The organism is Dehalococcoidia bacterium (genome assembly GCA_022451965.1).
Lineage (GTDB): Bacteria > Chloroflexota > Dehalococcoidia > Lucifugimonadales > Lucifugimonadaceae > TMED-70.
In genome coordinates this window covers 45,460-250,423 of record JAKUNJ010000003.1, presented here as the reverse complement: position 1 = coordinate 250,423, position 204,964 = coordinate 45,460, and the positions used below count along the sequence as shown (strand labels likewise).

At 29.8% G+C, this 204,964-nt stretch carries 205 protein-coding genes, 3 tRNA genes, 1 other RNA gene and 1 riboswitch; of the genes, 103 read left to right on the top strand and 106 right to left on the bottom strand.

All coding sequences use genetic code 11. The features are described 5' to 3' along the window. Positions 1-802 (bottom strand): hypothetical protein (locus MK083_01920; GenBank protein MCH2673212.1); only part of this gene is annotated, 802 nt, incomplete at its 3' end. Positions 803-854: 52 nt separating this feature from the next. Further along, positions 855-2,501, bottom strand: a complete 1,647-nt coding sequence (locus tag MK083_01915; GenBank protein MCH2673211.1) for a thiamine pyrophosphate-binding protein — start codon at positions 2,499-2,501, stop codon at positions 855-857. 173 nt (positions 2,502-2,674) lie between these two features. Between MK083_01915 and MK083_01910 the strand changes: the two genes are divergently transcribed. From MK083_01910 to MK083_01895, 4 genes are all read left to right on the top strand, one after another. Then, positions 2,675-3,802: a mandelate racemase/muconate lactonizing enzyme family protein gene (locus MK083_01910; GenBank protein ID MCH2673210.1), complete on the top strand. Its 1,128-nt coding sequence runs from the start codon at positions 2,675-2,677 to the stop codon at positions 3,800-3,802. 9 nt (positions 3,803-3,811) lie between these two features. Continuing rightward, positions 3,812-4,567 (top strand): aldolase/citrate lyase family protein, encoded by a 756-nt coding sequence (locus MK083_01905; GenBank protein MCH2673209.1) that lies wholly within the window; start codon positions 3,812-3,814, stop codon positions 4,565-4,567. Then, the gene (locus MK083_01900) at positions 4,567-5,823 is read left to right on the top strand and encodes an MFS transporter (GenBank protein MCH2673208.1); all 1,257 of its coding nucleotides are present in this window, start codon (positions 4,567-4,569) and stop codon (positions 5,821-5,823) included. Before MK083_01905 ends, MK083_01900 begins: the two co-directional genes overlap by 1 nt. Positions 5,824-5,896: 73 nt before the next feature. Then, positions 5,897-6,073: a ribosomal protein L32 gene (locus tag MK083_01895; protein ID MCH2673207.1), complete on the top strand. Its 177-nt coding sequence runs from the start codon at positions 5,897-5,899 to the stop codon at positions 6,071-6,073. Here MK083_01895 and MK083_01890 read toward each other — a convergent pair. From MK083_01890 to MK083_01880, 3 genes are read right to left on the bottom strand one after another with little or no spacing between them, the layout of a single operon-like run. Beyond that, complete coding sequence (locus MK083_01890; protein MCH2673206.1) at positions 6,017-7,441, bottom strand: NAD(P)(+) transhydrogenase (Re/Si-specific) subunit beta; 1,425 nt, start codon at positions 7,439-7,441, stop codon at positions 6,017-6,019. The two genes, MK083_01895 and MK083_01890, sit on opposite strands and share 57 nt — an antisense overlap. Positions 7,442-7,462: 21 nt before the next feature. Beyond that, positions 7,463-7,744, bottom strand: coding sequence for an NAD(P) transhydrogenase subunit alpha (locus MK083_01885; GenBank protein ID MCH2673205.1), 282 nt, complete (start codon positions 7,742-7,744; stop codon positions 7,463-7,465). A gap of 1 nt (position 7,745) precedes the next feature. After that, complete coding sequence (locus MK083_01880; GenBank protein MCH2673204.1) at positions 7,746-8,855, bottom strand: NAD(P) transhydrogenase subunit alpha; 1,110 nt, start codon at positions 8,853-8,855, stop codon at positions 7,746-7,748. A 122-nt stretch (positions 8,856-8,977) separates the two neighbouring features. Between MK083_01880 and MK083_01875 the strand changes: the two genes are divergently transcribed. Beyond that, the gene (locus MK083_01875; protein MCH2673203.1) at positions 8,978-9,295 is read left to right on the top strand and encodes a hypothetical protein; all 318 of its coding nucleotides are present in this window, start codon (positions 8,978-8,980) and stop codon (positions 9,293-9,295) included. A 1-nt stretch (position 9,296) separates the two neighbouring features. Here the strand turns inward: MK083_01875 and MK083_01870 are convergent, their stop codons facing one another. The 10 genes from MK083_01870 to rplI are packed head-to-tail and all read right to left on the bottom strand — an operon-like array spanning position 9,297 to position 19,626. After that, positions 9,297-9,506, bottom strand: a complete 210-nt coding sequence (locus MK083_01870; GenBank protein MCH2673202.1) for a hypothetical protein — start codon at positions 9,504-9,506, stop codon at positions 9,297-9,299. A gap of 3 nt (positions 9,507-9,509) precedes the next feature. Continuing rightward, entirely contained in the window at positions 9,510-10,370 is an 861-nt protein-coding gene (locus tag MK083_01865; protein ID MCH2673201.1) for a hypothetical protein, read from the bottom strand. After that, complete coding sequence (locus MK083_01860) at positions 10,367-11,812, bottom strand: hypothetical protein (protein ID MCH2673200.1); 1,446 nt, start codon at positions 11,810-11,812, stop codon at positions 10,367-10,369. The genes MK083_01865 and MK083_01860 overlap by 4 nt, the downstream gene beginning before the upstream one ends. Next, positions 11,813-12,856: a transaldolase gene (tal, locus tag MK083_01855; protein ID MCH2673199.1), complete on the bottom strand. Its 1,044-nt coding sequence runs from the start codon at positions 12,854-12,856 to the stop codon at positions 11,813-11,815. After that, positions 12,849-13,310, bottom strand: a complete 462-nt coding sequence (locus tag MK083_01850; GenBank protein MCH2673198.1) for an RpiB/LacA/LacB family sugar-phosphate isomerase — start codon at positions 13,308-13,310, stop codon at positions 12,849-12,851. The genes tal and MK083_01850 overlap by 8 nt, the downstream gene beginning before the upstream one ends. Positions 13,311-13,316: 6 nt before the next feature. Then, entirely contained in the window at positions 13,317-15,308 is a 1,992-nt protein-coding gene (gene tkt, locus MK083_01845) for a transketolase (GenBank protein MCH2673197.1), read from the bottom strand. A gap of 18 nt (positions 15,309-15,326) precedes the next feature. Further along, positions 15,327-16,244: an SMP-30/gluconolactonase/LRE family protein gene (locus tag MK083_01840; protein ID MCH2673196.1), complete on the bottom strand. Its 918-nt coding sequence runs from the start codon at positions 16,242-16,244 to the stop codon at positions 15,327-15,329. After that, positions 16,244-17,599 carry an ATP-binding protein gene (locus MK083_01835; GenBank protein ID MCH2673195.1) on the bottom strand — a complete coding sequence of 452 codons (1,356 nt, stop codon included), beginning with the start codon at positions 17,597-17,599 and terminating at the stop codon, positions 16,244-16,246. The genes MK083_01840 and MK083_01835 overlap by 1 nt, the downstream gene beginning before the upstream one ends. A gap of 2 nt (positions 17,600-17,601) precedes the next feature. Continuing rightward, positions 17,602-18,987, bottom strand: a complete 1,386-nt coding sequence (gene dnaB / locus MK083_01830) for a replicative DNA helicase (protein ID MCH2673194.1) — start codon at positions 18,985-18,987, stop codon at positions 17,602-17,604. Positions 18,988-19,005: 18 nt separating this feature from the next. Then, positions 19,006-19,626: a 50S ribosomal protein L9 gene (gene rplI / locus MK083_01825; GenBank protein ID MCH2673193.1), complete on the bottom strand. Its 621-nt coding sequence runs from the start codon at positions 19,624-19,626 to the stop codon at positions 19,006-19,008. Positions 19,627-19,738: 112 nt separating this feature from the next. On the opposite strand from rplI, the gene acsA reads away from it, so the two are divergent. The 3 genes from acsA to MK083_01810 are packed head-to-tail and all read left to right on the top strand — an operon-like array spanning position 19,739 to position 23,533. After that, complete coding sequence (gene acsA, locus MK083_01820; GenBank protein MCH2673192.1) at positions 19,739-21,496, top strand: acetate--CoA ligase; 1,758 nt, start codon at positions 19,739-19,741, stop codon at positions 21,494-21,496. 19 nt (positions 21,497-21,515) lie between these two features. Further along, positions 21,516-22,676, top strand: a complete 1,161-nt coding sequence (locus MK083_01815; protein MCH2673191.1) for a hypothetical protein — start codon at positions 21,516-21,518, stop codon at positions 22,674-22,676. Continuing rightward, the gene (locus MK083_01810) at positions 22,673-23,533 is read left to right on the top strand and encodes an NAD(P)-binding domain-containing protein (GenBank protein MCH2673190.1); all 861 of its coding nucleotides are present in this window, start codon (positions 22,673-22,675) and stop codon (positions 23,531-23,533) included. Before MK083_01815 ends, MK083_01810 begins: the two co-directional genes overlap by 4 nt. 4 nt (positions 23,534-23,537) lie before the next feature. Here the strand turns inward: MK083_01810 and MK083_01805 are convergent, their stop codons facing one another. The 5 genes from MK083_01805 to MK083_01785 are packed head-to-tail and all read right to left on the bottom strand — an operon-like array spanning position 23,538 to position 27,766. Next, a complete protein-coding gene (locus MK083_01805) occupies positions 23,538-24,350 on the bottom strand; it encodes an Mrp/NBP35 family ATP-binding protein (protein MCH2673189.1) in 813 nt (270 codons plus the stop codon). Next, a complete protein-coding gene (locus MK083_01800) occupies positions 24,351-24,656 on the bottom strand; it encodes an iron-sulfur cluster assembly protein (GenBank protein ID MCH2673188.1) in 306 nt (101 codons plus the stop codon). A gap of 38 nt (positions 24,657-24,694) precedes the next feature. After that, entirely contained in the window at positions 24,695-24,988 is a 294-nt protein-coding gene (locus tag MK083_01795) for an NIPSNAP family protein (protein MCH2673187.1), read from the bottom strand. A gap of 17 nt (positions 24,989-25,005) precedes the next feature. Then, positions 25,006-26,988 (bottom strand): excinuclease ABC subunit UvrB, encoded by a 1,983-nt coding sequence (gene uvrB, locus MK083_01790; GenBank protein ID MCH2673186.1) that lies wholly within the window; start codon positions 26,986-26,988, stop codon positions 25,006-25,008. A 1-nt stretch (position 26,989) separates the two neighbouring features. Beyond that, positions 26,990-27,766 carry a class I SAM-dependent methyltransferase gene (locus MK083_01785; protein ID MCH2673185.1) on the bottom strand — a complete coding sequence of 259 codons (777 nt, stop codon included), beginning with the start codon at positions 27,764-27,766 and terminating at the stop codon, positions 26,990-26,992. Between the two features lie 101 nt (positions 27,767-27,867). On the opposite strand from MK083_01785, the gene MK083_01780 reads away from it, so the two are divergent. After that, a complete protein-coding gene (locus MK083_01780) occupies positions 27,868-29,034 on the top strand; it encodes a pyridoxal phosphate-dependent aminotransferase (protein MCH2673184.1) in 1,167 nt (388 codons plus the stop codon). Here the strand turns inward: MK083_01780 and MK083_01775 are convergent. Genes MK083_01775 through MK083_01745 form a run of 7 tightly spaced genes read right to left on the bottom strand, consistent with a single transcriptional unit; the run spans position 29,026 to position 33,698 of the window. After that, a complete protein-coding gene (locus MK083_01775) occupies positions 29,026-29,988 on the bottom strand; it encodes a winged helix-turn-helix domain-containing protein (GenBank protein ID MCH2673183.1) in 963 nt (320 codons plus the stop codon). The two genes, MK083_01780 and MK083_01775, sit on opposite strands and share 9 nt — an antisense overlap. A gap of 45 nt (positions 29,989-30,033) precedes the next feature. Then, positions 30,034-30,816 (bottom strand): ABC transporter permease, encoded by a 783-nt coding sequence (locus tag MK083_01770; GenBank protein MCH2673182.1) that lies wholly within the window; start codon positions 30,814-30,816, stop codon positions 30,034-30,036. Between the two features lies 1 nt (position 30,817). Continuing rightward, positions 30,818-31,690, bottom strand: a complete 873-nt coding sequence (locus tag MK083_01765; protein MCH2673181.1) for an ABC transporter ATP-binding protein — start codon at positions 31,688-31,690, stop codon at positions 30,818-30,820. A gap of 5 nt (positions 31,691-31,695) precedes the next feature. After that, a complete protein-coding gene (locus MK083_01760; GenBank protein MCH2673180.1) occupies positions 31,696-32,454 on the bottom strand; it encodes a YebC/PmpR family DNA-binding transcriptional regulator in 759 nt (252 codons plus the stop codon). Between the two features lies 1 nt (position 32,455). Then, complete coding sequence (locus MK083_01755) at positions 32,456-32,710, bottom strand: KH domain-containing protein (GenBank protein ID MCH2673179.1); 255 nt, start codon at positions 32,708-32,710, stop codon at positions 32,456-32,458. Then, positions 32,697-32,966 carry a 30S ribosomal protein S16 gene (rpsP, locus tag MK083_01750; GenBank protein MCH2673178.1) on the bottom strand — a complete coding sequence of 90 codons (270 nt, stop codon included), beginning with the start codon at positions 32,964-32,966 and terminating at the stop codon, positions 32,697-32,699. The genes MK083_01755 and rpsP overlap by 14 nt, the downstream gene beginning before the upstream one ends. A gap of 42 nt (positions 32,967-33,008) precedes the next feature. Continuing rightward, the gene (locus MK083_01745) at positions 33,009-33,698 is read right to left on the bottom strand and encodes a molybdenum cofactor biosynthesis protein MoaE (protein MCH2673177.1); all 690 of its coding nucleotides are present in this window, start codon (positions 33,696-33,698) and stop codon (positions 33,009-33,011) included. Positions 33,699-33,762: 64 nt separating this feature from the next. On the opposite strand from MK083_01745, the gene MK083_01740 reads away from it, so the two are divergent. The 4 genes from MK083_01740 (at position 33,763) to nadC (ending at position 37,335) form a co-directional block, all read left to right on the top strand. Next, a tRNA-Ser gene (locus tag MK083_01740) sits at positions 33,763-33,850 on the top strand. 7 nt (positions 33,851-33,857) lie between these two features. Continuing rightward, positions 33,858-35,153 (top strand): tRNA (N6-isopentenyl adenosine(37)-C2)-methylthiotransferase MiaB, encoded by a 1,296-nt coding sequence (miaB, locus tag MK083_01735; protein ID MCH2673176.1) that lies wholly within the window; start codon positions 33,858-33,860, stop codon positions 35,151-35,153. Positions 35,154-35,253: 100 nt separating this feature from the next. Next, positions 35,254-36,477: a quinolinate synthase NadA gene (nadA, locus tag MK083_01730; protein MCH2673175.1), complete on the top strand. Its 1,224-nt coding sequence runs from the start codon at positions 35,254-35,256 to the stop codon at positions 36,475-36,477. Between the two features lie 75 nt (positions 36,478-36,552). After that, positions 36,553-37,335 (top strand): carboxylating nicotinate-nucleotide diphosphorylase, encoded by a 783-nt coding sequence (gene nadC / locus MK083_01725; GenBank protein ID MCH2673174.1) that lies wholly within the window; start codon positions 36,553-36,555, stop codon positions 37,333-37,335. On the opposite strand, the gene dtd is transcribed toward nadC, so the two are convergent. The 8 genes from dtd to lspA form a co-directional block, all read right to left on the bottom strand. After that, entirely contained in the window at positions 37,328-37,771 is a 444-nt protein-coding gene (gene dtd, locus MK083_01720) for a D-aminoacyl-tRNA deacylase (protein ID MCH2673173.1), read from the bottom strand. The two genes, nadC and dtd, sit on opposite strands and share 8 nt — an antisense overlap. Continuing rightward, complete coding sequence (locus MK083_01715) at positions 37,768-38,052, bottom strand: hypothetical protein (protein MCH2673172.1); 285 nt, start codon at positions 38,050-38,052, stop codon at positions 37,768-37,770. Before MK083_01715 ends, dtd begins: the two co-directional genes overlap by 4 nt. A gap of 13 nt (positions 38,053-38,065) precedes the next feature. Beyond that, a complete protein-coding gene (purL, locus tag MK083_01710; protein ID MCH2673171.1) occupies positions 38,066-40,261 on the bottom strand; it encodes a phosphoribosylformylglycinamidine synthase subunit PurL in 2,196 nt (731 codons plus the stop codon). After that, entirely contained in the window at positions 40,254-40,949 is a 696-nt protein-coding gene (purQ, locus tag MK083_01705; GenBank protein MCH2673170.1) for a phosphoribosylformylglycinamidine synthase subunit PurQ, read from the bottom strand. The genes purL and purQ overlap by 8 nt, the downstream gene beginning before the upstream one ends. Before the next feature lie 64 nt (positions 40,950-41,013). Further along, complete coding sequence (gene rpsU, locus MK083_01700; protein ID MCH2673169.1) at positions 41,014-41,208, bottom strand: 30S ribosomal protein S21; 195 nt, start codon at positions 41,206-41,208, stop codon at positions 41,014-41,016. A gap of 61 nt (positions 41,209-41,269) precedes the next feature. Beyond that, the gene (gene gltX, locus MK083_01695; GenBank protein ID MCH2673168.1) at positions 41,270-42,739 is read right to left on the bottom strand and encodes a glutamate--tRNA ligase; all 1,470 of its coding nucleotides are present in this window, start codon (positions 42,737-42,739) and stop codon (positions 41,270-41,272) included. Next, a complete protein-coding gene (locus tag MK083_01690; protein ID MCH2673167.1) occupies positions 42,739-43,617 on the bottom strand; it encodes an RluA family pseudouridine synthase in 879 nt (292 codons plus the stop codon). Before MK083_01690 ends, gltX begins: the two co-directional genes overlap by 1 nt. Continuing rightward, a complete protein-coding gene (gene lspA / locus MK083_01685; GenBank protein ID MCH2673166.1) occupies positions 43,607-44,110 on the bottom strand; it encodes a signal peptidase II in 504 nt (167 codons plus the stop codon). Before lspA ends, MK083_01690 begins: the two co-directional genes overlap by 11 nt. A gap of 33 nt (positions 44,111-44,143) precedes the next feature. Here lspA and ltaE point away from each other — a divergent pair, with 33 nt between their 5' ends. Beyond that, positions 44,144-45,172 (top strand): low-specificity L-threonine aldolase, encoded by a 1,029-nt coding sequence (ltaE, locus tag MK083_01680; protein ID MCH2673165.1) that lies wholly within the window; start codon positions 44,144-44,146, stop codon positions 45,170-45,172. On the opposite strand, the gene MK083_01675 is transcribed toward ltaE, so the two are convergent. Beyond that, positions 45,169-46,485: a replication-associated recombination protein A gene (locus tag MK083_01675; protein MCH2673164.1), complete on the bottom strand. Its 1,317-nt coding sequence runs from the start codon at positions 46,483-46,485 to the stop codon at positions 45,169-45,171. The genes ltaE and MK083_01675 overlap by 4 nt on opposite strands. 223 nt (positions 46,486-46,708) lie before the next feature. On the opposite strand from MK083_01675, the gene MK083_01670 reads away from it, so the two are divergent. The 3 genes from MK083_01670 (at position 46,709) to MK083_01660 (ending at position 51,470) form a co-directional block, all read left to right on the top strand. Next, positions 46,709-47,557: a CbbQ/NirQ/NorQ/GpvN family protein gene (locus MK083_01670; protein ID MCH2673163.1), complete on the top strand. Its 849-nt coding sequence runs from the start codon at positions 46,709-46,711 to the stop codon at positions 47,555-47,557. A gap of 4 nt (positions 47,558-47,561) precedes the next feature. Continuing rightward, positions 47,562-48,134, top strand: a complete 573-nt coding sequence (locus MK083_01665; protein MCH2673162.1) for a CoA pyrophosphatase — start codon at positions 47,562-47,564, stop codon at positions 48,132-48,134. 3 nt (positions 48,135-48,137) lie between these two features. Continuing rightward, positions 48,138-51,470 (top strand): VWA domain-containing protein, encoded by a 3,333-nt coding sequence (locus MK083_01660; protein MCH2673161.1) that lies wholly within the window; start codon positions 48,138-48,140, stop codon positions 51,468-51,470. Here MK083_01660 and MK083_01655 read toward each other — a convergent pair. From MK083_01655 to MK083_01640, 4 genes are read right to left on the bottom strand one after another with little or no spacing between them, the layout of a single operon-like run. Beyond that, on the bottom strand, positions 51,467-52,483 hold the full coding sequence (locus MK083_01655) for a DUF4340 domain-containing protein (GenBank protein MCH2673160.1): 1,017 nt from the start codon (positions 52,481-52,483) through the stop codon (positions 51,467-51,469). The genes MK083_01660 and MK083_01655 overlap by 4 nt on opposite strands. Then, positions 52,452-54,203 carry a GldG family protein gene (locus MK083_01650; GenBank protein MCH2673159.1) on the bottom strand — a complete coding sequence of 584 codons (1,752 nt, stop codon included), beginning with the start codon at positions 54,201-54,203 and terminating at the stop codon, positions 52,452-52,454. Before MK083_01650 ends, MK083_01655 begins: the two co-directional genes overlap by 32 nt. 1 nt (position 54,204) lies before the next feature. Next, a complete protein-coding gene (locus MK083_01645) occupies positions 54,205-54,966 on the bottom strand; it encodes an ABC transporter permease (protein MCH2673158.1) in 762 nt (253 codons plus the stop codon). Between the two features lie 3 nt (positions 54,967-54,969). Next, positions 54,970-55,929 (bottom strand): ABC transporter ATP-binding protein, encoded by a 960-nt coding sequence (locus MK083_01640; GenBank protein ID MCH2673157.1) that lies wholly within the window; start codon positions 55,927-55,929, stop codon positions 54,970-54,972. Positions 55,930-56,025: 96 nt separating this feature from the next. On the opposite strand from MK083_01640, the gene MK083_01635 reads away from it, so the two are divergent. From MK083_01635 to mutS, 3 genes are read left to right on the top strand one after another with little or no spacing between them, the layout of a single operon-like run. Further along, a complete protein-coding gene (locus MK083_01635) occupies positions 56,026-57,195 on the top strand; it encodes a cysteine desulfurase (GenBank protein MCH2673156.1) in 1,170 nt (389 codons plus the stop codon). A gap of 2 nt (positions 57,196-57,197) precedes the next feature. Then, on the top strand, positions 57,198-58,037 hold the full coding sequence (locus MK083_01630; GenBank protein MCH2673155.1) for a hypothetical protein: 840 nt from the start codon (positions 57,198-57,200) through the stop codon (positions 58,035-58,037). Positions 58,038-58,043: 6 nt separating this feature from the next. Next, positions 58,044-60,593, top strand: a complete 2,550-nt coding sequence (gene mutS / locus MK083_01625; GenBank protein MCH2673154.1) for a DNA mismatch repair protein MutS — start codon at positions 58,044-58,046, stop codon at positions 60,591-60,593. A gap of 33 nt (positions 60,594-60,626) precedes the next feature. On the opposite strand, the gene MK083_01620 is transcribed toward mutS, so the two are convergent. The 6 genes from MK083_01620 to mnmA all read right to left on the bottom strand — a co-directional run bounded on the left by MK083_01620 (position 60,627) and on the right by mnmA (position 67,521). After that, positions 60,627-61,367, bottom strand: a complete 741-nt coding sequence (locus MK083_01620; GenBank protein ID MCH2673153.1) for a creatininase family protein — start codon at positions 61,365-61,367, stop codon at positions 60,627-60,629. Positions 61,368-61,371: 4 nt separating this feature from the next. Continuing rightward, positions 61,372-62,790 (bottom strand): amidohydrolase family protein, encoded by a 1,419-nt coding sequence (locus tag MK083_01615; GenBank protein ID MCH2673152.1) that lies wholly within the window; start codon positions 62,788-62,790, stop codon positions 61,372-61,374. A 263-nt stretch (positions 62,791-63,053) separates the two neighbouring features. Beyond that, entirely contained in the window at positions 63,054-65,117 is a 2,064-nt protein-coding gene (locus tag MK083_01610) for a sodium-translocating pyrophosphatase (protein MCH2673151.1), read from the bottom strand. Between the two features lie 54 nt (positions 65,118-65,171). Next, on the bottom strand, positions 65,172-65,792 hold the full coding sequence (gene thiE, locus MK083_01605; GenBank protein ID MCH2673150.1) for a thiamine phosphate synthase: 621 nt from the start codon (positions 65,790-65,792) through the stop codon (positions 65,172-65,174). Further along, positions 65,793-66,419, bottom strand: coding sequence for a ribonuclease HII (locus tag MK083_01600; GenBank protein MCH2673149.1), 627 nt, complete (start codon positions 66,417-66,419; stop codon positions 65,793-65,795). It lies immediately after the preceding gene. Beyond that, positions 66,412-67,521, bottom strand: coding sequence for a tRNA 2-thiouridine(34) synthase MnmA (gene mnmA / locus MK083_01595; protein MCH2673148.1), 1,110 nt, complete (start codon positions 67,519-67,521; stop codon positions 66,412-66,414). Before mnmA ends, MK083_01600 begins: the two co-directional genes overlap by 8 nt. 96 nt (positions 67,522-67,617) lie before the next feature. Between mnmA and rsfS the strand changes: the two genes are divergently transcribed. Beyond that, positions 67,618-67,947: a ribosome silencing factor gene (gene rsfS, locus MK083_01590; protein MCH2673147.1), complete on the top strand. Its 330-nt coding sequence runs from the start codon at positions 67,618-67,620 to the stop codon at positions 67,945-67,947. Here the strand turns inward: rsfS and ndk are convergent. Genes ndk through MK083_01560 form a run of 6 tightly spaced genes read right to left on the bottom strand, consistent with a single transcriptional unit; the run spans position 67,942 to position 71,408 of the window. Then, on the bottom strand, positions 67,942-68,394 hold the full coding sequence (gene ndk / locus MK083_01585) for a nucleoside-diphosphate kinase (protein MCH2673146.1): 453 nt from the start codon (positions 68,392-68,394) through the stop codon (positions 67,942-67,944). The two genes, rsfS and ndk, sit on opposite strands and share 6 nt — an antisense overlap. Position 68,395: 1 nt before the next feature. Beyond that, positions 68,396-69,016 carry a tRNA (adenosine(37)-N6)-threonylcarbamoyltransferase complex dimerization subunit type 1 TsaB gene (gene tsaB, locus MK083_01580; protein MCH2673145.1) on the bottom strand — a complete coding sequence of 207 codons (621 nt, stop codon included), beginning with the start codon at positions 69,014-69,016 and terminating at the stop codon, positions 68,396-68,398. Further along, positions 69,013-69,513 (bottom strand): tRNA (adenosine(37)-N6)-threonylcarbamoyltransferase complex ATPase subunit type 1 TsaE, encoded by a 501-nt coding sequence (gene tsaE / locus MK083_01575; GenBank protein MCH2673144.1) that lies wholly within the window; start codon positions 69,511-69,513, stop codon positions 69,013-69,015. The genes tsaB and tsaE overlap by 4 nt, the downstream gene beginning before the upstream one ends. After that, entirely contained in the window at positions 69,503-70,462 is a 960-nt protein-coding gene (gene thiL, locus MK083_01570) for a thiamine-phosphate kinase (GenBank protein ID MCH2673143.1), read from the bottom strand. The genes tsaE and thiL overlap by 11 nt, the downstream gene beginning before the upstream one ends. Further along, a complete protein-coding gene (locus tag MK083_01565; GenBank protein ID MCH2673142.1) occupies positions 70,449-71,081 on the bottom strand; it encodes a DUF502 domain-containing protein in 633 nt (210 codons plus the stop codon). Before MK083_01565 ends, thiL begins: the two co-directional genes overlap by 14 nt. A 51-nt stretch (positions 71,082-71,132) precedes the next feature. Continuing rightward, a complete protein-coding gene (locus tag MK083_01560; GenBank protein MCH2673141.1) occupies positions 71,133-71,408 on the bottom strand; it encodes a hypothetical protein in 276 nt (91 codons plus the stop codon). Between the two features lie 19 nt (positions 71,409-71,427). Between MK083_01560 and MK083_01555 the strand changes: the two genes are divergently transcribed. From MK083_01555 to dgoD, 6 genes are all read left to right on the top strand, one after another. Next, positions 71,428-72,150 (top strand): rRNA pseudouridine synthase, encoded by a 723-nt coding sequence (locus tag MK083_01555; protein ID MCH2673140.1) that lies wholly within the window; start codon positions 71,428-71,430, stop codon positions 72,148-72,150. Positions 72,151-72,187: 37 nt separating this feature from the next. After that, positions 72,188-73,552, top strand: coding sequence for a mechanosensitive ion channel family protein (locus MK083_01550; protein MCH2673139.1), 1,365 nt, complete (start codon positions 72,188-72,190; stop codon positions 73,550-73,552). Positions 73,553-73,640: 88 nt separating this feature from the next. Next, positions 73,641-74,372 carry an SMP-30/gluconolactonase/LRE family protein gene (locus MK083_01545; GenBank protein ID MCH2673138.1) on the top strand — a complete coding sequence of 244 codons (732 nt, stop codon included), beginning with the start codon at positions 73,641-73,643 and terminating at the stop codon, positions 74,370-74,372. A gap of 376 nt (positions 74,373-74,748) precedes the next feature. Next, entirely contained in the window at positions 74,749-76,242 is a 1,494-nt protein-coding gene (gene glpD, locus MK083_01540) for a glycerol-3-phosphate dehydrogenase (protein MCH2673137.1), read from the top strand. Positions 76,243-76,281: 39 nt separating this feature from the next. Further along, positions 76,282-76,512 (top strand): hypothetical protein, encoded by a 231-nt coding sequence (locus MK083_01535; GenBank protein MCH2673136.1) that lies wholly within the window; start codon positions 76,282-76,284, stop codon positions 76,510-76,512. Next, complete coding sequence (dgoD, locus tag MK083_01530; GenBank protein ID MCH2673135.1) at positions 76,509-77,666, top strand: galactonate dehydratase; 1,158 nt, start codon at positions 76,509-76,511, stop codon at positions 77,664-77,666. Before MK083_01535 ends, dgoD begins: the two co-directional genes overlap by 4 nt. A gap of 2 nt (positions 77,667-77,668) precedes the next feature. Here dgoD and MK083_01525 read toward each other — a convergent pair whose 3' ends face one another. Genes MK083_01525 through MK083_01515 form a run of 3 tightly spaced genes read right to left on the bottom strand, consistent with a single transcriptional unit; the run spans position 77,669 to position 79,888 of the window. Beyond that, positions 77,669-78,580, bottom strand: coding sequence for a hypothetical protein (locus MK083_01525; protein MCH2673134.1), 912 nt, complete (start codon positions 78,578-78,580; stop codon positions 77,669-77,671). Then, the gene (locus MK083_01520; protein ID MCH2673133.1) at positions 78,577-79,233 is read right to left on the bottom strand and encodes an NAD(P)H-binding protein; all 657 of its coding nucleotides are present in this window, start codon (positions 79,231-79,233) and stop codon (positions 78,577-78,579) included. The genes MK083_01525 and MK083_01520 overlap by 4 nt, the downstream gene beginning before the upstream one ends. Then, a complete protein-coding gene (locus tag MK083_01515) occupies positions 79,226-79,888 on the bottom strand; it encodes a hypothetical protein (protein MCH2673132.1) in 663 nt (220 codons plus the stop codon). Before MK083_01515 ends, MK083_01520 begins: the two co-directional genes overlap by 8 nt. A 108-nt stretch (positions 79,889-79,996) precedes the next feature. On the opposite strand from MK083_01515, the gene menC reads away from it, so the two are divergent. Beyond that, complete coding sequence (gene menC / locus MK083_01510) at positions 79,997-81,094, top strand: o-succinylbenzoate synthase (protein MCH2673131.1); 1,098 nt, start codon at positions 79,997-79,999, stop codon at positions 81,092-81,094. Between the two features lie 22 nt (positions 81,095-81,116). After that, positions 81,117-81,554: a DUF4174 domain-containing protein gene (locus tag MK083_01505; GenBank protein ID MCH2673130.1), complete on the top strand. Its 438-nt coding sequence runs from the start codon at positions 81,117-81,119 to the stop codon at positions 81,552-81,554. An 11-nt stretch (positions 81,555-81,565) separates the two neighbouring features. On the opposite strand, the gene MK083_01500 is transcribed toward MK083_01505, so the two are convergent. From MK083_01500 to MK083_01485, 4 genes are all read right to left on the bottom strand, one after another. After that, positions 81,566-83,407 carry an alpha/beta fold hydrolase gene (locus tag MK083_01500; GenBank protein ID MCH2673129.1) on the bottom strand — a complete coding sequence of 614 codons (1,842 nt, stop codon included), beginning with the start codon at positions 83,405-83,407 and terminating at the stop codon, positions 81,566-81,568. Positions 83,408-83,572: 165 nt separating this feature from the next. After that, the gene (locus MK083_01495) at positions 83,573-83,980 is read right to left on the bottom strand and encodes a YbaN family protein (GenBank protein MCH2673128.1); all 408 of its coding nucleotides are present in this window, start codon (positions 83,978-83,980) and stop codon (positions 83,573-83,575) included. A gap of 96 nt (positions 83,981-84,076) precedes the next feature. Further along, a complete protein-coding gene (locus MK083_01490; GenBank protein MCH2673127.1) occupies positions 84,077-84,985 on the bottom strand; it encodes an alpha-E domain-containing protein in 909 nt (302 codons plus the stop codon). Further along, positions 84,985-86,421 carry a circularly permuted type 2 ATP-grasp protein gene (locus tag MK083_01485; protein MCH2673126.1) on the bottom strand — a complete coding sequence of 479 codons (1,437 nt, stop codon included), beginning with the start codon at positions 86,419-86,421 and terminating at the stop codon, positions 84,985-84,987. Before MK083_01485 ends, MK083_01490 begins: the two co-directional genes overlap by 1 nt. 116 nt (positions 86,422-86,537) lie before the next feature. On the opposite strand from MK083_01485, the gene MK083_01480 reads away from it, so the two are divergent. Then, entirely contained in the window at positions 86,538-87,269 is a 732-nt protein-coding gene (locus tag MK083_01480; GenBank protein ID MCH2673125.1) for a 20S proteasome subunit A/B, read from the top strand. A 179-nt stretch (positions 87,270-87,448) separates the two neighbouring features. Here the strand turns inward: MK083_01480 and MK083_01475 are convergent, their stop codons facing one another. Both MK083_01475 and MK083_01470 read right to left on the bottom strand, forming a co-directional pair. Continuing rightward, on the bottom strand, positions 87,449-90,151 hold the full coding sequence (locus tag MK083_01475) for a hypothetical protein (GenBank protein MCH2673124.1): 2,703 nt from the start codon (positions 90,149-90,151) through the stop codon (positions 87,449-87,451). 118 nt (positions 90,152-90,269) lie between these two features. Further along, positions 90,270-90,345: transfer RNA gene (locus MK083_01470), tRNA-Lys, on the bottom strand. Positions 90,346-90,449: 104 nt separating this feature from the next. On the opposite strand from MK083_01470, the gene MK083_01465 reads away from it, so the two are divergent. Then, the gene (locus MK083_01465; protein MCH2673123.1) at positions 90,450-91,568 is read left to right on the top strand and encodes an Ldh family oxidoreductase; all 1,119 of its coding nucleotides are present in this window, start codon (positions 90,450-90,452) and stop codon (positions 91,566-91,568) included. Here MK083_01465 and MK083_01460 read toward each other — a convergent pair. From MK083_01460 to MK083_01450, 3 genes are all read right to left on the bottom strand, one after another. Continuing rightward, a complete protein-coding gene (locus tag MK083_01460; protein MCH2673122.1) occupies positions 91,563-92,633 on the bottom strand; it encodes an NAD/NADP octopine/nopaline dehydrogenase family protein in 1,071 nt (356 codons plus the stop codon). The two genes, MK083_01465 and MK083_01460, sit on opposite strands and share 6 nt — an antisense overlap. A 6-nt stretch (positions 92,634-92,639) precedes the next feature. Continuing rightward, positions 92,640-92,894 carry a hypothetical protein gene (locus tag MK083_01455; GenBank protein MCH2673121.1) on the bottom strand — a complete coding sequence of 85 codons (255 nt, stop codon included), beginning with the start codon at positions 92,892-92,894 and terminating at the stop codon, positions 92,640-92,642. 21 nt (positions 92,895-92,915) lie between these two features. Then, on the bottom strand, positions 92,916-93,338 hold the full coding sequence (locus tag MK083_01450; GenBank protein MCH2673120.1) for a hypothetical protein: 423 nt from the start codon (positions 93,336-93,338) through the stop codon (positions 92,916-92,918). Then, positions 93,336-93,464, top strand: a riboswitch (cobalamin riboswitch). Its footprint overlaps the gene before it by 3 nt. 58 nt (positions 93,465-93,522) lie before the next feature. Here MK083_01450 and MK083_01445 point away from each other — a divergent pair. The 6 genes from MK083_01445 to MK083_01420 all read left to right on the top strand — a co-directional run bounded on the left by MK083_01445 (position 93,523) and on the right by MK083_01420 (position 98,669). Next, complete coding sequence (locus MK083_01445) at positions 93,523-94,575, top strand: iron ABC transporter permease (GenBank protein MCH2673119.1); 1,053 nt, start codon at positions 93,523-93,525, stop codon at positions 94,573-94,575. Further along, entirely contained in the window at positions 94,572-95,801 is a 1,230-nt protein-coding gene (locus tag MK083_01440) for an ABC transporter substrate-binding protein (protein MCH2673118.1), read from the top strand. The genes MK083_01445 and MK083_01440 overlap by 4 nt, the downstream gene beginning before the upstream one ends. After that, the gene (locus tag MK083_01435) at positions 95,798-96,529 is read left to right on the top strand and encodes an ABC transporter ATP-binding protein (protein ID MCH2673117.1); all 732 of its coding nucleotides are present in this window, start codon (positions 95,798-95,800) and stop codon (positions 96,527-96,529) included. Before MK083_01440 ends, MK083_01435 begins: the two co-directional genes overlap by 4 nt. 62 nt (positions 96,530-96,591) lie before the next feature. Beyond that, positions 96,592-97,599: a phytanoyl-CoA dioxygenase family protein gene (locus MK083_01430; protein MCH2673116.1), complete on the top strand. Its 1,008-nt coding sequence runs from the start codon at positions 96,592-96,594 to the stop codon at positions 97,597-97,599. Between the two features lie 44 nt (positions 97,600-97,643). Beyond that, positions 97,644-98,408, top strand: coding sequence for a dienelactone hydrolase family protein (locus MK083_01425; protein MCH2673115.1), 765 nt, complete (start codon positions 97,644-97,646; stop codon positions 98,406-98,408). A 3-nt stretch (positions 98,409-98,411) separates the two neighbouring features. Then, positions 98,412-98,669, top strand: coding sequence for a DUF6295 family protein (locus MK083_01420; protein ID MCH2673114.1), 258 nt, complete (start codon positions 98,412-98,414; stop codon positions 98,667-98,669). On the opposite strand, the gene MK083_01415 is transcribed toward MK083_01420, so the two are convergent. Then, a complete protein-coding gene (locus MK083_01415; protein MCH2673113.1) occupies positions 98,661-100,055 on the bottom strand; it encodes an amidase in 1,395 nt (464 codons plus the stop codon). The genes MK083_01420 and MK083_01415 overlap by 9 nt on opposite strands. Positions 100,056-100,058: 3 nt before the next feature. Beyond that, positions 100,059-100,238, bottom strand: coding sequence for a hypothetical protein (locus MK083_01410; GenBank protein MCH2673112.1), 180 nt, complete (start codon positions 100,236-100,238; stop codon positions 100,059-100,061). An 82-nt stretch (positions 100,239-100,320) separates the two neighbouring features. On the opposite strand from MK083_01410, the gene MK083_01405 reads away from it, so the two are divergent. Continuing rightward, the gene (locus MK083_01405; GenBank protein ID MCH2673111.1) at positions 100,321-101,460 is read left to right on the top strand and encodes an alpha/beta hydrolase; all 1,140 of its coding nucleotides are present in this window, start codon (positions 100,321-100,323) and stop codon (positions 101,458-101,460) included. 3 nt (positions 101,461-101,463) lie between these two features. Here MK083_01405 and MK083_01400 read toward each other — a convergent pair whose 3' ends face one another. Next, on the bottom strand, positions 101,464-101,847 hold the full coding sequence (locus MK083_01400; GenBank protein ID MCH2673110.1) for a tetratricopeptide repeat protein: 384 nt from the start codon (positions 101,845-101,847) through the stop codon (positions 101,464-101,466). 77 nt (positions 101,848-101,924) lie between these two features. Between MK083_01400 and pgsA the strand changes: the two genes are divergently transcribed. From pgsA to MK083_01375, 5 genes are read left to right on the top strand one after another with little or no spacing between them, the layout of a single operon-like run. Beyond that, complete coding sequence (pgsA, locus tag MK083_01395) at positions 101,925-102,473, top strand: CDP-diacylglycerol--glycerol-3-phosphate 3-phosphatidyltransferase (GenBank protein ID MCH2673109.1); 549 nt, start codon at positions 101,925-101,927, stop codon at positions 102,471-102,473. A gap of 48 nt (positions 102,474-102,521) precedes the next feature. Beyond that, positions 102,522-103,430 carry a sugar phosphate isomerase/epimerase gene (locus tag MK083_01390; protein MCH2673108.1) on the top strand — a complete coding sequence of 303 codons (909 nt, stop codon included), beginning with the start codon at positions 102,522-102,524 and terminating at the stop codon, positions 103,428-103,430. 2 nt (positions 103,431-103,432) lie between these two features. Continuing rightward, positions 103,433-103,975 (top strand): GNAT family N-acetyltransferase, encoded by a 543-nt coding sequence (locus MK083_01385; GenBank protein ID MCH2673107.1) that lies wholly within the window; start codon positions 103,433-103,435, stop codon positions 103,973-103,975. Continuing rightward, entirely contained in the window at positions 103,975-104,781 is an 807-nt protein-coding gene (locus MK083_01380; protein ID MCH2673106.1) for an RraA family protein, read from the top strand. Before MK083_01385 ends, MK083_01380 begins: the two co-directional genes overlap by 1 nt. Before the next feature lie 3 nt (positions 104,782-104,784). Next, on the top strand, positions 104,785-106,086 hold the full coding sequence (locus MK083_01375; protein ID MCH2673105.1) for a mandelate racemase/muconate lactonizing enzyme family protein: 1,302 nt from the start codon (positions 104,785-104,787) through the stop codon (positions 106,084-106,086). On the opposite strand, the gene MK083_01370 is transcribed toward MK083_01375, so the two are convergent. Beyond that, positions 106,083-107,360, bottom strand: a complete 1,278-nt coding sequence (locus tag MK083_01370) for an MFS transporter (GenBank protein MCH2673104.1) — start codon at positions 107,358-107,360, stop codon at positions 106,083-106,085. The genes MK083_01375 and MK083_01370 overlap by 4 nt on opposite strands. Positions 107,361-107,502: 142 nt before the next feature. On the opposite strand from MK083_01370, the gene MK083_01365 reads away from it, so the two are divergent. The 5 genes from MK083_01365 to MK083_01345 all read left to right on the top strand — a co-directional run bounded on the left by MK083_01365 (position 107,503) and on the right by MK083_01345 (position 112,428). Then, entirely contained in the window at positions 107,503-108,414 is a 912-nt protein-coding gene (locus tag MK083_01365) for an ADP-ribosylglycohydrolase family protein (GenBank protein ID MCH2673103.1), read from the top strand. A 14-nt stretch (positions 108,415-108,428) separates the two neighbouring features. Continuing rightward, positions 108,429-108,857, top strand: a complete 429-nt coding sequence (locus tag MK083_01360) for a hypothetical protein (protein MCH2673102.1) — start codon at positions 108,429-108,431, stop codon at positions 108,855-108,857. A gap of 48 nt (positions 108,858-108,905) precedes the next feature. Further along, positions 108,906-109,823 (top strand): hypothetical protein, encoded by a 918-nt coding sequence (locus tag MK083_01355; protein MCH2673101.1) that lies wholly within the window; start codon positions 108,906-108,908, stop codon positions 109,821-109,823. A gap of 183 nt (positions 109,824-110,006) precedes the next feature. Next, the gene (locus MK083_01350) at positions 110,007-111,146 is read left to right on the top strand and encodes a hypothetical protein (GenBank protein ID MCH2673100.1); all 1,140 of its coding nucleotides are present in this window, start codon (positions 110,007-110,009) and stop codon (positions 111,144-111,146) included. 40 nt (positions 111,147-111,186) lie between these two features. Then, positions 111,187-112,428: a hypothetical protein gene (locus tag MK083_01345; protein MCH2673099.1), complete on the top strand. Its 1,242-nt coding sequence runs from the start codon at positions 111,187-111,189 to the stop codon at positions 112,426-112,428. A gap of 46 nt (positions 112,429-112,474) precedes the next feature. On the opposite strand, the gene MK083_01340 is transcribed toward MK083_01345, so the two are convergent. Then, on the bottom strand, positions 112,475-113,296 hold the full coding sequence (locus tag MK083_01340) for a metallophosphoesterase (protein ID MCH2673098.1): 822 nt from the start codon (positions 113,294-113,296) through the stop codon (positions 112,475-112,477). An 83-nt stretch (positions 113,297-113,379) separates the two neighbouring features. Here MK083_01340 and MK083_01335 point away from each other — a divergent pair, with 83 nt between their 5' ends. Then, entirely contained in the window at positions 113,380-114,252 is an 873-nt protein-coding gene (locus MK083_01335) for an aldo/keto reductase (GenBank protein MCH2673097.1), read from the top strand. Positions 114,253-114,265: 13 nt separating this feature from the next. On the opposite strand, the gene MK083_01330 is transcribed toward MK083_01335, so the two are convergent. From MK083_01330 to MK083_01310, 5 genes are all read right to left on the bottom strand, one after another. After that, entirely contained in the window at positions 114,266-114,760 is a 495-nt protein-coding gene (locus MK083_01330; GenBank protein ID MCH2673096.1) for a hypothetical protein, read from the bottom strand. Positions 114,761-114,839: 79 nt separating this feature from the next. Further along, positions 114,840-115,643, bottom strand: a complete 804-nt coding sequence (locus MK083_01325; protein MCH2673095.1) for an alpha/beta hydrolase — start codon at positions 115,641-115,643, stop codon at positions 114,840-114,842. Positions 115,644-115,719: 76 nt separating this feature from the next. After that, positions 115,720-115,803 (bottom strand) — tRNA-Leu (locus MK083_01320). A 9-nt stretch (positions 115,804-115,812) separates the two neighbouring features. Next, positions 115,813-116,256 (bottom strand): redoxin domain-containing protein, encoded by a 444-nt coding sequence (locus tag MK083_01315; protein MCH2673094.1) that lies wholly within the window; start codon positions 116,254-116,256, stop codon positions 115,813-115,815. Positions 116,257-116,342: 86 nt separating this feature from the next. Further along, complete coding sequence (locus MK083_01310) at positions 116,343-117,782, bottom strand: amidase (GenBank protein ID MCH2673093.1); 1,440 nt, start codon at positions 117,780-117,782, stop codon at positions 116,343-116,345. Positions 117,783-117,864: 82 nt separating this feature from the next. On the opposite strand from MK083_01310, the gene MK083_01305 reads away from it, so the two are divergent. The 10 genes from MK083_01305 (at position 117,865) to lepA (ending at position 129,545) form a co-directional block, all read left to right on the top strand. Next, positions 117,865-118,944, top strand: coding sequence for a C-terminal binding protein (locus tag MK083_01305; protein MCH2673092.1), 1,080 nt, complete (start codon positions 117,865-117,867; stop codon positions 118,942-118,944). A gap of 92 nt (positions 118,945-119,036) precedes the next feature. Beyond that, complete coding sequence (locus MK083_01300; protein MCH2673091.1) at positions 119,037-120,434, top strand: DUF1800 domain-containing protein; 1,398 nt, start codon at positions 119,037-119,039, stop codon at positions 120,432-120,434. A 13-nt stretch (positions 120,435-120,447) separates the two neighbouring features. Continuing rightward, positions 120,448-121,617, top strand: coding sequence for a DUF1501 domain-containing protein (locus MK083_01295; GenBank protein ID MCH2673090.1), 1,170 nt, complete (start codon positions 120,448-120,450; stop codon positions 121,615-121,617). Positions 121,618-121,626: 9 nt separating this feature from the next. Then, positions 121,627-122,697 carry an NHL repeat-containing protein gene (locus MK083_01290; GenBank protein MCH2673089.1) on the top strand — a complete coding sequence of 357 codons (1,071 nt, stop codon included), beginning with the start codon at positions 121,627-121,629 and terminating at the stop codon, positions 122,695-122,697. Between the two features lie 9 nt (positions 122,698-122,706). Further along, positions 122,707-123,066 (top strand): hypothetical protein, encoded by a 360-nt coding sequence (locus MK083_01285; GenBank protein ID MCH2673088.1) that lies wholly within the window; start codon positions 122,707-122,709, stop codon positions 123,064-123,066. Then, positions 123,063-123,470 carry a HEPN domain-containing protein gene (locus tag MK083_01280; GenBank protein ID MCH2673087.1) on the top strand — a complete coding sequence of 136 codons (408 nt, stop codon included), beginning with the start codon at positions 123,063-123,065 and terminating at the stop codon, positions 123,468-123,470. Before MK083_01285 ends, MK083_01280 begins: the two co-directional genes overlap by 4 nt. Then, positions 123,470-124,435: a glycoside hydrolase family 88 protein gene (locus MK083_01275; GenBank protein ID MCH2673086.1), complete on the top strand. Its 966-nt coding sequence runs from the start codon at positions 123,470-123,472 to the stop codon at positions 124,433-124,435. The genes MK083_01280 and MK083_01275 overlap by 1 nt, the downstream gene beginning before the upstream one ends. Then, positions 124,435-125,973 (top strand): GMC family oxidoreductase N-terminal domain-containing protein, encoded by a 1,539-nt coding sequence (locus tag MK083_01270; GenBank protein ID MCH2673085.1) that lies wholly within the window; start codon positions 124,435-124,437, stop codon positions 125,971-125,973. Before MK083_01275 ends, MK083_01270 begins: the two co-directional genes overlap by 1 nt. Before the next feature lie 13 nt (positions 125,974-125,986). Beyond that, positions 125,987-127,642 carry a thiamine pyrophosphate-dependent enzyme gene (locus MK083_01265; GenBank protein MCH2673084.1) on the top strand — a complete coding sequence of 552 codons (1,656 nt, stop codon included), beginning with the start codon at positions 125,987-125,989 and terminating at the stop codon, positions 127,640-127,642. A gap of 97 nt (positions 127,643-127,739) precedes the next feature. After that, positions 127,740-129,545 (top strand): translation elongation factor 4, encoded by a 1,806-nt coding sequence (lepA, locus tag MK083_01260; protein ID MCH2673083.1) that lies wholly within the window; start codon positions 127,740-127,742, stop codon positions 129,543-129,545. Here the strand turns inward: lepA and MK083_01255 are convergent. Next, a complete protein-coding gene (locus MK083_01255; GenBank protein MCH2673082.1) occupies positions 129,542-130,378 on the bottom strand; it encodes a UTP--glucose-1-phosphate uridylyltransferase in 837 nt (278 codons plus the stop codon). The two genes, lepA and MK083_01255, sit on opposite strands and share 4 nt — an antisense overlap. A gap of 188 nt (positions 130,379-130,566) precedes the next feature. On the opposite strand from MK083_01255, the gene rsmA reads away from it, so the two are divergent. From rsmA to MK083_01240, 3 genes are all read left to right on the top strand, one after another. Then, a complete protein-coding gene (gene rsmA, locus MK083_01250; GenBank protein MCH2673081.1) occupies positions 130,567-131,322 on the top strand; it encodes a 16S rRNA (adenine(1518)-N(6)/adenine(1519)-N(6))-dimethyltransferase RsmA in 756 nt (251 codons plus the stop codon). Next, positions 131,315-132,142, top strand: coding sequence for a 4-(cytidine 5'-diphospho)-2-C-methyl-D-erythritol kinase (gene ispE / locus MK083_01245; protein ID MCH2673080.1), 828 nt, complete (start codon positions 131,315-131,317; stop codon positions 132,140-132,142). The genes rsmA and ispE overlap by 8 nt, the downstream gene beginning before the upstream one ends. 390 nt (positions 132,143-132,532) lie before the next feature. After that, positions 132,533-133,414: a hypothetical protein gene (locus tag MK083_01240; GenBank protein MCH2673079.1), complete on the top strand. Its 882-nt coding sequence runs from the start codon at positions 132,533-132,535 to the stop codon at positions 133,412-133,414. Here the strand turns inward: MK083_01240 and MK083_01235 are convergent. After that, positions 133,392-134,393 carry a hypothetical protein gene (locus MK083_01235; GenBank protein ID MCH2673078.1) on the bottom strand — a complete coding sequence of 334 codons (1,002 nt, stop codon included), beginning with the start codon at positions 134,391-134,393 and terminating at the stop codon, positions 133,392-133,394. The genes MK083_01240 and MK083_01235 overlap by 23 nt on opposite strands. A gap of 50 nt (positions 134,394-134,443) precedes the next feature. Between MK083_01235 and MK083_01230 the strand changes: the two genes are divergently transcribed. The 12 genes from MK083_01230 (at position 134,444) to MK083_01175 (ending at position 148,374) form a co-directional block, all read left to right on the top strand. Next, complete coding sequence (locus MK083_01230; GenBank protein ID MCH2673077.1) at positions 134,444-135,073, top strand: DsbA family protein; 630 nt, start codon at positions 134,444-134,446, stop codon at positions 135,071-135,073. Next, complete coding sequence (gene rnc, locus MK083_01225; GenBank protein MCH2673076.1) at positions 135,049-135,732, top strand: ribonuclease III; 684 nt, start codon at positions 135,049-135,051, stop codon at positions 135,730-135,732. The genes MK083_01230 and rnc overlap by 25 nt, the downstream gene beginning before the upstream one ends. Positions 135,733-135,737: 5 nt before the next feature. Next, positions 135,738-137,966: a DUF2298 domain-containing protein gene (locus tag MK083_01220; GenBank protein ID MCH2673075.1), complete on the top strand. Its 2,229-nt coding sequence runs from the start codon at positions 135,738-135,740 to the stop codon at positions 137,964-137,966. Beyond that, positions 137,966-139,966 carry a TIGR03663 family protein gene (locus MK083_01215; GenBank protein MCH2673074.1) on the top strand — a complete coding sequence of 667 codons (2,001 nt, stop codon included), beginning with the start codon at positions 137,966-137,968 and terminating at the stop codon, positions 139,964-139,966. The genes MK083_01220 and MK083_01215 overlap by 1 nt, the downstream gene beginning before the upstream one ends. After that, a complete protein-coding gene (locus tag MK083_01210) occupies positions 139,959-140,954 on the top strand; it encodes a flippase-like domain-containing protein (GenBank protein ID MCH2673073.1) in 996 nt (331 codons plus the stop codon). Before MK083_01215 ends, MK083_01210 begins: the two co-directional genes overlap by 8 nt. After that, positions 140,951-142,279, top strand: a complete 1,329-nt coding sequence (locus tag MK083_01205; protein ID MCH2673072.1) for an NAD(P)/FAD-dependent oxidoreductase — start codon at positions 140,951-140,953, stop codon at positions 142,277-142,279. Before MK083_01210 ends, MK083_01205 begins: the two co-directional genes overlap by 4 nt. Further along, positions 142,260-143,036 carry an SDR family oxidoreductase gene (locus MK083_01200; GenBank protein ID MCH2673071.1) on the top strand — a complete coding sequence of 259 codons (777 nt, stop codon included), beginning with the start codon at positions 142,260-142,262 and terminating at the stop codon, positions 143,034-143,036. The genes MK083_01205 and MK083_01200 overlap by 20 nt, the downstream gene beginning before the upstream one ends. A gap of 78 nt (positions 143,037-143,114) precedes the next feature. Continuing rightward, positions 143,115-143,600 (top strand): NAD(P)H-dependent oxidoreductase subunit E, encoded by a 486-nt coding sequence (locus MK083_01195; protein ID MCH2673070.1) that lies wholly within the window; start codon positions 143,115-143,117, stop codon positions 143,598-143,600. Then, the gene (locus tag MK083_01190; GenBank protein MCH2673069.1) at positions 143,600-145,303 is read left to right on the top strand and encodes an SLBB domain-containing protein; all 1,704 of its coding nucleotides are present in this window, start codon (positions 143,600-143,602) and stop codon (positions 145,301-145,303) included. The genes MK083_01195 and MK083_01190 overlap by 1 nt, the downstream gene beginning before the upstream one ends. 3 nt (positions 145,304-145,306) lie before the next feature. Then, on the top strand, positions 145,307-147,871 hold the full coding sequence (locus tag MK083_01185; GenBank protein MCH2673068.1) for a molybdopterin-dependent oxidoreductase: 2,565 nt from the start codon (positions 145,307-145,309) through the stop codon (positions 147,869-147,871). A gap of 9 nt (positions 147,872-147,880) precedes the next feature. Next, entirely contained in the window at positions 147,881-148,204 is a 324-nt protein-coding gene (gene trxA, locus MK083_01180) for a thioredoxin (protein ID MCH2673067.1), read from the top strand. 8 nt (positions 148,205-148,212) lie between these two features. After that, positions 148,213-148,374, top strand: a complete 162-nt coding sequence (locus tag MK083_01175; GenBank protein MCH2673066.1) for a hypothetical protein — start codon at positions 148,213-148,215, stop codon at positions 148,372-148,374. 1 nt (position 148,375) lies between these two features. Here MK083_01175 and lhgO read toward each other — a convergent pair whose 3' ends face one another. From lhgO to MK083_01140, 7 genes are read right to left on the bottom strand one after another with little or no spacing between them, the layout of a single operon-like run. Beyond that, complete coding sequence (gene lhgO, locus MK083_01170; GenBank protein MCH2673065.1) at positions 148,376-149,575, bottom strand: L-2-hydroxyglutarate oxidase; 1,200 nt, start codon at positions 149,573-149,575, stop codon at positions 148,376-148,378. A gap of 21 nt (positions 149,576-149,596) precedes the next feature. Further along, positions 149,597-150,733 carry a glycerate kinase gene (locus MK083_01165; protein MCH2673064.1) on the bottom strand — a complete coding sequence of 379 codons (1,137 nt, stop codon included), beginning with the start codon at positions 150,731-150,733 and terminating at the stop codon, positions 149,597-149,599. A 4-nt stretch (positions 150,734-150,737) separates the two neighbouring features. Continuing rightward, on the bottom strand, positions 150,738-151,304 hold the full coding sequence (gene gmk, locus MK083_01160) for a guanylate kinase (GenBank protein MCH2673063.1): 567 nt from the start codon (positions 151,302-151,304) through the stop codon (positions 150,738-150,740). A gap of 6 nt (positions 151,305-151,310) precedes the next feature. Next, positions 151,311-152,591: a 3-phosphoshikimate 1-carboxyvinyltransferase gene (gene aroA / locus MK083_01155; protein MCH2673062.1), complete on the bottom strand. Its 1,281-nt coding sequence runs from the start codon at positions 152,589-152,591 to the stop codon at positions 151,311-151,313. 8 nt (positions 152,592-152,599) lie between these two features. Beyond that, positions 152,600-153,583 carry a prephenate dehydrogenase/arogenate dehydrogenase family protein gene (locus tag MK083_01150; GenBank protein MCH2673061.1) on the bottom strand — a complete coding sequence of 328 codons (984 nt, stop codon included), beginning with the start codon at positions 153,581-153,583 and terminating at the stop codon, positions 152,600-152,602. Next, positions 153,570-154,199 carry a hypothetical protein gene (locus tag MK083_01145; GenBank protein MCH2673060.1) on the bottom strand — a complete coding sequence of 210 codons (630 nt, stop codon included), beginning with the start codon at positions 154,197-154,199 and terminating at the stop codon, positions 153,570-153,572. The genes MK083_01150 and MK083_01145 overlap by 14 nt, the downstream gene beginning before the upstream one ends. A 2-nt stretch (positions 154,200-154,201) precedes the next feature. Beyond that, positions 154,202-155,065, bottom strand: coding sequence for a PAC2 family protein (locus tag MK083_01140; protein ID MCH2673059.1), 864 nt, complete (start codon positions 155,063-155,065; stop codon positions 154,202-154,204). A 132-nt stretch (positions 155,066-155,197) separates the two neighbouring features. On the opposite strand from MK083_01140, the gene MK083_01135 reads away from it, so the two are divergent. Then, a complete protein-coding gene (locus MK083_01135) occupies positions 155,198-156,220 on the top strand; it encodes an NADP-dependent oxidoreductase (GenBank protein ID MCH2673058.1) in 1,023 nt (340 codons plus the stop codon). Positions 156,221-156,322: 102 nt separating this feature from the next. After that, the gene (locus tag MK083_01130) at positions 156,323-156,823 is read left to right on the top strand and encodes a peptidylprolyl isomerase (GenBank protein ID MCH2673057.1); all 501 of its coding nucleotides are present in this window, start codon (positions 156,323-156,325) and stop codon (positions 156,821-156,823) included. Positions 156,824-156,831: 8 nt separating this feature from the next. Here the strand turns inward: MK083_01130 and MK083_01125 are convergent, their stop codons facing one another. After that, positions 156,832-157,674: a DMT family transporter gene (locus MK083_01125; GenBank protein ID MCH2673056.1), complete on the bottom strand. Its 843-nt coding sequence runs from the start codon at positions 157,672-157,674 to the stop codon at positions 156,832-156,834. 66 nt (positions 157,675-157,740) lie between these two features. On the opposite strand from MK083_01125, the gene MK083_01120 reads away from it, so the two are divergent. Together MK083_01120 and coaE are read left to right on the top strand one after the other, a co-directional pair. Beyond that, entirely contained in the window at positions 157,741-158,064 is a 324-nt protein-coding gene (locus MK083_01120; GenBank protein MCH2673055.1) for a hypothetical protein, read from the top strand. 118 nt (positions 158,065-158,182) lie between these two features. Then, a complete protein-coding gene (coaE, locus tag MK083_01115; GenBank protein MCH2673054.1) occupies positions 158,183-158,782 on the top strand; it encodes a dephospho-CoA kinase in 600 nt (199 codons plus the stop codon). A 2-nt stretch (positions 158,783-158,784) separates the two neighbouring features. Here the strand turns inward: coaE and MK083_01110 are convergent, their stop codons facing one another. Together MK083_01110 and MK083_01105 are read right to left on the bottom strand one after the other, a co-directional pair. Continuing rightward, positions 158,785-159,714, bottom strand: coding sequence for an ornithine cyclodeaminase family protein (locus tag MK083_01110; protein MCH2673053.1), 930 nt, complete (start codon positions 159,712-159,714; stop codon positions 158,785-158,787). After that, a complete protein-coding gene (locus MK083_01105) occupies positions 159,714-160,868 on the bottom strand; it encodes an aminotransferase class V-fold PLP-dependent enzyme (protein MCH2673052.1) in 1,155 nt (384 codons plus the stop codon). Before MK083_01105 ends, MK083_01110 begins: the two co-directional genes overlap by 1 nt. Positions 160,869-160,990: 122 nt before the next feature. Between MK083_01105 and MK083_01100 the strand changes: the two genes are divergently transcribed. After that, positions 160,991-162,166 carry a DNA recombination protein RmuC gene (locus MK083_01100; GenBank protein ID MCH2673051.1) on the top strand — a complete coding sequence of 392 codons (1,176 nt, stop codon included), beginning with the start codon at positions 160,991-160,993 and terminating at the stop codon, positions 162,164-162,166. On the opposite strand, the gene MK083_01095 is transcribed toward MK083_01100, so the two are convergent. Genes MK083_01095 through MK083_01060 form a run of 8 tightly spaced genes read right to left on the bottom strand, consistent with a single transcriptional unit; the run spans position 162,163 to position 168,778 of the window. Further along, positions 162,163-163,152: a C-terminal binding protein gene (locus MK083_01095; protein MCH2673050.1), complete on the bottom strand. Its 990-nt coding sequence runs from the start codon at positions 163,150-163,152 to the stop codon at positions 162,163-162,165. The genes MK083_01100 and MK083_01095 overlap by 4 nt on opposite strands. A gap of 8 nt (positions 163,153-163,160) precedes the next feature. After that, on the bottom strand, positions 163,161-164,789 hold the full coding sequence (locus MK083_01090) for an ASKHA domain-containing protein (protein ID MCH2673049.1): 1,629 nt from the start codon (positions 164,787-164,789) through the stop codon (positions 163,161-163,163). Further along, positions 164,782-165,060, bottom strand: a complete 279-nt coding sequence (locus MK083_01085) for a hypothetical protein (protein ID MCH2673048.1) — start codon at positions 165,058-165,060, stop codon at positions 164,782-164,784. Before MK083_01085 ends, MK083_01090 begins: the two co-directional genes overlap by 8 nt. Before the next feature lie 8 nt (positions 165,061-165,068). Continuing rightward, positions 165,069-165,812, bottom strand: a complete 744-nt coding sequence (locus MK083_01080; protein ID MCH2673047.1) for a corrinoid protein — start codon at positions 165,810-165,812, stop codon at positions 165,069-165,071. A gap of 56 nt (positions 165,813-165,868) precedes the next feature. Then, on the bottom strand, positions 165,869-166,897 hold the full coding sequence (locus tag MK083_01075) for an MtaA/CmuA family methyltransferase (protein ID MCH2673046.1): 1,029 nt from the start codon (positions 166,895-166,897) through the stop codon (positions 165,869-165,871). 9 nt (positions 166,898-166,906) lie between these two features. Then, the gene (locus MK083_01070) at positions 166,907-167,551 is read right to left on the bottom strand and encodes a hypothetical protein (GenBank protein ID MCH2673045.1); all 645 of its coding nucleotides are present in this window, start codon (positions 167,549-167,551) and stop codon (positions 166,907-166,909) included. Then, positions 167,532-168,461, bottom strand: coding sequence for a homocysteine S-methyltransferase family protein (locus MK083_01065; GenBank protein ID MCH2673044.1), 930 nt, complete (start codon positions 168,459-168,461; stop codon positions 167,532-167,534). Before MK083_01065 ends, MK083_01070 begins: the two co-directional genes overlap by 20 nt. Next, the gene (locus MK083_01060; protein MCH2673043.1) at positions 168,446-168,778 is read right to left on the bottom strand and encodes a virulence factor; all 333 of its coding nucleotides are present in this window, start codon (positions 168,776-168,778) and stop codon (positions 168,446-168,448) included. The genes MK083_01065 and MK083_01060 overlap by 16 nt, the downstream gene beginning before the upstream one ends. A gap of 66 nt (positions 168,779-168,844) precedes the next feature. Here MK083_01060 and MK083_01055 point away from each other — a divergent pair, with 66 nt between their 5' ends. Genes MK083_01055 through MK083_01040 form a run of 4 tightly spaced genes read left to right on the top strand, consistent with a single transcriptional unit; the run spans position 168,845 to position 172,526 of the window. Next, complete coding sequence (locus MK083_01055) at positions 168,845-169,783, top strand: 3-phosphoglycerate dehydrogenase (protein ID MCH2673042.1); 939 nt, start codon at positions 168,845-168,847, stop codon at positions 169,781-169,783. Between the two features lie 10 nt (positions 169,784-169,793). Next, complete coding sequence (locus tag MK083_01050) at positions 169,794-170,663, top strand: NAD(P)-dependent oxidoreductase (protein ID MCH2673041.1); 870 nt, start codon at positions 169,794-169,796, stop codon at positions 170,661-170,663. 13 nt (positions 170,664-170,676) lie between these two features. Further along, on the top strand, positions 170,677-171,738 hold the full coding sequence (locus MK083_01045; GenBank protein ID MCH2673040.1) for a tartrate dehydrogenase: 1,062 nt from the start codon (positions 170,677-170,679) through the stop codon (positions 171,736-171,738). Next, complete coding sequence (locus tag MK083_01040) at positions 171,735-172,526, top strand: HAD family hydrolase (protein ID MCH2673039.1); 792 nt, start codon at positions 171,735-171,737, stop codon at positions 172,524-172,526. The genes MK083_01045 and MK083_01040 overlap by 4 nt, the downstream gene beginning before the upstream one ends. A gap of 22 nt (positions 172,527-172,548) precedes the next feature. On the opposite strand, the gene MK083_01035 is transcribed toward MK083_01040, so the two are convergent. Next, the gene (locus tag MK083_01035) at positions 172,549-174,237 is read right to left on the bottom strand and encodes a dihydroxy-acid dehydratase (protein MCH2673038.1); all 1,689 of its coding nucleotides are present in this window, start codon (positions 174,235-174,237) and stop codon (positions 172,549-172,551) included. A 141-nt stretch (positions 174,238-174,378) separates the two neighbouring features. On the opposite strand from MK083_01035, the gene MK083_01030 reads away from it, so the two are divergent. The 7 genes from MK083_01030 to aroB are packed head-to-tail and all read left to right on the top strand — an operon-like array spanning position 174,379 to position 182,227. Then, positions 174,379-175,443 (top strand): hypothetical protein, encoded by a 1,065-nt coding sequence (locus MK083_01030; protein ID MCH2673037.1) that lies wholly within the window; start codon positions 174,379-174,381, stop codon positions 175,441-175,443. Positions 175,444-175,481: 38 nt separating this feature from the next. Beyond that, entirely contained in the window at positions 175,482-178,181 is a 2,700-nt protein-coding gene (gene alaS, locus MK083_01025) for an alanine--tRNA ligase (protein MCH2673036.1), read from the top strand. Then, complete coding sequence (gene ruvX, locus MK083_01020; protein MCH2673035.1) at positions 178,181-178,600, top strand: Holliday junction resolvase RuvX; 420 nt, start codon at positions 178,181-178,183, stop codon at positions 178,598-178,600. The genes alaS and ruvX overlap by 1 nt, the downstream gene beginning before the upstream one ends. Next, positions 178,593-179,432 (top strand): shikimate dehydrogenase, encoded by an 840-nt coding sequence (gene aroE / locus MK083_01015; GenBank protein MCH2673034.1) that lies wholly within the window; start codon positions 178,593-178,595, stop codon positions 179,430-179,432. Before ruvX ends, aroE begins: the two co-directional genes overlap by 8 nt. A 3-nt stretch (positions 179,433-179,435) precedes the next feature. Further along, positions 179,436-180,620: a chorismate synthase gene (gene aroC, locus MK083_01010; GenBank protein ID MCH2673033.1), complete on the top strand. Its 1,185-nt coding sequence runs from the start codon at positions 179,436-179,438 to the stop codon at positions 180,618-180,620. Then, a complete protein-coding gene (locus tag MK083_01005; protein ID MCH2673032.1) occupies positions 180,604-181,131 on the top strand; it encodes a shikimate kinase in 528 nt (175 codons plus the stop codon). The genes aroC and MK083_01005 overlap by 17 nt, the downstream gene beginning before the upstream one ends. Then, entirely contained in the window at positions 181,124-182,227 is a 1,104-nt protein-coding gene (gene aroB, locus MK083_01000) for a 3-dehydroquinate synthase (protein MCH2673031.1), read from the top strand. The genes MK083_01005 and aroB overlap by 8 nt, the downstream gene beginning before the upstream one ends. On the opposite strand, the gene MK083_00995 is transcribed toward aroB, so the two are convergent. Then, positions 182,224-182,493, bottom strand: a complete 270-nt coding sequence (locus tag MK083_00995) for a MoaD family protein (GenBank protein ID MCH2673030.1) — start codon at positions 182,491-182,493, stop codon at positions 182,224-182,226. The two genes, aroB and MK083_00995, sit on opposite strands and share 4 nt — an antisense overlap. A gap of 72 nt (positions 182,494-182,565) precedes the next feature. On the opposite strand from MK083_00995, the gene MK083_00990 reads away from it, so the two are divergent. Next, a complete protein-coding gene (locus MK083_00990; GenBank protein ID MCH2673029.1) occupies positions 182,566-183,507 on the top strand; it encodes a PfkB family carbohydrate kinase in 942 nt (313 codons plus the stop codon). Here MK083_00990 and MK083_00985 read toward each other — a convergent pair. Then, positions 183,499-184,524: a dihydroorotate dehydrogenase 2 gene (locus tag MK083_00985; GenBank protein MCH2673028.1), complete on the bottom strand. Its 1,026-nt coding sequence runs from the start codon at positions 184,522-184,524 to the stop codon at positions 183,499-183,501. The genes MK083_00990 and MK083_00985 overlap by 9 nt on opposite strands. Before the next feature lie 60 nt (positions 184,525-184,584). Here MK083_00985 and MK083_00980 point away from each other — a divergent pair, with 60 nt between their 5' ends. The 11 genes from MK083_00980 to MK083_00930 all read left to right on the top strand — a co-directional run bounded on the left by MK083_00980 (position 184,585) and on the right by MK083_00930 (position 196,343). Next, entirely contained in the window at positions 184,585-185,307 is a 723-nt protein-coding gene (locus MK083_00980; protein ID MCH2673027.1) for a hypothetical protein, read from the top strand. Beyond that, positions 185,304-186,524: an MFS transporter gene (locus tag MK083_00975; protein ID MCH2673026.1), complete on the top strand. Its 1,221-nt coding sequence runs from the start codon at positions 185,304-185,306 to the stop codon at positions 186,522-186,524. The genes MK083_00980 and MK083_00975 overlap by 4 nt, the downstream gene beginning before the upstream one ends. 4 nt (positions 186,525-186,528) lie before the next feature. Beyond that, positions 186,529-188,205 (top strand): DNA mismatch repair endonuclease MutL, encoded by a 1,677-nt coding sequence (gene mutL / locus MK083_00970; protein ID MCH2673025.1) that lies wholly within the window; start codon positions 186,529-186,531, stop codon positions 188,203-188,205. A 42-nt stretch (positions 188,206-188,247) separates the two neighbouring features. Continuing rightward, positions 188,248-189,447 (top strand): isochorismate synthase, encoded by a 1,200-nt coding sequence (locus MK083_00965; protein MCH2673024.1) that lies wholly within the window; start codon positions 188,248-188,250, stop codon positions 189,445-189,447. Further along, positions 189,448-191,136, top strand: a complete 1,689-nt coding sequence (gene menD, locus MK083_00960; protein MCH2673023.1) for a 2-succinyl-5-enolpyruvyl-6-hydroxy-3-cyclohexene-1-carboxylic-acid synthase — start codon at positions 189,448-189,450, stop codon at positions 191,134-191,136. After that, on the top strand, positions 191,129-191,944 hold the full coding sequence (gene menH, locus MK083_00955) for a 2-succinyl-6-hydroxy-2,4-cyclohexadiene-1-carboxylate synthase (GenBank protein ID MCH2673022.1): 816 nt from the start codon (positions 191,129-191,131) through the stop codon (positions 191,942-191,944). The genes menD and menH overlap by 8 nt, the downstream gene beginning before the upstream one ends. Beyond that, complete coding sequence (menB, locus tag MK083_00950) at positions 191,922-192,749, top strand: 1,4-dihydroxy-2-naphthoyl-CoA synthase (GenBank protein ID MCH2673021.1); 828 nt, start codon at positions 191,922-191,924, stop codon at positions 192,747-192,749. Before menH ends, menB begins: the two co-directional genes overlap by 23 nt. Positions 192,750-192,752: 3 nt before the next feature. Beyond that, on the top strand, positions 192,753-193,688 hold the full coding sequence (gene menA / locus MK083_00945; protein MCH2673020.1) for a 1,4-dihydroxy-2-naphthoate octaprenyltransferase: 936 nt from the start codon (positions 192,753-192,755) through the stop codon (positions 193,686-193,688). Between the two features lie 69 nt (positions 193,689-193,757). Further along, complete coding sequence (locus MK083_00940) at positions 193,758-195,137, top strand: AMP-binding protein (GenBank protein MCH2673019.1); 1,380 nt, start codon at positions 193,758-193,760, stop codon at positions 195,135-195,137. Further along, positions 195,127-195,912, top strand: coding sequence for a rhomboid family intramembrane serine protease (locus MK083_00935; GenBank protein MCH2673018.1), 786 nt, complete (start codon positions 195,127-195,129; stop codon positions 195,910-195,912). The genes MK083_00940 and MK083_00935 overlap by 11 nt, the downstream gene beginning before the upstream one ends. Positions 195,913-195,920: 8 nt before the next feature. Next, positions 195,921-196,343, top strand: coding sequence for a transcriptional repressor (locus MK083_00930; protein ID MCH2673017.1), 423 nt, complete (start codon positions 195,921-195,923; stop codon positions 196,341-196,343). A gap of 8 nt (positions 196,344-196,351) precedes the next feature. Here the strand turns inward: MK083_00930 and ssrA are convergent. The 3 genes from ssrA to MK083_00915 form a co-directional block, all read right to left on the bottom strand. Beyond that, positions 196,352-196,705: a transfer-messenger RNA gene (ssrA, locus tag MK083_00925) on the bottom strand. 21 nt (positions 196,706-196,726) lie between these two features. Beyond that, positions 196,727-197,176: an SsrA-binding protein SmpB gene (smpB, locus tag MK083_00920; protein MCH2673016.1), complete on the bottom strand. Its 450-nt coding sequence runs from the start codon at positions 197,174-197,176 to the stop codon at positions 196,727-196,729. A gap of 4 nt (positions 197,177-197,180) precedes the next feature. Continuing rightward, positions 197,181-198,434, bottom strand: coding sequence for a S41 family peptidase (locus tag MK083_00915; protein MCH2673015.1), 1,254 nt, complete (start codon positions 198,432-198,434; stop codon positions 197,181-197,183). 223 nt (positions 198,435-198,657) lie between these two features. On the opposite strand from MK083_00915, the gene MK083_00910 reads away from it, so the two are divergent. After that, positions 198,658-198,930 carry a DUF4242 domain-containing protein gene (locus tag MK083_00910; GenBank protein ID MCH2673014.1) on the top strand — a complete coding sequence of 91 codons (273 nt, stop codon included), beginning with the start codon at positions 198,658-198,660 and terminating at the stop codon, positions 198,928-198,930. A 76-nt stretch (positions 198,931-199,006) separates the two neighbouring features. On the opposite strand, the gene hflX is transcribed toward MK083_00910, so the two are convergent. From hflX to MK083_00880, 6 genes are all read right to left on the bottom strand, one after another. Then, a complete protein-coding gene (gene hflX / locus MK083_00905) occupies positions 199,007-200,140 on the bottom strand; it encodes a GTPase HflX (protein MCH2673013.1) in 1,134 nt (377 codons plus the stop codon). A 1-nt stretch (position 200,141) separates the two neighbouring features. Then, entirely contained in the window at positions 200,142-201,305 is a 1,164-nt protein-coding gene (locus tag MK083_00900) for an LL-diaminopimelate aminotransferase (protein ID MCH2673012.1), read from the bottom strand. A 14-nt stretch (positions 201,306-201,319) separates the two neighbouring features. Then, entirely contained in the window at positions 201,320-202,168 is an 849-nt protein-coding gene (gene dapF, locus MK083_00895; GenBank protein ID MCH2673011.1) for a diaminopimelate epimerase, read from the bottom strand. Between the two features lie 9 nt (positions 202,169-202,177). Beyond that, a complete protein-coding gene (gene miaA / locus MK083_00890; protein MCH2673010.1) occupies positions 202,178-203,086 on the bottom strand; it encodes a tRNA (adenosine(37)-N6)-dimethylallyltransferase MiaA in 909 nt (302 codons plus the stop codon). Then, positions 203,087-203,815: a triose-phosphate isomerase gene (gene tpiA, locus MK083_00885; GenBank protein ID MCH2673009.1), complete on the bottom strand. Its 729-nt coding sequence runs from the start codon at positions 203,813-203,815 to the stop codon at positions 203,087-203,089. After that, a partial coding sequence (locus MK083_00880) for a phosphoglycerate kinase (GenBank protein ID MCH2673008.1) occupies positions 203,808-204,964 on the bottom strand: 1,157 nt, incomplete at its 5' end. The genes tpiA and MK083_00880, both read right to left, overlap by 8 nt.

Sequence of the window (204,964 nt, the reverse complement as noted above, 5' to 3'; positions counted from 1 at the left end):
CAAGAATAGTATCACAACTTTGTAAAAATTCCTTTGCAGCTAATGTTGTTGTCTGGGATCCAGCACCTATTGATAATTCGTGCCTTTCATCAAAAGCAGATTTACCTGGCATACTTGTATAAACAGGAACAGAAAGAAGCTCTGCTAACTCTTTAAGTTCATTAGTTGCTTCAGCCATTAGAACGCCTTGTCCTGCCCAAATCATTAAGTTTTTAGAGTCATGGATCAAATTTGCGGCATCTTGAATAGCCTCTACAGTAGGTCTATATGTATATCTTTTAGGCGAGTGGTATGAGTTTGCAATTCCTTCTGGAACTTCATTTCCACAAACATCTTTAGTCATTTCTACAACTACTGGACCTGGCTTTCCATTTCTAAGATGGTGAAAAGCTCTTCTCATAATAGTTGGAATATCTTCTACTTTTAATATTGATTCAGCATATTTCGACATAGGTTCGTACATTTTACTTGCCCAAAAATTAGGTTTTGTTTGAATGCTACTCATTGGATAACCTGCTGGCATGACAAGAACAGGTATATTATCAGCATAAGCTTGGCTTAATGCTCCCATTGAGTTTTCAGCACCAGCAGCATCTTGCATTACGAAAACTCCAAATTTTTTCCTATCATTTGTTCTTGAATAACCGTCAGCAGCCATTAATGCACCTCGCTCATGCCTAAATGCAACTATTCGAATATCTTCTTTAGCAGCCGCTTCTATTAAGGGGTTACTAGGATAACAAGCTATCCATTCTACTCCTTCAGCTTTAAGAGTTTTTGCAATCAGTTCAAAACCGTTCATAATATATCTCCAAATTTTAAGATTTTAATTCCTATTCCTATTTTTATCATTATCATAAGTTTCCATCAATCATTAATTCAATTAGTCTTGGTTTTTTTGAATCAATTGCTTTAGTTAATTCACTCTTAATTTCTAAAGGATTAGTTACTCTAACAGCTTCAACACCCATAGATTTTGCTATTTCGGTATGGTTTAAGACTAGTGGGAAATCCATGTAGGGGTATAATCCTGATTTTTCTTCCTCTTTTCTTATAGATTCTCTGTAATAATCAATATTTACCTTTAGGATCCTGTATGATTGATTATTCAAAATTATAAATACACAAGGTATATTATCGTTAGCAGCTGTCCAATATCCCTGAACTGTCATCATTGCTGATCCATCACCGATTATACCAATAACATTTTTATCAACAGATGCACATTTTGCACCTAAGGTTGCTCCAATTCCCCAACCAATTGCTCCTCCTCTTCCAGAAATCATTTCATCAGATTTACTAAATTTTAAGTACTGCATAATTGATCCTCTATGACTTATTCCATCATTTATTATTAGAGTATCTTTTGGTATTGCTTTAGATAATTCGAACATTGCTCTATCTGGACTCATAAGTTTATTATCCCAATTTTTTTTAGCATTTTCTTGGTAAATTTCCTCATTTTCGTCTTTGATTTTCTTAACTGAAATAATTCTATTTTTTACTTCCTCATGATTAAGCTTAAAAGATTCTTCAAGGCTGCTATTTATTTGATTTAATATTTCTTTTAAATTTCCTATACCAGTAATATCTGATGGCTGTCTGTTACCTTGTGAATCTGGTTTAGAATCTAGATAGATAAGTTTTGTATGTTTTTGAATTAATACATCTCCCTCATAAAACCAGTCAGAAAATAGATCTGCTCCAATACTTAATATAAGATCTGATTCATCTAAAATTGCTCTTTGATTTTGGTTTCTAATAGAATGAAAGCCTATCATTTGATCATGATTTGTAGGAAACGGAATATTTGATCCTTCGATAAACACAGGTAGACCAACTTTTTCAGCAAATTTTACTGCTTCTTCAAGAGCATTATCTTCCGATACTCTATCACCAACAACTAGCACTGGTTTATCTGCATTATTTATCATTTCATTAATTTCTTTGATAACTTTTTTTTCTAGCCCTCCATAAACAGGAGAAGTAGAAGGAAATATCTCCATATCCGCAACTCCATCTAAAGCATTGGACGAAAAAGCTACAAAAACAGGGCCCTTAGGATGAGTATTTGCTTCAAGAAAAGCTTTTCTCATTACCATCGGAACTTGGTCAGGAAGCGTAACCTCAGTACTCCACTTAGTAAAAGGTCTTGCTAATTCTACTAGATCTCTATTTCTAAGGTTTCTTACATCATAAGTAGCAGATGTTACCACCATAGGGGTACTAGTCGTGTATGCATCATTCATTAGACTAAACCCATTTACAAGACCCGAATCAATATGCAAGCTCAAGAAAGATGCTTTGTTATTTACCCTAGCATCTGCTTCAGCCATTCCTGTAGCTACTCCTTCTTGAAGAGAAAGTAAGTATTTTAGCTCTTTATGATTAACAATTTCCTCCATTATTGGGCCTTCACTAGTTCCAGGATTGCCATAAACATTTGTTATACCTTCAGCCTTCAGACATTCCATAAGAGCTTTTTTACCCGTCATTCTCATAATATTCCTCTTCATATTTCATATTTTTACTGTTTTTTAGTTTATATCTATTTTATTTATTATCCATAAAAAAAATACTTAGATATGTAATTATCAAATATTTGATAATTTATGATTGATTTAATCGATTATTAGGAGTAGCAAGTATATATATCTAAATTTTGGAGGGAAAAATGAAAATAACAGACATCAAAATTAATCTAATTGAAGGTGCAAATACTCAAGATGCTCAGCAATTTGTAGGTGGGAATTCAAAAGTAATATTAAGAATCGATACAGATGAAGGTGTATATGGACTTTCTGAAGGAGGAAGAAATTATAATCTTTATAAAGCATATTTAGATGAAGTTATAAAACCTTTACTAATAGGAATTGATCCAAGAGATCCTAAAATTATTTGGGAAATGTTAACTCATGGTACTGGGCCTGGCTTAGCTACTAAAGTTTTACCTCAAGTTGTTGGTACTGTTGATGTTGCACTATGGGATTTAGCAGGAAAAGCAGCTGGTTTACCTGTATATCAACTTCTTGGTGGAGCTGCAAGAACTGAAATTCCTTTGTATTGGAGTAGAGGAAGTGGATGGAGAAAAAGCCCAGAAGAAATGTTAGAAGATGTTAAGTTAGGTTATGAAAAAGGTTATAAGGCCTTTAAGATAAGAATGGATTGGAGATCTTTTAGACAAGACTCAGATCCTAAAAAAGATTTTAGTTTATTTAAAAAATGTAGAGAATTCCTACCAGATGATATAGATCTCAGTTTTGATGCAAATTGTGGATATTCAGTTCCTACAGCGATTGAACAAGGTAAAAAATTTCAAGATTTAGGTATTGCTCATTTTGAAGAACCTCTTCCTGAATATGATTATCAAGGACTTAGACAAGTTGTTGATGCTTTAGAATGCTCAGTATCTACTGGTGAACAAGAACCCAATCCATATAGATTTAGGGATCTTATGGATATAGCTAATCCAGATATTTTGCAGCCTGATATATTAAATATTGGAGGTATAACTGGTTTAGTAAAAGTTTATGAAATGGCGATGACAAGGAATAAAATTATAATGCCTCATTGTCCTCAAGCCGGATTGAACTTAATTGGAAGTCTTCATGCTTACTCAACTGTTACCAATGCAGTTAGACCGCATGAATTTTCTGAAGAATTTACAGGTCCTGTAGAAAATGTGGCAAAACTTTTTAAGGAACCCATAGTTCCAGAGAATGGGAAAATAATTTTATCTGATAAACCAGGTTTAGGTTTAGAATATGATGAAGAAGAATTAAATAAAGTTATAAAAATATAGGAGTATTAAATGAAAGATCTTAAAAAAATGATTTCTGCTGGTGAACAAGTAATTGGTGGAGCTATTATGTATGGTGCTGGAAAAGAAGATATTGAAAAGCTTTTAGATTATTATGATTATGATTTTATTTCAGTAGATGGTCAGCACTCACCAACAAATGAAGATTATTTATTAAGAATTTGTGAAGCTGCTCATGAATTAGATAAACCCATTCACTACAGAATGGATCATAGAAGAAATGCTTACATGATTGGAAATCTTTTAGATCATGGCCCTACTATTATTGAAGTTCCTCAATCTGAAGAATTAGACTTAGTTAGAGAAGCAAGAGATTATTTTTATTATAGACCTGAAGGTATAAGAAGTTGGGGTGGAGCAGGAAGGCCTCCAGAAGGTTTGAATGAAGTAAATCAGCATACTTACCCTGCTTGGTGGAATAAAACTGGCGTATTAATGATTCAAATTGAAACCCTAAACGCAATTAATAATATTCCTAATTTTTCTTTGGATGGAGTAGATTGTTTTTCATGGGGACCTGCTGACTTAAGTATTGACAGAGCAGCTCATCCTGAGCACCCATTTGCTAAAACTGATGATACTGCCATAGAGCATGCGGTAAAACTTTCGAAAGAAAATGGAAAGCAACTTTGCATAAGATCATATGATAGGACTCTGAGAAATAGATATTTTGATATGGGAGCAACTATTTTAATGGAAGTTGAATCTATGGATGGAACTCTTGATAAGAATCTTCCATTTGGATAATGAAAAAACCTAAGAATATTTTTTTTGGGTGGTGGATTGTAATAAGTGCTGCTCTTCAAAATGGCCTTGGAGGCAGTATCCATTGGCAAGGTTTTACAGTTTTATTTATTCCTATCTCTCAAACTTTTGGAATATCATCTGCTCAAACATCCTTGCTATTCGCTTTGGCAAGAGCAGAAAATGGATTACTTGGTCCTATTACTGGATGGTTGATGGATAAATTTGGACCAAGACCTTTGGCAATTATAGGTACAGCAATGGCTGGTATAGGATACATATTACTTTCAAGAACAGAAAATTTTATACAATTTCTATTAATTTATGTGGTTATTGTATCAATCGGAGCTACAACTAGTTTTATGCAGACCGCTTTTGTTGCTTTGAATAATTGGTTCATTAAGAAAAGAGGCTTGGTTATGAGTATAAACTCAGCTTCTTTTAGACTAGGGTCGGCTATTTTAGTTCCAACTTTTTCTTATATTGTATATACCTGGGGATGGCAAAATGCAGTTCTTATTTTAGGAATATTTTTGCTTGTTTTTATAACTCCATTAGGACTTATTTATAGAAGGACTCCAGAATCCATGGGATTGCTTCCAGATGGAGAAAAGTTTAAGAAATCTGAAGAAAAATCAGAAGACGAATTATCTTATTATGTTTCAGGATATTCATGGAAGGAAGCCTTAAGAACATCTGCATTTTGGTTTTTGACTATTGCTACAACCCTAAGACTTTCAATACACGGAGCAATTTTTGTCCATATGATTCCTATACTTGTCTGGAAAGGTATATCAGCTACTGAAGCAGCTTGGTATGTTGGTTTCTTAGCACTTGTAGGTGTACCAGTTATATTAATTATGGGAAGGCTTAGTGATAAAATTGGTAGACCTAAAGTATTGACCATATGTTATTCGGCATCAGGATTATCTCTTATATTGGTAAATATTTCTAGCAATTCAGTTTTTTTATTACTTTCTTTATTGTTATTGGTTGGATCAGAAGCTGGATCAGGATTGAATTGGTCATTAGTGGGGGACTTATTTGGAAGAAAAAACTATGGTGTTATAAGAGGTTTATTAGGGCCATTTTATAACGCAGCTCTTGTGGTTACACCAGTTTCTGCAGGTTATATTTATGATGTAACAAATTCCTATGAAATAGTTTTATATGCAGGTGCAGTTATATTTTTTATATCATCTGTTACATTCCTTTATATTGGAAAATTATCAAAAAAACTTAAAACATACGAAATTTAGTAGTATTTTTGATACTCAAAAATAAAATTTATAAATTATAATATTGTTTTAGTTATAATCAGAAAGTAAGAAATTGACTGCTTTACCCAAAAAGAAACATACAAGAGCAAGAAGAGGTAATAAAAGATCTCACAAAGGTCTTTCAAATATAAATGGTCACAGATACATACAGCTCAAACAAGAGGCTCTAGGTTTAGGTGGTCAGACTGAGAAAGCAACTGAAGAATCTACAGAACCCACTGGATCTTAGTCTTATCATGCCCTCTATAGAATCCTTAGCATCACCAAATAGCATATTAGTTTTATCTAAGAAAAAAAGTTCGTTTTGAACTCCTGAGAAACCTGAAGCCATTGATCTTTTAAGAACAATTACTGATTTTGCTTTATCTACATTTAATATGGGCATTCCATAAATAGGAGAGCTCGTATCTGTTCTGGCATTAGGATTTGTAACATCATTAGCACCTACTACTACAGCTACATCTGTTCTTTCAAATTCTGAGTTTATTTCATCTAAATCTTTTAGCTCATCATATGGTACATTTGCTTCTGCTAAAAGCACATTCATATGACCAGGCATTCTTCCTGCAACAGGATGTATTGCATATTTTATCGAAACATTTTTATCCTTAAGAAGGTTTGATAATTCATTAATTTGATGTTGAGCCTGAGCTACCGCTAATCCATAACCTGGAACAATAATTACACTTTCAGCATAAGATAGAATCATTGCAGCATCTTCACTAGTCAAAGATGTAACTGGCCTAGTTTCTTCTTCTCCAATTGCAGAGGAACCTTCTTCTACTCCAAATCCACCCAACATTACATTTAGCAATGATCTGTTCATAGCCTTAGTCATTATTCTAGTTAATATTAAGCCTGAAGCTCCTACTAAAGATCCTGATATTATCAAAACTGGATTTCCAAGTACAAATCCTGCCCCTGCCCCGGCAATTCCTGAGTATGAATTTAATAGTGCAACAACGACAGGCATATCAGCTCCACCAATTGGTATAACTATTAAAACTCCAAAGATTAGTGAGAGTCCTGCAATGATATATAAATAATTTACATCATATGTTTCCGGGATACATAAAAGTACAGATAAAACTAAGATAGATATAAGTAAAATAATATTTATCATATTTCTTAAGGGCAAAAGTAGGGGTCTTGTAGTAATCAATTCTTGTAGCTTACCAAATGCTATAAATGATCCAGTTAGAGTAACTGATCCAATAATTGATGCAAAAGCTACTGAAGCTATTGTAAAAATAGCTGAATTTGAACCTTCACCGTATATTAGTTCATACATTGCTACAATTGCACTAGCTGCACCTCCAAAAGCATTAAATACAGCAACAAGTTGGGGCATTGCTGTCATCTGTACATATCTAGAAAGAGTGAGTCCAATAATTGATCCAATTATAAGACCTAATATTATCCATTCGATGTTAGTATCTGTATATTTTAGAACAGTTACAACTATTGCAATTAGCATTGCTATAGATGAAAGTCTATTACCGTTCCTAGCGGTAGCAGGTGAAGCAAGTCTCTTTATTCCTAAAATGAATAAAGCAGCCGATAAAAGATAAAGAATATTTTCAATATTTGACGATATATCTATCAATTAAATCTCCATTTATTTCTTACTCTTTTTGAACATAGCAAGCATCCTATCAGTAACTAAAAATCCACCTACAACATTTACTGTAGCAAGTATAATTCCAATCACAGAAAAAATGGTTGCAAGAGTACTGTGAGTATTAGAAGCAATAATTATTGCACCAACAATAACTACTCCAGAAATTGCATTAGATCCAGACATAAGTGGAGTGTGTAATGTTGGTGGAACCTTAGTTATAATTTCATATCCAATAAAAAGCGCTAAAACAAAAATTATTATGAGAGATACTAATTCCAATTTATTCCTCTAATCTACTTTTACCATTTTGATAAACCATCATTGCATCTATGATTTCATCCTCAAAATTTATATTTATTTCTTTTTCTATAATTATGATTTCTAAAAGTCCTAAAAGATTTTTTGAATAAACTATAGAAGCATCAAAAGCCATATCAGATGATAAATTACTTGGACCAATTACTTTTGTTCCTAATACTTCAATTTCTTTATCGAGCTCTGTCGACTCACAATTACCTCCTGTAGAAGCTGCTAAGTCAACAATTACACTTCCATATTTCATTTCTTCTACGGTAGATTTTTCTATCAAAATTGGAGCTTTTCTACCGGGAATTGCAGCCGTTGTAATTACTGCATCTGATTTCAAGATATATTCTTTTAAGTATTCTAATTGATTTTTTTGATTATCCTTAGATTGTTCTTTTGCATATCCTCCAGTAGTTTCAGAATCTGCAGGGGTTTCATCAGATATAAATTTTGCTCCTAAAGATTCTATTTGCTCTCCTGCTGCAAGCCTAATATCATAACCTGTAACATCTGCTCCAAGTCTTTTCGTTGTCGCAATAGCCTGAAGACCTGCTACACCTGCTCCCAGTACTAGTATTGATGCCGGTGGTATAGTTCCTGCTGCAGTCATCATCAAAGGAAGATATTTTTTTAATGATGTGGCTACTATTAGGCCAGCTCTGTATCCTGCTATTGAGGCTTGAGAAGACAATGCATCAAGTTTTTGAGCTCTTGCAATTCTTGGAACAAATTCCATAGCAAATAAAGATAGTTTTTTACTTTCACATATTTTTTTTATTTCAGGATTAGTTCTAATATCTGTTAGGCTAATCAATATGGTATTTTCTATAAAATTTGAATTAGTATCGTAGAAAGCATTTAAGGATGTTATTATGTTTATATTTTTAGGTAAAGATTGAGTTATATTAGCTCCATATTCTTCATAATTTTCATTAGAATACCCAGCCTTGATACCAGCATCTTTTTCTACAAAAACTTCAATACCAAGATCTACAATTGACTTAACATCTTTTGGAACAATTGATACTCTATTTTCTGAGGGATCATCTTCCTTTTTTACACCTAAAATTATCTGGTTTGTCATGATTAATCCAAAAAGAAATAAATTTATTATTAAATCTTAATAATTTGTAATATTTTAATACTATATGAGTACAAAAATTTTACTATACTGTTTATCAACTAAAATTTGTTTAAGGGATAACTATGTATTTGATAAGAAGGACTTATAAGACTAAGCCTTATGAAGCAGTTAATGTTGCTAAGCTAGTAAAAGAACAAGCAGATCTTTATACTTCTTTAGGCCAGAGAAGTGAGACAAGGGTATATTTTAATAATGGAACTACCCCAGGTGAACCTAATAGAGTTTATTTGGAATGGACTGCTGAAATATTTGATAATCCTACTAGAGAAGGGAATGAAATTCCAAAAGAAATTTATGAATTGGGATCTAAATATAGACCTCTTTTGGATAACAGTAATGGTCCTACAAACTGGATAGAGTTTTGGACTATTCTAGATTAGGTTATCCACCTCTAGGATATTTCTCGTCTGAATGTAAATCTCTGATAATTCTTTTTATGTCATTGAAATAATTAGTCATTTCTTCTATTTTCTCATCATTTTCATCAGATTCATCCTCATCATAAAGAATAGAAATTTCTTGCCAAACTTTTTCTGCAAGTTCAGTGAGTTGCATTACTGATAAATCATCTAGATTTTCTTTTTCAAGCATAACTTATGATGTTATTTTTGTAAGAATTTGTTTTTGTATTGTATTTTCAAATTTTTCAATTTTATCTGTTATATCTGAAATTGTATTTTCATCATTTGATTGTTTAGTACTCCATGCAATCAAATGGTCAATAAAAATATCAGAATTTAGAACATAGTTTTTAATATCAGATTCGGTGTAAACATCAGGTGTTTTTTCCTTATGTGGGAATTCTAAAATACACTTATTAGATTCTTCATTTTCTAGATTCATTAATCCTATTAGTGTTTGATCAAAAGTTTTATCACCAGTATTTCTAATTCCCCAGTATCTTGGCTTTATATTTTTATTTATTAGTTTTTCTATCCCATGTAATATATCTTCTTTATTAGAATGATTTTTATTTTTTTCTAAATTGTGTTTATAATCAACATCAATTATTAGTCCTTTTTTGTAAGTTCCACATACCTCAATCAGATTTAGGAGTCTTTCTACGGCTAGTTCTTCTGCTAATTTACTTCTTTTATTTTCAAAATAAATTTTTACACTGAGAAGCTCAGGATCAAAAATACTAATAATTTCTATTATGTCCTTGGTGCTTGGGATTGCGATACCGCCTCTATTAATATGTTCAATTGCTATTGCGGTCTTTATGTTATTATTTTTAGCCTCAAATAATATACTTTCACAAAGGTTTGGCTCTCCCCATATATAGTAATTTTCTAGATTTTTACTTTTTTTTAAGGCTCCTAGAATTAGATGAGCAGCTTTATTTGCTTGAAGTTTTTCAAATGCGGATTTAGGTCTCGATAATTCTAGATTACAAGATAGAGCATTTGTTCTATTATCTAAAGCAATAAAATAATTGTTATTAAAATCTATCATTCTATAATATTTGTTATTTTCTCTATAAATTCATTTTCCATTGTCTTTATAAAATGAATTTTTCGTTTACATTCTTTCATAGCCATAAAATCAGAAATTGCCTGATTTTTGACGAACGTATTAAGAGTGTACAATGAATTTTGTATATTTTGGTCCTCGTTACCGTGTAAAAAAATTATGAAATTTTGAATATTACTAAAGCTTCCTTTTAATAATTGACCAGTGGAATGTAAGTATGTAGGTGCAAAATATATTAAAAGAACAACTCCAATATTGAAGCAAAATTTTCTTAATTCTTCTAATTTATGTGAAAGTTTTTTGGATACAATTGTTGAGAATAATAGTATAGATAGTATTTGATTGTCTTGATTATGTAATTTAATTTTATTTTCAAATATCTTAAATGATGAATAATCTTTAAAATTTATTTCTATTGGATTATTTGATTCTAAATATTTTCTAGTATATCTTTTTGTTAATTCAACATTTGGTTGATCAAAAGGTTGAATATTTAACAAGGCTCCTAGTAAAGCAATAACATAGAAAAATATTTGAAATTTATAAAAAATAGATTCATCATATTTGATTTGAATATTAATAGAGTTTATTTCAAATGAATCTGAGTTATCAGAAAAAATAATATTAGGTGAAAAATTATTATTATTAAGTATCGGCAAAAGACCAGATTCTTCTTTTCCTAGAGATTCAGATAATAACTGCTCAAACCATTCAGCAATGTAATCATTTTTATGAATTGAATTTATAGAGATAATTTTTTTATCTGATAGATAATTTTTATACATAATAGATGCAATTTTTATGGCTAAATTATCTGAATTATTGATTTTTAATTTTTCATTAGCATCATTAATATTTTGAATTATTTTTTCTAATGAAAATCCTGCTAAAACAAAAGGTAATATTCCGAAATGAGTAGCTAAACTAAACCTACCACCAATATCTTTTTGAGTTATTAGTGTTCTTTTTTTATCTTGATCTAATTCATAATTGTCACTTATAAAGAAAAGATCATGTTTATTTTCATCCGTTAATATATCTCTTAAGATTTTTGTTTCCAAAGTTGTTCCAGATTTAGAGCAAATAAATATTGCGCATTTATAAGAGTTAATAATTTCTTTGATAACCTTAATTTTGTCTAAATTGAAATTATCAATAGTATAAATATTTTCAGGGTTGATAAATCCTGCAATTTTGGCTAAGTTTATCGATCCACCTAATCCTATGAAAATAAATTTTTTAAATTTATTTATTTTTGTATATTTATCCTTAAAATCATTGATATCTAACTTTTTATTCCATCCAAGAGGCACATTTGAATAGGAATTAAAACTTCCAAGAGGATATATTTCTTTTGGATTATTATGAATTTTGTTTATGAGATTTTGCTGAATAATAAATTCTTTTATTTTTGATAAGTCCATTTAAGTCTTAGTAAACTTTTTAGCTTTTTCTCCTAATTTTTCTAATAAAGAATTATAGGAGTTCATAAATAAATCTATACCATTAATAAGAAGTCCATCTGTTATATCTTCTAAATTAAAAAATTTTTGAGATTCTGTAAGAGTTTTTGCGTAATTATTTTTGAAATAATCAATTTGATTATTTTCAAATTGTTTAGAATTTAACAAAAAATTAAGTGTCTCTGGAGGTAAGGTATTTATAGTATTTTCGTGAGGTAAGTTTAAAGAATAATAATCTTCCCTAAGATCTTTAGACTTTACACTTGTTGAAGCCCAAAGTAACTTTTGAAAATTATTATCCATTCTAAATCTATTTTTGTTAAAATAATCATAAGCATTGTAAGCATTAGCTATAGCTACCTTATGAAATATTATTGATTCATTATTTATTTTTGTATCAGCTGCTGTATCAATTCTACTTATAAAAAAAGAAGCTACTGAACGAGACTTATTATTCTTTTTTCTAGAATTAATGAATGCATTAAGTGTATTTTGGTAACTTTTGAATGAGAAAAGAAGTGTTACGTTTACATTTATTCCCATTTCTAGAAGGATTTCAGTAGATTTAATTCCACTTTCCGTCCCTGGGATTTTTATCATTAGATTTGGTCTATCTACTTTTTCCCACAGTTTTATGGCTTCATCTATAGTTTTATCTTTATTGTTGGCAAGGGATGGGTCAACTTCTAAAGAAATATAACCATCATCTTGATTAGTTTTTTCATAGGTTTCTAAAAGAAGATCAGCTCCTTTCTGTATGTCATTAGATGCAATTTTTTCAAAAATACTTTTTGTGTCATTATTTTTTATAATAGCTTTTTCTATTTCCAAATCGTAGAAATTTGTTGATGTAATAGCCTTTTCAAATATTGAGGGATTACTTGTTATCCCAGTTACGCCTTCATCAATAATTTTTTTTAAGTCACCTGAATCAATCATCTGTTTACTTATTGAATCCAGCCAAATAGATTGTCCTTTATTTTTTAATATATCTAAACTATTCATTACTAAAATTCTTTTCTTCTATATCACTTATTTTATCTTTTCTTCTTTGAAATCTTTCCTCATCTTGAAATTCAGCTTTGATGAATTCTTCTACTATTTCTTTTGCTAATGATTCAGTTACTATTCTTCCTCCTAAGCAAATTACATTCATATCATCATGTTCAACTCCTTGGGATGCTGAGTAAGTATCATGACAAATTGCTGCTCTAACATTCTTGAACTTATTTGCAACGACTGAAGCTCCTACTCCTGATCCACAAAGTACAATACCCTTATCATATTTATTATTTGAGATAGATTCTGCTACTAGTTTTGTTGTATCTGGATAGTCGTCTTTTGGATCAAAATCTGTATCATTAAGATCATCTATGTTTAGTCCTAACGATTTAATATGTTTTATTAAGATTTTTTTTAATTCAAAACCACCATGATCAGCACTTATACAAATTTTCATATCTATTTAATTTCTTATTATTTTTTTTACTCTTTCGATGATTTTATCAGTTGAAAATCCAAAGTAGTCTATTAGTTTATTTCCTGGTGCAGATGCTCCAAATGTTTCTATAGAAATTATTGAATCATTATTTTGAGTATATTTTTGCCAACCAAGTCCTATCCCAGCTTCAATAGAAATTATATGTTTTGTATTTTTAGGTAATAAATTTTCTTTATAAGACTTATCTTGTTTGTCAAAAAGTTCCCAGCAAGGCATTGATACAACACTTATTGAATAATCATTTTCAAAAGTTTTTGATGCTTGAATAGTATTTGCTAATTCAGAGCCAGTAGATAAAAAAATTATTTCAGGTTCATCATTAGTATTCTTATAAACAGAATAAGCTCCTTTAGAAAATATATTAGAATCAATTTTTAGATTTGATAATGTACTAATATCTGGTAGTCCTTGTCTTGAAAAAATAAGAGCAGATGGCTTATCTTTTTCTAAAATTGCATATTTCCAAGATAATATTGTTTCTCTTCGATCTGCTGGTCTAAAAACATTTAAGTTGGGTATTGATCTTAAGCTCATTAGTTGAGAAATTGGTTGATGGGTAGGACCATCTTCTCCTAAGCCAATTGAATCATGTGTGAAAATCCAAATACTATTTAATCCAGATAAGGCACTCAATCTAACAGATCCTCTCATATAGTCTGAAAAGACTAGAAAAGTTCCTCCGAAAACTCTATGTGATCCGTATGCAGAAATCCCATTCATTACTCCGCCCATACCATGTTCTCTGACTCCAAATTTAATATTCTTTCCTAATGGATCTTTTCTAGAAAAATTTTCCGAGTTCTTGATTAGGGTATTTGTAGAACCAGTTAGATCTGCAGATCCACCTATTAGATTATCTAATGAATTAGAAATAGCATTTAAAGCTAAGCCTGAAGAGGCGCGAGTTGCTTCAGGTTCATTTGTTTCCTTGATAAGATTATTGATTTCTTTATCCCAATCTAAAGGTAATTCACTATTTTTTACTTGTAAAAGATCTTTATATTTATCTGGATTGGTATTTTTATAATTCTTTAGTTCTAGATTCCATTTTATTTCTAGATTATCTCCTTTTGAAGAAATTTCTTTCATATGATCGTAGACATCTTTAGGAACTTCAAATTCTTTATAATTCCAGCCTAAATTATTTTTTGTAAGTTCTGTTTCTTCTGAACCTAATGGCTCTCCATGAGCATTTTCAGTTCCAGCTTTATTTGGAGAACCAAAGCCTATTATAGTATTAGCAATTATGAGAGATGGTTTATCTATTTCGTCTTTAGAAATAGCAATAGATGCTTCGAGTTGATCTAAACTATTCCCATCAACATTTTCTATCACATGCCAGTTATAAGACCTAAATCTTTCTGCAACGTTTTCTGTAAATGCTAATTCGTTGCTACCGTCAATAGATATTCCGTTTGAGTCATAAATATAAATTATTTTTCCTAATCCCAATGTACCAGCTAAAGATGCAGATTCTGAAGAAATACCTTCCTGTAGATCACCATCCCCAACTATACCATAAATATGATGATCGATGAGTTTATCATATTTTTCTGACATCATTTTTTCAGAAATAGCCATTCCTACCCCATTGGCAAATCCTTGTCCCAATGGACCAGTAGTAACTTCAATTCCTAATTCTAAGTCTCTTTCAGGATGACCTGGGGTAATTGAATTTAATTGGCGAAAATTTTGAAGATCATTTATTGAGAATTTATAACCTGATAAATGAAGAATAGAGTATAGAAGAGCAGAAGCATGTCCTATAGATAGTATAAACCTATCTCTATTCAAGAAATAAGGATTATTAGGATTATGGTTCATTATCTTCTTAAATAACAGATATATAATACTTGCTGCTCCCATAGGAGCTCCAGGATGTCCTGAGGATGCTTTATTAACTTGGTCTATAGAAAGAAATCTTAAAGCATTTATAGATTTTTTTTCAATGTTCATAAACTTGCCTCACAAACCTTAGTTTCTATTTCCTCTGACATTCATATCTATTGTATATAAAGATTTATCAGATGTAATAAAAAGTTCGTTAAAGTATTTACCTCCAAAACATAAATTCGCAGTTCTTTGCTCGGGTAGAAGAATTTTTGCAATCAAATCACCTGAAGGAGAAAAAATTTGAACTCCATCCCAAGCAGAGGAAAAGACATTACCAAGTTCATCAATCTTAATTCCATCTGGTTTACCAGGTCTTGGTTTAGCAAACACTTTTTTTTCATAAATATTTTCGTTATCAACCTTAAATGAAAAAATATTTCCGGTAGTTTCTGTGTCTGTTACATACAAGATTTTTTCATCAGGCGAAAAAGCTATACCATTCGGGCCATCAATTTCTTTAGTTAACAAAATAACATTATTTTGTTTATCAATTTTATATACACCATTGAAACCTAGTTCAGATTCACTTTTATATCCTTCATAGTTACTTTTTATACCATACTGAGGATCAGTAAACCAAATAGAACCATCTGATTTACATACTAGGTCATTGGGTGAGTTTAATTTTTTCCCATCAAAATTATCTGCAATTACTGTTCTATTTCCATTCTTATCTCTTTTACTAATAGCTCTTCCTCCATGTTCAGCTGTGATATGATTACCATCTAAATCAATACTGTTTCCATTAGAATATTCTGAATTATTTATATAAACTCCGGTATTTCCTTTTGAGATGTCATAATAAAGCATCCTGTTGAATGGTATATCTGACCAAACTATTAAATTCTTATCTTCTAAATAAACAGGTCCTTCTGCCCAAAGACAACCTTCAAAAATTTTTTTAATTTTTGAATCATGATTGAATAATTCTTTAGATTTTTCATCTATTATCTCAATACCGATTTTGAGATCATTTTCATTTCTAACTATTTTTACCATTAGACTTTTTTAGAGAGATTCTTTTTTCTAATGTCAGAAGAAATTAAGGAAATCTGCTCTACAATATTTTTATTTGAAATTCTTGAGCATATTTTTTCAGTAAAAATACTATCAGATGATAGTTGATTCTTTTTTATTTCATATTTTTTTATTTTTTCGTAAATTACACTTGAATTTATGACAGTTGCCTTTAAGTTATCTTGTCTATAAGCTAATAAATTATAAATTAATTCATCAGACCATTTTGTATTATTATGTCCCCATAGATCATCTAAGAATAAAAAATCAACAACTTTAGCTTTTTCAAATTCTATCCCTTTTCCTTGATTATTACCAAATTGTTCTCTAACTTTATCTATTAGCTCAGCAGAGCTTATAAAAAAAACTTCTTTACCTTTTTTTTCTAAGTAATTTGCAATAGCTGCACTCAAATAGCTTTTTCCAGACCCTGTTTCCCCATGAATATATAACCAACCAGGATCTTTGCTATTTATATATTCTTTAGACTTAAATAATGCCATTTCAATAGAATCATACGTTACTTTATCTGATTGACTAGAATTCTTGATTGGTTTTCTTAATTCTTTCGTAAGTTTAGCTTTTTCAAATACTTTTGGAATCCCATTAGTAAGAATATTATTTTTTTTATATTCAAGATTTATACTTTGGACTAGTTTAGGGTCAGTGAATCTCATTTGTGATCTATCATCTAAGTCTAGAATATTTGAACTTAAAGCAATTACTGTTGGAAGTTTTCTTGTATATCTGTGAGTAAAAAGATGGTCTATTTTTTCCTCAATCCAGTCTGAATATCTTTGATTACCAAAATCATCTATCACTAAAAATGGAAAATTTATAAGATCTTTGAAAGATTCATCTTCGGGATTTGTATTTGTAATTATATCTACAATCTCTTGTATAGATTTATAAATTACTGGTGATGAATTTTCTACACAATTAATAGCAATTCCAGCTGCTAAATGAGTTTTACCAGTACCTGTGGGACCATTAATTACTAACCATCCCATAGGGTTTTTAGAGTAATCTTTAGCTAAATTTAAGTAATTTCTTAATTTTGATGGTTCAGATTTTCCAACTGAGCCGTCAACTTTAAAATTAATTAATTTATATTCCATCAACTGATCTAGACCAGCATACTTAATTCTAATCTTGATATCTATATCATCTTCAAAAGATTTATCGCACAAATTGCATGGAACTGTTTCATTATTTACAATAATCCACCTTGCCTGATTGCAGGGTTTACAGTCATCTAAGTATGGATCATTTATTGAATCTACAGAAAAAAATCCCTGTTGTTTTCTTTTATTTAATATCTCTTTTAGGCTTTCCAAAATTAGTTCTCTTGAGTTGATAATTGATTATTTTTAACAGAATCTATTGTTACAAATCTACCAATTGAATCATCAACACCAAGAGGGATGGTATCAGTAGGTCCATTTCTATGTTTTGCAACAATTATTTCTGCTTGACCTTCAGGATAAGGAACTCCAGGATTATTTTTTATCCAATCTTCCTTAGTTGTGAATTTCTCTTCTCTATGTATAAACATTACAACATCGGCATCTTGTTCTATAGATCCTGACTCTCTCAAATCAGATAGTAGAGGTCTATGAGATTGACGATGTTCAATTGCCCTAGAAAGTTGTGAAATTGCAATAACTGGAACTTTTAGATCTCTTGCCATTGCCTTGATTTGTCTTGAAATTTCTGAAACTTCTTGGGCTCTGTTAGTTTCTCTACTTCCTTTATTGTTACTTATTAGTTGCATATAATCAACGATAATAAAATCAAGACCGTACTCTAGTTGCAATCTACGAGCCTTACCTCTCATTTCTGCTACTCCTTGGACTGGAGAATCATCTATAAATATAGACAAATCTGATAATCTACCAATAGCATCTACTAATCTATTTTCTTGAGAAGAGCTTAATCTCATCATTCTTAGTGAATGCATATTTACTCTTGCTTGAGTAGCTAGCATTCTTGTTGCAATTTGTTCTCTTCCCATTTCTAAAGAGTAAATTGCTACCTTTTGATCATTCATTGCTGCATTAATAGCTAAATTTAATGCAAACATTGACTTTCCTACAGAAGGCCTTGCAGCTAAGACCAGCATATCTGATCTTTGTAATCCTCCTAAAAGGTCATCTAATAACTTAAATCCTGAACTAATTGGCCTATTTTCACCATCATTAAGATCTGAGGAAGATGATTCTAGATATGGAGTTAAGGTTTCTCTTAATGGAACAAAATCTCTACTGGGTTGATCATTTCTGATGCTATAAATAATATCCTCTGCTTTGGATAGGGCATTCTCAATATCGGGATCATTATCAAAACCAATTTCTGAGATATTTTCAGCAGCGTTAATTAGTGTTCTCATTGTTGCAGTTCTTCGAACTAAGTTAGCATAATGTTTTATGTGTATTGAGGTTGGAACAACATCAACAACTTTTGCTAGATATGTTCTACCTCCTACATCTTCTAATTTTTCTTGAGTTTCTAGTTCATGGGCAATACTTATCTGATTGATTGGTTCTTGTCTATTAAACAAATCTCTAGCAATTTCAAAGATTATTTTATTTGGTTCAAGATAAAAATGTTCTGGCTCTAAAAATGATGCAATTTTAGTGAATGCTAATCCATCCAATAGAAGTGAGCCAATAACTGACTCTTCTGCTGATATGTCATGAGGAAAAAGTTTATCTGATAAAACCATTAATCATCCAAAATTAATTTAATTATTGGAATTATTATCTTCTTTTTCGGTTATTTCAGAAGAGCTTTTTTGGTCATTTTCTTCTTTATTTAATTCTTCTTCAGAATTATCTTCTGATTTCTTTTCTTTGTCTTCTAGTTTTTTTAACTTTTCTTGTTCTTCTTGATGTTCACTAATTACCTTTTGAGAGACTTCATCAGGTACAACATTTAGGGTCAGATTAAAAGTTACTTCTTCTACAAATTTCACTACTATATTATATTTTCCAATAATTCTAATTGGCTCAAGAATATTGAAAAATCTTTTGTTCATTTCTTTTCCAATTTTTTCTTCTAAAGAATCTGCAATTATTGTAGGAGTTATAGAACCATAAAGCCTTCCTGTTGGTCCAGTTCTGACATCTATGTCAAGTTCAGTACCTGTAAGCCCGTCGGCAACTACTTGCCAATCTTTAGTTTCTTGAATTCTTCTTTCTTCAGCTTCTGCTCTCAATTTAGAAGCTCTTTGCAATGCTTCTTCTGTAGCGAGTACAGCGACTCCCTGCGGAATTAGATAATTCCTTGCAAAACCTGGTTTTACATTTTTTACATCTCCTGCTCTTGCAGTAGGTAAAAGATCTTTGAGAAATAAAATATTCATCGCTTTATACAATTCTCCTGTGAAATATTTGATCCTACAATTCTTATTTGTAGAATCATAAAGTTTTTATTGCTAGTATCTATAATCATAACAAAGAAAGATGGAGCAAAGAATGCAATTTGATGAAATTACTAAGGATACTAATTATTCAGATTCAAATAAACCCAACTTATTAGACTATGAAAAACAATGTAATGAATTTGATTGGTATAAAGATGCATATTCAAAATTAGATTGGCTACCTGATGGAGGTCTAAATAATGCTTATGAATGCGTTGATAGACATGTAAAAAATGGATTTGGTGAAAAACTTGCACTAATTTGGTTAGGGAAAAATGGTGAAGAAGAAAAATATACATATAAAGATTTCAAGGAAGAATCTGATAAATTTGGTCAAGTAATGATAAATTTAGGAATGAAAAAGGGTGATAGAGTATTTATCTTTATGGATAGATTACCTGAACTATACTTTGCTGCAATGGGAATCTTAAAAGCTGGCGGTGTAATTGCTCCACTATTTTCTGCTTTTGGACCTGATCCTGTAAAAGATAGAATGATTGATGCAGGAGCTTCTTATTTAATTACATCACCTGATTTAAGAAAAAAGATTTCGTCGATTTTTAAGGACATTAAGACTCTTAAAGAAATAATTATTGTAAACAAAGATAATAGATTCAAGAATCCATTAAAAGAAAATGACCAAGACTATAATTCTTTGATGAGCCAAGTTAAATCAGATTCTTTCAAGATGCTTAATACTTCACAATATGACTTTTCTATTATGCATTATACATCTGGATCAACAGGTAAACCAAAAGGAGTATTGCATAGACATCAAGCTGTTGTACAACAAATGCTTACAGGAAATTGGGCATTAGAGTTAAGTCATGGTGATATATATTTTTGTACTGCAGATCCAGGATGGGTAACAGGAACATCATATGGAATGATAGCACCTTGGACAAATGGTGTTACACAAATCATATATGAAGGTGGATTTAGTGCATCCTCTTGGTATGAAATAATTCAAAAATATAAAGTAGATGTTTGGTATACTGCTCCTACTGCTATAAGACTTCTTATGAGATCTGGAGAAGATGTAGTAAAAAAATATAATTTATCTTCACTTAAATTTATTGGATCTGTAGGTGAACCTCTAAACCCTGAAGCAGTTGTTTGGGGAAATAGAAATTACAAGCTTCCTATTCATGACAATTGGTGGCAAACTGAAACAGGTGCAATAATGTGTGCTAATTATGCTTCTATGAATATTAAGCCGGGTTCTATGGGAAGGCCTTTCCCAGGTGTAGAAATGGGGATTTTAGATGATCAATATAATGAAATATTTTCTGAAGGAAGCGGAATCCTAGCAGTTAGACCTGGATGGCCATCTCAAATGTTTGCTTATTGGAAACAAGATGATATGTATAATTCAAGATTTAAGAAAGGTTGGTATATTACAGGTGATCAAGCTTCTAGGGATAAAGATGGTTACTTTTGGTTTCAAGGTAGGGCAGATGATGTAATTAATACTGCGGGTCACTTAGTAGGCCCCTTTGAAGTAGAAAGTGCACTAATTGAACATCCTGCAGTTGCTGAAGCTGGAGTTATTGGGAAGCCTGATCCTATAGCTATGGAGATCGTAAAGGCTTTCGTTACCTTAAATCCGGATTATGATCAAACAGATGATCTGAGAAAAGAATTAATAAGATTTTCAAGAGAAAAGCTATCAGCAGGGGTGGCTCCAAGAGAAATAGATTTTCTAGAAACTATGCCCAAAACAAGATCAGGTAAAATAATGAGGCGTCTCTTAAAAGCAAGAGAGTTAGGAGAACCTGAAGGAGATATTTCAACTTTAGAAGATGATTAATTAAGTATTAGGAGTAGATATGAGTAATTCTGAGTGGGGAGCAATTTATAAAGATTTAGGATTAGAGCCAATAATAAATGCTACTGGGAGCGTTACTGCTCTAGGTGGTTCGATTGTAGCTAAAGAAGTTCAAAAAGGTATGGATCTAGCTAATGATGTTTATATACCTATGAATTTATTGGAACAAAAAGTTGGAGATGAAATAGCTAAGATTTTAGATGTTCCAGCTGCATATATAACTTCGGGTGCTGGATCCGCATTAACATTGGCAGCTGCGGCATTTATAGCAGGAAAAGATGATGAAAAAATCCAACAGCTTCCAGATACTACAGGAATGCCAAATAAAATTCTTATACAGAAAAGACAAAGATATTGGTATGACAGATGTATGGAATTATCAGGAGGTAAACTACTAGAAGTTGGAGATGATAGTGGAACTGATGCTGATCAACTTATAAAAGCAATTAGTGATGATACAGCTTGTGTTCATTATCCTGTTTACGAACAAGATAAAAAAGATCCTAATATTCTTTCATTAGAAGAAGTCATAGAAATTGCACACTCTAAAAATAAACCTGTTTCTGTCGATGCTGCAGGACAAATATACCCCCTTGAAAATTTTGGTAAATATGTGAAAATGGGTGCTGATTTCCAATGTATTGCTGCGAAATATATGGGTGCACCCCATTCAACTGGAATAGCGTTAGGTACAAAAGATGTAATAGATTCCATTTCAAGGCACTCTTTTGTAGGATACGAAAGTAGAAGGATTAGAGGAATAGGGCGACCTCATAAAATAGATAGACAAGAAGTAATTGGAGTCCTCTATGCAGTAAGAAGATGGATGTCTATGAATCATGAAGAAAGGCTTTCATCTGCTGAAAAAAAGAGTTTACATATCATAAATAGCTTAAGAAAAATTGAAGGTGTAGAAGTTAATCTTATAGATAATATTATTGGGCACCAGCCTTTTGGTTTATCTCTAGATATAGATGAAAAATTTTTTAATACAAATAACGAAAAATTTGTTGAGATACTAAAGAATTCTAATCCGCAAGTTTGGACTAGAGTTCCTGATGGTGAAAAATCAATAATTATTCACGTATTTGGTATGAATCAAGAACAATCTGAAATAGTTGCAGAAGTAATAAAGAAAGAACTAGAAGTGGTGAAAATTTGATAAAGAATGTTACACTCATTAGTCCTGGTGAAATGGGATCTCCAATTGCGAAATATATTATTTCAAATGGTATAAAAGTAATATCTCCTTTAGAAGGAAGGTCAGATAAAACAAGACAGAGAGCAAAAGAAAATGGAATTATTGATTCAAAAAATATTAAACAATCAATAAAAGAAACAGATATAATTATTTCAATCTTGGTACCAAGTGATGCAAAAAAATTATCAGATCTTGTTAAGAAAGAATCATCTGAGCTTAATAAAAAAATTTATTTTGCAGATCTAAATGCTATATCTCCTAAAACAGTTAATCTTATGGAAAAAAATCTATCAGATACTAATATTAATTTTATTGATGGAGGTATTGTTGGAGGCCCTCCTGCGGGGAATAAATTTCCTAGAATATATGTTTCAGGTCCATATTCCAAAAAATTTATGGAACTAAACAATATGGGAATGCAAGTTATTAATATGGGAGGTGAAATAGGAGAAGCATCAGCAATAAAAATGGCTTATGCATCTATAACTAAAGGTTATTCTTCTTTATTAATCGCTGCAGTAACTCTGGCAATAAAAACTAATAATTTTGATTTATTGATAAGCGAGTTAAAATACTCTCAGCCAAGAGTATATGAGGACTTGAAAAAGCTTAAAGGTATACCTAGTAAGGCTCATAGATGGATTGGAGAAATGGAAGAAATTTCTAATACATACCAAGATTATGACATTACAGGAAGTTTTCATAAAGGATCAAAGGAGATATACAAAAGAGTTTCAAGATCAAAATTGGGAGAAAAAAGGATTCAACCAAAGGATATTAATCTAGATGTTAAAGAATTTTTTGAGAACTTATATTGAAATTTTATAAATCTGAAGTGATTTTATCTAAATTATTCATAAGTTTTAGGAATTCTTTTTCAGATGTTTCGTTTACATAAACTACTGGTTCAAAACTATCAGAATATTCACTGAGTAAAGATATTTCACTAAGTACAGGAAGTTGTAATTCTTCAGCCATTTCAGAAGCGGCTCCTTTACCAAAAATGCCACCTGTCATATTTTCAACTACACCAAATACTTTTAAATTGAGTTTTTTGATCATATTTATAGATCTTTTAGCGTCAAGAGCTGCCAATTCTTGAGGTGTTGAAACAACAATAAACCCATCTAAATTCAAAGTCTGCATAACAGTAAGAGGTGCATCTGATGTTCCTGGAGGTAAATCACAAATCAGGTAGTCAATATCTCCCCAATTTGTTTTTGAGATAAATTGATTTATGGCATTATGAATCATTGGTCCTCTCCAAATAATTGCTTCATCTTCATTTTCTTGAAAGAATCCCATTGACATTACAGAAACACCATGTTTTTGGGGAGGTATCATTTTGCCTTCACTATCAGAACTTGGTCTTTCTGAAATTCTTAGGACTCGAGTTACATTTGGACAATCAATATCGCAGTCAAGTATTGCAACTTTACGTCCATTTTTTGCAAGAGTTAATGCTAGATTAGTGGTTACAGTAGTCTTGCCAACTCCGCCCTTACCAGAGTAAACACCAATTCTGTGCTTAATAGAGTTTAGAGAGTTACTTATAGCCTGTTTCTGCTTAAATTGATCCCTGACTTGTGCAAGTCTTGCTTCTTCTGCAGGAGTTAACTTTCTAGGCTCTGCCATTTAGTCTATACCCAAAAGTCTTTTACCATCCTCTGTTATAAGCTCAGGTGACCATTGAGGTTCAAATACTAGATCAACTACTACATCTTCAACCTCTTCAATTTCAGCTATTCTCCATTCAGCTTGTTGAGCAATATAAGGGCCCATACCGCAACCTTGAGCGGTTAATGTCATCTCTACATGAACTTCATTGTCTTCAACTTCAACATTGTAAATTAGACCTAAATCTACTACGTTGACTGGTATTTCTGGATCATATACATCTTTTAGCGCATCAATTATTGAATCTTTTGTTAATGTTTCCATAGTTTTGAGTTTTTTTTGTTTGTAATTATTATTATATATTATATAGATTCTATAGTTAATATATCTCTATGAGCAAGGTGACTTCTTACAAAATCTACATTTTTAACCCACCAATCAGAACCATAAAACTTTTTTTCTTTTTCCTCAATATCACTTAAAGTTTTCCCATAGGATCTGATCCAAATAAATTGAGATTTTTCTTCATTTGTCCAACTTGATTCAACCTTAATACCTGAGTCTTCAAGTAGAGGGATAATTTTATCATTGAATACATTCAACCAATCTTGCATCATACCTTTGTTTATTGTGTAAATTCTTAAGTGTGCATACATTTTTACCTCTTTAATATTTATTTCAAGTTTTTTCTTAATTCTGAAATTTGATCTCGAATCAAAGCAGCTTTTTCAAATTCTAATACTTTCGCTGAATTTTTCATCTCTTTTTCTAAATCTTTTATTAATTTATGGATATTTTTATCAGAAATATTTTCAATTTTATATTGTTCTTTTTCTTCATATGAATTACTTTCCTTAAGCTTTTCTGTTATATCTCTTACTTCTTTAATTATTGTAGTTGGTACTATATTATTTTTATTATTATGTTCTTCCTGAATTTTTCTTCTTCTATTTGTTTCATCAATGGCTTTGTGCATTGATTTTGTTATGTTGTCTGCATACATTACAACTCTTCCTTCTTCATGCCTTGCTGCTCTTCCTATAGTCTGAATCAGTGAAGTTGAAGAGCGCAGGTAACCTTCTTTGTCAGCATCAAGAATTGCAACTAGAGAGACTTCAGGAAGATCTAGGCCCTCTCTAAGAAGATTTATCCCTACCACAACATCATAAGTTCCTAGTCGTAAATCTCTTAAGATTTCTATTCTTTCGATTGTATCTATTTCAGAATGAAGATAATGAACCTTAATTCCTAATTCACGCATATATTCTGACAATTCTTCTGACATCTTCTTGGTTAGAGTAGTAACAAGAGTCCTTTGTCCATTTTGAACATTATCCTGAATTCTTGATATTAAATTATCTACTTGGTTCTTAGTTGGCTCCAATATAATCTTTGGATCTAATAATCCTGTTGGCCTAATAATCTGTTCAACAAAATCTTGTTGATTTTGCTCTTCATACTTACCAGGCGTAGCTGATACAAAAATAGTTTGTGGTATTCTATTCTCAAATTCTTCAAAAGATAGCGGTCTATTATCTTTTGCTGAAGGAAGTCTAAATCCATGCTCAACTAGAGTTTGTTTTCTTGACTGATCTCCTTTATACATACCGTTAATTTGAGGAACAGTTATGTGAGATTCATCAATAAATATAAGGTAGTCTTCATTAAAATAATCTAATAGTGTCCAAGGTGGACTTCCAATTTCTCTTCTACCAAGATGTAAGGAATAATTTTCAACTCCGGGACAAGAACCTGTTTCTCTTAACATTTCTAAATCATAGTTAGTCCTTTCTTTTATTCTTTGGGCTTCTAATAATTTACTATTTTTTTCAAAATATATTATTCTTTTTTCTAGTTCTTCTTCTATATCATTAAGAGCATCAGATAGACTTTCTTCGGGCGTTACAAAATGCTTGCTTGGATATATTGAAACTTCATTTAGTTCTCTTATCTTATTCTTTGTCAAAATATCAACTTCAGAAATTTTATCAACAATATCTCCAAAAAATTCTATCTTTATAGAAAATTCTTCATATGAAGGAATTATCTCTATAATATCTCCTTTTATTGAGAATGAGCCTCTATGATTTTCATAATCGTCTCTATTGAAATACATAGATATTAACTTTCTTGACAAATCAGAGGAATTAATTGAGTCACCAATTTTTATTTCTTGAGAAATAGCCTTATATTCGTGTGGTGATCCTAAGCCATATATGCATGAAACAGAAGCAACTATAATAGTATCATTTCTTGTAAGAATTGATCTCGTAGATGCATGTCTTAACCTGTCAATCTCATCATTTATATCTGATTCTTTTTCTATATAGGTATCTGTTCTTGGTATATATGCTTCAGGCTGATAATAATCATAATATGAGACAAAATATTGCACTGAGTTATTTGGGAAAAATTCCTGTAACTCACTAGCTAGCTGAGCAGCTAAAGTTTTATTATGAGCTATTACTAATGTAGGTTTTTGTGTCTCCTCTATTATTCCTGCCATAGTAAAAGTTTTACCAGAACCAGTTACTCCTAGTAAGGTTTGGAATCTTAGTCCATCATCTATTCCTTGAACTATTTTTTTTATTGCATTTGGTTGATCACCTGTATGTTTGAAAGGAGAAATTATTTTGAAAGGGACTTCTTTTTCCATTTTATTTTTTTTTACAGATGTAAATTAATTCTTCAGAATTATCTGAAACTTTCTCTTTATTATATCCTCCATATATTTCAGTTATCTCTAAATCTAAATCTAGGCAAAGATTTATAACTTCATCCATATAAAGAAAGTGGTCATAAGAGATCAATTCAACTATTTCCTTTGAATCAATAAATATTTTTTGGAAATTTTTATGGAGATTGATCGATAAATCTATCTCGCTTCTTCCAAATATTTCATATGATAATTTTTTAATTTCTGATGATGCAATTAGCTTAAAATCTTTATTAATTTGATAATTATTTGGATTATGCAAATCAAATATTATTAAACCATCATCCTTTAGATGCTTTATTCCTGAACAAAGTGCATCTTTTTGAAGAGTTATATTTCCTACACTCATTATAGAATTAGATGGATATATAACTAAATCAAACTTAGAGTTATAAATTGATTTTTTATTTTCTTTAATATCCAATTTTGTCATATCATCATTAATGAGCTTTAGCTTTCCTATTAAGGGTTGTTCAGGTTCTATTTTTTCTTTACATAAATTTATCATCTCTTCAGAATCATCAATTCCTGTCCAATTGATTTTTTTGTTAATAAATTTTTGGAATACTCTACCAGTACCAATTCCCATTTCTAAAACATCTTTTGTTTTGTTAGTAATATATGACTGATAAAAAAGCAGATCATCTGGTTTTATTATTTCGTAAAATAGGTCATACCATATTATCCAATTTTTATAGTTGGTTTTATATTCTTTCATTTATTTACAAAATTACTATTTACTTTCATATTAAATATGATTTTATAATTAATGAACTAAATTATAGTATTCAATAAAACTTAGAGTAACTTTTTTAAATTATGAAATTATCCTCCAGACAAAAAAGATTGGGTACAGAAACAGCATTTGAAACACTTGCAAAAGCTAAAAAACTAGAAGCTCAAGGTAAAAATGTTATTCATCTTGAGATAGGAGAACCTGATTTTGATAGTCCAAAGCATGTAGTGACTGCTGCTAAAAAAGCTTTGGATGAAGGTTTTACTCACTATGGACCTTCAGCTGGTCAACCAGAGCTGAGAGAAGCCATTGCCGTTCATCAAGGTGAAGTCAATGGTTATAAAATTTCTTCAGATAGAGTAATAGTAACTCCTGGTGCTAAACCAGTAATGTTTTTTTCTATTTTAGCCTTAATTGAAAGAGGTGATGAAGTTATTTATCCAAATCCTGGATTTCCAATCTATGAATCTATGATAAATTATGTTGGTGGAACCGCGGTTCCAATGAAATTAGAAGAAAGTAAAAATTTCAACGCAAACATTGACGATTTGAAAAAACTTATTAATGACAAAACAAAAATGATAATAATTAATACCCCAAATAATCCTTGTGGCTCAGTTACCCAAATTGAAGATCTTGAGCAAATAGCCAAAATAGCAGTTGAAAATGATATTATTGTTCTTTCAGATGAAATCTATAAAGATATGTACTATCAGGGTGAACATTACTCAATTACTAAGTTTAAAGGAATGAAAGAAAGAACTATAATCTTAGACGGATTTTCTAAGAGCTATGCAATGACTGGTTGGAGATTGGGTTATGGTATTTTCCCAGAATTTATGATCGATGATATTACTAAACTCATGACTAATTCTGTATCTTGTACTTCTGTTTTTAGTCAGATGGCTGCTATAGCGGCTCTAGAAGGTCCAAAAGATTTTACTTTGAATATGATGGAAAAATTTAAGATTAGAAGAGATATAGTTGTAGATGGATTAAATTCTATAGATGGTATAAATTGTAAAACTCCACTAGGTGCTTTCTACGCATTTCCAAATATATCTGGAACCGGTTTGTCTAGTTCAGATTTTGCTGATATTGCTTTAGATAATTATGGAGTAGCATTACTATCTGGAACGGCTTTTGGGAATTATGGTGATAATTATATAAGAATTTCTTTTGCAAATTCAGATGACAATTTAAGAGAAGCTATAGATCGACTCAATAGAATGATTACGGAATTAAAATAAAGTCAGATCAATAAAAATACCTTTACCTCTTTGGGTCTTTATAAAATCTTTATTACTAGTAATGCTATTAGTCTTTTCTCTTAACCTATGAATATGTAATCTCATAGCAGTTTTGTTTATCCCTTTGTTATTGGGCCAAAGGATTTTTTCTATCTCTTCGTATAGCAATAAGTCTCCATTTTTACTTAATAATTTACTAATTATTAAGTATTCAGAATTAGACAAAGCAATTTCATTATTTTCAAATCTTATAGTTTGTAAATTATCGTCATAAAATATAGGTATTATATTATTTATATTTTTTTTATTTTCTTTTGTTTTTATTATTTCATTTTGTTCTTTATTTTCTGATAAAGAATTTTGAAATATTTTTATTAATAAACTACTATCTTTAAGCTTCTTTTCTAAAAGTTCCCCTTCATTACTATTTTTCAGAAATATATAAATACATCCATAAGTTTCAAATCCATTTATAATAGGCAGTGATATTATTTGTTCAAATTCTAATTCATTAAACCATTCTGGGAAGCACTCATTATTTTTATTATCTAAAACCTTGGATGTTCCTTCTATGCCAGTAACTATTGCAAGAGTTTTTTTATCATCATATTCAGGCTCAAAATTGCTTACATCAATTTGTTTATAACTTGAAGAATTTATAGCCTGAAAAGAACCATTTTGGGGGTTCATTACTGATAGAATTACTGTTTCACTTTCAGTTGCTATTCTAATTGAATTACATAGATTTTCGTTAGGTTTAAATTCGTTTTCAAATAACAAATCAATAGAATCTAATACTCTTTGATTTTGTACTTGAATTAGGTTTCTATTTTCTAATTTATTAATCTTAGATATTAGATTTTTATTTTTTAAGTTTGATCGCAAAATTACAACTAAAAGTAATAATAGAAATAAACTGCCAATTAAATATATAAGAATATCTTGAGAAATCATTTAGTTTTTTTTTTTATTCTAAATAATAATAAAAAAAAATTTCTACTATGACTTAATGTCTCTTTTATTGAAAATTAATAAACCAAATAAGTAACAGAAAGTTGTTATGAGTAACATTAGAAATAAATGAAGTATGTCAAAACCATTCATTATTACTCCATTATCGTTGTAGTAATAATGTAAAGAAAAGTATTTCAAGTAACTCAAAGAACTTACAGTTTTATAAACTGAATCAAAGACATATCCAATTAATGCAACTCCACCTCCAATTCCTACAGAGATTGAGACTTTAGCAAAAAATGCTCCACTAAAATAACTTATTGATCCAGTTGTGATTCCATAGATAAATAGACATAAACCAGAGTACACAATATTATGCAGACTTAAATTAATATCGAATAAAATATTAGATAGTAGTAGTGTTAAAGAAAAAACTAAAGATAATATAAAAACTAAAATTATGAGTGAGATATATTTTTCTGTATAATATCTAGTTCTTGATATTGATAAAGATAAAAACTGGTCTATAGTTTTATTCTCCTCTTCTGAAGCTAGGATAGTTGATCCAATAGTTATCCCAAATGCCCCCATTATTAACGGACCGATCAAGTGCATAAATTCACCATTTAGAAATCCTGCTGTAGATAAATCATCTCCAAAACCAGCAATTTTTTTTATTGGCTCTGGAAATAAATCAAGAACTTGTGAAAAAGTATCTTCCATCAAAGTCCATACATAAAGTAAAAAAAAGGTATAAAAAATTGATGCTAAGCTAAAGAAAATAATTTTCTTTTTGTTTCTTGATAGTGTATTTAGCAATATGTTCAATTTAAAAATACTCCAGTAAAGTTTGACTTAGATCTGAGGATTCTGTTTCTAAATCAATAACCTCAAAATTAGATATGAATTTTAAGAAAGTATCAATATCACCAGATATGTAAAATGTGATCTCATTATCACTTATTTCATAGTTAGTAATTGTGTGAATTTTCATGATTAGCTCTTCTGCAGGAATTTTATTGAACTTAATTGATATTTTTTTCACAGTTTTTTTTGCTAATTCGTTTTTACTTTGAGAAGAAATTACTTTTCCTCCCTTGATGATAGTTACAAAATCACAACAATTTGAAATTTCTAGTAGGTCATGTGAAGAAAGTAGTATAGTTTTACCTTCTTCCTTTTCTCTAAATATCAACTCTCGAAAAACTCTTTGGTAATTAGGATCTAATCCACTAGTTGGTTCATCAAGTATCAAAATTTCACTATTTCTCATAAAAGCTTGTATGATACCAACCTTTTGCTTATTTCCTTTTGATAATTCTTTAATTTTTTTATTTAAATCCAGTTTGAAAAGATCTGATAATTCTCTGAATCTATTGTTATTATTATTTTCTAATTTTAAGATATAGTTGAAATATTCAATTGGCTTAATATTTTCATAAGGCCTAAAATCACCAGCAAGATAAGCTATACTTTTTCTGATTTTATGGTTTTTTCTTGTTACTTTATCTCCTTCAATATACATCTCACCTGAATCAGAGTAACTTAATCCTAGTAAACATCTCATTGTAGTAGTTTTACCGGCTCCATTTTCACCCAATAATCCATGAATGGTTCCTTTTTCAACTGAGAAATTTATATTATCAATTGCTAAATAGTCACCATATGATTTGGATAAATTATTAACCTTTATAGAATCCATAAATGTTATTTTTCTGCATAAGTAGTTAATGCATCTTCGTTAAATTCTGCATTGGTAAAAACTTTTTGAACATCATCTAAATCTTCTAAATCATCAAGTAATTTTAAGGTTTGGCTTGATTGATTTTTATCTAAGGAAATAGTTGTATTTGGAACTAGAGCTAATTCTGCTTTTTCAACTATTACTGATTCATTCTCAGATATATTTTTTTGGATATTTGAAAGATCAGAAAAGGCACAAGTTATTTCAACAGTATTATCAAAAACATCAAAATCCTCTGCCCCTTGATCTATACTTTCTAAAGCTATTAGTTCTGGATCTCCTTCAGAAATACTCAATACTAACTGACCCTTTTGTTCAAAATTCCATGAGACAGCTCCAGTAGTTGCAAAAGTACCACCTGCTCTAGTTATAGTTGATCTTACAGTTGCGGCTGATCTGTTTTTATTATCAGTCAAAGTTTGGATTATTATTCCAATACCTCCTGGTCCTATTCCTTCATATGTAATTTCTTCAAAACTATCTCCTGCTGCTCCTCCTCCAGAGCCTTTAGCTATTGCTCTTTCAATATTATCTTTGGGCATATTTTGAGATTTTGCATTGTCTATTGCTAATCTGAGTCTGAAATTTAATTCAGGATCTGAATCTCCAGACTTAGCAGCTACAGTAATTTCTCTAGAAAGTTTTGTAAATAAAACACCTTTTTTGGCATCTAAAATACCCTTTTTATGCTTTATGGTACTCCATTTTGAATGACCTGACATTTTAGATAATTTCTAACATATATTTGTTATTATGTTTTGTGGAAGCTAACTTTAAGACATTTCTTATTGATTTTGCAATTTTCCCGTTTTTACCAATAATTTTTCCTTTATCAGTTTCATCAACTTTCAATTTTAGAATAGTTTTATTTCCTTCTTCAACAGATTCAATTTCAATCTTGTCAGCATTCTCAACTAAACAGCTAGCTATATATTTTACTAGCTCTTCTGGATTAGAAGGATCTTTACTTACTGTCATTAGAATTTCCTTTAATTTCAATACCCTTTGTTTTAAGTAAACTACTTACAGAATCAGAAGGTTGAGCACCATTTCCAATCCATTTAGATATTTTTTCTTCATTAATTGAGATTTCTGGGGGATCTTGATGAGGGTCATACGTTCCTATAAGATCTAAGTATTTACCATTTCTTGGAGCTCTTTGATCTGCCACAACTATCCTATAAAATGGTTTTCCTTTACTTCCCATTCTTCTAAGTCTTATTCTTACCATTATTTACCTTATATCTAACTTAAATTTTTTTGTACGTTATGAATTTTACTCTACTATTTTATCATTTATCCACACAGTTCCGTCTTGAAAGAATTCTTTTTTCCATATTGGTACAGATTTCTTTAATTCATCAACAAAAAATTCTGCTGATTCAAATGATTCTTTTCTGTGAGACGAAGTGACTATGAGTATCATACTAATTTCAGAAGGCAAAACTACTCCTAATCGATGAATAATTCTTAACGAAGATATTTTCCATTTTAAGCGTATCTTATCAATTATTTTATAAATCTCATTTTCAGCCATTTCAGAATATGACTCATAAAATAATTTATCTACATCTCTTCCTAAGTTATGATCTCTTGTAATTCCTAAGAATATAACTTCAGAGCCATCTTTAGATGAAAACTTTTTTTCGATATATTCATCAAGTTTTAATTCTTCTTTAGTTATTTCTACTGAAAATTTAGAATTATCACGATCTATTGATCCTCCGCTAACAGGCGGTATTATTGCTAATTCGTCATCTTCTTCAAGAATTGTTTCTAGAGAACAGTATTCTAAATTTTTAGCGTACAGATAATTATTTCGAGACAGAATATCTATATCAAAATCTTTAGAAATTATATTTATAATATCTATAACTCTTTGAGGCTTATCAAGAGATAGAATAAAACTTTTATGACCAATATCTTCTTTTAATTTTGCAAAGAATTTAATTTTTATTTTTATCATTTTTGTAATAAATATTTTGATACACTTATAAGTATAATTTAGTTTTACGAAAATAGTTAAATTAGGGGAGATCGCATAGAGGCCTAGTGCACCCGCCTGCTAAGTGGGAGGGGTTTTGCCCCACGCGGGTTCGAATCCCGCTCTCCCCGCCATAAAAATATGATAACTAAAGAAAATAAAATAGATTCTTTTCACATATGGACAGTTGGTTGCCAGATGAATGTAGCTGATTCTCAAAGAGTTGACGTAGGATTAAAAAGGCTTGGATTAGATGAAGAAAAGAATATTGAAAATGCTGGTATAGTTGTACTAAACACCTGTGTTGTCAGACAATCTGCAGAAGATACTGCGACAGGTCTTCTTGGAAAGTTAGCTAAACAAAAAAAGAAAAATAATACTTACATATGTGTTACTGGATGTATGGTAGAGTCAACAATTAAGGATTTAGAACTGAGGTTTCCTCAAGTAGATCTTTGGGCTAAACCTCAAGACACTTCAAAAATAATAGAAAATATTGCAGATTATTTGGATTTATCATCAGATGGATGTTTGGAAAACTTAATACCTGAAAAATCAAAGTTTGCTGAATTTGTCCCTATTGTTCAAGGATGTGATAAATTTTGTACATTTTGTGTAATACCATATAGGAGAGGAAGAGAAACTAGTAAACCGCTGAATGAAGTTGTAAAAGAAGTAGGATATTTAGCAAATAATGGAACTCTTGAAGTAACATTATTGGGACAAAATGTAGATTCTTATGGACATGATTTACTTCCAAAAAAAGATCTCTCTGATCTTATGTACTCTATTAGTGAAATAGAAAATATCCTTAGAATAAGATTCCTAACTTCTCATCCAAATGATATGTCTAGAAAATTGATTGAAACAATTAGAGATTTACCTAAAGTTTGTAAATCTATAAATCTACCTTTTCAAGCTGGATCAAATAGAATTTTAGCTAATATGCGAAGAGGATATACAAGAAATCAATATATGAGAAAAATTGAAGAGATTAAGTCTTTAGTCCCAGATGCAACCATTACTACTGATTTGATAGTTGGTTTCCCCGGTGAAACCGAAAAAGATTTTCAAGATTCATTAGATATCCTAAATATGGTCAAATTTGATAAAGTTCATGTTGCTGCATATTCTGAAAGAAAAGGAACTTATGCTTTTAGGAAAATAGAAGATAATTTGACACAACAAGAGAAAAGAAAAAGATTAAGTGTGGTCAACGAATTGCAGGACAAAATTCAATTTGATCTAAACAGTAAATACTTAAATAATGAATATGATGTATTAGTTGAGGGTATTGTAAGAAATAGACTTTTTGGAAGAACAGAAGGAGATAAACTTGTTTATATTCAAGATGGAGATGAATCGATGATTGGAAATATTCATAAAACTAAGATTATTGAAATATCTTCATACTCTCTTATAGGGGAAAAATTTTAAAAAATTAGATAAAATTAAACTAAGTGTTTGATTTTATAATAAATAAATATAAAATTGATAATTAAAATTTTTCTATAAGTATTATTAGAAAAATAACAAAATGGTTATAAAATATCAAAATAAAATAAATATTCCAATTACAGAGTTAGAGCAGTCTGCTTTCTGTCAAGATGGGGCTAATTTCAGAACTAAAACTCTCGAAGAAGAGTTTAATTCTGGTGTGAGATGGCAAAAGATTCCTACTAGATATCTAAAACTCACACCTGAAGAAATAAAAAAGTCTATTAAGAAATTAAAAGATGCTATGGGATCAAAAGTAACTATCCTTGGTCATCACTATCAAAGAGAAGATGTTATAGAGTTTTCTGACTTACAAGGCGACTCTTTCTTACTTTCTAAATTAGCTGCAGAAAAATCAGACTCAGAAGTTATTATTTTCTGTGGTGTCCATTTTATGGCTGAAACAGCTGAGATTTTGTCTTCTAGTAAACAAAAAGTTATTCTTCCGAATATGGCAGCAGGGTGCTCAATGGCAGATATGGCTGCAACAGAAGATGTTAAGAGAAGTTGGACTCAAATCAACAATATTATAAATAATAAGTCTAGTAAAAAATCGATAATTCCTGTCACATACATGAATAGTACAGCTTCTATAAAGGCTTTGTGTGGAGAAAATGATGGAATAGTATGTACTTCTTCCAATGCTAGGAAGGCATTTGATTGGGCATATGAAAGAGGAGAAAGAATATTATTTGTTCCAGATCAACATTTAGGAAGAAATACTGGACTTGAATACGGTATTAAAAAATCAGAAATGGTTATCTGGGATCCCTATAAGATAAATGGTGGATTATCAGAAGAAGAAATAAATAACTCCAAGCTTATTTTATGGAAAGGTCATTGTTCAGTTCATACTAGGTTCTCTGTTGATCAAATTAATTTAGCTAGAAATAAATATCCTGATGTAAACGTATTAGTTCACCCTGAATGTACTAATGAAGTAGTAAGTGAAGCAGACTTTGTTGGTTCAACAGAATATATAAAAGACATGGTTCAGAATGCTCCCGCTGGAACTAATTGGGCAATAGGTACAGAAATCAATCTAGTTAAGAGATTGGCTCATACTTATACTGATAAAAATGTTTTTTGTTTGGATGACATGATATGTCCATGTTCAACTATGTATAGAGTTCATCCCGCATATCTTCTTTGGGTAATGGAGGGGCTTGTGGCTGGATATGTTATAAATCAGATAAAAGTTGATGACAAAATTCAAGAATTATCTAAATTAAGTCTTCAAAGAATGCTTGATTTACCGCAGTAAAAGGATTTAGATATAAACACTCAAATCCCAGATTTAGATCTAATAATTGATATTGCTATTCAAGAAGATTTATCTTTGGGTGATATAACTACTCAATCTTTAAGTCTAAGACCTGAAAATGTTAAGTGCGTAATAATTTCAAAGCAATCAGGTATTTTATGTGGAAATACTGTTGCTAAAGAAGTATTTAGAAAAATAGATCCAGATATTAAGTACATTGAAAATTGTTTTGATTCTGACTCACTCCAACCAGGGGTAATAATTGCAGAAATTTTTGGTGATAAAAATAATATTTTATCAGCTGAAAGAACAGCTCTTAATTTTTTACAAAGAATGTCAGGTGTAGCTACTCTAACTAATGAATATGTGAAATTAGTGGATAAAATATCAATCAGTGACACAAGAAAAACTATTCCTGGGTGGAGAAATTTAGATAAATATTCTGTGAGGTGTGGAGGGGGATCTAATCATAGAAGAAATCTTGGTGATGGAGTTCTAATTAAAGATAACCATATTTCCGCCGCTTTTAAGCAGAATATGACTTTGAAAGAATTAGTAAAACAGTCGAGACTTAATTCTCCTCATACAATCAAAATAGAAATTGAAGTTGATAGTTATAAACTTCTAGATGAAGCAATAGATTCAGATGTAGATATAATCATGCTAGATAATATGACTGATAGTGAAATTATAGAGTGTATAAAAAGAATAAATGGTAAAAAATTGGTAGAAGTATCAGGGAATATTGATAAGGCTAGATTGGTAAAATTGAACAAAATTTCAGGAATAGATATTATTTCTGTTGGAAAGTTAACTCACTCTGCTAAGGCTCTCGATATTTCCTTGAGTTTTATCTAGAATCCATAGAAATTGTTACTGGGCCATCATTATTTATCTGAACCAGCATCTTTGCTCCAAAAATACCTGTTTTTATATTTATTTGTTCTTCACTTATTGTATCTATAAATTCATCATAAATTCTTTTAGCATTATCTGATTTAGCTGATTCAGTAAAACTTGGTCGTCTTCCTTTTCTGGTGTTCGCAAATAATGTAAATTGAGAAATTATTAAAATATCTTTTTTTGTTTCTAATAAGGATAATTCGAAATTATCATTTTGATCATTTCCAAATATTCTCAAATTAATTATTTTGTTAATAAGATATTTTGTATCATTTAGAGAATCATCATGAGTAATTCCAAGTAAAACAACTAGCCCAGAATTAATTTCAGAAACTATTTTATCTTCGACTTCTACTGATGCAGATTTTACACGTTGAATAAGTGCTCTCACTTGGATTTTTTATTAGATTTCTTTTCTTTAGTAGAAGTCTTTTTAGTAGAAGTCTCTTTAGTAGAAGTCTCTTTGTTTTCAGATTTTTTATTTTTTGTATTTGAACTTGATTTATAATCTGTTGAGTAAAATCCACTACCTTTGTAGATTACATTAGGAGTATTTGTCCAAATTCTTGATAAATGAGGATTATCTTTTTTGAATTTATCTACTTCACTAAATGAAAGTAAATATTCTTCAATTTTTCCTGTATTTTTATTCTTAAATTCGTAAGTTGGCATTAAATTATTTAACTTATATATCTACACTAAAACCTTTATTATATCTTAAAATTAGTTCTTCACTTTCTAATAAAATATTTCCAAATTTTATATTTTCTTTGCTTACAACTCCAATATTTTCCCAATTTATATTACTTAATTGTTTTTTGATTTTATCTTCATTTTTGGGGTTATAAGAAAATATTATTCTTGATTGATCCTCGCCAAACAAAGCCCCTGCCCAGTTATTGGGGATAGATTTATTTATATTTACACCTAATTTATTTTTTTCACATGACTTAATAAGGCTAATTATTAATCCCCCTAAAGATATATCTGTTGCAGAATTAATTAGATTATTTTTTATTAAGTTTCTTATTTTATTTTGTATTTTTTCTTCAAATTCTAAATCTATCATAATTTCTCCCGAGATAGATCTATCAAAATAAGATTGGAATTCACTTCCGGATAAACCTAAATCAGATCCCCACATAGATTTACCAATTATCGCTACGTAATCTCCTTCTGAGACGAAACTTTTAGTTATGATTTTAGTTTGACTACTCATTATGCCCATTGCTCCAATGATTGGCGTGGGATTTATTGATGAATTATATCCCTCATTATATAAACTAGCATTTCCGCTTATAATTGGAATATCAAATATTTCACATGCTGAATTAAATCCTTTGAATGTTTCTATTAGTTCAAAAGCTCCCTTTGGTTTAGTTGGATCTCCGAAATTTAATCCATCAGTTAGAGATATTGCTTTCCCACCTAAAACTGAAATATTTCTGCATGCCTCTGCTATATTAATTTCAGCACCAATTTTAGGATCTAAATATGAAAACCTAGAGTTTCCATCGCAACTGAAAATAAGAAATTTATCTGTTCCTTTTACTCGTATTACTGCAGCATCTTCTCCTGGTTCTACAACGGTATTAGTTTGAACATGATGATCATATTTTTTATAAATACTTTCTTTACTAACTATATTGTTTGAATGTAATATCTCTTTTACATGATGAAGAACTAATTTTTCATCTAGGGTTTTATATTTTTCTTTAATTTCATGTTTTTCTTTTTTATTTTTGTATTTTCGAGCAATAAGTGATAGATCATACTCAGGAGGTGAAGTTAGTGCTTCAATGGAAGTTTTTGATATAAGTTTAGAACCTTGAAAAATCTCGACTTCATTACTATCTGTAAATTCTCCTATAATTGAACACCTTAGATCCCATTTACCTAAAACATCAAATATTCTTTCGAATTGATTATTTTTTACAGCTATGAGCATTCTTTCTTGAGATTCAGATAACATGATTTCGTATGGAGTCATTGAATCTTCTTTTGCAGGCACCTTTGAGATATCAATTTTAAGGCCTAGTTTTGATCTCTCAGCCATTTCTATTGCAGCACTAGTTATTCCTGCAGCTCCACAATCTTGCATTCCAACTAACTCATCAAAATTAGAAATTTCTAGACAAGCTTCAATAAGTAATTTTTCTAAAAAAGGATTACCAACTTGAACAGCGGATCTTAATTCAATTGTTTCTTCAAAATTCTGTGAGGCTAGTCCTGAAGCTCCATGAATTCCATCTCTTCCAGTTTCAGCACCAATAATTATTAGAAGATCTCCTGATTTCTCTGCCTTGGCACTCAATATTTTGTTAGAGTCTACTAAACCAACACACATAGCGTTTACTAAGGGGTTTGATTCATATGATTTATCAAAGAAGCATTCTCCACCAATATTAGGTATTCCTAAACAATTACCGTATCCTGAAATACCTTCAATTACCCCTTTGGCAATTTGTATATTTCTATTTTCTTCTAAATCACTAAATCTCAGAGAATTCAATAAAGCTATTGGCCTTGCTCCCATAGCAAAGATATCTCTAACTATGCCTCCAACTCCAGTTGCAGCTCCTTCATATGGCTCAATTGCTGAAGGATGGTTATGTGATTCAATTTTCATTACAATTGCTTTATTGGAACCTATATTAATTGCTCCTGCATTTTCTTCTCCAGCCTCTGTGATAGTAAATTCAGATTTTGATTTTATAGTTCTGAGTAATTTTTTTGTATGTTTATATCCACAATGTTCACTCCATAGGGCTCCAAAAAGACCTAATTCCAAATCATTTGGTTCTCTATCTAATTTCTCAACTATAAGATTATATTCAGACTTTGATAAAGCTAATTCTTTTAATGTTTCTTGTTTAACCATTTTTTCCTATAGTTCTTATAATTGAAGAGAATATCCCTAATCCATCGTCACTTCCAATGATTTTTTCGCAAGCCTTCTCTGGATGTGGCATCATTCCTAATATATTTCCATCTGAATTTATAATTCCAGCTATATTATTTATTGATCCATTGGGATTATATTTTTTTGATACTTCACCAAATTTAGATGAATATCTAAAAACTATTCTATCTTCATCTTCTAATTGTTTTATTATTTTATTATCTGCTTGAAAATTCCCTTCACCATGAGAAATTGGAATCTTAATAATTTCATTATTTTTATAAAGTTTTGTAAATTTAGAATTACTATTAACTTTGAGAAAAGAATTTTCACAAATAAAAGAAAGCCCTTTATTTCTTATAAGTATTCCTGGTAGTAAATTTGATTCACAAAGTATTTGAAATCCATTACAAATTCCAAGTACAGGTCCCCCAGAGTTTGCAAACTCTACTATTTTTTTCATTATTGGTGAAAAACTTGCAATTGCTCCGGTTCTCAAATAGTCCCCATATGAAAATCCACCAGGCAGAATAATGAAGTCTACATTATTTATGCTTTGATCTTTGTGCCAAATATATTCAGAAGTTATACCCAAAACATTTTGAGTCGCATATCGGGTATCAGCTTCACTCCATGTTCCAGGGAATACAGCTATGCCTATTTTCAATTGAGTTAATAATTTTTAAATTTCAATAATATGATAATTTAAATTATTAGAAGTTCTATGGCTTTTATTGGTTTTTTAAAGTAGTACGATAACTTTTTCTTTTTTTGTTAGATATTTTTTTCTTACGAATGGATGTTGGAGACTCAAAGTTTTGTCTTCTTCTTGCCTCGGAAACGATTGATTCTTGTTGGACTTTCTTTGAAAATCTTCTTAATAAGGCTTCAAAACTTTCGTCATCTTTTATTCTTACTTCTACCATATTACTCCATGTAATTTTTTTTGATTTTAATATTGTATTCCAAATAAAAAATTAATGTATTTTATTCCAGAATATTTATTGCTTTATTAAGTCTCTTTATTGAGCTTTGAACTCCAATTGCTTTCATTGTATCAAAAAGAGGTGGAGATTCTCTTCTTCCAGTTAATGCAATCCTAATTGGAAAAAATAATTGACCCGCTTTTAGATTTATTTCATCTGCTAAATTTCTAAAATTATCTTCTAAATTTTCAGGTTCAAATATTTCAATTTTTTCTATTAAGTCAATAGATTTTTTTAAACCTTTTATAATCTGTTCTTTTTGAATTTTTTTAGGCACTAATTTTTCTTTTTCAATTTCAAAATCATCGTAAAAAAAATATTTGATTAAGTATGATGATTCTCTTAAAGTTCTTAATCTTTCTTTTATTAAGGGTGTTATTTCAAATATTTTAGATTCTAACACTTCAGAGTTAACATTATCCGAAATTAAACCACCTTGTGTTAATTCTTTATTTACTTCATCAAATATTTTTTTTGATAATATATTATCGTCTAGATTCCTAATATAAGATCCATTCATCCACTCTAATTTTTCAGGGTCAAAAACTGCTGGATGACCAAGTATCCTTTCTATGCTAAACTTTTCTAGGATATCATTGAGTGTCATTATTTCTGAATTATCACCCGGTGACCAGCCAAGTAAAGCAAGAAAATTTAATACAGCTTCAGGTAAATATCCTTTTTCTTTATATTCCAAAGCAGATTCCGCTCCATGTCTTTTAGATAATTTTGATTTATCTTTTCCAAGTATTAAGGGTACATGAACGTATTTAGGTAATTCCCAATTTAGTGCATCATGAATAAGCACATGTCTTGGTGTACTTGAAATCCATTCTTCTCCTCTTATAACGTGGGATATATCCATTAATTTATCATCTATTACATGAGCTAGATGATACGTCGGCATTCCGTCTGATTTCAATATGACAAAATCATCAATTTCCTTGAGATTGAATTCTACTTTTCCTCGAATTACATCATTAAATGGTTTGGCTCCATAATCTGGAACCTTAAATCTTACAACTATTGGATTTTGATCACTATTTTTTTCTAAATATTGTGTATGAGAAATTTCTTTATACCTTCCTCTGTTATCATATCTAGGGGGTTTTTTCTCCTTAATTTGTTGTTTCCTCAAATCATCTAGCTCCTCAGGAGTTGTATCATCATAATAAGCCCAACCTGTATCAATAAGCTTATTAGAAATTTCTTTATATATTTCTTTTCTATCTGATTGATAAATTGGTCCCTCATCCCAATCAATTCCTAGCCAATCTAGACTAGATAATATAGAATTCTCAGAATTTTTATCGTACCTTGATCTGTCAGTATCTTCAATTCTTAAAATAAATTTTCCATTATTTGCTCTTGCAAATAACCAATTAAATATTGCAGTTCTAACTCCTCCAATATGTAAATTCCCAGTTGGACTTGGTGCAAAACGAACAATTACTTTTTTATCATTTTCCATTATTTTTTATCCCTTAAGAAATGCTTTAAGTCTTTTGGTAGTTCTGTTTCAAAATATAATTCTTTTTTACTTATTGGATGTAAAAAATTCAGTTTAGAACTATGTAAGAACGGTCTATCTAATTCTTTATTTTGTTTTCCGTAAAGACTATCTCCAACAACTGGATTACCAATTTCTGCCATATGTACTCTTATTTGATGTGTTCTTCCAGTAAATAATTCTACATCAATAAGTGTAAAGTTATCTAAATTTTTTAATGTTTTGTAGGTTGTTTTAGCGTATTTACCATCTATCGAAACCTTTCTTTTTAAAGGATTAATAGGATCTCTTAATATTGGAGCTTCAATAATCGCATTTGGTCTGGTTGGTTTACCATCAACTAAAGCTGTATATTGTCTTTTTATATCTCTATTTTTAATCATATTTTTTAAAATCAGATAAGATTCTTTAGATCGTGAAAATATAATTAAACCAGATGTTCCTTTATCTAATCTGTGCACTGTTCCTGGTCTTTCGATGTCTCCAACATTTTTTATTTCAGGATAATCTTGAATTATAGATCCATTTAGTGTTCCGTAGTGATTATTATTAATTCCGTGAGTAATAGTATTTTTCTCTTTATTTATAACAATGATGTCTTTATCTACATAAACATAACTTAAAGAAGGATTGATTATTTTTTTTTCAGTTATTTCAGTATCTAAAATAATTTCATTTCTTGAATTAATAATCTGAGATTTTTTTTTTGCAATAATCCCATCAACAAAACATTTATTTGCTTCAATAATTTTATTAATTTGCTCTCTGGATAAATCAGAATTTTCAGAAATAAATTTATCTAATCGAGTTTTTTGATTTGATACGAGCTTAATTTTCATCTTTATTTCTACTTAAGATCAAAGCATCCAATATGTAAATGGTTATTGCTATAGATATTGATGAATCAGCAATATTAAATATGGGCCAAAATCCTACATCTATAAAGTCATTTACATAACCAAATCTTATTCTATCTATAATATTTCCAAGTGCACCTGCAACTACAAGAGATATAAAAAGTCTCATAAATATTTTTGGTTTTTCTATAAAAATAAAATATATTGTAAAAAATAAAGCAACTAATACTGACAAAAAAAGAAGTAGTTCACCGTGTGATCTAAAAAGGCTAAATGCAGTTCCTGTATTTCTGGCATAAGTTATTCTTAATAATCCATTTTCTGGAATTGATTCACCAAGGTACATATTACTATAAACTAAATATTTAGTTATTTGATCTAGAAAAAAAATTGAGGGGAAAGTTATCCAAAATAATTTGTCTTTAAGTAGCCAAGAATTAATAAATTTTTTTTTGATTGAGTTATAATTTTTCATATATACATTATAAATTAATTCTTGGAGTTATAAGTGGAAATAGACTTAAGATCAGATACGGTTACAAAACCTTCACCCGAAATGCGAAAAGCAATGGCCAATGCTGAGGTAGGCGATGATGTATATAAAGGTGATCCTACAGTAAATAAATTAGAGGAAAAAGCAGCTGAATTGTTTGGTAAAGAAGATGCTATATTTGTTTCATCAGGGACTCAAGGCAACCTAGTTTCAGTTCTGTCTCAAGCAACTAGAGGAGACGAGATATTATTAGGTGATATATGTCATATTTTTGGATCTGAAGCTGGTGGTGTATCTGTTTTAGGAGGAGTTGTAATGTATCCTCTCAAGACAAACCCAGATGGAACGATAGATCCTAACAGAATAACTGAAGCTGTAAAACCAGACGATTATCATAAACCAAGTACAAAATTATTTGCATTTGAAAATACTCATGGGGGCGTAAGCGGTATGCCAATTTCTAAAGAATCATCAGATAAAATGGCACTAGCTGCTAAGAAAGCTGGTTTGAGAGTTCACGTTGATGGAGCGAGAATTTTTAATGCTTCAATTGCCCTAGATACTCCTGTGAAGGAGCTAACAGAACATGTTGATTCTGTAACATTTTGTCTTTCTAAAGGCCTATCATGCCCAGTAGGAAGCATAATAGTTGGAGATAAAGATCAGATACTAGAAGCAAGGAGAATCAGAAAACTTTTAGGATCTGCTATGAGACAAGTTGGTGTTTTAGCAGCATGTGGAATAGTGGCATTAGACACTATGATAGATAGGCTTGCTGAAGATCATGAAAATGCAAAAAGGCTAGCAATAGGTTTATCTGAAATTTCTAAAATTCATATAAATCCAGATAATATACATACAAATTTAGTTAAGTTTAAGGTCCCTGAAAATAAAGGTTTTGAGGTTTCAGAGAAATTAAGAGAATTAGGAATAATAATAAATGGATCCTATACTGAATTAAGAATGGTTCCTCATTATGGAATAGAATCTGATCATATTGACACCACTATTCAGTCTATGTCAAAAGTTATGAATACGGTTTAACCTGATTGCCATAATTTTTCGAATCTTTCCTTTAAATTTTTTTCAATTCCTTTTTCTTTTGGAGAATAAAAAGATCTGTTATTAATTTTTTTTGGGAAGTTATCTTTCTTAATAAAAGCATCTTTTGAATTATGGTCATAAGCATAACCATTTCCAAATCCACTTTTTTTATCAAAATCCGTTACAGCATTTATTAAGTGATTAGGAACCTCAGATATTGGATTTTCATTTACTTCATTATAAGCTTCATTTATGGCGATGTATGAAGAATTGCTTTTTTCTGATAATGAAAGATAAATAGTTGCATTAGAAAGAGGGATTCTTCCCTCAGGCATTCCAATTTTATTTACTGAATCAAAAGTTGTATTAGCAATAATCATTGCATTAGGATTTGCTAGTCCGATATCTTCTGATGCACTTATGATAAGTCTTCTAGCTATAAATAATGGATCTTCTCCATTTTTTAACATTCTTGCTAGATAATACAAAGCAGCATTTGGGTCAGATCCTCTAATAGACTTAATAAAGGCTGATATATTGTTGTAATGATTATCACTTTTTTTATCATAAATTGAATTATTTTCCAATAAATCATCAATTTTTTTATTTGTTATAGATTTTTTCCCCTTTTTTTCTTTTGTAGATAATATCGATAATTCAAGAGTATCTATTAGTTTCCTAGCATCACCATTTGAACCTAAAATAAGTCTTTCTATAGTTTCTTCACTAATTTCAATGTTTTCATAATTAAAATAAACTTTTTTATTATCCAAAATTTTTTGAATTAATTTTCTTAGACTATCTTTGGTATGTTCTTCAAACTTAAAAACTTTTACTCTAGACAAAAGAGGATTGATTATAGAAAAGCCAGGATTTTCAGTGGTTGCACCGATTAGAATTATTATTCCTTCTTCGATCAAAGGTAGTAAGGAATCTTGCTGACTTTTTGAAAATCTATGAATTTCATCTAAAAAAAGAATTGTTTTATTATTTTTTGAAGTCCTATTATTGAGTATTTCTTCTGATATTTTTCTGATTTCAGATAATCCTGAAGATACTGCTGAAAGTGATCTGAAATTAGTTCCAATTTTTTCTGAAATTATTTTAGCAAGTGTAGTTTTCCCTGTGCCGGGAGGTCCCCATAGAACCATTGAAGGAATTGTTTTACTTTCTATTAGATTTCTTAATGTTTTATTTTCACCTAAAATATGTTCTTGTCCAATAAACTCGTCATAGCTTTCTGGTCTCATTCTGGATGATAATGGAGAGTCAGATAGTAATTCTTTTCTTATATTATGTTCAAATAAAGTCATTATGATATTAATTTTTTATTCTCCTAATTTAAGTTACTATCATATTCTGAAAAAATAGTCCTTAAATCTAACAAAATCAAATCTTCTTTTTTTAATCTAAATTCATGAGATTTTTTTTTTAAAATTACTCTTTTTTTCTATCTTACGAATTGAATGAATAGTAGAAAGAGTTTATGTTTAAATTTAGCTTTTTAATTAAAACACGATAAATGGAGAATTATTCATGGCTACTCAAAGTTATAAAGAAGTAAATGCAGAGGAATACGTAGTAGATAAAGAGCCTTTCTTTATGCCTACTTCAGATGAGGTAGAAGTTTTTCAAGCTGCATATAATGAAAGAGTCCCAATTCTTCTTAAAGGCCCAACTGGAACAGGTAAAACAAGATTTGTTGAATATATGTCATGGAAAATAAATGAAAATGAAAAAAAATCTAAAGATATACCACTAATAACTGTTGCTTGTCATGAAGACTTAACTGCTAGTGATCTTGTTGGAAGATATTTACTAGATGCTAGTGGAACTAAGTGGATTGATGGCCCCTTAACAAGAGCCGTAAAGTCTGGAGGAATATGTTACTTAGACGAAGTTGTTGAAGCAAGAAAAGACACTACGGTTATTATTCATCCTTTAACAGACCATAGAAGAACCTTAAGTATAGATAAATTAGGTCAAGTTATTCAAGCAGATGATGGATTTTTACTTGTAGTTTCTTATAACCCTGGTTATCAAAACGCAGTTAAAGATCTGAAGCATTCAACAAGGCAAAGATTTGTAGCTATAGAATTTGATTTTCCTGAAGTTGAAAGAGAAACAAAAATTATTGCTCATGAAGCTGAAATAGATGAAGGTATTTCAAATCAGCTTGCTACTCTGGGTCAGAAAATAAGAAATTTACGCGAACATGGTCTTGAAGAAGGAGCAAGTACTAGACTGTTAATTTATGCTGGAAGATTAATCAAACAGGGTATTTCTCCTAAAAGAGCATGTCAAGTTGCTTTGACTTGGGGAATTACAGATGAATTCCAAATTCAAGAAACTGTAGACCAAATCGTTTCATCAATATTTGAGTAATAATTTGAGTTTAGAAAAATATAAATTATTAGAGAAAAAAATTTCTGGAAGAATATCAGATAAAAAAAAATTGGGAAAAAATAATCTAATGATTGCAGCNGTAAGTATTTTAATTGAAAAAGATAACCCTGAGTTTCCTTTGTATATGATAAAAAGAGCTAATGAAGGTAAACATGCTTTAGAATGGGCATTTCCTGGTGGTAAAACAGAACCTATAGATAGAAATTTAGAAGATACAGCTTCAAGAGAAACTAATGAGGAAATTGGTATTGAAAGATCTGATTTTACTTTATGGGGAGAACTTGATCCAGTTATGACTTTAGGCACTGGATGGTTAATTCAACCATATGTTGGAGAAGTTACTAGAATGTCTAGAATAGATATTAATGAGGATGAGGTAGAAGAAATAGCAAAGATACCTCTTTTTAAATTGATTGAAAATAATAATAAAAGGTATTTTTCTTTTACCAAAGAAGATGAAAGAATTGATTCAAGAGCATTTGTTTACGAGGATAAATTAATTTGGGGAGCATCAGCAAGAATGATAATTCAATTATCAGATTTGTTAGAAAACTAAGTTATGGAAAATATTTCAAAATTTGATCATGAAAAAATCAAAAGACTTCTAAAGGCCTATCCTGAAGAGGTTCTATTAGCATATTTAGAATCTAGAGAAATTTTAATAAATAAACTACCAGAAGAAATTTTATACCAATGGGAAAATATTGGCATTGATATAGCCAAGGATTCTGCTCGCTCTTGGGAATCATCTTTAGCCTACTATAATGCTTCTGTAAAGGTTCAGCAATATCTTCCTTCAGGTCAATTCTTAGGGTGGAGCAAAGCAGGACTAAAGCTATCAAAGGACAGTACAAAAATATCAGAATCATTTTTGAATTCTAGTCCTATGACAATGATAAGACTTAGACCAAGATATATTGATGATTGGGTCTCTAGAGTTACGAAGTTATATAAAGGTACTTGGAAATCAACTAACTTAACTTGTAAATTATTTGAATCAACTGCAAATATATTAGAAACATTATCATTTGATCAATATTGTAAACTTGTTGATTTTATTGATGTTCTTTCAAATAGATCATATGATTATGCATCAGAAATACTTGATGATTCAATTGAGATTTATAAAACAAACTTCCTTGAAATAGATGATCTTATTCATCTTTCTTTATTAATTACTGAAAAAGAATGGAGAGATATTAAACCAGTCTATGAAATTGTTGCAGAACAAATAATTAAGTTACCAAATGCAAACATAAAACTTATTTTTGATATGTGTAGGAGGATATATGGAACTGCAGGTGTAAAAATTTCTGAATTCCTAAAATTAATTATTAAGACCTTGGCTTTAGTAAGTAAAAATGATAGAGACCAGATCCTTCAGATGAATCAACAAATAGTTAATAATGTGCCATATGCGAGTATTGATTTTCTATCTAATATACCAAGATTATTAGACAATCTTGATATTGATCAATTAGATCAATGGAAATCTCAAGGCATAAGATTGGCAATAGATCAAGACACTAATACAACTCCAGCATCTCAATTCTTTAAGCTTCAGTCAAAAGAATCAAATGATTTAATTGATAGAATATCATCTAGTGTTGAATTACATAGAATTAAAGATTTAATGAAACTTTTTTGTACAGCACTTTGTGATGTTGATGTATCTATATCTGAAACATCTAAAAATGTTGAAAAGAATATTGGTTGGACTGATACTGACTTGCCAACTACCGATGGTAAAACTATATATCTTCCTAGCGTAATAAAACAGTATCCAACTAAAGATGAAAATTTTAGCTACTATAAAATTATTTCAGCTCGTCAAGCTGCTTATTCAGAATATGGAACTTTTAAGTATGATTTTAGGATTCAACCTATTAATCCCTACTCAAAGCAAATTTTTATTAAATTACTCGAACAAGTTTCTGAAATGGGAGATGAACATGCTACTAGAATAGCAAAAGTTCTTAGAGGAGCTAAACCTTTCATTGCAGACCCACAGTTTGCTGCTGAATTGTTTAATATAGTTGAAGCATACAGAATAGACGAATTGATCTTAAAAAAATATCCAGGTTTAAGAAATGAATTTAAAAAAATAAGATTAGAAACATTAAATAATAGAACAAGTGATAGAGAAAAAAGAAGAGAAATTTTCGTTGAAGAAGTGGTTAGATTTACATTAGGAAAAGGTTCTAACTTTATAGTTCCTAAAGGAACCAAAACTATTTTCACTAAAATTACAAATTATCTAAGAACCTTAACTAATTTTGATCAAAATGTTATGACTGTTGAAGACTCTATGATGGTAACAGTAAGACTTTTTGATAATATTAGAAAAATTTCAAATGAAGAGGAAAATGCACCACTTGATGAGATTGAAGAATTACCAGATATAGATGAATCAGAAGATGAATATAATGATCCAGAAACTGTTGATGAAATGATGTCTTTCTTTGGAGATATGTATGAATCGAGTATGGGAGAACAATCAGGTGAAGAAACTCAAGATCAAGAAAATATTGATCCTATGGAAGATGATTATAGCCCAGCTGATCCAGTAGAATACCAAGGAGATTTTAAGCCTGAATTAGGACAACTTCTAACTGAAATGCTAACTGTAAGTGGTGAAGAAATGCAAGGAGAAGGTGAAGAAATACAAGGGCTTACTCAAGAACAAATTGAAGAATTAGTTCAAAACTCTCCTGATCTAGAAACAAAAGAATCTGATCAAAATTCTGAACTTGATGCAACTGAGAATCAAGAACTTCTAGAAAATCTCATGAAAGAATTAAAGAATAGAGATCTAGATAACTCATCATTTACTGGCGGTGAGCCAATGCATATCGATGAAGAGGGTGGCCCATTAGAAGCAAAAGAACCAGATACTTATACATATCCAGAATGGGACTTTAGGGATGTAGAGTATAAGCCTAATTGGTGTTTGCTTCATGAAAAAAAACTACCTGATGGAGAGGCAAATTTTTATAAAGATACATTAACAGATAATTCTTCTTTGGTTTATCAAATAAAAAAACAATTTGAACTTTTTGTTCCTGAACAGTACAGAAAACAAAAACGACTAGAAGATGGAGAAGAAGCTGATTTAGATGCAGGTATAGAAGCCTTAATTGATCTTAGATCTGGAGTAACTCCAGATGAAAAAATTTACTGGAGAAGAAACAAAACTGAAAGATCTGTTGCAGTAGCTATGTTAATAGATATGTCAGCATCAACAGCTGAGGCTATTGATGATAATTCCAAATCAAATAATGATGATTGGGGAGCTCCTGATGATCCTGTTGAATACATGATATGGCTAAGATCTAGAAGAGCAGAAGGTCTTAGAAGGTCATATAAAAGAATTGTAGACGTAGAAAAAGAAGGAATTGTATTAATGGTAAATTCTCTAGAGATGCTCGGTGATGATTATGGTATCTATGGATTTTCAGGGTATGGCAGAGAAAATGTAGAATTTTATACTATTAAGGATTTAGATGAAAAATTTAATGATTCGATATCTGGGAGAATAGACAGAGTAGCTCCACTTCATGCTACAAGAATGGGTCCAGCTATAAGACATACTATAACAAAGTTAGCAAATCATGAGGCAAGATCTAGATTCATTTTCCTAATTACTGATGGAAGACCTCAAGATAGAGGTTATTCAAGAGAAGGTGTAGAAAAAGAATACGCAGTATATGACACAAGGCAAGCATTGATTGAAGCGAGACAGCAGGGAATTACTCCTTTCTGTTTGACTGTAGACAAATCTGGACATGATTACTTGAAAACTATGATGGATGATTTTTCTTATGAAGTTTTGTCTGATATTTCAATGTTACCAGCGAGGCTTCCTGAACTATATAAAAACTTAACAACTTAATCAAAAAGTCTTAATACTTTTTCTGTCCAATATCTTTCAGTGAGTACAACATCTTTAGTTTCTTTTACCACTGAGAAATAACCACTCTGATCTTCACTTAATTTTCCTATACTAATAGAAGTATTATAAATTGTGTTTGTTCCTGCCTCATCCCTAGAAATAGTTTTAATGTCAATATACGGGGCATTTAGACCTAAACCATATTGTTTATAGTCTTCTTCAAACATTAAATTTAATTTTACTGCTCCTAGTATTTCTATATTTGAATACTCTTCTAAAAAGTTTTCTATGTACATATATTCAGTTTGTTTATCTCCATTACATGGTGTTGAGGTAATAGGAACTATACATTCATGCCAACCCTCATTATTTTTTGCAAAGGCTTTATAAATTTCGGAGTTTTTTATCACCACTATTTCAATTGCTTCTTCGGGTATTAATTTTGACATCCATTTAGGATAAGGTGGTTCATTCACAAGTCTTATCAAAACCCCTTTCCAAGTAGCATCTAACATAACTAATTTATCTACACCTTCTAGATAAGCGTAATTATTTTGGTTATCAGGTGTTTCATTACCTATATATAAAGTTCTCTTATCTCCATTATTAAGATATATGGAAATTTCAGTTTGTGGATTTTCTAATCCATATTTTGATTTATCTTCAATATTTTCAGATATCGTTCTATAAAGTTTTGGTCCAGCTAAAAGATCAATTATTCCACCCCACCTATAGTTGTCAGTAGGAACATTATTCATATCATCAAAATACCAAACTCTATCGGCTCCTAAATACCAGCTAAAAGTTTTTGTATTATGAGTTATCGATATATTAGTTATATCTTGAGAAGATATTCGATAAAAAAAAGAACTTTCTTGAACATCTTTTTCTTCTCCTATATCAGACTTGTATATAAGAACACCAAATATTGAAACCCAAGCGAGTATTGTTATTAATACTAATGAGATACGTAGATTCATTTTATCTTCTTCGCCACCAACTAATAATTCCACCTATACCAATCAATGAAGGCATCAATAGCCATCCACTCCATCTTATGAAGTCTCTTTCACTTGAAGTGAGGACTAACTCTCTAAATGACTGAGTTTTAGGTCTTATAGTGATTAACTCATAATCTTTTGCTAGCCAGTTGATACTATTTATGAGTAAATCACTATTCATAGCTGACCCCGCATACTTATTTGATGCAAAATCCGTATCACCTATAACCACTAAAGAAGTTTGGGCTAAGGTACCATCTTCTTTTTCAGTAGGGAATTTTCCTAGTTCAGATATTGATTCTACAGCTAAAATTGTTGGAAATGGTCCCATTACATCCAATGAAGAATCATAAGTGATATCTTCTGTATCACTAGTTTTTTGTGACCAACTTTCTAAAGTTGTAAACGCAAGAGGAATATGTTTTATATAAGGTTCACCATTATCTGAAACAGGAACTGTATCAGGACTTATTGTAGAACCTAAAAAGGCTGAACCAGGAAAATATAGTACATCAAAATCACTAGTTATTTCATGAGGAGGAATTTGACCATTTGTTTTTTTAATTTGTAGATAATTTGGCTTAGGAGCAACAAAGCTTGCCATATCAAATATTGTTCCTTCTCCAACAGCAATACCATATTTAGAAAGGAATGCTTTTATTCCATCTGGGGTAATTTCAGGTTCAATCATTAATAATAAAGCTCCTCCTTTCCATAAATATTCCGAGATAATAGCTGACTCTTGTACAGAAATATTTGACTCTGCTCCAGCAATTACAAGTACAGCAGGAATATTATTTTCAGATAACAAAATTGCTAATTCTTGAGAGGTAGCAGATAAAACTTTATAATTTTGCGCTAATAAATCAGAATAAACTAATCCCATTCCTGAAGAGTTAGGATTGAGATCAGTTATGTCTCTCTCTCCATGTCCTGTAAGAAATATAACCTCTTTTTGTTTTAATTGATTTACAATAAGAAGTCCCGTTATTATATCTTGTTCTGTAAATACAGAGTCTGAAATGCTTGTATTTCTTCCAGGAATAATTTGAGTTCTCCTTGAATCAAGAGCTTCAACTACAATTGAGGGGAAAATATTTACACCATATTTTGCAGGTGTATTTGGATCTAATTCAGGATCAATTCTTTCGTAACTCAGATTTACCTTTTTTGATCTTCTCTTAAATTCAAGAAGTAAGTCTTCTGTCGCTCTCCAATTAGCAGCCTTAGAAGGTGTATTTGTTGCCATGAAAACGTTAATCTTAACATCTTCATTAAGATTACCAATAACTTTAACTGCTTGATCTTCTAATATAAATTGCTTTGTAGCAGTAGTATCTATTCTCAACCAATCTGGTGAGTCAGGCCTACCTGATAGCCAAAATAACAATGAATTTAAAACTATTATGAGAGTTAAGGAAGTTATAAATATTATTGAGGTATTAATACCATATCTACCTCTTCTACCAAAAATAAAAGTAAAAATATTTCTTATAGAAATCAAACCAATTATAAATAGAATAATTATTCCAATTAGCATAATCCATACACCTATTGATGAAAGGTCTCTAAAGAAAACCCACACAATAAATCCAAGAAAAAATGAAGATATAGAAGCTAATAGTAGTCCTTGTCTCAAGGATTTCATATTTTTTCTTAAGTCTGTTATAAATTTAGTGGGACTAAATTTTGTAGATTCTATTGAAGGTCTTTTATCTTTATTTATACTCATCTTATCTCCACCTTCTTGATTCTAAGATTATTATCGTTAGGAGTAGAAAAACAATTGTAACTGAAAGATAAAAAATAACATCGATTAAAGAAAATATACCTCTTGAAAAATCAGCAAAATGACCACTTTCAGAAACACCTAATGATCCTAAATCGAATACTGAAAAAGAAGCACCTAATTGTAAAAAACTTAGTATATCGCTACCAATTCCAGAAACTCTTGTTGAAATAAAATCAATTATTGTCAAGCTTGTTAATATTCCCGATCCAACTATAAGACCAACTATTTGATTTGGAGATAGAGAAGATGCGAAAAGACCTATAGCAAGAGTTGATGATGAATATAAGATTAGTCCAAATATTCCATTAAATAATGGTCCTGAGTCAGGATCACCAAATATGTAAAGCAGAATTACAAAATACATCGATAAAAATATCATTACACACACAGTTACCAAAGAAGCAAGAAATTTTCCAATTACAACCTCAGCTTCCTTAACAGGAGATGTTAAGAGAAGCTCTAATGTTCCAAGTTTTTGTTCTTCAGCTATAAGCCTCATTGTTATTGCTGGGGACATAAATATCATAAAAAATGTGGCACCAGCTAGATAACCTCTAATAGTTGCTTCTGAGAAAGCATCAGAAACAGAAGCTACAAAGAAAAAACCAGTAATTGCTAAATATGCAGCAGCAACTATATATGCCATAGGAGAAGCAAAATAAGTTTTTATTTCTTTAGATAAAATTATAAAGATATTTTTCATATATTAATTTTCTTGTGTAAGCTGTAAGAATATTTCTTCCAATGTCATGGGTAAAGGTGTTAAATTTCTTAATCCCCAACCACTGTCAACAATAACTTTAGCAATTTTTTCAGAGGAATTTTCATTAGTTTTAGCATCAACTATTATTGGGTAATAATTTTCTTTTTTTGCTTGATCTAATTGCTCTGCTCTAGAGTCTGATCTTACATCAATTACGGAATCTATATCTCTAATTTTAGAAATTACTTCTGAAGGCTTAGTACCTGAAACACCTAATTCAATTCTTTCTGTTCCTGATAATCTTTGAGAGAGATTATTTGGTTTATCATCAGCTACTATTCTTCCGTCAGAAATAACTAACACTCTTGGACAAATTGCCGAAACTTCCGGAAGTATATGAGAAGAAATTAATAGTGTATGTGATTCTCCTAATTCACTAATTAATTCTCTAGTTTCTACAACTTGAATTGGATCAATTCCTATTGTTGGTTCATCCATGATTAAAACGTCAGGTTCGTGCAAAATAGCTTGAGCTATGCCTGTTCTTTGCCTGTAACCTTTTGATAATTTCCCTATATGTGTATTTCTGTAATCACCCAATTTCACATGATCTATGACTTTATTTATTCTTTCATCTATCCATTTTTGATTCATTCCTCTGATTTTACCCATGAAACTTAAGTAATCACTTACAGTCATGTCTAAATATAAAGGAACTGTTTCAGGTAAATAACCTATGTGTCTCCTTGCTTCAAGTGAATACTTAAGAGAGTCATATCCGCTTACTGTTATATTTCCAGAAGTTGGAGGAAGATATCCAGTAATAGTTCTCATTGTAGTTGTCTTACCTGCACCATTAGGACCAAGAAATCCGACAATCTCACCCTTTAGAACTTCAAAAGATACATCTATTACAGCAGGGTAGGGGCCATAATTTTTATAGAAATGTTCAACTCTTATCAATAATCTTTTCTCTTAATGCTAATTTTTATTCTTACTAGTTTACCGAAAATTGTAAATTTACACCTTATTTTTATAATGTAATTTATAATTAATTTTATGAGTTTAGATTTAAATGAAATATACGTTGATAATGCAGCTACTACTCCAGTTTCAGAAGAAGTACTGAATGAAATGCTACCATTTTTTACAAAAAATTATGGGAATCCTTCTGGCTTATATATGTTAAGTCAAGAATCTAAAGCAGCTATAGAATTTGCTAGAGACAAAGTAGCATCTGTTATTAATTCTAAGGCCTCTGAGATTATTTTTACAAGCGGAGGAACAGAATCAAATAATTTGGCCTTAAAGGGATTTTGTAAGCCTCGAATAGAGAATGATCAAGATGAAATTATTATTTCTTCAATAGAGCATCATGCTATTATTCATCCCTCTGAACAATTAGCTAATATTGGATATAAAACCATTTATTGTAATGTTGATGATAATGGTCAAATAAAAGTTAAAGAATTTGAAAACTTAATTTCTAAAAAAACAAAATTAGTGTCAATAATTTTTGCTAATAACGAAATAGGATCAGTTCAAAATATAAAAGAATTAGTAGAAATTGTAAGAAAGAAAGAAAATGAATTTGGTAAAAAAATAATTTTTCATACTGATGCAGTTCAAGCAATAGGAAAGATAAAAATTGATGTAGTTGATCTTGATTTAGATCTTTTATCAATATCTGGACACAAATTTAATGGACCTAAAGGCGTAGGAGCTCTTTATGTAAAAGAAGATCTTTTCTTGGAACCTCTTCTAGATGGTGGAGGCCAAGAGCGGCAAAATAGATCAGGTACTGAAAATGTTCCAAGTATTGTTGGACTAGGAAAAGCTATTGAAATAGCCGAAAATAATCGAGAAAATTTTTATTCTCATACTGATAAATTAAGAAATACGTTGATAAAGAAATTAAGTGAAATTCTACCTGACCTTGTAATACACAGTTCAAGCTCAGGATTACCTAATATTTTGAACTTTTCAATTCCTAATATTCAGGGAGAACCAATATTAATTTCATTAGATTTTAAGGGTATAATGGCATCTAGTGGTTCAGCATGTTCAACTGCTTCAGTAGAACCTTCTCATGTTTTGCTAGCCAAAAATGTTGAAGAAAATTTAGCTATGGGTTCAGTTAGGATTTCTTTTGGAAGAGATAACACATTTGAAGAAGTTGAGTATATAGCTAATAGCCTCTTAGAAATATATAAAGATTTAACTTCATAACTATGAGTAAACAAAAAGATAAATTCACACTAGATTATAAAGAATTTAATGATTACAAAGAACAGATTGATATTTCTTATAATCACTTAATTGAAAATGATTATGAATATGGACCTGATTTTAAGGATAAGAACAAGAAATATTCTGTAAATAGAATTGAAAAAAGTAATGAAGTATCAAGATTTTATTTTGATTATTCTATAAATGGTTTTGATGAATTAGGCGAAGAATATGTTGAGATAGATTCTGAAAATAATATCCTAACAAGAAGAATAACTAAGTTTCCAAAGTCCAAAAGGCCAATAGTTTTGATGTTTACGACTTTATTTTCTGTTCTTTTGGCAATAATTGTAATTCCTTGGGTATTCTTAAATTCTGATAACGTAGATCCACTTTATAAATCAGGAAAAGTACTTTGGATAAAAAGTGAAAAGCCTATCTATCAAAATAAAGTTCATTATGATGGTCCTGATGCAGTTACCAATAAGCTTCTAAATTGGGAAATTGATTCAATAGATAATGAAAGACACATTGGGTTAGTTAAGCTAGAAGTTATTAATGAAACAGCTAATACAATCACTCTAAATATAGATGAAAAGTGTGCGGAATTATTATCTTCTAATGGTAAAACTTATTATCCCTCAAATACGATTATTCGAGCAAAAGAAGTATCAAATATTATAAAAGATCATGAAGTTAAAGATTTTGTTCCTCTGTGGGGTGATATAACATTAGTTCAAGGCACTCAGGTTGTTGGATATCTTATTGTAGATCTACCTAGAGATGTAACCATAAATAGACTCAGATGGGTGTCTAGTGATAGTGTTACCATAGATTATTAATATTTTATGACTACAAAAAAGAATAGCTCAATTAAAATGTCCCCAGGCAGGAGACAATATCTAGATATAAAAAATAAATATGATGATTGTCTTTTGCTTTTCAGAATGGGTGATTTTTACGAAACATTTGATGAAGATGCAAAAAAACTGTCTTCAATCTTGAATATAGCGCTAACTGCTAGAGATGTTGGAGATAAAAAAAAGGTTCCACTTGCAGGTATCCCATATCATTCTCTTGATAATAATTTAAAAAAATTAGTAGATTCAGGATTAAAGATTGCTATAGCAGAACAAACTTCTGACCCCAAAGAATCGAAGGGAATTGTAGATAGAGCAGTTACCAGAGTAATAACCCCAGGAACCGTAACAGATGAAAATCTTTTGGATTCTAATGATAATAATTTTTTAGTCAGTATCTATGAAGATAAAAATCAAATAGATATTTGTGCTTTAGATATTTCTACAGGACGATTTGAAACATACGCTACTGACAATCAAAACCTTCAAAACGAAATAGAAAGATTAAATCCCAAAGAAATACTTTATGTTAAAGAAAATAATGAAATCATAAATGAATTTTTTGATGAGTATCTTCTTAGAGAATATGATGGAGAAATTAAAAATTTAGGTCTTGCTAAAAGAATTATAAACTCCCATTTTGAAATAGAGGATATAACCCAAATAGGGTTATCAAATAGAAAATCATTGCTTATGTCCCTAGGTATAATTTTAGATTTTATTGATTCTAATCAAAAAAACTTTTCAAAAAATCACCAAACAATTAACAGCATTGATAGATCTAATGACTTAATCCTTGATTATGTAACTTTAAGAGATTTGGAAATAGTAAAATCCTTTTCTGGTAATGACCAAAATACTTTATTTTATTTCATGGATCAGACAAATACTGCAATGGGAAGTAGATTACTTAGAAATTGGCTGATAAGTCCATCACAGAACATTAGTAAATTAGAAAAACGACATTCTCAAATTGAATGGATAGATGAAAATAAAGATAATCTTTTAGAACTTGATGATATTTTAAGAAAAATTAGTGATATTGAGAGAATAATAAATCGCGTTGAGAATAAATCAGCTAACTATAGAGATATAATTTCAATCTATGAATCATTAAATCAATTACCTTTGGTGAAAAAATTATTCACTTCAAAAAAGTTTATATTTGACTCAAATCAAGTCTTAATTAAAAAATTATCAAAATATCTTAACTTTGCATTGGATACTGATAAATTGTCTGAAATTCAAACACAGCTGCCAATAAGAGAAGGCTTTAATAAAGATTTAGATGAGATTAAGAAACTAAAGTTTGAATCAAATACATCTATATTAGAACTTGAAAATAATGAAAAAAATAAAACAGGAATTAATAACTTAAAAATAAGTTTTAATCGTGTTTTTGGATACTATTTTGAGGTAACTAAATCACACTTAGATTTAGTACCAGATTACTTCATAAGAAGACAAACTCTAGCAAATTCTGAAAGATACTACACTAATGAATTGAAAATTCTTGAAGAAAAGATATTAACAGCTGGTGAAAAAATAGACTCTTTAGAAACGATGATTTTTAATCAAATTTGTGAAGAAATTACTATCTACAAAGATGAAATATTAAATATGAGCAAAGATATATCAAATATAGATACTATTTACTCTATGTTTAAAATTGCAAATAATAACAAATGGATAAAACCAGTTTTATCTGATGATAATAAATTTGATATTAGAGATGCATTACATCCAGTTATAGATAAAACTTTAGGTTTTGGTAAGTTTGTTCCAAACGACTTAAATTTTTCAAATAAAACAAATACAGCGATTATAACTGGTCCAAATATGTCCGGTAAGTCTACTTACCTAAGAACTATGGCAATTATAGTTATTCTTAGTCAGGTAGGATCTTTTGTGCCAGCTAGTAAATGTGAAATTGGTATAGTTGACAGGATTTTTACAAGGACAGGTCTTACAGATGATATTCATACAGGTAAATCTACTTTTCTTATAGAGATGGAGGAAACATCTAGAATACTTGCTCAATCTACTAATAAATCTTTTGCTGTTCTAGATGAGATAGGAAGAGGCACTAGTACATATGATGGTTTATCTATAGCTTGGTCAATTTTAGAATATATAAACACCAAAGAAGAGAAGAAATTTAGAACTTTATTTGCTACTCATTTCCATGAATTAACAAAACTGCCTGAAACTTATCCAAATATTATTAATCTTCAAGTAGCTGTACACGAAGAAAATAATTCTATAAATTTCTTACACAGAATAATTGAAGGTTCTGCAGAAAAATCTTATGGAATAAATGTTGCAGAAATTGCAGGTATCCCTATGGAAGTTTTATTAAAAGCTAAAATTTTACTAGGAGAATTTGAAAATCCAAAATATAGTAATAATTCCTTTCAGCCTCTACTTTTTGAGGAAAATATATCAGATGTGTCTAAACAAATAAAAGATCTTGATCTGATAAATATTACCCCTTTCGAACTTATGAAAATAATTTCAGATATTCAAAAAAATTTATAGTTATATGAATAACGATCTACATTTTATAGATTTTTATTGCAACATTTCTTTAATTATTTTGGAATATTGATTGATTATGTCAATATAAATTTGTTCGCCCTTTTCTTTTGAAGCATTTGTAGATGTTCCTAAGGGATCATTTTTAATTGCATCTTTATCAACTAAATCTGGAAACATATACAATGCAACTGAGGTTTCATATTCACCAGCATGACCAGGCCATACGTCGTCATCAATTATATTTTTTATGAAATCTTCATCATGAGTTTCCCAATAACTTGTATATCTAATATCAATTTCTGAATCTTTATTAAGAAGTTCTTCATAATCATAATGAGTTCTTACTTCTGTAGTATCAATTCCTTCATGAATTCCTTTCATTTGTAAAGATATATTTCTCATCGCAGTTGCCATTGGTTCTACATTCCCTCCATGACCATTTATAAAAAGAATCTTTTTTACACCACCTCTTATCAAGCTTTCAACTATATCTGTAAGAACTCCTATAAATGTGTTAACTCTTAGAGTCATAGTTCCAGGAAATGCCATATGATGCTCTGCTATTCCAGCATTTAGAGGTCTATAAAATATAACATCATCAGAGAATTTTTCAGCAAGATCTTGTGCTATTCCTGTCGCTGAATTTATATCCATACCTATAAATAAATGATTTAAGTGTTGCTCTACAGAGCCTGTGGGAATAATAGCCATTGGTTTATTTTTATTAATAAAATCTCTTGCTTGGTTTCTGTTAAAAAATTCTAAGTTTTTCATAATATTATCCCTCTTTTGATCTGACAACTTTTCCAAATCTGCCTTCAATTTTTTTCCCATCTTTTAGTGCAATTTTTCCGTTTACTAAAACCCATTTCATACCAGTAGAATATTGATGTGGATCTACATAAGTAGCCTTTTCTTTTAACTCTTCGGGTTTGAAAATATTAATATCTGCAAAATATCCTTTTTTTATTTCACCTCTATTTTTTAATCCTATTCTGCTTGCTGGAAGGCTAGTCATTCGATAAATAGCATTTGAAATTGAAACTTTCTTTTTATTTACTACCATATCTTCTATAAATCTTGTGTTTGTTCCATAACTTCTTGGATGTGGCTTTCCATTACTAAGAGGTCCTATGTTTCTAAGTGAATTACCGTCTGAAGCAACTGCAATTATGTCAGACATTCCTATCGTATCTACGTCTTGTTCTTCCATAGAATGAAGTACGAATGAACCTTCAGAAATTTCATAAAGTCTCATAGCAGCTTCTTCAGGTGAACATGAAAATTCTTCAGAAATTTCAGATAAATTAAGTCCTTCAAGTTTTTTATCATTTGAAAATTCAGCTAAAATACAACCTGCTGAACCGTGAAATCTATTTATATAATTTATAGTTTCAGATTTTATAGCCTCTCTAATATTTTTATCCTTTAACCTCTCAAGAGTCTTTTCTCTTCCTCCCTCAAGGCTCCATCTAGGAAACATACATCCACTAGTAGGAGTACTAGACCATTCATAAGGATATTGGTCTCCTGCTACATCTATCCCTTCTTCTCTTGCTTTATACATTCCTTCTAAAAGTTCGTTGCCTCTACCCCAAAACTGAGGGCCAACACTCTTAACATGACTAATTTGAATTTTAGCTCCTGTTCTTCTTCCAATTTCTATAGCTTCTGCATGAGCAGGGAAAAGCCCAGAAGCATCATCGCTCTCAGACCTAATATGGCTTGAATATAACAAATCGTGCTCTGCAACTACTTTAGTTATTTCGACAATTTCTTCTGTATGAGAATATGATCCCGGAGCATACCATAGACCTGTTGAAAATCCTAAAACTCCTTGATCTATCGAAGAGCGAACAATATTCCTCATAGCTTCTATATCTTCTGGTGTTGCGGAGACAGCTTTCATTCCCATTACATAAGATCTAAGAACTCCATGGCCTAATTGAGCTGCGAGATTAATTGATGGAATATTTCTTTCTATTTTGTTTAACCAATCAGTAAAATCATTCCAATCAATCTTAACGTCAGAATCATATTTAGATAATCTATCTGACAATGTTTGCTTTGAAGCACTATTCAATGGAGCACAAAAACTCATTCCACAGTTTCCAAGAAATTCAAAAGTTACTCCTTGAGTCAGCTTACTATCGGCCTCAGGATCAACTAAAAATGAGATATCACTATGTGTGTGAATATCTATGAAACCAGGTGTAACAATGTAATCTTTTGCATCAATAACTTTTTTAGATTCTGGGGACTCTTTTCCAATAAAATCTATTTTTGAATTTTTTATTCCAATATTATTAGATTCAGGTTCATTGTTATTTCCTGAAAATACACTTCCGTTTTTTATTAAGATGTCTAGTATATTATTCTCTCCAAAGATATATAGATTTAATCTCTTCAGAAAATACTATATTATCTGAAGAGATTTATCCAATATTCTATGAAAATAATCTATCCACCTATCCCTAAAAATAGAGGACCAAAAACTATTGATACCATCGCCATTAGCTTTAACAAAATGTTAAGAGCTGGCCCACTAGTATCTTTAGTTGGATCTCCGACAGTGTCTCCTATGACACCTGCTTCATGAGCATCAGATCCTTTACCACCATGGTTACCTAACTCGATATATTTTTTTGCGTTGTCAGCAGCACCACCAAAGTTATTTAGAAAAATAGCAAGTAAAAATCCAGAAATAATAGATCCTGCAAGCATACTTCCTAAAGCTTCAGGCCCAAGGAATGGAATAATTCCTACAGCGATTGGAGCAAGTATTGCTAATGTTCCCGGAACTATCATTTCTTTTAATGCACCATTGGTTGAAATTTCAACAGCCTTTGCTACATCAGGTTTTACACCTTTTTTACCTTCTTTAAGTCCTTTGATTTCTCTAAATTGACGTCTAACTTCTTCTATCATTGCTCCAGCAGCTCTACCTACTGCAGCCATAGTTAATCCAGCAAAAATAAATGGCAATAAACCACCTATAATAGCTCCAACTAAAATTTTTGGATTTAGTAAATTCAATGAATCAATACCAGCAACTGTTGCATATGTAGCTAGAAGAGCAAGTGAAGTTAGGACAGCACTAGTAACTGATATACCTTTTCCAGTAGCAGCAGTAGTGTTACCTAAACTATCTAAAGCATCGGTTCTTTCCCTTACTTGAGGGTCTAAACCAGCTTGTTCTGCAATACCACCAGCATTATCACTCACAGGTCCAAAACTATCAGTACTCAATGTTATAGCAAGTGTGCTAAGCATTCCTACTGAAGCTAATGCAATACCATAAAGTCCCATTATAGGATCGTCTACTGTACCACCTGCAAGAGTGAAAGAAATTAATATTCCTGCAGCAATTGTTATGGCAGGTATAACGGTTGAATATAATCCAACAGCAATACCAGCAATGATTACAGAGGCGGCACCTGTTTCTGATTGTGATGCCATCCATTTAACAGGCTTATATTCATATGAAGTAAAATATTCTGTTGCTGTCCCTACAATTATTCCAAGTAGATTACCGAACAATATCACCCATAGAAGATTAAAATCCATTCCTTTAGCGCTTATATAAACTCCAGCACCAATTAAACCTAATATAGTTGCTCCAAAAATTCCAATTCTGAAACTCCATAGAAGATTATTCATTGAAGCACCTTCTTTTGTTCTAACCAGGAATGTTCCTATTATTGATGCAATTACTCCAATACTTGAAACTATAATTGGAAGGATCACCAAATCACTACTTATGCTTTTTGTAGCAGCGACCGCAAGAGCGATTGTAGCAATAAGAGATCCTGCATAGGATTCAAAAAGATCAGCACTCATACCAGCAGTATCTCCAACCATATCACCTACATTATCAGCGATTGTAGCTGGATTTCTAGGATCATCCTCAGGAAGGCCGGCTTCTACTTTTCCAACAAGATCAGCTCCAACATCAGCAGCTTTTGTATATACACCCCCAGCCACTCTGGCAAATAAGCCAACAGAGCTAGCTCCAAAACCAAAACCAGCTATTACTGTAGCACTTTCAAAAACTAAATATAAAACTGATACTCCAAGAAGACCTATACCAACAACTGCAAATCCAGGAACTGCACCTGTACTAAAGGCAACTCTTAATCCATTATTTAGGCTTTTTTGGGAAGCTTCCGTAGTTCTAGAGTTTCCTCTTACAGCAGCAGCCATTCCAAAGTATCCTGCCAAAGCAGACCCAGCAGCACCAATTAGGTAAGAAATCGACATATTTATATTACCTTGGCTTGTACCAATTATTCCAAATATATCTAAATCTATAAACACAACTAATATTACAAATACTGCTATAACAAACATAGATAGAACAGTATATTCTCTTTTCAAGAAAGCCATTGCACCTTCCTTGATAAGATCTCCTATATTCTTAACATCCTCATTAACAACATTAATTCTTTGAACTCTCAAAAATAAAATTCCTGCTGTGAGCAAAGAAACTACTGCTGCAATAACACCATATAAAATTTCAGACATATTTTTTCCCTCCGAGTGAAAAATTTAATACTGTTCTAATATATAATTTCCCTATTAAATATCAAAGTATTTAGATAATGATTTAGTCGTTTTTTCAGGATCTTTAGATAAAGTTATTGCAGTTGCAATGCAAACAGAGTCCACGCCAGTCTCAATAGTACTCTCTATATTTTGTTGATTTATTCCTCCAATAGCTACAATAGGTTTCTTACACACTTTTTTTGCATCAACCAATAATTGTAGACTAGCAGGTCTTGTATCGGACTTAGTTGTTGTTGGAAAAATACTTCCAATAGCTATATAAGTAGAACTATTTTTTTCAGATTCTTCTACTTCAGAAATTATTGCATTCGAAGTACCAATTTGAAGGTTTTTATGAGTAATTTGTTTTACTAGGTCAGGATGTATATCTTTTTGGCCTAAATGGACTCCATCTGAATTAGATATGCATGCTATATCTACTCTGTCATTAATGATTGAAATAGCCTCGTATTCATTACATAAATTTGATATTTCTATACCCCATTTAATTGTTTCTAGAGTTGATGCGATTTTATTTCTTAGCTGAATTACCTTTGCTCCTCCTGCTAAGACTTTTTTAGTCATCTCTATTGGATCTTCATTATTGATGAATTCAGGATCAATAATTACATATATACCTTCAATACTTTTCATTTAATTCTCCGAGATCATACTTTTTATTGGTTCAAAAGATTTTCTATGTACATTTGTGATTCCATAATTCTTTATAGCCTCCATATGAACTTTTGTGCCATAACCTTTATTTTTTTCAAATGAATAATTAGGATATACATTTGAAAGTTCATCAATCATATAATTGTCTCTACTCACCTTTGCTATTATTGACGCTGAAGATATTGATTTAGAGGCTTGGTCACCTTTAATAATATTTTTTTGTGGAATCTTAGAATCTATAGATAAACTATCAATTAATAAATAATCTGGTTTTATACTTAGATTATTTAAAGCTCTCTTCATTGATAATTTAACCGAATTTTGAATACCTATCTCATCTATTTCTTCAGCAGTGCAAAGACCTATAGCAGTGGATATAGAAATTTCTTTTATATAATCAACAAGATTTTCTCTAACTTTTGTAGAAACTTTTTTAGAGTCATTGATTTTTTCGAAAAAAGGATCCTCAAAACTTTTATTTTTATCCAAAATTACAGCTCCAGAATAAACAGGACCTGCCAAGCAACCTCTACCTACCTCATCAATACCGCAAATGTAATTATAATTTTTATTCCAAAGATCCGCTTCAAAATCTAAATTAGACATTTGATTTTTCTTTGATTGAGACTGTCTCTTTGATTATTCCTCCACCTAAAACTGAGTCTTCTTTATATAAAACGACTGGTTGTCCAGGAGTAATAGCTCTTACGGGGTCGTAAAAGGTTATAGAAATTTGATCTTCATCAATAAGATTTAATATAGCCTCTTTTTCAATAGCGTTATATCTTATTTTGGCTTTGACTTTTAAGTTGTTCTCAGGAGTGAATCCATTTGCCCAGTTTACTTGGTCTGCTATCAAACTCTTTTCAAATAAACTTTCATTTTCAGAAATAGTAACATCACCTGATTTATTATTTATTTCCTTTACATATACTTTTTTATTGAGCCCGCCTATCTCGATACCTTTTCTTTGCCCGATTGTGAAATTATGTATTCCTTCATGCTCCTTGAGTTTATTACCACTTTCATCAATTAGGGAACCTTTGATAGGTTTTACTTTACCTTTTAAAAAATCTCTATAATTTCCTTTAGGAATAAAGCAAATATCTTGTGAATCAGGCTTATCAGCATGAGAAAGTTCATATTTTTTTGCAATATTTCTAATTTCTTCTTTAGAGTAATGACCAACTGGGAATTGAAGTCTTTTTAGTTTTTCTTGATTCAAGGTAAAAAGTACATATGATTGATCTTTGCCGTGATCTTTAGCTTTTTCTACTTTATATTCATTATTTATTAGTTTAATTTTTGCATGATGACCTGTTGCTATAAACTTACACCCAAGTTCATCAGCTTTTCTAAATAAGGAGTCAAATTTTAAACTATGATTACATGATAAACAGGGATGAGGAGTTCTGCCTTTTTGATATTCTCCTATAAATTTATTCATTACCTTATCTTTAAACTGATCCACCATATTAATGTAATAGTGTCTAGCTCCAATAACACTACATGTTTTTCTAGCATCATTTACGTCATCAAGTGAGCAGCAGGATTTATTTAAGACATTAGAGTTTTTGAATGGATTATCAAATAATCTCATAGTTATTCCAATGACTTCGTATCCTTGTTCGTGAAGCAAAACTGCTGCAACTGAAGAATCGACTCCACCAGACATAGCAACTAAAACTCTATTTTTTATATTTTTCATATATATTTTTTTTTTTAATTTAAACTAAAATATAATTATTACAACAAGCAAATTATATCAAAGGATCTTATTATAAACACGAAAGAATTTTCTAAAGTGGTAGTTCAAACTGCTGAAGTTATGAGTGATAATCTTCTTTCAAATATAATTGTTCTTGATGTCTCTAAGCAATCTGAATATTTTAATTATTTTATTATTGCTACAGGTTTGACCAGTCAACATCTCGAATCATCGGGTAACACGATTACTAAACATTTAAAAGATCTTAAAATAAAAATCAATCACAAAGAAGGTCTTTCAAATGGTGGTTGGGTTTTACTTGATTATCCTGGTTTGGTTATACATTTATTTCTTGAAGATCAAAGAAATAACTATGATCTTGAAGGTCTTTGGTCAGATTCTTATGAGATATTAAATATTTTATAATTCTAAAATCCAGCTATCCGATGACTTTTCGTAATCAATTATTTCTGAATCATTAAAGAAAATTGAAACTTCTCTTTTAGCATCTTCAATCGATGCAGAACCATGAATTAAATTTCTAGAAATCTCTAAACCAAAATCACCTCTAATAGTTCCTGGTTCGGATTCAAGAGGATTAGTTTTTCCAATTAATTTTCTTGATTTTTCAACAGCATTAGGTCCTGAAAATGCTAAGGCAATTATTGGAGCAGAGCAAATATATTCTACTAAATCACCAAAGAATGGTTTATCTTCATGCTCAGCATAATGTTTTTTAGCTAAATCTTCATTAACATGCAAAAGTTTCATACCCGTTATCTTTAATCCAGATCTTTCTAATCTTGATATTATTTCTCCCGATAAAGATCTTTGTACTCCATCTGGTTTTACCAGAATTAATGTTCTTTCCAATTTATTCTCCTTTTTCTTCAAAAATTCTATATGCTTCTTTAGGTTTACTAATAGATGGTTTTTTTGAATAAATAGGAAGAATCTCATCAGGTTTATTAAAACCATTTTTTTCTATTATCATCTCTGCAGTCTTAAGAATTTTTTTATAATTTTTTGGGTTTTCCGTGATACTTTTTGTCTCTCCACAAAATTGGTTACCTTCGAAAGAATTTACTTTTTCTATTCCTATCATTTCAGGTTCTATTTCACCATTTTTAAATTTTGCCCAACTTGTTAAGTTTTTTCCACAGTTTATTACCGAAGTTATATTTTTTTTAGATTCAATATGCTCAATTGCTTGAACCAAATGAGTAGGAATTCCTAAAATCTTAATGTTCTTAGATAAAATTATAGACATAGCAAATGAAATGCCTATTCTTATGGAATTAAATCCTCCTGGACCTGTTAATACCCCTACATAATCAACTTGAGATAAGTATTTAGTAACTTTTATAAAATTTGCATAAAGTTCTTCAGAATGATTATTATTACTTTCCCAAAATTTAGTAAAAACTAAATCATCCTTAATACATAGATTGATTGAACAATATGAGTTGGAGGTATCAATAAATAAATGGTTCATTTTATTTTTTCTATAAATTTTTTAGAATAGTAACCAGTAGAATATAACATAAATTTTCTTTGGTTATCTATTTCTGTAAAATGAATTTTTATTAAAATTGAATCTTCTTTTGTATTATTTATAATTTTTTCTGCCCATTCGATGATTACAGTGCTATTTTCGTAATACTCTTCTATGCCAATTTCTTCTACCTGATCTTCTAGATCTATTCTATAGAAATCGCAGTGAGTGATATTTTTCTCTCCAGAATAGTTGTTAATTAATACAAATGTAGGACTTCTCACAAAGCTATCATTACCTGAACCTTCTACAATGGATCTTACCAATTCAGTTTTACCAGCACCTAAATCCCCTGATAAAAGTATAGAGTCTCCAATATCAATTATTTTTCCAATAGATAAACCTAATTCTTTTGTATCTTCTATTGAATTAGAGATAATAGTTTTTTCTAACTTTTCATTTTCAAATGATGGTATTTTGTAATTATTATTTTCCAAAATGATCAAAACCTTTAGATTTAATTTTTATATTTTTTTTACTACTCATAAATATTAATTCAGAAGTATTATTATTAACAACCTTTCCAATAATGGTAATTTCGTTTTTTATACTCATTTTTTTAATTGATTCCATATCACCAATCAATATTAGTTGATAATCTTCACCAGAGGAAATTAATTTCTCAAATAGATCTTTTTTATATAATTTGTTTAGTTCTTTATCAAATGGGATAGAATCTAAATCAATTTCAATAGATACTTTAGATGAATTACTAATTCTCGATAAGTCTTTTTGCAATCCATCTGATAAATCCATTCCACAAATTATTCCATTTTTTATAGCATTTTTAGATTCATGGATTCTTGGTTTTGGTTTTAGAAAACTTTCCTTTTGTTTTTTATAGTTACTCAACTCTTTTTCTAATGCAAAAAACCCAGCACCGGCTTCACCAATCTCTCCTGTCACGGCAATTAGATCACCAACATTTGCTTTATTTCTTAGCATCAAAGAATTTTTTTTATATAATTCACCAATAGCTGAGATTGATATAAAAATTTTTTCTGAATTAACGACATCGCCCCCTACAAGATATCCTCCATACGATTCACAAGCATCATTCATACCTTTATATAGAAGGCTTATATCTTTATCAGAAAAATCGCTATTTATACCTAATGAAATAGTAAAAGCTGATGCAAATGCCCCCATCCCTGCTAAGTCACTTTGATTTGAAACTATAGATTTCCATCCAACAGATTCGTATCCGTGACTTGATCTAAAATGAACATCTTCAACCATAGCATCAGAACAAAAAATTACATTTTTATTGCTCAAATCTATGCTGGCAGCGTCATCACCAATACCAATCCAGGAATCGGGAATATTCTTTATTTTGTTAAAATTATTAGAAATAAAGTCTATAAATTGTTCTTCACTCTTTATCATCAATAATTTTCTTTGAATTTAATTTATTTGATGCTCCCAATCCTCCAGCTACAATTATTTTCATAGCTTCATCTGCTGAAAGATCTAGAATCTTAATTTTTTCTTTTGGCACAGCAACTAACCACCCTGTGTTTGGAACTGGCGTTGATGGCATATAAACAAAACCATGGTCTTCTCCATCAAAATTTATTGTGTTTGTTAAAAATCCAATAGTCCATACTTTTTCTTTTGGATATTCAATAGCACAAACCATATTGAATCCACCTTGATCTTTATCTCCTCCAGTAAAGGCTGTAGAAACCTGCTTTGAAGTACTATAAATACCATTAACTAATGGAAGTTTCTGAACCACAGATTCAAATATCTGAATTACTTTTTTTACAATACTATTTGATGATAAAGCTCCGACAAGGAAAACAAGTATAAATAATGTTATGAAACTTGCACCAGGAATATTTCTTCCAAATATAGATCTGAATAATGGTTGTAAAATTCCATCTAAACTATTAAATGCAAACGCAACAACAAAATATGTAACAGCTAAAGGGAATAATAATAGAAGACCTATTATGTATCGTTTCTTAATATAGTTATATATTCTTTCACTTAATTTATTCATTTTGATTCCTACTTATATTATTGCACTAAATCTTAAGAATTTTACGTCAAATTATATACAGGTTGATGTAAGCCCGCATTCCCAGTCTTTGAAGAAATAAAGATCTGCTAATACTCCTTGAGTTAAGATAGCACCAATTAAGGAAATTACGAAGATAGTTATTTTTATTATTATATGAATACCATTTCTCTTTTCCTTTTCAGAAGAATAAAGCTTTATAATCAATATAAAAATAAAATAATAAAAAATAGTAAAAATTATAGTAGCACTTATTGTCCAAGTACGAAGTGAGATGTTAGTAAAAATAGCTTCTAGAATTTGATCCATTTTTAAATATTTCTTAAGTATGATTAATAGTAACAATAAAACAGAATTCAGAGTAGCAAAAATAATTGCAAGATCTGGTTATTGTTCTAGAAGAAAAGCAGAATCTTTAATTCATCAAAAAAAGGTTAGAATAAATGGAGAATTAATTCAATCTCCAGCAATTAATATATCTTTGGAAGATATTGTGACAATAAATGGTGAATTATTACCTAAAATTATGCCTCCGGAAATTTATTTGTATCATAAACCCATTGGTCTAATTGTTTCAAAAGATGATGAAAAAAATCGTCGAACAATTTTTTCAGAACTTCCTAAATTTTTAAGAGGTATGTTTTCAGTGGGAAGATTAGATAAAAATACCTCTGGATTACTACTCATCACTAATGATGGTGAATTATCTAGATATTTAGAGCATCCAAAAAATTCTATTATTCGTAGATATTTAGTAAGTATTAATAAACCAATCGGATATGAAAATCTAATAAAGATAAGAAAAGGTATAAAGATTGGAAATTTCCAATATAAATCAATCAAAATAATAAAGAAAAAATCTAATAAAGAAACTATTTATGAAATGGAATTAGTTGAAGGTAAAAATCGAGAGATAAGAAAAATTTTTTCATTTCTTGATTTGAAGGTGATTTCTCTTAAAAGAGTTTCCTATGGTCCTTTTAATTTAGGTAATCTAAAGCAATCTGAGTATAAAAAATCAAACTTAGCTATTAATGATTTTTTGAATTAGCTCGTATTAATATTCCTAGGAAATAAATAATAAATTATTGGATAATTTAAGTACTTTAATTTTTATTATGAATAATTTTATTGATTCAATACTCAATTATCTAGGTTACTCTAGTTTCTATACTTGGTTTTTCAAAGAGGGTATATGGGCTCTTATACTAGTATTATTTGTGCTAATTTCATGGTACCTTTTTCATCGATTAGCAAGACCTAGAATATCAACTTTAAGTACTAGACTTAAAAATAGAGATGAAACAAGAGATATAGGTATATTCATGTCCTTAATGGATTCTAAGGGTTTTGATACTATCGTTTTATTTTTCTTCTTACTATTGATGACTGTAGGATTACTATCAATAGTCGGTGTTAATGTATCTCCTATTTCATCATATTTTCAAGAGGTATTTACCGGTTTTTTCCCATGGATTTTTTCTAATGGAATTGTAATAATTCTAATAATTTTAGGTGTATGGGCATTTGTAAGAATAATTGAAAGAATACTTCCAAAAGTGGTTCATACTTTTGTAATGAGTAGATCCGAATATGGTGAACATGAAGAATCAGAAAAAAGAGCAAATACTCTATCTAAAGTTTCCACTGGTGGAGCTCAAATTATAGTTATTATAACTGGTGTATTTATGATTCTTACAAAATTAGCAGTGCCAGTTGGTCCTGTTCTTGCTGGATTTGGAGTAGTAGGTATAGCAGTTGGATTTGGTGCTCAACATTTAATTAGAGATCTAATTAGTGGAATATTTGTTATAGCCGAAAATCAATATCGGACTGGAGATGTAGTTACTATAGCTGGAACATCAGGATTGGTAGAGGATATAAACCTCAGACGTACTATACTAAGAGATTTAGAGGGAACTGTCCATGTAATTCCTAATGGCGAAATAAGTGTATCTTCAAATAGAACAAAAAATTATTCAAGAGTTGTATTAGATGTAGGAGTGGCATACAAAGAAAACTTAGAAAGAGTAATTATGATCTTAAATCAAATAGGTAATGAGCTATCTGCTGATCCTGTTTTTGGTTTAAATATAATTAAGGCTCCACAAGTTTTGAGGATTCAGTCTTTGGATGATTCTTGTATTACCATTAGGGTTTTAGGTGATTGTAAGCCTATGAAACAATGGCTCTTGAGGTCTGAGCTTATCAGAAGAATTAAGGCTAGATTTGATATTGAAGGTATTGAAATCCCATTCCCTCACCAAACTTTATATTGGGGAGATGATCAACCTAGATTAACTATTCAAGAAAAGCAAACTAAGAGAAAAACTTCTAATAAAGAAGAAAAATCTCCGGAAAATAATTCTCCAGAAGATGTTGAACAAATTTTAGCTCAAATAGCCTTAGCTAAAAGAGGCTCACTATGGAATGATCAAGATATTGATGAATAAAAGGAAATAAATAATCTTTAATAAACTACAACCAAATTTACCTAATAATCTTGAAGAAATTACTTCCTCAATTCCTCATCCTGAAGGAATAACTGTCGATGATAAAGGTAAAGTATATGTTACTTCGGCTTCCTCAGGAAATATATTTAAGATTAATAAATCTAATATAAACTCACATGCAAATACTAAAGGAAGGCCCCTCGGAATAGCTTTTTCTAAAAAATCTAACTCACTTATAGTAGCTGATGCAGCAAGAAAAGCTATATTGAGAGTTAGTCTAGGAAATGGAAGTATTACACAGTTATGTGACTCTTACGATGATATTGAATTAAATGGTCCATCAGATTTAGATATAAATGAAAATGATGAAGTTATATTCACGGATCCACTTAGAAATCCATACCCAAATCCTTGTATAAGCCCTGTTTATAAGCTAATCAAAAACAAAGTTGAATTATTTATTTCAGATTTAGCATTTCCAAGCGGTATCACAATAAGCTCTAAAAATGTTTTTATATCAGAAACTAGGGCTAATAGACTAGTAGTTTTAGAAAATCATGAATCTGAAGATGTGCCAGAACCTAGAATGTTTAGAAGATTTGCTGAGCCTGGTAATCCAGATGGTATAACAGTTGATGATGATGGTAATATTTATCAAACCTTACCAGGAATAGGCGCTATTGGTGTACTAAATTCTGAAGGAGAGATGATAGAAATTTACCATATGGAAAGTTGGAAACCATCTAATATTCATTATACAAATGGTATATTTTACGTAACTGATAGATTAGGTAGTAGAATTTTTAAGTTTACAAAATAGAATATATTTATGATTTTTTTTGATAGGCTAGTGTTAGTTTAAATTATGAAAGGTTCTAATTATTTTTTCAGATAAGTTTTTATTTTATATTGTAGTAATTTCACATCATATATTTTTGGTTATTACTTTTTTTTCTATTCCTTTTTATATAATTTTTGCAGAATGGTACATCACATTCCCGTTATTAAGTTGGACAATTTATCTGATTTTTTCAACTGAAATTACCTGTCCATATACAAATTTGGAAAATAGATTAAGAAAAAAAATAGGTAAGCCTCAAATTAAGGGTTTTATTTATCATTATTATTTGAAAAATTTTGTAAGAATTAAAAAGAGGATAAAAGGTTAAAATAGTAAATTTTAGATATTTAATTCAATGCAAGAGTTTGATCTAGTCGTTATAGGCGGTGGAATAAATGGTGCAGGAGTTGCTAGAGATGCATCTGGTAGAGGATTAAGTGTTTTACTTTGTGAAAAAGATGATCTCGCACAAGCTACTTCCTCATCATCTACAAAGTTAATACACGGTGGCTTAAGGTACCTAGAATTTTTTCATTTCAACTTAGTTAGAGAATCTCTCAGAGAACGCGAAATTTTACTAAATTCTATGCCTCATATTATATGGCCACTTAGATTCATACTTCCTCATCATAATGGCTTGAGGCCTGCTTGGCTTTTGAGACTAGGTTTATTTCTTTATGATCACATTGGAGGTAGGAAACTTCTACCTGCTACTAAAAAAATAAACCTAAAAAATCATGAAAGTGGTAATCCCTTGAAAAAGAATTTTTCTGTTGCATTTGAGTATTCGGATTGCTGGGTTGAAGATTCTAGAATGGTTATATTAAATGCAAAAGATGCAAAACTTAAGGGTGCAACTATAAAAACTCATACTTCCTTTGAGAATGCAAAAAGAAAAGACGATTTATGGGAAATAACCTTAAGAGATAATAAAACTAGTATTAAAAAAACTATCATATCAAAGTCTATTGTTAATTGTGCAGGCCCTTGGGTGACTAATGTAATTGATGAAAAACTCAATGAAAAAAATGACATTGGAATGAGATTGATTAAGGGAAGTCATATAATTACAAAAAAGCTTTTCAAAAAAAATCATAATTATATTTTTCAAAATTCTGATGGAAGAATTATATTTGCTATTCCTTATGAATCTGATTTTACTCTTATTGGAACTACTGATATTGAATATGAAGGTGATCCTGGTGAAGTAAAGTGTAGCTTAGAGGAAAAAAAATATTTAGTAGAGTCTGTTTCTAACTATTTAAGTAACCCCGTAAGTACTGATGATATAGTTCATACATACTCAGGAGTTAGACCATTATTTAATGATAATAAAACAAAAGCACAAAATGTAACGAGAGATTATGTTATAAAAACTAACTCTCAAAATAGAAAAGCACCTTTGATAAATGTATTTGGTGGAAAAATTACTACTTATAGAATTTTAGCTGAAAAAGTGATGAATGAATTAAAACCATACTTTAGTAATTTAGAAAAAAAATGGACAAAGAATTCTAATTTACCAGGTGGAAATTTTAATCCTAATGAGTTTGATGAATTAGTCAAAGAAATAATGGATAAATATAAATATTTAGATAAAAAATGGGCTATTAGATTGTTAAGAGCTTATGGCAAAGATAGCTTTGATATCTTGAATAATAGCTTGAAAATTGAAGATTTAGGTATTAATTTTGGTTGGAATTTAACTGAAAAAGAAATTTTATGGATGGTAGAAAATGAGTTTGCAGAAACTACTGAAGATATACTCTGGAGAAGATCAAAACTTGGCTTAAGATTTTCTCATGATCAAGTAAAATATTTAGAAAACTGGTTGAAAGATAATATCTAGATACATACTCATTACTAACTTTGATATAGATTACTTACTATGAAGAAAGAAAAAGAATATATATTTTATGAATTTGATGAAGATTATAAAGTTATTAAGTTGTCTGTTTTAGGAGACTATTTTACTGAAGACTCAGTTAAATTGATCAAGAATTCAGAAGCGCTATTAAGAAGAGTTTTTCCTGAGAAATCAAATGAAAATATTAAAACAATTTCAATTTTTGATGAAAATGAGTTACTTACTAAAATTTCAGAACTGAGTAAAAGATGAAAATAACCGATGTAAAAATTTTAAGAATGGCTGCTGAATCTCATAAAACTTCTGTAGATGGAGACACTAATAACTGGCTTTTCGTGAAAATTTATACTGATGAAGGTATTTATGGAATTGGAGAAGGGAGTCTACAATACAAAGACCAATCGTTAGAATCTGAAATTTTGGATTTTGCTAAATTCCTAATTGATAAAGACCCTTTTGATATAGAATTTATTTGGACTTCCTTGTACAGAAGAGTTACTTGGACTGGCGGAGCAGTAACAATGAGTGCTATTAGTGCAATTGATCTTGCTCTTTGGGATATCAAAGCGAAAGCCTTAGATGTACCTGTATATCAATTATTAGGAGGTAAAGTCAGAGAAAAAATACCTGTATATGCTAATGGTTGGTTCGAAGGTTTAGAAACTCCTGAGGAACATGCTATTGCAGCAAAAGAAATTATTGATAGTGGGTATAAATGCTTAAAGTTTTATCCATTTATTGGCAAATACAATATTGAAAACGAAAATATATACAAGGGTATAGAGTTGGTGAAGGCTGTAAGAGAAGAAGTTGGTAAAAATATTCAAATAGCAGTAGATATTCGAGCCAGACTTGATTTTGGAAGCGCATTGAAAGTTCTAAATAAACTTACACCATATGATTTAGCTTGGGTTGAAGAACCTGTTCAGTTTGATAATCTAGATATGCTGGATAAGCTTTCTCAAAAAACTACAATTCCCTTGTCAACAGGAGAACAGCTATATAGTAGATGGGATTTTCAAAAATTATTTGAAAATAAGTCAGTATCAATACTACAACCTGATATATGTCATGCAGGTGGATTGAGTGAATTAAAGAAAATTGCTACCGCAGCAGAAACTCATTATCTAAGTGTTGCCCCTCATAATTCTAATGGACCTATTTCTACTGTTGCAAGTTTACATTTAGATATGAGCATTCCAAACTGCTATAAGCAAGAAATTTTTGTAAGCTTTCTTGAAAGATATAAAAAAGTTCTTACGAATAATATTGAGATTCAAGATGGATTTACTTCTCCTCCTAAAGGATCTGGTTGGGGAACAGATATTGATGAAGATGCATTAACTGAATTCCCTCCTTCAAAATATACACCAGTTGATTCAGAACCTTATACTGAATTTTTTTGAAATTAGTTTTCTATTAAAAAATTCCATATAAACTCATTCGTTGAAGTAGAATTTATTTCTTCAGGCCAGTCATGTCCTACTTTATTAAGAGCAAATAGTTTTACTTTTGTATTATCTTTGCAATCAGAATATATTATTTCTGAATATTCATCTGAATTTGATGTTGATTTAGATAAGCACGAGTTTTTGTTACCCCAAAACTCAATTAAACTTTCAGTATCCATCATAGAACCCACTGAATCCCAGTTTTTCCATTCCCAACTATCGTAATATGGAATTATCGCATCATTCTTGCCATGAATATGCATTATATTTATAGATTCATCAATATCACATGAATTGGGGTTTATAGGCATACTTCCTGCATAACTTGCGATAGATACAAATTTATTACTCATGTGACATGCCAACTCATAGGTAAACATAGATCCTAATGAGTAGCCAATTGCATATGTTTGATTTCTATTCCCACAATATTCTTCAACTGCGTAGTCAATTAAATTATCAACAAAATTTAAGTCCTGCATGTTATTTTTTTGGGTATTTAATTGCCAAGCACCTTCATTACTTAAGTATTGTTTGGCCTGAGGGTAGATTATAATCACATTTTCTCTAAGAGAGATATTTTCGAAAAGAGCTTGTTGAGGAAAATAAAAATATCCATCATTACCACCATGAAAAGCTATAATGATAGGCATTTTTTTCCCAGACATAACTTTTGGAACTGTTATGCTATATTCCCGAGTTAAATCTCCAATTATTATACTTTCTTTTCTTTGGCTTATTGATTCATTAACTAAACAAGAGGTTTCTATTTCAAGTTGATTATTTACTTGTTTCTCAATATTTTTTGAGGGTAAACATCCTGAAAATATCAATATGCAAACTGTAGATATCATTGTATATTTAATCATTGTTTTGAAACAGTAATTATCTTTTTATTATGATTATTTGAGTTGATTATATTTATGATGAAATTAGCTAAAGATTTTCTGCTAACAAATAAATTTGGTTTGGGATAGTTTTCATCGGATTCCATAACGTTATAATATCCTCCAAAATTAACAAGAAAAGTCGGTCTAATTATTGTCCAATTTATCTGAGATTTTCTTAATTCAAATTCATGTTTTTCATGGTCTAGATAGGGATATTTAATATTTGAACCCTTAATAAAATACTTAAACCAAAAAGGAATATTTTTATAAGAACTCCCTACTCCCCAAGCAGATATTGTTATTATTCTTTTTATTTTCAGATCTTTACTTAAAATATTAATATTTTTTATAAATTCTGAAACAGTATTTTTTGAATTAATAATTCCACTCCAAGGAAAAATATTTTTCCTCATTACATTTAATGAAGAAATAATTATTTCAGATTCTCCAATTGAATTTCTAAGGTCTTCAATATTTGTAGCATCTCCTTTATAAAACTTTACTTTTTCTGAATCACAAAGATTTTTGTTATTTCTTACCAATGCTCTAATAATATAATCTTTTGAAATTGCACTTTTTAATATTTCTTTCCCTAAGCCTCTACTTGATCCAAGAATAAATAATTTATTCATTTTTTATACCTTTTTGTTTGCTTAGCCAAAAAGATAGATCATTGATAACATTCATATTAATTTCATGTGCCATTTTATACTCTTTGTAATCTACATCAAATCCTAATTTTTGTAACTCATCATTAATTTTTCTGCCTTCATTTATATCTAAAATATTATCCAAAGTTCCATGTCGAATAAAAATTTTCGTATCTTCTGGTAAATTTTTTCTAATAATCAGATTATTATGAATTAGTTTGGAACTTAGTATTATCACTCCATCATATTTATTACTTGAAAATAAACCAGAATGAATAGCCATCATCCCACCTTGTGAAAAACCACTTATAAAAATTTTCTCGTAATTTATTTCTTCCAAAGCTTTATTAATAGTTGATTTAAGTAAATTAGAAGAACTATCATAATCTCCTGTTTCAATAGGAAACCATGCATATCCAGTCATATTAAAACCTAAATTAAGATTTATAGGTGCATTTGGGAAAATATATATGAAATCATTAGAATTAATAGGCTGAGCTAGACTTGATAAATCATTCATACTTGCTCCGTATCCATGTAGCATAATTATAATAGAATATGAATGATCAGGATTATAGTTATCTGGATAGGTAATTAAGTAGTCAAGAAATTTTGTCTCTATTTTCTTTGTAATCATAAATTAAAGTTCTGATATCTTATGCTTATTTCTCATATAATAAATCATAGGTTAGCAATTATAAATATATTTAGATTTATATCTATTTTATAACCTAAAGGAAGAAAAATGAATATTGATGAGTTAAGTGTATATCATGTTGCAATGCCGTTAATTGACCCATGGATAACGTCTTACGGTGCAGACTATGAAATCCATTCAATATTGTTACATTCTAAATCTGGTAACAATGAGGCATGGGCTGAAACTTGTGGGCTAGAATTACCTACATATTCATACGAAAGTGCGAATTCTATTTACTATAATATTACTGAAATTTTTGCAAAATCTATTGTAGGTAAAAATTATGAAACTTCTGAGGATATAAATAACGAACTTAGTGTTTACAAGGGTAATCCTTTTGCAAAAGCAGGTCTAGATATTACATGGTGGATGTTGAAAAGTAATATAGAAAAAAAACCTCTTTATGAATTAATTGGGGGTACTAGAAAGAAAGTTATTTCAGGTGCAGATTTTGGAGTTGAAGATGATATAGATACTCTTATATCAAAGATTCAAATAGCTGTAGATAAGAAAACTCCAAGAATAAAATTAAAAATAAAAAAAGGTTGGGATATTGATGTTCTAGAATCAGTTTGTTCTACTTTTCCAAATTCTGTATTTCACGTTGATTGTAATGGGGGATATACATTAGATGATTTAGAATTTTTCAAAGTTATTGATAAACATGGTTTAGCTTTTATAGAACAACCTTTAGCTTCAGATGATCTAATTGATCATTCTAAATTAGCCAAAATTATAGATACACCTATTTGCCTTGATGAATCAATTAATAGTGTTGAAAGAGCTAAGCAGGCAATTGAAATAGAAGCATGTAAATTTATAAATATTAAACCCGGAAGGGTAGGAGGAATAACAAATTCTCTAGAGATAAATAAATTAGCAGAAGAATCAGGAATCCCCGTTTGGGTAGGAGGAATGCTGGAAAGTGCTTTAGGGGTTAGTATATGTATTGCTCTTGCAACTTTAGATAACTTTACTTATCCAGGAGATCTTTTTCCTTCAGATAGATTTTATAAAAATGATTTGTGTAAACCAGAAAATAGATATTCATCTCCATATTATTTTGAACCTGTGAGCACTAACCCAATACCGGATGAAGATTTACTAAAGAAATACACAATAAAATCAAAAAAAATCAGATAAATCTATAATCTTATAAAAGAAAATGAAAATATATATTTTAATTATTCTATTCTTATTTTCCAGTTGTAATCAAAATGAAGTATTTTTTGATTTAGAAAACTTAGAGTGGGAAAATAGATTAGTAATTGTTTTTTCTGATAATGATGAATTCATTCAAAATCAGCTTGATGACCTAACTAAATATTCTGATGAAATAGTTGATAGGGATTTAGTAATTTTATTTTCTGATAATAATGAATTTTTTGTAAGTTTTGATGGATTTCAGTCTAAAGAAATGATTAATGAAGTTAGTTACGAAAAGATTTTTAAAAGATTTTTTAATAATCGAAACTCTCGGACTTTATTATTGGGTAAGGATGGCCAGATAAAAATTGATACTAATAAATTTATAGATTCAAATAAAATATTTAAAGAAATAGATCAAATGCCCATGAGAATAGAGGAAATGAAAAATAGATAATCTTTTGTAATTTATTTTGATGAGCGGAGTTTCCAAATATATGAATTTTTTTCATCAGTAATAATGAATATTTCCCCCTTAGAATTAACTTCTATATCCCTTATTCTTCCTATTTTATCTTTTAGTATTATTTCTTTTTGACTGATCGAGTTATCTTTTATTTCCAAACTAACTATTAATTTGAATTTAAGAGAACTTACAAGAATTTTTCCATTCCAATTAGGGAATTCTTCTCCTTTGTAAAAGATAAGGTCACTTGGAGCTATTGATGGAACCCATGAAATTAAGGGGATATTGTAGTCCTCTAAAAAACTTTTCCCTGATCCTATATTTGTTCCAGAATAATTTTTACCACCCCAGCCAATTTTATTCCAACCATAATTTCCACCTGAAAAAATTAATCCTAGAAAGTCACCTCCTTTTGCTCCATGGTTAGTTATATAAATATCACCATTTTCATTTATTGCCATGCCTTGAGGATTTCTGAGACCAATCATATATATTTCATCAAGATTTGATTCATCAGAAAATGGATTATTAGGTATTGTACCATCAAGATTTATTCGAATTATGCTTCCTGCATGTGAATCTAATTCTTGCGCCACTACACCTTTTCCTCTTTCTCCTATTGATGCATATAAATAATCATCTTGAATTATTAATCTAGAACCAAAATGAACAGTTTCTTTAAAATATGGGAGTGCTTCAAATATAATTTCAAATTCACTTATTTTAGAATAATCTTCTGATAATATTCCTCTTCCAATTGCTGTAGTATATTCTTCTTTATCATTTTTTTTACTGAATGAAGCGTATAAAAATTGTTCATGGATAACAATGTCTAATAATCCACCCTGACCAACTTGCACAGAAGGTATATTATGATCTATATTTCGTGCAGTTTTTTCCTCAAAATTAACAAGAGTCAACTCACCTTTTTTTTCAGAAATAATTGCTTGAGTTGTATTTAAAATTTCTATAGCCCATGGGTTATCAAATTTTCTATCTATATCAATTTTGTCAAGAATATAATTACTATTATCAATTTGAGGATAATTGTTGAAATCACTAATTATATTTTCATTATTCTTATTAAAAGCTTCTGATTGAAAAGCTTTATCAAAATGAGTTTTAAATTCACTAAGATACTTTTCTGGGTCACTTATAAAAGCATCCCCATGTTCTAAACAATTACTAAATTCCACAAAACTACTCAATTGACCTAAAGTATTACTTGCATTAATTGATTGGTCTATAGGAACTGTTTGATCTCCAGTACAACCTATGATTTTTGTAGGTATACTAACTTTAGAACCTTCTATATAAGTATTTTCAACTGAATTAAAATCAAAATTATAAAAAATGTTTGTAAATAATAATATTCCAGGTTTTAATAAATCTGACATAAATTCATTTAATGGTGTCCTCCTTGAAATTTGAGAACTAATTAAGTCTGTAAGACTAAAATAAGGAGAATCTGAGAAAACTCCAACAATTCTTGCTGAATTATTATTTTTTAATTCATTATTTATAGCAGCTAAGTTAGCTGTCGTTGCACCATAACTAAAACCCCATATTCCTATTTCTTCAATATTTTTATAGGAATTATAAAATTCAATTGTATTATAAACATCGTTTATCTCATCAACTCCAAAAGTAAAATTTCCTTTACTTGAATCTCCGTGGTTCCTAAAATCTATTGCTATTATAGAATAGCCAAGATTATGAAATTCTCTAATAAAATTTAATATGTATTCATCATCTTTTTGACTTCTGAGACCATGGAGGATAAGGATAGTTTTATCTTTATTATTTGGAATCCACCAAGAAGAAATAATACTTTCACCAGACACTATATCAATGTCTTCATATTCCAAATCTAAATATGATGGATCTAAATTAGAGCTTTCAGAAGAAACTCTGAAAGTTGAAATTGAAGAAAATATTGAAAGAAAAATATAGATAAATAAAATAAGAAAAGAGGGAATAATTAAATATTTTTTTTTGATTCTCAAAATTTATTCTTTCAATGTTGGTACTCTATAAGCTACATACCAAAAGCTAGTAAGACCTGCTAGAAAAATTATTATTTTGATAAATAAATTGGGAACTGATATTGGAGAAAAAGGAATAATTGCAAGAAAAATGAAAGTAGTCATCATAACTTGAGCAAATATTTTAACTCTTATTGGAATACCTTTTCCTTCTCTTATGTTTTTTATATGTTTTCCAAATAATTTATTTTTTATCAGCCAATTGTATAGTTTATTAGATGATCTTATATAGCAAGCTGCAGCTAAAATCATAAAAGGTGTAGTAGGCAAACCAGGAACAAGTATTCCTATAGCACCTATAGCCACAAAAATACTTCCGAGTATAATTAACAGAATTCTAATTATAAGATATTTACTTTTTTTATCTTCCAATTTTTTTTTTATATATATACATCATTTTATTTATAAAAATAACAAATTAGATATTAAATCTTAAATGTAAAATTTACACAACAATTTAGTATTTTATTAGAAATAATTCTTTGATATTTCCATATCTAAATCTAAAAGGTTTTTCTGAAGATTATCTATGAAGTCATGAAGTCTGTTATTTGAATATTTATCTACATCAGAATTTATTATTGTATTTCTAATTTGATCGATAGAAATTCTAAGCTCCTTGTTATTTGGTAGATTATTAATTGCTTCTTGAACATTGCCTAAGCATTTTACAATTGATTTTGGAAAATGTTCATTCTTTATTAAGAAATTTATAATTTCTCCTTTTGAAATTGTTCCTTGAGAAATCCTGTATGCTTCATAAGCAGACAAAGATCTAAGTATACTTGTCCACTGAATAGTGGGATATTCTTCGCCTAAAACAAAAATTTCATCCTTTATACATTGAGCATCTACAATCCTTGAGATCATATCAGCTCTTTCAATAAACCTACCTAACTTTATAAATTGATATTCTGTTCCCATTACAAAATTATCTGAAATAATACCAAAAAAAAGTTGAATATTTGATATGACACTTGAAATTATGCTGCTTCTTTTTCTATTAGATTTTGATTTAGATACTTCTATAAAGTTATTTATAAGAAAACTCAATTGTTCACTTGAAGCTCGTGGTAAGTTATCTCTAATAGGCTTCGAGTTGTATTGCGCACTAGCTAAACTTGAAAGTATTGAGTTAGGATTATTTTTATCAAACGTAAGAAAATTAATTACAACATTTTCATTATAGGAAGAATTTTTTTTTGAAAAAGAATCTTCCATTCCAGTAATTTCAATAACTGGTTTCCAAGCTTGAGATTTATCTCCTGGGAAATCCAACATTAGTTCAACGTTTACATTTACTAATCTTGCTGTATTTTCTGCTCTCTCTGCATATCTTGATAACCAATAAAAATGTTCTGCATCACTACTAAGCATTATTTATTTACTATCCAGGTGTCTTTACTTCCTCCACCTTGTGAAGAATTAACTATATATGATCCCTTCTTTAAGGCAACTCTAGTTAGACCTCCAAGAGAAACATAGTCATTTTTACCTGATAAAATAAAAGGTCTTAAGTCCATGTAGCGTGAATCTATGTCACCGGACATATAAGTTGGTCCAGTTGACAATGTTATAAAAGGTTGAGCTACGAAGTTTCTAGGATTTTCTTTAATTTTTTTAATAGTTTTTTTGATTAGGTTATTACTAGCATTTCTTCCTATCACTATTCCGTATCCGCCAGATTCGTTTACTGGTTTTATGACAAGATCTTTAATGTTTTCTAATACAAAGTTTTGATCATCTTCATTTGAACAAAGGTAAGTTTTTATATTATTCAATATAGGCTTTTCATTTAAATAAAACTTAATCATATCAGGTACAAAAGAGTATATTGCCTTATCATCAGCAATACCTGACCCAGGCGCATTAACTATGATAACTTTTTTTTCTTGCCAAGCTTTAATTAAACCAGGTACTCCCAAAGTTGAATTTTTATTCCATGCTAGGGGATCTAAAAAATCATCATTTATTCTTCTGTAAACTACATCAACTTTTACTAATCCACTTATTGTCTTTTTGTATAAATAACCATCTTTTCCTATTACTAAATCAGATCCTTCAACTAGTTCGATTCCCAATTGCTGTGCTAGATAAGAATGTTCAAAATAAGCTGAATTATAAACACCGGGAGTAAGCAGTACTATTTCAGGATTACTAGATTCTGAGAGTGAAGCTAAAGTTGAATATAGCTTTGAATTATATTCATCTACAGGTAAAACACCATAGTCACTGAATAATTCAGGNAAAACTCTTTTCATGACCATTCTATTTTCAATCATGTATGAAACACCAGATGGAACTCTTAGGTTATCTTCAAGTACATAAAATTTTCCATCTTTATCTCTAACTAAATCGGTCCCACAAATGTGAGCCCATGCAGAATACTTTAATTTCATTCCTTCACATTCNTTNAGATATGAAGGAGAATTTAATATAAGCTTAGGATCCATAAATCCTGAATTCAAGAAGGATTGTTCATTATAGCAATCTTCTATAAACATATTTAGAGCTTTNCATCTTTGAATTAATCCTTCAGAAATTTTCTTCCACTCTGACATTAAGATAATTCTAGGTATAAAATCTAAAGGCCAGAGTTTATCTTGAATAGTATTTTTCTCACCATATACTCTAAATGTAATACCCATAGACCTAATAGCATTATCTTTTGCAGCAATTACATCATTTAATTCATCTTTTGATAGTGATTCGAGGTACTCAAATATTTTAGACCTGTTTGATCTAAATTTTTTTTTGTCAGTTATAAATTCATCAAATGAGCCGTTTGATGAATATTTCTCAAGGTCTATCAACAAAGCTTCCAAAATGTACTATTATATTAATACTATTAATTATTTATCAAAAAGATTTCAAATATGTTAATCTTTTGTTTCAGAGATGGAAAATATACTAAAGAAATGAACTTAATATGACTTATTGTTTAGCTATAAAAGTAGATGAAGGAATGGTATTTGCATCTGATTCTAGAACTAATGCAGGATTAGATGATTATAATTCTTATTCTAAAATGTTTACCTACAGTGTCGGTGATAGATGTGTAGTTTTACTTACATCTGGAAATTTATCAACTTCTCAAAATGTCTTTCATAGATTAGAAACGGATTTAGAAAATCCTAAAGATGAATTAAATTTGAATACTTGTAATGATCTTGAAGAAATGGCAAATTATATTGGTAAATTATCAGTCGAATATGCTGAAAAAAATATTGAAAATATTAATCAAGGAGATGTAAATTTTTCCTCATTTTTCATACTTGGAGGTCAAATTAAGGGGCAAAGACAAAAAGCTTTTTTGATTTATCCAGAAGGAAATTATATATTATGCTCTGAAGATAGCCCTTATTTCCAAATAGGAGAAACAAAATATGGAAAACCAATATTAGACAGAGTAATTCAAAAAGAAACCTCTTTGGGCGATGCTGCTCGGGCAGCTTTAGTTTCAATAGACTCTACAATGAGAAGTGATCTTACTGTAGGCCCACCAATTGATTTTGTTGTTTACAAAAATAATAATATAAATCTTGATTTGAAAGATAAACTTAGGTTGGATACACCATATTTTATGAATCTTTCAGATATTTGGCATGAAAAAATCATTTCATCATTCAAAGATTTACCCAGTTTTCATTGGGAAGAATAGTCAGAGATAATAATATAAAAAGTTGTACTAACCTTTTTTTGTATTCAATTCTGGTACCCCCGCAAAGCTACATAGTTTTGAACTTGATTTATATACAAATGAAAAAATATAAATAGCTCTTACTTGTTCTTACTTATTCCCACTTTACTCACAACAAAGTTTTTTAATGTGTTAATTAGCTAATCAAAGAATTTATACCGAAATATGCCATGTCCTTCAGTACCTGCAAAAAGAAACTGTCCGTTTGGTGAAAATGTTAACACTTGAACCACTCCTGTATCTAATCCCTCGTTAGTTCGTTGCCAAGACTCTCCTCCATCTTGGCTCAACAGCACACCACTATTCCAATCTGCTACCGCAATAATCTTAGTATCAATTGGGTTAATTGCTATATCAATTGCGTGTGCATGGTCACGTTTTGAGGTATTGATCGCCTCTGTTCGCCAAAGTGTTTCTTCCCAGCTTGCTCCACCATCTATGGATTTATAAACGCCATGAACATTGGTACCCAGAAATAACTCTTGGTCATTTTGAGGATTAATTGCAATACTCATCGCGTGTTTACGTTTAATTATGTTGGAATGTTCCATATCTTGCATGTCAATTCTTTCACCATCTTCGTTAACACATGTATGCCCACAATCATTCCATGACATACCCTCTGGTAACTCACCTGTAAGATTTTTCCAGGATTCACCACCATCAACCGTATAATACAACCCATCAAATAATGAATTGATATAGACTACTTCTGCATTCTGACTACTAACAGTAATATCTGAAATATTACGGCTGTAGTCTTCATTGGGTAGCCCATTGTTGATTGGAAACCATGACATTCCTCCGTCAACAGATTTATACATTCCTGGTGACCTTTCAATTTCGTCTAATTGATGAGGATCATGTCCTTTAATCTTTGATTGAATGTAACCAGCATATAATACCATTGGATTTGAGGATGCTTCCTCGACAATGTGTATGCCAAACGATTCTTCAAATAAAGAATGTTCTATGTTTACTAATCCAGTAGCTATTTCCCAATCATTGCCTAGATTATTAGAGTAATAAAGATGTCCATTATTAGCATCAGTTGCAATAATAGTTTGATTGCTATCATCGTGTGATAAGAATTTAATAGCAAGACCGTCTCCGAGACTCCTTGATTTGCCATTTAGAATACCTTGCCAGGTCTCGCCATAGTCAGCAGAAAGATGTATTTTACTTCGTCCATTTGCAGCTAAACAACCAGTGCTGGTTGCAGAAATGCCAAAGATGTTTGCACCCGAATAACCGTTGCTCCATTCGATCCAAGTTTTTCCACCATCTTCAGTCTTAAAAACTCCACCACCATAGTTATTAATGAATACAGTATTAGGATCTGATTTACTCACTACCATATCAATAGGATTACCCGGCTTTATTCCTGGTGGCCCCCAGTGCTCTTGAATGATCCATGTTTCTCCCTGATCAGTAGAACGAAGAAATTCATTTTCTCCCGCAACATAAACAATATTTTTATCAGATTCAGCAAAGGCGACTGCACCGTACATACCTAATCCTGAATAAAGAGGTGATACTTCCTTCCAAGAACCTCCTCCATCTATAGATTTATAAATTGCTCCGGAGTAATCGCGAAGAGAGTTATCGACATCGTTGCCGCTTGCAATGATGATTAATTTTTCATCAAATGGACTTTGGTCCGCTCCACCAAAATGCATAGAACGTTTAGGGTTAATCCCCTGATTACTTTCATGCCAGTTTTTGCCCCCGTCATTTGATATAAATACTCCTAATCCAAGTCCACTTGGGATTGCATCATCAGAAAGCTCTTCATATTCCTTTTCTACAGCTGTGTCAGGTTCACGGTCGAATAGTCCAGTAGTAACGAGTAATTCTTCAGTGTCTTCAGAATTAGTAAAAAAAAGCCATCTGGTTAGATTTGCAAAATCACCAACTAGTTCAAATTGATCACCTCCGTCAGTAGACTTAAATACAAATCCTCGAGTTCGATTAAACTGGAATCCATCAACTTGCGTGTCGACATCACCCATAACATAAACTACGTCTGAATTTCCTGGTTCAACCTCAATCATTCTGACGTTTAATTGCAACTCAGAAGAATCTTCTTCCTCATCTGCATTTTGTGTTTTTTGTTGAGGAATAATTTTATTTGAGTCTAAGCCATTAAGTTTTGATTCCCAAAATTGCCCTCCATCGTATGATTTAAAGAGACCCCCGTTATCTTGCAGCCCTATCCATAAAATATCTTCATCATTCGGATCTATTCTAAGAGCATATACAGGAATATTATCTAATGAAGGGCCGACTCGAAAATCAATATTCCCTTGTCCTTCTCCATTAGATTGAATCCAATTTAGACCTCCGTCAGTGCTTTTTTGTACTCCTGACCAGACGTCAGTAAAGTACATGATATCTGGGTTATCATGTCTATATCGAACGTTATATCCCAAACCTCCAATTGGTCCTTTAGTCTTTACCCACGTATTGAGAGGGTCGTTTGTATTTGGTAAACACTGTGAATTAAAGTTGCCAGATTGACTCGGTTTAATATTATTCTGGTCTTTAGTAATTTCCTGATCTGAAGTTTTTATTTTTTCTGTTACTTTTGGCTGAGTAGAATCAGATGCCTTCGGTTGTCCACTAGGTGGAAAAGGTGTAGCAGTATTTATAATCTCAGCTATCTTCGGTTGTCCACTAGGTGGAAAAGGTGTAGCAGTATTTACAATTTCAGTTACTTCTTTTACAACGTTTAACTCATCAGATGAATTTATATTTGTAAGCTGAGTGCTAGATTCAGTGGCACAAGCAGTTATAAGGAGAAGTAAACCACCTTGTAATAGATACTTAATTTTAGCAATCATTAAGTTATTATTTTTTTGATCAGATATCACATATTATTTATATTAAAAGTCCAACGTATTTTCAAGAGTAAAACTATCTGATAAGTTGTCCTATGTGATTTTATTTGAGCTCAAATTCTGGTACCCCCACTAGGATTCGAACCTAGGACCTTGGCCTTAAGAGGGCCCTGCTCTAGCCACTGAGCTACGGGGGCATGATAAGAAAATATACCTTCTACTTATTTAATATATTACAAATTTATAAAAATAAGGTGTATTATAAAAATTATATCTTATATTCATCAGGAGATGATAAATTATGTTAGAACGATTTTTAGTACCTAAAGAAGACCAAGTCCTTGTGGACTCTGAGTCAATGACTGCTGCGACCAAAGAAATATTTTTGAAAATGGGTCTTTCCGAAGAAGATTCACAGTTATCTGCTGAAGTTTTGATGGTTTCTGACTTACGGGGATGTGAAAGCCATGGAGTTTCTAATATGCTTCCAGTTTATGTTGAGAGATTTGCTGCTGGTTCAAAAGACTTAGGAATTAACCCAAAGCCAAATATTAAGATAACAAGAGAAACTCCAACTACTGCGAATATTGATGGTGATGATGGATTGGGGTTACACGTTTTACCGAAAGCAATGGAAATAGCAATAGAGAAAGCAGAAAAATATGGTTCTGGTTCAGTCGCTGTTCATAATTCAAGACATATTGGAATGCTTGCTTATCATTCAATGATGCCTCTTGAACACGATATGATAGGTCTTACTATGACTGCAGGGAACTCACTTAGCTCTGTTCCAACGCATGGAGCAGAAAAAAGATTTGCTACAAATCCATGGGCTTATGCTATTCCTGCTGATAAAGAACCTCCTTTTGTTTTTGATATTGCTACAACTCAAGTAGCAGGAAATAAGCTGGGACTAGCAAAAAGAGTAGGAGCAAAAATGGACCCTGCTTGGATAACAGATGCTTCAGGTAATCCAGTTTTAGATGAAGTTGATTTACCTGATAATAGAGAAGACTATATGATGCTTCCTTTTGGTGGTACTAGAGAAAATGGATCTCATAAGGGCTATGGATACGCTGCAGTAGCAGAAGTATTTTGTGATATTTTGAGTGGTATGGGAGCTGGCTTTTTGATGCCTCCTAATACTTATGGTGAAATGGGTCACTTTGTCCAGGCTATTAAGATTGACGGCTTTATTGATGCAAGTAAGTTTAAAAAAGATATGGATGATTTTCTTAGAGGTTTAGCAGAAACACCTCCTGTTAAAGGACAAGATAGAGTTGTATATGCAGGACTACCTGAATATGAAGAAACACAGGTAAGGCTCAAGAATGGAATACCTTATCACTATAAAGTCATAGAATGGTTTGAAAATATAAAAGCTGAGCTTGATCTAAATTTTGACTTGAAGAAATTATAAATAATTTTTTATTTCATCTAAAGTCATTTTTTCTATACCTAAATCTTTAAGTTTTCTCCCAGTTTTCTTAAGATCTTTTTTGAGTAATATTGATCCCATTTCTATGAGAGTTTTCATAGTATGAGTATTAATTTCAAATTTTTCACCTATTGCACTCCAAGTGTAAATACCATATGATATGTCTTCTGTTAGCCATCGATGGTTTATTACTCCAGGAGCTTTCAGTGAAGTAAGCATATCGCTACTAGATATTGTTTCTCTAAGGGTACCTTTCTGGCCAAATCCTGCGTTATGGAAAGAATCTGCAACGTTATCTAATTTATATCCAAAAAAATCTCCTATCTTTCTTCTTTCAAGATCAACAGATTCAATTACACCAGATACACTTTCTGTAATCCCTTCATTATAAAAAAAGAATTCTCCTTCAGATTTTTCTATTCTTCCTGCGTTTAGAATAACTCCAGCAGGATGCATTACTGGATTTAATGAAGATAAACCGCATTCTAGAACATCCTCATATGAGACTAGTCCAGTGAAAAAATCAGATAAGACATTAATGGTTTCCGCTGTTTTAGATTTTGGCATTATCCCTATTCCTAAATTTGGAACCTCTCCTAATATTACAGCTTCTGAATTACCAGTCTTTCTGCATACAAAAGGTGATGTGTCTGTTTCACCAATAATTGGTATTTCTGAATTATTATCCAAGAAGTAGGACTTTAGCTCTAAAGAACCCAATGTACCAGGCATTAATACAACTATATGTTCATTTGTTACTTTTCCACTTAATATCTTTGCATAGGAATGATGAGCATATGCAGGTACACAAAGTATAATTATTTTGGAATATTCAGCAGCCTGATTGGCATCATTTGTTATAAGGTCTAGTTTTAAATTAATTTTTTCTGAAAGAAGACTTAAAGAAAGGTTTTCTTTCATTTTGCTCGTAGATTCAGAGAATTCTGGTAATTCAAACAAACATACATTATGACCATCATTTTTTAATTTAAGAGCAGTAGAAAGGCCAGTATTACCTGACCCCATAACGGTAATATTTTTAGACATTTATACTTAACCTAGATGCTTACTTCCAAGCATATCCCATATAGTAGGATTATACTCAACTAGAGCATAAAATATAAGGTATAGTGCTAAAAGAATTACTGCAGTCATTATGATAGACAGAAAGCCTACAGATGGGGCAATAACAAATTTAAGAAGCTTTTCTAGGTTTTCATCGTTTTGTAGCATTACTTCAGGCTCACTTATAACTTTATATTTATTTCTTTCTTGATACTCTTTTAGAATAGTATAATAGTTTTTCATAATAATTATTCTAATAAATTATCAATTAATATCATAGGTTTTTTTAAACTTTAATTCGTTGTTATTACAGTTAATATTAATATTAATTTTAGAATTTTTTGGAATATTTAGAGAAAAATCTTTCTTTAATAATATTTCAAAGTTCAAAAAATCAAGTTTGCTTATAAATTCACCTTTTGAAATATGTGTTACGTAATTATCACTTAATATAGCTCCAGAGAAGTAATCTATATTTTCTGTATCAGTCTCAATCCAACAAACTGAATTTCTTGGAACTTCTAATGATATTACATAAGTTTTATCCCAGCTCAAAGTATCTACTAAATTACCGTCTTCATATATTTCAATATTTTTAGAGCATCCCAAAAAAATAAAAATTGATATTGCACTAATAAAAACAATTTTGTTAAGAAATATTATTCTTAATTCATTATAATAAGACATGTAATAATCCTATCAGGTGCTCACAATTGAGAGAATAGGGAAGATGGTGAAATTCCATCACGGTCGCGCCACTGTAATTGATTAAAATCATAAGTCAGGAGACCTGCCTTTTAGGAAAATTCAACTCTTCGCGTAAGGAGTTTGGGTTCTTCCCATTGCTCTTTAAAAAGAAATGAATTGAGCAATGAAAAATATAAATAACGCTTCATACAATCAAATAGATAAAAAAAATCTACTTCTAATTTATTTATTATCTTTCCTTATTTTATCAATATTGATTTCATCAATATCTCTTTCAACAGGTGTGTTTAGAATACCTTTGTCAGATGTTTTTTCAATTATTTTTTCTTCTAGTCATTCAGGCACTGTTAGTGAATCAATAATTTATGATATTAGATTACCAAGAATACTTTTATCCTTTTTTGTTGGAGTTGCTCTATCTATATCTGGTGCTGTAATGCAAGGATTGTTCAGGAATCCTTTAGCTGATCCATCTATTTTGGGAGTTTCAGCAGGATCAGCTTTGGGTGCTGTTATTCCAATATCTTTTGCAATTCATTCAATTCACCTATTAGTAGTTCCATCTTTTTCATTTTTAGGAGGATTGCTAGCTTCGATTGTAGTTTATTTGATATTTGTATCAACTGGAAGAAAATCAACTTCTGTACTTTTGTTAGGTGGTATAGCAATAGGTACATTCCTAAATGCATTAATAACACTTTCAGTATATCTAAGCGATAACCCATCACAAATGAGAGCAATTTTTTATTGGTTAATTGGAGGCTTTGAATCAACTAGGTGGGAACATTTGTATGTAACTATACCAATAATAATTATTTCATTATTATTTTTAATTTATAAATCTAAAGAAATAAATCTCATTATGATCGGAGATGATTATGCATCTTCATTGGGGATAAATGTAAATAAAACCCTATTATCCTGTTTAGTATTTACCTCTCTTGCTACATCAGCAGCAGTTTCAGTAAGTGGAATTTTAGCTTTTGTAGGACTTGTGGTACCCCATATCGTAAGACTCTTAATCGGAAACGATAATAGATTGGTTATTCCATTATCTGCATTTCTTGGTGGTTTTTTTGTAGTCTCAATGGATTTTATTGCAAGAGTTATATTTGCTTCAGTTGATATAAGAGTTGGAGTTTTAATGAGTCTTATAGGTGGACCCTTTTTTATATTTTTGATTTTTAAAAACAATTTAGTAAGGAGTAAAAAATGAAAAAAATTAAGCTTTTATTAATGAGTTTATTATTGTTTATTTTTGCTGTTGCTTGTCAAGCAGGTGAAGATAACACAGTAGTATACGATGATAATAGTTCAGGTGGTTATTCAGAATCATTATATGATACAGAAGATCATGATGCAGATGAAGATCATGATGAAGATAAAGAAGATCATGATTCAGATGAAGATCATGAGGCACACGATCATGATGAAGATAAAGAAGATCATGAGGCACACGATCATGATGAAGATAAAGAAGATCATGATTCAGATGAAGATCACGAGGCACACGATCATGATGAAGAAATTATAGATGCACTTTCTAAAATTGAAGCTATTATAGAGCCAGAAAATTTATCATGGCCTAGAAAAGTTTTAATTAATGATGAAGAAATTACAATTACTGAAAGACCAGAAAAAGTATTAACAATTTCTTTAGGTCATGATGAAATATTGTTTGGTGTATCAAATACTGATCAAATTGCAGGAACAACCTCTTTTGCTCAAGAAGGTGGTAGTAACATAGAAAAAAAATCTGAAGGATTACCAATTGTGACAACTGATCCTGAAACAATAATTTCACTCTCACCTGACATAGTCTTTGCAGATGCTTATGCATCTATAGAATTAATGGATACATTGAAAGATGTAGGAATTACAGTTATTCAAACATCTTTAAATAATTCCTCTGAAGGAAGAAAAAATGATGTTTGGCTAATGTCTTACATAACAGGAAATTTGGAAAAAGCTTTATTTCTAAGTGAAGATATTGATAATAAAGTTAAAATCTTAAATGATTTAGCTAAATCAAATACTGATAAAACTAAAAATGTTATTACATTATCCTGGTGGGATGCATATTGGACAGCTGGAAATGGGTCAACCGAAGATTCAATCATCCAGTTGGCAGGTGGAAAAAACGTTGCAGCAGCTAATGGAGTAGAGTCAAATAATACAATAGAAAAAGAACTTTTGATTTCTATGAATCCTGAGATGATACTTATAACACAATCAGTTCAGTGGGGAGGTCAAGATTTTTATGATGACCTAATGTCAGATGAATCTCTTGCTTCAATTGAAGCTATAAAAAATGATGAAGTTTATATGGTAAACTCGAATTGGTGGACAACCCTATCCTATTGGAATCTTAAGGGATCTGAAGAATTAGCAAAAATATTATGGGATCTAGAAGATATAGAAAATTTTGGGGATTTTGAATGATAAAAATTAGAGCTTTAGATTTTAGTTATGAAAATACTAAAGCTCTAAAGAACATCAATATAGATATTGGAAAAATGTCTACTGGCTTTCTTGGACCAAATGGGTCTGGTAAAACTACAGTACTAAAGATATTATGCGGAATATTAAATGTTCCGAATGACAATATCTATATTGATGGTATGTCAATCGAGAATTTTTCAAAAAGAGAATTATCAAAAAAGGTTGCAATAGTTACTCAAGATTTAGAACCTACTTTTGATTTCTCAGTAAGAGAAATAATTGAAATGGGAAGGTATCCATACTTAAATACTTTTGGCTTTTTATCTAAATCAGATAAATCAGTTATAAATAAAACAATTGAAAAGTTAGATTTAGCTAGTTTATCCAATAAAAATGTTGACGAAATATCCTCTGGAGAAAAACAAAAAGTTAGAATAGCAAGAGCTTTAGTTCAAGAACCGAAATACTTGTTATTAGATGAACCTACATCAAATTTAGATCTTTCTAACAAAATATTAATTTTAGATGTTATTAGAGATATTATCTCTGATGGAACTAAAGTTATTATTACTTCACATGATATTAAGTTTATTGAAGAGATTACCGATGATTGTTTTATGATTTCAGAAGGTGAGATACTTTGCAAGGGAGAAACAAAAAAAATCATAAATGAATCAAATATATTAAATTTATTTGATCTTAAAACTTTACCTGAATGGGTAATATAATAAACTCATGTACAAATAGTAATTTACTTATGTATAATTAAGAAAAATAATAGGAGTTTTTTGTGGCTAGTCTAACTAAAGATCAACTAAATCATTTTAATGAATTTGGATTCTTAAAAGTTGAGAATCTAATTGACCCTGAAAATATAATTGACCCTATAATAGATGAGTATCACACTGTACTTGATAACTTGGCAAAAAAATTATTTGAGGAAGGCAAGATCTCATCAAAATATGAGGATTTAGAATTTGGTGAAAGAGTAACCAAAATATATGCTGAATCGGGAGAAGTTTATAATCAATTTTTCGATTTCTCTCTACCTCAAAGTGGTATCAAGGAAGACACACCCTTTTGGGCAGGTCCTGCTGTTTTCAATGCACTAAAAAATAACAACCTTCTTGATGCTGTTGAGTCAATAATTGGGGAAGAAATTTTCTCTAATCCAATTCAGCATGTCAGAATTAAGGTACCTGAATCAGAAGCTCCAAAAGATGAAAATGGGCTTGTTAAATTTGGTGCTACCCCATGGCATCAAGATGCAGGTGTAGCAACAGAAGAAGTAGACAATACAAATATGCTAACAGTTTGGTTTCCACTTATGGATGCATCCGAAGAAAATGGTTGTCTTCAAGTTGTTCCTGGAAGTCACGAAGGTAAAGTTCTTACTCATTGTCCAGGATTCAATCCTAAAACTGGAAAAATAAATAGAAGCTTGAATGCAGGTGGCTTACAAATCCCAACAACTTTATTTGATGAATCACATGCCATGGCAGTTCCTATGAAAAAAGGTGATGCTCTCTTTCTAACTAAAAAAACTGTCCATTCTGCTTTACCAAATATAAGTAACAAAATAAGATGGAGTTTTGATCTAAGATATCAACCAATTGGAGAACCAACAGGTAGAGATATTTTTCCAGGATTTGTTGCAAGAAGTAATGATAATCCAGATGAAGTTCTAGATGATGCTCAAGTTTGGTATGAATCATGGGAATCTGCCAGAGATAATTTAGCTCAAACTGAGCAATTTGCATTCAATAGATGGGATGGCGACGATGTCGCCTGCGCATAAGAATTTCAACTTTAATAATTAAAAAATTTACTTAAGGAGTAATTATGTCTGATTACAAGACCCATGATTATGAGGGTATGATTGCAGAAACTGTAACAATAAAATCTAGAAATAATGATTACATTACAGCTTACATAGCAAAACCTTTAGGAAATGGTCCATTTCCTTCTATAGTTTTAGCCCATCATATTCCTGGTTGGGATGAAATTTATAAAGAATTTACAAGAAAATTTGCTCACCATGGTTATATGGCAATATGCCCAGATTTATATCATAGACAAGGAAATGGAACTCCTGATGATGTAGCTGCAGAAGTTAGATCTAATGGAGGAATATCAGATGATCAAGCAATGAATGACTTATTAGGTTCTTCAGATTATCTAAAAGCACTTCCTAATTCTAGTAAAAAAGTTGGAATATTTGGTACTTGTTCTGGAGGTAGACATGCGTTTTTAGCTGGATGTATGTCAAATGAATTTGAAGCAATAATAGAATGTTGGGGTGGAAATGTTGTCATGAAAGATGACGCATTAAGCGAAAAACAACCTAAATCTCCTTCAACATTAACCTCATCTTTATCTGCACCACTATTAGGTCTGTTTGGAAATGACGATGTTTCTCCTACACCAGAAGAAGTAAATGAGCATGAACGATTATTGAAAGAAAATAATAAGGAATATTCTTTTCATCGATATGATGGAGCAGGCCACGGTTTTATGTATTATCATGCACCTTATTATAGACAGCAACAATCTGTAGATGCTTGGGATAAAATATTTGATTTTGTAGAAGAAAAATTAAGGAGTTAACAAATGTGTACAATGATTGCTGAAAAAGCTAAAGTAAAGGGTTCCGGGAAAAAAATAAAATCATGGATACCCTTAGACTCTTGTGATATATATTATGATCATTCTACATATGTTGATTGTGAGCACTCTATAACTTTAAGTTTTAAAAATGATATGAACCCTATTGATTCAAGAATTACAGTAGAAATAACTCCAGAATCTGCATTAGATATTATAGAAAAGTTAAATATTGCGCTAAATAAAGGTAATCATTTAACTTAGATTTGGTCTAAGCTCGTGAAAATCAGAATTATTTTGAAAATCCATAGCAATTTTTAAAATTTTGAGGTCTTCTTTCATTTTTCCTGAAATCATTAATCCAACCGGTAAATTTTGATTAGTCAGTCCACATGGTATTGAAATAGAAGGTTGTCCAGTTAGATTAAAAACTCCTGTAAATTTACCCATAGAATTTGCCTCTAAAGTGTTTGGATTATATGAATCTTTAATATTAGGCGTAAGTGATGGTACTGTTGGAGTGATTATTGCATCAATTTCACTCATTTTTACTTTCATTTTTTGATTAAACGAAGACATTGCTCTCGAAGCATCTAAGTACTCATCTGCAGTAACTCCTAGGCCACCTAAAAGCCTATTTATTACAGTTTTTGTATATTCTTTTGATCTCCCAAGAAATTTTCTATGTATAGATATAGCCTCTGGTATTAAGACTCCAATATTTATATTTCTACCATCACTAACAAATGGCATATCAATCTCAATTATTTGGTAACCAAGTTGTTTGAAAATTTCTATTGATTCATTTACTCTTTTCAAAATTTCACTTTCTACGTCATCAAAAAAATATTGTTTAGGAATACCAATTTTCATATTAGTTCTATCTATTTTTTCTGAATCTATAAAACTTTCTTTAGGATTATCTAATGAGTATTTATCTCTTGAATCATATCCAGAAATTACCTTCATCACTTCTAAACAATCATTAGCGGATCTAGCCATTGGTCCAACATGGTCCATAGTCCAACTCAGGTCTTTTACTCCCACTCTAGACACTGTTCCATAGGTAGGCTTAAATCCTGTAATACCGCATAATGCAGCAGGCATCCTTATACTACCTCCTGTATCCGTACCTATGGCGAATGTGGCTAACCCACTACTAACAGATACTGCTGAACCTGAGCTTGATCCTCCGGGAACTTTTTTCATATCCCAAGGATTTCTACAAGTTCTAGTTGTAGTATTAATACCAAGTGTTCCAAATGCAAATTCAACTAAATTTGTTTTACCTAAGATTATTGACTTTGAGTCAATAAAATCTTTAGTAATTTTAGCATCATATTCTGCAACATTATTCTCTAATATTTTTGAACCAGCTGTTGTAATTTTATTCTTAATATCTATAAGATCCTTGAGACCTAAAGGGATTCCAATTAACTTATTTGTTGAAGCTTCAGATAATGAACTTTCTGCTAACTTTGAGTTATCAATTGCATCTTTTTCATAAACTTCAATATATGAATTTAAGCTTGAATCAAATTCTTTTATTCTTTTCAAAAAAACATTTGTAACTTCTACAGGAGATGTTTCCTTTCCTAAATACATAGAGTTAAGTTCATTAATAGATAAGTAATATAATTCTTTATTCATATATCATTCTCCAAAATATCTTTGTCTTGGTTCAAAATTATCAATATCTTGATTTTTCATTGAAGCATAAATCTTTCTAAAATTTAGATATGTTTTGTAAGATTGATTAAAATCTTCATCTGATAAGTCTATATTTTTAAGCTTTAATTGACTTAGAAATGCTTCTTTAGAATTGTCTAACATTTTTTCACCCTTATGGATTTTTTATTTACATAATATACAAAATATATATTCTTTAATTATAAATAAATAACAAATAAACCTATTGAATTCTAAAATAAATTCTTACTATCAAGATTTGCTTCCAAGAGAGATTAAATCTAATTATGCTCAGGATATAAATGGCATTGATATGCATTATCTAGAATCTGGAAAGAAAACTTCTGATTCTAAATTAATAATTTTACTTCATGGATTTCCAGAATTATCTTATAGTTGGAGAAAAATTCTGCCTGTTCTTTCTGATAATGGTTTTCACGTAATTGCCCCTGATCAAAGAGGATTTGGAAGCACTAAGAACTCAGATTTAACATACACAAATAATCTATTTAATTATTCTCAGTTGAATCTAGTTTCAGATATATATAATCTTATAAAAAAATTAGACTACGATAAAGTTCATGGAATTATTGGACATGATTCTGGTATAGGCCCTGCATCTTGGGCGACCCTTCTTAGACCTGATGTATTTCAGAACTTAGTAACTATGAGCGGACCATTTACTGGTCCTCCATCTTTTATTTTTAAATCAAAAGATGAATATATTCCTGAAACTGATCAAATAGATAAAGATTTGGCTAAATTAGAATTTCCTAGAAAACACTATCAATCATATTACAGAACAAAGTCAGCTAATTATGAAATGATGAATTCTAAACAAGGATTAAAATCTTTTATTAGAGCATATTACCACTATAAAAGTTTTGATTGGAAAAATAATAAACCTTTTGAAATAAATTTATGGGACGCCAAAGAATTATCTAAAATGCCTACTTATTATATTATGGATAAACAAAAAAATATGGCAGAGACTGTAAATGACTATATGCCAACGGAACAAGAAATAAAGAAATGTAAATGGCTTACAGATGAGGAAATAAAAGTATATTTCGAAGAATATTCTAAAACTTCATTTCAAGGCGGACTCAATTGGTATAGAGCTTCTGTAGATTATGAAAATTTACAAAAGCTATCCCTTTTTAGCAATTATAGAATTGATGTTCCTTCTTTATTTATTTCGGGAAAAAGCGACTGGGGAATATATCAAAAGCCTGGAGCTTTAAAAAAAATGCAGACTATAATGACCAAGTTTGAAGGAATTGAACTTGTTGAAAATGCAGGACATTGGGTGCAGCAGGAAAATCCAGATAGAGTAAATGAATTGTTATTAAGATTCTTTTTATAAATATTATTTTAAATTCTTAAATGGGTCAGATCCTTCTCTTTTTTCCTTAACTATGTCTATAACTGCATTAATACCATCTGGATTAGCCCCTAATTCTATTGCCTGTTCTTTATCTTTTTCTGATTCAGAATCCTCACCTATAGCAGCTTTAGCAACTGCTCTGTTTCCCCAAGCATCAGAATTTTTTGGCGATATCTTAATGGCTCTATCTAAATTTACTATTGCTTGTTCAAACTCTCCTATTGTTAAGTAAGCTGTTCCAAGATTAAATTGGATTTCAAAATTATCAGGATCTTCCCATGAAGCCTTTTCAAAATCTTCTATGGCCTCATCGTGAAGACCTAGTTTAGCTTTATTTATACCTGAATTAAAATAAGACGATTCCATTTGATAAATTACTTTAAGATATTCATACTCATATTATAAGAATTAGTTTATATTTAAAAACAGAAAACAAAAAATTAATGACATATTTTCCAACAATAATTACTTTATCAAGATTCTTTTTTGCAATAATTGTATCTACATTATTATTTTTTGATTCTACTTTTTCTGTCATTGCAGCTGTAATTCTCTTTATACTTGGTTCCTTAAGTGATGCTATTGATGGTTTTTTCGCAAGAAGAAAATCGCTGGAATCTAAATTTGGTGAATTTCTAGACCCAATAGCTGATAAATTCCTAGTTTTTTTAGTACTAATTTCCCTCATATATCAAAGAGAATCAATTATATTATTTGTGATTACAATTTTGATAATAATAAGAGAAATTTTTGTTATGTCACTAAGAGAATGGATGGCAAGTTTTTCTAGAAGTAATCTAGTTAAGGTTTCATCATTAGGAAAAACTAAAACAATTACTCAAATGACAGGAATAGGTATGATCATAGGAACTCCAATTATTAATTTTTCTTATTATTTTGAGCTGAGTATATTAGTTCTAGTTATAGGAACATTTTTTGCGTACTTATCTGCATATAAATATTTCAAACAATCATTTCCATATATCAGGTAAAAATCTTACTGTTATACTTTATGAAAGTTATTCAAAAAAGGAGTAATTATGTATTTAGGTGCAGCTTCAATGATAGGGACAACTGGTGCAGGTTATAGTGGGAATATACCTCATGAATTTGATGTTTTAACTTATACGAATGAAGATCTAAAAGAAGTAGCTGATATAGGTTATACAGTCCATAATGTAGTAGTCTCTGACCCCTCAGCTTACTCAGAAGCAGCAATTAAAGAAATAAAATCAAGATTTCATAATAATTCTATAGCAATTGGAAATTCTAGAGGAACTTATGGTGGGGGTCTAGTAAGTTCAGATGAAAGTATTAGAAAAAATACAATTTCATTTGTTAAAGAAATGTGTATATTATCAGTAAAACTTGGTTGCCCAAGTACATATCTTAGACCTGGAAGCATAAATGAAAATGGAGCATGGCTTCCACATCCTCTAAATCATACACCAAAAGTATTTGATAGGCTTGTAGATTCAACTAAACAAATTTGTAAGATTGCCGAATCAGAAGGAATGTATTTATTGTTAGAAGGTGGATATGTTTCACCTGTTTATTCTGCTAAAAAAGTAAAAGATTTCTTTGATGCTGTTGGGTCTAAAAATTTAAAATTTAATCAAGATCCAGTTAATTTTTTATCTTCACTAGAACAGGCATATAATACTAGACCATTTCTTGAAGAATTCTTTACTCTTCTTGGAGAATATACAATAAGCGCAGACTTAAAAGATTTTAAGGTTATAGATTCACTTTTATTTCAATTAGAAGAAGAATACTTAGGAAGTGGTATGATGGATCAAATTTATTTTTTGAAAAGAATGCAAGAAATATGTCCAAGTGCTCAAATATTAGTAGAGCATATTCCTAGAGATAAATTTAAGCCTTCATATGAAGCAACCTTAAAATACTCTAATGTTGCTGGAATAACTTGGGAAAAATATCCTAATTAAGTATGTTAGAAAAACCTAAATATATTAAAACAAAAAGATTACTATTGAGGCCAATCGAGATAGAAGATACTCAAATTGTTCAAAAGTATTCTTTAGATAAAGAATGGCATAGATTTCTAGAATTTCATACTAAAGAAAGTGTAAAGGACTTTGTACAAAAAGCAGTTAATTCTCCTTGGTCTGAACATGCTAGATTTTCTATCTTATACAAAGACAAAATGATTGGAAGCATTGGGTTATACTTGGAACTTAAAGAAAAAAGAGCAGAAATAGGTTATTCACTAGCAAAAGAATATTGGGGGTTAGGAATTATACCTGAGGCAGTGGAAAGAATATTTGAATATGGTTTTAACGAAATAAATTTAGAAAAAATTTTTGCTCAAACAGATACAAGAAATTTACCATCACAATCCGTGATGAAAAAATTAAATATGAAACAAGAGGGTATTTTTAGAAAACATACTATAGCTCAAAATAAAAGAAGAGATATAGTTTATTTTTCAATTCTTAGAGAAGAATGGGACAAAATTAAGGAGAAAAAATAATGAAATTAACAAATCCAGAAATAATAAAATCCATTACAAAATCATGGAAAGGAGAAAGAGATAAAAATTCAAGACCTCTTGTTTCTGACAATATACTGAAAAGAATGAAATTAGTTACAACAGAGGAAGCCTGGGGTACATGTAGAAAAAATGGTTATAATTATCAATTTGCTGGTAATTGGAATAACTTACACCCTGAAAGAGTTATAGTTGGAAGAGCAGTTACATGTAGATTCGTTCCCCAAAGGCCAGACTTAAATCAAGCTATAGAAAATCAAGGTAAAAAAGATAAAAGAATTGGTGGTCAAAATTCTTGGGTAATTGATGAATTAGAAAATAATGACTTAATAGTGGTGGATCTTTTTGGTAAAGTCTTTGATGGAACATTTGCTGGAGATAATCTTACAACAGCAATAAAATCAAAAACTGGTACTGGAATGGTTGTAGACGGAGGAATTAGGGATACACAAAGAATTTTTGAAATGGAAGATTTTAATGCCTTTGTCAGAGGTTTAGATCCAAGTGCGATAAATAATGTTTCTATGCCAGAAATAAATGGTGTTACAAGAATTGGGGAAGCAACATGCATACCTGGTGACGTTGTATTAGGAACAAGAACAGGAATTATTTTTATTCCCCCTCATTTAGCAGAAGAAGTTGTAGTTTCCTCTGAAGACGTTAGATTGAAAGATGAATTTGGACAGCAAAGAATAATGGAAGGAATTTATACTCCAGGTGAAGTAGATAGAGAATATTCAAAAGAAATGTTAAAAGACTTTGAAAATTGGAAAAAAGAAAAGGAATAAATAATGTCTATCAATGTATCAAATAACTCTGTACCTTCTGATCTAAAAATTACTGATATGAGAATTACAGTAATAGGTGAGGGTGGTTGGAGATGGCCAATAATAAAAATATACACTAATCAAGATATTTATGGTTTAGGTGAAGTTAGAGATGGAGCCTCAGCAAGATATGCTTTATCCCTTAAGAGTAAAATTTTAGGCCAAAATCCATGTGATATAGATAAAATTTTTCAAAAACTAAAACAGTTTGGAGGTCATGGAAGATTAGCAGGAGGCGTATGTGGAATTGAAATGGCTTTATGTGATCTTGCCGGTAAAGCATATGGTATTCCAGCTTATATGTTAGCAGGAGGAAAATATAGAGAAAATATAAAAGTTTATGCAGATACTCCCCTAAAGAAAGATCCTGAAGAAATGGGGAATTCATTAAAAGAAAGAATGAAAAATGGTTTCGAATTCTTAAAGATGGATATTGGATTATGGATAGCAGCAGAGTACAAAAATGGAGTAATTAATAAAAAATTTATCGAAGAATCTAATGATGTAATGCATCCCTTTACGGGAATACAAGTAACAGACTATGGAATATCTAAAATGGAAGAGTATGTAAAGACAGTTAGAGATATTATTGGTTATGAAATCCCTTTAGCTTCAGATCATTTTGGACATATGGGAGTAGAAAATGCTATAAGAATTGGTAAAGCTTTAGATAAATTTACTCTTGCTTGGTATGAGGATATGATACCTTGGCAGTTGGTTGATCAATGGAAAATGCTTAAGAGTCGAGTAGATACTCCTGTCGCAACTGGTGAGGATATTTATTGCAAAGAAGGCTTTGAACCACTTGTTGAGGCAAAAGCTATTTCTGTTGCTCATCCAGATCTAGCAACATCAGGTGGTATCCTAGAAACTAAAAGAATAGCTGATTATTGTAGAGAAGCCGGTATTCCTGTTGCTTTACACCAAGCTGGTTCTCCAGTTGTTGCAATGGCAAATGTACATTGTGCTGCATCTATTGATAATTTTATAGCACTAGAGATGCACTCAGTGGATAATCCATGGTGGAATGACTTGGTAACTCTAGTTGGGCAAGAGGGACCTATGATAAAGAATGGTTTTATAAAGGTAACTGATGCACCTGGTCTTGGAATAGAACTAAATGATGAAGTAATAAAAGAACATTTAGCAGAATCATCTCAAGGAGTCCATGGAGCTGATACAAAATTTTCTATTTATCCCAAAGGATTTTTTCAAGATACATCTGATTGGGATAAGCCAGATTCTCATGATAGAACGTGGAGTTAAGCCTTAACTAACTGATTAGCTTTACCTGAGTAAATAAATCTTAAGACTTTCTGGTTTCTATAAATAATAACTATTGAGGAAAATAAAATTCCTTGCACTGCCAAAGAATATCCTGGATTAATTAAGTCTGCTAGCAAGCCATTTATGAAATTAAATAAAGCCATGCTTCCTCCAGCATACATTGCATAAATACCCACTATACGCCCTCTTATATAATCTGGAGCTAAAACCTGTATAAGAGTTTGAGAAATTATCATAAATCCTGCTTGTCCCAATCCCATCAGTACTGTTCCAAACATAGATAACAATAAATTTGTAGAGAAAGATAAAACTAATGGAGCAATACCACTTAATATTGCAAAGTAATAAAATAATTTTCCTTTAAGTTTTTCACTAGAAGTACCTGCAAGAAAAACAGATGCATTTAAAGCTCCAATTCCAACACACATCATTAAGAAACTAAGAGCAGGTCCCTCAGCTCCAAGTTTGTTTACACTAAAATAGGGCAGAATAGACTCAAAAGACATCGTAAGCATACAGTGTAAAGTTGTAATTATAATAATGATTAAAATTGGTTTGTTTGAATGAACATACCTTACTCCTTCAGCAAAACCCTTAAAGAATGACTCAGAATTAATTTTTCCAGTTGATTTATTTTGAATCATCATTGAAAAGATAAAACTCAGTAGATAAAAAGCTGTACATATAAAGAAAGCAATGTCTGTACCATCTATAGACCTCTCATTACTATCAATATAGCTAATAAATGGAGCTATAGCTAAAGGACCTAATAATCTAGTTGCATGAATTGTAGAAGCATTTAATGCAACTGCATTAAGTAAATTTTTTTTAGGTACTATATTTGGAACTAATGCCTGACCTGATGGCATTTGAGAGGCTCTAGCAGATCCTTGAACAAATGCTAATATTACTAAATGCCATGGAACTATTAGGTCTAAAAAATATAAAAATGCTAATCCTAAATTATGAGCAAAATTAATAAAGAACATAATTTGAAGTATTCTTCTTCTTTGAAATTTATCAGCTAAATATCCAATAAAAGGATTTACTATAACCATAGGTATTAGAGCAGCAAATGTAACTAATCCAACATACATACTGCTATCTGAAATTTGGTATACAACCCAACCTCTAACGACTATTAGAGCCCAATGAGAAGAACCTGCAAATAAACCAGCTAGCCACATCTTAAGAAAATCAGGATATTTTAATGATGAAAGATAGTCTATTGAATTATTTGTATTTTTTTCCAAAAAACCCTCTAAAATTAAAACCTATTGAAGGAACTATACATCAAATTTATTAATAAATTAGTAATTTATTTAATGATTTTAATATTTATGCAACATATAAAAAAAAACTATATTAATATATTTATAAATTACAAATTTTAATATGAAAAAAGATTCAAATAATAAATTACCCTCGATAAATAAATGGATGGGATCAATTGTTGGTTTAGCTATTGGAGATCAGCTGGGTAGCTTAGTAGAAGGAAAATCTAGGGGTTCATTTGAAAGAATAATGGATATGCAAGATGATACATTTTGGACTGATGATACCTCTCAAGCGTTATGTATTGCAGATAGTCTTATTACCAAAAAAGAATTTGATATAAATGATCAACTTGATCGTTTTTCAGAATGGTTATTTGAAGGTTACCTAAGTTGTAAAGATTGGGGATATGGTTGTGGTCCAACAGCTCGATTAGCAATAACAAATTATAAAGAATCAGGAATTCCAAAGCCTGTAAAAGACCAAGCTACAAATGGTGCATTGATGAGATTATCACCTATACCACTTTTTTATTCAGATAACTTAATGGAGGCAATAGCTAAATCTGGGGACAGTTCAAAATCAACTCATAATAATCCTATTTGCATAGATGCATGTAGGCTTTATGGATCGATGATTGTTAAGGCTCTTCAAGGTAAAGATAAAGAATCTATTTTAAGTTATGAATCAAAATTATGGGAAAATAATCCTTTAGATAAATTAATAGATACTATTGCTAAAGGTTCATATGCAAAAAAAAATCTTTCAGAAATAAGGGGAACACTTAATATAACCGAATCTATAGAAGCAGCTTTATGGGTATTTCATCGTAGTTCTTCATTTGGAGAAGGTGCATTAATGGCAGTAAATCTAGGAGATGATGCAGATACTACTGCCGCTATTTTTGGACAATTAGGAGGTGCTTATTACGGTTACAGTGATATTCCAAATTCCTGGAAATCTAAGCTAAAGAACAGAGATCTGGTCGAATTTATAGCAAAAAAACTATATGAAGTTAAAAATAGTATCTAAAGCTAATTACTTGTATGAATGATTTTAGAAAAGTATTAATAAAGTTTGATTATAAAAAAAATTATTCACAAAATAATAGAAAACCAAAGATTATCAATTATGAAGAAACCATGGAAATAGATTTTTCTCAAATTAAATCTTTCTCAGAAAAACTGATTAATTTTAATGATGAGTATACCAAATTAGAAGCTCCATTAAATATTTGGAGACAGTTTTATCAAAATAAAACCTTAAGATTTGTAGAAGATAAAAAATATAGCTTAAGTTTTAGCAGAAAAATATTACATGAGAACTATAAAACACTTACTTTAATCTATGATCATATGTCAAAAGATCTTATAAAGAATCAAATGATAACTTACTATGAACCAACAAAAAAAAGATATTTTAAGGGTAAATTCTTAAACTCAATTATTCAAAATAATCAAACGGTCTTTTGGTAATAATTTGATATATAGTTTATAAGTCAATAATAGTTATTTGGAGCTTTTATGAAATATTTTAGAATAATGGAAGAATTTGGATCTATTCATTTGTGTGTACAAACTTCTGAAGATGAGCTTACTTCTCTAACTAGTATAAATAATCTTGTTAAGGATTATAGAACCCTACTTGAAACAAGTCATATTTCTAAAACTAAGATTGATGAAATAACAAAGAAAATATTAGAAGATAAAGGAAAGACTTATAATTTATCTAAATTAATACAATCATCAATTGATAAAAAGGGTCCAGCTAGAATAATTAAACCTATAGAACCAGATGAAATGTGGGCTGAAGGCTTTGGGAATAGATTAATTCTTTCAAAAGATCAGATAGATAATTTGGATATAAAAAATGAAAAAGCATTTGAAAATCCTCAAGTTTCAACCATTTTGTATAAAGGATCTAATGATAGATTAGTTGGGCCTTATGAAAAAATAGGTATACGATCTGACACAGAAAGAACAATTTCTGAAGGTGAAATTGTATTTATAATTTACAAAGGTAAATTTGTAGGAATTTCAGTGGGAAATGAAGTTGCTGGTAACTTGAGATCTAATTCAGAATTTTGGGTAACTCCTTCAAAGGTATTTACCGGGTGTGCATCTGTAGGTCCATGTATATTATCTATGGAAGATGATGATATAAATAATAAACCATTAGAACTTAAGCTTGAGATAAATCATTTTAGAAATAATGAAAAAGTAGGCTCTGGATCAATTATTACAGAATTTAAGACTTCACCTTCAGAAATAGTAAGATCAACTGTTATTCATGATTCTCCTCCAGATTTAGTTTTACAATTTTCAGGAGGTTTTGCTATTTCTAGAAAAAATGATGAAATTGTACCTCTAAAAAAAGACGATAAAGTAAGTATAAGCCTTGAAGGTGTAGGATTTATACAAAACCAAGTTGAAGTAGTTTAATTATTTTCTAAAGTCTCATTATCAAACTATAAGCCAAATAGATAGAACCTCCTACTATTGCTAACCCAACAATTAAAGGAAGAATTTTCTTTATAAAGAATACAAAAAAGCCTATTATAGTCATTATTTATAATGTAACTCTATCTTAACTTTTAATCTAGGAAAAGATCTATAATTAACTACATGAAAAATTTATTTTTATTCTTATCTTTATCTCTAATATTAGGTTGTCTGAATTTTGAAGAAACTTCAGATCAAATTAGTAAAAAAAATATAGATTTACCAAAAGTTGAATGTACAAATAAATTAGAAGCATATATTTTTCAGGCTGAATCTTTAGATCAAGATGGTATTGATCTAATAAAAGAATGGCTTTGTGTTTCTGAAACTCTATTTTTTGACGAATCAACTTCTAATTGGGATTTAATTAATCCAGTTTATATAGCTGCCTTAGATAGAAATAATGTTAATTCTGCAATGGAATTAGAAAAAAAGTATTGTGATCATCTAGAAGAATTTCATAATTCACGAACAAGTAAAGGTGGTTATGGTAATAATGGTTATGATAACGGTAAATGTAATCCTAAGAATTATAATCCTCAAAAAGAAGGATGTGATTTTGGCCTATGTTTATTTACAGAACCAGATGGTAGAGTCTCTGGATCATCAATATCTAGTAATATGCATTCAGATGGATTTAACTTGTTTATCAGTAATAGTCATGATCTTCCTATGCATGCAGATTCTTATGGCTATGTGACAATTCATGAAATGTTTCATATATATCAATATTCAAATCTTGATAAAGCAGCATCAAGAGATGATTTGATGAAAATGGTTGGGAAATTAGGTACAGGAACTAACTCAGATGATGAAGTACCTTGGTGGATTGAAGGAAATGCTGTATTTTTTGGATATTATAAATATGCTCAATTAGTTGATGATCGTGAATGGTTCATACAAATGATGAAAAAATCACTTGATGACCGTAGAGACGGGCTAAAAAGTAAGTATTTAAGTTCAGGGAAGAAATTAAATGACTTTACTTGGGAAGGTGAAGAAAAAGAAATCGGATATGAATTAGGGGCATGGTTTATAGCTTACATTATAGATATTTTTGGCGAAGAATCTATATATAATTTTTGGGAAAATCTTGAAGAAGAAGGAAGCTTCGATAAAGCATTTACGAAATATTTTGGTAAAGAATATCAATCATACATGGATGATTTTGATGAATTCTTAAGAAAACCTGATTCAGAGATACTAAAATTATTAGATAGGATTTATCAAGATAAAATTGAATCAACTAAATCAAATAATTAAAAACTAATTTATTCCTATGAAAGCTAAATATAATCACAGTATGAAAAATCAATTTTTATTTTTAATTTTAATTCTTATACTAGGTTGTTCTAATTCAGATCAAAGTAGCAAAGATATTTCAGATCAAATTAGAGAAGATACTTCAGATCAAAGTACCAAAGATATTTCAGATCAAAATCTTGAAGAACATTATTTTAATCTAGAAAATAATATACCTAAAGACTATTTTGCTCAAGAAATTATTACTTCAACTGATGTACCTTTGACTTATAAGGATCAATATAACGAAATACAAGATAATTTGAATTCTATAATAGGGTCATATCAAAAATATATTATGTTTATTACAACCACTAATGAATTTTCTATGCCTGTTTTCGATAGATTAGAAGAAGTAGGTTGGGAACATCCCTTGGAAATAAATATTGCTGACAATGGAAAGCCATATTTAAATAGGGCTGGATGTTTAACTGGAGCAGGAGCTCATCCAAGTGATGGATCTCTTCCTGATCCTTATTCATTATGTATTATGGATTATGAATTCATTCAATACCCTCACGAAAGCAAAGAATGGGGTTCTCCTTTATCTGAGCGTCAAGCAGTTATATATCATGGCTGGGCTCATGAATACTTTCATCATTATCAAAGATCACATTCTTTTGAAAGAAGTATGGGTATGGAAGGAGAATGCTGTGGAGGTCATAATCATATTAATTCTCCTGCATGGTGGGTAGAAGGAGCAGCGGGTATATTTCCTAATTTATGGTTAAGGCACTATTGGAAAGAATTTAGTGAATTTGAAAATCTCAATTATGAAGATGTAGATGTTGAAATGATGAATTTAGATAATTATTACATTGATGCAAAGAAAGATATGCAAGGCTTGAGGCGTTTATCTGATCCCAATAAAAAAGCTTGTACAGAATTTACAGACAAAGAAGAATATCGAGAAACAGGATATTGTAATTGGTCAATTTTTAATGCCTATATTGCTTACATATCTTCCTACCAAGCATTATGGGTAGGTATACCCAGAGATTATCATGAGCTTGGATTCGATGAATCTTTTAGAAAACATGTTGGAATTACAAAAGAAGAAGCATATGAGAATTATAAGATATTTATGAATTCAGAAGATCCAAATTCTCCAGCTCCAGTTGGTTTTTTCCCTGAAGGACCCATAACAGATTATGCTGATTTTTTGATTATAAATAGTCCTCAAGAAATTTATGATATTAGATTAGAAGAATTGAAAAATAATCAATTTTCTACAAATAATTAATTATTTCTTACTCTTTAAATTATTTAGATAAGGTTATGGTCAAATATCATATAGGATAAAATTTATAAGATAATTTACCTTCTTTGTAATCTAGAATTCTATAACCTGAAGGGTCTGCTCCTAAAGGCAAACCTAGTGCAGAAGTAGTAATGATTTTAGTTTCGTAATAAGAAGTTTCTAAATTAATATGTAAATGACCTGTGAAAATATACTCAAGCTTATGATTCTTAAATAATTCAAAGAATTCTTTATTAATACTTTCTTCAAATATCCAATATGATAGATCTTTACTATATATAAGTTCTTCATGAGAGGGAAGTATATCTTTTGGATTAATATAGGGAGGGTGATGCATAAATATTATAATTCTTTGACTTGAGGAAAATCCCTTAAGGGTTTGCTTTATAAAATCTATTTGATCTTTATAAAATTCTTTATTTTCATAATTAATAAACTTCGAACTATTCAAAAAAAATAGCTGAAAATCATTCCATTGCAAATTATAGAAATCTTTTCCAAAATTTTTAGAGTAAAAATTTAATCCTTCTACTGATAAGTTGTCAGAATCAATTCCAACATCATGATTACCAGGAACATGATTAATTTTATGTTCAACTTTATTTACTAATGATTTGTAGTTAGAAAGGTCGCTAGGTTTATCAATTTCGTTAATGATGTCACCAGTATGAATAATGAAATCTGGATTATGTTTATTTGAAAATTGAATGAATTTATTTAAGTTTTCAATTTCTTTTTCTGATGGATCTAGATCTTTTTTCCAATCTAGCGCTTTTTTAGTCCATCTTCCAAATTTGATATTCTTAAGTGCCATTCCAAGCTGAGTATCTGTTATTAGTAAAATAGACATATAATTTGAATTAATTTTTTAATTATTATACTGAAAGATAAAATCTAAAGAATATAATTGATGAGTATGGAAGATTTATATTTATGACAAAACTAGCTCTAGGGACAGTTCAATTTGGCATGGATTATGGTATTAATTCTGGTATAAAAGTTGAGCAAAATGAAGTGCTTAAAATTGTAAATTTAGCTCGTAAAAGTGGAATAACTTTAATTGACACAGCTCAACTTTATGGGTCTAGCGAAAAAGTATTAGGGAATGTAAATACTGTAGATTTTGATATTGTGACTAAAAGTCGAGCCTTCGAACAAGACATTATTAATGAAAATGAAGCGAATTTAGTAATTAATGACTTAGACCACTCTTTAAAATTACTAAAACAAAAATCACTTTATGCATTTTTAGTCCATCATGGTGAAGACCTATTGAAACCAGGTGGAGAAATGATTTTCAATAAACTTCAAATACTAAAAGAACAAGGTTTAGTAAAAAAAATTGGTTTTTCAGCTTACATTGATAATCAACTAATAAAGATAATTGAAAGATTTGACATAGACATTATTCAATTACCAATGAATATCTTAGATAACCGTTTAATTAATAATGGATTATTAAATAAATTATATTCTCGAGGAATTGAAATTCACACTCGTTCTGTTTTTTTACAAGGTCTATTATTAATGGATATGGATAAAAGACCAAAATATTTTGATAGATGGAGTAACTTGTGGAAATTTTGGTATGAATGGCTTACTGATAATAAATTGTCACCCCTAGAAGCATCTATTAGATATATGATTTCTAAACCAGAAATATCTAGAGTATTAGTAGGCGTTGATAACAAAGAACAGCTAAAAAATATCATTAATGCTAGTGATGGTAATGTTCCAACTATTCCAGAAGAATTGAAGACAGATGATCCAGACTTATTAAATCCAGGAAATTGGGTTATTAAATAAAAGTGATTTTTATTTATTTACTTAGTTTTGTGCCTGTTATGTCTTCGAAACATTCATCACTTATCTTATATAAACCTTTTTTCCACTCTGGAATGTTTTCAAAACCTATTAATGCTTTTCTTTGAAAGTTAAGGTAAAGATAATGCGAAGCTTTGTACTTAAATAAAGAATTAAAAGCAATTTTATATGCTTGTTTGGATCTATTAACTCTTCCTAATCTCCAATCTTGTACAATTCTTCTAAATACTAGGCCTGCCCATCGCTCAAACTTCCATTTTTCAAGATCATTGAATTCTTCAAATTCTATTTTTAGACCTTTGTAAATAACTTCAGAATAATCTTTATCATAGTTACCAAAATTGTGTATTCTTTCATTTAGAGTTTCACTCATCATACTAATTTGTATTTCAGTATCTTTGTGTTGCTGGCGAAGTTGATACATAAGGACAAATGCAACAATAAGAGTTGCTGTTCCTGTGATTATTTGAGCTAATACTTCTAAATCCATAAAAAGATTTTATCAGAAAAATAGTTAGAGATATAAGATCATTGGTTTATGAAATATTATAAGGAAAAAAAATATTATTTTAGTAATTTAGCATTTTATCTATAAGTAAATGATAATCTTCAGGTTTTTCACTTCTTATTCCATGGCCTGTATCAAATTCATGAAATTCAATCAATGGATTAAGATCCTTGACTTCATCCATAACTTGATCAGGTATCATTCCTCCTTTTTCTGGGTTTGCTCTGGCAATATACGTTTTTATATTAAGGTTTTTACAAATTCTTATGTAATCTTGATTAGTTGATTCTTTATTCAAAAGATTGAAACTATTATCTGAAGATTCATAAGCATTTAGGGCCCACAAAATTAAATTTATATTCCACTTCTCTTTATCTGGTCCATTTAATTCATAAACTGCGTCTAGGGAATTTTTCCAATTAGGCTTTTGACTTAAAATATTGGGAACATTACCCCATTCCTTTACATCTAAATCTTCATATGTAAAACTCCAACCAGGATCTTCAGCTAGTATTGATTTAAGTTTAGTTCCCATTTTCATTCCTATTTCACAAGCCATAAGTGCCCCATAAGAATGTCCAATAACATATGAATTTTTTGAATTAATAAATTCTATAAGTTCAACCATAGGTTGAACAAGATTATCCATATTAAAATTATCTAAATCTCCACTTTTCCCTCTACCAGGAGGGTCAATGGCATAGATAGAATATTGTTTACTATGATCAGAATCTTGTAAATAATCTGACCAACCTCTCCAACTACTCCATCCTCCGGGTATAAGAAAAATAGCTTTTTCAGATTTAATATCATTATGAAAGTAATTGATATTGGTACTTGTAGAATTAAATGTATATTCAGGCATAACTTTATCCCTTATGATTTTTATTTAAGAATATATTATCAAAGACTATTAGGGATCATTAATTCGTATTCAATATTGGTGCGGCTGAAGGGAGTCGAACCCCCACGCCTTTCGGCACATGCTCCTAAGGCATGCGTGTCTGCCATTTCACCACAGCCGCATTAAGATATTAGAGATTATTCTTTATTTCACCAAAATCTGGAAGTACTCCTGGGTTTTCTGCAACCCATTTATAGGTAATTTCACCTGAAGAATCTGCAATAAATACTGCTCTATTAGAGGAAATATACCCATCCATTCCAGCTAGACCTTCAAACTCAACATCAAATAATTTTATACATTCTTTTTTGTAATCACTTAGAAGGGGAAATGAAATATTATTTGCTTGAGACCAACCAGTCAATGCGAAAGGAGTATCTACAGAAATTCCTACTATTTGGACACCTAAATCTTCAAATTCCTTTAGGTCTGATTGGAATGTACACAATTCTTCTGTACATCCTCCAGTAAAAGCTCCAGGAAAAAATGCAATAACTGTTTTTTTCCCTTCAAATGATTTTAGATTTACAGGTTTTCTTTCAAGATCTAACAAGTTAATATCAGGGATATTCACAATTTCCTCCAATTTCAATCGATATATAGTTTACTGTTTCTATAATAATACAAGAATTCTAGATTAACAATATTAATATCTAATTACTACACACATATGTTAGGTTTCTTGGATTCCCATTTTAGTATATTTTGAAACTGTTTTGAAATATTCAGCACATCAAATTCATTTTCCATTGGACCAATTATTTGAAGACCAATTGGTAAATTATTTTTTGAATTTTCTACAGGTACTGTTGCTGCAGGGTTTCCTGTAAGATTGAAAAAATATGTTAGTGGGGTGAAATCCCAGAGTGGGTCATTTAACTTAATTCCATTAATTTCTTTTGGAGGATTATTAACCTCAAATGCAGTTGTAGCCATAGTAGGAGTAATAAGAAGATCAAAATTATTAAATAGCTTATTTAAGTAATCTCTGTAATAACCAATTTTGTTATAACATTCAAACATTCGACTGCCAGATACTTTTTTTCCATGCTCCCAATTCCTCAATAAGTAATCAGTTACCTTTTCTTTCATTTTTTTATCATCAATTAAGTTTGGATCACTAGCATATCCTTTAGTACAAAAAAAATCAAAAAATATTTCATAAATCTCTTCTGATGATTCTGGATAAAAATCTATTTCTTCAATTTCACATTCATAATGTTTTTCATAATTTTTTAAAGCACTTAATACATTCTTTGATATTTCTTTATCTATATTTGCTCCTCCTACTGAATGACTATAAGCAATTTTAAATTTTTTGTTTTCTAATAATTTTTTTATATCAAGACCGCTATTATTGATTGTTATATATTCACCTTCTTCAGAAAACCCAGATAATACATTTAGTAATATAGCAGAGTCTTCAACATGTCTAGTTATAGGTCCAGATGTGGCATTATTCACAACATTATATTTAACACTTCCATCTACAATTCTAGAAATTCTACCTTGAGTTGGTTTTATTCCATAAACTCCACAAAAAGAAGCTGGTATTCTTATGCTTCCACCTCCATCACCACCTTGACCAACAGAAGTTATACCAGAACTAACTGAAACAGCTGAACCACCACTAGATCCACCCGAGGTCATTTTCTTATTCCAAGGATTATATGTTGATCCAAAAACTCTGTTATCTGAAGTTCCAGCTTGTCCATATTCAGGCGTATTAGTTTTTCCAACTATTATTCCATCATGTTGTTTTATTTTTCTTACAACCATTGAATCATTTTTTGAAATTTCATCTCGTGGTAACGAGCCAAAAGTACATCTATAATCTTTCATTGGTTCGACATCTTTTATAGGTATTGGAATCCCAGTTAGTAAGTTTATATTTTCATTTTTTAAGAATTTTTTTTCAGCTTCTTTTGCTTTAGATAATGCATAATCCTCTGTTATTGTTATGTAAGCATTTAACTCATTATTCAATTTGTATATATTTTCAAGAGTTTCTTTTATTACTTCAACTGGTGAGGTTTCTTTCGTCTTGTATAGATTATGAAGTTCATTTATTGAAAGATATCCAAAATTATTATTAGTCATATTATTTATTTAGTTTTTTTCTATTTCTAGTTATATACTATTTTTTTAAGAATATTACATAAATTTTTCAAAGGAGATACTTATGTCACATAAAGTTGTTATTACGCAAAGTACAGCAGGTAGAAGTGGACCACCCCAAACTATGCTTGATGTTCTTAACGAAGCAGGATTAGAAGTTGAAGTAGTAGCATGCGGTAATGAGAATGATATGATTTCCGCTGGAAAAGATGCAGATGTAATGTTGGTTGGAACTGTTCCACATACAACAAGAAAAGTTTTAGAAAGTTTACCAAAACTTAAAATGGTAGGAAGATCTGGTGTTGGAGTAGATTCTATTGATCTAGAAGCAGCAACAGAGTTAGGCATATGTGTAACAAATACACCAGGTATAAATACATCAGAAGTTGCAGATCATGCAATGGCTATGTTATTGACTATTACAAGGCAAGTACCTGAATTAAATAAATATACTAAAGAAGGTGCTTGGTCAGATGATCCATCTAAATTAATGCCTGCAAGAAATCGACTTAGAAGAATTGCAGGAACAACTGTTGGAATCTATGGTTTCGGTAATATTGGAAGAGCATTTTCAAACAGAATCAAAGGATTTGGACCAGAAAAAATAATTGCTCATGATCCTTATATTCCTCAATCAGTAGCTGATTTATATGGAGTTAAATTAGTATCTTTTGATGAACTAATATCTCAAAGTGATATCATTACAGTTCATTCACCAGCTACCGCTGAAAACAATCATGCATTTAATTTAGATGCATTTTCTAAAATGAAAGATAATGTAATATTTATTAATTGTGCTAGAGGGCCAATTGTTAATGAGTCAGATTTAGCTCATGCACTAAATAATAATATTATTTATTCTGCTGGGATAGATGTTACTGAAATTGAACCTCTAGATGCAGAATCTCCATTATTAAAATCAGATAACTTATTTATAACTCCTCATTATGCAGGAGGTTCAGATTTTACTGCCTCTGAAGGATCCAAGAGATGGGCTCAAAATGCAGTAAATATACTAACTGGTCAAAAACTATGGGGCTTAGCAAATCCAGATGTAAAAAGAGTTATTACAATTATGCGAACGAATGGCTCAAATAAATGGGATAATATTCCGGATCCCGTAACTGACTTTGACTTTATGTAGAAAAAAATTAAATTTGTATTTATATTTTCTTGTAAAATTATAAAAAAATAGGTATTTTTAATAGGATAAAAAATTTTCATTTTGAGGAGAATATGGCTACTGATAAAGCTTTAATTGCACATTTATATAGGAGAGCTGGTTTTGGAACTACTCCAAAAATGCTTGAAGACTTATCATCTAAAGATTACGATGACATTGTTGATAACTTAGTTGATATAGAAAAAATCGATGATTTGCAGGATGAGGATATACTTTCTAGATACTATCCCCAATTACATTCAACGGATAATTTTGGAATGGATAATACTAAATGGTTCTATAGGATGATAAATTCTAAGAAGCCATTGCAAGAAAAAATGACCTTATTTTGGCACCATGTTTTTGCCACAGGTTGGACAAAGAGTGAACAAGGTCCAACAATGATCGATCATATTGCAATGCTCAGAACTAACTGTTTATTAAATCTTAGGATTCTTTTGAGAGACCTTGCTGCTGACCCAGCTATGATATTTTGGCTTGATAACTGCGAAAATCACGGGAAAAATATAAATGAAAACTTTGGAAGAGAGTTGCTTGAGTTATTTTCAATGGGTATAGGTAACTATACAGAAGATGATATAAAACAAGCTTCCAGGGCTTTTACTGGTTGGACATTTGAGCAGCCAATACCACTTTATCCATACGGTCACTTTAAGTCTCAGTTTATATTTGATAAAGAAGATCATGATAATGGAGAAAAAGAGTTTCTTGGTAATAAAGGTAACTTTAATGGCGAAGATATAATCGAGATCATTGTTAAAACAGATGCATGTGCAAAATTCATATCTAGGCATCTGTACAATTTTTTTGTTGCAGATGAACCACAAATTCCTGCATGGAGTATAGAACCACCTAAGGATCAAGAAGCCATGGAAATTCTTGTTAAGACATTTTTAGATTCAGATGCAGATATGAAAGAAGTAATGAGAGCAATGTTCAAGTCTGACTTCTTTAAGAATTCAATGTTCAAGAGAGTTAAATGCCCAGCAGAATTCATAGCTAGTACATTGAAACTAACATCAGATTTAGGTCCTAAAGACCCTAGACTAAGTGGTTTACATGGACTAAGCACTGTAATGGGGCAAACACTTTTAGATCCTCCAACAGTTGAAGGTTGGCATACAGGAAAAGAATGGATAGATGGTGGATCTCTTACTGAGAGAATTAACTACGCTGTTGATCTAATTAGTGATATGAATAATTCTGGATCTAAATCATTAGTTGATAGCTTGATTTACTCTGATTCTGAATTATCTTCAGAACAATTAGTAAATGGAATCTTAGAAAAAGCAGGCCATCTAGAAGTAAGCGATCAGACGTTTGTGCAACTTTTAGAAATTGCTTCAAAAGGCCCAACAGTTGGAAATAAAAAAGACTCTGAGGATGTAAGAAATAAAGTTATACAACTGTATACACTTTTAGTTTCATCTCCAGAATTTCAATTAGCTTAAGGAGTATATAATAATGGTAACTCAAAAAAAGAAATCTGGACAAAAAGATCCAGTACTTGTAGTTGTTCAGTTATCTGGTGGAAATGATTTTCTAAACACTGTTATACCTTTTACCAATGGAATTTACTATGATGTTAGAAATTATGTAGGTCATAAAGAAGGCGAATCTCTTCCATTCACTGATGAACTTGCATTTCATCCCAATGCTGAACCATTTAGAGAAATTTATAAACAAGGAAAAATGGCAATAGTTCAGGGGATAGGTTATGAAAACTCATCTAGATCTCATTTTAGAGCTATGGATATATGGCACACTTGTGAACCTAATGCTGTTGCTACTGAAGGTTGGTTAGCAAAGGTAATCAGAGAACTTGACCCTAATAGCTTAAATCCATTAACTGCAGTTAGTTTTGGAAAAGGACTTCCAAGAGCCTTGGCAGCACCGGGAGTTATAGCAACTAGTGTAGATAATCTTGATAATTACGGACTAATGACATCTATAGAAGATAATAACCAAAGAATGGCAAATTTAGATGTTTTTTCTAGAATGTACACACCAGCCGATGAATGGATGGGTGGACGTCATGAATCAGGCGTAGTTATGAATTATTTAGCTAACACTGGTTCTGGGGTACTTCAGGGGGCAGATATGTTGAAAGATGTTCCAGCTAAATATAAATCTTCAATTGAATATGCAGACAATTCTATAGCTAAAGCTCTTAGAGATGTTGTTAGAGTTCATACAGCCGATCTAGGCACTAGAGTATTTTATACTCAACACGGTGGTTATGATCATCATGCACAAGAAATGCCCGCACATGATAGGTTGATGGGAGAACTTTCACAGGGATTAAAAGACTTTATGGCCGATCTTGAAGAACATAATGCATCAGATGAAATAGTTGTCTTAGTCTTCTCTGAGTTTGGTAGAAGAATGAAAGATAACGGATCAGGTACTGATCATGGCTCTGGTGGTGGTGCTTTCATAATTGGTAATAGAGTAAATGGCGGACTTTATTCTGAATATCCTTCAATTGAACCAAGTGAATGGCTAAACGGAGAAGACCTTAAACATACTTTTGATTATAGAGGTGTTTATGGAACTCTTCTAGAGAAGCACTTAAAATTAGATCCAACAGAAATTGTATTAGGTAATTTTGAACAATTAAGTCCATTCAAATAGGAAAATATTATGACTCAACAAAAAGATAAAATAAAACAGCCTCCATTCGCAATACTTAGAGGTGGTTATAAATATAAAGAAACCTTAGGTATGAGAAGGGTAACAACTTATTGTATGGACATGGTTGAATCAAATGAAGTACTTTATGTCCTAATCAGAGCTGATGGAAACGGTGGACACATTAGACGAATAAATTGGAAAGATGAAGATCTTGATATTTTTGGTAACTTTAATTGGCCTGTTCAAATGATTCAAGATTCAGAAGGAACATTATTTGTATCTGATGAGGGTGACAATTGTATACATTCTTTGGTTGATGATGGAGAAAAAGGTTTTGTACCAATTGGTGCTGCAGGAAAAGGTGATACCGCAAAACTTGAAACATCATCAGTAACTGAAAAGATTGGTGATGGTGACCTTGATTCTCCTGCAGGTTTAGCATTTGATCAAGAAGAAAATATTTTAGTTGTAGATACAGGAAATAATAGGGTTGTTAAGTTTGATAAGTCAGGTAAATTATTAAGTGTTGTTATAGAGAATAATAGTGATAATAGTTTAGATATGCCTTGGGGCATTGCAGTAAATCATCTAGGACACATTCTTGTTTCTGATTGGAGAAATAATAGAATTTGTGTTTATGATTCTGAAGGTAAATATCTCAATTCATTTGGAGAAATACCAAATTCATTAGGACAAGATTATGTTCAATTGAAAGGTCCTGCTGGTTTATCAATAGATGATGATGGTGATATATATGTTGCAGATAGAGATAATGATAGAGTTGTAATTTACGATCCTGAGGGTAAGTACGTAACTCAATTTACCGGTGATGCTACATTATCTAAGATAGGTAAAACATACATTATGTCTAGTCCAAGAGTCTTAAGATTAAGAGAAATGTCTAATAGAGAAATCTGGAGAAAATTAAGAGCTCCAGCTTCGGTTAGAACTTACGGTAATCTAATATACATACCAGATTTTGGATGTCATAGAATACAAGTTTATGAAAAGGAAAGCTATCCATTGACGAAGGATGAGATTTTTGAACAACCAAATCATCCTACACTTTATAACGTTTAGGTTAATAAATTGCCAATAGTCTTTGGATTTTCAAATCATAGAAAAAATTTATTAGAAAAAGAACTTTCAAAATTTTCTACAGAATCTAAGCAGCTTGGGGCAAAATCTTTAGGTGTTTTCGGAGATTATCCGCTTGGAAAAATTTCTCCTGATACCTCATTAGATCTACTAATTATCCAAGAAACTGAAGAGGAATTTCACAATAGAGATGAATTCTGGATTACTCATTTGCGACCCTCTGTTCATACAAGATTTTTTGTATATACACCTAATGAATATAATGAATTACGAACAAATAGTTTAACAATAACTTCAATAATAAATTCCTTAGAAGTAATTTTTCAAGATGAAGAAGAAGTTTTGTCATGAATGAAAAATATCAAAAAGAGCATTTTAGATGGATTGGTCAATCAAAATATGACTTTGATCTTGCAATAAGATTAATGGAAACTGATTTTTCTATTTCTTGTTTCTTGTTTCAACAAGCTGCAGAGAAAATTTTAGTTTCATATTTAGTTTTGAAGGGAACAGATAAAGTATGGGGTTCTTCTATTTCTGATTTATCTGAAGATTGTATTGCAATAGATCCAACATTTGATTTTTTAAAATCATATGGGCCTATCTTAGATAAGTATTTATTTTCTACCAGGTATCCAACTTTCACAATGAGTGGTTCACCCTTTCAAATTTTTACTAAAGATGACTCCTTAAAGGCTAAAGAGATAGCTGAAGATGTAATAAAGTTTTGTAATGAGAAGATAAAGGAAATTTAATGATTGATAAAGTTGTTTTATTAGATAAGGCTGTAACTCTTGGTCAAATTTATGGAAGTAAAACAGATACAGTAGTCTATACTCAAGGGGTAGGTTTATCAGCAAGATTGAGATTAGAAAAATTAGGTTATTTTACTGGAGCTAAAGACTTTGCATTAGAGTTTTATAATGAACTTATAAATGGAAGAATTAATAAAGAAGATAAAGATTGGAGAAATGATAATAGATCGGGCATTCTATGGTTAGACGATTTATTTGAAATTATAAATGAAAAAAATATTATTGATCCAATAATTTTTCAGTCTGATAAATTTATAGATTCTCAAAATTCTATTCTTGACCCAAATATTCAAGTAGAGGATCAATTTTTTGTTTCAGCATTATTAGGAAGGGCTTATAAACATACGAAAGATGAAAAATATACAAAATTTATTTCATCTCATATATTAGATTCTCCTTTGCAAAGAGAAGATGGTATTTATATACACTCTAATGTAGCTCCATTTACTTGGGGAAGAGGTAATGGTTTTGCTACCTATGGCGCAACTGAAGCCATTAAGTATATGAAAGATTCTAAATATCTAGATGAAATAATAAATAAACATTATTCTCACATAGATTCCTTAATAAATTATCAAACTATTAATGGTGCATGGAGACAAATTATTGATGATGAAAATTCATACGAAGAACTTACTTCTACTTGTATGATTGGTTATTCTTTAGCCTCTGGAATAAAATTAGGTTACTTTCCAGAAAAGTATATGGAAATAGTTGAAAAGGCATGGAATTTTGTTGATAATAACATAGAAAATACAGGAGTAGTTCATGAATCTTGTACAGGAACAGGATCGCTTCAAAAACTAAGTGATTACTTGATTAGAAAAAGAGAAAATGGCTTTGATAATCGTGGAGGTTCATTAGCGGCTTGGTTTCTTGTTTCTATATATGAATTGGAGGGATAATGAGAAATATTTACGATACGGTCATAGTTGGCTCTGGTTCAGCTGGTTCAATTCTAGCAAATCGTTTAACAGAAGATCCAAATAAAAATGTTTTATTAATTGAAGCTGGTAATGACTATAGTAATTTGGAATATATGCCAGAAAATGTCTATTATGGACATGCAAATTTAGATATGCCTGCCTCTCAAGAACTAGATCCTCATAATTGGGCATATAAAGCCGAAAGCACTAAAGATGGACCATTAATAAGAATACCTAGAGGAAAAGTTATTGGAGGTTCATCATCTATCAATGCTCAAATTCTATTAAGAGGTATAAGAGAAGATTATGATCGTTGGGCTGAATTTGGTAATGAAAAATGGTCATTTGATAAAGTCTTACCTTTCTTTAAAAAATTTGAAAATGATTTAGATTTTTCTAATGAAGATTATCATGGAGATGAAGGTTACATAAAAGTAAAAAGAGTTCCTGAGCCAGAATGGGATGATGTTCATAGAGCATTTTATAATTCTTGTATTGACTATGGATTCCCGTCATGTCCGGATCATAATAAACCAGATTCAACAGGAGTTGGTCCACTAGGATTTAATCAAATAGATGGAGTTAGACAGAGTACAGCAATTACATACTTGAATGATATTAGGCATAGACCAAATATTAATGTTAAGAGTAATACTTATGTAAAAGAAATTATATTTGATGGCACTAAGGCTATAGGTCTTAAATTAATATCAGGAGAAGAAAGTTTTGATTTATTTACTGATGAGATAATTCTATCAGCAGGAGCTATTGAAACTCCAAAACTTCTTCTAAATTCTGGTGTTGGTGATCCTAATAAATTTATAAATCATGGCATAAAGCCGGTTATTGATTTACCAGGTGTTGGAAAAAACCTAAGAGATCATCCAATGGTTTATGTTGCTTGGGAAGCTTCAGAGAATTATTCTAATCCAACTACCAACTATTCAAGAGTAGCAATGGGATTAAGATATACCTCAGATCAATCTAATTTTACAAATGATATGATTGTCTACATGAACTCGAGTACAAAAAATAATGGAAACCCTGAAGTTCCTGATGGTATTAAAGCTAATTTGACTTTAAATTTGGAAGAAAGTTCAGGAGAGATTTCACTAAATAAAGATAATCCAGATGCATATCCACAGATAAATTATAATTACTTAAGTACAGATAATGATATAAACAGATTTGTTGAAGGTATAAAAATTCTCGAAAAAATCGGACTACATAAAGAGTTCCAAAATTATGCAGGAGAAATGAATCATCCAGACTCAAATATAAGAAATGATGATAAACTACTAAAAAAATGGTTGCGAACAAAGATGGTTACAGGACACCATAGTAGTGGAACTTGTAAAATGGGGAATGATTCCTTAGCAGTAGTTAATCAAGATGGTTCAGTTAGAGGAGTTCAAAACCTTAAGGTAGTCGATGCATCAATTATGCCTGACTGCATTAGAGCGAATACAAATGCAACAGTAATGCTTATTGCTGAAAGAATAATAGATTTATGGTAAGAGGGAGAGAAAAATGAGTAAGATGTCTGGTGGAGATGCACTAATAAGTTCTTTAGAACGAGAAGGTGTAGAAGTTATTTTTGGTTTACCTGGGGTACAAATGTATGGAGTAGTAGATGCACTCCGAAGAAATAAAAATATAAAAATGATTGTACCAAGACATGAACAGGCTACCTCATATATGGCTGATGGATATGCTAGAGCTAGCAGAGGTATTGGTGTAGCAATGGTTGTACCTGGTCCTGGACTTTACAACGCAGCTGCTGGTTTATCTACAGCATATTCATCTAACTCAAGAGTATTAATGATTGCTGGTCAAATACCTAGATCTACAATTGGTAAGGATATGGGTGGTTTGCATGAAGTTAATGATCAACTTGAAACAATAAAGCCAGTAACAAAATTTCAAAAAAGATTACTAAGACCACATGAAATTCCATCAGGAGTTTCAGAAGCTTTTAGTCATCTAAAGAATGGAAGACCAAGGCCAGTTGAAATTGAAATGCCACCAGAAACTATGGTTGAGAGTGAAGAAGTTCAACTCTTAGAAGCATCTACGTTTGAAAGAATGAAACCTAATGATGATGCAATCACTGAAGCGGTGAAACTTATTATAAATGCTAAAAATCCTTTGATATATGCTGGAACAGGAGTAATTAGATCTGAAGCTGAGGATGAATTAAGAGAACTATCCGAAATTACAAATATTCCTGTTATAACCAGTGCCGCAGCAAAAGGAGTAATATCAGATGAACATCCAAATTCTTTAGGTTCTGGGCTTACAGGTAAAGGTCAAATAAAAGATTTAATGGAAAAAAGTGATTTAATTATAATATTGGGTTCAAGATTTGCCATTAGATATCCCGCAGCTGAGAATACCAAGAAAATACAAGTTGAAATAGATAAATCTGAAATAGGAAAATTTCATAAAGATGTTCTACCTGTAATTGGTGATGCAAAAGTTTCTATTAGAAAATTAATAGACTTAACTAACCAAATGGGTGGAACAAATCTAGAATCTCCTGCATCTCAAGTAAAAAAGATAAGAGAAATTTTAGAATCTGGATCTGAAGGGCTCCAACCTCAACATGATATTTTAGATTCATTGCGTAATGGTATGCCAAAAGAAACCATTTCAGTTTGGGATATGACTCAAATGGGGTATTACTCAAGAGCAGCTTTCAAAACATATAGTACTTCAACTTATTTTGATTCTGGTTATTCAGGTAATCTAGGTTGGGCATTTCCAACAGCTATAGGTGCTAAGGTAGCAAAACCAGATACTCCAGTCGTTTCTGTATCAGGTGATGGTGGATTTATGTATAATGTTCAAGAATTATCAACAGCAGTAAAGTATGGAATTAATATTATAGGTGTCATATTTAATGATGGATATTATGGGAATGTCAGAAGAGATCTTGAATTAGATTGGGGTGGTGATTACGAAACAAGTTTTGTAAACCCTGATTTTGCAAAAATGGCTGAAACATATGGAGCTAAAGGTATAACTGTCGATGACGCTACTAAAGTAGATGAAGCTATTGAAGAAGCAATAGCGGCTAATAAACCAACATTGATTGATGTAAATATGGTTGATACTAATAAAGTACCAAGGCCATTTGCTGGAAGAGCTCCTTGGACATTACCCCATGATGAGTTGTTAGACTAATAGAGAAACTATTAAATTTCTAATATAAGTTCATTTAGGATATTTTTTTTGGTCAAGTATAATAAAAATATATACTAACTAAAAATTATAATTCTTCATGAATATAAGAAATTTTTCTATAATAGCCCACATTGACCATGGTAAATCTACATTAGCAGATAGGTTTATCGAACTTACAAAAGCTATTTCTGATAGGAATCTAAAGAATCAAGTTCTAGATACTATGGATCTCGAAAGAGAAAGAGGAATAACAATTAAAGCTCAAACAATCCAGCTCAATTATATTTTAAATCAAGAAGAATATATATTGAACTTAATCGATACACCAGGACATGTTGATTTCACATATGAAGTATCAAGATCATTAGCTGCATGTGAAGGAGCATTGCTCTTGATAGATGCAACACAAGGAGTTCAAGCACAAACTATTTCAACGGTTTATCAAGCATTTGATCAAAATCTTAAAATAATTCCTGTTATAAATAAAATTGATTCTCCACTGGCTGAGACTGAAAAAATAATCAATGAAGTTACAGACATATTAGGTTTTGAAGAAGAAGAGATTTTTATGGTTTCTGCAAAAGAGGGTACAGGGGTCAAAGAATTGTTGGAGCAAATTATAATTAATATTCCTGCTCCTAAAAGTGATTCTAGTAATGATTTAAAGGCCCTAATTTTTGATTCAAAATATGATTCATACAAAGGAGCTATAGCATACGTAAAGATTGTTAGTGGTGAAATTACAAAGGGTCAAAAAATATATTTTCATAGCACCAAATCCCATCAAGAAGCGCTGGATATAGGTTACCTAAAACCAGATCAAGTTTCTTCTAATAAACTGTCTGCAGGATTCGTTGGATATATTGAAACAGGTATAAAAAATCTTAAGGATATAAAAGTTGGTGACACAATTACAAGTATAGATAATAAAAATGATTCACCATTGTTGGGGTATAAGGAATCTGTTCCTACTGTTTATACTGGCTTATATCCAGTAGATTCTGATAAATATCAAGATCTAAGAGATGCTCTTGATAAACTTTATCTAAATGATCCGAGTTTAGTTTATGAACCTGAAACCTCTGCTGCTTTAGGTTTTGGATATAGGTGTGGATTCTTAGGAATGCTTCATATGGAAATAATTCAAGAAAGATTAGAACGAGAATATGATCTCGAACTTATAACAACTGCACCTAGTGTAACTCATACTGTTTACTTAAAATCAGGAGAAATAACTAAAATACAAAACCCATCAGAATGGCCATCAACTCAATTAATTGACCGCATAACAGAACCTTGGGTAAAGATTACAATAATTACACCTGATGAATACATTGGAAAAGTTACTGAATTTCTTTCTTCAAAAAGGGGAGAGTTTGGACAAATCGATTACATCCAAAATTCAAAAAATTTATCATCTCAAAGAGTTATTATTACTCATTATCTTCCATTATCAGAAATTTTAATAGATTTTTTTGATGGCCTTAAATCTTGCTCCTCAGGATATGCTTCGATGGATTATGAAATATTAGATGAAAGAAACGCTAATCTTGTAAAATTAGATGTCTTAGTTAATCATGAGAATGTAGATTCTCTGTCCTTGATAACTGAGAAAAGCAAAGCTCCATATAAAGGTAGAGAATTAGTAAGTAAGCTTAAAGAATTAATACCAAGACAAATGTTCCAAGTGCCAGTTCAAGCTGCCATAGGAGGAAAAATTATAGCACGAGAGAATATAAGTGCCTTAAGAAAAAATGTTTTAGCTAAGTGTTATGGTGGTGATATAACTCGAAAGAGAAAACTTTTGGAACAGCAATCAAAGGGAAAAAAAAGAAGAATGAAAATGATAGGGGCAGTCGAAGTACCTCAAGAGGCATTTATGGCTGTATTAAAACTCGATTAGTAATCTTCAAGAATTAATTTAGAGTTCTTTATAAAAAAATTAGACGCTCTAACCATTCCTTTAGGATTTCCTGTATCAAAATGATATCCATCTAGTATTTTGCCTGATACGGGAATTTTATCAATGCAGTTCATCATAGCGTCTGTAACATTTATTTCACTATCTGATTCATCTGGAATGGAATCAAAAATTGAATATTCAAATATGTATCTTCCTAGAATACCAATATTTGAAGGAGCATCACCAATTTTTGGCTTTTCTACTAGCATATCAATCTTATATCTGTCTTTATCTTCTGTAAAACTTACAATACCCTTCTTATCTATTTCATTATTCTTCAATTTATTTAAGCCTATAACATTACCACCATATTTATCATAAATATTCTTGAGTTGACCAAGTGCATTAGGTTTGGCAAAAATAAGATCATCAGGTAATATAACTGCAAATGGATTATCTCCAATTATTCTTTTTGTTAACTTAATGGCATGGCCAACACCTATAGGTTTTTCTTGCAATAAAAATTTTATATCTGCTAGATTTACAATTTGATTTTGTTCTGATAAGAGTTCTTTTTCACCTTTTATTTCTAATGCAGTATTTAATCCAGAATTTTCTGTAAAATAAGATCTAATTGTATCCATACCATCTCCGATTATAATTAATATATTTTCTATACCAAGATTAGTTGCTTCTTTTACAGCAAAATGAATCAGAGGATAGTTACCAATAGGTAGCATAGCTTTTGGTATAGATTTTGTAACTGGAAGAAGCCTTGTACCTAAACCGGCACAAGGGATAACAGCCCAATTAAGCTTTGAATTAGTGGTCATATTTTCATCATAATAACAGATTACATTAATGATAAATGAAAACCTCTAATTATCAAAATATTTCAAGAAAAATCACCACTAGGAATAAATATATTAACAATATAAAAAATACTAAAGCTATAAGGAATTTCAAATATATATAAAATAGATAAGTTTATCTAAATGAAGTAATTTATAATTATTTAGTTATGAAAAAAAAACTTGGTCAGAATTTTCTAAGAAATAAAGAGATTTCACAAAAGATTATTGATCTATCCGAAATACCACAAGATGTTGAGATAATTGAAATAGGACCAGGTGATGGATCATTAACTAACATAATTACTAAGTTGTCTAATAATATTTCTCTAATTGAGTTTGATATTGACTTAATTGAACCACTTAAGAATAAGTATAAGTCTAATAAAATTAGTGTAATTCACTCAGATGCACGAACTTATAAAATTAATGATAATAATAAAAAATATTTTATTATTGGTAATTTACCATACTATGCCGCTAATATAATAATAAGAAATTTTTTATATCAAAAGAATATTTACTCGATGGTATTTACAGTTCAAAAAGAAGTGGGTGAACAGATAGTAGCTCCAGATGGTAAAAAATCTTACTTAAGTTTTTTGATTCAATCATTAGCTAACGTAAATAAATTACTTATTATTAAAAATACTGAATTTTATCCAGTACCAAAGGTAGATTCAATGACTGTTAAAATAAATCCAAATGGAAAATTAATTGATCAAAAATATACAGAATTTGTAAGAAAATGCTTTTCAAATCCTAGGAAAAAAATTTCTAATTCCTTTTCTAGAGGTTTAGGTATAGATAATGAACTTACAAAATCTATAATTTACGAATCTAAGATAGATGAAAACTTAAGACCTCAACACTTAAAATTATCAGACTGGGAATATCTATATAAGGTGTACTTAAAGTATGTATAAAATTAAGAGTTTTGCAAAGATAAATCTTGGATTAGAAGTTTTAAGCAAAAGAAATGATAATTTTCATTCTATAAAGACTGTTATCTCTAAGATATCTTTATTTGATGAGATTCAAATAGAAAAATCTGATTTTAATAGTGTAAAACAATTAGGAATCAAAGAAGATGAAAACTTAGTCACAAAAATCCTATTACATATGCAAAAAAAATATTTTACTGAAAAAATTTCTATTAGGATAAAAAAAAATATTCCATATTCCTCTGGTTTAGGTGGAGGTTCTTCAAATGCTGCTTCTGTAATCAAAGGCTTAAATGAATACTTAGAACTTAATCTTGACTCTAAAGAAATGTTTGATATTGGATTAAGATTTGGATCGGACATTCCATTTTTTCTGGGTCCTAATACAGCTCTGATTGAAGGAAAAGGAGAAAAAATTACTTTTATTGAAAAACCAAATTTAAGTAATATTTTATTAATTTATCCAAATATTCTAATTGAAAACAAAACTTATAAGATATTTAGTAACTTAAAATCTTATACTAATGGTGAATATCAAGAACATTTACTCAAAAAAATTAGATCTAGAAAAAATATCTCAGAATCTTTATTCAATGGATTAGAAGAATCTGCACTTTCTATTTTTCATGACTTGAGAGATATAAAAAATGATTTATTAAAAATGGGTTTACCTAATATAAGTATGTCTGGAGCTGGACCTAGTTATTTTTCTATAATAGATAATGAAAAATCTTCTTATAACTTTAAAGAAATAATAGAAAAAAATACTAATCATAAATGTTATTTGGTGGATCTGTTGTGAGTATTTACAATTTAGTTTTAGGTTTTATTTTGATGCTCACTAATTGGTTATTTTTTTCTAGTTATTACAATATCTTTACAGTACTAAATACTAAAACTAACTATTTTAATTCAAGAAAACTAATTTTTTATAATATGTTAGGTTTGTTAGTTTTTATATTAATTTATTCAATAATTATCATTTTTTTTGAATACAACAATATAAAAGATTTTGATTTAATACCATTTATTTTCATAAATATTTTTATTTTCTGTGTATTAGTTTTTTTTTCAATTTTTTTATTTTTTTTTGAGAAAATAAAAATTATTCATCTTGTGATTATTGTTTTTTTGTCTGTAGTTATTATAAGTTTTATATACCCTTTTTTATTATCTATAGCTTATGACAAATATGAATAAATTAAAAATCGAATTAGACATAGATTTACATAATACTTTAGATTCAGGTCAATCTTTTAGCTGGCAAAAAATTTCAAATACCTCAAATACCTATAAAGGTTACTTCAAAGATACTCTTATAACAGTAAGTGAGCTAAATAAATGTTTAGAAATAGAAATTATTGGTGGTGTAAAAAATATCAATTTAAAAAGTGAATTTGAAAATTATCTAGGTAGAGATCCAAAATATTTAGATGGATTTGATTTGTTAAGTAATGATAATATAATAAATCCTGTTATTAAGATGTATCCAAAACTAAGAATTCTTAAACAACCTAAATGGGAATGTATTGTTGGTTTTATAACTTCATCTTGCTCTAATTTACCAAGAATAAAATATCACATGAAATTACTCAGAGAATTAAACAATTATAAATTTCCAAATCCATATGAAATTTTATCAATCGGTGAAATTAAATTAAGAGAATTAGGATTTGGCTTTAGAGCTCCTTACATCATAAATATCGCTGAAAAAATAAATAATGAAAATATTTACCTAGACGAATTAGATCAAATCTCCTACCTAAAAGCTAGAGAAGAATTAGTTAGAGTGAAGGGAATAGGTAGAAAAATTGCGGATTGTATTTTAGCTTATTCTTTTGATAAGCTTGAATCATTTCCAGTAGATAGGCATGTCTTGAATGGATTAATTAGATGGTATAGATTTCCAAAAAAAATTAATCCTGAAAAAGCTAGTGATAGAGCAATGAATAAATGGGGTAGAATATCTTCTTACGCTCAGCAATATATATTTCATAGGCAAAGATTAGCCAGCAGGGCTTCAAACTGGGGAGGAGAACATAAAAAATTTGCTATAAGCAGTGATATAAATTAGCTAGTAGTTCTTTATTATAATTATTTTTTAAGTTTTTTTCTGGTGAATCTTTAAGCTCATATAATCCATTAATGTATTTCTTTTCTTTTTTTGAAAAGTTTAAGCTTTCCAAAAATTCGTTAATTACAAAATCTCTATTGTTGAATAATGAAAAAAATATTTTTATTTCTTTACTGCTGTTATCCCAGAAATCTTTATCAATAAAATGGATCTTTTCTAGAAAAGATTCAGGGAAAATTGAAAGAAATTTCTTATTCTTATTTATGAAAGTTGCAATCTTTTCAGGTTTATCTTCGTTAATAATTTTTAAGATTTCATTATATTTTCTGAAGTTAGAAATATTCCTTAATTCATCAAAAGATTTCAATAAATAATCATAAGTACGCAAATCAAAACTAAAGTCTAATCTTGTTTTATATTTTATAGCTCTGTATATTCTAGTTGGATCGTCTTCTAATGATTTATCATGGATTAGCTTTATAGTTTTATTCTTTATGTCATTAATTCCACCTAATTTATCAATTATGCATAGATCATTATTTGTTATTTCTACAGATATAGCATTTATTGTTATATCTCTTCTGTACATATCTTCAATTATTCCGGCTTTCTCCCACTTAGGAAGGTCTCCTTTAGAAGAGTATTTTTCTTTTCTTGTATGAGCGACATCAATAGAAAAATTTGAATCTCTAGTAATCAATTTATAATTTAAAAAATTATGTGCTTTATTTTGTATATCTATACTTAAATCTCTAGAGATTTCATTTACAAATTTATCTATATCACCGTCTACAGCAATATCAATATCCATATTTTTGGTAATTGATTTGTCTATAAAACTATCTCTTACAATACCTCCAACTAAATAAATGTTTGTATCATTTTTAGATTTGAAATTTTTACAATAATCTATAATACAATTAAGAAAATTGTTTTTGTTTGATATTGATGTAATTATATTATTTATATTAATATCCAAAGATTTAATTTTATATTTTTTAATTTTACAAAAATAAGGAAATTTTTATTATGTCTAATAATACTGAACATATAAATGTTTATTTTGATTATACTTGCCCTTGGGTAAGACAAGCAGGATATTGGTTGATCAATTTGGAGGAACTATCATTAGTAGAAATAAACTGGAAACCTTACTTATTGGAACAACAAAATTCAGATAATGGTGAAAATTGGTATGCGTGGGAACAAGACTTAGATAATTATGTAAGTAGAGGTATATGGCCACATTTGGGAGGTATTGCAGCTAGAAAAATTTCAAAACAAGCAGGTTATGAATATATGAAAAAAATTTTTCATCTAAAACATGTTGATAGGAAAGATGTTAGATCAAAAGATTACATAATAGAAATTGTAAAAGATTTAGGTCTTTTTTCGGATTCATTTTTAAGTGATATGTTATCGCAAGATACTTTATCTTATATTGCAGAGTCTCATAATGATGCTTCAGAAAAAGGTATTTTTGGCACCCCAACAATTGAATTTGAAGATGGTAATTCTGTTTTCTTAAAAACTTTTACTCCTCCTGAAGCTGATAGTAAGAAATTCTATGAGAGCTTAAAAATGTTGTCATATAATAATACTTATTTTGGCGAACTGAAGAAGCCTCAACCCCCTTGGCCAAAGCAACACTCAATATGATTCATGAACTAATAAAAAAATACTCTAAAATTGATCCTGATGGAATAAAAGTAGTTTTCACCCATAGTTCTTTTATTAATGAAAATCTCGCTAATAATACACTTTTATCAAATGAAAGGTTAGAATATCTTGGAGATTCTGTTATTAGTTTTATTGTTAGTAATTACTTGTACTCAAAGTATTCTGATCTTCCCGAAGGAGATTTATCTAAGATAAGATCAGAAATTGTTAATCAAAACTCTCTTTCTGATAAGTCAAAATCACTGAATTTAGGAGAGTTATTAATTTTAGGAAAAGGTGAGGAAAAAAATAATGGAAGAAATAAAAATTCAAATCTGTGTAACTTATTTGAAGCTTTATTTGGTTATTTTTCAATAAAAATTGGAATTTCTGAAACAAGTGAATTATTAATAAATTTATTTAAAGATAAGATTGATTTTTTAATTGCTGAAAGAGCATATTTCGACCCAAAATCTATGCTTCAAGAAAAACTTCAGGATGATAATTTAGATTTACCTATATATAAATCCCAGAAAAATACTGATGGTAAATTTAAGGTATCTTTATATATAAAGAACTCTCTTTATGCTGAAGCTTATGGAAAGAGAAAAATTGATGCCGAAAAAGAGGCAGCAAAAATAGCTTTAAATAAATTATAAATTCTATGTACATATTAGAAATATTATTTGCCATTGGTATCTTGATTTCTTTGATACTACCCGGTGCTTGTTATGAACTATATTTTAGGAAATTACCAACAAATATTAATAATTTATTAGTTGGTTTCTTAATATTAATAACTTTTGGAACTATAACTAAAATACTTACTTTTAGTTTAATATCTAATCAAAAAGTTTGGCTTTTTTCTTACCTTCTGATATTAGCTATTTCTATTATTTATTTACTTAGAAAAAAATCTCTAAATATAGTAATCAGGAGTTTTATTAGCATAAATTATTTAAATTTTATCTTTTTCTTTCTAATCATAATTTTTATAAGATATCTAAATCCAGATATTATACATACGGAAAAAATTATGGAATATATGATTCTTTCATCATCAATGAATGGAGATACTTTTATTCCTAAAGATTTATGGTTTCATAATCAAAATATTTCATATTATTCATACGGATATTTTGTTTTTTCATCTGTTCCTCAAATAATAAATTTAGATTCAGAGATAGCATACAATTTTATACTTCCAATAGTAATATCACTTAGTTATTTATCAGTTGTAAGTTTATTAAGTAATTTTATTTTTAGTACTAATAAAACAAAAATAATATATTTCTATATGATTTCATTTATATTCACATTTTTTTTAGCTCCACTAATAGCTATTTTTGAATTTTTTGCGCATTTACCTTTAGGTAGCAACTATTTATATGATTCTCTATCGATAGACGGATTACATGCTTCAGATAAATTTGATTTATTTTGGCCTAGCGAAAATTGGTGGTGGTTTAGTATTTCAAGAATTATAAATTTCTCAAGTGAAAACATACCCTTTTCAGATTATACAATTAATGAATTTCCTTCATTTTCAATAATATTAGGTGATATACATCCTCACGTTTTAGCTATACCTATAGTGATTTTTTGCCTATCTAAAATAATAAGTACATTTTATTCTAAAGAATTCAGTCCAAATAATTTATTTATAATAAATTTATTGCTTCTAATTACTATATTAATTAATCCTTGGTATATAGTTCCAATAATTTGGTTTTTATTTCTACAAATAATCTTTCATAATAGATCAGAAATTTATACTAAAATTACATTAAAAAGATTTTTTATAACTAGAAGAAATCTAATATTAAGATTAATCTTTATTCCAGTTATTATCTCTTTTTTTGCATTACTGATAATTAATCCAACTAATCAATTACAATTTCCTTACTTAGATTTTGTTAAGATTTCTTCAAGGTTTATTCATATATTTTTATATTGGGGATTCCCATTTATTATTATATTTATTTCATTACTAGCATCTCTATATAAAGAAATTAAAACAAGAATACTTTTCTTGAAGTTATTTTTATTAATAATATTTTTTTCATTTACATTTTCACTAATATCTAAAACTTTATACTTAAATTTAGAGTTATTTATAAACTATGTCTTAGTTGTAACCTTTTTTAGTTTTTTAATATCAGCTATCTTATATCTGCTTATAATAAACAGAAAAGATACTCAAATTTTAATTATTCTTTTATCTAACCTAACAATTATTTATGGAAGTGAATTTTTGTATGTAGTTGATGCTTTCGATAATAGAATGAATACTATATTTAAGTTTTATTTCATTTGCTATATTTTTATTAATATTATTTCTTCTTATTTATTTTTTAGATTTTTATTTAATATTTCAATAAGAAAAAAATCAATAATAGTTGTATCAACATTAGTGATATTAGTTCCAAGTATTTGGTGGTCGATAGCATCTATTGCTACTAGAAATATTGATAATGGGGGAGAGAATACATTAAATGGTCTAAGTTATCTTGATGATAGTGAATTAGAAATCATTTCATACATAAAACATAATATTCCAGCTGATGAAATTGTTTTAGAGGGTGTTGGGAAATCATATACTAAATCAAATTTTATTTCTTCTGCTACTTCAAGATCTACAGCTTTAGCCTGGACAAACCATCAATTACAATGGAGAAAAAATACTCAATATATACTTGATTTAGAAAAGAGTATTGAAGATTTCTATAATAATCCAACTCTAGATCATCATGTTATTAAAACCTATAACATTTCATATATAATTTTTTCTGATTATGAGAGACTAATATATAAAGATTCTAATATTTCAAATTTTGATAAATTTAATTTACTATTTGATAATGAAAAATATAGATTATACTCATTAAATTAATGCCTAAAATTTACATAAATTACAAACTAATTTTATACATAATTCTTTCAATTTTTGCATTGATCTTAAGATTCCTAGATTTATCCGATAGAGCAGTTCATCACGATGAAAGTTTGCATGGTTTTTTCTCATTTATAACTTCTCAAGGGGACTACTATAATCACAACCCTCTAACTCATGGAATGTTTTTATTTAACACTCTTTCTTCTTTTTTTTGGTTATTTACTGATAATAATTATATTTTGAGGCTACCTTTTGCAATATTTGGTTTTCTACTAATATTTATTCCGCTTCTTCTGAGAAAAGAATTAGGATTTATTCCATGCTATATTTTTTCAATATTTCTTACTATATCTCCTTCAATTGCTTATTTTAGTCGTTTCGCAAGAAATGATATATTTATGGCATTTTTTTTACTAATATTTATTATTTCTATAATAAAGTACGTTAAGTCTTCACAAAATCTTTGGATATATATTTCAGTTGCATGTTTATCAATTGGATACACGATCAAGGAAAGTATGTATATTAATGTTTTGGGATTATTGATTTTTTTATTCTTCTATTCTTTCAATGACATAAAAAATGTTATATTAGGAAAAATTAGTATAGATAAAATAACTAATGAAACCAAGATTTTTATTATTATTTTTACCTTATCTTTACCACTATCTGCTCCTCTAGTTTCTATATTTCAGTCATCTTTGGGTTTTACTCTAGCTACTCCAGATGGTTATCCTGGTGTACCTCCTGGATTACCAACTGGTTTAGGGATAATAGTATCTTGGATAATTTCAATTTTTTTACTCATAATTTCCTTATTCATTGGTATTTCTACAGACAAAAAAATATACTTGATTTCATTGTTAATTTTTTCACTCATCTATATTTTTATGTTTACTACTTTCCTAGTTGCTCCTCAAGGGTTAGTAACAGGTCAATGGCAATCACTTGGTTACTGGCTAGCTCAGCATGAAGTTGCAAGAGGTAGCCAACCCTACTATTATTACTTTTTGATACTTATTACAAATGAATTTTTACCTTTTTTAGTTGGATTACCTTTATCTTTATATTATTTATTCCAAAAAAGTTTCTTAAAGAGAATAATTGGATTTTGGTCAATATTTTGTATTATTGCATTTTCAATTGCAGGGGAAAAAATGCCTTGGTTAACAGTGAATATAACTTTACCATTGATTTTTGCTTTATCTATATTTTCTAAAGATTTATTAGCTTATATTATTAAAATTAAATATCCAATTTTAATTTTCTATTTTGTAACAACATCAATTTTATCTATTTTCATACTAAAAATATTATTTTCTGACTACACTGATTCTTCAAATATTTACTATGATTTATTGTATTTAATTTCTAGTTTTATTCTGTTTATATTATTTTTTATTTACACAAAAGAATCATTTAAGTTTAATTTATTATTTTATTCTTTTATTGTGATTATTTCATTATTCGGAACTTTATTGACAATTAGGACAACTAATAATGTAATTTTTAAGTTATCTGATAACCCAAAAGATATGCTTATTTATACTCAGACCTCACAAGAATTACATAAAATTTCATTGGAAATAGAAGAATTACAAATAAAAAAATCAAATATATCTATTGCTGTAGATTCTACAGATGGGTTTTCATGGCCATGGATGTGGTATCAAAGAAATAATAATAAAATTACTTGGTTTAGTGATATGGATTATGAAAGATTACAAAATGATTATGATTTGATGTTAGTAAATAATAAAAATTTAGACAAAATTGACTTAGTTAACTACAAAGTAATTCGAGAATTTCCACATAGAGAATGGTTTCCTGAAAATATTTATAGAAATAAAAACTTAGCTGATCTAACTAAATTTTTTATGAATACACAAGAAAGAATAAAATTTAAAAATTTTATCCTATACAGAGATTTTGAATCCTCTATAGGCAGTTCAGATGGGACATTCTTAAAATCAAAAAACTTAGAAAATATTGAATAAATTTAGATTAAATATATATAATGCATTATCTATAATACTTTCTCTTTTTTTTGTTTATGGATTAGTAATAATTATTAATGATTTTGATGAAATATTTTCTAATATTTCTAAAGTTAATGTGTTTATTATACTAAGTGCTACATTTGTTTATTTTATATCAGTTATTTTTAGATATTTGAGATGGAAATTTATTTATAAAGAACTTATAGGTAACTATAAACTTAACATGTTTATGGAAACTATTATCGGTTATATGGCAAATAATATTTTTCCTTTTAGATTAGGTGAAATTTATCGTGTTAGGAGAGTCTCAGATAAAGAATCAATAAGTTTTATAAAAGTACTATCAACTATATTTACAGAAAGATTGACTGATATTTTAGCTTTATTGATTTTTATAATTATTTCTCTGCCTTTTATAAAAGAATTTAATTATGTAATTGAACTGGATGATAGAAATATTGATTTACTTGATTTTGGAAATAATTTAGTAAATTATTTTATTATCATTACTTTGTTTTCAATAGTATTTTTTGTAATTTATAAATTGAAAATCCCATTAATTGAATTACTGATATCAAAGTTATTAAATTTTATAAAATCATTAACTGTTTTTTTTAGTAAAAAGAGAAGTATAAAAAAATATATAAATTTATATATATTATCTTTTTTAATTTGGTTTATTGAAGCTGGTGTTTACTACATAGTTTCTGTAGAAATATTACCAAATCATAATAAATTAGATTTGTTGTTTATAATACTTTTTGTTTGTTCTATTACAAATCTTTCTGGTGTAATTCCTTCATTACCAGCAAATATAGGAGGATTTGAATTTTTTGGAACTTTAGCATTCCTAATTCTTGGAATCTCTACAAATCAAGGAGCATCAATAATTATAACTGTACATCTAATATTATTTGCTCCTATTTCTTTGTTTGGAATTATAATACTTTTATCAGAAAAACTTAATCTAATAAAAAAGAAATGAAGATTTGTATAATTGGAGCCGGAATTACGGGACTTACAGCAGCTTATAAACTTTCTAAGCTAGGTCACGAAGTTATAATATATGAATCGACTTCATACTCTGGAGGTCAAGCTTCTACAATAGATTTTGGTAAATTCGAAATAGAAAAAGCTTACCATCATCTATTTGTTACTGATAAAGCAATTTTAGAACTTTACAAAGAGCTAAATATTGAAAATGAATTAAATTGGTATAAATCTAAAGTTGCAACATTTGCAAATAAGAAAATTTGGTCAACAACCTCACCTTTTGATTTATTAAGACTACCTATAATTTCATTTAAGGATAGAATAAATCTAGCCTTGATATCTATAAGATTAAAGCTAATAAAGGACTGGAAAAAATTAGAATCAATATCTGCATATAAATGGTTATCAAACCATGTAAGTGAAAAAACATTCTCTATAATTTTTGAACCACTGCTTAGGGGTAAATTTGGTAGATATTATAAAGATATTTGTATGCCTTGGTTTTGGTCAAAAATTCAAACTCGAGTTTCTTCTAGGAATAAAAAATTTGATGAAATTCTTTGTTATCCAAAAAATTCATTTTCTTTTCTAATAAAAAAATTAGAGAATGAGATCAAAAATAAAGGTGGATATATTAAACATAATCATAAAGTTATAAGTATAAACACCTTAGAAAATAAAGTTTCATCAGTTGATATTATAGATGCTGAAAAAAATAAGAAAACTGAATTTTTTGATAAGGTAATATCTACTACTCCTTATAGTATATTGAGTAAACTAATCACCTTAGATTCAAATCTTTTAGAAAAAATGAATAAAGTTGAATATATGTCTGCAGTGGTTATGATTTTGATCTTAAAAAGTCCTATATCAGAATATTACTGGGTTTCAATAGCAGATAAAGATTTTCCATTTCTTGGGATTATTGAACATACTAATCTTTTACCTAAAGAAAACTATGACGAAAAAAATATACTATATATAACTAATTATGTCGAAGAGGATAATGAATTATTAAGTATGAATTATGATGAAGTGATCGAAAAATATATACCTTATATAAACTCAATAAATCCAAATTTTTCTAAGGACGAAATCCTTGATTATAAATTTAATAAAATAAATTATGCCCAACCAATTATTCCAATTAATTATTCTTCATATAAAATACCAATAAAATTACCTGTTTCTGGACTTTATTCTGCTAATACAGCTCAAATATATCCAGAGGATAGAGGGACTAACTATTCGGTTGAATTAGGTGAAAAAGTAACAAAAATTATTTTGGAGGATACAAATGGATTCATTGAAAGGTAAATCAGTTATACTTACTGGAGCAGGATCTGGTATAGGAAAAGTAACAGCAAAAATGCTAGGCGAACAAGGTGCTAATGTATTTGTTGTAGGAAGAAGAGAAAATCTTCTAAAAGAATCAGTTAAAGAAATTGAAAATGCTGGAGGAAAAGGTGCTTTTCTTTCTGCTGATCTAGAAGATGGAGATTCTGCTGCAAATGTAGCAGAAGAAGCTATTAAGGAATTTGGTAATATTCAGTACCTAGTAAATAATGCTGGCCATTCAAGTAAAGTACGATCAATGAGATACGTAAAGAAAGATGACTGGCAATCAGTATTCAATGTGAATGTTGAAGGTGTTTACAGATTAACACAAGCTATTTTGCCAAATATGATTGAAAATGGTGGTGGAACTGTAGTAACAATTTCTTCAATGGCTGCAATAAATCCTGGTCTTATGGGAGGTGTGCCTTATTCTTCAGCAAAAGCAGCTGTTGCAGCTATGATGACTGCAATGCGACAAGAATTAAGAGAGCATGGAATACGAAGTTGTACAATTTATCCTGCTGAAGTAGATACGCCAATTTTAGATAATAGACCTCTACCTCCAGATGCACAAGCAAGAGCAACAATGATGATGCCAGAAGATATAGCAGAAACTATTTTGCTTTGTATGAGAATGCCTCACAGGACTATAGTTCAAGATGTTATTGTTAGCCCTACAATTCAAAGAGATGTTTCAGAAGATATGAAGATAGCTAAAACATTAGGTAGCAATTAGTATAATTTGATCAAATAATATCTTGTTAGAAAAATTCCAAATTGATAAAATTAAATTGGAACTATTTCAGGAGTAGATTTGTCAAATAAAATTTTGGATTCAGATTCACTTAGATCTATAATCAATGAATCTATTTCCAACCAAAAGAGAACTACAGTTACAGTTTTGTCTTCTTTGTTAGCTGTGCAAGACTCCTTGCACTATATACCTGATGAAGCAATAGAAGAAATTGCTAACTTTTGTAAAGTAACTATCAATGATGTATGGAGTGTAGCTTCATTCTATACAAATTTTAGGTTTACTCCACCCGGTGAAAAAACTCTAGATGTTTGTTGGGGACCTAGCTGCCACATTAATGGAGCTCAAAAACTAATTACTAAGGCTCATAACATACTTGGAATTGAAGGAGAAGGAGAAAGCTCTGACAATAAAGTTACACTCAGGTACTCTACATGTCTTGGAGCTTGTGCTCAGAGCCCGGTTTTTGCTGTTGATCATAAAATGTTTGGAAAACTGGATGATAAAAAAGTTGAAAATTTAATTGATTCACTAAAGAAGGAATAATGTCTGAAAAATATCAAAATTTAAAAGATTTATCTTCAAAATATGTAAGCGATATCTACGACAAAAAAGTAGTTATTAAGGTTCAAACCGGAACAAGTGGGCAAGCAGTAGGTGCAGATGAAATTTTTCAATCTCTATCTTCAAAGTCCTCCGATAAAATAAATATACTTGAAGTTGGTTCTATGGGTCTTATGTATTTAGAGCCAATGATTGTAGTCCATCTACCTTCAAATGTAAAAATTTTTTATGCTAATGTTGATCTTGATATCGCTAATAGTATTTATAATCATTACCTAAAGAGTAAAAACATTTTTAAACAAAATGCTTTTGCCTATGATTCTAACTCAAGTTTAGATATAGATATTCCAAGTATAAATGATTTGCCACAATTCTCAAATCAACTCAGAATTGCTACTAGAAATTTTGGGGAAATTACTCCAGGAGATATATTTCAGTACATCAACCAAGATGGTTACGCTGCTTTAGATAAAGCACTTTTTGAAATGTCCCCTGAGAATGTTGTCGAAGAAGTCAAAAATTCAGGACTAAGAGGTAGAGGTGGTGCAGCGTTTCCAACAGGTGTTAAATGGAGTTTTTTAGCTCCAAATAAAGCTTCTACCAAATATGTACTTTGTAATTGTGAAGAAGGAGACCCGGGAGCTTATAATGATAAAGGAATACTAGAAACAGATCCCCACACATTAGTTGAAGGTCTAATTTTAAATGGTTATGCTACAAACTCAAATAAATCTTATGTTTTTATTAGACAAGGTCATGAAATTCCAATTAATGCTATTGAAAGAGCAATAAAAGAAGCCTACCAACAAGGTATTTTAGGAGAAAATATACTTGGTTCAGATTTTTCATTTGATATGGAAGTTTCACTAACTGGAGATTCATATGTGGCAGGTGAAGAAACTGCTCTTATGGAGGCAATTGAAGGTAAAAGATCAACACCGAGATTTAAGCCTCCTTTCCCAGCTGCTTCAGGATTATGGAAGAAACCAACCAACATTAATAATGTAAAAACTATTTCTTATGTCCCTCAAATAATAAAAAATGGATCAGATTGGTTCAAGAGTACTGGAACAGAAAAATCTACAGGTACAGCTATTGTTTGTTTATCAGGTCATATTAATAGACCTGGTATGTATGAAATTCCTATGGGTATGACTATAAATGATGTTCTCCATGATATTGGAGGAGGTTCCAACTCAGAATCAGAAATTAAAATGCTTCAAACAGGTGGACCTCTAGGTGGAGTATTAGGGAAAGATGCATTTTCAACAAAAATTGATTTCGATGAAATGGCTAAATCTGGTGCTATACTAGGCTCAGGTGGGATAATTGTATGCAATGAATCAGTTTCAGTAGTTGATTTGATTAGAAACTTAGTTGCTTTCAATCAGTTCGAGTCTTGTGGAAAATGTTTCCCTTGCAGGCTTGGTAATACTCATATGTATGATGTATTAGACCGTTTATGTAAATCTAAGAGTGAACCAAACGATCTACATTTATTGGAAAGAATAGGTAAAAGTATGAAAATTGGATCACTATGTGGTCATGGTCAACTAGGTTATAATCCTATATCATCTTCATTAAAGTATTTTGAAAAAGAAATATCAGATTCAATTGCTAATAAGACTGAACCACTAGAAAAAATGCTTATACCAACAAGAACTAGACCAAATAATTCGGAGTAAAATTTGTCAGAAGAAGCAAAAATAAACATTAATGGTAGTAATTTAGATATAAAGAATGGTCAAACCATTCTTCAAGTCGCAATGGATAATGATATATATATTCCATATTTATGCTACTATCCAAATATGAAACCTTATGGTGCTTGTAGGGCATGTTTAGTAGAGGTTGAACAAACTGGCCCTGATGGGTCTGTAAGAAAAATGACAGTTGCATCATGTACAACTCCTGCTGCCAATTCAATGAAAGTTGTTAGCGATAATGAACCTGTAAATGATCTAAGAAAAGGTGTAGTAGAACTACTAATGAGTGAACATCCCCATGGATGCTTAACTTGCCATAGAGCAGAACTGTGTGGACCTCAAGATATATGTCAAAGACATGTCGCAGTAACAGATAGATGCACAATATGCCCCAAAAATGAAAGATGTGAGCTAAAGGATACTGCTCGATTCGTTGAACTAGATATGACTATACCTCTTAACTATAATAGAAGGGATTTACCTATCCATGTAGATGATCCTTTTTATGATAGAGATTACAATCTTTGTATAGTATGCGCAAGATGCGTTAGAGTTTGTGATGAAATACGAATAGACTCTGCTCTAACATTAGTTTCTAGATCAGGTGTATCACTTGTTGGAACCTCGAATGGTACTTCATTGTTAGAATCTGGATGTGAATTTTGTGGTGCTTGTATAGATGTTTGTCCTACAGGTGCATTAGTAGAAAGAGATTATAAATGGGAAAAATCTGATAAAGAATATGAAGCAAATTGTTTCAACTGTTCTGGTGGATGCGATGCACTTGTTGAAGTAAACAAATCTGATAAATTAATTAGATTTAAAGGAGATTTATCATCCCCCTCCACTAAAGGTCAGTTGTGCTATAAGGGTAAATTTGGATACGATTATCCAAACTCAACTTCACGGATCAAAAAAAGCTATTTCAAAGATGTGTACAAGAATAAATCTATTGAAAATGATGAAGCTATAATAATGATCAATGAAAAACTAAAAAATATAAATCCAGAACAAATAGCCATTATAGGTTCACCTAGAGCTTCAGTAGAAGATAATTTAGCATTATTAAACCTATCAAGTAAAATTAATACTGATAATGTTACTACTGCTAACCTCACTAATATTAATTACTTTAAAACTCTCAGTGATAGAAATAATTTCTTAGCTACGTCTAACTCGATTTGGAATCTAGAAAAATCAAGCTGTAATGTAGTAGTATCATCTAATATAACTGAAGATAATAATATAATTTCATTACCTATAAAAAAAGCATCTAGAGATAATTCTAAATTAATAGTTATTGATCCAAGAGAAATTGACTTGACTAGATATGCACATCTATGGATAAGACCTGTTCCTGGTACAGAAAGTTTGATCATAAACACTATTAGTAAACTTATTTTTGATCAAAATTTAGAATCTAAAGATGTAAATCCTAATAATATAGATGAATATAAAAAATTCTTATGGAAATTTGATGCTAGAAAAGTTTCGTCCATCACCAAGGTTCCTGAAGAACAAATAATAGAAGCTGCAAGGATTATTTCTGGATCTTCTAAAACTTCATTCACCTTTGGGCAAGATACTGTTAAAGATTCAGAATCAAAAGATTTTGTTGATTCGATTATAAATTTAGCTTCAATTACTAATAACTTGAATGGAGAAGGAAAAGGTATATATCCTACATTTAATGGTATAGGTACAGCTAATTTCTATGATATTTTTTCAAAGAATAAAAAAAGCTTCTCAAGTATTGATAATATTATAGAAAAAATAAAAGAGAGTAAGATTAAGGCATTAATAATGTTTGGAGATGGGATTAATCCTGATTTGATTACAGAAGAACCTTTCGAGGAAATATCAGAAAAACTTGAGCTTTTTATTTATGCAAACCATCTTAAGAATAAGTTTTTTGATCTAGCTGATTTTACTTTACCAACAAAAACTTATGCTGAGCATGAATCAACAACGATTAATAATGAAGGAAGAATAAAAGTCTCTCCTAAGATGATAAATAAAGTTAATTCTAATCTTATGTCAGTAGTAGATATTTCAGAAATGTTATTTGAGAATAAAAATATTGAGATAGAAAAATATAAAAATGAATACATATCTAAAGTCTCAGAAAATAGTAATGAAGTAACTAAAAATGACTTGAGCTATGATTTGCTTTTCGATGACATAAATATTGATGAAATTATAACAGATGGGCTATTCTATTTACCAGGAAGAATTCTTAATAGACCAGAAGCAGTAAAAGTTTCTAAAGAATCAGACATGAATAAAATCACATCACCAATTTTTATTAGTATTCACCCAAAAGATGCTATAGCTAATAATATTAATGAAGATGATAACATTACAATAATATCTGAAAATGGAAACTTTGAACTAAATACAAAATTAAAGCTTGATGGAAAAATTGAAGGATTTCTTACATCGACTGACTATTTTGGTAGAATGGTCACTGAACTAGAATCTAGTAATAATCCAGATTTTTCATCAGCTGTACCATTATTAAATTATAAAAAAGTAAAAATAAGTTAAGGAGTAGAAATGTCTAAACCAGTTATTGTAAATGAAAGTGATTTTCAAGAAATTGTGGAAAATTCTGATATCCCAGTTCTTGTTGATTTTTGGGCTGAGTGGTGCGGACCATGTAAAATGATTGCTCCAACAATCGATCAATTAGCTGAAGAATATGATGGAAAAGTTCTTTTTGCTAAAGTAGATGTAGACAGTAATCCTAATCTTTCTGTACGTTTTCACGTAAGATCGATACCAATGCTATTACTTTTCAAGGATGGTCAGCCAGTTGATCAGATAATAGGAGCTGTTGGTAAACAACATTTTGAAGAGAAAATTAACGCTGTAGTATAAAAAAAATAATGAAAATTAAAAATGATATTATAGGTTACCCAATACTTATGTTTGATATTTTAGTATGTGGGTTGTTGGGAGCTACTGTTAATGGTTTATTTGGTCTGATACTTTTCTTGATTATAGTTATTCCTACAGTATTTGCTGTAGATTCATTCTTCCTTGAATAATTTAGTAGCCAAATTCTTTAGCTGCTAAATTACCAATATATTTTCCTATAACAAGTGAAGATGTAGCACCTGGTGATGGTGCATTCAATACATGTATTGAATTGTCCCCACTCTCAATTTTGAAGTCATCTATAAGATCTCCATTAGGCGCAACTGCTTGAGCTCTTACACCTGAACCTCCTCCTCTCAAATCAAAATCATTAACTTGAGGAATTAACTCTCTGAGACTATTTACAAATATTTTCTTTCTAAGTGATCTATTAACTTCCCAAATGCCTGTTTTCCAGTCATTTTTAAACAATTTCCAAAATCCACTGTAAGTAAAAGTATCAAGCGTATCTTTTAGAGAAATATCTCTCTTTCTGTAGCCTTCTCTCTTTGTAGCAAGAACTGCATTTGGCCCAGCTTCTACAACTCCCTTCATAGTCTGAGTAAAATGTACCCCAAGAAACGGAAGTTCAGGATTAGGTACTGGGTAAATTAATCCCTTAACCAAATATTCTTTTTCTTTTTTAAGAGTGTAGTATTCTCCTCTAAATGGTATTATTTTTAAGTCTGTTTCTAGTCCGAACAATTTTGCAATTCTGTCTGAATGGAGACCTGCGCAGTTTATTACCTTCTTTGTATGTAAATCTCCGTTAGTAGTTTGAATTACAATTTTATCATTATCTTTGGTAGATCCAATTACTTTAGTATCAAGCAATATTTCTCCACCTTTTTCTTTAAATTGATCCCCATATACCTCAGTTACAGTTTCATAATTTACAATTCCTGTACCTGGTGCATGAAGAGATTTAAGTGATTTTACATATGGTTCTATTTGTCTAGATTCATCAGGATTAAGTACTTTTAGACCTTCAACATTGTTAGCCACTCCTCTTTGAAAAAGATTATCTATCTTGGGTATGTCGGATTCTTTAGTTGCAACGATTAACTTTCCACATGTCCATACAGGAATTTCATTATCTTGACAAAATTTAGTCATACTTGCTCTTCCCTCTACACAAAATTGAGCCTTGAAAGAACCAGGTTTATAATAAATTCCAGAATGAATTACACCAGAATTATGCCCTGATTGTTGTGAAGCAACATTAGAATCTTTTTCTACCACCAATATCTTTAATTTACTATTTCTCTTAATAAGATCATTAGCAACAGCCAGTCCTATTATGCCTCCACCAATAATTACTAAATCATATATTTTCATTATTTAATATTCCTACTATAAAATTAAAGTCTTAAAAATTTCTTCAGTACTAGATCTAATTAAATCATAAGCATTATCTAAAGCATAATCCAATTCCATAGGTTTATTTACAATACTAAAAAAAGAATCTATACCTTGAGAAGAACATTCCTTGTAACCTTCTCCTAAAGAGCCAGATATACAAATAACTGGAATGCCATACTTTTTTGCTCTAGTTGATACTGCCACTGGAGACTTATTGAATTGAGTCGATTTATCCGTTTGACCTTCACCAACAATAACCAAGTCAATTCCGGGTAATTTTTTTTCATAATCTAATGTGTCCAGTACTATATCAGCGCCTAGTGCAAGCTCGGCGTTAACAAATGCCATAAGTCCTGCTCCTAAACCTCCTGCAGCCCCAGCCCCAGGGATATCTCTAATATTTTTTCCTATTTGATTCTCAATTAGTTGAGACCAATAGAATAAGTTTTCATCTAAAATCTTAATTTGATCTGTGTTTGCACCTTTTTGAGGCCCAAAAATTACTGAGGCACCAGAATCTCCACACAAAGGGTTGTTAACGTCACAAGCTACCTTAACTTCTATTTGATTTATTCTTTTATCTATATTACTAAGATCTATATTTTCTATTGAATTTAAGTTTGCACCTGATGGAAAAACATCATTATTATTTTTATCTAGTAATTTTGCCCCAATAGCAGATACAAAGCCAGCACCACCATCATTTGTAGCACTACCACCAATTCCAAGAATAAATTTCTTAGCTCCACTATCCAAAGCAGCTTTAAATAACTGGCCTGTTCCATAAGTAGTAGTATTTAACGCTGATTTCTCATTTTCATTCAGTAATGCTAATCCGGATGCTCTAGCCATTTCTATAACAGCAGTCTGATTATCGCCTAATTTTCCCCATTCAGCTTCTATTTCTTTTCCTAGAGGGTCATGAACATTTTCTTTGATTATTTCACCATTAGTTACATCAACCATAGTTTTTAATGTTCCATCACCTCCGTCTGCGACTGGTGCAATTTTTACATTTACACTGGAATCAACTCTATTTATTCCATCCTTAATAGCTAAAGCAACTTCATAGCCAGTTAAGCTTTCCTTAAATTCTTGAGGTGAAATTAATATATTTTTAATCTTCATAAAATTAAATATTTCTATCTATTATATCTTTTACTTCACTAACTACTAAATCAATGTTACCTTCAATATTAGTGATTACATAGTCAAAATAATTAGATAATTCGATTTCAGATTTCATGGTATCTAATCTGATTTTAATTTGTTCATCAGAAACCTGTCCTCTTTCTAACAAATGTTTCTTAACTGAATTAACAGAATCTGGTTTTATGAAAATTAGTATAACTTCAGGAATAGATTCTTTTATTTTTTTTGCTCCCTGTACATCAACTCTTAATAATACATGTTTATTATTTTGAGATGGTTCTAAAATTTGAGATTTAGGAACACCATAATAATTACCGTAAACTCTTGACCACTCAATCAGCTTATCTTTTTCTACTAATTCAAGAAATTCAGGCTCAGAAACAAAAAAATGATTGATTCCTTCAATCTCATCTTCTCTTGGATGTCTGGTCACTGTTGTAATTACAAAATGAAAATCAGGAAATATTTTACGTAGTTCTAATATAATTGTATCTTTTCCTACTCCTGAAGGACCAGATATAAGAAAAATTTTAGAATTTAATTTCATAAAAGATCAATTTCCAATTGTATTTAAAGTTTCCCAAAAGTTAGGATATGAAACATTGGCAGCTTCTGGATTTTTTATTTTTATTGTTTTTTCAGATACTAAGCTTGCTATTCCTAAAGTCATGGCTAATCTATGATCTCCATGTGATGAAAAATAGCCACCATTTATATTGTATGTTCCATTAATAATCATTCCATCATCTAATTCTTCTATATCAGCGCCTGCTTTTCTCATCCAATCTACAGTTAGTGAAATTCTGTCGGTTTCTTTATATCTTAGTTCTTTAGCATCGGTAATTCTTGTTTCTCCTTCTGCAAATACAGCTGCTAAAGCAATAATAGGAATTTCGTCAATTAATAAAGGAATTTCCTTACCTGATATGGTTGTACCCTTAAGTTTTGAACTTTTTACAGCAATATCGCAAGCAGGTTCTCCAGAATAATGAACTTTATTATTAAATTCTAGGTTAGCTCCCATTCTTTCTAATACGGATATTATTCCAGCTCTTGTTTCATTAATTCCTACATTTAAAATATTTAATTCAGCATCAGAATGAATTGATGCCGCAACCATCCAAAAAGCAGCACTAGAGATATCCCCAGGTATAACAAGATCATTTGATTGAAGTTCAGATGGTGAAATTTCTATTTGTAGACCAGTTTTATTGATATTTGCTCCCATACCCATTAATAATCTTTCAGTATGATCTCTAGAAACATCTTTTTCTTTTATGATAACCTTACCATTTGATCTTAGACCAGCAAGAATTAAAGCACTTTTTAGCTGTGCACTAGCTACGGGTAGTTCATAATTAAGATCAGATAAAGTTCCACCAGAAAAATTTATTGGTGCATTTTCATTATTATTTAAAGCTGAAATATTAGCACCCATCATAGATAAAGGTTTGATTATTCTTTTCATTGGTCTTTTCCTGATAGATGAATCTCCATCAAGTGTAGATTCAAAATCTCTACCAGCTAAAATTCCTGACATTAACCTTATAGTAGTACCTGAATTACCTACATACAAAATATCTTTTGGTTTAGATAGATCATTAATTCCTTTTCCATAAGTATAAACAGTGCTACCTTCTACTTTTATTTTTACACCTAATTTCTGTAAAACATCAATTGTGGATAAACAATCTTCTCCCATTAAGAAATTAGAGATTTTAGCATCTCCGTTCGCAATAGAATTAAACATAACTGCTCTGTGTGACAAAGACTTATCTGAAGGGATTTTAATATCTCCTCTTAAGCTTAGTACTTTATTTAGAGATAAGTTCATTATTATAATTAGATTCTTTTTTCAAAACCATATTTGTCTTTATCGATATTTTTAGATTTTGTAAAAAAACTAGCAGCTTTTGAACCTATAAATAAAGACAACATATTTTCTTGTGATGATGGGATAAGATCACTAGATTTAGTGAAGTTTGGATCTATATTATTCTTAATGAGTAGTTTGTCTTCCCAAGAAGAATTAACAAAATCAGCAATTTCATTCTCTGAATTAGATTCAATCTGTTTTTCTAAATTCATTAATTCATTGATGTAAAGTTTTATCCATTGATTAATCATATCGTTATTAGTTGATATTGAAGAAAATGACTTGATCGGATCAATTTCAGAAGGTGATGAAAATTCATTAAATTTTTCATCAAAATATCTAAATACCTCTTTCCACGAAGAACTTTTATGAGAAAGTTTGATTAATACAGAACTTAGTAAATATGGCATAGTTTCAACCAGTCCTATGTAGCTATCATGTTCATTTATATCTATATTCATCACAGAACCCTTAAATTCTTCAATAAAAGATTTAGATAAGTCTATTGATTTAGGTTTAGAATTAGAATAATTGATAACTCCCCAATTAAGATTTAATAACGAATCATCTTTGACAAAAGGATACATTCCAATAATTTCATTATTAGGTAACAATTCATTTGCCCAAGAGCTAACAGCTCTTTTATTTGATGAAAAATCAAATATACAAATTCTTTCATCAATATTATCTACTAATGATTCAAAAACATCATATGTTGAGGATGTGGGTACAGCAAGAATTAATATATCTGAATTCTCTACACTATCTGAATAACTATTAGATTCTATTGTTATAGATTCAGAATTTTTTGCTAATTTACTTTGATTTTTATCTAAGTCAAAACCAACAATTTTAATAGTTTTATTATTAGATAAAAGGAATTTACCTATACTAATTCCTAAGTTACCTAAGCCAATTATTGTAATTTGGGTATTATTAAAATTTCCCACTTTTTTTTACCTCTAAATTACTTAATTTTGACGAAATATTAGAAAAATTATTTATTGTCATCTCAGATAAATCTAAAACAATCCCAGAAAAACCAATATGATAAAGAAATTGAAAATTTATATCGTCTAAAATATTGGATTTTAATTTAATAAACCAATTAGATCTTATTGAATTTATCATATCTTTTGCAATAAGCATATCTTCTAAATTATTGAATGATTCAATGTCTTGATCATATATTAAAAAATCAAATTCAAAATTTTCAATTGTATCTTTACGTTCATCAGTAATTTTTTTATTAATTATCATTCCTATACTTTTTTCATAATTAAAAATATTAAAATTTACATTTTTCGGATCTTCAATTAGAACAAAATCTGTATCATCTAAAGATTTCAATGTATCTTTACTATTGATAATTTTTCCTACACATTGTTTTGAATTTTTAGGTTTATTTGAGTATAAATAAGCATTACAGATAAAGTCAGATTCCTTAATGTCAGAATTAGTTAGACCTATAACTAAGAGATCATTATTTGTTTTAGATTTACTAAAATTAAAACCTATATCACCGTTCGAATTGTTTATAATTTCATTAAAATCTTTGGAAGACATATTTAATCAGTATCTTTTCGTGAATCTTTCAGAAAATTCTCCACATCTTTAAGAATTAATTGAGGCTCAGGATCTATTTTTGACATTTCTTCGGTATCATATGATTCTTCTAATCTTTCAACATACTTAGTTATTTCATTATGATCTTCTAAAGCTAAATTAAGAGATGAACGAAATTCCTCAGATCTTTTTGTAATTTTTTCAAAACTTAGTTTTAAGTCAAGTAAATTAGATAACTCTTTCATTATAGCCGCTGAAAGAATAGGATTGTGAGTAACTTGAAGATAGTGAGGAGTATGTCCCCAAATTGATATTGTCGAAAGTTTCATATGATCAAGCTTTTCACCAATAACAGAAGTTATACCAGCAGGACCCTCATATGAAGGAGGGGAGTACTTTAATTTTTTCAAAAGAGAATTATTTTTTTTTCCTGTTCCTGTAAAACTTATTCTTGGTTCTCTAGTGTGTGGAACAGAGTCAAGTAAGGCTCCTACCATAATAATTGTCTTTATTTCATAAAATTCAATAACACTTAAGAATTCTTTGACATAATTTTTCCAGTCCATATCTGGCTCTATTCCTTCAAAAATTACAATATCATTTTTGGAATTTTTTCTTTTTACAAAAGAAAATTTATTTTCTAACCAATCAATGTGTCTCAAATTTTCTTTTATGTTTGTAACTGTTGGTCTTTTGTCTGAATATATATAGTAAGAATCAGATTCCATTTCAATTGAATGAATTACTTCTAGTTGAGATAGAATTTCTTCAACAGATTTAGTCGCAGATTCTGCAGCGTCAGGCCAACCTTGCCAGGAGCAAATAAGAACTGGATTATTCAGTTTTAGAGGAGACAGATCTTTCAAATTTAATTCCTTGATAAAGGTTATATAGATAATATTTTTATCTTAATTTCATCATAACTTATAAGAAAAAAAAATATAGTTTCTTCTATGATAAGATATAAGCGATTATTATCAAATTTTAAGGATTTTTGTATGAAAAATGAAAAATGGGTTCTAAAGCAAAGACCTAATGGAAGACCGAATATAGAAACAGATTTTGAAAAAACTTCTGAGGATTTACAAGAAATAAATTTTGGAGAGATTTTAGTCGAAACTCAATATTTATCATTAGATCCATATATGAGAGGAAGAATGAATGCTGGTCCATCTTACGCATCTGCAGTAGAAATAGGTGATGTCATGGAAGGAGAAGTTATTGCAAAAGTTATAAAATCAAAATCTAAATCATTTGATATAGGAGATATGGTTAATTCAAAAATAGGTTGGCAAAAATATAAAATCCTTAGTGAAAACGAATTAAAATCAGGAATTATAAATAAAATAAATATTTCTAAAGAAATGCCAATAACTTATTCTTTGGGTGTTTTGGGTATGCCCGGTCGAACAGCTCATCTTGGATTTTTTGAAGTGTTAAAACCAAAACCAGGTCAAACATTGGTAGTTTCAGCTGCATCAGGAGCAGTAGGTTCATTAGTAGGACAACTAGGGAAGATATCTGGATGCACAGTTATTGGTATAGTTGGAAGCGATAAGAAATTAGATTATTGTATAAATGAGCTTGGATTTGATTATTGTTTTAATTATAAAACTCAAAATATTGATTCTGAGTTAGGTAAATTAGGTCAAGATTATGTAAATATGTATTTTGATAACGTTGGTGGAGAAATATCTGATGCAGTAATGAATCATTTGGCAGTTTTTTCAAGAACTGCAGTATGTGGACAAATTGCTAACTATAACGCAAAAACTCCCCCATTAGGACCAAGAGTCGCAAGAACTATGCTTACTAAACAATCTACAATGCAAGGTTTCATAGTCTTTAATTTTGAACATAAGTATCAAGAAGCGATGGATGACATGACAAAGTGGTTACAAGAAGGAAAAATTAAGTACAAAGAAGACATAAATATAGGATTTGATAATATTCCACTTAATTTCATGAAATTATTCGACAGTGAAAATTTCGGTAAATTATTAGTTGATATAAAATCATAATTTATAATTGGTAAGTTAATTTACTAATTAAAAATATTTATCACAACAAATAAGATATTATTAGAATTATTATTTTAAAAAAATCGAATAGGAAGATTTATTATGAACTTAGAGCCACCAAAAGGTAACTTAGATACAAAAAAAACTTATAAGGCTAAAATTGACACAGAAAAAGGTGAAATAGTAATACATTTATATTCTGATCAAACCCCAATTACTTGTGAAAACTTTATAAATCTTTCAAAAGCTGGATATTATAATGGAACTACGTTTCACAGGGTAATTCCTGGATTTATGATTCAAGGTGGAGATCCTACTGGAACAGGAGCAGGAGGGCCTGGTTATCAGTTCAATGATGAATTTGTATCTTCTCTAAAACATGATTCTGAAGGAATTCTTTCTATGGCTAATGCAGGTCCGGGAACAAATGGGTCCCAGTTTTTTATAACACACGGACCAACTCCTCATTTAGATGGTGCTCATACAGTTTTCGGTAAAGTTATAAGTGGAATGGATGTAGTGCTAAAAATTCGTGAAAGGGATCCAATGAGTGACCCTAATCCTGGAGATATGATTAATTCTATCGAAATAGAGGAAAAGTAATTATTTTATTATGTGATTAATATTGCTCCAATGACAATCATAGAAATGCCAATTAATTTTGGTTTAGAATAAGTTTCACCTAAAAATATAATTCCTAACAAAGCAGCGTAAACAGTTGAAATTTCTCTTAATGGAGCAACTAAACTTACGATTGAGTATTTATAAGCGTATAAAATCATTGGATATGCTACTCCAGACATGACTGAAATTAATATTACAAACTTAATATTATTTATTAGAATATTCTTAAAGTGCTTAATTCTCCTATCAAAAAAAATAACTGAAAAAATACCTCCTGTAAAAGAAGATATTGAGAATAGAAATATAGGATTTACAAGCTGAACAGCTAGGCTATCTATTAACGTATAAACTGTAATAGTAATTCCTATTAATAAAGGAGTTAAGATATTCATAACATTTGATTTATTTATACTCAAAAGATCCATAAAGCTAAGTGTAAAAATTCCTAAAAATACTACTAAAATTCCAAATATTGAAAACATATCAATATTATCTTTGATTAGGAAAATACCACATATGGGAACTAGAGCAACTGCAGTACCTCTAGAAATAGGATATACATAAGACAATTGACCATGTTGATAGGCTTTACCCAAATAATAAAAGTAGAAAATATGTATAAAGCCAGATAATAAAGATAGTAATAATCCTAATAATGATATTTGTTCTTGAAGTAAGAAAAAAAAAGAAAAAGGTAACGCTATAAGACCACTGAAAATGGCTAATAATTGTATGAATTCATAGGGATAATCAGACTTCTTAATTAAAAAATTCCATAATGCATGAATAAATGTAGAAATTAAAACTATAGCAATAATAAAAAATGACATTACACAAGTATACTCGAAAATATAAATGTTGAAATTGTAGATATTAACGACAACTAAGGAGAAATTATGTTCTTAATTAGAAGAAAATGCTTTACAACTAGAGATAATGCATGGAAAGTAGCTTCAATATTACAAAAAATTTGTAGTGAGTATGAATCTCAAGGTAGAAATAAAGCAACAATTTATGTTTCTGGATTTTCAACACCTGCAGAAGACTATTCAGTAAGTGCAGAATGGACACAAGAAACACTTGATGCAATAGTTTATGAAAATGTACCAAACAATATAAGAGAAAAATTATCTTCTGAATTAATGAGTTTAGTTGATTTTTATGAGATTGAATTTCATGAAGTAGTAACAGAAGAGAAACTGAATCAAAGAAAACTATAAAAAAAAGCCCTAATTAATAGGACTTTTTTTTATTGCTCAGACCTCTGGGGGTTATTTTTTAATATTATTTCAAAATATAATAAATCACATAGATAATTTAAAACGCAATTAACTCAATATGAAATCTTTAGCAATAACAGGGAATGTTGGTTCAGGTAAATCATCTGTTCTTAATATTTTAAGTCGTAAATCAATTGATACATTTGATTTGGATAATATTGCTAAATCTATTTATAAAGATAACAAAGAAGTAATAAATAAGATTGACAAAATTTTTCCTAGTTATGTCACCAAAAATAATAAAATTAACACTAAAGAATTAGGAAAGTTAGTTTTTGAAAATCCAGAAATGTTAATTTCTCTTAAGAAAATAATTTGGCCTGAATTAAGAATCTTTATTGAAAAAGAAATTTCTCATTCTAATAAAGAATTTTGCGTCTTTGAAGGAGCGGTAATTATAGATGCTAATTTCCATAAAATCTTTGACTATATCTGGATAATAAAAACAGATATAAATTTATCTTTAGAAAGAGTTATGCAAAATAGAAATTTTTCAAAAAGCCACTACTTGAGTATACTGGAAAATCAATTAAAAACTGAAAAGATGGTAGATATACTAAAAAAAGATAAAATTAGTTATTCAATTATTTGTAATAATTTAGATTTAATTTCATTAAGTAAAAAAGTAGATCTTGAGCTTAAAAAAATAATTGATTAATTTTATTTATATTTATCATATAAAAATTTTGCTACAGCAATATCTTGCATAGCTATCCCTAATGATTCATATAACGTAATATCATTATTTTTTTTTCTTCCATCAACTTTTCCAGAAATTACAGAAGATATTTCATTTATATTATTCCAAGAAATTATCCCTTTTTCAGTAGCTTCTATTAATTCCATCGACTCTATTTTAGCTTGTTCTAAATCATCACATGTAACAAGGTTAAATTTTCCTATTGATTCTGCTGAAATTTCTGAGCGTAACCAGCTATTACCACCCGCTGCATTTATGTGCATACCTTTAGATATTTGCTCTTGTTCAATTACAGGTTTAGTTGAATTAGTAATTAGGCAAACTATATCTGAATTTATTGTTGCCTCTTCACATGAGTCTGTTGCAATGACAGTTTTGTTTAAATTATCAGACATTTTTTTTGCAAAATTTTCTCTTTTATCTTTTGATCTTGAATATATCTTTATTTCATCTAAATTAAATTGTGAATTAATAGCTTCAAGTTGGGTTTTAGCCTGAAATCCAGAACCAATGATAGCCAATTTTTTGGAATCTTTTCTAGCAAGATATTTAGAAGCTAGTCCAGAAGCAGCACCAGTTCTAATTTGACCTAAATAATTTGCTTCAATAACAGATAATAAGCCTTCTCCTTCAGTTGAGTAAAGTACCACTACAAATGTAGCTTTTCCTTTCGTGACTACATAGCTTTTGTGACCTGCTATTCCTTTTTCTGGCCATGAAGCTGCCATAAAATGTAAATTTCCACCAGAATAACTTGTTGGTAGTCTTTTTCTAGGTGAATTAAAAGCCTTACCATTTGATAAAGCTTTCATAGACTCATCTAACAAATTAATAGATGTCTTAACATCTAAAACTTCTTTTACTTGATCTTCGTTGATGAATATAGTCATTACATAATATCCTTTAGTGCTTCAATAAATTGACTTACATCACCAGAATTATTCCATATGTGAGGCGTAACTCTGATTGCTTTTTTCCCTCTAGAGCTAATATAGACATTTTTCATAGCAAGATTTTCAACAAAGTTTTTAGGTATATTATTCTTAAATCTTAATCCTAAATAGTGCTTTGCTCTATATTTATTTTCAATACTCGTAAAACCCATTTCAGAAGCATAGCTAATAATTTCCAAGTTTAAATTATTAGAATGATTGTATATATTATCAACTCCAATATTTGTTATAAATTTTAGAGAAGATTCTAAAGCAGGTATCAAATGAAAATTACCTCTTTGTCCAAAATCAAATTTTCTAGCATTTTCAAAATTATAGTCATTATAAACAGTCATATCAGGGACAGAATTATCGATTGGCATAGGAAATTTAGACATCCAATTATGCTCTAGTGGCATACCATCATGATACTTTTTATCAATATATGCTAATCCCAAACTATAAGGACCTAGACACCATTTATATCCTGAAACAACCATAAAGTCAGGCTTAATTTTTTCAATATCAATTGGCATTGCTCCAACAGATTGAGTACCATCAATAGCAAATGCAATATCTTTATTCATAAGATGATTAGATAACTCTTGTAAATTAATAATGCCTCCATCAGTCCAGTGGCAATTAGGTACTGAAACCAAAGCAGTATCATCAGAGATATTTTCTAGAATAGCAGATGTCCAATCATCATTTAATGGCCTAGGAACAAACTTTACCGTACCATTTTGTTCTTCAGCTATTTTCTTCCAAATCCAAACATTTGAAGGAAATTCTTCATCTAATAATAATATTGTTTTCTTTTTAGATAATTTGAAATTTTTAGCAAAAACTGCAAAACCATAGCTTGATGATGGAACAAAAAAAATAGAATTATTATCTGAGTTTATTAAATTAGCGAATATCTTCCTAGTATTTTCAGGTTTTTTATAAAAATCTTCCCATTGAATTTTCCAAGATCTAGATTTAAGTTCAAAACCTTCTGATCCACTGATTATTGAAGACCTAGGAAGAAGACCCATATAAGCACTGTTTAGATAAGCAATATTGTTATCTAAATTAAATTCATTTCTAATTTTATGAAGATCTAAAGTCATTATTATATTTTAGCTTATAGTACATAATTAGATAGGTCTAAGTATTAGTGTAATTTTGTAATTGACTTACCTCACATTAAAACCCTAAAATTATCTTAATTGATACTTAGAAAGTAAAAGATATGAGCCTATTCAATCTAACGATAATTTTTCTACTCGTAATTCTTATTTTTTCTATAGCTGGTATATCATTCTTATTTTTTATAAGATTTTCTAAATACTTTTCAGCTATGAAATTCAAGGAATTTGCTGATGATACTACCGAAGGTGTTGAAAATAAAGTTAAACAATTACTAACAGAAAAAGATAATAAATTTTCAAATGATTTGAAGCAAGTTAAAGAACTGATGACTAAACAATATGAAACTTCTTTGAAAGAAACATTAAATCTAATTACAACAAATAATGAACTTAGAAAACAAAATAAAAATACTGAAGAAGCAATAAATGTAGCAAAAATTGAATTTAGTAAATTAACAAATGTATTATCAGGAAGTCAGACTAGAGGACAACTAGGTGAATTAATGGCTGAGGATATTTTTAGAAGTGCAGGTTTTATTAAAGGTGTTCAATATGAAACACAACAAGTGCTAGAAAATGGGACAAGACCTGATTTCACAATAAATTTACCAGAAAATAAAGTAATTCATATGGATTCTAAATTTATTTGGGAACATTTCCAACCCCTAATAGAAGAAAATTTAGAACAAATTGATCTTGAAAAAAGAGAAAAAAAATTTTTTGATACTTTGAAAAAAAATATTATAGATGAAGTAGGCGATAAGTATATTAATACTCAACAAAATACCTTAGATAATGTTATAGTTTTTGTTCCAAGTGATCATATTCTTTCATATATTTATGAAAAAAGAATGGATCTTATTCAATATGCTCAATCTAAAAAAGTAACAATAACTTCACCTGGTAATCTATTATTAGTCGTTGGAGTTATAAAGGAATTCATGAAAGTAGTTACTATAGGAGAAAATCAATCTCAAATTATTTCAATTTTAGAGAAACTTCAAATAGAGTGGGATAAATATACTTTAGAACAGGGAAAAATTGAAAGAGCATTGAAGACAGCCTCAGTAGCTCAGGATCACTTAATGGGAAGAAGAAAAAAGGCATTAGATAATCAATTTAAAGCGGTGCATCAACTAGAAACTCAGTTAGACCAAAATCCAGAAAAAGCTATAGATATAGAGGCATTACAAGAAGAAATAGAAGAAGAGATTCTTTTTGATAGTGAACTAGAAAAATCTGACGAAAATGATAAACAAATGTCATTTGATAACTAAACTAAATTTGATCTAGAATTATTTACTACTTGAGGGTTTATTATATTTTCTGGAATTTTATTATTTAGTACTCTTATAACTTCTTCGCATGTTCTTCTCTGCAATTCTTCATTAGAAGCTTTTGAGAAAAATGCAGTATGAGGTGTAATAATAACATTATGATTATTAAATAAAGGGCTCGATGGACTATCTGACATATCTTCAATTACATCAAGTCCAACTCCTCCTAAATGTCCATTACTGATAGCATTAGAAGCTGCTTCTTCATCAATAAGCCCACCACGAGCACAATTTATTAGAATTGCAGTATTTTTCATTTTTTTGAATTCTTTATATGAAAATAGATGATGTGTAGAATTAGTTAATGGAACATGAACAGTTATAAAATCAGATAATTCTAATAATTTCTCAAAAGATACTATTTCTACTCCTTCAATTATATCTTCTTCTTCTAGTAATGGATCATAAGCTATACATCGAACTCCTAAAGAGGCTATTCTCTTTGAAATAGTTTTACCTATCCTTCCAAAACCAACTATACCTAAAGTAGATTCACTTAATCTTAGTACAGGTATATCCAAACTTAAGTTATTCCAACCTCCTTTTCTAACCATTGACCAATGATCAACAATTCTTCTGTTAAGGCTTAGTATCATTGAAATTGCATGATCTGATACTTCTTCTAAACAATAGTCAGGTATGTTTGTAACAACTATTCCTAATTCTGTACATTTATCTATATCGATATTGTCAACACCTATTCCATATCTTGAAGCTACTTTACATTTTTTAGCTGCATCGAGTATTTCTGAATCAATTTCTTTAAAACAAAAAATTATTGCATCTGCATCAGGAACTTCTGATAGTAATTGTTCTCTTGATAAATTATTACAATCAATAATCTCAATACCATGATCGTTCAAGAGTTTTTTTTCTATTTCTAAAGACGGCCATACATAATCAGTGATTAATACTTTCTTTTTCATTTATTCCCCTAAATTGATATCTCTTTGAACTGACAACCTTCAACAAAATAATCAAAAAATTCTTCTTTAGTCTCTAATTCAAGATGATTAATTTTAGTCACTTGTTCTAAAAGTTTTTTTCTTAACATATTAGATAATAATAACTTTGTTGCACCTTCCAATGCAGAATTTCCTATTTTTTTTATTCTTTTAGTCGGATAATTAAGTATAAAACCAATGTTTTTTGCTCTTTCAATATCTATATAATTAGCAAATCCCCCAGCTAAATAAATTTCATCAATATCTTTTAAATTTATTCCAAAATCTTTAATTACTAAAGCTTGACCACAAACATTAGCAGCCTTAGCTTGAGCAAGATTAGAAACATCTTTTCTAGTTAGCATAACTTCATGATTTTCGTCTAATTTAACATATTCTAATTCTGAATTAAATTTACCAAGACTATTCATGAAATTATTATCTTTCATTTCAGATAAAAAATCGATTAATCCTGAACCACAAATACCTAAAGGTGATGAATCTCCAATTGTTTTATAAACATACTTATTATGGTCCCATTTAACATTTTCAACCGCTCCATCGTAACCAGGCATGCCATAAGTTATTTCACCGCCTTCAAAAGCAGGTCCAGCAGGACATGAAGCTGCAATAAAATTATCACCATTACCCAAAACAACTTCTGTATTAGTACCAATATCTATAAAAATTTTATTTTGGTTACTTGAAAAAAAATCTACTGCTATTAAGCCAGCTGAAATATCTGATCCAATATGGGAAGCAATTAAGGGTGGACTATAAATTATTGCATCTGGATTAATTCTTAGCTCTAAATCAGAAGCATAAACTTTTAATTCCGTTGAATTTACTTTTTTTGATATAAAATCAAATTCAGTTTGAGATTTATAGGGTTTAACACCAATGCTTTCAACATCTAAATTAAAAAAAATATCTCTCATTGTTGAATTACCAACTATTACTATTTCTACAATTTGATTTCTTCTGATCTTTATTTTTTTTGTAATTTCTCCTACTTCAAAATTTATTGCAGATATAATAGTTTTGTGCAACTCTCCTTTAAATTTTGTAGAATCATACGAAATTCGATTCATTACGTCTGAACCACCAAATACCTGAGGGTTTTCAAATGATGAAGTTGCTTTGATTTTTCCTGTTTCTAAATTAACTAAATTAAGAGCTACAGTTGTAGTACCGACATCAATAGATAAACCATAAATTACAGACTTTTTGTTGATTAATATTTTTTGATTTTCAGTTTCATTGATTATCACCGATTGACTAGTAATTTTATAGTTATTATCAATTTTATATTCGTTTTCAGATTCAAAACTAGTCAGTATCTTCCTATTTCTTTTTCTTGGAGTAAATGAAAGATCAGCTTCATTTTTTATAGTTTTTGCTTGACAAGCCAATCTGAAGGGAGAAGATAAAAAATTTTCTTCATTTGTAATTTCAGAAAGGTTGTTTTCTCCTTCAATTATTTCAACTATGCATTCATGACAATCACCAACTCTTCCACAGGAAGTTGGTATTCTCATTCTAACTTGATCAGCATACTCAAAAAGAGATTTGTCTTTTTCTAAATCTATTTTTGATTTTTTATGAATAAACTTACTCATTTTTCCTAATTGGTTTGTCTACTTCCCATGCTGGTCTATAGTCTAGTTTGTCTGAGCCTGTACAAAATGGAATTTCTTCATCTTTCTGAACATATTTTTGATTATGACAATAAAAATTTGCAGTACATTTACTCTTAACATTTTTATATGGACATCTATGTTTACTAATTTCATCAGCATTATCCGAAATTTCTTGAAAAATTGAATATAATTTATCCAAACTATTTTGAAGTCTTTTCTTTTTTATTGATTCTGAATCTTTTTCAGACATCTCGAGGCTTAGCTTTTCAATTCTTTAAGCAGAACAATTTGTTCTTTTGCCTTATCAACTGCATCTACAGCGCTTTCTCCATAAGCATCAGCACCCATTTCATCAGCAAATTCTTGAGTAACAGGAGCTCCTCCAACCATGAGTCTTACATCATCCCTTAGCCCAATATCTTCAAAATATTGTATTGTTCTACCCATATTTGGCATAGTAGTTGTTAGCAAAGCAGACATACCAATGACATCAGGTTCATACTCTTCAAATCCATCTGCAAAATCTTCTGGAGATGTGTCAACTCCAAGATCATGAACAACAAAACCTGCACCTCTTAGCATCATAATACAGAGATTTTTACCAATATCATGAAGATCCCCTTTGACTGTACCCATAACGACAGTTCCTTGAGGCTCAATTCCAGACTCAGATAATATTGGTTCAATATGTGTCATTCCGGCTTTCATAGCTCTTGCAGAAATAAGAACTTCTGGCACAAATATAATATTATCTCTAAATTTGACTCCAACTATAGCCATTCCATTTAGCAAGCCATCATCTAAAATTTCATTAGCTGAAGTACCGTTTTCTAAATATTCTTTGGTCAACTTATCTACAGTATCATTATCACCTTGAATAAGTGCAAAGGCAATTTCTTGCATTTCGATTGAAGTTTTAGCTATAGATTCTCCAATATGTTTCTTTTCACTTTCTTTGGTTACCCATTCAAATTCTTTGAGTAATCCCTCATGTTCAAACATATAATTTAATCCTCATATTATAAAAATAACAATTAATTTAATTTTACCACCATTAATTATTTTTGAGTTTCTGCTAACCAATCTGTAATACCTTCAGTTATAGCAATTAGATTTTCTGCTTTTGTTTTTAATGGAATAGCACACTCTGGTGCTATTAACTGAACCCCCGCATTTAAGCATTCAAAAACTTCTTTTTTTACATCATCTGTATCTTTTGAATATAATGTTTCAGGATTATTAATATTTCCCACTAAGGCTATTTTATTATTTACAGCATCCATAGCTTCTTGAGGAGAATTTTTTGAATCAAAATGAAATGCGTGCATTCCAGTTTCTGCAACAAAAGGCATTCTGTCAACAGTTCTTCCACAAATATGAAGAATCAGTGGAACGGTAAATCTTTCTGCCATTTCTGAATGAATATCTTGAAGGAATTTCTGGTAATATTGACCTGAAACTAAGTCTCCAGTTGCATGATCAGGAACTGTCAGTACATCTGCTCCTGCATCAACTTGAGCCTCACCAAAAAGATATGTAAATTCAGTTAATTTATCAAGAGCTTCAATTGTTTCACTAGGATTATCAACTGATCCTAATAAAAAAGTTTCAACTCCAAAAACATGATAAGCGAGAGTCCAGGGGCCCATAGTTTTTCCAATTATAGGAACATCCTCTCCAAATTCTTTTTTAAGTATTTTTATAGAATCAATAATCACTCTTACATCAGGATGATCTAAAAAATCCTTTGGAACCTTAACATCAGAAGCAGTTTTCCAAATTGGATTACTCATCCGAACAGTTGGCCAATTATCTTTTTGTTCCCATTGCATTTCACATCCAATTGCACTTGATTCTTGAATAATAGAAAAATATGGTGCAATAGAATCAAATCCAAATTCTGAAATTTCTGTTGCTGCTAATCTCGCATTTAATTCAGCTGATCTGCATGCTTCAGGGAAAGGAGCATCAACTAAATCCATCATTTCTACGGTTGCTACTGATGTAGGATTTGCTACAGGTGGTCTATCAACCTCTTGTCTGTTCAAAGCTGATAAAACTCTTTGCTTTTTTGTCATAGACTTCATAAGTACTCCCTATTGTGAAAAACCTAAAGATTGAGTGGTCATTTGACCTGCTTGATCTGATGCACTTAACATATTTTCAACTGCACTTACATTTCTTGCGTATGGCAGCAAAATTCTTACATATTCATCATGTTTTTTTGCATCAGGAAATATAAAACTATCAATGTCATTCTTCAAGCATTCTCCATATTTCAAGAATCCACCCACAACAGCCCTAATTCTTATATTAGGTTTGTCATGGTCACCCTCTGCATAAACTTTATAAACATATTTACCATCAATATTTGATCCTTTGATGAAAAAAGTTAATTTACTTTTATTATCTTTAGATTTTATTTCTCCAACTTCTGGCTCGGATTCAGGAGGCATTTCAACAGACTTAACAAATAAAAATTTTAGTGGCCTTAAGATTAATGCTCCTTTGGGTATTGATAGCTTGAAATCAGAGTCTAATTTAGTAAGTCCTCCAAATTCAACCATTTTATCTCGAATTTGGTTCAATCTGTCTTCTACTCCATTTTTTCTACTGTATGACCAAATAGTAAGTATGTCATTTTTTTGAAAAAGACCAACACTTATTTCGTTAAAATTAGGGTCCATTGATACTAGTTCTAAACATTTACCAAATTCTTTTTTAACCTGAGATACGTTCATTATGACTCCTTATTATCTCTGAAAAAGATGATATGTGATTTGTAGAGCAACCACAACAACCACCTAAGAAATTTATTTTTAAATCTATAAGTCTTTTATAATTTTTTGCCATATCTTCTGGTGTTTCTGGATAAATTATACTATTTTTCTTTATACTTGGAATCCCTGCATTGGCTTGAACTAATAAAGGTTTATCAGTAGATTTTCTAAATATTTCAGATATTTCTATCATTTTTTCTGATCCATTCCCACAATTTGTACCAACAACATCTGCACCGGTTTCATACAATAAATCAAGACTTTTTTCTGGCTCAAGCCCAAACATAGTAAAAAATCCTCTTGGCCCTTTATCGTAAACCATAGATGCAAAAACTAAAATATCAAAATTTTCTCTTGCTACCTTAATGGCCATCAAAGTTTCCTCGGTTGCAATTTGAGTTTCAATCATGAAACCGTCAACCCCACCTTCATAAAGCCCTTTCATTTGTTCTAATAAAGCATCATACATCTCACTTTCAGTAACATTACCTAGTGGTTCAATAAACTCTCCAGTTGGACCAATTGAACCAAATACGTATTTATCTTTATATTTTTTAGAAACTGACTTGGCTATTTGAGCTGATTGTTTATTTATTTCTATTACTTGATTTTCTAATCCATAGTGCTTCATTCTAAAATAATTTCCACCAAATGTATTAGTTAGGACAATATCACTTCCACTGGCAAAATAAGTATCAGCCATCTTTTGTATTACATCTGGTTTTTCAATATTCATTAATTCTGGCGACCCACCAGGCTCAAGTCCATTTTCTTGAAGAAAGGTACCTGTAGCTCCATCTAATAAAAAAATTTTTCCATTATTAGCTTCTTCAAGGATTTTTTTTGATGTGCTATTTAATTTTGAAACCATATATCAATTGCTCCTGGGGAAGGGTCTCTTTGACCAGAATCATGAAGTTTTCTCAGTTTATTTATAAATGACTTAGGTATATTATTATCAAAACTTAATACAATGTCTTCAGGTTCTTTATCAGTATCTAAAATTTTTCCCCATTCCCATGCATCTAAATATTCTCCAGAAGTTATTGATCCATCATGCATAGCAATAGCATCTATAGCTTGTTGAAAAAACAAGCTCAATGGGTAAGATGTTTCTTGCCCATCAGAATCTGTATATTTTATTTGAGTTGGAATTTCTTTCCAGTATAAAATTTTATATGAAGACATAATTTTTATTAAATAAAAAGATGATATTCTCATTATAATATATAGAAATTTATGTAAAATTTTTTTATGGCTAAAATAGTTATTGTAGATGATGACCCACAAGTAATTTCCTATGAATCTGAATTCTTTGATTCTCTGGAGGAATTAAATGAAATTTTTATATACAAAACCAGACCTGCAAACTCAAGAGAAATATTGGAAAGAATAGTCGATGCCCACACTGTTGTTATTACAAAGGCTACAACTCAAATAACTAATAATATAATAGAAAACTCTTCTTCGCTTAAACACATAGCAGTATTCGGTCCAGCACTTGATCATATAGATATTGAATCAGCAAAAAGAAATAAGATAAAAGTATCTTCAATTAGAAATGTTCTTACAAATTCAGTTGCAGAACATACAATTTCTCTAATGATGTCTCTTAATAAGAAAATCCCTGAATTAGATAGAAGAATTAGGGAAGATGAGTGGCCTTCAATAGAGGTGGAATTATTAGAAGGAAAAACACTAGGAATAATTGGTTCAGGAGCAATTGGTGAAAAAGTAGCTAGAATGGGGCATAGTCTTGGAATGAAAATTATTATTTCTCCCATGATTAGAATTGATAAAGTTAGATCTCTGAGCTTCGAGGAATATGCAAAAGTAACTGAATTAGACTATCTTTTAGAAAATTCAGATGTGGTTTCAATACATACAAGAGTAGAAGAAGGTAAAAAATACTTAATTGATACTGAAGAATTATCACTTATGAAATCTACAGCAATATTAATCAATACAGCTAGAGGGAAATTACTAAATGAAGAAGCATTATATAATTCTCTAGTTAGTGGGAAAATATCAGGAGCAGCATTGGATGTATTTGAATTAGAGCCAATTAGAGAAAAAAATAAGCTCAAGAGGTTACATAATGTAATTCTGACATCACATAATGCTGCAAACTCTGCAGAAGTCATAAAAAAAAGTATTAATATATTAGCTGAAAATATAATTTCAAACCTTTAGGAGGTTAGTAATGAAAATAGGATTTATTGGTTTGGGAAATATGGGGCAAGGTATGGCGAACAATTTATTGTCAAAAGGTGCTGATCTAAGAGTTTATACCAGAAATAAAGAAAAAATAAATTTAATGGAAAAAAAAGGAGCAAAAGGCTGTTACGATTTATCAGATATTGTGAACCAAAGTGAAATAATATTAACTTGTTTGCCAGATATTAATACCTCTAAGGAAGTGATATTAGGAGAAAAAGGAATTAGCTCTAATGAATTTATTGAAAATAAAATAATTATTGATCATTCAACAGTAGATGTAGCTACATCCAAACAATGTTTTTATGAATTAAATAAGAAAGGAGCAAGCTTTTTAGACGCTCCTATTTCTGGTGGTCCTATTGGAGCAAGAGATGGAACCTTATCAATTATGGTTGGAGGAAATGATTTGGCATTCAAAAAAGCTAAACCTTTCTTCGAAATGATGGGGAAAACAATAAAAAAAATGGGTGATTCTGGAACTGGAACTGCTATGAAGTTAATAAATCAATTGCTAACAGCAGTTCATACCACAGCTTCAGCTGAGGCTCTAGCTTTATCAAACGCCGCAAAGATAAATATTGATTCTGCTATGGAAATACTCATGGTAAGTTTTGGGTATTCCAAAATGCTAGAAAGATCAGCTCCGATAATTAGAGATAGAGATTTTAAAGATTCTTCAGTACCTGCTAGAAATATACACAAAGACATATCTATAATTGAAAAAATGGGAAAAGAGCTCTCCGTAGGATTGCCTTTAACCAAAGTAACAAAAAAATTATATGATGAATTAAAATCTAAAGGAAAAGAGATGGATGATATGGCTGGAATTATACAAATCATTGAGGGAAATTAGAGAGGAAAAGAAATTGAAAAAATATAAAATAGCAGTTATTCCGGGTGATGGAATAGGAGTAGAAGTAGTTTCAAGTGCCTTAGAAGTATTAAGTCATATCAGTAAGAAGAATGACTTTGAACTAAAATTTTCAAACTTTGATTGGAGCTCAGAATATTACTTTAAGAATGGAGTAATGATGCCTGATGATGGTATAAATCAATTGACTGAATTTGATGCTATATTTCTAGGTGCAGTTGGCCACCCAGATATACAAGACCACATTACTTTGAATGGACTTCTTCTGCCAATAAGAAGAGCCTTTGATCAGTTTGCTTGCGTAAGACCTTCTATTTTATATCCAGGAGTTGACACTCCTCTAAAAAATATTAAACCATACGATGTAGATTTTATTGTTGTAAGAGAAAATACTGAAGGAGAGTATGCTAACGTTGGGGGCTTTCAATATAAAAATTTTCCTGAAGAAGTAGCTGTACAAAGTGCAGTATTTACAAGAAAAGGATGTGAAAGAGTTATTAGATATGCATTTGAATTGGCACTAGAAAGAAATAAAAAAAATCATGTCACTTCGATAACAAAGTCTAATGCTCAAGGTTATTCAATGACACTTTGGGATAGATGTTTTGAAGATATAAAGTCTGAGTATCCTAAAGTATCCACAAATTCATTATTGATAGATGCTGCTTGTATGGACTTCATTAGGAAACCAACTGAATTTGATGTTGTTGTAGCCAGTAATCTTTTTGGAGATATTTTGACAGACATAGGAGCTATAATAACAGGTTCGATGGGATTAGCTTCAAGCGGTAATATAGACCCAACTAGAAAAAATCCTTCTATGTTTGAACCAACACATGGATCTGCTCCAGATATCGTAGGAAAAGAAATTTCTAATCCAATGGCTCAAATTTTGACTGGAGGAATTATGTTGAGTCACCTTGGTGAAACTGAAGCTGCAAAAGAACTTGAAAATTCTGTAAAGAAAGTCATAGAATCAGGAGAAATTTTAACTCCTGATCTAGGTGGGCATTCTAAAACAAAAGAAGTAACCCAAGCCATTATTTCTAAACTATGATTAAGGGAATTATTTTTGATCTAGATGATACTCTAACAATCCATGAAAAAATTTATAATAAAGAATACATTAGAATATCTCAAGAAATATCAAAAAATATAATTGATAAAAATACTTTAGAAATCATTATAAAAAAAATAAACGAAATTGGTTCAATAAAATATTTTAAGAAATATTTAGATGCAAAATTTGGTGGAAGAGATATTCTTTGGGGTGATATAGGAGGTTCCGGAGAAGTAAATGAATTCATTTCTACAAGTTATAACATAATAAGAACAGAAATTTGGAAGGAAATTACAAAAAATATTCTGGGTATTAATAATATAAATATTTCTGAAATCTCAAATAATCACATTCACAATATGTGGGAAATGATTGAAGCCTATGATGATGTTATACCTGTTTTATTAAAACTAAAAAGGCTTAAGTTAGCAGTATTGACAAATGGAATGGCTATACATCAAAGGAGAAAGTTAGCAAAGTCAGGTCTCTTGTATTTTTTTTCTGGTAAAAATAGGCAAATATTAACTTCAAGTGAAATAAAGTTTGGAAAACCTTTTCCACATGGTTATGAAATTATTATAAAGAATTTCAAATTATCTAAAAATGAAATCTTAATGGTAGGAGATAGACCTGAAGGAGATATATTGGGAGCAAATAAATTAGGAATAAAATCAGTTTATATAAATAGAGAAAATGAAAATATATCTAATAATGAATTTAGACCTACTTATGAAATAAATTCAATGTACGAATTATTAGAAATAATAGCTAAATATAATAATTAAGAAAAACATTTAGATAAGATTTTTATAATCTTAAAAAATCAAAATCACATCCATCTTCAGCTTGTAAAATATGTTTCTTATAAATATAGCCATATCCTCTTTCATATTCAGATATAGTTATATTTTTTCTCTTTTTATTTCTTCTCTTCTCTAAAATTGAATCATCAACTTTAAGATCAATAGATTTATTCTTTATTGATATAGAAATAAGATCTCCATTTTCAACTAAAGAAAGTGGTCCACCAACATAACTTTCAGGACTAACATGAAGAATTATGGTTCCAAATGCTGTACCACTCATTCTTGCATCTGAAATTCTTACAATATCTCTGATTCCCTTATCCAATAATTTTTTTGGGATAGGTAAAAATCCAGATTCAGGCATACCTTGACCTCCGACTGGACCATTATTTCTAAGAATTAGGACTGTATTTTCGTCAACCTCAAGATCTGGTTTATCTATATTATTTGATAATTCTTCAGCAGAATCATAAACTAGAGCTTTTCCAGTATGTTCAAGAAATTTTTTACTTGCCGCGGCTACTTTTATAACTGCACCATTTGGAGCTAGAGTTCCCTTAAGAATACAAATACTGCCTTCCTTATTTATTGAATTAGATTTACCTCTTATTACATTTTCGTTATAAATTTCAGCTTCATTTACAATTTCAGATATTTTTTCACCAGAAACTGTAATAACTTCTTTATAAATTAAATCTTGTATATTTTTTAATATTCCAGAAACTCCTCCTGCATAATGAAGATCCTCCATCAACATTTCTCCAGCAGGTTTTAAATTGGCTATGACGGGAGTTTTTTCTGATATTTTATTGAAATCCTCTAAATCAATACCAACTTTAGTTCTTCCTGCAATAGCTAACATATGGATAATGGCATTTGTAGATCCACCGAAAGACATTAATGCACTAATTCCGTTATGAAAGTTTTCTTTTTTTAAGAAATTTTCAATTCTTATATTTTCATTTACCATTTCAACAATTCTTTGACCAGTTTTATTTGATAATGCTAGTCTTCTCGAATCAACTGCAGGGATAGATGCAGCACCTTTCAAAGTGAGTCCCATAGCTTCTGAGATTACACTCATTGTTGATGCTGTTCCTGCAACCATACAATGACCAGGAGACCTGTAAATTGATTCTTCCATTGAATCATAATCATCCTGCGAAATATTACCTGCACGAAGTTCGTTCCAAAATTTTCTACAATCTGTACAAGATCCTAATTCTTGACCTCTCCAATCACCTCTTAGAGAAGGCCCTCCAGGAAGTAAAATTGTTGGAATGTTAGCAGATGCTGCTCCCATTAACATTGCAGGAGTTGTTTTATCACACCCAGAAAGAAGAACAACTCCATCTATGGGCAAGCCCTTAATCATTTCTTCAACATCTATTGACATTTGATTCCTAAGATACATTGATGTAGGAGTGAGAAAAAATTCTCCCAAAGATATCACAGGAAACTCAATAGGTGTTCCACCTGCTTCTATAACCCCTTTTTTTACATGTTCAGCTAAATTTCTAAGATGAGAATTACAATGAACTGCTTCAGAGAAACTATTTGCTATACCAATAATTGGACGGTTCTTGATCATATTATCGGGCCAACCTTGAGCTTTCATACCTGATCTATGTAAGAATCCTTCTAAATTTTTTTCACCAAACCATTTTTCACTTTTATTATATTTAGCCATAATCTCTCCGATATTCATTAATAATTTGATAAAAAAAATAATATTTATTAGATTATTGAATATAAAAATCCACTATCTGATAAAAGTATTTTACCTCTAATTTATAATTAAAAAATAAATAGAATATTATGTTTTATATAAATGAAATTAATTCAAATAAAAAATAGCTCTGATATTGATTTATTAGGTAAACTTATTACTAAAAAAAATATATTTGGAATAGATACAGAATTCATACGAGAAAATACATATTTTCCTATCTTGTCCTTAGTTCAAATTGCAGTAGACGATGTTGTGTTCATATATGATTTTCTTAAGAATAAAAACTATAGAACTAATTTAGCCAAAATACTTTCGTTAGACAAAAGTATTAAAATATTTCATGACTGTGAGCAAGATATAGAAATACTTGAAAAAAATTTTGATATTGAAATAAAAAATATTTTTGACACTCAACTAGCAAATGCATTTATAGACCTTGAGCATCATATAAGCTACAAAAATTTGGTCAAAAATATATTAGATCTTGATATTGATAAAAAACATCAAAATTCAAATTGGCTAAAAAGACCTCTATCAAAACACCAGTTATTTTATGCTGCTAGTGATGTAATTCATTTGGAAAAATTATACAAAAAAATCTCAAGAGAGTTAAGTCGCCAAAAAAAATCTAATTGGTTTGACGAAGAAATGAAGAATATAATTCAAACAATTAAACATAAAAGTAAGCCAGAAAATTCTTGGGAAAAAATTAGGATAAGTGATAAAAATAAAATTAATTTAGAATTAATAAAATCAATATCTAGTCATAGAGAGAATATTTCAAGGTCAAAAAATATACCTAAATCATGGTACCTAAAAGATAAACAGATAATAAAAATTTCTTCAGATTATTTTAGGAACTTAAGTCTACTTAAGAAACTAAACCTAACAGAAAATAAATATTTTTTTGAGAGTGATATAGATGAAATATATAAAATCTGTAATAAACATAAAAAAGGATATTACAATTCTTCAGTCAGAAAAATTAATGTAAAAAAAGCACAAATAAATATTAAAAATATTTCAAAAAAAATCAAAGTCTCAGAAACTTTAATAGCTAATAAAAAGGATTTAGAAAATTTTTTCTTAGACAAAGAAAGAAATAATCCATCAGGTTGGCGCAAGCATATATATGAATCAATAAATGAGCAGACAAATGAATAATCTTTATCGTAAAATAAAATCTTATAAAATATAAAAATATGAATACTCCTAAAACAGCAGATGAACTAAGAGCAAAATTTTTAGATTTTTTTGAATCTAAAAATCACTTAGTTCATCCATCATCCTCTCTAATACCTTCTGGTGACCCGACTTTATTACTCACAAACTCAGGTATGGCTCAATTTAAGTCTTATTTTTCTGGAGAAAAAAAACCACCTAATTTTAGGATGGCAACTTCTCAGAAATGTTTTAGAACAACAGATATTGAAGAAGTTGGAGATGACACTCATTTAACACTCTTTGAAATGTTAGGTAATTTTAGCTTTGGAGATTATTTCAAGGAAGAAGCTTGTAAATGGGCATTAGAATTTATGACGGATATACTCAATTTTGATAAAAACAGACTTTTTTTCACAGTTTATAAAGATGATGATGAAACAGAAAAAATTTGGGAAAAATTAGGTATACCAAAAAAATATATTTATAAGTTTGGTGATGAAGATAACTGGTGGGGTCCAGCAGGAGATGAGGGTCCATGTGGTCCTTGCTCTGAGTTACACTATTACACCGGAGACTTAAATAAAATGAGATTCACAGATAGTAAATGGGGTCCTAATATTCATGAAGATTTTGTTGAACTATATAATCTGGTTTTTACTCAATTTTATAGAGACATAGATGGTAAAGATACAAATTTGCCTTTCAATAATATTGATACAGGTATGGGATTAGAAAGAACTGTTTCAGTCTTAAATAATGTCAAAAGTTCTTATGATACTGATATTTTTCGTGATCATCTAACATATTTAGATACTCTTGTTAAAGGAAATAAAAAAGACTTTGATAAATATAAAAGAATTATTGCCGAACATGGAAGATCTGCATCTTTTCTTATAGGTGATGGAGTACTTCCAGAGAATACTGGCAGAGGATATGTCTTGAGAAGACTTATTCGAAGAGCTATGATAACTGCAAAAAAATTAGATTTAGATTTTCCAATATTATCTCCAATGGCTAAAATTACTTCAATGAAATTGAGCCATATATATCCAGAATTAGAGGAAAAATTGGATTTTATTATTTCAGTTCTTAATAAAGAAGAAGAAAACTTTAATAAAACTTTAAGTTTTGGAACTCAAGTTTTATCTGAACTTATTAGAAATAGAGGTATTTTAATAAATCAAGAAATAAATATATCAAATGATGTAAAAGAAGTGTCCAAAGAAATAATAGGCAAATTAGGAGATGGTGGAAAAAAGAAATTATTAAGCGGTACTGAAGCTTTCATTCTATACGATACTTATGGATTTCCTATTGAAATTACCTCAGAAATTTGTGAAGAATTTGGGTTAGGAATTGATATAAAATCTTTCAACGAAATTATGGATAAACAAAAAGATAGATCTAAAAAATCTATAAATAAAGATAATAATGAAAAAATATACTCATCTTTAAAAGTATTGCCTACTAATTTTTTAGGTTATGAAACACTTAATTCAAAAGCTAAAGTTTTAGCAATTATCAAAAATAATAAAATTCAGAAAAAAGTTAAAACAGGGGATTCTTTTGAAATAATTACAGATAGATCTCCTTTTTATGCAGAAATGGGAGGTCAGTTAGGAGATACTGGCATCTGTTTTTCAGAAACTGGAGAATTTGAAGTATTAGATACGAAAAATCCCTTTGGAGGAATTTTCGTTCATGAGTCAAAGATGAAGTCGGGCGAAATCTCAGAAGGATCTGAAATATCTATGAAAGTAGAAAAAGAAAGAAGAGAAAAAATCAAAAGAAACCATACTGCAACACATCTTTTACATGCAGCTCTTAGAGAAATTATTGGAAGTCATGTTAGGCAGTCGGGGTCTTTAGTTCATCCAGACTACCTGAGATTTGATTTTACTAATTTAGAAGCTTTGGATGATCATTCTGTCAAGAAAATTGAAGATAAAGTCAATGAATATATAAGAAATAATCTAGATGTAAAAGTCTCAAATACTACATACAGTAAAGCCATAGAAGAAGGAGCTATTGCTTTTTTTGATGATAAATATGAGCATGATGTAAGGACTATTAAAATAGACGCACCTTGGAGCTTTGAGCTATGTGGTGGGACTCACATGCATAAAACTGGTGGAATTGGATTATTTAAGATTGTTTCAGAGATTGGAATTGGATCAGGAAATAGAAGGATTTTTGCCACAACAGGAATTGGAACAGAAGATTTAGTAGAAAGTAATCAAAATGTGGTCAAAGCAATAATGAAAACTCTTAGCTCAAATAAAGATGATGTTATTGAAAAATTTAATTTATTGTACAAACTATCAAAAGATCAACAAAAGGAAATTGAAAATTTACAAATACAAATTACGAATCTATCCCTAGGTAATACAGAAAGGTCATCTACTGAAGAATTTCAAATAGGCTCTACAAAGGTTTCTTGTTCTAAAGTCTTTGCTGCCAATATAGGTGCATTAAGAAAGGCTGGAGATTTGCAAAGAACTAAACTTGGAGAAGGAATAGTTATTTTAGGATCTATTATTGATCAAAAAGGCTCAATAGTAATTATGGCTACAGATGGATTGGATATCGATGCTGGAGAATTAGCTAAAATTATCGCTAAAGAAACTGATGGAGGTGGAGGTGGAAATAAATTTTCAGCTCAAGTTGGTATTAAAAATATAGAAAAATTTGAAAACTTTTTTAAAGATCCTAAAAAAATAATTAATAATATCAACTGATGCCTATTTTAGCTTTAGATATTGGAGAAAAAAGAACAGGTTTAGCAATTTCAAATGATGTTTCAACTATTTGTACGCCTTTGAAATTTATATCTTCAGAAAATATAGATTTATTTCTTACAGAACTAAAGAAGATATTAGTTGAAAACAAAATAAAAAAAATAATAGTAGGTCTACCTATTCTATTATCTGGGAAAGAGGGTACTAGGGCTAAATTTTCCAGATATATTTCAAAAAGAATAAAAAAAGCAAATAAAAATGTAGATGTTATTTTATGGGATGAAAGATTATCTACAAAGGAAGCTGAAAAATATCTTATTAAATCAGGATTAAGTAAGTCTAAAATAAAAGATAAAATTGATTCTGCATCAGCAGTGATTATTTTAGAGAGTTATATTTTGGGAAAACAAAATGGTTAGAGAAATAGGAATAATAGGATACCCTTTAGGTCATACCTTATCTCCAAGGATTCATGAGTCTGCCTTCGATGCCTTAAACTTAGATATTAAATTTACTGTATGGGAAACTGAACTTTCAAACTTAGATAAGATTATAAATAATCTTAGATCAAATAATATTTTGGGTTCTTGTGTAACTCTACCATACAAACAAGAAGTAATAAAATATATTGATCAACTTGATAAAACAGCTATAGAAATGGATGCTGTCAATTGGATAGTAAATAAAAAAGGTAAACTGTTGGGTTATAACACTGATTGGGAAGGATTTAGAGAAAGCTTAAGATTTATAAATTATGATCAAAGAAATAAAAATTGTCTTATCTTAGGTGCTGGAGGATCTGCAAAAGCAATTTGTATGTCATTGATTAAGTCTAATTCAAAAAAAATATATATATATAATAGAACGAAGTCTAATGCCGAAAAACTATTAGATAATTTTTCTAATCATAAAAATAAAATAGAAATTATTGAAAAAAATTATCTTAATAATTTTTCTTTTATGAAAAATATAGATCTAATAATTAACACAACATCTCTCGGTATGACTGGTGGACCAAATCCTAAGATTTCTCCAATAAATACTGATATCATAAATAAGAATGCTTTGTGTTATGACTTAGTTTACTCACCCTCAATGACCCCGTTATTGATAGGAGCTAAAAAAAATAATATTAAATTTCTTGGAGGACTAAGTATGCTAGTATTTCAAGCTGCTTTAGGGTTCAAGCTCACAACAAATTTAGAACCCCCAATTGAAATAATGTTAAATTCTGTAGGTATCGAGAGATAAAATATGACAAAATTTAGATTCTTAACAGCTGGAGAATCCCATGGTCAGGGATTAAATGTAATTTTAGAAGGCATACCTTCAAATCTGAGCATTTCTGAGGACTTTATTGAAAAGGATATGTCAAGGCGCCAAAAAGGATATGGGTCTGGTGGTCGTATGAAGATAGAAAAAGATAGAGCTGAAATAAAATCAGGTGTAAGGCACGGTAAAACTTTAGGTTCACCAATTTCATTATGGATAGAGAATAAGGATTGGAAAAATTGGACTATTCCTATGTCAGTTAAAGAGGTAGATCCTGAAGAAAATATTAAATCACAAACAAGGATTGTTCCCGGTCATGCTGATTTTGCAGGATCTTTAAAATATAATCACAAAGATTCAAGAAATGTTTTAGAAAGAGCAAGTGCAAGAGAAACCGCTGCAAGAGTAGCAGCTGCCGCTATATGCAGAAAATTTCTTTCAGAATTAGGCATAGATATAAGATCAAGAGTTAAATCAGTAGGGTGGGAATCCTCTGAAATAGATGATATAGAATCTATTGATTGGACTTTTGTAGAAAAGTCTGAAGTAAGAGCATCAAATGAGCTAGAAGATACAAAATTTAAGAAAGTAATAGACAAAGTAAAAAAAGAACGAACTACTATTGGAGGTGTTTTTCAAGTTGTAGCTAATGGTATCCCATTGGGGCTAGGAAGTCATACACAGTGGGATAAAAAACTAGATGGAAAAATCGCACAAGCAATGATTTCAATTAATGCTGTAAAAGGAGTTGAAATTGGTAATGGTTTTGAAAATACTAAAAAATTTGGTAATAAAGTTCAAGACGTAATTGAACCAAATAAGAATGATATAAGAAATTTCTCACATATATCAAATCATTCCGGAGGTATTGAAGGTGGTATGTCTAATGGGAACTCTATAATTATAAATGTGGCTATTAAGCCTATTGCTACTATGACAAGACCTTTGCCTTCAGTAGACTTGTTAACAGGTGAAATTGTTGAAGCTTCATACAACCGATCTGATATTTGCCAAGTTTCTCGAGCATGTCCTGTAGGAGAAGCGATGATAGCCTTAACTATAACTGAAGAAATTTTAGAAAAATTTGGTGGAGATAGTCTTCAAGAAATTAAAAGAAATTACGCTTCTTACTTAAAAACATTTAAAGAATATGGGAATCAAAAATAATCTAAATAATATTTTTCTCATAGGTTTTTCGGGCTCTGGCAAGAGTAAAATAGGAAAAATTTTGTCTAGATCTTTAAGTTATAAATTTATAGATACAGATAGATATATTGAACATATAAAGAAAAAAAAAGTGCACGAAATTATTAATGAGGAAGGAGAATTAAGTTTTAGAAATATTGAAACTGAAATTCTGCATAATCTTGACTATACAAAAAATAATTTAGTAGTTTCTACTGGTGGTGGAATTCCTACAATTGAGCAAAATAATATAATAATGAAAAGATCTGGAATTATTATATGGCTATATGCTTCATTAGAAATAATTAAGGATAGACTAAACAAGACCAAAGAAATAAGACCCTTATTAGGTAATAATCTAAGGTCTGAAAAAGTAGATGAAATGTTTAATAAAAGACAGAAAAATTATACTATTGCTGATATAAAAATTAATACTGACTTAAAGGATCCAAAAGCTATTATGGAAGAAATTGAAGGCTTAATAAATGAATAATAATTATTTGGCCTCTGAAGTTAATACATCTCAAGGTAATTACAGAGTAATTGTAGGTAGAGATATACTTAAAGAATTGGGAAATGAATTAGATTATGCTGGATTGGGAGGTAAAAAATGCTTCTTGATTTCTGATAAGTCAATGTTCCCTAAAAATACAAAGATTCTTCATGAATCATTAGAATCTCAAGGATTTATCACAAATAGCTTATCTATAGATTTTTCTGAAACTCTAAAAAATTACAACACAGTAAGTAAACTTTATAACTGGCTTGCAGATATGAAAGTTGAAAGAAAGGATTTTATAATTTCATTTGGTGGAGGAGTGGCAGGAGATATAGTAGGTTTTGTAGCTTCAACATATCTTAGAGGTATTCCTTTTATTCAGATACCTACTACTCTTGCAGCAATGACTGATGCTTCAATAGGTGGGAAAGTTGCCTACAACTTAGATCATGGCAAGAATTTGGTAGGTGCTTTTTACCAACCTAAATTAGTTTTTGAAGAATTAAGTTTCTTAGATACTTTACCTGAAAGAGAAAAAATAAGTGGATGGGCAGAGGCAATAAAACATTCAATTATATTAGATAAAAATTTATTCGATGAATTTAAGCTTAACAGAAAGAAAATCTATGACCTTGATAATGATTTTTCTGCTGAAATATTGAAAAGGTCAGTCAAAATTAAAGCTGATATTGTTTCAAAAGATGAATTCGAAACAGGAGAAGATAGAATTAAGTTAAACTATGGGCATACTGTTGGTCATGCAATTGAAAAAGTATCAAATTATAATTCATTTCTACATGGCGAAGCAGTTAGTATCGGAATGATGGTTGCTATAAAAATTTCTGAGAAAATTGGTATGATTAATCAATCATCCGTAATTGAACAAAAAAATATTCTTGAAGACTATAATCTTCCTACAAGTGCTGAAAATATAGATAAACAAAAAATTTTTGAAGCCATAAAAATGGATAAAAAGAATGTTGATGGCAAGGTTAAATGGATCTTATTAGATGCTTTAGGTAAATCAAAAATCGTAAGAGGAGTGGATGATAAAATTGTGAACGAAGCAATAAATGAGGTTATTTTTTAGCCACCTGCAACTGCTGGAACAATCGACACTTCATCTCCTTCTTTGATTTCAGTAAACATAGAGTCGATATATCTAATATCTTCACCATTAATGTAAATATTTACGAAATGTTTTAAAGAATTTTCTTCCATTATTTTATCCTTAAATCCCGGAAATTTGTCATTTAAATTTTCTATCAATTGAATTACATTAGATCCATCTATATCAATTGATGTGAGATTATTTGTTAATGGTCTCAATGGAGTAGGTATCTTAACGTTTGCCATAACTTTTTTTGCTTGTTGTTATATTGTTATTATATTATGATTGATGAAAACTAAAAATGAAAGAGGAATGTTATGAAATTATCAACAATAGAAAGATCAATAACAGTCCTTGGAGCTCTTAATATGGATTTGATAATGGATCTTAAAAGACCAGCAAAACCAGGTGAAACTATTGTTGGTAAAAAGTTTTATACTGCTCCTGGTGGAAAGGGTGGAAATCAAGCAGTTGCAGCAGCCAGGGTTTCAAATGACCATTCAGTAATTTTTTTAGGTGCAGTAGGAAATGATAACTACGGACATGAATTAAGAAATTATCTTAATAATGAAAGGGTTATTACTCAAGAAATATTTGTTGATGATAAAAATCATAGCGGTATAGCAATTATTTTTACTGATAATGATGGAGAAAATTATGTAAATGCTGTTTATGGAGCTAATAGAATAAAAAATAATTCTATTATAGATTCATTTAATAAAAATCTAGATCAAACAAAAATATTAATTACACAAAATGAGATGGATAAAGATATAACGAAAGAATGTATGGAAATAGCTAATAAGAATGGGATACCGATAATCTTAGATCCAGCTCCATACAATAAAACTTTAAACAATGATTATTATTCTTTGGCAGATATAATAACTCCAAATGAAATAGAAGCAGAATATATGACTAAAATAAAAATTAAAAATATTGATGATGCAAAATTAGCAGGGAAAAAATTATTACAAAAAGGTATTAAAAATTGTGTAATTACTTTAGGTGAAAATGGAGCTTATTTTATAAATGAAGAAAAGGCAAAATATCTACCTCCATTCAAAATAGATAAAGTTAAGGCAAGTGTAGCAGCTGGTGATGCATTCACAGGAATTCTAGGAGCATCTATTTCTTCAGGATTAGATATATTTGATTCTCTAGAAATTGCCATTATAGGATCTGCGTTAAGCACAACAAAGAATGGGGCTCAAGAATCAATGCCTTACTATTCTGAAATAATAAAAGAGTTAGATTAAGCCTAATCCCTTAATTTGTTCTAATTTATTTATATTCTTTTCTTTCATTAGTTTTGAAAGTTTTTTATTAATGGAGTAAGCAAAAAATGGGCCATTATAAATGAATCCAGTATATGCTTGGCATAGATCTGCACCTAGAGCTAAGCAATTCCATACATCCTTTTCATCAAAAATCCCTCCACATGCAACAATAATCGGATCAGGGCCTAAAGAAGTCCTTATTTCTGCAATCATTCTTAGAGTATTTTCTGTAAGGACTTTGCCAGATATACCACCTTTTCCAACTGCCAATTTACTATTAACAACTGGTAAACTGTTAGCTATAACTAATCCATCAGCTCCAGCTAATAAACTAGTTTGGGCTAAAGATAAATATTCTTCTTTATTTTTCTCATCCCAAGGTGGTAATTTTATCAATATTTTATTATTGGAGATACTTTTTAATTTTTCTATTAGTTTTGATAGTTGGGGTGGATCATGAAATACCCTTAACCCAGATGTATTAGGGCTAGATATATTTATTTCAAAAAGCTTAGTATGACACTCTAATCTTTTTACACAAGTAATTATTTCATCCTCTGTTATACCAGATACAGACAAAAAAATACCATCAGATATACCGTTCTTACTTAAATTTCTTTCCACATTATCAAGACCAATGCTTGGAAATCCTAAAGAATTAATTAAGGCTTTCTTTTCTGGTATATGAAATAATCTAGGCTTGGGATTCCCGAACCTTTCCTGTAGTGTTATGGTTCCTCCGGTTACAAAACCGAAACCTAGTGATAAGAGTGGATTTAGAGTTTTACAATTTTTATCATAACCTGCTGCCAATCCTATAGGAGATTCAAGCTTTATATCATCAATATTTGTAGTAATATTTTCGTATTTTTTTGAATAACTGATAGGGTTAAATAATTTAAATAGAGGTATTTGTAGTAATTTTTCAGCCAGAAAGTGAGACACCTCTGGATTTATAAGTTGTAGAATTGGTAATATTAGTAATTTGTAAATCAATTTTTACTCCTAAGTTATATTTTAATCAAAATATAACTTAGTAACAAGGAAGAAAATTATATGTCAAACTTAGAATTTAGTTTGGGTTCATCAGAAAATCCAAAAGGTCATGCAGTGATATTTTTTATTGAAGATGATGAAATTTTTGTTTCTTATGTCGTAGATTTTCCAATTACTGTTGATATGTCAAAATATATTCCTGAAATGTTTGCTGATCAAATTCCTGAACAAGATATGGATAAAATTATCATCCCTCCAGTTCCAGAAAAATATCATGGTAATATGGAGTCCCTTGAGAATTTATGTAATTACAGGGGAGACGATCTAATAAATGGAGGCTCAATAAGAATTAAAGATAGTACACTTGCAATGTCAAAATTATCTAAGATAGGAAAGGATTATTCTGATATTTGTAAGGATTTTTATGATAATTTGTCATTGAATAAAATATTTAGTAATTCAAAAAAAATTTCTAGTAGCGAGTACTTAAATTTATCTGAATCTGATCTGCTTGCTGAAGTAACAAAAATTGTAGGTAAAATTAAATTCCAAAAGGATAACAATGAATCAGTAGATCCTGAAATTGAAAAAGTTAAGAATATTAGCAAATTATTACCAGAAAACAGAAAAATTAAAGAAATAATTAATTTTTTAGATCTAGAAAAAAGAAATTCAGAAAAGATAATATCAGCTTACATTAGTAGAGCTTATAGTATGTTAAATGAGGATTATATAAAGGTAAAAGAATTAGAGACTGAAATTCTAGAACTGGATAATAATTGACATCAATTGGAAGATCTGGTTTTCTAGCAAGCCTTTATGTAAGAAACTTTAAATATATGTGGCTGAGCCTTTTTTTCTCGATGGCTGGTTTTCAGATTCAAATGACTGTTAGAGGCATTTTAGTCTATGATATAACTGATGATGCATTTCTTACAGGATTAGTTTCTGCAGGTTTTGCTCCTTCACTTCTTGCTTTTTCTATGTTTGGTGGTGTACTAGGAGAGAAAGTTGAGAAAAGAATTTTAATTCAATTTTCTCAGGGATTGAATTGCTTAGGTAGCATTATAATTGGATTATTAATTTTTTTAGATCTAATTCATTGGAGCCATTTGCTCTTTGTTTCTGTTACTCAAGGAGCAATGTTTGCTATTCAAGTTCCAGCTCGACAGTCACTTATTCCTGATTTAGTAGGTAAGAAATTAGTTACAAATGCAATAGGATTAAATTCTATGGCTATGGGGGTTACCTTAATGATTGCTCCAGCAATCGGTGGTTACACTTATGAATTTTTTGGCCCTCTTAACTCTTACATAATTGTGTCTATTCTGATGTTAATTGGAGTTAGCTTAACTAGTTTTATTCCCAAGTTCCCTCCTAAAACTATCGCCAATAAAGTTTCAACTTTAAGTGGTATAGTCAACGGATTTAAGTATTTGAAAACAAATCATATTATAAGAATTATATGGATTCACGCTGTCATACTCGCATTATGTACAGGTCCATTTAGAATGTTAATTCCAGTTTTTGCAAAAGATATTTATTTTTCATCACCTGGAGAAGTAGGAAATTTAATGGCTGCAGGTGGTATAGGAGGAATTTTATCTTCAATACTAATAGCATCATTATCTTCAGAAAGTAAAAGAGGAATTATTTTAATGATAATTGGACTCATAACTGGGATTGGATTATTTATGATGGCAACAATTAATTTATTCTTTATAGGAATAATCGGCATGATAATTTTAGGATTTTCTGAAACTGGAAGGTGGAGTTTAGGACAAGCCTTGATGATGGCTAATGCAGATGAAGAATATCGAGCAAGAGTAATTAGTCTTTTAATGATGTCTTGGGGACTTATGCCGCTAAGTATGCTTCCTATGAGTTGGGCATTTGGTTATTTTGGAGCAGAAATAACTACTTTATTTACAGCTATAATTACATTATTATTTTGTATATCAAGTTTATATTGGGCAAAAGCTCTATTGGGAACAAAATAATAAAATGCAAACAAAAATAAAGAAACTTCCAAGAGATATATCTCTATTAATTTCAGCAGGAGAAGTAATAGATAAACCTGTTTCAATAATAAAAGAACTTGTTGAAAATTCTATAGATGCTCTATCAAAAAGAATAGTAATAGAAATAAAAAATGGAGGTAAGAAATTTTTATCAATTACAGATGATGGTATTGGCATTGATCCAAATGATATAGAATTGGCCTTTGAAAGGCATAGTACATCAAAATTAAGATCTAAAGAAGATATTTATAAAGTTTCCTCATTAGGATTTAGGGGAGAAGCATTAGCCTCTATTGCATCAGTCTCGAAGATAGAATGCAAATCAAGAATAAAAAATCTAGACTATGGAATTTTCTTAGTTATAGACTCTGGTGAAATTATAACAAAATCAAAAATAGGTTCTAATTATGGAACTCAAATAATAGTACAGAATCTTTTTCATAATATTCCAGCGAGACTTAAATATTTGGCAAATAGTAGATCAGAATCTGGTAAGATTATTCAATTTGTTCAAAGTATTTCAATGTCCCATCCTAATATAGCTTTTGAATTAATTATTGATGGGAAAATTAGACTTAAGACAAAAGGTGACAATAGCAAAATTTCAATAATGAATCAGTTATATAGTTTAGAATCAAAGGACGTAATATATCTTGATCAAAAGAAAAATTCTTATCAACTCAAAGGATATATTAGTAAACCAGAAAAAAATTTTGGTAATCGTTCAAGAATGGTTTTTTCTGCAAATGGAAGAGTCATTAAGAATCCAAAGATATTTTTTAGTATTGAAAATGCTTATAAGCAATTTAATAAATCTAAAAAATTTCCAATTACAAATCTCAATCTTATTTTGCCATTTGACGAAGTGGATGTAAATATTCATCCTCAAAAGCATGAAATAAAATTTCAAAATGAAAATGAAATTATATCTTTTATTTACAGTAATATAATAAAAACTTTAAATTCTGAGATTCCATCAGAAACAATAAATTTGGAGATTAAACAAAGAAATAATAATTATTATAATTATGAAAATCTTGAATATTTCCAACAAAAACTTATTAATAATGAAGAAATTCCTCCACTAAAGGAAGTAATTCCAATTCTTAGATTTATTGGACAAATAAAAAATACATTTATTTTATGTGAAGGTCCTGATGCACTTTACATAATAGACCAACATGCAGCCCATGAAAGAATATTATTCGAAAAATTTATTAAGTTAGGATTTAAGAAAGATTTTCAAATATTGAATATATCAAAATATATAGATCTAGGAGTTTTGAAAAATGAAATAATAATGGGAGAAATTGAAAATTTCAAAAAATTAGGCTGGGATATTGATCAATCAGCAACAGGTGAAATTATTGTTAGAAATCTTCCATTTTTAGGCATTTATAAATCTAAAGAAGTAGACTTAAACTACCTATTTGAACTGATTATCAAAGACTTAAAAGAAAAATCTGACACACCTGCGGATATTATTGCAAAAAGATTAGCTTGTCACAATGCAGTAAGAGCTGGTGATAAATTATCTGAATCAGAATCAGAAAAATTAATAAAAGATTTAGAAAAGACAAATATACCTTGGGACCCACATGGAAGACCAGCAATAGTAAAATTAGACTATAATAATCTATCTAAGCAATTTGGTAGATAGTGTATAATTAAATTGAATCATTACCAATTTGATTCCCATATAATGACCGATTTTAATAATATATTACTTCTAATATTAGAAAAAAATCCCTCTAGGTTACTAATTAATCCATTATCAAAAAGTATTATTGCTGGATTTGGTAATAATAAAGTCGTAAAACTTTCAGATTTTTCAAATTTCATAGATTTTAAGGAAGAAATAAAATCTCAATTATATAAAGATAAAATTGGATTTGGAAGTTTATTTTTTGATATAGAAAATAAAAAAATTTCTGAACTTTGGAAAGATTTTGAAGTAGCAGAATTTACCTTTTCAAATATTGTATTTAAGTATGAAAATGAAAATATATCTTATTATGGAGAAGATGAAAGCTTAATTTCATATTTTGATGATATCCAATCGAAAAATATGAAATTTTCAAAAAATTCTGAAAATCTTTTTTTAGAAAAAAATAATTTCGAAAGTTGGATTAATCTAGTAGATAAGGCTAAAAATCAAATTAATGTTTCTACTTTAGAAAAAATTGTTGTGGCTCAATTATATAGATCTAAGATTGAAAAATTAGATCTAAAAAATACAATAATTAACATGGTAGAAAAATATAATAACTGTACTACTTTTATGTATCAAATTAAAGATTCTATTTTTTTTGGTTCAACCCCAGAGAAAATCTTTGAATACTCTAATAAAACTCTTAAGACCGAAGCTATTGCAGGCTCTATTCCCAATAAAGGTGAAAGTACTGAAGAAATAAAAAGAAAATTTATGAACACTACTCTTGTAGAAGAGCATAAAATTGTATCAAATTATATAGAAAAACAATTAATGAAAATAACTTCAAATAAGGTTAGAAAGTCTAGCTTAGATGTTATGAAGCTTAATAATATTAATCATTTACAATCTAAAATTGAAGTTGATATAAATGACAATGATTTTTTCAAATTTATTGAATTACTTCATCCCTCACCAGCTTTGGCTGGTTTTCCTGTTCAAGAAGCAAAAAATTGGATAAGAGATAATGAAAATTTTGAAAGGGGGCTATATACAGGTTCCATAGGATATGTTGATGAAAATAACTCTAAATTCTATGCTGCTCTTAGATGCGCTATGTACAAAAAGAATGAAGGAGAAATAATATCTTTTGCAGGAAATGGCATTGTCAGAGATTCAAAAGTCAATTATGAAATAGAAGAACTAAATTCTAAGTTCAAAGCAATAAATGAATCTATAGTTAAGAAATAAATGTTAATACAAGATAAACAGATTAAGATTTTTTTAGAAGAACTTATTATTAGGGGAATAAAAAATATTGTTATTAGCCCTGGTTCTAGATCTACAGCATTGGTAAATAATATATTAGTGAATAAAGAATTCTTTGATGTTACTATGATTCTAGATGAAAGATCTGCTGGTTATTTTGCATTAGGTATATCTAAAAAAACAAATAGTCCTACTGTCCTAATTTGTACCTCAGGTACTGCAACATTAAATTATTCGCCAGCGGTTGCTGAAGCATTTTATTCTAAAATTCCATTATTAATTATCACAGCTGATAGACCAATGCACTTTAGAAATACTGGTGCTAATCAAACATTAAATCAGAATAATTTATATCAAAATAATATTAAATGGTTTTACGATATTCCTGTAAATGCTGATAATAGAATCTTCTCTAATATAGCTCATAAAGCCTTAAATAATAGTGATAATTATCCTAAAGGACCTGTACAAATTAACTGGCAATTTACTGAACCTTTTACAGATGGAAATATTGAAAAAATACAATTAGAAAAAAAAGTTACAATTGAGAAAAATGAATCTATAACTGATAGTGAAGAAAATTTTAATAACTTTTTAGAAATAACAAATAATAAAAATGGAATTTTACTGGTGGGGCAACATTTTGAAAATAAAAATAATTTACTTAAATTAGCTAACTTACTAAATTGGCCTATAGTTGCAGATCCTTTATCAAATCTTAGAGAAAAAAAAGATTATAAAGAAAATATAATTATAGATGCTGGAGATATATTATTTCGTTCAAGCTTAAAAAACATAATACCAGACATAGTTTTACATATTGGAAGTTTACCGGTTTCAAAATTTATATCGTCAAAGCTTGAAAGAGCAAATAAGCATATTTTTTTAGAAAACTCTAACAGAATAGCCGAAGGGTTTAATAAAATAGATCTTCATCTCAAAACAAGTTCAGAAGTTTTAGTCAGATACCTAGAAAAAAACAAAGATAAAATATTATCTGTCAATAATAAATGGAAATATCTAATGAGAGACTATAACGTTTTTATTAGAAAAAAAACTGAGGGATTAATTAATAATTACGAAGAACTTAATTATAAGAAATCCATCATAGATAATTTACCTAAAGATTCAAACTATATTGTAGGGAATTCTTTACCTATAAGGCATTTAGATATAATTCTTAACAAAAATATTGAATGTAATTTTATTGGAAATAGAGGCCTGTCAGGAATAGATGGAAATATATCAATTGCATCGGGATATAGTAAGTTTTCAAGGAGTAATACTTACCTTGACATAGGAGATCTTGCTTTTTTTCATGATATAGGTAGTCTTATAAATGCTGTCAAGCATAGCAAAAACTTAACAATAGTCGTCAACAATAATAATGGTGGACAAATATTTAACCTACTTCCCCAAAAAACTGACTTAAAAGATATATATAAAGAATGGTTTATAACTCCTCATAATGATTTGTCAATTCGCAAATTATCTGAAAGTTTTGGATGCAATTATGAAAATATTGATAACAAATTAGAATTAGAAAAGCTAATAAAAAATTTTACAAATAAAAACATAAATATTATCGAACTTAATATTAATTCTAATTATGATAATTATAATGATGAAATAAATTCAATTGTGAATTGTTTAGAAAATAATTATGACTAGAAAATTATTTCATAAGATAGAGGGGAGTGGTACCCCATTATTACTAATTCACGGTTTTACTGGTAGTCATAAATCATTTGATAAGATATCTAATTTTCTAAAAATATACTTTAAAGTAATAACTATAGATATGATTGGTCATGGAAAATCAATGGATTACAAAAAAGAAAATTACTCTTTCGATCAATCAATTCACGATATTTCAAGTATTTTAGAATCTCAATCACTAAAAAAAATAAATATACTCGGTTACTCCTTAGGAGGAAGATTAGCCATGCAATTTGTGAATAAGAATCCAAACAAAATAAATAAATTGATAATATGTAGTGCTTCAAATGGAATTAAAAATAAAAAAGAAAGAGAAAACAGAATCATATCTGATAGCAAAATAATTAACTTACTAGAAAATTATCCTTTAGATCATTTTGTAAATTATTGGCAAAACTTAAAGTTATGGCAATCAGAAAAGAGGCTAGATATAAAAAAAATAATTCAATTACGAAAAATAAGACTGACTCAAAATAAAATAGGTCTTGCATTAAGCTTATCTAATCAGGGACAAGGTGTTCAAGAATATCTGGGAGATCAATTACGATCAATTAAGGCTAATACTTTGATAATGTTTGGAGAAAAGGATAAAAAGTATAAAGAAATTTCTAAAGAAATACATAATTTGATAGAAAATTCTAAATTAGAAATGGTCCCTAACTCAGGTCATAATATAATATTAGAAAACCCTATTTTTATATCTCAAAAAGTTAAGCATTTTATATTAGGAGAAAAAAATGAAAATAAATTGGCAATCTAAGTCAGAATATGAAGATATTTTAGTTGATTTTTATAATGGGATAACTAAAATAACTATCAACAGACCTGAAGTCAGAAATGCTTTTAGACCTAAGACTATAAGTGAGCTTAGTGAAGCTTTTAAGTTAGCAGCAGAAGATGACGAAACAGGAGTAGTACTTTTTAGAGGTAAAGGTGATAAGGCATTTTGTTCAGGAGGGGATCAAAAGGTCAGAGGACATGGCGGATATAATGATGAAGGAGGAAATCCAAGTCTTGGAGTATTACCACTTCAAAGATTTATAAGATATATGCCTAAACCTGTCATAGCTTTAGTAAGTGGATATGCTATCGGAGGAGGACACGTTCTTCAAGTAATTTGTGATCTTACAATAGCTTCAAGTAATTCAATATTTGGTCAAACAGGGCCTAGAGTAGGATCTTTTGATGCTGGATTTGGAAGTCATGAATTAGTAAGATTAGTTGGAACAAAAAAAGCAAAAGAAATTTGGTTTTTATGCGATCAATATAATGCAAAAGAAGCTCTAGAAATGGGGCTTATAAATAAAATAGTAGATTATGAAGAGTTAGAAAATGAAGGTATTCGTTGGGCTAATAAAATCTTAGAAAAAAGTCCAACTGCTATAAGATTCTTAAAAAATACCTTCATTGCAGAATCTGACGGTTTAGCTGGATTACAGAATATGGCTGGAGATATTACTATGATGTACTATATGACTGAAGAGGCTAAAGAGGGGAAAAATGCCTTTATAGAAAAAAGACAACCTAATTTTTCTAAATATCCCAAACCTCCTTTTCATGGATAAGTTGTGAAAAAAAAAATAAATTCAATTTTAGGTGCCTTTAGAATCAAGACTCTTCCTGCTGTTTTAGGCCCTATAATAATTGCCTTAAGTATATCAATTATTGAATCTTTTGAATTATATAAAATTATTCTTGTAATCCTAATTGGAATAAGCCTACAGGTACTAGTTAATTTGATAAATGATTTAGAAGATTATAAAAAAGGTGTAGATAATTTAAAACGATTAGGCCCCGCCAGAGCAACACAATCTGGTGATTTATCTATCTATGAAATGAAAATACTCATCTCATTTATTTTTCTAATATCTTTGCTTCTCGGTATTCTAGCCTTTTTTATGTCTGGTATTTTTGTTATATTTTTTGGGATACTTTTATTTATCCTAGCTTATACTTACACTGGAGGTCCTTCGCCTTATGGTTACATGGGGCTTGGAGAATTTGCCGTTTTTATAGTATTTGGTCCATTTACCGTCCTTGGAAGCTTATATCTATTCGATTTGTATCCATCATTTGAAACTATCCTAATTTCCTTTGTTCCAGGTTTTTCAAGTAGCTTAATAATTCTTGTGAATAATATTAGAGATATCAAAAATGATGAAGAAAATGGGAAAAAAACTATTGCAGTTAAGCTTGGTGATACAAGATCAAGATATCTTTATATTTTTATTTTATATTTATTAATATTAAATATCTGTTTTCTAGTTTTCATATCACAAAACCTAATATTGCTTCTTTTAGTTATATTATGTATAGTAATTTTCCCAATTTCAGATATTGGATTTAAGAAAAGTTGGTTTATACTACCTAAATATTATTCTAAAATCTCCTTAAAGGAATCAAAATTAAATAACACTTTGATAAATACAGTTAAAGCCCATTTTATAATTTGTACTATCATTTCCATTTCAATCATAGCTTGGGAATTTTCCCCGATTTTCTAATATATATGACCTCATGAACAATATTCTAAAGAAAATTCAAATTTATAATAAAAAAAACAAAAAAAATAAATGACAAGCTGGATAGAAAAAAATATAAGTAAGAACTTATTTATATCAGGGAAAAATTATCAATATAATTTTGAAGAATATTTTGATTTATTATTAAAGTATTATAATTTTGCCAAAAAAAATATCAAAAAAAATGAAAAAGTAGTTTTTATTTCCAATAGCGTCTTAGAATATTCCATTTTTTCAATATTAATTCCAATGGTAGGAGGTATTTTTGTACCTATGAATCCAAAGAGTCCTGTAAATGAAATCAAGAAAAAAATGGAAATTATTCAATGTAAAAAAATAATATACGATAAAAGTATAAAATTAGAAGAAATTGAGAATAAAATTCAAATTTCTTCTGAAAAGTTAGTACCTAAGAATTATAAATTTGAATATATTTCAGCTGATCAGGTATATTGCATTTTATTTACTTCTGGAAGTTCAGGTATTCCTAAAGCAGTAAATATTTCAAGAAAAAATATTGAAACTAGTTGTGAAATATCTCAATTAAACTTACAAGTAGAAAAATCTGATAGCTGGCTGTTATGTATGCCTCCTTTTCATGCAGGGGGATTATCAATTATTTTCAGAAGTGTAATTTTAGGAAATAAATTTCATATAGAAGATCATTTTGTGGCTGACAATGTCATTAATTTAATTATGAGTGAAAAAATTAACATAATATCAATGGTTCCAACTATGTTGAATAGAATAGTCAATGAGATGGAAATAAAGAAAATCTCTGCTCCAAAATCTTTCAAATTTATTTTATGTGGTGGTGCAAGAACTTCGGAAGATTTAATTCTTAGGGCAAATAAAATAGGCCTAAAAACACTTCCTACATATGGTATGACAGAAACGTCTTCTCAGATTGCAACTGCATCTCCCAATGATAATGAAAGGCCAAAAAACTCAGTTGGTAAATTACTAGAAAAAGTATCTATAGATTTTTCATCAGAATCTGAAATCCTGATAAGTGGAGATTTTGTGGCCAAATATTATGGTAAAAAAGATAATTCAAAATGGCTCTATACAGGTGATTATGGTTATATTGATAAAAATAATTATTTATTTATTTCGGGAAGGTTAGACGATCTAATAATTTCTGGAGGTGAGAATATAAACCCAATTGAAATAGAAGAAATTATTAATAAGCTTGATTATATCGACGAGTGTATAGTAGTTGGGAAAAAAGATGAATATTGGGGAGAAAAAGTTACTGCAGTGGTTTTTTCAGAAAAAAATATTAAATTGGATGAAATCAAGGGATCTTTAGAAAATATAGATAATTTCAAGCACCCTAAATCAATAATTAACTATAAAAAAGCTTTACCTAAACTGCAAAATGGAAAATTTGATAGAAAAAAAATAAAAGAAATAATAAATGAACTCTAGTCCCAAAAAAAATAGTTTTATAAAAAATTATCCAGTGACTTCAATACTCGCTTTTAGCAATTTTATAATTTATGTAATTCAAGAAATTACAGGCGACTCTAATAATGCTATTGATCTTGTAAATATGGGTGCAAGATACGATATTTATGTAGCAAAGGGAGATTGGTGGAGATTTATTACTCCAAATTTTTTACATATAGGTATAACACATTTGTTACTCAATTTGGCTGGATTATTCATTTTTGGTATGCTTGTTGAAAAAGATTTTTCGAAAATTAAGTACATAATAATATATTTTTTTTGCGGAATATGTTCAAACATATTTTCTTACTCTTCTGGATCTTGGTTTGGATTCACCTGCGGACCAGTAGGAGCTGGTGCAAGTGGAGCAATTTTTGGACTATTAGGTGCATATGCATCCTACCTAATTATTAATAAAAACGTTTTAGGGCAGCAGGGAAAAGACTCATTAGTATCCATAGGATTAATAATCTTTATAAATGTTATTTATGGAGCAGCTGCTACTGGAGTTGATCATATTGCCCATGTAACAGGAATTATTTCTGGCTTAGCGATTGGCTGGTTATTAAGTCCTTCTAAACAAATGGTAATTTTGCCAAATGAATTACATGAAAATTCTATTTTAGTTTCAGTGAAAAGAAAAAAAATATCTAATTTGTTCATTGTTAGCTTTATATTTTTAATTATAATTACTTTCATAGCCTATGATCAAAGAACGCAGGATATTATAGAATTCTCTAGATTCTGCACATAAAATTTAATATGTTAAATAATCAAATAAATACAGTAAATAGACTCATAGATTTAGTAAATATCAGTGGCAATAGTATAACTAATTCCCGAAGAAGAATAATAGCAGAAATTGCCAGAAAAGAAGGCCTATTTACTTCAGAAGAACTTACAAAGTCATTACCAAATATTGGTAGAGCTACTGTTTATAGAACATTAAAATTATTACATGACATAGGGTCAATTTGTAGAATTAATATAGTCGATGAACATAGCTACTATACATTATCTTTATCAGATCATCATCATCATACTGTTTGTAAGGAATGTAATAAGATAGAAGAAATTAATTTGAGTGGTTTTGAAAAAGATCTAAGGCTATATGAGAAAAACATAAATGGTAATATCTTGTCTCACAACCTTGAAATTTATATTGTCTGTGGAGAATGCGACTAAAAAGTTTTTGGTGGAGACGGGGAGGAGTTGAACCCCCCGTCCAAGAAATTTATTCCTTGAGCTTCTACAGGCTTAGCCGATAATACAATTTTCGTCAATAAAGGCGCTATCGACAAACCAACTATTATTGCTTAGCCAGAAAAATTTTTGCAAAATCACTCTAGCAATGACTTTACTCAGCTCAGGTAATTCGTCGTTCTAATATATCACCCTAAGCAAAGATACTATAGAACGTCACTACTTTATATTAAGCAGCGAGAGCGTATTCTTGATCGCCAATCATTATTTTGCCATTTCGTACGTGGTATGACAACACGACCTGCGACTCAAAGATCCATTCCCTGTCGAACCCACTCGTCCCCATATAACTAATTTAAGTTTACTTAAGAATTCTTATTTTTCAAAATTCTAGAGATTGTTCTATTAGAATCTTTCTCTTTTATAGATGCTCTTTTATCATACTTCTTTTTACCTCTAGCTAATGCTATTTCAATCTTAACTAGATTTCTTTTTAAATAAATAGACAGAGGAATTATAGTTAAGCCTTTTTGAGTTTTGGCTCCACCAAGTTTATCAATCTGGTTTTTATGAAGTAAAAGTTTCCTATCTCTTATGGGATCATATTGATTTGAAGAAGAGTCAAATTTGTACTCAGCTACATGACATCCAATTAGCCAAGCCTCTCCTTTATTTATAATCACCCTAGACTCAGATATAGATACATTACTATTTCTGATTGATTTAATTTCAGGTCCATTTAAGACTAATCCAGCTTCAAATTTATCTAAAATTTCATAATCATAATATGCTTTTCTATTTTTAGCTAATGACATGACATTAATTTTTTGTTTCGAAATCTAACTGAGTTATAGCTGCTTCTATTTGAGTATCATAAAAATCTGATGCCTTGGATGATGCATCTGGTAATTCAACAACTACATCTGGCTCAAGCCCAATATCATGTATAGCTCGGCCATTAGGAGTAAACCAATGAGCATTAGTTAGGAACATGCCTCCACCATTAGATAAAGCTCTAACTAAACTTACACTGCCTTTTCCATATGTCTTTTCCCCAATAACTACACTTCTTCCATAGTCTTGTAATGCGCCAGCCATTACTTCTGATCCACTAGCAGAGTTTCCATTTACAAGGGTAACCATAGGAATTTTAGAGTATTTACCAACTTCTCCATTAACATTCCATAAAGTCTTTTTTCCTTTTGCATCTATTTCAAATGTGACAACCCCAGAATCAAGAAATAAACTTGTTGAATCCACAGCAGATCCTAAAAGTCCTCCGGGATTATTTCTTAGATCTAAAATAATTCCTGATGCATTTTCAATCTCAATTGCCTCACTAAAAGCTTCTGATAATTCTTGGGGGGTTGAATCGGTATATTGATTGATTCTTATCTTGATGTAATTAGTTTCAGAAACTGGATCTGAATTTACACTTGGTTGTTCTATTTTTGCTCTTGTTACTTTAATCTCAATTGGTTCAAATTCATTGAGTCTTTCAATCGTTAATAATACTGAAGTTCCTTCGGGTCCTCTTATTAAGTTTATTGCTTCAGTAAGAGTCATTCCAATAATACTTACTCCATCAACTTTTAATATTTTATCTCCACCCTTTATTCCTACAGCTTCAGCTGGACCACCAGAAATAGGGGCCACTATTACAACTGAAGATTGATCATTTGCCATATCAACATATGCACCTATACCTTGATATGATCCAGATAAGTCTGAACTAGCTATTTCCCATTTTTCTGGAGAAATATATGTTGAATGTTTATCATCTAGTGTTTTGATTAAGGTCTTTACTGTTTCATCAGTAATTTTATTATCATCAATTCTTGATCTGTCGTAATAAGAATCATTAATAAAATCATATGCTTCCCAAAAGGCTTTGATATTTTCAGGCACAGAATTAGGTCGAGATTTCTCTTCAAAAACTATTTCTTTATTATCATCTGCAATTAGATTACCTTCTGATGTATAGTTATTAACAAAAAAACCCAAAGCAAAAGATATTATGGCAATTGTAGCCATAATAAAAATATTTCTAGTATTAATAAATTGATTATTCATCTTAAATTTTTATCTGTACATTTTTAAGTATAGATAAAAATTTTCAAATAATTAACAAATTGAAAGTAGATTTCGCTCAAAGTCACTATGCACAAGATACTAAAAATATATAAAAAGATAGTGTTTATATAAACATAAAAATATTGAAATTGAGGATAAAAAAAAGAAATATTAAAAATCTTAAGTAATAATAGACTAAAAGAAATAAGAAAGGTTAATTAAAATGCCAAAATATATTATTGAAAGAAATATTGAAGGTGCTGCAGACAGGAAAGGTAATACTGGAGCAGTAAATTCTAACAAAGTCTTAAAAGAAATGAATGATGAAGGGAAAAATATTCATTGGCAACATAGCTATACGACCCAAGATAAAGTCTACTGTGTTTATATTGCTGATAACCCGAGCCTTGTTCTCGAGCATGCTAATAGATTAGGAGCTCCTGCGGATAAAATAGAAGAAATTAAAGGCATCAGCGATCCAACTACAGGAGAATGATAATCTAAATTCTAAGTATATTTTTTACATAACTATTATAGTGCGCAATAGAATTTATTGGGTTTATAATTCCCTTTTATATGTATATATAGTTATTTTCATTTTTTATTATTGATGCTGAGGTAATCAAGGCTTCTCTGAGCTCTTCGAAGCCAATTCCATTTTTTGCTGATGTTGATATTTGTGCAAGATAGCTAGAATCTAAATCAATTATCTCATTAATATTATCAATAAGATCAATTTTATTTTTAATCAATAATTTAGGTACTTCTGACAATCCTAAATCTTCTAAAATTAGATCCACAGTCTTAATTTTCTCAAGATAATCATCTGCTGCAAAATCAACAACATGAAGCAAAATATCTGCATTCACTGCTTCTTCTAATGTAGATTTGAAGGATTCTACCAATATTGTTGGAAGTTTATTAATGAAACCTACTGTATCTGAAATAGTAGAAGAAATATTATGTTGTAAAAAAAATTTTCTAGTTGTAGTATCCAAAGTGGAAAATAGTTGATTTTTTGAGAGAATATTGGACTTAACTAATCTATTGAAGAGTAAACTTTTTCCTGAGTTTGTATACCCAACTAAAGAATAGTTAATAATATTGTTAGTCATTCTTTTACTTCTTTGAGAAGTTCTAGTATTTTCTACTTTCTTCATCCCAGCCTTTACACGTTTTATTCTTCCTCTGATTAAACGTCTATCTGTCTCTATTTGAGTTTCTCCAGGACCTCTTGTACCAATACCTCCACCTAGCCTCTCCAAATGAGACCATTGACCTGCCAATCTTGGTAGAAGATATTCTGATTGAGCTAATTCCACTTGAAGTTTACCTTCATGACTTTGAGCTCTTTTAGAAAAAATATCTAAGATCAATGCAGTTCTATCTATAACCTTAACATTCAGTTTTTTTTCAAGATCTCTTTGAGTACTTGGATTTAGTTCATCATCAAAAATACAAACATCTATATGCATTTTTTTAATAAGACTTTTTATTTCAATTATTTTACCTGAACCAACATAGGTATTAAGAGGTTTATCTAATAATTGAAAAATTTCTAGAATAGGTTCAGCTCCCGCAGAAATACTTAAGTTTCTTAATTCAGACAAAGATTCAAGAATTTTTCTTTTTGAGCATTTTTTCTTCTGATCAGCTGCAATCAGCAAAGCTTTTTCTTTATGAATTTCTGTTTTATAATTTTTCAAATTAATTCAAAGTAAATTGAGATAGTCTTTTCAATCCTTCATCAATTTGATCATCAGGAATAGTCAATGAAAGTCTTATAAACCCTTCTCCTGCTGTTCCATATCCATTGCCTGGAGTCACTACAACATTTACGTCTTCTAATAATCTTTCTGTAAATGATGCTGAAGTATAACCATCAGGAACTCTTGTCCAAATATATAAAGTGGCCTTAGGAGCAACGGCATCAAGACCTATTTCCTTCAAAGTTGAAACTACTTTATCTCTTCTTTTTTTATAAATATCATTATTTCCCTTAATCCAATCTTTGGATAAAGAAAGGGCTTCAATTCCCATTTCTTGTATTGCTTGAGACAATCCTGAATCAATATTTGATTTTACTCTCATTAGGGCATTTATAAGATCAGGATTTCCTACAGCACTACCGACTCTCCATCCAGTCATATTTGCTGTTTTAGATAAAGAATGAAATTCAATTGAAATATCCATAGCTCCAGGCACCTCAAGTATACTTGGAGCAACATATCCATCATAAGTCACTTCTGTATAACAAGCATCATGCATAAGAGCTATATCAAATTCCTTACAAAACTCTACAGCTTCCCTAAAAAAATCAATGTTAGCAATTGCTCCTGTAGGATTATTAGGATAATTAATCCATAACATTTTTGCTTCTCTAGCAGTTTTTGTGTCTATTGAAGAAAAATCAATTAGGAAATCATTCTTTTCTAATAGATCTACAAATACTGATTCACCTCCTGCAAACATAGTTCCAATTTCATAAACAGGATAAGCCGGGTTAGGAACTAGAGCTTTATCTCCTGGATCAATAAAACATAATGGTGCATGTGCTATTCCTTCTTTAGCTCCAATTAAATTAATAACTTCGGTTTGATGATCTAAATTTACACCAAATCTTTCTTTATAAAAATTAGAAACAGCTTGTCGAAATTCAGGTAACCCTTCTGATTCAGGATATCGATGATGAACAGGATTATCCGAAGCAGACTTAAGTCTATTCAAAACATTATTTGGCGTTGGTATATCTGGATCACCTATTCCAAATGAAATAACTTCTATTCCTTCTTCTTTTTTCTTTGCAATTGCCTTAGAAATACCAACAAATAGATATGGTGGTAATTCTTGTACTCTCTTAGCTAACTTCATAAAAAACTCCTTAATTAATGTGGCCAAATTCCAGAAAAAACTTCTTCACTTGGCCCTTCTAACATTGCCATATCATTACCATCCCAAGAAATATTTAGATTTCCTCCATCTAATATCACTTCAACATCATCATCAACTAATCCATTGTATCTAGCAGCACTAGCAGATGCAGTGCTCCCTGTACCAGAAGATAGAGTCTCGCCTGCTCCTCTTTCAAAAATTCTAGCTCTAATTTTATTCCTAGAAATAATATTTACTACTTCAAAATTTATCCTATTAGGAAAATATTCATGCTTTTCTACGATAGTACCTATCTCTACCAATGGAAATTCTTCTACTTTTTCATCAATTATTATTACTGCATGAGGATTACCTACAGACAGGCAAGTAAAGTCTAGTTCCCTATCGAGAATTGATACAGAAAATTTAGGGGCATCATCATCATTTAATTTTGGTACATTAATTGGGATTTTACTTGGTATAAAATTAGGAATACCCATCTCAACTCTGGAGGAAATCACCTTATCATTTTCTAATTTTGGATATACAGTTTTAATTCCATCTCCTGTTTCAATTTTTAAGATTTTTTTTTCGGGATTAATTATTTTTGAATCAATAACAAATTTTGTAAATAATCTTATACCATTTCCACTTATTTCAGCTTCTGAACCATCAGGATTATAGATCCTCATTCTAATATCAGCTGAATCACTATCAAAAACAACAACTATTCCATCAGATCCTATCCCGAAAGCAGGTTTACTCATATCTACAGATAATTGATTCCAATCATAATTTTGATTCCTTCCATCTAGTGCAATGTAATCATTTCCAGCACCTTGAAGTTTAACAAAAGGTATCATATAAAACTCCTAATTTTTTGATAACCACAAAGATATTATATTATCGGCTTGTTCGAATGAATTATCAAAATCTACCCATTTAATTCTTTTATCACTCTTTTTAAACCAGTTATCTTGATGACGCATCAACTTTCTAGTTGAAGAAAATATTTTTTTAATCATTTGATTTTTATCAAGTTCTTGGTCTAAATAAGAAATTACTTCTCTGTAGCCAATTGAAGACATTGCAGGAGAATTTTTTTTAACTCCATTCTCTAATAATTGTTTTACTTCATCTATCCACCCTGATTCAATCATTTTCTGAATTCTTAATTTGATCAATTGGTCATTTGTTTTTCTATCAATATTTATACCTATTATTAGGCTTTTTAGGTTATGATTCTTTAACCTTCTTTTACTTGAATCATTGTATCCTGAGTCATATCTTTCTATAATCCTCACTAATCTTCTAGGGTTTTGTAAATCTTTATTATCTTTTAATGGATATTTTGTAGAATATTTTTGTATTACCTGATTTATTCCAAACTCTGAAATTTCTTTTTCAAGTTTATTTCTTAACCTAGAGTTAGGTTTTATTTTCGGCGGATCCCAACCTTCTATAATTCCCCAAGTATATTGGCCAGTCCCACCTACTAAAATTGGTATTGATTCTAAGTCATTTATTATTTTTCTTGAATTTTCTAAAAACCATACTAGATTGCTTCCTTCATTATGATTTAATAAATCAATCATATAATGTTTAACTTTCTTCATTTGGTTCTCAGATGGTTTTGCAGTACCTATATTAAAATCTCTATACAAAAGCTTAGAATCAGAATTAACTATTGATAAATTATATTTTTCAGCAATTTTGAATGCTAAATCAGATTTTCCTGAAGCAGTTGGCCCAACAATAGAAATAATTTTTTTTTTTGACATTTATTTATTATTAATTATTCTAGATAAAATCTTATAATCTAAACTAGCACTACCAATCAGTATTCCACTAATTTTTTCATTCTCTCTAAATAGATTGGAATTTTGTTCATTTACACTACCACCATAAAGAATAGGGACTTTATTATCAGAAATATCTTTTAGGTTTTTTTCTATTACATCAATGACATCATTTATATCTGATATTGATGCTGATTTGCCTGTACCAATAGCCCAAATAGGCTCGTAGGCTATTAGGAGGTTATTGGTATTAATTTGCTTACTAATGGATTTTTTTATTTGATTAGAAAGAAATTTTTCCACCTCTAGAAATCCTTTTTCTCTTATATTCAAATCTTCACCAATACAAAGAATAGGAATAATATCATTTTTTTGTAATATCTTGATTTTTTGAAATATAATTTCATCAGTTTCATTAAATTGAATTCTTCTTTCTGAATGACCTACAATAGAAAAAGTGCATAAATCCTTAACTTGAGATGCTGAAATAGATCCTGTTCCTTGCCCTTGATCTCTCTGATCTACATCTTGAATCCCTAACTTAAATTTTCCAATATTCTTAGAAAAATACTCTAAGGAGATATTTGAAGGACATAGTATAATTTCATCATCATAATTAGTTACATTTTGAATCAAGGATTCTAAATATATAACACTTTCATTAAATGATTTATTCATTTTTAAATTTGCAACTACAAAAAATTTACTCATCTTTTAGCACCTCAATTGATTCTAAAAATTTCCCCTCTAGTAAACTCAAAAATGCTCCTCCTCCAGTAGAAATATGAGAAAAATAATCTAATGCATGAAAATGATTTATAGAAGCAACTGTAGAACCGCCTCCAGCAACTTTTATATTTGAATTAGAAGTAATTATAAAATCTAAGAGCTTTTTTGTTCCACTTGAAAAATTTTTATTTTCGTAAACTCCTGGAGGACCATTCCAAATAATTTTATCTGATCTTAAAATCATTTTTCCTATTTCGTCTAATGAGTTAGGACCTACGTCAAATATTTGGTCAGAATCATTAATTTGACTGGAATGTAATATGATAGGTTCGGTATTTAGGTTTTCAGCACAAATCAGTTGATCTGGAACATATATTTTAGGATGTTTTTGTAATATTTTTTCTGCATAGAATATTTCTTCTCTCATATCATTCTTATTTTGTTGAATCAACTTATTTTTTGCAATTAAGAAGGGTCTAATCATTCCACCAGTGATAATTATATTTTCAAAATTATTTGAAAGATTTTCAATTATTGGGATTTTATCACTAATTTTTGAGCCCCCTAAAATTGCAACTGAATTTGAAGATTCGACACTTATGCATTCAGTGATATTAAGGATTTCTTTTTCTAGTAATATGCCTCCAAAAGATGGTAGTTTTTTTGTAATACCTATGATGGAAGCATGATTCCTATGAATAGTTCCAAATCCATCATTTACAAAAACATCACCAAATGATGATAGAAAATCTATAAAATCTGGATCATTCTTTTCTTCTCCTTCATTAAACCTAATATTGTCTAAAAGAAACAGAGTTCCGTTTGGTTTTGATTTTATAATATCTGAAATTTTGGATAGATTTTTATACTCAATAAAACATATCTCTTGTTTAAGTTTTGAACCTATTTCATTTAGCAAAGGCTTAAATGAGTATTCTTCATTATATTTTCCCTTAGGTCTTCCTATATGAGATAAAATAATAACTTTGGCAGACTGACCAAGCAAATAATCAATTGTGGGAATACTTTCAATTATTCTAGTATCATCTAAAATTTTACCTTTGTTTGATAAAGGTATGTTTAAATCTAATCTAAGTAAGCATTTTTTACCAAAAAAATTATTATTTATTA

Bases quoted from the DNA above. Each gene is read 5' to 3' on its own strand.
- MK083_01175 (MCH2673066.1), top strand. From the start codon at position 148,213: ATGAAAATTAAAAATGATATTATAGGTTACCCAATACTTATGTTTGAT.
- MK083_01400 (MCH2673110.1), bottom strand. From the start codon at position 101,847: ATGGAATCGTCTTATTTTAATTCAGGTATAAATAAAGCTAAACTAGGT.
- MK083_01670 (MCH2673163.1), top strand. From the start codon at position 46,709: ATGGCTACTCAAAGTTATAAAGAAGTAAATGCAGAGGAATACGTAGTA.
- gmk (MCH2673063.1), bottom strand. From the start codon at position 151,304: ATGAAATTAAATTCTAAAATTTTTCTTATATCTGGTCCTTCAGGAGTA.
- MK083_01075 (MCH2673046.1), bottom strand. From the start codon at position 166,897: ATGAAGTCTATGACAAAAAAGCAAAGAGTTTTATCAGCTTTGAACAGA.
- MK083_01780 (MCH2673184.1), top strand. From the start codon at position 27,868: ATGAAATTATCCTCCAGACAAAAAAGATTGGGTACAGAAACAGCATTT.
- MK083_01555 (MCH2673140.1), top strand. From the start codon at position 71,428: ATGATTAATAGTAACAATAAAACAGAATTCAGAGTAGCAAAAATAATT.
- MK083_01040 (MCH2673039.1), top strand. From the start codon at position 171,735: ATGATTAAGGGAATTATTTTTGATCTAGATGATACTCTAACAATCCAT.
- trxA (MCH2673067.1), top strand. From the start codon at position 147,881: ATGTCTAAACCAGTTATTGTAAATGAAAGTGATTTTCAAGAAATTGTG.
- MK083_00980 (MCH2673027.1), top strand. From the start codon at position 184,585: ATGTCAAACTTAGAATTTAGTTTGGGTTCATCAGAAAATCCAAAAGGT.
- menH (MCH2673022.1), top strand. From the start codon at position 191,129: ATGACTAGAAAATTATTTCATAAGATAGAGGGGAGTGGTACCCCATTA.
- MK083_01290 (MCH2673089.1), top strand. From the start codon at position 121,627: ATGACTCAACAAAAAGATAAAATAAAACAGCCTCCATTCGCAATACTT.
- MK083_01445 (MCH2673119.1), top strand. From the start codon at position 93,523: ATGAAAAATATAAATAACGCTTCATACAATCAAATAGATAAAAAAAAT.
- ispE (MCH2673080.1), top strand. From the start codon at position 131,315: ATGTATAAAATTAAGAGTTTTGCAAAGATAAATCTTGGATTAGAAGTT.
- MK083_01205 (MCH2673072.1), top strand. From the start codon at position 140,951: ATGAAGATTTGTATAATTGGAGCCGGAATTACGGGACTTACAGCAGCT.
- MK083_01475 (MCH2673124.1), bottom strand. From the start codon at position 90,151: ATGATTGCTAAAATTAAGTATCTATTACAAGGTGGTTTACTTCTCCTT.
- MK083_01355 (MCH2673101.1), top strand. From the start codon at position 108,906: ATGAAATATTTTAGAATAATGGAAGAATTTGGATCTATTCATTTGTGT.
- purL (MCH2673171.1), bottom strand. From the start codon at position 40,261: ATGGTTAAACAAGAAACATTAAAAGAATTAGCTTTATCAAAGTCTGAA.
- MK083_01125 (MCH2673056.1), bottom strand. From the start codon at position 157,674: ATGTCATTTTTTATTATTGCTATAGTTTTAATTTCTACATTTATTCAT.
- MK083_01610 (MCH2673151.1), bottom strand. From the start codon at position 65,117: ATGTCTGAAATTTTATATGGTGTTATTGCAGCAGTAGTTTCTTTGCTC.
- mnmA (MCH2673148.1), bottom strand. From the start codon at position 67,521: ATGAAAAATATAAAAAATAGAGTTTTAGTTGCTATGTCTGGTGGAGTC.
- MK083_01055 (MCH2673042.1), top strand. From the start codon at position 168,845: ATGGCTAAAATAGTTATTGTAGATGATGACCCACAAGTAATTTCCTAT.
- MK083_01765 (MCH2673181.1), bottom strand. From the start codon at position 31,690: ATGGATTCTATAAAGGTTAATAATTTATCCAAATCATATGGTGACTAT.
- MK083_01630 (MCH2673155.1), top strand. From the start codon at position 57,198: ATGAGTAAACAAAAAGATAAATTCACACTAGATTATAAAGAATTTAAT.
- MK083_01080 (MCH2673047.1), bottom strand. From the start codon at position 165,812: ATGTTTGAACATGAGGGATTACTCAAAGAATTTGAATGGGTAACCAAA.
- MK083_01660 (MCH2673161.1), top strand. From the start codon at position 48,138: ATGGAAAATATTTCAAAATTTGATCATGAAAAAATCAAAAGACTTCTA.
- MK083_00915 (MCH2673015.1), bottom strand. From the start codon at position 198,434: ATGAATAATCAATTTATTAATACTAGAAATATTTTTATTATGGCTACA.
- MK083_01230 (MCH2673077.1), top strand. From the start codon at position 134,444: ATGTCTAATAATACTGAACATATAAATGTTTATTTTGATTATACTTGC.
- MK083_01775 (MCH2673183.1), bottom strand. From the start codon at position 29,988: ATGATTTCTCAAGATATTCTTATATATTTAATTGGCAGTTTATTTCTA.
- gltX (MCH2673168.1), bottom strand. From the start codon at position 42,739: ATGGAAAATGATAAAAAAGTAATTGTTCGTTTTGCACCAAGTCCAACT.
- smpB (MCH2673016.1), bottom strand. From the start codon at position 197,176: ATGTCATTAGCTAAAAATAGAAAAGCATATTATGATTATGAAATTTTA.
- MK083_01085 (MCH2673048.1), bottom strand. From the start codon at position 165,060: ATGTCTGAAAAAGATTCAGAATCAATAAAAAAGAAAAGACTTCAAAAT.
- MK083_01435 (MCH2673117.1), top strand. From the start codon at position 95,798: ATGATAAAAATTAGAGCTTTAGATTTTAGTTATGAAAATACTAAAGCT.
- alaS (MCH2673036.1), top strand. From the start codon at position 175,482: ATGAATACTCCTAAAACAGCAGATGAACTAAGAGCAAAATTTTTAGAT.
- MK083_01095 (MCH2673050.1), bottom strand. From the start codon at position 163,152: ATGAAAAAGAAAGTATTAATCACTGATTATGTATGGCCGTCTTTAGAA.
- menC (MCH2673131.1), top strand. From the start codon at position 79,997: ATGAATATTGATGAGTTAAGTGTATATCATGTTGCAATGCCGTTAATT.
- MK083_01310 (MCH2673093.1), bottom strand. From the start codon at position 117,782: ATGACTAATAATAATTTTGGATATCTTTCAATAAATGAACTTCATAAT.
- miaA (MCH2673010.1), bottom strand. From the start codon at position 203,086: ATGTCAAAAAAAAAAATTATTTCTATTGTTGGGCCAACTGCTTCAGGA.
- MK083_01070 (MCH2673045.1), bottom strand. From the start codon at position 167,551: ATGAACGTATCTCAGGTTAAAAAAGAATTTGGTAAATGTTTAGAACTA.
- MK083_01515 (MCH2673132.1), bottom strand. From the start codon at position 79,888: ATGATTACAAAGAAAATAGAGACAAAATTTCTTGACTACTTAATTACC.
- MK083_01915 (MCH2673211.1), bottom strand. From the start codon at position 2,501: ATGAGAATGACGGGTAAAAAAGCTCTTATGGAATGTCTGAAGGCTGAA.
- menD (MCH2673023.1), top strand. From the start codon at position 189,448: ATGTTAATACAAGATAAACAGATTAAGATTTTTTTAGAAGAACTTATT.
- glpD (MCH2673137.1), top strand. From the start codon at position 74,749: ATGCAAGAGTTTGATCTAGTCGTTATAGGCGGTGGAATAAATGGTGCA.
- pgsA (MCH2673109.1), top strand. From the start codon at position 101,925: ATGACATATTTTCCAACAATAATTACTTTATCAAGATTCTTTTTTGCA.
- MK083_01805 (MCH2673189.1), bottom strand. From the start codon at position 24,350: ATGGCAGAGCCTAGAAAGTTAACTCCTGCAGAAGAAGCAAGACTTGCA.
- MK083_01650 (MCH2673159.1), bottom strand. From the start codon at position 54,203: ATGAGTATAAATAAAGATAAAAGACCTTCAATAGAATCTACAAAATTT.
- MK083_01520 (MCH2673133.1), bottom strand. From the start codon at position 79,233: ATGAATAAATTATTTATTCTTGGATCAAGTAGAGGCTTAGGGAAAGAA.
- MK083_01860 (MCH2673200.1), bottom strand. From the start codon at position 11,812: ATGGACTTATCAAAAATAAAAGAATTTATTATTCAGCAAAATCTCATA.
- MK083_00900 (MCH2673012.1), bottom strand. From the start codon at position 201,305: ATGAAGTTAGCTAAGAGAGTACAAGAATTACCACCATATCTATTTGTT.
- MK083_01335 (MCH2673097.1), top strand. From the start codon at position 113,380: ATGACAAAACTAGCTCTAGGGACAGTTCAATTTGGCATGGATTATGGT.
- MK083_01190 (MCH2673069.1), top strand. From the start codon at position 143,600: ATGTCTGAAAAATATCAAAATTTAAAAGATTTATCTTCAAAATATGTA.
- mutS (MCH2673154.1), top strand. From the start codon at position 58,044: ATGACTACAAAAAAGAATAGCTCAATTAAAATGTCCCCAGGCAGGAGA.
- MK083_01065 (MCH2673044.1), bottom strand. From the start codon at position 168,461: ATGGTTTCAAAATTAAATAGCACATCAAAAAAAATCCTTGAAGAAGCT.
- MK083_01255 (MCH2673082.1), bottom strand. From the start codon at position 130,378: ATGACCACTAATTCAAAGCTTAATTGGGCTGTTATCCCTTGTGCCGGT.
- MK083_01265 (MCH2673084.1), top strand. From the start codon at position 125,987: ATGAGTAAGATGTCTGGTGGAGATGCACTAATAAGTTCTTTAGAACGA.
- dnaB (MCH2673194.1), bottom strand. From the start codon at position 18,987: ATGGTTTTATCAGATAAACTTTTTCCTCATGACATATCAGCAGAAGAG.
- MK083_01105 (MCH2673052.1), bottom strand. From the start codon at position 160,868: ATGACTTTAGATCTTCATAAAATTAGAAATGAATTTAATTTAGATAAC.
- MK083_01795 (MCH2673187.1), bottom strand. From the start codon at position 24,988: ATGTATGCACACTTAAGAATTTACACAATAAACAAAGGTATGATGCAA.
- MK083_01465 (MCH2673123.1), top strand. From the start codon at position 90,450: ATGTTAGAACGATTTTTAGTACCTAAAGAAGACCAAGTCCTTGTGGAC.
- rplI (MCH2673193.1), bottom strand. From the start codon at position 19,626: ATGAATATTTTATTTCTCAAAGATCTTTTACCTACTGCAAGAGCAGGA.
- MK083_00910 (MCH2673014.1), top strand. From the start codon at position 198,658: ATGCCAAAATATATTATTGAAAGAAATATTGAAGGTGCTGCAGACAGG.
- MK083_01460 (MCH2673122.1), bottom strand. From the start codon at position 92,633: ATGTCTAAAAATATTACCGTTATGGGGTCAGGTAATACTGGCCTTTCT.
- thiL (MCH2673143.1), bottom strand. From the start codon at position 70,462: ATGATAAAGAGTGAAGAACAATTTATAGACTTTATTTCTAATAATTTT.
- MK083_01345 (MCH2673099.1), top strand. From the start codon at position 111,187: ATGAAAAATCAATTTTTATTTTTAATTTTAATTCTTATACTAGGTTGT.
- MK083_00995 (MCH2673030.1), bottom strand. From the start codon at position 182,493: ATGGCAAACGTTAAGATACCTACTCCATTGAGACCATTAACAAATAAT.
- tal (MCH2673199.1), bottom strand. From the start codon at position 12,856: ATGAATAGTTTAGATATATTAAAAAATAAAGGACAATCTATTTGGCTG.
- MK083_01755 (MCH2673179.1), bottom strand. From the start codon at position 32,710: ATGACAGTAAGTAAAGATCCTTCTAATCCAGAAGAGCTAGTAAAATAT.
- MK083_01635 (MCH2673156.1), top strand. From the start codon at position 56,026: ATGAGTTTAGATTTAAATGAAATATACGTTGATAATGCAGCTACTACT.
- MK083_01005 (MCH2673032.1), top strand. From the start codon at position 180,604: ATGGGAATCAAAAATAATCTAAATAATATTTTTCTCATAGGTTTTTCG.
- MK083_01410 (MCH2673112.1), bottom strand. From the start codon at position 100,238: ATGTTAGACAATTCTAAAGAAGCATTTCTAAGTCAATTAAAGCTTAAA.
- MK083_01535 (MCH2673136.1), top strand. From the start codon at position 76,282: ATGAAGAAAGAAAAAGAATATATATTTTATGAATTTGATGAAGATTAT.
- menB (MCH2673021.1), top strand. From the start codon at position 191,922: ATGAAAATAAATTGGCAATCTAAGTCAGAATATGAAGATATTTTAGTT.
- MK083_01305 (MCH2673092.1), top strand. From the start codon at position 117,865: ATGTCACATAAAGTTGTTATTACGCAAAGTACAGCAGGTAGAAGTGGA.
- coaE (MCH2673054.1), top strand. From the start codon at position 158,183: ATGAAATCTTTAGCAATAACAGGGAATGTTGGTTCAGGTAAATCATCT.
- MK083_01275 (MCH2673086.1), top strand. From the start codon at position 123,470: ATGATTGATAAAGTTGTTTTATTAGATAAGGCTGTAACTCTTGGTCAA.
- acsA (MCH2673192.1), top strand. From the start codon at position 19,739: ATGCAATTTGATGAAATTACTAAGGATACTAATTATTCAGATTCAAAT.
- MK083_01050 (MCH2673041.1), top strand. From the start codon at position 169,794: ATGAAAATAGGATTTATTGGTTTGGGAAATATGGGGCAAGGTATGGCG.
- MK083_00930 (MCH2673017.1), top strand. From the start codon at position 195,921: ATGTTAAATAATCAAATAAATACAGTAAATAGACTCATAGATTTAGTA.
- MK083_01090 (MCH2673049.1), bottom strand. From the start codon at position 164,789: ATGAGTAAGTTTATTCATAAAAAATCAAAAATAGATTTAGAAAAAGAC.
- miaB (MCH2673176.1), top strand. From the start codon at position 33,858: ATGATAACTAAAGAAAATAAAATAGATTCTTTTCACATATGGACAGTT.
- thiE (MCH2673150.1), bottom strand. From the start codon at position 65,792: ATGAAAAGTATTGAAGGTATATATGTAATTATTGATCCTGAATTCATC.
- MK083_00965 (MCH2673024.1), top strand. From the start codon at position 188,248: ATGACCGATTTTAATAATATATTACTTCTAATATTAGAAAAAAATCCC.
- MK083_01060 (MCH2673043.1), bottom strand. From the start codon at position 168,778: ATGTCTTCATATAAAATTTTATACTGGAAAGAAATTCCAACTCAAATA.
- MK083_01145 (MCH2673060.1), bottom strand. From the start codon at position 154,199: ATGTCTTCCAAAGATTTTAATGAAATTATAAACAATTCGAACGGTGAT.
- MK083_01100 (MCH2673051.1), top strand. From the start codon at position 160,991: ATGAGCCTATTCAATCTAACGATAATTTTTCTACTCGTAATTCTTATT.
- MK083_01300 (MCH2673091.1), top strand. From the start codon at position 119,037: ATGGCTACTGATAAAGCTTTAATTGCACATTTATATAGGAGAGCTGGT.
- aroB (MCH2673031.1), top strand. From the start codon at position 181,124: ATGAATAATAATTATTTGGCCTCTGAAGTTAATACATCTCAAGGTAAT.
- aroA (MCH2673062.1), bottom strand. From the start codon at position 152,591: ATGAACTTATCTCTAAATAAAGTACTAAGCTTAAGAGGAGATATTAAA.
- MK083_01270 (MCH2673085.1), top strand. From the start codon at position 124,435: ATGAGAAATATTTACGATACGGTCATAGTTGGCTCTGGTTCAGCTGGT.
- dgoD (MCH2673135.1), top strand. From the start codon at position 76,509: ATGAAAATAACCGATGTAAAAATTTTAAGAATGGCTGCTGAATCTCAT.
- MK083_01870 (MCH2673202.1), bottom strand. From the start codon at position 9,506: ATGCTTGAAAAAGAAAATCTAGATGATTTATCAGTAATGCAACTCACT.
- MK083_01760 (MCH2673180.1), bottom strand. From the start codon at position 32,454: ATGTCAGGTCATTCAAAATGGAGTACCATAAAGCATAAAAAGGGTATT.
- MK083_01350 (MCH2673100.1), top strand. From the start codon at position 110,007: ATGAAAAATTTATTTTTATTCTTATCTTTATCTCTAATATTAGGTTGT.
- dapF (MCH2673011.1), bottom strand. From the start codon at position 202,168: ATGATACCTTTTGTTAAACTTCAAGGTGCTGGAAATGATTACATTGCA.
- MK083_01910 (MCH2673210.1), top strand. From the start codon at position 2,675: ATGAAAATAACAGACATCAAAATTAATCTAATTGAAGGTGCAAATACT.
- aroC (MCH2673033.1), top strand. From the start codon at position 179,436: ATGACAAAATTTAGATTCTTAACAGCTGGAGAATCCCATGGTCAGGGA.
- ruvX (MCH2673035.1), top strand. From the start codon at position 178,181: ATGCCTATTTTAGCTTTAGATATTGGAGAAAAAAGAACAGGTTTAGCA.
- MK083_01330 (MCH2673096.1), bottom strand. From the start codon at position 114,760: ATGGATTTAGAAGTATTAGCTCAAATAATCACAGGAACAGCAACTCTT.
- MK083_01325 (MCH2673095.1), bottom strand. From the start codon at position 115,643: ATGCCTGAATATACATTTAATTCTACAAGTACCAATATCAATTACTTT.
- MK083_01385 (MCH2673107.1), top strand. From the start codon at position 103,433: ATGTTAGAAAAACCTAAATATATTAAAACAAAAAGATTACTATTGAGG.
- MK083_01620 (MCH2673153.1), bottom strand. From the start codon at position 61,367: ATGAAAAACTTAGAATTTTTTAACAGAAACCAAGCAAGAGATTTTATT.
- MK083_01215 (MCH2673074.1), top strand. From the start codon at position 137,966: ATGCCTAAAATTTACATAAATTACAAACTAATTTTATACATAATTCTT.
- tsaB (MCH2673145.1), bottom strand. From the start codon at position 69,016: ATGAACCATTTATTTATTGATACCTCCAACTCATATTGTTCAATCAAT.
- MK083_01865 (MCH2673201.1), bottom strand. From the start codon at position 10,370: ATGATAGATTTTAATAACAATTATTTTATTGCTTTAGATAATAGAACA.
- MK083_01135 (MCH2673058.1), top strand. From the start codon at position 155,198: ATGAAAAATGAAAAATGGGTTCTAAAGCAAAGACCTAATGGAAGACCG.
- MK083_01525 (MCH2673134.1), bottom strand. From the start codon at position 78,580: ATGATTAAATATACAATGATATCTACAGTTTGCATATTGATATTTTCA.
- MK083_01490 (MCH2673127.1), bottom strand. From the start codon at position 84,985: ATGCTTAGTAGTGATGCAGAACATTTTTATTGGTTATCAAGATATGCA.
- rpsU (MCH2673169.1), bottom strand. From the start codon at position 41,208: ATGGTAGAAGTAAGAATAAAAGATGACGAAAGTTTTGAAGCCTTATTA.
- MK083_01240 (MCH2673079.1), top strand. From the start codon at position 132,533: ATGAATAAATTAAAAATCGAATTAGACATAGATTTACATAATACTTTA.
- MK083_01375 (MCH2673105.1), top strand. From the start codon at position 104,785: ATGTCTATCAATGTATCAAATAACTCTGTACCTTCTGATCTAAAAATT.
- rsmA (MCH2673081.1), top strand. From the start codon at position 130,567: ATGAAAAAAAAACTTGGTCAGAATTTTCTAAGAAATAAAGAGATTTCA.
- MK083_01455 (MCH2673121.1), bottom strand. From the start codon at position 92,894: ATGAAAAACTATTATACTATTCTAAAAGAGTATCAAGAAAGAAATAAA.
- mutL (MCH2673025.1), top strand. From the start codon at position 186,529: ATGCAAACAAAAATAAAGAAACTTCCAAGAGATATATCTCTATTAATT.
- MK083_01505 (MCH2673130.1), top strand. From the start codon at position 81,117: ATGAAAATATATATTTTAATTATTCTATTCTTATTTTCCAGTTGTAAT.
- MK083_01880 (MCH2673204.1), bottom strand. From the start codon at position 8,855: ATGACAAACCAGATAATTTTAGGTGTAAAAAAGGAAGATGATCCCTCA.
- MK083_01360 (MCH2673102.1), top strand. From the start codon at position 108,429: ATGAATGATTTTAGAAAAGTATTAATAAAGTTTGATTATAAAAAAAAT.
- MK083_01440 (MCH2673118.1), top strand. From the start codon at position 94,572: ATGAAAAAAATTAAGCTTTTATTAATGAGTTTATTATTGTTTATTTTT.
- MK083_01800 (MCH2673188.1), bottom strand. From the start codon at position 24,656: ATGGAAACATTAACAAAAGATTCAATAATTGATGCGCTAAAAGATGTA.
- MK083_01645 (MCH2673158.1), bottom strand. From the start codon at position 54,966: ATGAAAAATATCTTTATAATTTTATCTAAAGAAATAAAAACTTATTTT.
- MK083_01380 (MCH2673106.1), top strand. From the start codon at position 103,975: ATGAAATTAACAAATCCAGAAATAATAAAATCCATTACAAAATCATGG.
- lspA (MCH2673166.1), bottom strand. From the start codon at position 44,110: ATGAAAAATTATAACTCAATCAAAAAAAAATTTATTAATTCTTGGCTA.
- MK083_01675 (MCH2673164.1), bottom strand. From the start codon at position 46,485: ATGACTTTATTTGAACATAATATAAGAAAAGAATTACTATCTGACTCT.
- MK083_01690 (MCH2673167.1), bottom strand. From the start codon at position 43,617: ATGAAAATTAAGCTCGTATCAAATCAAAAAACTCGATTAGATAAATTT.
- MK083_01295 (MCH2673090.1), top strand. From the start codon at position 120,448: ATGGTAACTCAAAAAAAGAAATCTGGACAAAAAGATCCAGTACTTGTA.
- MK083_01120 (MCH2673055.1), top strand. From the start codon at position 157,741: ATGTTCTTAATTAGAAGAAAATGCTTTACAACTAGAGATAATGCATGG.
- MK083_01425 (MCH2673115.1), top strand. From the start codon at position 97,644: ATGTCTGATTACAAGACCCATGATTATGAGGGTATGATTGCAGAAACT.
- MK083_01875 (MCH2673203.1), top strand. From the start codon at position 8,978: ATGTATTTGATAAGAAGGACTTATAAGACTAAGCCTTATGAAGCAGTT.
- aroE (MCH2673034.1), top strand. From the start codon at position 178,593: ATGGTTAGAGAAATAGGAATAATAGGATACCCTTTAGGTCATACCTTA.
- lepA (MCH2673083.1), top strand. From the start codon at position 127,740: ATGAATATAAGAAATTTTTCTATAATAGCCCACATTGACCATGGTAAA.
- MK083_00935 (MCH2673018.1), top strand. From the start codon at position 195,127: ATGAACTCTAGTCCCAAAAAAAATAGTTTTATAAAAAATTATCCAGTG.
- MK083_01365 (MCH2673103.1), top strand. From the start codon at position 107,503: ATGAAAAAAGATTCAAATAATAAATTACCCTCGATAAATAAATGGATG.
- nadA (MCH2673175.1), top strand. From the start codon at position 35,254: ATGGTTATAAAATATCAAAATAAAATAAATATTCCAATTACAGAGTTA.
- MK083_01715 (MCH2673172.1), bottom strand. From the start codon at position 38,052: ATGCCAACTTACGAATTTAAGAATAAAAATACAGGAAAAATTGAAGAA.
- MK083_01130 (MCH2673057.1), top strand. From the start codon at position 156,323: ATGAACTTAGAGCCACCAAAAGGTAACTTAGATACAAAAAAAACTTAT.
- MK083_01560 (MCH2673141.1), bottom strand. From the start codon at position 71,408: ATGGATCAAATTCTAGAAGCTATTTTTACTAACATCTCACTTCGTACT.
- MK083_01200 (MCH2673071.1), top strand. From the start codon at position 142,260: ATGGATTCATTGAAAGGTAAATCAGTTATACTTACTGGAGCAGGATCT.
- MK083_01745 (MCH2673177.1), bottom strand. From the start codon at position 33,698: ATGATAAAAATAAAAATTAAATTCTTTGCAAAATTAAAAGAAGATATT.
- MK083_01480 (MCH2673125.1), top strand. From the start codon at position 86,538: ATGACTTATTGTTTAGCTATAAAAGTAGATGAAGGAATGGTATTTGCA.
- MK083_01600 (MCH2673149.1), bottom strand. From the start codon at position 66,419: ATGTCTAATTTAGATTTTGAAGCGGATCTTTGGAATAAAAATTATAAT.
- MK083_01220 (MCH2673075.1), top strand. From the start codon at position 135,738: ATGTACATATTAGAAATATTATTTGCCATTGGTATCTTGATTTCTTTG.
- tkt (MCH2673197.1), bottom strand. From the start codon at position 15,308: ATGAACATTGAAAAAAAATCTATAAATGCTTTAAGATTTCTTTCTATA.
- MK083_01280 (MCH2673087.1), top strand. From the start codon at position 123,063: ATGAATGAAAAATATCAAAAAGAGCATTTTAGATGGATTGGTCAATCA.
- MK083_00940 (MCH2673019.1), top strand. From the start codon at position 193,758: ATGACAAGCTGGATAGAAAAAAATATAAGTAAGAACTTATTTATATCA.
- tpiA (MCH2673009.1), bottom strand. From the start codon at position 203,815: ATGAGTAAATTTTTTGTAGTTGCAAATTTAAAAATGAATAAATCATTT.
- MK083_01850 (MCH2673198.1), bottom strand. From the start codon at position 13,310: ATGAAAATTTGTATAAGTGCTGATCATGGTGGTTTTGAATTAAAAAAA.
- MK083_01840 (MCH2673196.1), bottom strand. From the start codon at position 16,244: ATGGTAAAAATAGTTAGAAATGAAAATGATCTCAAAATCGGTATTGAG.
- MK083_01900 (MCH2673208.1), top strand. From the start codon at position 4,567: ATGAAAAAACCTAAGAATATTTTTTTTGGGTGGTGGATTGTAATAAGT.
- MK083_01420 (MCH2673114.1), top strand. From the start codon at position 98,412: ATGTGTACAATGATTGCTGAAAAAGCTAAAGTAAAGGGTTCCGGGAAA.
- MK083_01565 (MCH2673142.1), bottom strand. From the start codon at position 71,081: ATGAATAAATTAAGTGAAAGAATATATAACTATATTAAGAAACGATAC.
- MK083_01110 (MCH2673053.1), bottom strand. From the start codon at position 159,714: ATGACTATATTCATCAACGAAGATCAAGTAAAAGAAGTTTTAGATGTT.
- MK083_01035 (MCH2673038.1), bottom strand. From the start codon at position 174,237: ATGGCTAAATATAATAAAAGTGAAAAATGGTTTGGTGAAAAAAATTTA.
- MK083_01785 (MCH2673185.1), bottom strand. From the start codon at position 27,766: ATGAAAGAATATAAAACCAACTATAAAAATTGGATAATATGGTATGAC.
- uvrB (MCH2673186.1), bottom strand. From the start codon at position 26,988: ATGGAAAAAGAAGTCCCTTTCAAAATAATTTCTCCTTTCAAACATACA.
- MK083_01390 (MCH2673108.1), top strand. From the start codon at position 102,522: ATGTATTTAGGTGCAGCTTCAATGATAGGGACAACTGGTGCAGGTTAT.
- MK083_01815 (MCH2673191.1), top strand. From the start codon at position 21,516: ATGAGTAATTCTGAGTGGGGAGCAATTTATAAAGATTTAGGATTAGAG.
- MK083_01450 (MCH2673120.1), bottom strand. From the start codon at position 93,338: ATGTCTTATTATAATGAATTAAGAATAATATTTCTTAACAAAATTGTT.
- MK083_01340 (MCH2673098.1), bottom strand. From the start codon at position 113,296: ATGTCTATTTTACTAATAACAGATACTCAGCTTGGAATGGCACTTAAG.
- MK083_01030 (MCH2673037.1), top strand. From the start codon at position 174,379: ATGAAATTAATTCAAATAAAAAATAGCTCTGATATTGATTTATTAGGT.
- MK083_01415 (MCH2673113.1), bottom strand. From the start codon at position 100,055: ATGAATAAAGAATTATATTACTTATCTATTAATGAACTTAACTCTATG.
- MK083_01165 (MCH2673064.1), bottom strand. From the start codon at position 150,733: ATGAAGATTAAAAATATATTAATTTCACCTCAAGAATTTAAGGAAAGC.
- MK083_00990 (MCH2673029.1), top strand. From the start codon at position 182,566: ATGAAATTATCAACAATAGAAAGATCAATAACAGTCCTTGGAGCTCTT.
- MK083_01905 (MCH2673209.1), top strand. From the start codon at position 3,812: ATGAAAGATCTTAAAAAAATGATTTCTGCTGGTGAACAAGTAATTGGT.